This is a genomic window from Candidatus Nitrospira allomarina (genome assembly GCF_032050975.1).
In the GTDB taxonomy this organism is placed as follows: domain Bacteria; phylum Nitrospirota; class Nitrospiria; order Nitrospirales; family UBA8639; genus Nitrospira_E; species Nitrospira_E allomarina.
In genome coordinates this window covers 1,672,043-1,902,728 of record NZ_CP116967.1, presented here as the reverse complement: position 1 = coordinate 1,902,728, position 230,686 = coordinate 1,672,043, and the positions used below count along the sequence as shown (strand labels likewise).

Here is a 230,686-nt window from a genome sequence, read left to right as displayed (position 1 = left end):
TTCCGCCTTAGCCCTCAAACTGCTGACCTATGCCCCCACCGGAGCCATTGTGGCGGCTCCCACAACCAGTCTTCCGGAAAATATCGGGGGTCCCCGAAATTGGGACTATCGTTATACCTGGATTCGGGATGCAGCCTTTTCTATATACGGGCTATTACGCCTGGGATTTACGGTGGAAGCCAGTCGATTCATGGATTGGCTCAATGCCCGTTGTTGCGAACTCAATCCGGACGGATCCATCCAATTGATGTATGGCATCGACGGTCGTCGTAATCTGACCGAAGAAGAATTGCCCCATCTAGATGGCCACCGCAGTTCCCGCCCTGTACGCATCGGCAATGGAGCCGCGTCTCAACTGCAAATGGATATGTACGGCGCACTGATGGACGCGGTATATCTCTATAATAAACACGGCGCGTCCATTTCCTATGATCTCTGGGTAAACCTTTGTCGCCTCTTGGATTTTGTCTGCGACAATTGGGAGCAACCGGATGAAGGCATCTGGGAAGTCAGAGGAGGACGTCGTCATTTTGTCTATTCCAAAGTCATGTGTTGGGTGGCCTTAGATCGCGGCATTCGTCTGGCCGACAAACGAGGCTTTCCAGGCAACCGCGCCCGATGGATGGAGGAACGCGACCGGATCTACCGGGAAATTATGGCACGGGGTTGGAATGCGGAAATTGGAGCCTTCGTTCAATCCTACGATAGCGAAGCGTTGGATGCCGCCAACCTGATTATGCCTCTGGTCTTTTTTGTGTCTCCAACTGATCCTCGAATGCTCTCAACCATTGACCGCACACTCGAGCAACTGTCATTAGGGAGCCTCGTCTATCGTTATGAAAACGGGAAGGCCGCCTCAGATGGCCTGGACAGCGAAGAAGGCACCTTTAGCATGTGTACCTTTTGGTTAGTCGAAGCCCTGACCAAAGCGGGGCGATTGACGGAAGCACGACTGATCTTTGAAAAAATGTTAAGTTATGGTAATCATCTTCGTTTATATGCCGAGGAAGTCTCGCACTCGGGTGAACAGTTAGGAAATTTCCCGCAGGCCTTTACTCATTTTGGTCTCATAACGGCGGCCTGCAATCTTGATCTGGCTCTCAATACGAAACGTGCCGCCCACACTGTTGTGAGGCGTAATCGACCGTCCGTATGACCCTCACGTCAGGATCAATGATGACTGAAAGGACCACCACTCGACATCACAGGAGGATCGCTTATGGATATCGGTTTCATTGGACTTGGCAAAATGGGAATGAACATGGTCACCCGGTTGAGCCAAGGAGGACATCGGGTCGTGGCCTACGACCGGTCGGCCACCCTGATCAGTGAAGCCGAAAAAAAGGGGGCGAATCCGTCTTCATCCTTGGAAGACCTGATCACCAAATTACCGAAACCGCGAGTTGTCTGGGTCATGGTCCCCTCAGGTAAACCCACCGAAGAAACCGTACAACATCTCGGACAAATTTTGGAGGCCAACGATATCATCATCGATGGAGGCAATACGAAATTTCATGATGACGTTCGCCGCGCGGCCGACCTTCACACCCGTGGCATCCAGTATATTGATGCCGGAACCAGTGGGGGTATTTGGGGATTGCAAATCGGCTATTGCTTGATGGTCGGTGGAAAACAGGAACCCGTCAAGCGATTGGCCCCGATCTTCACAACCTTGGCTCCGGAAAATGGATGGGCCCATGTTGGGGGACATGGCGCGGGGCATTATGTGAAGATGGTTCACAATGGCATTGAATACAGTATGATGCAGGGATACGCGGAAGGGTTCGAACTGATGTCCAAGAGTGACTATAACCTGAATCTCGCCACAATCGCCGATCTCTGGATGCATGGCAGTGTGGTCAGGTCCTGGCTGCTTGAACTAGCGGCCGGAGCGCTCAAAAAAGATCCTAAACTGGAACAGTTACAAGGCTACGTCCAGGATTCCGGCGAGGGACGGTGGATGATAATGGATGCCATTGAAAAGGACGTACCGGTTCCCACTCTGACGACCGCTTTATTCACCCGATTCCGCTCGCGACAGGATACCTCCTTCGCGGAAAAAATGTTAGCAGCCCTGCGGAAGGCTTTTGGCGGACATAGCGTCCGACCATAACCGGATTCTTGCGAGGTCGACATGTCACCCATTGAATCTTCTCCTAGGACCGAAGCCCCCGTCACGACCAACCGAACCGCAGCAACTCAACCGTGCACGATTGTTATTTTCGGTGCCTCGGGCGATTTGACCCAGCGTAAACTTCTGCCGGCCCTCTACAACCTGCTCCTGGACGGCTTGTTACCGGACAATTTCGCCGTACTGGGATTAGGCCGGAAGCCTCTTTCGGATGAGGCTTTTCGCGGGATTGCCCGTGAAGGCATTGAACAATTTTCCCGGCAAACACTTGAACCTGACAAGTGGAAAACATTTCAAAGTCGATTGTTTTATTGTGCAGGAGATATTTCCGCCTCCGACTATTACGGGCAAATCCGTGACCGGTTGAAGGACATTGAATCACCATTCAAACTACCGGGCAATCGCATTTTTTATTTAGCCATTCCGCCAACCTCCTTTGCACCCGCATGCGAGGGGCTCCAGAAGGCCGGGTTAGTGGCAGTCCCCGATCAAGCGGACACGTACTCTCGTGTCATTGTGGAAAAACCGATTGGACACGATTTGTCTTCTGCTCGAGCGATTAATACGGCCATCGGAAATGTCTTCGATGAATCCCAAATTTATCGCATCGATCATTATCTGGGAAAAGAGACCGTGCAGAATATTATGGTCATGCGGTTTGCCAACTCCATCTTTGAACCGCTATGGAACCATAAATACATCGACCACGTGCAATTGACCGTCAGCGAAGCCGTCACCCTCGGTACCCGAGCCACCTATTACGAAACAGCAGGAGCCCTTCGAGACATGGTGCAAAATCACATTTTGCAACTGCTCTGCCTGATCGCGATGGAGCCCCCCTACTCGCTGGATCCGGATGTGGTACGGAATGCTCGGATGGATGTGTTACGGGGACTGCGCCCCATTCGCGGACAAGACGTCGAAAAGATGACCGTTCGGGCCCAGTATGCCCATGGCAGCATCAAGGGGCAAGAAGTCCCTGGCTATCGACGAGAGGAAGGGGTCCAACCTGACTCCACTACGGAGACATATGTGGCCTTAAAAGTTTTTGTAGAAAACTGGCGCTGGGCCGGAGTGCCATTTTATATTCGCACGGGGAAAGCCATGCCGACGCGCGCCAGCGAAATCGCTGTCCAATTCAAGGACATTCCCCAGATTTTATTTAATGCCAATCCGCAAATTCCCCAGGCTCCGAACCTGCTCACGCTTCGTATTCAACCCGAAGAAGGCATGGCCCTTCGCATTATTTCTAAAGTACCGGGGACCAAAGCCCAAACGCATCCGGTTGATATGGACTTTCACTACGGTGATGCCTTTAAGGCACCTTCTCCGGAAGCCTATGAACGATTGCTGTTGGATGTCATGGCGGGGGATACGTCCTTGTTCATGCGACGGGATGCCGTTGAGGCTTCGTGGAAATGGGTCACGGATATCCTCGAAGGGTGGAGTGACTATGAAACCAAATGGTTACCCGAATATCCGGCTGGTAGCTGGGGGCCCGTCGAAGCCGATCGACTGATTCATGCGGGCGGGCACCATTGGCGAAAAATCTAGGCCATCCCTGCTCTTAAGTTTTCTTGCACAAATGACGCAACGGGAGAAAAGTACCTCCGCTTCCCTGTCCACCAACCCGGTTCACCGTCCTCCTACCTGAGCGTGACTAGGAGCCTGTCGAACTTGGGGTCAAGGGCGGACTATGAACCGATTGGCACATGTGCAACTGACTCCGAAGTCCGGCAGGCTCCTAGTGAACATGCGAACCGATGCTGGCTTCAATTAATTGCTCCAGGCGAGACAACCCCTTTTCAACATCGGCCTCTAGGTGAAGGCGAATGACCCGTCGTTGACGACTACTCAGGCTTTGCATATCGCCCAATGCTTGCGCGGCTTTCAACACGCCAAACGAATATGGTTCACCAGGAATGGAAAGATCTTCCCGATCATCACATGTCACCTGAATAAAAACTCCAGAATTGGGTCCACCCTTATGCAATTGCCCCGTGGAATGGAGAAATCGTGGGCCATATCCTAAAGTGGTTGCAACCTTTTTGTTCTCACGAATGTTGGTGCGCATGCGTTGAAAAATTGCATGAACCGGATCGGTACGTTCCACGTAGGCATTGATGGCCAAATAATCCCCTGATTGGATACGAGCGAAATGCGCGCCCAGCACGGCTTCTAATGAAGCCTTGCCTTTAAGGACAGAGGCGTTCTGCTCATCGGTATAGACGGTCACATTACCATCAGTCAGGAAAGGGAGGGAATCCGGCAAGGTGCCGTTCCGGGTGAAGGCTTCTAAATATTTCTTTGTGTAATCCTTACTTTCCTGAACGTTTGGCTGATCGAACGCATTAATCTCTAACAAAGCTCCGGCCACCGCCGTCGCCATTTCCCATAAGAAAAATTGCTCACCAAGATTAATCAGATCGGCGACGTTGATGCGAATCACCGGATGGCCGGCTGCCTCAAGTGCCTTTACTTTAGTTTCCTGCGTGACATCAATTCCTTGTTCATATCGGATATAGGCAAAGACCCGATCCTGGTCGTAGACCTCAGGGTCTCCTAAGGATTCCCCATCAATGGGAATAATTCCCTTTCCTTCTTTCCCCGTGCTTTCAGCCACCAATTGTTCGAACCACGCACCTAGATCCCATAGTGCCGGCGAGGTCACAAAAGTCAATTTGTCCTTTCCAGCCTTGGCACATATACCCAGGACCGTCCCGAGGATCACACTCGGATTATCCTGAGGGGGCACGCTGGCCCCACAGGAATGACGCATGCGCTCCGCCCGATACAAGAAATGCTCAATATTCACGCCCATTAAAGCGGCAGGGACCATGCCAAAATTAGAAAGAGCCGAATATCGCCCGCCAATTTCTGGAACCCCCGGCAGAATATGTCGGAAACGCAGCTCCTTGGCCACTTGCTCCAGCAACGAGCCAGGATCGGTAATGGCCACAAAATGATTGCCCGCCTTCTCTCCGACAACCTGCCGCATACGCTCAAAGAAATATTTTTGAAACACGAGGGGTTCGGTCGTGGATCCCGATTTACTGGCTACCACACACAACGTTTTTGCCAATTCGACCCGATGCTCAAATGCCCGCACCTGCGAGGGTACCGTACTATCCAAAACATGTAATTCGGGATATCCGGGAATTTTGCCAAAGGTCATCCGGCAGACTTCCGGACACAAGCTGCTTCCCCCCATACCCAGGATCAGAACATCTTGAAACCCTGCCTCCTTGATCTCTTTTGCCAAATCCAGCAATCGGGGTATCGATGAAAGTTGTTGTTCAGTGATTCGCAACCATCCCAAGGCATTCCGAATAATCTCCTGATGAGCAGGATCGTGATGCCAGACAGACGGATCTTTGCCCCACAAACGGCGAACCAGATTGGTATGCTGAAATTCATTGAGCGCCTCGTCAATCTTCGGCTGCAGAAGGCCAACCGAATAGGTGACCCGATCCACTTTTTCCCCCAAGATGATGGCCCGTTTCCGGCTAATCACGCCCATTAATTGATCAAAGGCATCCAAAAATAATTGTGCGCCATCCTTCAGGAGAGTGTCGGTGACCTCCTCCATTGAAATTCCAGCTTCGGCCAACTGCTGCATGGTTTTTTTCGCTTCAGCGAGGCCCTCCTGAATCGTATTCTTCACGGTTCCGCGCGTCCGGAAAGCCGTAAATGTCGCTTCAGGCATTGTGTTCACAGTATCCGGACCGATGAGATTATCAACATAATAAGTATCCGGGTATTTGGGGTTTTTCGTCCCCGTGCTGGCCCAAAGAACCCGCTGGACTCGTGCGCCTTCTGCTTTGAGGGGTTGAAATTCGGAGCTCGCAAAGACTTCCTGAAAGATTTGATAGGCCAGCTTGGCATTCGCAATGGCGACCTTTCCCAAAAGACCTTCCATCATCGCTCGTTGGGCAGGACGGGATTCTTTCGAGATTTTCGTCTCTAATTTTTTATCAATCAGAGTATCAATTCGACTGACGAAAAAGCTGGCCACCGAGGCAATACGATGCAAATTCCCTCTATGCGCTGCCAACCGTTTCAACCCACGGATATAACTCCAGGCCACCTGTTCATACATCACCACACTGAATAACAGAGTCACATTGATGTTGATGCCTTGGGACAGCAGTTCCTCAATGGCGGGTAACCCCTGAGGGGTTCCAGGCACTTTAATCATGACATTGTCCCGGGAAACGGTTTGCCACAAACGGACCGCTTCATCGATGGTGCCTTGTGTATCGAACGCCAAATCCGGGGAAACCTCCAAGCTCACATAGCCATCACGACCGTCCGAGGTCTCATAGACTGTCCGCATAAGATCGGCTGCATCCTGGATGTCTCGAATGGCTACTCCCTCATAAATCTGTTTGACGCTCGTCACCTGAGACGCGACCTGTGCAATCGCTTCATCATAGTCTGCACTCCCTGCAATCGCTTTTTCAAAAATCGAGGGATTCGAGGTCATACCCATGAGGCCGTCCTTCTCAATAAGCGTCTGTAGGTCCCCGGAGGTAATCAAACCACGACGAATATAGTCATACCAGGGACTTTGCCCCATCTCACGAAGTTGGACGAGTGGATTCATGATGGGATTCTCCTTGAAAGGATAAAGTTAGCGGTCAGCGGTTGTCGCATGGGCTTGATGCCGTGCAATCTGCGCCTTGGCCGCTGCCACCACATGCTCAACCGTAAAACCAAATTTTTTAGCTAATTCCTTGAGCGGAGCCGAGGCGCCGAACGATTTCATCCCTATCGAATGGCCCTGAGTTCCGACATAGTTCCCCCATCCAAAGACAGAGGCTTGCTCGACCGATACCCGCGCGGTGACATCTGGGGGAATGACCGAGCGGCGATAGCCTTCCGATTGTTGTTCAAACAATTCCCAGGAAGGCATACTGACGACCCGGCTTTTTATCCCTTCGAGCCCCAATTGCTCATGGGCTTGCACGCACAATGGGACTTCGCTTCCCGTTCCGAGCAATAAGACCTCTGGGCACCCATCTGGAGAGTCAGCCAGGATATAAGCGCCTTTGGCCACGCCGGAGGCAGCCGCATATTTCGTGCGATCCAGTGTGGGAATCGCCTGCCGCGAAACGATCATAATCACCGGTTCATGCCGCAATTCCATAATCACCTTCCAGGCTTCGACAATTTCGTTGGCATCTCCAGGGCGGAACACCATTAACCCGGGAATTGCGCGAAGCGAAGAGATTTGTTCAATAGGCTGGTGGGTCGGTCCATCTTCCCCGACCCCAATGGAATCATGGGTAAAGATATGCACGACGGGGATTTCCATCAAGGCACTTAACCGGATCGCCGGTCTGGCATAATCGCTAAAGATGAGAAATCCTGAGCCATAGGGGCGAACTTTTGACAAAGACAGGCCGTTCAAAATAGCGCCCATTGCATGCTCCCGAACCCCAAAATGGATATTCCGTCCTGATGGATTGCTGCCAGTCAAATCCCCGGCTCCCTCAAAAGTTAATCGAGTCTTCGTGGAGGGAGCCAGGTCTGCGGCACCACCGAAGAACCAGGGAATAGTGGCCGCCAAGGCATTCAAGACGATTCCCGACACCTCCCGTCCGGCAAGTCCCTTGGCATCAGGCGGAAAAACAGGAACTTTACGGTCCCAGCCATCGGGCAATTGTCTATGTTGCATTTGATACAAGTGGCCAGCCAATTCCGGATATTGGGCTTGATATTCTGCAAAGCGGGCCATCCATGAGGTCCGCAACTCTTTGCCTCGTTTCCCGATACCCTGTTGGAAATGAGCCGGCACCTCCTCGGGCACAAGAAATCGTGCGTCTTCCGGCCAACCATAATAGCGTTTAGCCAACCTGATTTCGTCTTCACCTAATGGTTCACCATGAGCGGAATGCGTATCCTGCTTATTCGGAGCGCCATACCCGATATGGCTATCCACAATGATCAACGTTGGACGCTCTGATTCCTTTAAAAACGTCACAAAAGCGCGATCCAGCATCTTGAGATCATTCGCATCACCCACACGGGTCACATTCCAACCGTAGGCAATAAATCTGGTAGCCACATCTTCGCTAAAGGCCAAGTCCGTAGGGCCTTCAATGGTGATCTTATTGTTGTCATAGATCCAACAGAGATTTGATAACTTGAGATGTCCGGCAAGAGACGCGGCCTCGGATGACACGCCTTCCATGAGACACCCATCACCACAAATGGCATACACATTATAGTTAAACATTTCAAAATCCGGCCGATTGAAATATCCGGCCATCCATCGTTGCGCAATCGCCATGCCCACACTGGTTGCGACACCCTGACCTAAGGGACCGGTCGTCGTTTCGATACCCGATGTCCAACGATACTCAGGATGACCTGGGCATTTACTCTCTAATTGCCGGAACCGTTTGATATCCTCCAACGTCACCGAAAGTTCACCCAATCGCTCATATTGCCCGTTCACCGATTTCACGCCACAGAGATGCAACAGAGAATAGAGCAACATTGACGCATGCCCGGCTGAGAGAACAAACCGGTCACGATTCGGCCAGATGGGATCGTCCGGATCAGAACGCAAGATTCGATTCCAAAGCCAATAGGCGACAGGAGCCAAGGCCATCGGGGTACCGGGATGCCCGGAGTTTGCGGCTTGTACCGCATCCATCGATAAGGTGCGAATGGTGTTAATACAAAGCTGGTCCTGGTAATCGCATGCGGGTTTCATTCTTGCTCCTTCGTTATCCAAAATAAGTGAGCTATCTTGCGTGACGGGTTTTCAATTGTGAGAACGGTAAGTATCTGCATCCTATCATAGGTCATCCTTTCACTCTACATTTATGGCCCATGAGGTTGTTCGGCAAACGGACTTGCTGTAAAGCAATAAAAATTCCCACTGGCGAAGACAAAACGTCGCATAATTTAAATCAGTTGCCAATCCCAGGGACCTGTCTTTATGATTCAAACCTATGAAAGTCCATCTTAGTCATCCCACTCGTGACCTGGTCCTTCAAGGCCCCAAACGGGTTGCCGACATTTTCAAAGAGCTCGATTTAATCCCTGAGGCTTTCTTGATCATACGCGGGCAGGATCTCATGACCGAAGACGAAACCGTGGCGGATGGGGATAGCATTGAAATCCGCCCGGTCATATCCGGAGGGTAAACTCATGCGCTGCCGAAAATGTCCAAAACGGGCGGTGCTGGGACTACCAAGGCACAATACAGCGTTTTGTGGGGACTGTCTCACTGAATTTGTGCGAACCCAGGTGCAACGAGCCATTAAGGCTCAACAGATGTTTTCCCCTGAAGACCGCGTTCTAGTTGCCGTTTCCGGAGGAAAAGACAGCCTGACCCTTTGGGAAATTCTCCTGAAATTAGGGTATCGGGTCGATGCCTTGTATGTTGATTTAGGCATTCCGGGTTATTCCAGCCGGTCAAAAGAAAAAGTCGAACAGTTTGCCAAAGTGGTGGCTGAACCCTGCGGATCCCAACTGACGATTCATACCGTGGAAGAAGATGCGGGAGCCGGGATCAAAGAATTAGCAAATCTGATCAAGCGCCCCACATGCTCAGCCTGTGGCACGATTAAACGGTATCAGTTTAATCGGGTGGCCTGGCAAAACCACTACGACGCGATGGCCACCGGCCATAATTTAGATGATGAGGCGGCTAGACTTCTGGGCAATGTCCTGCAATGGCAGGAGGAATATTTGCAGAAACAGTCGCCAAGCCTTCCCGCCTCCGTCGAAGGCTTTGCGAAGAAAGTAAAACCGCTCTACCGCATGACCGAACGGGAAATTGCCGCCTATGCCGTGGTCAACCGGATTGACTATTTAGTCGAAGAATGCCCGATGGCCAAAGGCGCAAAGATGTTGGTATATAAAGACGCGCTTAATCGCTTAGAAGCGGAATCCCCGGGAACCAAGCAACGGTTTTATTGGGGATTCCTTGATAGACAGGAGAAATCGTCCTCTGTGGCTCCATCAATGAGCCAGATCGACCAAACCACCTTGCAACCCTGTACCGTGTGCAGCCAACCCACGACTGCGGGAACCTGCTCATTTTGTCGCATGATGGCCCGCGCCAAAACGGCAGTGAAGTAAGCTCTCTTTTTGACATGGCCGTTCTCGATGCCCTTTAGAGCATCGACGGCAGTTTCGCCACGACTCCCCCTTTTTTTTGGCTCAACCACAAGAGAAAATAGTACTTGGCTTCATAAGCCGGGAACTGTTTTCATGGCTTCACTTCCCATATACCCATTGAGCAGGAGGAGCGATAACGTTTGACCCTTCTACTATAACGAGGAGGAAGTTTGGCGATGTCGAGTTATTCAGGGAGTTCGATGCTGCCCCCTTCGAGGTCGGCATCAATACCGGTCAGTTCCATTTTGTTACCAACCCGCCACCATTCCGGGGAGATTTCAGACAGGGTGCCTTTTGAGGTATAAAATTTTGCAGCAGGGATGGCCACAGCTTGGTGGGGCTTTTTGTGGATTTCCATGACGAGAGTCTTCAGGGTCGTATCTTCCACCTTGACGCTATCCGGCGACTCTGTCAGGACAAAACGATCGCCAGGATTGTGTTCCCAGACGTTGCGTTGCAATTTGGCCACTTCTGTTCCGGTTGGCATAAACACACCCATGCTTAATGCCAGCTTTTTCTCCTCTTCCAACCACTCAATACGAAGCTGTTCTTTTCCGTGAGCGATAAAGACGCCGTCGGTATTCCGAAGGGTATTCTTTCCCAGTTCAATATCCATCATTACCTTATCCTTTCTCGGCAACCATCTGTGAGGGTCCGATTATTCACAATAGACCCGGAGAGTTCAAGTCACCGAATATTTCCACAGAATCCGCCACTTTGTCCCCTACCGTTTCAACGAAGTCACTGGTCCGGCTCACCACCTTGACCTTTCAAAAACATCAGGCAAACAAGACCAAAGACAATCCAGAGAATTTCTCGCATTCGTCGAATAAGCGCAAAGGTGATTCCCGTCACTTCCGAATAACCAAAAGTCATCAATAGTAAGGTGTATCCCCCTTCTTGTGCACCCAGGCTTCCTGGAATGAAAAATGTTCCGCCTTTAATGAGTACCGTGAGCGCCGCAATTGAGAGGGCTACCCACACATCGATCCCCACACCGAGAAAGTAGAGAATGGCATACACCTCAAGCGTTTCCATCATCCACGCCAAAAAAAATAAGGCCAACGCCGCATAAAAGGTCTGCCGGTGCTGAGAATAAAATCCACGGATTGTGCCGTCCAGCTCCTGGAGTTGTGGTTCCCGCTTTTCAAGAAAGGAGAACCTGATACCGCATGCCCGTAAAAGGCCCAAGCACCCCATACCGAGACCGCGACGTTGGAGCAGCACAAACAGCCCGACGCCAAACGCTAAGACTCCCACACTGACCAGCATCGCCATCCAGGAATGACCTGAATCGCCAAGTATCCAAAAAGCCACTGCCAATCCCAGCAAGATAAAAAGCACTTGGGCGAAGGTCATAGCGGTCTTCGCGGTAATCACGGACGCCAACCCATCCACCATTGGCACCCCGTATCGTTTTAGAAGATAGGCCTTCAGGGGCTCCCCGCCGACATAGGCCGTGGGAGTCGTGACATTCACGGTTTCGCCAGCCATCCGGATGGCAAATAACCGCATGAACCCGACATGGCGAGCATGAGAACCCAGAGTAAGTTGCCATCCCATGGCTTCTAACCCGTATACCAGAATCATGGGAAGGAGGATGAGCCCGAAATGTAGGAGACCTAATTGTGAAACGGTATGCTGAATCGGTTCGAGACCGATGTGGAGAACAATCCCGACCAGGGCCGCAAGGCCGACGACCAGGAAAAGCAGTTTAAGCACGAGGGATGAGACTACGGCGGAGCATCCAGGCCATCGACATGACAAAGAGCCACGAGCCAATCGCGGCCAGGGCCAAAAACCAGTGCAGGAAGCCAAAAGCAGCACTTAGTAACACCATGATGGAAAAATCGCGATTGGCGACATTGCCCAACATAAATTCAATATTGGCCCGCTCTTGTTCTGTGAGTTGCCGAATTTGACGAGGACGGGATCGCAATTGCCGCGCATGATTGACTAACAGCAACGACACGACATTCGCTAAAACCGCTGAGGCCCCAAGCAGAAGGGGAAGGTGCGTCTGCTCCCACGGCCCCTGGAGAAATGCCCCGCAGGCAATGGCCGCAAACAACACAATGTGCACGACATTATCTGCCCAAATATCGAGTTCTTGCCCAAACTTGGATTCTGAAAACGTCAGCCGGGCAACCTCCCCATCGCAGCAATCAATGATGACAGACAATTGCAAGATCAGTCCCCCGAGAATGGCAAGTTTCCAGGACCCAGGCACAAAAAGCCCCGCACCCACGAGCCCCACGACCATGGATAGCATCGTAATCATGTTCGGTGACCATCCCAACCGTAAAAACCCATGCGTGAGCAGGCCGGAACATTTACGATTCACATACCGATCCACCAACCCATCCAAACCGCCTTTAATGGTTTGGAGTGCCTCCAACAGCGTCCGCTCAGCAAGTTGGGCCCCCTTAGGCCCACGAACATCTCTAAACCAATGAGATGCTCCGCCAATGGTTTGAATCGTCCCTTCCACTGCCGCTTGCTCCAATGCCAACCGAAGTGGATTAGTGCCATTAGCATGTAACACGCCTGATATTCCCAAAAGCCGGGCAGGGAGAACTAGAAGATCGCCAACCAGCGGCAATCGGCTTCGATCAGGAGTCTGACTTTTCGTTGAGGACTGTGACGTCTGGGATACTGCCTGATCATGGAAGACCACAGTCGAGGTTGATCGTCCCTCCAGGCCCTCAGGACGGAACGCCACCCCGGGATTTCCCCGGTGATGTCCTTCCTCAGGATGACCAACGACTACGACTGCCTTTCCTTGAGATCCTTCAACTCGCAGGCGCTGGATCAATGCGGGAGAGTACACGGTATGGCAACCCACGATCATACAGGCTCCATTGATTTCCTCCGCAAGCGCTTCCCAGGTCTGCGGGTCATGAGGAGGAAATTCCCGAACCGGCAACCAACGAACGGCAGCCTGTACCCGGCTATCTTCACGAAGTAACTGGCGAAGAGCTTGTTCTTCCGGCCCAGCCAACACCCAAATTTGAGAAATTCCGCCTCGCTGCAACGTGAACACCGCTCGTTGAAACAGCGTCATGCCGCCGACACGAGTCAAGGGACTCGGAACCGCATCACCTGTCCCGACGGCTCCGGGATCAAAGACGCCGACCGACGTCAATAAAATTGCCGTATCGACCGCATGGGTGGCTTCTTGTTTAAGTATTCCGTCCATACACTCATTCCTACGGTCTCAGTGTGGTGGCCCTGGTATTCTCCTCTAAGCTTAATACGGCGGGCAAGATCTCAGACTCCGCTCGATCTATATCTTTGGGAAAATCAATTTCTATCCACGGAAGACCCCCGATTTTTTCGTATCCCACCGGCACCTTCTCAAAAAACTCTTTTAGCGCGTCCTCATATTCCATATCAAGCGCTCCAACTGCAACATAGGCCTGAACCGATTGCAACAGTGCTGGAATATCCTGTTCTTGGACTTTGAGAAACCCGACCCCTTCCCCGGCCTCATCATAGGCAGATGGCAGGCTTTTACTTAAGGTAAGGACTCGACCAGCCTTTGCGGCAATCATACACTCTTCCGATTCCTGCTTCACCGTCTCATCCATTAACAAGGCGGTGGGAAAGGGAGAATGAACCAACCGAGCCAGAATCGATGGGGCATAGAGAACATCGGCATCCATAAGCACCACATCATCGTCCATTTCAAACCGTGCCGCCCACAAAGACGTTATGCTCCCACGAGTAAACTGTTCATTCACCACCCATCGGACCTCTTGAACAAACGGGTCAGCGGCCATGGCTTTTCGAATATGATCCTGAGCGTACCCCACCACCAGCACCACCTGGCACACACCCAATTGCCCTAGAGCTTCGACATGCCGGGATAATAACGTCCTTCCCCCAAGATCGACCAGGCATTTCGGTCGCCCTTCTGTCACGCCTTGCAACCGCTTCCCCACACCCGCGGCAAAAATAATTGCCTTCACGCTCTGGCTCCCGAAAGTATGGACTGAAAAGCGGAAAGGAATTCTTCAATATTCTGATTGGTCAAGGCGCCAATATTGGCAATGCGGAACACTTTCTCTTCCAATTGTCCCTGCCCGGCATAGATCACGTATCCGGCCCGTTTTAATTCATCATGCAGCCCTTGGTAGGCACACCCTTCAGGCAGATAAAAGGCGGTTAAGGTATTACTTTGAAGCGTAGGACCTAGTACCGGCTTGACACCCCACTCTTCCAGACGCGTCCGAATGGTGGTGGCATAGCCCTTAAATCGTTGAATCCGGTTGTCGAGGCCTTCTTCTAAGAGTTCATTGATAGCTTCACGGAAGGCATAATAGACCTGCACGGCTGGCGTAAAGGGAATCGTCCCCCGCTCCTGTTCTTCATAATAATTAGCCAAACTCAAATACCAGGAGCGCTTGGGATATTTCATCATCCGCTGCATAAAACCTTTGCGGACCAACACAAACGCGGCACCTGGAAAACCTTGAATACATTTCTGAGCGGCCCCCGCAACCATGTATAATTTATTTCCGGCAATATCCAGGGCCTCTCCCCCCAGGCCGCTCACAGAGTCCACCATAAAGACCCGATTATACCGGTCCACGACCTCCGCCACTTCTTTCACTGGATTAATCAATCCTAGGGTCGTTTCATGATGCACCATGGCGACGGTGTGCACTTCCGGATGTTGCTTCAGCGCCAAATCAATCGTCTGCGGATCAGGGACCATTCCCCAGTCATACTTTAAGTCCGGCGTACCCAAACGCTGCATCGCCAGCATGGAAGACATCCGTTGGCCATACACCCCATTGTTAATCACCATTGCCCGCTTGCCGGTAGGGATACTGGACATCAACGCCGCTTCCACGGCTGCCGTGCCAGAACCCGTCAACACGATTGCAGTGTACTCGTCTTCTTCACCGGGAACGAAGATCTTTAACAATTTTTGCCGAATATCTGCCAATAATTCCGAAAACTCCGACTCTCGATGACAGATATCTGGTTGAAGTAAAGCCTGACGGACTCTTTCAGACACATTGACGGGACCGGGATTGAATAAAATCATGAATCCTCTTCCTTTACAGGCTTACAGGCTGGCGAGTGGGCTTTCACGCGAATACGTGTGCCGTTAGGTGACACTTCCCTTAAACCGTTTCGTCAGCTCAGCTGGACTCAAGTCAATCCGATCCGCATCTTCAAGCTGTTCATTCACCTTGACCAACAAAAAACTCGGCCCATCATCCTCTAACATGGCCTTAAACTCATACACAATATCTTCTCGTTCCCAGACTCGCTCAACATTTTTGTATCCTGCCGCTTTGGCCATTTTATCCAAACCGACAACCCTGGAATAGGTGGGCTGATTTCCGGTAGTCCCATACACCTCATTATCAAAGACCACATGAATGAGATTTTTCGGTCGCAACGCACTAATCGTGGCCAGCGTGCCAAGACTCATCAGCACATTTCCGTCGCCATCAAAGACTACCACCGTTTTTTCTGGCTGAGCCAGCGCCAATCCCAATCCGATGCCCGCCGTCGCGCCCATCGAGCCAATCATATAAAAATTTTGAGCCCGATCACGGAGTTTACAGGCTTCACGTGAGGGAAACCCGTTGCACACAATAAGCAGTTGATCGGTCATCAGTTCCAACATGGCCGCCATCGCCTGCGCCCGGCTCTGCATGACCCCTTCTTCTGGTCCAATCATCGTTGCATCTCCAACACAATGGTTATTTCTTCGCGTTGACACCTACCCTGTTGTCCACAGACAAAACAGGAGTGCGGATTGGCTGCTCTTTCCTCACGACACCAAATCGAGAAACCCGTACAGAGCCATAGGACATTTCCTCAACATCCCACTAGGGCTGAATGGTTTTCACGATGCCCTTTTTCAACAATAAGGCGACAGGGATCCGCTTCTCCATAAAGGTTGTGGCTGTCCATTTCAGATCATCTACGATCGTCTTCGGGGACAGGGTCCTGTGGGGAATCCGTACCGTATCCAAAAGCGTCGTCATGGTTTCCCCCATCACCAGGTGCTCAGGTGCGTCTTTGCCTTCGAAACCACGCCACGATACCAACAGCAAACAGGGAATCTGATAAATCAGATTGAGAGAAACTAGAACATTCAGAGCATTACCTAATCCGGAATTTTGCATCAAGACTACCGGAATTTTCCCACCCAGGTAGGCTCCTGCGGCCATCGCCACAGCCTCATCTTCACGAACTGCCGGGGTATACAACCGTTCTTCGGTTAACTGGGCAATAATTCCCCCCAAAATCGTGTCCGGCACACCGGTAAAAAAATCGAATCCAATACCTTGCAGGCCTTTCACAAAGTCGTCAGCTTCCAACACCGTGATACCGCTCATCGTCTTAGACAGACCTCATAATTCCCCCCCGATTTTTCGACACATGAAATCTGTCGCATACAGAATCGGGGTCAGGGTACGTTTGGATGGTGAATAACAATCGCTTCGGCAAATTACCAAGCGCGCCACAAATGACACGCGAGTATAGCCCAGGGTAGGGGTATTCTCAAGAAACCGGCGGCATAAGGTTGCGGAGAAATTTCAGAAAAGAGTAGACTGGGGGCCTTGCGGAACCATACTAAGGAAACGAGCCATCAACGCATGAAAAAATCGCGCAATTCTTCAAAGTCAGGCTATTCAGAACGGCATGCCAAAAGCGGGATTGCCGATAAATTGCCAAAAATTGAAACCTGGCCGAACCAATATCCAGGCTACGAAATTACCATTGAAATTCCTGAATATACGGCTATTTGTCCCAAAACAGGACTCCCTGATTTTGGCACAATCCGGTTGACCTATGTGCCTGACAAATTCTGTCTTGAGTTAAAATCCCTCAAAACCTATATCCACGCCTATCGAAACCTGGGAATCTTTTATGAGAATGCGGTCAACAAAATTCTGTCCGATTTCGTCAAAGCCTGTCGCCCTGTGTCAGCATGCGTCACCGGAGAATTTACGGCAAGAGGCGGGCTCCGCAGCATGATTCAAGCCCGCTATCCTCAGTAGCGCCTCTCGTTTCCCAATCGGCTTTTCCTCTCCTCTTTGTGATGGTCGCCTTTAACGTCGATCAAAAAATAGTTTGATCGTGTCGACCACATACTGGAGTTGGTCCTGGGTGAGTTCCGGATAAATGGGAAGAGAGAGCACCTCTTGGGAGAGCTGTTCCGAGACCGGAAAATCGCCTTTATGATACCCGAGATCCTGGTAACATTCCTGAAGATGAAGAGGGACAGGATAATAAATGCGATTGCCTATTCCATGGTGGGTCAGGTAGGCACTGAGTTCATCTCGCTCCGAGGTGCGAATGGTGAACTGATTGTAAACATGACTATTGCCGGATGCCACGATCGGCACGGTCACTCGCTCATCAAGACCGTAGGCCTGAAACATCTGTTGGTAAGTGGACGCATGCGATTGGCGCTTCGCGGTCCACTCAGCCAAATGCTGAAATTTCACCTGAAGAATGGCCGCTTGCAGCGCATCCAACCGACTGTTTATCCCGATTAAATGATGATGATATTCTGATCGGCTCCCATGCACACGCAAGAGTCGTAGTCGCTCGGCCACCCGCGGGTCTCGAGTCGTAATCAACCCGCCGTCGCCAAATCCCCCTAAATTTTTCGATGGGAAAAAGCTGAAGCCCCCCGTGTGTCCGAAGGCTCCGGCCCGGACACCGTTTCGAGACGCACCGATGGCCTGGCAGGCATCCTCAATAACCGGGATTCCCTGTGCATCGGCAATCTGAAGAATCATTTCCATATCCGCACATTGTCCAAAGAGATGGACCGGAAGAATGGCTTTGACATCTGAAGTGAGGCTATCCCCTAACCGTGTGGGATCGAGATTAAACGTATCAGGCGTCACATCGACAAACACCGGACGCGCATGAAGCCGGGAAATCACTCCTGCAGACGCGAAAAATGTAAAGGGGACCGTCACAACACGATCGCCCGGCTGAACTCCCACCTCCATCAACGACAACAACAACGCATCGCTTCCTGAAGCCACCCCAATCGCCTGGTCTGTGCCAATGTATGTCGCTAGGGTCTGCTCCAGGTTCTGAACGTGGGCGCCCAGAATAAAACTTTGCTCCGCGCACACCTCTTCCAACACCACCTGGATGTCCTTTTTGATGCTGGCGAATTGGGATTTCAAATCAAGAAGGGGAACATTCACAATATGACGCCTCCATAATAGGCTGGGAACTCTAGAGGAATTGGTCGTTTGGAAAGCAATTTATCAAAAAGGAGGCAATTAAGAGGCAAGGCCAACCATACCAACAACGTTTTTTGAATGCTATAGGCAGGCGCCTGCGTCGTTCACCCGCCATTGCTGGGTAACAACGCGAACAAAACCACATACCGGCACCCTTTGCCAATCCCAATACACAATAGGGCACGCACCCAGCCCATCCGCAACCATCCTGCCGCGATACACAGCGGATCCCCAATAACCGGCACCCAGGACAATAACAGCACCGGACTACCCCACTTTCGAATCCGTTCCACGGCCAAATGGTGGGCTGGCTTGGTGAATTCATGGAGTGGATACCACCACCCGATAAGCCACCCCAAGGCCCAGGAACTCATCCCACCCAGGGTATTGCCTGCCGTCGCCGTAGCGAGCAGACTCCAAGCCGGAAGATGCCCCTGTGCAGACAAAATAACGAAGACGACCTCGGAGCTACCCGGTAATATGGTTGAGGAAAGAAACGCACTCAGAAATAATCCGACGAGGGAATACCCATCTCCAGTCATAGCGGCTGCACTTACCTGTCTTCCTGTGCCAGGCGAATCGAATGAAACTTCAACCCCGCATCGAAGGTGATCTCAAAGGTCCCCTGGATCCCCTGATGCGAGACAAAGGGACGAAGCACTCTGGCGGGGAAATTGGATCGTCCGACCATCGAGTGACTGCGCCACCACAGATTCCACCACACCCTGGTAATAGGCCTGAAAGCGTTCAGGTGAAATTTTCAGCCTCACGGTTACCGTTTGCATATTACGTCCCGGAAATTCTCCCCACGCCTCATTCCATGCACCCAAACCCTTTCCTTTCCCCCCCATACAGTCAATCTAGCCTCAGACGCACCTCTCATGCTATGAACTGTTACGATCGATGCCTTAAGCGCGCTCCACACTTAACCGATGGTCTGGGGTACAATATCAAGAGAGAACATTTACTCCCTATGGCCAATGCACCACATCCATTTTGATTATGACTGATTATCGCCAAGAACTCTCCATCATCCGACAAGCCCTGCTCCGCGCACGTGATTGCCTTCACAGAATCCAGTATGAGGGATTAGTCGTCCAGATCAAGCCGGACGGATCGCCAGTGACCAATGCCGACCTGGAAGTCAATCGCATCGTCCAGGAAGCCTTGTTCGCCGTCTATCCTGATGATGGCTGGCTCTCGGAAGAATCGCCAGACAACCCCATCAGACTGAAAAAAAACCGTGTGTGGATCCTGGATCCCATTGATGGGACCAAACCCTTTATTAAAAACCTCCCACAATTTGCGATCTCCCTTGCCCTCATCGACCATGGACAGGCCTCAATCGGAATAATCTTCAATCCCGCCACCCAGGAATATTATTGTGCCGTGCGAGGTGAACCGGCGACCGTCAATGGCTACCCCATTCATGTCGGCCAGACTACCGGACATCGCTTGTCGTTCCTGGTGAACACGGGCCCCATTGACCGCTCCACCATTCGCACCTGGGGAGAAACCGCCCATTGCCGCAATCTTATGGGTTCCATTGCATATTCATTGGCACTGGTGGCTGCCGGACAGATTGACGGGGTGATCAATATTGGCACACAAAACGAATGGGATATCGCGGCTGCGCTCCTTCTGGTTCAAGCGGCGGGAGGGGTCGTCCTCGACAGAGACCTGAAACCCATTCAATGCAACCAACCTCATCCCATCGTCAATGGCATCATCGCCGCTCGCCCTGATGCCCTCCCGGTGATCCAACAACTTCTCGGCAGCCTCCCTGGCTAACATGTAAATCAGGCCAAAGGCGTATCTTTATCTCACCCCATAGGGGGACAGGGATCTCCCTATTTTGCTTGAATGTTTTATGTTTGTTCATACTGAGTGAGATTTACGCTGTTTGGTGTCCTGCTTTTTCAGCTTAATGGGCCTCGATCCACTCTGCAATCAACAGAACTTGTTCCAGGCATCAGGATTCTCTCCTCATTCTTCTCTATCAAAAATCCGACTCAGCCGGTTTCCTCTTAATCTCAGCAAGATTCAACCGAAAAAACAGATAGGCCAACACACGTATTTTCTGTCGTATATCGGACGTCAATCCTTCACCAGACTGAAGTGTGGGCAGTCTGCTTCAACCAAGATAATGGGCATCGGATCATGCGCGGCGCCGTCAAAAACACATTTAAGATCCTGACCATCGAGGATGATATCGCTCAGATAGAAGCCCTCAAAGAAGCACTGACGGTGGCCCAAATCATCTGCGTGGAAATTTTTGAGGCGGAAGATGGCGAACAAGGTACGGCCTTTTTAAATCAGGAGTACCCCTTTGTGGATGCCCCACAACCCGACCTGATTTTTCTCTCCAATCATCTCCCCGATTTGTCGGGAGAAGAAATTATTAAGGGCCTCCAACGCGACCGCCGCTTACAGTTAATTCCGGTGGCCTTGTTTTCGGAGGAGACTCCACGTCACTCAAAAGATTTTTCTTTCCCTCCCAATTGCCATCTTTTTAAACGACCGAAGACCTGTGACGAATGGATTTATGTGTTGCGATGCATTGAAGATGTCTGGGTTTCACTCTTAAACATGGCCGGAAAACCTCTCATTTAAGACCTGGCCTGATCACTGCCTGTTGCCTGGCCTGCCTTGCCGATTTCCGGTTCCCTCCGGCCACCATCTGAAATTCATACAGCCTCGATTCCAACGGGCCATTGAACAGGGGGATTTTACGTGATGGCGCTAAGTGAATCAGTTTAGGAAGTCGCGAATCGGCCGTGAGGACATAGACACTCCACCCCGCAAACCGCTGCTTCAACAGATTCCCAAATTTCGGATACCACTCCTCCAGCTCCGACCGGTCTCCCATTCTCACTCCATAAGGAGGATTCGTAACGAGAATACCTTTTGGCCCAGGAGGCGTCACATCCAATACATCCACCTGACCTAAGTGAATTTCCTCAAACCCCAAGCCTTCCAGGTTTCTTCTGGCCATGGCCAAGGCATTCACATCCTCATCATACCCCACAATAGATAGACCCGAACCGGGGAGTATCGATTTGATCGACTCTTGGCGTACTTGATCCCAGATCGTGCAATTAAAATTCTGTAGATACCGGAAGGCAAATTCACGCCCACGGCCTGGAGCAATTCCTTTGGCCATCAACGCCGCCTCAATTAAAAATGTGCCTGCGCCACACATCGGATCAAGCAGGACTTGCTCACCAGTCCAACCTGAAAGCCTGAGGATGCCGGCCGCCAAATTTTCTCGGATCGGCGCCTCTCCCGCCACTTTCCGCCATCCCCGCTTAAACAGCGGATCTCCCGAGGTGTCGATATACCACACCACATGCTCTGCATCGACAAAGACCACAATTTGAATATCGGGTTGTCGTTTACTTACCTCTGGGCGCGCCTGTGTCGCCCGGACAAATCGGTCACAAATGGCATCTTTCACTCGTAGCGTCGCAAACTCCAGACTCTTCAGTGGAGAATGTTGAGCAATGAGCCGAACTTTGATGTGACAATCCACGGAAAAATATTCAGGCCAGGGAAGACTTGAGGCGAGGCGATACAGGTCCTCCTCATCCCGGTACCACCCCTGCCCCACCCGCCACAAAATACGGCTGGCAATCCGACTTTCCAAGTTGAGCCGGTAGCAAAGAGGAAAAGCGCCCTGGCATTCAACGCCGCCAGGAGTCGATCGAATCTCCTGCCCGCCTAATTCTTGAAGTTCCTGGCTCAGAACATCTTCTAAGCCACGAGGACAGGTTGCAAAAAATGTTTCCATCATAAGAATAATCGCGGGATGTATGGTTACCGGTTAAGCTTAGCAAGAATCCTTGATGAAGAATATTCCCGCAATCGGGTTCAATGAAGACCCTATCCAATTCTGTCTCCCTCATTCAGGTAGGATCAGGTTTAATTTATAAGGATCGGGGGGTTCCGGGTGGTGGAAGCTGAATCCAGCAGCCTCCTCATAATCAACCGTGACGCCCTCCAGCCGTTGTGCACAAGAGCCGTCTATGGCAATGATGAGGTCTTCAATATCTAAGACCGAATCCTCCTGTGTCACAGCATCTTCAAGAGTAATGGAAAAAACAAGGACTTTGTCATCCCGGTCCCGAACGGCTAAACGCACAATGGGATCCTCGGGGTGCTCTTCGATCAGGGCTTTCAATTTTTCCACGGCCGGTGGTGTGATGTGAATCATGATCTCTCCTCCTGACGAAACCGCCAATCGTCAGATCGACCTGTGATGTCTCCCATATCATCGAGCTCCTTTACCAGTGTAAATAGTCATCTAGCAATTTTCGTAGAGATTCATACCATCCCGGTCTCGGGACTGCGTGACACACGGTAGACTTCAGGATTGATACAGTGTGGAAGCGCGTCTCCGCGTAAGCCGGCACCGATATTCTCCGCGGCCATGCAGGCCATTCTGGTCCTTGTCGCCACAGACGCACTCCCCAAGTGTGGGATAATCAGACAGTTGGGAAGCGTAAGGAGCGGGTGTGTCTCAGGAATGGGCTCCGGATCAGTCACATCCAAAGCTGCCCCACCAATATGGCCCTGCACTAAGGCGTGATACAGGGCCTCTGGATCAACCACGCTTCCACGAGCCGTATTGATCAGAATACTTGAAGGCTTCATGGCTCGAAACTCAGCTTCCCCGATCAAATGGTGCGTGTGAGGGGTCAGGGGGACATGCAGACTCACAAAATCCGCCCGTGCTAATGCTTCATGCAGACCAACCTCGTGAAATGACGCCCCTATCGGTTCGCCCTGACTCGTCTTATCAACAGAGCCTTTCCGGTGTATTGTTGGTTTCGCAATAGGCTGAGTGCCAGACTCCACTGAGACCGAAGACTGCGGTGACCCACTCACACCATTCGGTGACGGCACCGCTAGCACATCCATTTGGAATCCTTGCGCGCGCCTGGCCATGGCCTGCCCGATCCGGCCAAATCCCACAATGCCTAATGTCGCACCATGCACATCCTGTCCCAGCAAGAGATCAGGGCTCCAGGTTCTCCACTGTCCCTGTCGCACATATTCAACCCCTTCGACAATTCGTCTGGCTGCAGAAAGGAGCAAGGCAAAAGCCAAATCCGCCGTTGTTTCAGTTAAAATCCCTGGTGTGTGTCCAACCGGAATGCCACGAATCGTACATTCTGCAACGTCGATATGATCATATCCGACGGCCATGGTGCTGATCACCCGAAGCCGTTTCCCAACCTGAAGCACTTCCTGATCAATCCGGTCCGTCAACAGGCAATACAGACCCTCTGCCTCGGGAAGATGATCCAACAACCATTTCCGATCAACGGGGCAATCGTGCTCCCAGCAGACAAGATCGGCCTGTGCCCCTAATACCTCCCAAGCCTGTTGTGGGAGACGTCGCGTGACAACAACTATCGGAAGGGCCATCGCTGTGCTCTTATTCTTTTGCGCATCATGTTTAAAAAACCCAAAGACCAGGCATTACCAGAAGAGCACCGAAACCACAAACACCACATAACACAGACCGTTCATAACCAGGTGAATGGGCTTCAACACGCCCCGCCGTAACACCCAGGTCAAATAGCAGGCCGCCACCAACGTCATCGCCATTCCCATGAGAATTTCATGTTGCGGAACCCAGGCTGTCAGCATAATTCCCAAGGCTGGCAATAAACTCCCCTGAAAGACCATGGCCCCGGTAATATTCCCGACAGCCAGGGTATCCCGATTGCGCCGGATCCAAATAATGCTGTTCACTTTTTCAGGCAATTCAGTCGCAATTGGAATAATGAGGAGAGACAGGGCTAAGGCCGAAACGCCCCACCTGGGGGCAAGCTGTTCAATCCCATACACAAAACCCTTCGCCCCTAACACAATGAGGCCCAGGCCGCATCCCACCTGAAACAAGATCACCATTAAATTATCGGGAAGCCCCGCTATGGTCATATAAAGCGGATGATCCGCCTCGGTTCCATGGCCATCATCCACTAAATTGGCTGAAGATCGAATAGTTTGATACAAATACACCACATACAGGATAACCAGTGCACCCGCAATGGCAGGCCGTGCCCAACCCCACTCCTGGGGAACAAACACGGCAATCACTCCCAGACAAAACGCCCAGTTAAACCAGAGCAGATCACGAGCGAATCCGATCGGCTCAGGATTTAACGTGCCATGCCACCCTCTTTTCCGTGCGGCAAAGAACCCCAACAGAAAGAAGGCTAATGTGGACAGCATCAGGGGGGCCCCCAGAATAGCCCCCACCCCCACTTCGTGCCGCAACGTTTCAGAACCAGAAGACAACAGGATGGCAAAGATAGGCACCATCGTTTCCGGCAATGCGGTTCCCACCGCCGCAAATACCGAACCGGTGACGCCTTCCGAAATCCCGAGTCGCTCTCCAAAATGTTCTAAACTGTTGGTAAACGCCTCCGCCCCTAACAAAATGACGACGAGGGATGCGAACAGAATCAGGATGTCCATTTGGAAAACGTACCATCCATTTTTTTATGAGAAAATTTAAACGACCATACTAAATTTCATAATATTTTCATATAATTACGCACATTAAGGCAACGCGATTTTCCTTCAGGTACCGCCACCCTTCCCAAGATGCCCCCCCACCTTGCCATCTGGAAATTTATTCTTCTACACTCCCTCTATGGACAACATCACAACAGGCTTCTTGCTCGTCCTAAGTACCATTGTGATCTATGCTCTAACCGTTCGTTGGTGGCGCCATCGCCGGGCCGCCAAACTCGCCGATAAACTCCTCGCGGAAGTCATCCGGGGGAAAGACGCCTTTCGTCGATAAGACTTTGCCATCCCTCATTCCAGTCACACACAATATCTGCACAGCCGATCTATCCTCTGTCTGATGGCCTCCGTGATTCACACCTCCTCCGACCGTCGATTCTTCATGAGTTTTTTGAGTGTAATGTAATTCAACTTCGACAAGTTTTCCTCGACATCGGCTACAAATATGTCGACTCGGAAAAATCGTTCGCCGTTGCCGATGATAAGCCATTCCGCATTGAAGGCACTGCCAGGCATAGCGATGATGTCTCTGAACACCCACATTCAACTGATGGCGAACCGTCACCCCAAGTCCCGCCGCATTCATCCTGTGCATCATTGCACGAAATTCCGCCCCATGGGACGGACGATGCTTCCGAATATCAAACTGCCATTGGTGAATCATTTCATGTGCCAACGTTCGTCGGAGCTCTTCTTCGGGTTGATCGCGAAGCAAAGGAGCAGACAACCGAATCACTCGAGCCGCACCTTGTCGATACTCACGTGAGGCCCACCAGCTTCTTGGGCCAATCTGACTCACAAACAACCCGGCCGATGAGGTTAATCGTGTGCTCCACTCAATGGTAATCAGAGGTAACCGATTCTCAAAAAAGTGGTGGGCAAGACTCTGCCACATGGCTTGCACCTTTTCCAAAGGAACGAGCCTCTGACTCACGTTACTGGCGGAAGATTTCACCAAGATTTCCAGGTGGGTTGGCTATACATCAGATAGTGGCTATGTTACCATTTTTTTGCCTTTCGGAACAAAAACTTTCACTCACACCATCATCATTCAACTGTACTTTTTGATATGACCATGGAGGTATTGGATCCAACCACGGATATTCAATTCATGCGCATGGCGTTGGACTGGGCGCATCAGGCCTTTCGTGCGGAAGAAGTTCCAGTTGGAGCGGTCCTGGTCCAGAATAAAAAAATCCTCGCAACGGGCTTCAATCAACGGGAGAGCACACAAGATCCGACCGCCCATGCCGAACTCATGGCCATTCGATCCGCTTCGATGGCACTGGGGTCCTGGCGTCTGACGGACACCACTCTCTATGTGACATTGGAACCCTGCGCCATGTGTGCAGGAGCCATCATCCAGGCTAGAATTGCCCGTGTCGTATTTGGCACATGGGATCCGAAAGCCGGCGCCTGTGGGTCAATCTGCAATCTCACAGCGGAGACCAGGTTTAATCACCGGGTGAAGGTAGACTCAGATATCCTGGCAGATGATTGTCGAGCAATCTTACAGAATTTTTTTCAGCAACTTCGGAGTACCCAACCAGTTCCTACCGCATAACATAGACGAACACGGAGAGGTGCGAGAGTGGCCGATTCGGACGGTCTCGAAAACCGTTGTCCTCACAAGGGACCGTGGGTTCAAATCCCACCCTCTCCGCCAGCTAATCTACAGCAAAATTTCTCTCCGTATTGCGGATTCTCGTGTAACAAGTCCGCGAGTTAGGCCCCCTTGGGGCCACGATGGACGCTCTCTGGATCGATCATCACCCTCTGATTGTTCCCTTATTCATGCAGAATTCTCTGGAGGGAATTTGACGGTCCCACTGCGCAGTGTTTGGTGGGACCTAGAGAGACGTTGACCGAGTCCACACTCACCATCTCTGCTCTCTCTGGGATCACAGTAGCGAGGAAGGAATAAAACCAAAAAACTTCCGCTGCGCGGCCCACTCCAACGGAATGGGACGACGAAACGGTTCTAGAATTGCAAAAAGGATCAAATTTTCAACTAAGCCTGATATTAAAGATGAAAAAATTTTCAAAGGCTCTTTGCAGTGCCACTTGAAGGAAAAATTGTAATTATTCACCAAATTTGTTCTGATGGATACATTTAACAAAACAGAGTAGAGCTGGCTTAATGAAAAAAGAGTCAAGTTCTCATAAAAAAAGTAAATCAATAGTATTCATGCAAGACTCGACTCCATAGTCCTTCATACGATGTGCACTTTGCTCCTTTATTAAAGTCACCTAAGTAACCTGTGCGATCAGAGTTCATGAGGTCACCTTCAAAACACTAAGCTTCTTACATGTCCATGCATAAAGATTCTGTAATCCTCCGTCTTATCAATGTACCTGGGCTAGGGAGGCTCAATGAACACTGGATGAGCCGCCATCTTCATTTAAGGCTGGACTATAAAATTTCACCGGAAACATAAATGGCATAAACGATTCATCATAGATTACCACACCTAACTAACATCATTAGGGAAAATATTGAATCCCCAAACCCTCAGTTCGCAGAGAAACTTAGCTCCGAATTGATGTGCCAGTATCTTGTTGATGAACTCACATATTGCAAATCGGATAAAATGCTTGTCATTAGCAGATTTGAAGGCTTCAATTTCCTATTGCGAAGCCAATTTGGTCGCTACGAACTTTTTGCAATGTAGGTTTTTATTTCGGCTGGTTGCCGAGAGCATAGGCATGCTAGAGGAGACTTACCGATGAGTGAGTCGGGCTGGACGACGCTGCAGAGAGACGAACCAATGTGGATCGCTGGTGCAACGGCTCACGTCAGGAGCCGGATCCGGGAGGCAGTTCCTCGCAAATGGTTATTGCGAAGGCTCGACAAGGCTTTCACGGCCACTGATCGACGTTCCAGTTCCATTGCGTCGAATACAATCCTTGTCGTCGGCACGCCCGGTACGGGCAAGAGTATTTTCGCTGGGCAGCTGGCAGCGCATTGGAACTGTCCCTGCTACTTCGCAGGTTCGGGAAGTACCGACGGAGTCGTTTGGGCAGATCCTAAGAACTTCCTAGTTGCGATCGGATTGCAGCTGCGCGCGTTGTACGGCTCCGATATCTTCGCGGACGAGCGGGTCAACGTGCGTGCCAATGTGCGCGTCGAGCGAGTTCTTAGGGGTGGAACAGTCACTGGAGCGCATGTCGGACAACTCTCCCTCTCGGCCTTCTGCCGCGCATTAATCGAGGTCGACCTGGCAATCGGTGAACTCGCCGGGCAAGCAATGACCCTGAAAATTGACGAGCTTCGCGACCTAACTGATGGGATGCCGCCAGCCCAACTGATTCAGGACGCTCTGATAAAGCCACTGCGCAGGCTCGAGGTGACACAAAAGGGAGAGCGCGTTGTCATCATCGTTGATGGAATCGATCAATCTCCCGAAATCCTGCGCCTCATCCCACTGGTAGATGACATACCGGAGAGTGCCGCCGAGCTGACGTGGGTGTTGCTCAGCAGACCCGGGGATCACCTCAATCGTTTCCGCGTCGATGAGCCAACCGATTCCGTGGCCTACATAGACGTGACCGAGAAGGAAAGCGCACTCAACACACAATTCGAGGCGGAACTGTGGACCCACCATCGCCTAACGGAGGCGGGGGTGATCAGCGCGTACGAGCAGTCTCCCGTCGCGGCGGAGCCAGCCGAAGAGCTAATTCACAAACTCGCATGCACGAGCGGTGCGAACTTTCTCTTTCTCCATCATTTGCTCGAGACCATCATCGCGGATGCCAGCAATGGCAAGTTTAGATTGCTGCTGAGTCCGATTGAAGGGATGCCACACGGGCTCGACGGCATTCATCGCTACTTACTGACCGAACGGATTCGCTCGTCTATAGACGCCCGCGATTGGGTAGAGCACTATGTCCCCGTCCTCGGCATTCTCGGTGTCGCGCTGGCTCCACTGACAGTCGACGAAGTCGTCAAATTCTGTGGTGTCGATGTGCTCTACGTACAGGAGGTTCTGAGCAAGCTCATGCCCTTCCTGGATGAGGCTGGAGAAGGTAGCGAGCGTACAATCGTTCTCTTCCATCGTTCCTTCTCAGAATTCCTCTTCAGCCAGGATCGTACTCGGAACCCCTATCCCCTACGATCGCCAGATCACTATCACGCCTTGATCGCGGACTCCTGCACGAAACAAGGGAGCGTCGATTGGCTCCATTCGCGCAACCTCTACGCCCTCAGACATTTGCCGATGCATCTGCTCCAGTCGAAACAGCTCAAGGCTGTCGTAGAGCTACTGCGTGGCCCTTTCGCCGCGCGACAGTTGTCCACCATAGGCATCGCACAAACGCGGTCGGATTGCGCCGCAGTTGCCCGCGCGGCTGCTCACGCCAATTCAGATGATCACCTCCTTATGATGCTGGAACGGTGTGTCGAGCTCTCGAGTCTGGCGTCCGAGCGCTGGACGGCTGGCCGATACGTGCTCGATCTTCTCGACGAGGATCCCGCAACGATCTTGGATCGCAATGGCTATGGGCCGGACGGCGCTTGGACGGGCCATGGCGAGCCCCTCCTTCCTTGGTCAGCGTTCCTCACCACTGAGCGGTTGATGGACTTAGGCGCGAACCAGCAAGCGATTCAGCTGCTACGCAACGTTTCCCGGCGCCCGTGGGCGCCAAGAGAATCTCCCAAGGCAGGTTCAGTGGATCTTTGCGAAGGCAGCAATTTCGATTTTAATTCTCATACGGGCGTGCTTCAATTTCTCGCTCGAGTGGCCATGCTGGAACCGGAACTTGCGCTCAAGCTGACAACACGCCTCTTCGAGAGCCCGCTGGACCAGCTCCCGAACGAGCGTACCGGATGGCGTGACGTGCTGCGTGCCCTGCTTATTCATTCGGAGGGCGCCAACGGCAACTCAGTTGACCCGGAAACCTTTCGAGCGTTGGCCGAGGTGACCTATCAGTGGCTCTTTCAGGGCGGTTACCCCCACTGTTGGGCAGGACTTACGCAGGCGCTGTTTCGTCTACTTGCGTTATCCGTTCGGGCGGAGAAACTCGATCCGCTATGGATTAGTAACGTCTTCCTCCGCGCGGCAGAGCGACGCTCACAAGCGATGAACTTCGTCCAGGGTTCCCGTGACGAAGCCGAGAAAGACCCAGCACTGCAGCCGGGCAGCATTGCCGTGCACGCCGACATCCTGACCGGCATGGCAGACCTGCTCGATGCGCTTGCGAAGTCTGGCGACAGGCGGTCCCACGACTGTCGTGAGCCAAGTGGTACGGGATCTTCAACCAATGTCGACGAAGCGCCCAAGAATCCAGGCTCCGGCCTAAACGAGGTTCTTTGGGCAGCGTGCGAAAAGATCACGGATCAGCTTCCACCGCCGCTGGCCGAAGCCACGGGAGGACGCTCACTGCGACCGGCGGCGATGGCCAAGCTGAGCAACGCTCTCCACCGGTTAAACGTCGCTGCTTGGCACTCGTATGCAGAGGCTGCGTTGGAGACGTGCCAAGCAGACGCCACCGTCCCTGATCCCTCGATCCATTCGATAGATCAAGGACTAGCTTGGCTGCGCCGCATCGACGATCCCGAAATACACCATCGAGCTGATCGTCTGACTCGAGAGCTAATCGCGAACGGCTTGCAAGATATGGAAGTCAACACTCTTCCAGAGGAGTACGGCGAGTCCCAGGCTCGTGCTGCAGCGGCGAAAGAAATCCACCTGGAAGACCTCGCTGAAGAGGCGAACGTTTACGAACGCGGGCGGATGGCGCTACGACTCTGGCGGGAAGGCAGAGCGTCAAGGGAAGCCCTCGTCGAAGCGCTTGCTAAGCGAAGTTCCGCTCGGCGCCCGAGCAGGGGTGACGAAGAACCGCCGCAATTTGCGGATGTCCTAAAGGAGTCGATAATCAAGGCACTTGTCGCGAAGACCGCCCCCTGGTCGGGCGAGCTCATCAACCAGCTCGAAGTCGCACGAAGTCCAGAACGGCGCGAATCAGTCGGGCTGGATCTATCGGCTGTCGGTGCGAATCGCTGGCTTCTTCTGGAGCAGGCGGAAGATTTCGAGACCTTGCGCGGCGAGGTCGAAACGGAGTACGAGCGTGCATCTCAAGCAAGCGATTTCAACTCACGGTTGAATTGCTGTCTTGCCGCGATGAGCTTCGACCTCATGCTGGCCGATCGGTGGTTGGGTGAGTTGATCGATGAACTTAACGATCCAAACGACCGCGGACTTGCTGTGGCCATGATGCTTGGGCTCTTACGCGCGTATCAGCCATCGGAGCTTGAAAAAGTCGGGAGTCGCTGGTTTCGATATCTACCCACACCGGACGCGGCGACAGATATCTCTCGTTACCAAACGATGATCTGTGAGTCCTGTGGTCGAATAGAGAGCTTCGACGAAGAAATCGGCCAACTGCTCCAGCAAATCGCGAATTCTCTTCCGAAGTTCTGGGAGCGGCTTCAGCGAGAAGCCTCGGAAGACGGGTCGGGAGCGAGCACCGCGCGCGTCGAGGCTTGGCAACGCATCGGCCAAGTCCTGTTCTCCGTGGGACAAGTGAAAGTCCCGGGTGGCAGTGCTCGCGAGCAAGGCGTGATTGAAGTTGCGATAAGGGCATCGGATCTTTTTTCCGCAACCACAACACAGGCCAACGACTGGGAACAAGGCGCCATCGCACGCAACCTCCTGAAAGGCCTGCATACGAAGGAAGGAATGGTGGAGATCCAAAAAGGAGCGATCTCGGAACTCGTAACGGGAGTGTCCGATGATCTCCAGGTTCACGCCGACAAGGAGGTCCCACCCTCGAGCGTAGCGAATCTGGCCAATGTGCGCCTCGGGGTTGATCTGGCCGTGCAACTGAAACGGGCCAATCCATCTTGGGCTGCCCGAGAGGTAGACATGGCACTCGCGACATGGGAAGCCGAGATCGCCGGACAACGCGATCCGATTCGTGACGGCGAAAACAGCCAGTTCTCGGGGTTGGCACGCATATTGGGACAGGTTTTCGCGCGGGACACCGCCTTCGAGGACCCCGACGAGCGGAGGCTATTCGATCTGAGCAAGAGTCTCGTAGATTGGTGCACTCGGGAGCCCTGCTCTCCCGATCTCCTAGCGCACATGCAACGCCAGCTTGCCGGTACCAACGACGCGAACAAGCGAAAGATGATCAGCGCTCCCCTAGTGTTCGGGGCGGTGCTGCTCGGTGATACCGAACGCGCGAGCGCCTTGATCGACGCAACCGACTCAGAGTATCTTGAGCTGGCGAGGTTTTATGAGCAGCTTATCGCTAGAATCAACGGCCTGCAAAGTCACGAGCAAGCTGAGCTGATCGCCGAGCTTAAGTCCATCACCCTGAAACTGCTGCTAGAGACACCACTCTCAGGAAAGAATGACGCGCTCGATCAGGTCCTCGCGTCTTGGTTATTGCTCCGAGTGGTCGAGCAGCCACGTGCAGCCGGGCATGCTTATCTTCGAGAGTTGGCTACTCGTCTGCTCGCCTTCTATTCCCGACCCAGCCCCTCTCCAACGTAAACCCCATTTTCGGACGAGCGCTGACATATCGACGCTGGGTATTGTCTACTTAACCAAAACTCGTCTCTGAACAAGCAATTAGCCTGGACATAATCTGTAGAATTATCAAGGATCAGGATCCGAACTCCATGTGGGGCCGGAGGAAAACCTTGTTTGAATTGACAATACCGGGAAAGTACCGCTTCGAATTCCCGTAAACGCAAAGCCCAGTTAAAAATGTCATGTTGCACAAAGAAAAAGCAGGACAAAAACCAAACTGAAAAGTGATCCCCGATTGCATAGCATATCCATATCCTATTCATTCATCCACGATAACAGCACCAGGGATTGATTTATTTCACCCGAAGAGCTAAAGATGAAAACCTCATGGCTCCCAATCTAATTATTGTGTTTACTTCATGGAGGAAAAACCTATGTTCACTCATGGTTATGCAGTTTTGATTGGAGTCGACAAAAACAAAGTCGGGAAACTTGATTTACCTGTAGTCGCTGAAGACATCAACAAACTCCACGAAGTTTTCACTCACCCAGATCGATGCGGCTACCTACCCAAAAATGTGAAAGTTCTTACAGCCGAGGAGGCAACGAGGTCCAATATTCTTACTGCCATGGACTGGCTTCATGAGAAACTCGAAAAAGATAAAAACACAGAAACCACAGCTTTCATTTATTATTCAGGACATGGGCATCTGGAGGCAGATGTTGCATATCTCCTCCCTTATGACATGGCCTTCCCTATAAGTGCTTACGCTCTCCCAGCCGCCGCATTTGCTCAAAAAATTACCGCAATTTCTCCAAAACGATTACTTATTGTCCTTGACTGTTGTCATGCCGAGGGTCTGGGCGTAAAAGGGGATATTGGCCAGGTAGAAATTCAGCCTTCTCCTATAACTCCAGAAACGGCGGGATTTGCTGACCTGGCAAAAGGCGAAGGCCGGGCCGTGTTGAGTTCCTCACGTAGCGACCAACGTTCGTGGATTCGAAACGATGGCCAGATGAGCATTTTCACGTATCATCTCGTTGAAGCCTTGCTTGGTCATACAAGTAGGTTCGAACACTCGACCGTTTTGGTGACAGAAGTCATGGATTACCTTGCGAAAACCGTCCCAGGCACAGCAAAAGCAGAAAAAAATGCCGAACAGGTTCCATATTATAAATTTGAAGGTACACCCTTTCCAATCGCACTTATCATGGGTGGCAAAGGTCTTCCCAAAGGAAGGACCCCCCCCAATCCATTTGATGACCTGCCCATTAAAATGGAGGCTAAAGTCGAGGCAGAAGAGGTCGAAGGGGATTTAATAGGGCAGGAATTCGAGAATTTTAGTGGAGGGGAAGCGAAAGTCGAAATGACTTTTGTGAAGGTAAAAAAGGGAGGGAAGGCTATTGGACAAAAGTTTGGGAATGTGGGCAGAAAACCTTGATTCTAGGCGATGTTGATATTCAAAAAACAGGTTTTTGTAAAGCACTTTACGAGCCAGAGTATCCTTTATGAGGGAGAATTCCCCACCTACAGCGTCACTCAAAGATGACCTTTTTTTTCGGTCCATCGTTAACTCATATATCGAGAATCCCCGGTTTGTGCGACGTGAATGGTTGGCGACTGAGATAGACGATCTTCTCCAAGAGCCAGACTGTCGGTTTGTCTTACTGACGGCTGAACCGGGAGCGGGGAAAAGCGCCTTTCTCGCGCAATTGGCGTACGATCATCCCGCATGGCCCGTCTATTTCATTCGCCGTGACCAGCATTCTCCCTTAAGCGATGTCGGAACGCACTCCTTTCTCTTACGACTGGGCTATCAACTCGCGGCCCACCATCCAGCACTCTTCAAGCCCGAGCAGATCCGAGTAACCGTCGAGCAGCGGATCGGCACAATCGAGACTGGGGGTGAAGCGATTGGGGCAGAAATCGAACGGATCCTTGTTTCTCCGTTTTACCAGCAAGTCGTGCAGATTCAGCAAGACATTGAACGACTGCAAGGCAAAGTCACCGGGTTGCGGGTAGGGGAATACGTTCTTGAGCCACGACTGGTCCCCGTGGCAGATCTGCAATACATGGCATTGATCGATCCCGCTCGAGCGTTATTCAAACTTGACCCTTCACAGCAGATTGTGATTCTCGTGGATGCGCTCGATGAAATCCGCTATCACCAAGCTACTGATAATCTGTTGACCTGGCTCACCAATGCGCCGGAGCTGCCACCGAATGTGCGCTTCGTGCTCACCTCGCGTCCGCCAGATGGTGCGGTCTCGACGTTTCAAGATAAACAAACATCATGGGTGAGGCCGTTTGAGCTCCAGGAGTCCGATGGCCGAGTGCAGCAAGACTTGGAGTCTTATCTAAAGCAGTTGCTGGTCATCGACGCTGTAGCGGAAATAATGACGACGGACGAAGAGGCAAAGAACTTCCCAGATCGCGCCCTGCACCGCGCGGATGGAAACATTGGCTATCTCGATGCACTCGGGCGAGGGATTGACCAGGCGGTGAAGGGGATGGGAGACGCGACGCATCCTACAAGAGTCAAGACGCATCAGAACGCGTTACTCGAAATCCTCACGCTTAAGGAATTACCCGAGCATCTTGAGGGATTATACGGGTTCTTTCTCAGACAGATCCAAACAGAGGCAGCGAACGATGCGGTCCTGGTGGGGAAAGATGCTGAGACAGGGAAGGCCCTATATCGCTCCGCCTGGGCTGAGATATATAGACCCATCCTCGGTGTGCTGTCCGTGGCGTTCGAACCCCTGTCCCTCGAGCAAATCACAGATCTTGGAGGCATTGCAGTTGACTATGGAGATTTAGCAGAGGCAAAGGGGCGCTTAACACAGTTTCTGGAAAGCGAGGGTGAGCGGTATCGCTTGTATCACGCGACGGTCGGAGAGTTTCTGACGGCATCAAAGACGCGCGGCACTCATCCCAAATGCTACCTGAACCCAACCGAGTGGCACCGCAAGATTCCTGCCCATTACCAGGGTAAGACAACTACTTGGGCGGATGTTGATTGGGGACAAGTGGATGACTACGGCCTCCGGCAAGTAAGCAATCACTTGGCAGAGAGTAGTTTGGGTGAGCATCGAGAACTGCTCTGCACTCCCGAGTACATGGAGGCAAAAGCTCGACGCCTTGGAACACATTTACTCTTAGGAGACTTTTCTCCTTATTCATCAGTAGACCAGCAGGAATATGTAGCACTGTCTCGGTTAGAGAAGGCTCTTTCAAGAGAAACGCATCTGAGTACCGACATTCAAAACGGTGAGGTAAAACTGCTTCAACAATTGGTGATGCAGCTTTACAGGCTTGGTGATATAGAACTTTGTAGAAAAATTGAAAATACACTCACTACTCAGGAAGGTTCTTTCTTCTCACCGGGTTGGATCGGAGCAGCGAGCCTTGATAACGAAAGCCAGCTATTTACTCTTGCAGCAAGCGGACTTGGCGTTAAATCTCTCGCTCTCGCAAGTGATGGTCTGATCTTGGCCGCTGCCCTCTCGAATGGGTGTGTGGATATCTGGAATATTGAAAGTCGCGACAAAATTCGCACCGTCAAAACTGGGTTGCGCGGATATGCACTTGGCATTGTGATTTCTCCTGGAAATGATCTGCTCTTTACAGGTGGTGCCACTGACTCTCGGAAAGGTGAGATCGATGTCTGGAGCCTGGCGGACGGGTCCTTCATTCAGAAGTTTGAATGCAATGACGAAATTGCCTCCCTTGCAATCACACCTGATGGATCCATGCTTATCTCTGGCTCCATGAATGGTCTGTTACAAGTATGGGATCCAAAAACCGGTGAATTGCTCAATGAGAAGGGCGTGGATAAATGGGTGACGAATCTTCACGTGATTGATAGTGGGAAACGTCTTGTCTCTCTCTGCATAGACCGAAAAGTAATCGTTTGGACGCTACCTGGCTTGGTGAGACCAAAGATTTTCTATGGAGCAAAATCTTATAGAGATTCGGACCTTGCCAATAGAACCGAGGCTCTGGCTGTCAGCCCAAACGGACTAATTGCTCTAATTGGATATAACGATTATATGATTCACAAATTGGACCTGTCGCAGAGAGCTGATGTGGGTCTTCTTAAAGGACACCGAGGATGGGTCGATACTCTCGCCTTTATTGACAACGACACGGCTATTTCTGGAGCTTCGGATAAGTCTTTGCGAGTTTGGGATATAGCAACCCGAAAGACGAAAAGAATCATGGGGGGCCACAGCGACAGGATTCGTTCAGTCGTAGTGAACAACAACCATAGGACGGCCTTTTCCGCCTCAGATGACGGAACTATTAGAGCCTGGGATCTGGCAACGTTAAAAACTTCAGACGCAACCTTAGGCCACGAAGCAGCAGTGACTCAGGTTACGGTGGAACCTAATTCTAGCTTGGCAGTGTCGACTGGCAAGGATGGCTCCGTGAAGATTTGGGATATGGAAGCTGGACATCTGCTCCGCACTGTTTATATCTCTAACCCAGGGGGTCTCAATAATATTTTGACACTCAACGGATGTGAAAAGGTGATGTCGCATCATTATGGCAACGCACCGTGCGTATGGAATATTTGGACCGGCGAGCGAGAATTCCCAGCAAGTCCTGAGAGTTGTGAGTCCTCTGTTCATTTGAGAGACACAGCCACCGACCCCACCTTCATATCTAAATTGGAGAACACCCTCGTTTCTGACCACATACATCTCCTTGCCTCAACTTTTGACGGACGTGTGGCAGCGTCTTGCGATTCAGATGAGAAAATTGTCGTCTGGGATATACCCAATGGCGAGGCTCGTCACACCATTGTTGCTGGGAGTAACTTGCAAAGCCTTGTTTTCTCGCCAGATGGTAAGAGGCTGTATTCTGGTGCATCGGATGGGAGCATTAAACTTTGGGATCCTATTAAAGGAGAGTTGCAAAGGATCTTGGGAGGGTCGGAGAGAACAGCTTCTACCCTCACTTTTTCTGATGACGGAGCATATGTTCTATCGGGTTCGGAAGATTCGATAATAACTGTGTGGGATCATGCGAATCACAGTGTAATCGCAAAATTTTGTACTAATTCTAATGTGATCACCGCACTGACTATGTTTTCCAAATCACAGGTGGTGGTGTCTGGTTCCTCTGGAGGCATTCTAAGCTTCTGGGATCTTCATACAAAAACAAGATTGGCTACGTGGTCTGGAGCTAGTCCCATCACATGCCTTGCAATCGGACCCAATAGTAGAGTCTTATTTGGTGATAAGGCTGGGAATGTGGCCTCTGTGGATTTCCGTCATGGGTAACTTTAAGAATAGATCAGTGTCATTGGGGATTGTTTTAAAAAGGGACTACTCATTACTTCAGCCTTTCTGCCCAAAAATCTGAAATACATATAAGACCCTGTGTTTTTATTCATAGCAGCTAAGGTGGCCTCTTATGCCAAAGAAAAAAAAACGTAAAACCAAACGAAAGCCAGTCTTTAGTAAAGCCTCAGGTTTGGGGATGCAAGAGAGTTCTCAATCCGAAAATCTCTTCGGACGGTTGGGCAGATGGCTTCAGAGAATGTTTAGGAATCCAGATCTAACTTCCCCAGCGACCTCCAATCTACCAGAAGCAAGGCCGGACCAAGCAGAAAACGAAATTTTTGAGAAGGCTCTGAAGATTCTCGCCAAAAAGATTTCGGGGATCACACCTGAACAGGATTACCATCAAATGGAGGAAGCTGTTTCGGGGTATCTCAAATTGATCGAAAATCTAGGACCTAATCAGGAAATCATCAAGGCTATTGAATCACCATTAGGACGTCTGAACAAAATACTCAAGGATCATCCTCACCACACGGCAGCCCGTGCTTGGAAGGGTCTTGTCCTATTGACCGCGAACAAACCTGACGAGGCCTTCCCCCTTCTGCAACAAGCTGTAAAAAAGTATCCCGATGAGCCTAATATTCACGTGGGACTTAGCCTGGTGTGTTGGATTAAAGAGCGATTTGAACAGACACTACAACACGCTGAAAAGGCTATACAATTGTATTCTGATACAGAAGAACACGCACGATTGGGAGTGGCTCTTCTCATGAAAGCTCGGGCACTGCAAAAATTCGAAAACAAGGATCAAGCCACTGAATTCTTCCAGAAAGCAGCTAAGCTTAATCCGAATGCGAGCCTTATTCACTTAGTATTGGGGCAACATCTTATGGATGTAGAACGCTATGAAGAAGCTCTAGAAGCATTAGACCAAGCCTATGTTCTAAACACAGAGGATTCCAGTGTCCATGAACATCGAGCAAATTGCTACCTTAAACTGGAATGCTTTGATGATGCCTTGAGTTGCGCTCAGGAGGGCTTAAATAAGAAGCCAGATTCCATGAGTTTAATCCGTATAAAAGCAAGCGCATTTAATAAATTAGGCCGATTCGATGCAGCCATAAGTTCTCTTGCCCTAGTATTACGCAAGGAAATATCAGGAATCAATTTATTATTGATACATCATGAAGCATACAAAGCGTATCACGCCCTGGGCCGCATAGACGACGCACTGGCGAGAACCCAACCAAAGTACGTGGATGCTGTCATAGGATCTATGGCGTGTTTGGACGAAGGAGACCTCAATATCGCGACCTTAGATGCGGCCATCCGAAAACGGTCTGAACTTGCCTATCTATGGCATGATCTTAAGGGAGAAGCATTCCGAAGAAGAGGCCAGTTCGAAGATGCTCAAACTGAGTTTCGGAGATCGCTTGAACTCAATCGGGATAACGCCAAAGCCCTTGCCACCCTTGCTAGAAATTTTCGCGGCCTTGGCAACTCAGAAGATAGCTTAGAGGCAATCGAAAAATCATTGGCACTCGAGCCGAAAAATGTGGAAGCACTGATCATTAAGGCGGACATTTACCATGAAATAGATCGTGATGTGGATTCGCTTAAGGTACTAAGATTGGGGCTTGAGATCGACCAAGATAATGCCGAGCTTCATGCCTCCATAGGACGGTCTCTTTGGAAACTAGATCGGGACGACGAGGCACTCCAATATCTTGACCACGCCATTAAAGTCTCACCAGACTATGAATTTGCATGGAGACTCCGAGGACTGGCATTGGAATCGTTAAGTAAATTCGAAGAAGCGGTTTCTTCGTTTACCCGCGCATTAGAAATTAACCCAGAATCACTATCTGTACTCAGAAATCTAGGCGATGTATTAATTTCCCTGGAACGCAGCGAAGAAGCCCTCGAACACTTGAATAAAGCAATAAAAATTGATCCATCTGGTTCAGCCATTCTAGGGACAAAAGGCCGAGCCTTAATTGCATTAGATCGCAACGATGAAGCTACAGAAGTCTTGCAAAAAGGAGCCCACCTGGATCCAAATCAAATCTGGATTCATATGAACTTAGCTCAGGCATTAATCAATCTTGATCGTAACCAAGACGCATTGAATGTACTGAATGAAGCTATTAAAAATAATCCAGAAGCCGGAGAACTACTCACTCAGAAAAGTCAGATTTTGGCAGAAATGGGGCTATTTGAGAAATCTCTATAGACTATTCACGAATCTCTCAAGATTAATCCAGAGGATGGCGATGCCTTGAGAACGAAAGCCTGGGCTTTGGAGCATCTGATTCCACCTCGTCTAGACGAAGCATTGCGGTGTTTGAAAGAGGCACTTGCAATTGAACCTGATGAGTTATCGCATCAGGCCCGCTACGCAGACGTGTTGTGGGACCAAGGTGACTTCGCCCAAGCTCGATTAAAGTACGAGTCTATCGTCACTCATGCTACTAATACGGTTGATGGTGGCCTTTTAGGATGGTGTCACATGCGACTCGGTCAGTTTGAAATGGCCGAAAAATATCTTCAAGAGGAGGTGGCCAAGGGGCCTAAGGCGTTAGAGCTTAAGTTTGATCTGGGGCTATTACCGCCCTCTCGAGGAGAAGGCACAGCCGCGCTGACTGAATATCAAGATGCTCTGAAAGCGGCGACCCAAACATCTACCAATCGGCAGCGAGGGCTTCTTACTATTGCAATAGCAGATCTCAGAATTCAAGTGGAAAGCTGTCAATTCAATATACCAGACGAACAATCTCATAAAGCAATGACATCATTACAAAGTGCTTATAATCGAGTAACCGGTTAGATACTTTCTGACTCACTCAGCTTGGTATATTCCTCTCGCCATTGTCGTGATTCCCACAGTTCGCTAAGGCCCAGTTAGGTCTGCTCACACCGCTAGTTTGCGGATAATCTCGCTCAACTTTTCCCCGCTTTCCACTTGCCGCCGGCAATGCAACAACGTAAGACCAATTTTTCAAGTTCTCCTTGGTCTTGTTTATTTGGTTGGGTCAAAACTCAAAACTCATAAGAGCTTCTCGGTATCCAGATCCAGGATCATCCATTAAGATTTTGAGTTCGTCGGGTAGTCTTGCGAACAGCTCCGGGTCATCGGGGCGCGCAACGAGTAGCAGGCGTGCCAGAACCGTGTCGATTGCCGTTGGACTGCTGACCGTCATGGGGACAAGGGATTGGATCAGTCGCGTTCGCTTTGCGGTGTCCAGACCAGGGGTCACTATGACCAAGGCAGAGAGGTAGCTCGCCAGCAGATAGCTCATTTCGGGATCCGGCACTCGGACCTCGGTCCCAATCGGAAGAATCTCGTCCGCTCGCCTGATGTCCTCCCGGTTCAGGCGAACAAAATCCGCAAGTGTACGCTCATAAAAGCGGGCTAAGTCACGGAGCGTAGCAGCCTTCTGTGCCCAACTCGGAATCTCCAGGTGAACCGGAGGATTCGCACGTCCAAGGTAGGCCTCACCGACGATGTGGACAGCACCAAATTCGGCTGCGTAAGGGTTCTTTAAGAAGCAATCAATCCTTTTCGCTAGTTCGGTTGCTTGCACTGGCATGGAAATCTGATCCCGCCATTCATGAGCGAGGGCGTTATAGCGGCTGGTGGTACGAGCGCAGAAAGGCGGGTCTTGCACACAGTGGGCCGACTCCGATGCGCGTTGCAGGGCCTTGTGAATCCGGTCCTCCGCCCCAGGTCCGGCGATAAGGGCGGACTCGGCCAATGCGAGGCAGGCTGGGGATTCGTAACCTGCGAAGCCGGATGGACGATCGAGAGCCAGATCCACTAAGTTACTCGCAATCTCGGTGTCACCGATAACGACCGACAGCGCTTCTGCCAGGATCCCCAAGAGTCGCTTGTAGTGGCCCCAGGTATCGCCGCGTCCTCTCGATGGCTCCGTTAGGCCCCGTCCAGGTTGCTTTTCCAACTCTGAAGCTCGGCTTTTCGCCAGAACCAGAAGCTCGTCGAACATAGGTCGGAGCTTCGGCTTTCCTTTGGCCTTCTCGATTACCCGTTGTGCGATGGGTACGCCTTCAGCAAATCGGACACGACTGCCGGCAAGGGCCGCTTCGCAGACCAACCGCGAGAACTGTTTCACCCAATTTTGCTTCGGGTGTCGGAGGATGCTGCAGAATAAACCCCAAAGGGAGCGATTTCGATAGAAGACGTAGCCATTCGCGGCTAGCAGCTGGACGTATTCGCTCAGCGAGTCATCGCCCTTCGCTGAGTCTGCTAGCGAATAGGCGACGAGGTGGGGTCCGTCAATACCACCCAAATAGCTGGTGCCCTCCCGGTCCTTCACGGTAGGGTCGACGCCTTCGCCAAGTTGGCTGACGAGCGCCTGTTGTCGCTGATCCAGCTGATCGAGCTGTTCCTGAACATCTGCAAAGGAATTCGGGTCGAGCTCCGAGGCCAGGACCTCCTCATCGGCGTTCAAGCCGCGCATGCGTTGCAGGATCTGTTGGATGAGCTCCGGGTGATCCTGCGGTATCAGATCGGTGAGGCGTCTCTCTGGCGGAGTGTCGGATAGAGCATCCGACACCCGCTCGGACAACGTTGGCAGCGGCCGAATGTCGAGGGGATCGTCTTCCAGCCGGGCAAAAAAACTTTGGGCCGCATCCCTCCGCGCCCCGGCAGCGGCCAGCCAGACAGCGACGAGCAAGCTGGCCCGATGCCAGTGGGGCTCAGCGAAAAAGATCTCAAGAAGTTTCTCTGCCCGGTCGAGATCTCCCGCTTCTGCCGCCTCGAACACCTGCTTGGGGTCCATCTGTTGGTGGCGAAATGCTTGCAATTCTCTAGTCGCATCGAAGACAAGGCGCAGGGCGACCGGCGAGTCGTTGTGACAAGCCTCCTCCAGGGTCCGTTCCAAGTCCCGCTGAAGGGCCGCCGCATCTCCGAGACGTTTTTCGTGGGCTTTCTGGAACTCGCTATCGCCTACCAATGAGATCAGCCGCTGGATGAAGTCATCGCGTTTGGGTTGCCGGCTGTGTCGGGCAGCTTCCGCCAGATGAGTGGGCGTGTGCCGTAAGCCGTAATCGTCGAAGCATTTATCCCAGTCCCCCCGATACCGGTCCAGATACCGTACGGCCGTGCGAGCGTTGTCATCAGCCTCGGACAACGGGAATTTGTGGTTGTGTTTTTGATCAAACAGGAACTCGCGAAAGCTTTGGTGATAGAGATCGAATGGTCCGTTGGGCCGATCGCCTTCAAGGTAGGGGTCGCATTGCTGTAAGGCATCCTGTAGCCGGCCCATCTCATCGATGTTCAAAATGAACTGCAACTGCACGTCGCTCAGTTTCTCCTGCGCTACCCCCAACGTACCGAGGAGTGGTTTCGACTCGTCTTTCCACAGCTTTTTGCCCTCCTTCGAGCCGTACTCCCGTTGCAGAAAGCTGGAATAGATTCCGTTGAGCTTAGGCAGCAGGTCGAGCTCCTTTTTGGGGTCGAGCTGGTTGAGTCTCGGAAGCCAGTAATCCAGAGCGGTCTTGGCGTAGAGGAAATTCTCCTGGCTGGCTTCCGTAAATTTCTGTGCGAACGCTGGGTCTGCATGAGGTGCAGACCTCTTGAAGCGAGCTCGAACATAAGTAAGAACATCAGAGGAATCGTCAGCTGCATCGTCGATCAGGTCCCATTGGGCTTCACGCGGAAAACGATCCGTCACGAGATCCACTGGACGCGTGCTCACCACAAAACGAACACGCCCGGCTACGCCTTCAGCGCCGCCATCAAGTGCCCCAGCTAGGAGTTCCCCAATGGTTGGCGAGGCAGGCCAAAGCTCGGCCTCATCGAGAGCATCGATTAGGATCACGACCTGACCTTGTGGCAGGGGAATGGAAGCCAATGGCTCAAGAATGGCCGAGAAAATGGAAGATGGATCTTTCCCGCTAAGGTGTTCCACCAGGACACCGATCATCGTTCCCGAGACCGATTCTGCTATCTGTTTGACATTGATCTCTGTCTGCCTATCAGCGTTTGCGAGTAACCAAGCACCATAGTCAGGGATACGAAAGCTGAGCTGCTCAGAGAGCTTCGTGGCAAAACGCGCTGGATCAAGAGAGGGGCTAGTGCCGCTAGTTGTGGCAATGCAAAAATGGACTGCATCCAGTGATTTGTGCACGCGCTTGCGGACTGCGTCGATTTCCTGATCCGAAGATGCTGGACCTGCCCCGCACAGCCAAGCCATGAGCGCCGACTTTCCACTTCCAGCTCCTCCGGTGAGCACTAGGGCAGGCTCGGCCACCGGATTCCCGCTGATCCAAGAGTCGATTCGCCGGAGTGTCGAGTAACGACCGACAAAGTTACTAGCCCTCTCCGCCGCTTTGGGGAGAACCTTGACCAGGATGCCGCACTGCGGACATTCTCGCACAGGCTTCTCTAGTTCCAATGCACAGTTGGGGCACGGCCAGGACATTTGCCCCACCGCCTTTTTAGGCTTGGGGAGCTTATCACCGCACGCAGAACAGAACTGAGCACTCTCTGCCAGGCCGTTCTTACCACACTGAGGACATTTCATGACGACCTCCGAATCGGAAAGATTGCACACTTGGAAGCGGACTTATTTTCAGTCTTCTCCCGACATTCGTTCATACGTCAAATATAAAAGGTAAGCAATCTTTGTTAAGAAATTAAAACTCATGCGGCCCACTTTACTACCCGCCGCTGAGAATCCCAGTTGCGATGCGCGTTGAGGCCTCCTGAACACGTTCAAGATGTACGAGATCTATACCTTTGGAGTCTGCGGCTTCCCACGCTGCCACATAGTCTCCCATTGCCTGCTTTCCAGCAGCCACCAACGCATTTCGGCGATCGTCAGTCATGTCAAATTCGGTCGTCCCATAACCCTTGGCGGGTAGACGTACGACCAAGTCACTCAGGGAGTCGATAATCTGTTTGTCGTGGGCGTTTGTCATAGTGTCAACAAGTCGTTTCAACCGCTGAATGGTTTTCAGTCGACCAAAGTCAAGGCCGGAAGACTTCTCGGGTACAAGAGGCGCATTCGGCACTGGGAGTTTTTCATCAATAAGCATACCAATGATATTTCCCACCTTTTTCTCACCCATAACAGCCACAACATGTGGAGCATTTGATACCAAAAGTTCGATTGGGAAATTCGATAAAACTCCACCATCAACGATATGGTGGCCAGAAATGTCATGTTCCCGATAGGTACCCCATTCAGGGAACCATTCAACTTCTTCCCACACAAGAGGAATACTCATAGACATGCGTACTGCCCAGACAATGGGACATTGAGGGGCCGTACGATGGTTAAGAACTAAGACTTGTTGGCCAGTTGTGTCTGAAGCCACTAAACTAAGTTCCTTCCCTGTCGCCTGGAAAAACTCAAGCAGCGTCATGCCTCCAAATTGTCTCGCTTTCCCATTTACCTGCCCAGTATTGAGTTTCTTTTCCATCCAGACGAGAAATTTTTGAGCCGTGAACCACCCTCCGCGTTCCACGAACGAGAACAAATGGCTGTATTTTTTACTCTTTGAAAGTAACGTGACCAGGGCCCCGTCTATCTTCTTCTCGATGAACTCAGGCACCAACGGAAGATCGACCGCCCTAAAGAATTCAATCATCGCACTGTTTGCCACCTCAGTTTCATCAAACGGGCCTGGAACCCCCATAAACCCAAGAAATACTGGTTGGCCTCCCTGCTCTTCCACAAGGGCTTCCAGCATTTCTTGAGTTGTATAACCCGCCGCCAAAAGCGTAGCGGTGATCGCCCCAGCTGAGGTACCTAAGAGCCTTCCCATAGTGTGTTCTGCCTCACCAAATGCCTGCATGGCCCCCACAAAGACCATTCCTTTTGCCCCTCCACCCTCAAAAACGAGATCATATTCCATGTTATGGCTCCTTATATGAAGCTAAAATAAAATTGCTGTAATTGCCTTGATAAATCGAGGGTATCAGCGATTCCTATAACGGAGGCATCTTGCCAACTGTCCGTTGGGCTTCGATTCAAGACCGTTTTTGGCACTACTATGATGATGAGATTGGTCCAGTAATGCCCCCGACTGGGGCCAAGATCCCTCGCAGTCAAAACAGGTAACATGTAGAATTTCTCAGGTCATTTTTTCGGTTCCTTGATTCGTTTATTGTGCCCAATTTCATTTCGTTCGCTTGCGTTCGCTTGCATGATATCGTATTTCAAGTAATCCTATTGGCTCGAATTCTATATGCGATAGACACGCCCCCACTAAAACGTGTCCTGATTGCCCTTCTCCCACCTACATTTAATCATGAACGCGGAAAAATACGCCCTCGTCAAGCGAGAGGTAGTTTGGTGCAATGCTTCCTGCATCTTTCGCAGCCATCTGCCCACTATCGAGTGGATTGATCGCTGTGTAGGTCTTGGTTGCATCGTTGTAGATCAGCTGTACGGCCTGAAACCCAAAAACGACTGATGTGCTCCCCTTGTAAGAGACAATCCCTTCGTTGGCCTTAGAAGTGTCGACTCTCAGGCTGCCACTGGCCACCTGTTGGATAACCGGAATATCGAGGGTCGTTTCAGCTTGATTATCCGCCTTGGCCATAATGGTGAATGTAGTAGTTTTGATGGTGGAATTGATGACGTAGACCTTGTCGTCGATCAAAGCATTTGTCACGCTCCTCTGATCTGCCTTGATCGAAGCCGTGGTTAAGTATTGGTCGAGCAGATTGATGTCAGCGTGATCCTCCATCACGTTCTCAAACTTGAAGACCAAGCTCTTGGCCCGGTTGAATCCGGCACTCGCACTGAGTTTTGATCCTCCCAAGGCAGCGATAATGTTACCAAGGATATTGAGTCCTATTTCGAGTTTCGTCGAGCTGCTTTCCTTGCCAGAGATCTCGAGTGGTGCGGCATTATCGACACTGATGTCTGGCAATGGATTATTGCCGGTCAACATGATGTCTCGCAATTCGCCAGACCGTTGCAGGTCTTTCTTTCCCGCATGAATGAGAGTTTGAAGCGGTCTCATGTCGGACCGTGGAAGTCGAACAACGCAATACCCATGGTCTTTGAGATACGTAATAGACTGATCTGGTCGGGACATTTGAAACCTCCTTACCTAGTGAAACCCAGGGATCTATCGTCTCAATTATAGGATTTCAAGTTGCCAGTATCTCACGAACCTGCTTTGCTACAGCATCCAACTCTTCGACCCTGGTAGTAGGTCGGACGTCACGGAGAAAGGCAACGAGCAAGCCAATCAGTTTAAGAAAAGTCATTCGACTACCGATGGCCAGGCTACTTATTAAATAGGCTATATTCGCGTTTGACCAAAGATTTTGTTTCCGCCCATGAGTTAACAGAGCTTCAAACGCGTTTTTCCGACAAGACTCATCCTCAAGTGCATCGGCAGCTTCTACTAGCGAGGAGGCTTTCTCTGGACCATCATCTACTGTATAGGATAAGCAATTTTCTATGACCTCCTCTAATGCTATCCCTTTTATAATTTTATCACCAATAAGCCTGACGACGTTTAGAGCCTCATACCAACTGATGCGCGCTACGGTACAGGCAACAACCTTTAAGGCCTTTGCCAAACGATATTCTTTTCTTAGATTTCCCTCGGAGGGGAATGCCTCATGAGCGGCCTCAATTGCTCTAGCAACACTGACCGCAAGAAAAGCTTGGAGGATAAATACAATTGCCTCCTGAGAAGACGGTGAATCCTCAGTCGAAAGTGTTTCTTTCCAAAGGACCATAGCTCGCTCAGGATCTTTTTTCGCTATGATCTTTAAAGCATCCCTAAGCAAATATTCCCGAAAGAAATCATCGCTTTCTGAGTTGCACCCGAGTTCCCGGATTACCTGCTCGGGAACAATCCGTGCACGCCAAAATCTAGAAACTTCTGCGGCCAAATATTCATCCTTAGAAGCAATTTCTTTTTCTACAATTGGTATATTATCTGAGCCGACCACTAGAAATGCTGCTAGCAACACACGAAGTTGATGACCCTTCTTTGCCTCCAAAAACTCATAGTCAAGAAGATGATTTACCAACCGGCCGGCGTCTTTTTGGGGCATAGTCTGCCACCACACCTTCATAACTGTAGACAATCGCTCAAGATCAATGTCAGATCTTCGGGCCAGCTGAAGTAACAATTCAGGATCCAGCCCCTGTGATTCAAGGAGAACTGTATCGATAAGACTTGAGGTCCTAATCAAGCCGAAATAAGGATCCCTTATACTCCGATGATTCAATTCGGACATAGCTACTAATTGACAAACGACCTGGTTTAATAGGACCAATTGTTTGTCCTCCCCTACTCGCTTTGCGATCTCGAGTAAATATTTCGACCGCCTTATAGGATCCTCTAAAGAATTAGCATGCAGTTCTGCCGTTTCCTGGTCGATGTCTAAGCACGCGAGAGTCTTTTGAGCACATTGGTCATCTGCTGAACCCTTGTCTTGTAGATCGGCCCCCAAAACATTGTTGACTGCACCATATGCCACACAAAAATTAGCCGTCTCTGTATATCGCGGTATTCGGTCAAGTAATTGTTTCAATTCCGAGGTGTGTTTAGATGACAAATGTTCACTAAGTTGACCGATCAACAATAGCCTTGTCGAGTGATACCGTGACTCACAAAAATCGATTAAACGAAGAGCTTGGATAAAGCTCTGAGAAGCAAGGACTTGAAGAGCAGCAACATAAGAATGATGATCGGCCAACCAAGGTCTCCCTTGAAAATTTTCCAATATTGAATTAACGCCATAACTCGCGACACCTGCTACAAATCCGTGACCGGCAAAAGAGGCATCTCGGGTCCGATGCTTTTTAACCCATTCTAAAAACTCCAATGCCTGGGCAATATCCAATGTGGCAAGCCAGCGAGCTATAAATTCTGCGGCAGATTCTTGGTTCCGAAATGTGTCGCCATCTCGATAAACTTTTGCCATCTCAAGAGCGAGATCGAGCAAAATCTTCTGTGCAATTGAGTTCTTTGCCAAGCGTGTTAGCTCAAGACGTGAGATGACATCAATTAGCACATCGGCGAAAGAACTCAAATCCTCCCTCTTTAAGTCTATCCCTGCAGTAATTTCGTGAATTTCTCCTATCGGTGTGAAGACAAGGGCATTCGCGACCGCTAACGCCCCAAGCGGGGGCTTATGCTCAAGTGAATCCAGGCAGTCATACAGTTGTGGAGCCCCTGAGCGTGCAAGAGGAGCAGCTATTAAAATGCGAGTGCAACATAAATCGTGAGCAGCCTCTATATTCTGCACTAATCCCCACCCAACAGCAGGATCAGACTCCGCAATTAAGCAAGCAAGTTTGCCAAGTACGCTATGCCTATCTCGGGTAAATCGTACTCCTCCTATATCTTCATCGTAAGAATCCATAGTCTCAATTAATTGCCGAGCTTTTTCGAGATCCCGGCTAGCAAGTTGGAGCGCTATGGCTTCTATCTGGGGGCCTGATTTACGCGCGCGCTCAATGGCAATTGCCAGACAGTCATCATGGCGTGCCAACGCCGCACAAGTGTCAGCCGAAAGTGTTACGTCAGTTGGTATCCCTTCCAGGAGTTCCGCAGCGAGGCGCGGATTTTCGAGCGCTACACGACCTACTACAGCATCAGCGAGGTGCCATTTTTCCCACTTGTCTTTAAAGGAACTGACAATCTCCATCGCCTCTGAAACTCGGTCCTGTTCTGCTAACGCGAGAGCCATTTGTTTTTGGGCTTCAACTGCCTCCTCAGAGAATGTATCACTGCTCTTGTCCAATTCAGTGCTTAGTACCCTTGCACGATCAACCTGTCCAAGCTTGACGTAAATTGGTATGAGCGACGGTGCAATCTGCTGGGCTAAACGGTCTCGGAAGCCCACAAAGAGCCAGGCCAGCTCCATGAGAAGTGTTGGTGAGGCCAAGACTTTAGAGCCATTCAAAGCAATTCGAAGATCATCGAGGATTGCAATAATGTCGCGGCGTTTAAGTTTCGATGGCAAAAATCCAGAATTAAGTAACCCTGTCAATTCATCATCGATTGAACTGTAAGCCTCGAAGAGATGATGGATTAGAAAGTCAAGGACATAGTCGTCAACTCTACTCCAGTCAACCGCTGCCCATTTCGGATTGCTGCCTTTGCAATATGCAATGATTCTCTGGTGCTGCTCATTTTCTTCGCACCAGAAGACATCGGAGATATCCTTATCTAGGAGAAAGTCAGCAAAAGAGCGATGGTAGATCCCCCAGGTTTGAGAGGTTCGTGGTTGATGTTCATTCGTGTCTAGCAACTCTCGGATCCTTGCCAGCCGGACCCGAATAGCGCTCTCCGACGTCCCGGCAATACTCGCTAGTTGTTTCTCATTGAGAGCTTCCTGGGAAATTGCTAGAGGGCCTAGAATGGGTTTGTACTGTGTGTCCCATTCTTGAAGATCAGAGAAAATTCGACGTAGAAACGCTTGATATAATTCCGGCAAGGTATTGGGAAGAGAAGTGAGGGATTGAAGGTTGATCTCTCCGTCCGATTGCCGAAGCATGGGAAGCATATAGGTCACGTACAAGAAGTTACCATCTGCTCTTGTAGCTACTTCACGTGCAAAATCTTCTGGCGAGAGGTCCTTCGTCAGACGTTTAACGACATCTTGAGAGTTGTTTAGTTGCTTCAAGAAGAGATATGTAATCTCCTTATCTCTATCTTTTTTGGGATATTCTTTATTCAAGGTGTAGAGCCGGGTATCGCCAACGGCGAGGCGACATTTTATGGCGTCGATCGGGCGAGTGGTCACGATGAATCTGACTTGTCCAGGTAGGCCCTCCATTCTTGCTAGAAGATCCAGGATACTAACATTGCCTCGGTACAGGGTTGCTTCATCGAGGGCATCGATCATTATCAACCAAGTTTTAGAATTATTGGCTCGTGCCGCCTCCGCAAGAGGCTTCTGGATCCCATACAAGAATCCATCTTCTGGAGAAATGTCCCCAAGTGTGATCTCAACACCGGTCGCAACACCATGCAGCTCCCTTATCTGCTGTGAAACGTTGATAGATATTTCCCTACGCTGTTGTACCTGATGAAGAAGCGCCTCCTTGAACGATGAGCATGCGGCTAGCTGCTCCGAAATGGACTCGACAAAATGATGCGGATTAATGGAAGCCCCGTCATTTGCATTGCAGAAATACGCTGCGTCTAGTGTACAGTTGTTGCCTTGCGGCCTCAGGGCGTTCTCCTTGCTATAGATTGGTGAGACCTGACCCGCGAGGATTTTGGCGAGTACTGATTTGCCAGAGCCAGGCAACCCTTCTATGAGGAAGACCCGTTTGCCAACTGATGAAGACAGCCATTCATCGATTTCTTCGAAGACACGAGGGCGGTCAACGACATATTCCGGAGTTCGTTTCACTCTTGGATCTCCCCTGCAGACACAATCTACTTACGCCAAATTTGGCTCAAATCACACCTGGAGCTGTAAACCTAAATCCTGATAGATCAATGAAATATCGCCCAGGGAATTATCTCTCCTGCATTTAATTTACATCAATTTGACGGCACCTACTTTGTTTACTGAACTTTCCATTCTCAATATTTCATTCCTGCTTTATTTCCTAGAAAATATAGAGTAGAAAAATTTCTAAAATAAATCTAGTTAATTCTTATATTTACTATTGCAGAAAAAAATGACACTATTTGTAAAATTCATAAAATAAAAATCCTTATTGGAGTTCATCAAATTATTCCTGCAAAAGTTTCCAATTCCCTGTTAATTCCCTGTTCTTGAATCTGAACGGAGAAAGGCAAACCGCTGAACACCCTATTACCATTAAGTGTGGGACTATTTCAGTCAAGAATACGCCGTTATAAGAGAATAATTTCCCTGTATTTTCCCTGTTTAAGACAGAAAGAATAATTGAAAGATACTGACTACTTGGGAGGAGACAAGTCAGGGATAATTGCTGGATCTAATAGATAGGGTTAGATAACATGAGAGAGAATTACGCTACTGATTGCGCACACCGCCAGCACAGCAGGAGCCCACTTAGTCAAAGTGGAGCACAAAGATTCTTCAACACGGCAAAGACAGAGGGTGGGGTTTGAACAGGGGTTTTGAAGGGGATATTTTCCCTTCATGGGGTGACCGGAGCCATGCCAAGGCCCGAGGGGGGCATGGCCCCCTAGTGGGAGTGCGGGACTAACCAGACCCGCACGACTTCAAATTCCCACCCTCTCCGCCAACCAGTGTAGACCAAAATCAGCTCCTCCCCGTAATTCAGAATTACTCCTGACACGTCCGCGAGGTAGACTCCCTTGGAGCCAAGATCAAGACACTCTCTCCCCATCATCCCCTTCTACTTATTCCCCCTTTTTTCATCTAGATTTCTCTGTTGGTTTTTTAGCCGTTCCACTGCGCATGTTGTGTGGGACCGAGGGAGCCCGTGGCTAGATTGCCCTTTCGGTAACATTATTCTTAGAGAAAACGGATTGGTTGGTCGTTGGGTATCGGCTTTGTTATACAGCGCGGTCAGCCTAACCCGTGTTAAATTGACAGTACCCGCGTCAGCAATACACCCAGAGAAATGAAATGAAACTCGTAACGCTCGGGATCGGCCGCGAATCGCTTTGTCATTCGGGCGTACAGCTCGTCGATGAGCTGCGGCCGATCCGGGGTGTTGGGCAAGCCGGACGTTACAACAGGTTCCGAGAACGCCCGAATGAACCCGGCGTAGCTTTCCGCCCAAGCGCGCGGGTCCCCACTGCGGGCGAATTCCTCGTTGAAGGGGACTCGGCAATCCCGGGCCTCGGCCTTCTCGACGCGGAATGCCGGCGGCTCCCCGTTTTCTCCGGTCGGCGGCAACAACTCCGGAAGCGATCGATAGTAGACGGGGAAGACGAAATTCTCGTAGACGTCGCGCCTCAGGCGACCCTCCTCCACCATGTCAAGCATCGCATCGCTTATACCGTCAATAATTCCATTTGCGGTGTCGTGTTCGTCATTGCGTCCGAAGACTTGAACGAGTAGCTTTCCGCCGGGCTTCAACTCCGCGGCACGAGCCCGATAGAAACTCAGGATGTCTTCATGGGCTTGTTTAGTAAAAGCCGCTCTTTCCTCCGGGCTCACAGATACGCCCTCGCGAAACGCACGCTGCGCCGGTGGGGAAGGGGAGATAAACCGCGGCAGGCGTGTCTGGGGTAAGGCGGACATCCAGCCTACCGCATTGAAGGTCGTCGCGATGTCAAGGCTCGACGCCGGAACGACCCGCTCGAAAAGCGAACCGCCGACGGCAGCGGGATAGATGCCGGCAATGCGACTCGAGGATGTCGCATCGGGAAAAAGATTGGCGAAGAGTTGATTGAAGTCGTTCGTCGGCAAATCATCGAAGAACGTCCATATGTCGGCCGAGGTGCGTTCGCGCAACGCCTCGATGATCGCCCCTATCGCATGAATCGCGTTGGCGCCTTCCGACGAACCGAGGTCAAGCAGCGCGATCGGCGTGCCGTTTTTCGGCAAGGGTAAACCGGCCATGGCGCCTACCACCCAGGGAAGGAACTCGTCCATCGCCGCGCGCTGCCCCGATGAGTGCGCATCGTAGAAGCCTCCCCCTCTCATACCAGTTGTGCTGGCCATGCTCAGGTCTCCTGCCCATCGTAGGGCATTGTTCATTAACGTGATGTGATCACATTGATAAGGGTTTTGTCTCACCCCTTACGCACACACTGATTCCCTTCAGACTCGAAAGGCCCGGCTTCGCATTAGACGATTATTGGCGGCCTGCATTTAAATGTGTCGGAGTTGCACAATAATATCCATTCTATCATCGTCTGAGTCCACGGCTCACCGCAAATAGTGTTGTTGTCCCTGAATGAAAAAACACATGTTATCGAGTTGGCAAGTACATCCGAACGACCTTGTCGTTTCTTGAGCTTGCCTACATAGACAGGGCAAAATTCATGACATTATGGGCGAAGGGCATAGCTGGCGATAAAGCATCGTTTAACTAGAAGCTCCTCCACATCCCGAAACCTCCGAAAAAAATCGATGGTACAGCCACATCACATGACGAATAATTTCGGTCGGAAACGATGCCGTTGAAGCCGGGCGTTTTGGAATTCATGCTCCGAGTGTGCCAAACATGCGTTAAATTGACAATACCTGCAAGAGCCCCTGAGTTTGAACACTACATCAGGCCGGTTCGGGGAGCGCGTTCGCCAAAGAAACTTGGATAATAGAAATATTTGCCTCATGGTATGACCTCGGCTATGCGAAGGTACGAGGGGGCATGGCCCCCTCGTGGGAGTGGGGGATGAGCCATGCCCTCACGAAATTAGATTCTCACACTCTCCATCAACCAATCCAATGCAGAGCTTCCCTCTCCGTACATCGCTGGCATATTCCTAACAAGTCCAGGGTAGGCCTCCTCAGGGTCACGATTGCCGCTCTCTCCAACAATTAGCCCTTAGATGGCCGTAAAAACTGAGACGTTGGCCCAACTGGGGGCCATGCTGACAACCATGGAGAAAAATACGGGGACAAAAGGGATCGGAATCAGTCTGATTCGTAATGAGAACGGCACTCTCACACTTTCTGAACTGGAGGTTGATAAGAAAACTTCTATGGTCGGGCAGTAATTATTGGCCATGCCGGATGATGTGCGGGAGGAGATTGCCACCCGGGAAAAGACCTTCAACGAGCCGCAGCGGGAACAGCAACGAGCGAAGGTATCAGAAACTTTCCTTTTATTACCTATTATGATGAATTGCCTTTATTTATGAATCTTGCCACGCTACCCCCTAATCCAAATAATCGGCCATTTGGGAACATTTTTTTCCCATTTACAGGAGGGCTACCGCATGCGAGCACTTATATTTTTTGTATGTCTCCTGGGTATGGCTGGGAGTACCTGGGCCCAATTCGGCGAAGATCCCTGGCGACCGGCTTCACAGCTTCACCCAACTCCCCCAAGGTCCTTCTATGATCAAACCCCTATCCCTTCTTCCCCAGCGTCGTCGCAAAACTTCGATGCGTGGTACCAACAACAGCGTATACAACAACGGCAACAACACGATCGTTACCAGCAGGAGGCTCTACAACATGACTTAAATCAAATGAACCGTCTGCGGACATATGATCGACTGCGTTGGGGCCCCCTGCAACCCTATTCCCCATATTAAGCTGTGGCGGAGGGACTCTTTCGCAACACTATTCCCCCCCTACCTGTAAAACCCGATTGGGGCTAACATGTTCCTGCTGCAGTGCTTAAGGTGGAAGTCGGGCGTGAGTCCCACGCGTAGCGCTGCAGGAGCCTCACGCCCAAAAGTCTACATCCTCATACTTCACGCCACGCATAGCCGTTCGACCAACACATTTTCGACCCATCTCCCTTTGCTGTCCATCTGGTACGGCCAACACATCACATTGGCGGAAAACCGAGGGCTCTGCCCTAACTTTGATCATAGGTGTTCACTCAGTTATTGACCGGATCCGAACGCGGTGGCTAAAAGATCCTTCTTGTCCAGCAAACTGTTCAGCTAATTCAGCCAATGTGCAGTCCTAGCAGATATTGGCCATGACCGCTTCACCTTGAAAGCGGGAAATTGATGCCCTCGTGTGCATGTTGCCATCCTCTGCTCCTTCCATTGAAAAAAACCCGGAAGATTATGTGAGGAACACTTGCTTTTTAATCTGAGGTAAGTAAAGTAGGGGCCGTTTAATTGGGGGAATTGGGTACCCTAGCTCCTCTGATGGATTAGTCATATGAATATAAGGTCGGGAAAAGAAAAGGAGTTGTGGAATATGGCCATACTAAAATGCGTAATGAGAGGGGTTTTCTTACTGAGCATTTTATTAACGGATTTCGGTTATGAAATTTCAAGGGCAGACGGTTTTATACCACGAGAAGAATGTTCTCCGGAACAATCGGAATCATCGATACCTGTGCCTTGTACTGTTCGATTTCTGTCTTACAATGTTCATGGAATTTCTCCGATCCTGAATTCCATTTATGTCGGTATACCTGTGAGAAATGATGATACCCGAAGTGGTTTGATGGCCTGGTTGCTCATGGATTATGACTTCATTTTGTTACAAGAGGATTTTGAATTTCACCGGCAAATTGTTCATGAATTCACCTATGAGCTCATAGAACAGGGAAACGGTCCACGGATAGCTTTGGCCCCATTATGGCTGGTCACCCTTCCCATTAAAATCGCCAATGTTGGTTTTCAGTTATTTGATAGTCCTGGCATTCCTTTCCGTGTCCCCTATGGGTCAGGGCTAACCATCGCTTCACCCTACTTTAAAGCTATGGAAGAGGGAGTCACACAGGTACCGCTTCCAGATTGTGAAGGATGGTTGGATAGGAAAAATGATTGCTGGTCGACCAAAGGGCTTCTTCGAGTCCCGGTTCGTCTTCCGAATGGTGCAGAATTTGACGTGTATAATACGCACCTGGATGCCGGGAGAGATGAGGAGGACCGAGCCGTTCGAAAAAAGCAAATTAAATTCCTTGCAAAATGTATCAAAAAATTATCGAAAGATCGGGCCTTCATTTTGGGAGGGGATTTTAATTCGCAATATGACCATGGGGGAAATGAGGCTTCAGGAAAAGACTATGAAATTTTAAAAGACTATCTCCTTGATGAGTTGGCCCTCAATGACAGCAATGCACGTCCAGAACCCAATGGCTACTGGAAAAATCGAGTGGACTACATTTTCTACCGAGGAGGTGAAGGAGCCAGGATTGAATTAATCGGCTCCGGAGGGGAAGATCAACGTTTCCGGCATCCTGTTAACCGAGGCAGACAATCTCCTAATTCCAATGAAAAGTATGGAGATTTTCTTAGCGACCACCCTGCCATTCGTGCGGAATTCAAAATCTTCCCCTCGCCACTCTCCGCTCATGCTTCACGGGATGGGGAAAAGGAATCGTGTGCAGAAAAACCAGTGAAGGAAAAGATGGAGATAGTTTGGTAAGACAGCTGTAGTCGACTTTTTCAGCTCGTTCATCATACGCAGTGAAATCGCTGGACACGATATCGCCATTTTTCCCAAAGACACCTAGGGTGAACCTCCCTGCTTCCTTTATTCGGCGACATTCATTCTCTGGCCAATAAGACAAATCCTGGCTATATTAAAAGAAATAGGCCGTTAAGGCGTATTTACAGCTCACTTGCTATGGGATTGCCTCGGCCCTGGCACGGAAAGCCGGTTTTAACCAATCCCCATCTGCCAGAAACGGTATTTGAAGAACAGCCTCAAGTAAATTCGTGAGGGCAAAGCAGAGAATAGGAAAGATTCCATGCCGAGTATTTTTCTTCATGAATCTCCCGGTGTGGAAAACCTAGCCCCTACTTGTGGAGGATTTGTATGGGGTTGTTAAAAAAACTACGGGGTATGTTTAATCGCAGAAAAACAATATCCACCAATCCCCTTTATGAAATTGTTCTGACCTTTTTACAAAAAGACATTCATAAATCACCTCATGAGTTCATGCAAAAGCTTTCTAAAGCATCCAAGGAAAAGATCCTTCAGGAAATTTACAAAGTGACAGAAACTCTATGGCAGGCTCCCGATAGGGTATTGGCCAACCGGGAAGGGTTGCTTGAGTCCATGTTGCACCAGGTGGATTGTGAAATATTCATGATTGGCCCCGGCCATAAACTAGCCGGTTTCGATGGTATTTCTGGCGAATTGAAAGACTTCCTGCCTGAATTTGCCCAAAAACGCATAGACACTGGCGAATTAGACTGGAAACAAAAAACAAGCCCTACAAAAGATGAAGCCTATAAGTTGGTGTGGGGCAAATGGGTGAGGGCCAATCAATATTGCAAAATATTTAACGAAATACGGGTTTATTTAAAGGATTATCATACCAATCAGGAGCGAGACTGGGTTTTTCCCCTTCACTGTGCCTCGGCGGCTTTTACAGAATATAATTTTCGCAAAGAATATGGCCTCACACAGATCATTGATAGTGCTCGAGCCTTACAATATGGTTCCTTTCTGGAAATCGTTTCTAAAGGCCACAAAGACCCCTTAGAAGAATGGGAAAAGACCTATAATGAATTATTCCCTCTCCATTCTTCGTCTTATGCTGAGTCCAGGAATGGGAAAAACTAGGCCAATAATATTCCCTCAGCTAAAAACAAATCACCAGCAAACAAATATCACTCCATTCACCTTCATCTGCTCCTCTTGCCGGTTCCTTCAAAATCTGCCTCATATCCATCTGATGAATAACGAAATCCCTTACAAAGCTTTTCAAACGGTAAGTCTATGGGTTGGGTTTATCAATAGGGTGGATTAACCACCACGTCGTGAAGGAGGGATTAGTTGACGGCGGGGGGCAGGTCGCGAAGGAGAGCGTTGGGGATCGGAAGTCACAATAATGTCACCTATAGAAAACTTTCCATTGACCCCATCATCGTTCGTCATATCTCCAAAGCCGATTCTGGGTATTCCCACCCAGTCATTTCGTTTCAAAGCAAGTTTTCCATCAACGTACACCTTGGCAAATCTTCCAACCTCAACCGTTAAAGTGTAGGTGTGAAAGGTATCAGTCGTGTCCATTTTAAACGTCCCTTTTTCGTCTCCCCATCCAATGGCATCCTCATCAAAAAAGATCATATGGCTTCGTGGTCCTTCGGCGAAGATCCCGTCAGAGATGTCGACAGAACCGTAAAACATAATGCCCGCATCAAGAAAATTATGCGGTTGCTCCACTTTGTGCACTTGCAAAGTAAACTCAATGGAGAATCCTGTTTCGAAGTCAAATGGAATATCTTTATAAAACCACATGTACGCTTTCCCTGGAAGCTGATCGATCGCTCTTAGGACTCCAATGGTGTTGAGCGTTACATGACTCCCGTTTGTCACCACGTTCAATGGAAGAACCGCGTTGGTGGAAACCTTCCAACGTTGCTGTTCCGGCAACTGGGAACCCCTCAAAACCGTCGTTTGTCCCGACTGCACTCCTCCACATCCTGTAAGGAGAAACATGGTGACGAGCGTCAATTGCATAGTGATTTTTTTAATTCGCATGCCAGACCCCTTTGCAAAAAGGCTCAGTAAAAAGGCAACGCTACCGGAAACAGCCCTATGGTTCTCTCTGGCTTTACATCAGGCCAGCGATGAACATGCCCTGTTATGACAAACTAACCAAAATCTCCCTATCCACTCTTGGCTTACGAAAATGAATTCTACTATAGATCGTCCAGATTAAACATGAACCATTTCCGATGGAGATATTCAGTGAAATATCCGACCCTCCTCCCAATCCATCCGCCTTTACTGGCTCGATACCCGCCTATTGGCCATCAGCAAAAGAATGCCCCTACGATTCTGCCTGAGATAACGGAATCAGGACCGGACAAGGGTATTGAACGAATTGTCGTTGGAAACGGAATGGTGGAACGGTATTTCAGAATGGACAGGATTAGCCGGGATACTCGGCGGAAGGCATGGCCAGACGATTGAAGAAGCAAAGGATGTTCCACCAACCAGCGGACCATGCACCCCCTGGCTGGTTACCTGATCACACGAACTAACTTCGCTTCATGCGCGAGTTCACCTTCGATGGCGGACACGGGTACCAGGGCAGAAATACCTGATAATCGATGGACCTTCGGAATTTCTACTGATTCGGATGTTTGGTTTGGCTGTGAATGACAAAATAGTCCAATTCCAAAGTTCCGGTATCCGATTGCACCTCCAATGTGATCGTATGGGAACCGGCAGACAGGGCCTGTGATAATTGCATTTCACGGGTCACCCCATAATCACCCAGGTTGCCCCCCACTTCCATCTCGATCGTCGCCTGGCGTCGGCCATCCACAGAGATATTGACCTTATCATCAGAGCCGTTGCCCTTGGTATATCGCAAGCGAAGGCTTGGATTCGTAATGTCTTCGGTCAGGTTCAACACATAGTTCGCTTCCCCCGTCCCTCGTATCGTTTGTCCCCCGGACGCCGTCTTGCGAGGTGATTTCAACAGGGTACCCGAGCGATAGTCTTCAGCCTGCCGGGTTACAAGGTAGCCTAATGGTCGCAATACATCAATTGTGAAAATCGGACTCGAGGTATTGTGCCGTGAATAAGCCGGCCGGTCAAAACTCCAGGAATCCCCTGGGATCATTGTCCATTCCTCATGCGTCGGATCGATCGTGTACGTCTGCACATCACCGGAAGAGGATGCGGCCCGGATACGGGAGATATCGCTATTATCATTGGCCACCCACATGGAACGCATGGTGACAAACGGCGCGGTGAGGGTGTCATACGTTACATCCGTTACCCGAACCGTCGTCTTCCCCGGTTCGGCTTGGAGCTGCAATACCGCGGACGATCCGTTTTTATATTGCACATTGATGGACATCGTGTGCGGATCGATATCCAGCCTCTCAATCGGAGTGAACGGAAACAAGGAGTCCTCTGACGCCGGCCCGATAATCATCGAGGATCCGAAACAAACCCGCTCCTCCCGTCCCACCGGGGGTTGCGTGATAATCCTTGCATATCCATTAGCATAGAGCACGAATATTTGCGGGGGGGCATGAGCATCATCCGTCCGTTTAAGGAACTGGATAAAATCGTGGTCCGGCTCCGACTGCCCACCCACAATATTGACGGCCATCCCCGATTCATAAGGCCACCCGGACACATCCATGACTCGAACCGCTACATCGCCGTCATTATAGATGTCCTTACCGTCGAGATCCGCGATGTCCACAAAACCCGAAGTCACCAAACTCGCATACTGCACAGCGGCACCGGATGCAATGACCTGAGGGGTATCCCACCGTGGCGCGGTCGCCTTTGTCTTTGCGAGAAATTTTAGACTCTGGTTGTCTGCATCATAATAGGCAATATTCGGATAGCCTCGTGCCGTCACCCCCAGCGAGGCAAACCGGCCAACATCTCCCACCGCATCAAGAACGATCCCCGCCGGCCATGTTTCGGCGTCAGCTTCTTTGTGCAGGTATTTTAAATCCTTATTCGTGGCATCATAATATGCCACATGCAGCGCCCCATCAGGACCAAACGCCGTGGACGTATATTGCCCGACATCTCCCGACGCATCCAACACGACCGGAGTCGACCATCCCCGTGCATCCTGATAGATGTATTTTAAATGTCCGTTGCTCGCATCGTAATACGTGATATGCGGATAATGCCCTTCATAGGCCCCGTTCATTTTCTCTGTCCAACCCTCATAGTACACGCTCATTGAGGGGTAGGTACCCACATCCCCGGCGGCATCCAGGACCACGGGCGCCGACCACCCATGCGCGTCATCGTTGGTGACATATTTTAAATCTTTCGTGTCCGCATCGTAATACACCACATGCAGGCTGCCCGTGGGACCTATCGCCATGACTGCATGCTTCCCGACATCGCCGTTTGAGTCCAGAATCGTTGGAGTCGCCCATCCGCCCACCATATCTGGATTGGGTTTATAGGTATATTTTAAATTCCCATGATCCGCATCGTAATACACGACGTGATGCCGCCTATCCCGACTAATACGCAGCGAGACGAATTTCCCGACATCGCCGGTGGAATCGACAATCTCCGGCTGACGCCACTGCCCCTTTTCATCCCGGACAATATACATGAGATTGTGTTTGAGCGCGTCATAATAGGCCATGGCCGGTGGTGCACCTAAGCCCACCCAATACCGGTCTGTCGGCGGGTACGCCAGCGACACATATTGTCCGACATTCGCATTGTCCGCGTCCGGCGTTTCAATGGGATACCAATAGAAGCCGGGCGACTGCCAGACAAATTTCAAGGTCCGTTGCGCCGCATCGTAATAAGCGATCTGCGCCGTTGGCCGCATATCCCACGCCTGTTCGCAGTTGGTGAGATCCCCAATACAGAGATCCTTCTGCCCGCGTTGGAGGGGATAATAAGTGGGAAAGGACGCGGTGATTTGATAGTCGGACACAAAACCGCCATAGATCGGAATATTCACATTGTCCTCTTCCGCACACTGTGACGGAAAGCTCATATTCTTGGCGTGACGCACGGTGGTGGCTCCCGCAGCATGAATGGTTTGCAGGCCCACCACCACACACAGCATCCCGATAATCGCCAGATTTTTTGTCTTACACGTACGCCAAGCCATAACCATCAAGCGATCTCCTCACGTCTCATTATGAATGTGAATGTGCACGTTGACCGGGTGTTGACAGACGGGTGTGACCCACACCCACCGGGCTCCCACAATTTTCATTTTCCATTGTCATGCGGCGGCAGGATTCTTCCACAATTTAATATATTCTTATACGACCAGGAACATGGACCCCGATGGCTGGTGAACGACAAACTACAAAGGAGAGTCCTGAAAAAGCAGGTCCTGAGCCATGACAAACCTCCGCCAAAAGTCAGGAAAATACCTTCATGACAGGGGGCATAATCTACAGCCTTTTATCCCATCCCTTACGCCTCACGCCTTACCCTTGACTCCTTACACCAAAACCACAATTTACCATTTGGCCATCAGCGTGAACGTATTGCCTGACAACCAGATACCGTGATCATCCACACGGGAGCTGTCATCGCCCTCAACGACAACCTGCTTAGGCTTACCCTTCTTGTGGATTGGCCAGCGAACATAAATGGTTCTGTCCGTGAATTTTGGCATATCCACATCCAGAGTCAGTCTCTGGTCGTTGTCATCCCATTTCGCCTGCATCGTCAGGTTTCCGAAATGCGTGGGAAAATTCGAAAGGGCAATGCCATCGCCCACAAGCCATTCCCGTGGGGTACCAAACAGCAGGTTCAACGTTTTACTTTTGTCCTCTTCCATCACAATGAGGCCCCGGACAGAATTCACATATCCTGCCCCGACCCACGTATGTGGCATATCACCAATATACACACCCTTGCGACTGTCGGACAGCACAACTTCGGCAAACTCATTCCAATTGGCCGGACGCCTGCCCTTGAACAAAATTTCATGCAGGTCGAAAGCTTCCTTGCGATACCCCAGGGTCGCGAGAGCCAGAATATTCCGCACCTCGTAAGGCGTATAGGAATAGGGGGTCGAACCGGCATCCCGTTTTTTCACCATCCGGTCATAGCTCCGGAACGTCCGGTCCAGAATATCCGCGGGCAGAACGTGCCAGGCTTCCGTGGGAAACATGGCTATAGCAATAGAGGTCGGATCTGGAGTGCCTTTGTCCGCATCCACAGGGATATAGTCCAGCGACTTCCAGGCGATGGTTTTTGCAATGGACTCCCTGACGCTTGTGGTGAATTTTTTCGACTCCGTCCTCGCCCAGTCGGCCAAAAAATTCCGGCCTAGGATTTCCGCCATTTCAATCCCGTCCGCCCAACCGCGAATGGCCCAGAAATCATCCCAATAACTGTGCATCGGGGTAATGAACCCTTCATGACTGATAGACGGAGGCAGGATGCCCTTCAGCCGCTCTCCTGCCTCGAGATGGGCATAATGTTTCGGATCAAGCGTACGCTCCCGCAACGTGACAATGTACTTCATCGCCCGATGAACAGCATCAAAATGCTTTTCCAGGAAGTCTCTGTCACCCGTAAAACGATAGTATTCCATGATCGCATAGATAAACTGCCCCTGGCTGTCCCATTCGATATTCCTCCCCCAGCCGTCATACACCTCACCGCTGGTGAAGAGAATAGGAGGCACGAGACCGTCAGGCTCCACGCGTTCGGCATACCAGTTCAGAAAATCCCTGACCTCATCGAAAAAACCAAGCCGCATAAGCGTGGCGGAAATGATCGCCCCATCCCGCATCCAGGTCCGGTTGTAACTGCGCGCGCCTGGCTGGATAACCACGCCATCGTTGTTCAACAGGATATAGGCTATCTGCGACTTTACGGTATTGACGACGGCCTTATTGGCAAGCTCGAATCCCACACGGTTAAGCTTGTCGGTCCAGAAGGTCACATACTCCTTCCGCAACGTCTCGAAGTCCTCGGCCGTTTTCAGGTGGGTCAGGGTCTCATGCAAGGGTGCCGCAAACACAACCTCCCTGGATTCACCAGGTTTCAATTCGAATGCATAGGTCCAGGCTGCCGAAAGTAGGCCGGTCCCGGTCTTGTCCTCAATAGATTTGGCATCGCCATTGCCGTCTACACCCGCGCTCAGCATGACCCTGCCTCGCAGGTGGTTGGCAATATCCCCGTGAGCATATTGCGAGCCAAGAAAACTGTCGGCCGGCGACAGGGCCAAGTAGGTATTTTTGTCGTTAATCATGACCAGTTTTCCGGTTTCATGCACGTACCGGATCGAATGGATAGGCGACAATCCGCCATGTTGCCATTTGGGATTAATCTGGGCGGGCCTGATCGTCACGATGAGATCGCCCTTCCGTACGGTATCGGAACGATTTTCCAGCCGATGGCGCACATAAGTCATGCTGGCATCGACAGGACCGCTGGTAATGGCCTCGGACCTGAAATGCAGTCCATTCCCCGTCTCCCATTTCACAATAGGAGCCGGCAGGTACCCGTCCTGCAATTCCTGGTGTATGTTTGCCGCGACGGCAGCCGAATACAGATTGTCCCCCTCTTTGACATAGGGCATCAGCATGGGACCGTCGCGCCGGGATTCCAGATTGCCATACTCATCAAAGAGACTTTCCTCGCTATCTATGGGAAGGCCAACCAGAGTCCAATAGGTTTGATAGCCCCTGACATGTGGGGGATAATCACCGAAAGGAGCCCTCCGGGCATCAAATTGATACCGGATAAAAGGGGTGAACACTTCCTTGGGACCGCGCAATGAAATATCGCTAATCCCGAAACCGCCCCCGGCTTTAATAGGGTCGGACAACACAAGCCTGATGTAGCGTACCTCTGACGGATCTTGCGGAACAAAATCGGACTGCCCCTGTGATCCCGCCGAGACGGAGATAGAAGAGACCTCCTTCCATGCCTTTCCATCCAGCGAAATGGCCATATCGACCGAACCGGCATATTGATCCCCCCAATCAATACGCAATCCGGATATCGTCCTGGACCTGCGCAGGTCCAGAAGCAATTCTGCCCGATCCACCGCATCGCTTTTCCAGAGGGTATCCTTGCGTCCATCCATCAGAACCGAGGTGTCCCCTCCACCACCGGCAATCACGGAGATATCGACAATGTCGTCAGTCCCCTTAATATCAAATTCCCAAAGGGAATTCCCCCAGCTTGTCGCCCTCTCCCGTGTATCCAGCCGGACATACCTCGCGGAAACGGGCCGGATAAAAATATCATCCATCTGCCCGTCGCCCTCGTCGTTAATATACACCGTCGACCACACCTGGGCATCGGTCGATACCAGAAGGTTGTATTTGCTCGAATACCCGTCCTCCCAATGCAGGGTAAAGCCGGTGATCTCAACAACCTTTCCAAGGTCAATGAGCGCCCATTCCTCATCCTTTGCCTGACTGGACCAGCGAGTCTCCATATTGCCATCCGCCAGATTCCCGGGTTTGAATTCATCGCTCTGGATCGAGGAGGCAGTCACCCGCCAGGTATCCTTTGGCGGAATATTGGATGTGGCCAGCGCGGCTGTCGCAGGCACCATCAGCAGGACCAGAATTAATAACAATGTCAACACACATCTCTTGAAAAAGGTCATCAGTGATCTCCCTGACTTGTCGTGAGGTTTCCGGAAGGTTTGTGCCGTAGTTCCATTCCGTCTTTCCCGAAAAGATGGCAGTGGTCTGCCGCAAGACATACCGTCAGCCGGTCGCCCTTCGCGAAACCGAACTCGCCGGATGCGCGGAATATCAGCAGGTCCTCGGCATCCGGTGTTTCCAGATAGACATAGGAATGGCTGCCGAGTGGCTCCACCAACTTGATCTGCGTCTCGACGAGGTTGTAATCACCCCCCGTCGCCAGATGCTCGGGACGAATGCCAAGCGTGACCGGAGTATCAGGGGGCAATGCTCCGGCAACGCCATTCACCTGGATCGTCGCTCCACTGTGAAGTCGGACACTTGTGGTATCCTGGCGGCGGTCGACCACGACCCCGGCCAGGAAATTCATGGCCGGCGATCCGATAAAGCCGGCAACAAAGCGGTTGGCAGGATACTTGTACAGTTCATTGGGGGAACCCGTCTGTTCAATACATCCATCCCGGAGTACCACGATCCGGTCCGCCAACGTCATGGCCTCAACCTGATCATGCGTGACATAGATGATGGTGGTCTCAAGCGTCTCGTGCAGTCGTGCAATCTCATGCCGCATCTTCACACGAAGAGAGGCATCCAGATTGGAAAGCGGTTCATCAAAGAGGAAAATTTTCGGGCGTCTGACTATCGCCCGGCCAATAGCCGTGCGCTGGCGCTGTCCACCGGAAAGCTCTTTCGGTTTCCGCTCAAGCAGCGCGGTCAGGCCGAGCGTCTCGGCAGCCGTGCGCACCGCCTGGTCAATTTCTGCGGCTGCCGCTCCGGCAATTTTCATCCCGAAGCTCATGTTGTCATAGACAGTCATATGCGGATACAGCGCATAGGACTGAAACACCATCGCAATACCGCGCTCGGAAGGTGGAAACCCCGAGACATCGGTCTCACCGATTGTGATAGTTCCCGTATCGATCTCTTCGAGGCCCGCAATGGTACGCAACAGCGTTGACTTGCCGCAACCCGAGGGACCGACAATCACCGCAAATTCGCCATCGGCGACATCGAGGTCAATTCCCGACAATACGTCCGTCTTGCCAAAACGTTTGTGAATGTTTCGCAGGGTCAGACTGGCCATGTTACGTATGCACGGAAAGAGGCAGAAAGGGTTCGTCCAGAACCGCACCATTGGTTTCGATAATTTTCGAATAATACCGGGCTGTATCCTTCGGCGTGCGCTCAAGAGTCTCAAAATCGACATGCACAATGCCGAATCGCTTGGCATACCCATAGGACCATTCATAGTTGTCCATCAGAGACCAGGCCATATATCCCCGCACATCAACGCCTTTTTCAATCGCGGTCCGGACCGCGCACAGATGCTGGTTCAGGTAGTGCATCCGCACCGGATCAATGACCCGTCCATGAATCGCTTTCGGCGGATCAAAGAAGGCCGAGCCATTCTCGGTGATATACAGCGGCATCTCACCATAACGATTCTTGAGCCAGAGGAGCGTGTCGGAAAGCCCGTCCGGATAGACCTCCCACCCGGTTTCCGTATAGGTCTTGTGGGGCTGGCGAACGGTCCTGGCCCTGACAGGCAAGCAGTCCGGGCCATCACCCGTCACGGCACGCGTGTAATAATTCAGCCCGACAAAATCGATCTTCTGACCAATAAGCTCGAAATCCCTGGCAGGCCATTCAGGCCAGGCGTCACCGAATATCTCCGCCATTTCCTCCGGATAGGATCCCAGGAGCGCGGGATCAAGAAACTGCCGGTTCATATACGCATCCGCCCGATTGGTTGCCGCCAGATCTTTGGGATCCTCCGATACCGGATACTTCGGCTCGATATTCACCACCAGGCCGATTTCATGAGCCCCGACCGCACGATAGGCCTGAACGGCCGCCCCATGAGCGCGCATCAGATGATGAGCGGCAACCGGCGCTTCATAGTGAGAAGAATGCCCAGGGGCCAGTAGGCCATGCAAATAGCCGCCATCCGTGACCACCCAGGGTTCATTGAGTGTGGTCCATTTTTTTACCCGCCCATCCAAACGCCGGTACATCGCTTCGCCATAATCGGCAAACCAATGCGCAATGTCCGGATTCAGCCATCCGCCAAGATCGTCCAATGCTGCGGGCAAATCCCAGTGATACAATGTCAGGAGCGGTTCGATCCCGGCCTCCAGAAGGCCGTCAACAAGTCTTTCGTAGAAATCCAGGCCCTTCTCATTCAGGCTTCCTTTGCCTTCAGGAAAAATACGCGCCCAGGCCACCGAAAACCGATAGGCCTGCAATCCCAGCTCCTTCATGAGGGCGATATCCTCGCGCCAACGATGATAATGATCGCAGGCGACGTCACCGGTATCGCCATTCAGAATATTTCCGGGCGTGTGAGCAAAACGCTGCCAGATGCTTGGACCTGCACCATCGGCCAGCGGTGCTCCCTCAATCTGGTAGGACGATGTGGCAGCACCCCAGAGAAACCCCTCGGGAAATGTCGCTTGTTTTTTCATCTACGTTTATCCTTTTTTCCTTCTCGGATTTCCATGGGTCAATTTCTTCTCGTGCTCCTCTTGCAACAGACATCAGCTTGGAATTCTTCTCCTTGGTAAGGAGAAGACTAAGGTGGGGGACCTATTCGCAGCAGCTGGTTGTTATTGGGATGTCCAGCGAACGTCCAGATGCCTTCCATTGAATGTTACCCTGACGTCGCCCTTCAGTGAAGCCGGTAAAACAAAACCGCCCGGTGGCATGGTCGATCCTTCCAGATCAACGCGCACCTGCCCGCCTTCCTCACGTGCCGCATAGGACACTTCGCCATACGGGGTTCTCAGCCCATGCACCCGGATGCCCTCACCCTGCAACCAATTTCGCGGCAGACCCGCGCCGATAACCAGTGAGCCGGTTTCTGTATCAGCATACACAAACAGATCAAGTACCGCCCGGATGAAATCCGACCCCACCCAGGTATGGGGCATATCACCAATGAAACGCGGATCCCGTTCAAGCCGGCCGATCACCTCACTCCATTGGTTCCACGCGGCCGGGCGACGGTCCCGCATATAAAAATCAAGCAGGGCATGGGCACGTTCCAGCTCACCCAACCGCACAAACGCGCTCACCTGACGAAATTCATAGGGGGTGTAGACAGTCCACGTCTTGGTGCCATCGCGCCGCGCCACAAACTCGGACCAGGCTTTTTCAAACGTGGCTATCAGCAACTCTCGTGGCAGAGCTGACGCCGCCCCGGTCGGCGAAAGCGCGATTGTCGTGGATGTCGGGTCAAAATCTTTTCGGTCTGCGGCCCCCGGCACGTGCCCGAGTTCTTCGCCCAACAAACTAACAGACGCGCTGATATCTGCCGCAAATTCAGCGGCATCGGCCCTGATGTCAGCTGCGCGGTCAGCGTGACCCAGTTCCTCCGCAAGAAACGCCGCATCAGTCAATCCTTTCAGACCCCAGAAATTATCCCAGAATGAATAGGCCGGACGGTCCAAATAACCCTCATGGCTCACCGATGCCGGTAACAGACCATAGAATGCCTTGCGATCATCTTGACGGTTATGCTCCGTGCGTTCCGACAGCCTCAATGTATCGAGGACCGCCGCAGCCTTGTCCACATGAGGCCACATCATCTCGGCAAAGGCACGATCCCCGGTGTACCGGTAAATATCCACAATCAGAAAAATCAGTTCTCCATGGCTGTCATTCTCCACAACCGGATCCGCACCACGCTTGTCCACACAGCAGGGAACTCTGCCACTGGAAAATTGGTATGGTGCATACCAGCGGGCATACTCAACCGCAGGGTCGTTCTGCCCGAGACGCAGGAAGCTTTCACTCATCATTGCGCCATCACGTATCCACGAACGGGCATAGGTGCGTGGACCCGGACGCAGTGCCGGCCCGTCGCGCGTGATCATCATATGCGCCAACGCGGTTTTTAAACTATTGAGCATCGGCATGGATTCAGGCGGGCCCGAAATGTCCACTTGATTGAGGATTTCCCGCCATTCCCCGGCTGCGGCCTTTTCTCCGGCATTAATGGCCTCGCGGTTCAGGTCGGGCGCAGACCCCCTATCGGAATCGAGGACCGTGACGACGGAAACTTCGCGAGCCTCACCCGGCTTCAGATCAACATGAAAATACATGACGCCGGAGCCGAAGCCTCCCGGCGCCACGAGGCTTTGCGAAACCGTGCCTGCCCCGGCATCCTGTACATGCGGAAACCCGGCCCGTTCAAATTCCGCGAGCGAGACCTGGTCCGGCTTCAGCTCAGGATACACGGACCAGTCACCATTCACCTGAAACGCGGCACCATCCCAGCCGAGTTGATCAATGTTGCTGACCCCACCCACAAGATTCAGAATCTGCGTAGGCGGATCGACCTGCAGGGGGCGGATGGCAAGGGCCAGAGTGAGCTTTCGAAGGATCGTGCCGGTATTGACCACACGATATCTGGTCACCACATCACGGGCATGGCCGTCCGTTCCCCCTTCTCGTCCAGCAGGAACTGGCGGACGATGTGCACTGACATCCAATGAGAGGCCCTCATGGGTCCGGCGCACGCGCGGCAAGGGCAGATACTCATCCAGCAGGCTGTGATGGTGTTCCCCATCGGCCCAGCTCAGCACCGACTCATTCTCAAGAAGAAACGGCTCAATCGAGAACGCGCCGGGGCCCGGTTCCATGGCGCCATCTTCAGACAGTAATGCCGACCGGCCACCTTGTGGAGGGCCAACGATGGTCCAATAAATCTGCTCACCAAGGAAACTGCGCGGATACGATCCCTTTTTGGCTTCCCTGGCTAAGGACAGAAGAAACCGATTGTCATCCTGCCCGAATTCCGGTGGTTCAATCCGAGCTTCCAGCAAGCCAATCCGTCCTCCCGATGCCGGTGTCAGTGAAAGACGAACATAACGTCCGAACGCCTCTGCGGTTCGCAGATACCCGATCGTTCCTGACGAGGAAGGCCCGGTGCCCATTTCCCAGTGCGGTACCGTCCAGTCTGTTCCGTCTTCGGAAAGGGCCATGTCAATCGCCTCGGGCATTTGACCCTCGGCCCATCGCAAGGTCAGTCCGCCAAGATCGCGCAAATAGCCCAGATCAAATATGAGTTCAGTGGGTGTGTCGGCAGTCCAGGTGGTTTCCGGATCACCGTCAACGACGGCAGGGGCAGGGACGTCGCCGGCCATTGCCACGACCGGCGGAATCATGGCGGGCGGCTCGGGAAGTGGCCGCATCTGGAGGGTATCGAACTCGACCGTCCCTTTGTCACCGGTTTCGCCAAGAATCACAAATTCAAATTTGGCGATGGTATTCAGATCATGGTCCTTGATCGGCCCCCAGGCAAAGTGGATATCGCTTCGCCGAATACGAACGGTTGTCCAGTCAGCAGGAAATTCGTAATCATGAAACTGCCTCCACCAGACATTCGCTCCGCTGTCATCGACCAGCCGAATCTCAAAAGTAGATTGTGGCGCATGCCCCCTGAGTTTAAATGCAATCTCGAAATTGTTCGACAGATCAAGCTGAATTGCGCGATGTACATTGGCGGTCCCGGCGGTTCGAAGTTCATAGGACAATTGAAGCGCATTGCCCTTCACGCCTTCTGCCATCCTGATCGAGGCCTCGCTGTATTCCGTCGCGATGGTCTTCCATTCCCCGACATTCTCAAAACCATCAAGCAACCGAAAATCATTGGCGGCGGGATTCTCCCCGAATGCACACACCGGCAATAACAACCAGGCCATGCCGAAAAAGAGGAAGCCGGCTGCACGCCATACACCTCTCATCCTTTGACACTTCCCGCAAGATTTCCACTCATATAAAAACGCTGAAGCATCAGAAACAGAATCAGGACCGGTGTCACGGTGATCACCGCACCGGCCATCATCAGTTCGACATCCTGCACATGCTCACGTGACAAAGAGGCCAGCGCAATCGGCAGGGTATATTTATCACTGTCGGTCAGGACGATCAGCGGCCATAAAAAATCATTCCATGCGGCCATAAAGGTAAACAGCCCCAGTGTAATCAGAATGGGTGTCAGCAACGGCGCCACGACCGACCGGAAAATGCGTAGCTCACTGGCCCCTTCAATCCGGGCCGACTCGATCAGTTCCGTCGGAATAGATAAGGCATACTGCCGTACCAGGAATATACCAAATATGCTGGCCACAAAGGGGATCAGCACACCGATCCAGCTATTCACCAACCCCATCCCTTTCAACATCAAAAACAGCGGAATCATGGACACCTGGGCCGGAATCACCAGGGCACTCAACAGCCCGCGGAACAGCAGGTGCCGCCCCTTGAACTCCAGTTTGGCAAACGCATATCCGGCAGCCACATTAAACGTAAGTGACAACAGAGTGGCCGCCGTCGCGACAAACAGGGAATTCAAGAAGTTCCTTCCCATACTGGAATATTCAAAGAGCTTAATATAATTGGCCAGCGTCGGATGCTCCGGCAACAGCGGCGGCGGAAAATTGCTGGCCTCTCCCGGAGCCATAAAGGACACACTCAGCATCCACAGCAACGGGATCAAAGCAAACGCAGCCAAAAACAACAAGCCGACATTCGTCCCCGAGCCTCTCCACAAGTGTCTCATGGATTTACCAATCATACAGAATGTATGGTTCCCTGCTCTTCATCTGCATTCCGTCTCCCATAATCCGACGCCTGCCGGCTGGCCCAAGGGAGGGACGCTCTCATCCCCCGGCGGACCTTGTTTGAGCCAGGCGAGTTGGTCCGCCCTCTCCAAGTTTGCGTCCCTCCCCTCTAATGAGGCCAGACGGGGCGTCAATGGTTTTGGGTCCTTTTGCCAGAGCAAAAGGACCTCGCCTGCCGGGGCGAAACCCGGCATCACAGAACTTCACGTCAACACGAGAGTAGCAGCCACCGGTGCCATGCGTTCTCATCACAACACGATTTTCCTATAGTGCTTCCAATGAATATCCAAAGCCATCGTTATCTGTATGCCTTCCTCGCCGCTGCGGGACGCCTGCCGGCTGGCCCAAGGGAGGAACGCTCTCATCCCCAGGCGGACCTTGTTTGAGCCAGGCGAGTTGGTCCGCCCTCCCCAAGTTTGCGTCCCTCCCCTCTGCTGAAGCCAGACGGGGCGTCAATGGTTTTGGCCACTTTTGCCGAATCAAAAGTGGCTCGGCTGCCGGGCCGAGACCCGGCAATTATCATGAACTCTAAAAATTCCAGGTTGTGCATACGTGAAATTTTGATGCCATTGCTCCGAACCAATAGGTCGGTAATGGAAATGCCCAGAGTAAACCCAAGATTGATTCCCGATACACATCAGTAAACCTCTAAGACCAGAACCATTCACTTCGTATGAACATCAGCTCACACTCCACTCCCATACCGCCGCATCACCAAAAGTTGCCCAATTGCCGCCACAATCATAAAAACAAAAAGAATAAAGGCCACGGCGGATGCCGACCCCAGGCTCCACCATTTAAAACCTTCTTCATACATCAGATAAATAATGCTGAGCGTACTCTGAACGGGTCCGCCCTGTGTCATCACATAGGGTTCGGCAAACAATTGGAAGTATCCGGCCATGGTCAGCACCCCGACGAGAAACAGTGAAGGAACGAGGGAAGGCAATGTGACATGGAAAAAACGCTGAAGGGCATTGGCCCCGTCAATCCGTGCAGCCTCATACAAATCGCCGGGTATCGCCTGGAGGCCCGCCAGAAGAATGATCATATTGTAGCCAAAGTTTTTCCAGACCGCGAAAAGAATGATGGACGGCATGGAATAATGCGGATCACCCAGCCAGTCCACAACGGAGAGGCCCAACCAATCGAGGGAATAATTGATCAAGCCATAACGGGTATGCAGGAGATATCGCCAGATCACCGCCACGGCCACAATCGTCGTCACGACCGGCGCAAACAAGGCGGTCCTGAAAAATCCCTTGAACCGCACCATCTGTCCATTCAGCAACAGTGCCCCTGCCAGTGACACAAACACCGAGAGGGGCGCACCGACCAGCACGAAATACAGCGTGTTACCCAGGGCCTGCCAGAACAGCGGCCGTTGCAACAGCTCAATATAGTTTTGGAAACCCACAAATCGCAGGTTGGACAGGTCGGCCAGAGCATAGATATCAAAGTCCGTCAGACTGAGAGCCAACGCCGCCAGCACCGGCAGAAAGAAAAAAACAGCAATAATCGCCAGCGCCGGCCCGGCAAACAGCCAGCCTGCCACAGACGATTTCACGACCCGTCTTCCCCATCCCGCGCCAGCATTTGGACAACAGGCACCCTCCAGCAAACACTTTCGAACCGCTTGAAATATCGAGCGCCTTCCACCATCCTGCTGGAATTGTTGTTTCTAGACTTTTCCATTTTCGCCGGGGCACTCCACCTGCTTATTCTCTACTAAATCACTCACAGCCTTCGCTCTGGAGAGAGAGGGTTCAACTATGTACCAATAGAATTGAATGGGGGATGATGTCCGGAAATCTCAAGAACAATCGGGGGATGAATGAATCTCAGGTTTCGGTCGATTCTAACGCAAGATCAATGGGTAATTGGCGCACACGGATGCGAGTCTCCTAAAAAACCACGACCACTCCTTAAAGTATTTTTTCGTAACGAGGTGAGCAATGTTCTAAAGTTGATGTCCACGGAAACTCGATCAAAGAAGATTTCTTCCGTAGGAGCCAAGCGTCTGAGGTGGGCCAGGTGGCGGCCCTTAGATATTACGTGTCTTCGCTTGTGAGAGGTTTCCATCGCGCCTGAATCGTATCGGCAGAAAGGTCGGCTCCACAGTCCCACTCAACATAATAGCCCCCGTTGTGAATTTGCTCAAATGTGTTTCGATCTTTTAACGGAGCGAATGCCTCTGATTCCAGATAGGGGGTGATGTCCAAGAGACCGGCTTGCCCATCATCAGCCTTGATGTATAGGAGGTGATCGTCTTTTGGAATAACTTTTGTAATTTTCACTGATCAAGCCCTCGAATAGGAAAGGGTTTCTTGCCTACCACCGCCAGTTCCCAATCGGCTAGTAAATCTTCATGGTGTATTTCAATCCATGCCACGACTAACTTGTGTTTTTTAGGAGGAAGCTCGCCAGCTAAAACCGTACCATCAGGAATTGAATATACAGCAACCTGGCCCTGATATTCAGCATGAATGTGAGGCACGTGGTGTCTTTCCGTATCATAGAAAAACATTCGGATAAGGATGCCGTAAAACATGGAAATAGTGGGCATGGGTGTAACTCTCTCTCCTATGCTTATCAGCCTCCGCAGACTGGGTTACTCCATCTGTGTTCATTTTCCTTCATGCTTCCGTATTACCGAAGCTAACTGTTGGCGTGGCCGGAGCTGCCCTTTCGAAATGGAGGTTAGGCTCTAGCTCTAGAATATGGCCAGGAGCGGAGATAGCGCGTGATCAACAAGAAACCTCACGTTTGAGCAGTGAGCGGCAATTCTCGCTCGCGGACCGCCTCAGCCCCATATTTCAAAGCTTCGCGGACATCCTCCGAGCAGAGATCATCAGGATAGACCTCCAAGATCTCTTCCGAAATCATGCCGTCTGCCATCATCGCCACAATAGTGGCGACGGGAATCCGGAGGCCCCGAATACATGGCACGCCATCCATTCGCCGAGAATTGACGGTGATTCGCGAAAATTTCATAAGTTATTTTTTCTTTCCGTCATTGTAAACCAACAGTCGGTCCTGGACAATCAAAAGCTCAGGGATGCATTTAGAGTGATTCCGATTAATTTCCAAAGTCTTTTTTGTCTGTATGCCTCCACGCGGTTGACTGACGCCTGCCGTCCGGTCCTTGGGTCGGACGCTCTTGTGAACGGGCGGACTTTGTTTGAGCCCTGCGAGTTAGGCCGCCCTCCTCAGGCCCGCGTCCGTCCCATCTGAAGAGACCGGACTGGGCGTCGATTTGTATGGTGCTTCTCGTAGAGTGCGACCGTTGTTTGATCCTTTGTCTCCACACAACGGATTCGCTTTTCGAGTCGAACCAAACGATAATCGCGCTCTCAGAGACGCCTCAGGCAATACCTCGCCGCCGGACCGAAACCCGGCACCACAGAGATTCACGTCAACACGAGAATAGCAGCCACCAGTGCCATGCGTTCTCATCACAACACGATTTTCCTATAGTGATTCCAATGAATTTCCAAAGTCTTCTGTGTCTATGTGCCTGTTGCCATTGACTGACGCCTGCCGTCCGGTCCGTGGGTCGGACGCCCTCATCCCCTGGCGGGCCTTGTTTGAGCAGAGCGAGTTGGTCCGCCCTCCTCAGACTTGCGTCCGACCCATCTTAATGAAACCGGACGGGGCGTCAATGGTTTTGGCCACTTTTGCCGAAACAAAAGTGGCTCGACCGCCGGGGCGAAACCCGGCAACACAGAAAAACGCGTGAATACGAGAGCTGAGGAAATCAGTGCCATGCAATCACCGGACAGCGCTTTTTCGATGAAAAAAAGCAAGAGGGTTTACCACAGACGATTTCACGCCCCGTCTCCCCCATCCCGCGCCAGCATCCACCGACGTTTCTCCAGAATGCGATCGATCCGGCTATCCAGTTCACGCGCCACTTCTTCAGCCGTCCATTTCTCATGCACCGCACGCTCCGTCACCATGCGCAATTCCTGCACGATGCGTTCCCATTCGGGAATTTTCGGTGCCGGTAGCGCGCGCTCAAGCTGCTCCCTAAAGGCCACGAGATACCGATCCGATTCAAGCCGGTCTCCCCGCCAGCTTGACCGACGCGGCGGCAGATTCCCACTGATCTCATAAAACTGTTGCTGAATTTCTGGACGGGACAGGAATTCCACCAGCCGAAATGCCGCATCTTTATGCGCGGAATGTTTAAACACCACCAGGCTGGAACCGCCTGCTGTCGAGGCACCCGGACCCGAAGGCCCGGGCAGGATGGACGTCATCCAGTCATCCTGCAGATCGGCAGGCAACCGGCGGCGGAATTCGCCGATATTCCACGGCCCGGTCATATAGAAGGTAAAGTGGCCCCGTGCAAACTCATCCCACACATTGGCAATGTCGGTTTCACTGGAAGGCGGTGCCAGCCCTTTGCGAAAAAAGTCGAGGTAAAAATCAAGGGCCACCACCAGCTCAGGGCTGGAAAAATTGCCATACCGGTCACCGTCCCGCAGCAACGGCACCCCTTGTTGAAGAGCAAGGGACACCTGCATTTCATATTCATTCAGCGGCACGTAAAAGGCAAAGTTGTCTTTTCCAACATGTTGCTTCACCGCCGTGGCCGCCTGCATCCATTCAGTCCAGTCACGTGGAGGGCGAACAATTCCGGAAGCCTTCAGAATATCCTGCCGGTAAAAGAGCAACCGCGTATCCACATACCAGGGCACCCCGTACAAGGTATCGCCAACGACGTTCGTCGCCCAGATCCCCGGGAAATAATCCTGCTCCTCAATCACGGAAGAGGCCTCTGCCATCTCATCCAGCCTGGCAACGGCATCAAGCGCCGCAAATTCCGCGATCCAGGTATTACCCATCTGGGCGACATCAGGCAGGGCATCTCCGGCAAAGGCCGTCAACAGTTTTTCATGGGCCGAGGTCCAGGGAATCTGCTGGACAATGACGCGAACCCCAGGATTCTCACGTTCAAACTCCTTGAGCACCTCAGGAACAATCTCCCCTTCGCGGCCCATCGCCCAGAACTTAATTTCCAGAATGTCATCCTGCCCGCTCCCACTTGTGCATGCGGCCAACATGGCAGCCAGCACAATGAAGGCAACTACAAACATACCCGCTGTTTTTTTACACGATATTTTTGGGCTCATACAGAATATGGGCGTCCTCGCTCTTTCATGTGCATTCCTGAAAGGTTCGTCTCCCATAGTCCGACGCCTGCCGTCCGGTCCTTGGGTCGGACGCTCTCATCACAACTCGTTTTCCCTATAGTGATTCCAATGAATTTCCAAAGCCATCGTTATCTGTGTGCCTTCCTCGCCGTTGCGGTGACGCCTGCCGGCTGGCCAAGGGAGGGACGCTCTCATCCCCTGGCGGACCTTGTTTGAGCCCGGCGAGTTGGTCCGCCCTCCCCAGGTTGGCGTCCGTCCCCTCTGATGAGGCCAGACGGGGCGTCAATGGTTTTGGCTACTTTTGCCTCCACAACAAAGGTCGCGCTCTCCGAGACGCATCAGGCAAAACCTCGCTGCCGGGGCGAAACCCGGCAACACAGAACATCACGTAGACATAAGAGTTGGAGCCACCAGTGCGATGCGTTTTCATCAGCGCGCGTTCTAATTAGTAAACCCAAGATGAATTCCCGACACACATGGTCAAGCTGTAAGGCCAGAATCATACATTCTGAATGATCCTATTTTTCCTGGACTGTTGTCATGCTTTACAGTCTTCTTTTCGAGGGGATAAAAAGAATCTGGCGAGCATCACCCGCCACTCCGGAGCTTTCCCGGATATACGGTAGCCTCACACGCGGCACGGTTCTGTCAAGGTTCTGGGGGGTTGAGGGACTGGTTTGATGGATACCCAATCGCGCAGCTACATTTGTTCCAAAAGGTAATTCTCGTTTTTCGCGGTCTCAGGCATTTCAGCGCTTACAGGAAGAGCTACCAACTCTGTGAATACGTCACCTTCCATCGCAAGCTGCTGGGTTAACAATTTCTCTATTACGGTTAATGCGGATGTACTATTGCAATCCACCCGCAATCAGGTCCTTGAGCCTTGATACCAAATGATTCGCCCGGCTGAAGGGTACGGCGCATGGCACGCGGTCGGTCTTGGGGCCCGGTGGGTGGAATAACAAAGCCGGTACCATTGATGAAGAGGTTGACGTTGGCGGTATTAATGACTTGCACGCTAACATCGACCGGGTTAGTAGACCCGTTATCGTAAACCCGTGGGATATCTCCTTGATTCTGTGTACACGGATTGCCGAAATCACTGGAAAGAAAAATAAAGCCGTAGCCTTCCTCATTGAGGGTGGCACATCCGGCAAGGAGTATGAACGCGGCAAGCGATAAAAGACATTTCATTTGTCCTCTCAAGCTCATTGCACGAAACGACTCAGATTGCACGCTATTCTTTTCCTTCTTCATTGGGTGATCGAGCATCGGTAGTGCTGTTTATTCTGCAATCAATTGACCGATCCGTACAGGGATCGCGCAGGTTAAATGGTTTAAAGATACCATAACAATCGAGCCTTCCTTCTTCAACCAAATCATCCTACGAGATATTAGTTGGAGATGTTACAACCGAACCCGTGGTCGGCTGGTGGGGAGAAACAACCCCGATGGCTGGTGACCGACAAATTCCGAAATATTGATTCGGCTCATCGTACTCCCAATTTCTTCGCGGGCAGCTCAGTTGGTCATACCAGTTTAGGCCCTCATCAGATTGGAAATCCTTTGGGCGTATATGCGGCGACAGTGAGTCGCCGCTTGAAATTGGCGGCGTCACAGATGTCTCATTACAAGACCTGCCCCCCAAGCTGGACCTGATGATATCTTTTCCTTGGCCTTTTCATCCTGGATTATCAAGGGGGATAGCTTATTCCGGTGGTGAATGTGGTATCGCTTCCAACAACCGGCCAGCTATTTACAACGAACAGCGGAATTTGATTTAGTCAGATAACCGTTTGTCAGGAAAACACGAGACTTTAACTGCCTCGTGCAAATTTATCACTATAGACATAGACTACCGAAATATTAAGATGAGAAATTGTCTATTTCCGACGCAAAGCGGATATTACATAAAGATAACCTAGCACCCAACTGAAAAATTAACTATGAACCGACAGGGCTACCAAAGTTCAATAATTAGTTCGCTTAGTTGGCTTTCTACGCAGGTATCAGTTAGCAATGGCATGAACTTTACTGACATAAATATTCATTCTGAGAACTTCTATCGGAATCTTTTGAATCTGGCATTTGGATACAGCTTGATCAATATCAACATCATTGAACAAAACAGCACGGCTATTGATCTCGGAGATCAGGCTAACCGCATAGCTATCCAAGTAACCTCTACATCCACTCTTGATAAAACCAAGAACACTGTCGATAAGTTCATTAAAAAAAAACTATACGAAAAGTACGACCGCCTTGTAATCCTTAATATTGTCAAGAAAAAAGATCATAAAGTTCCAAACATTGGCAATAAGTTTTATAACTTAGATACTAAAAATGATATTTGGGATATAGGTATTCTCGCAAAAATGTTTAATAATCTTGGCACCCCCAAACTGGAAAAAATTAATGATTTTCTAAATAGTGAGTTGTATCAAAAACCAACAGAAGAACTGCCGAAGAATGTACAGACAATTCTAAGCCTTATAGAATTAATCAGTGATGAAGATCATCCCGCGATAGGCGATGGATACCTAACAGACCCATTTCCGGACGAAAAAATTAATCAGAGATTTTCAAATCATGCGGTATTCTTAAAAACCGAATTTTTAACTTTATATCAAGATTATGGTGCCGTTTTAGAGGCAATTGAAAAGGAATCCGATATTGGCCAAGTGAAACTTCGTCGGGTCGCGCAACACTTGAGAGTATTTAGCGATAAAGTTCTGACTGAGTGTGACGGCAATCCAAAGAATGCATTAGCACGGATAATAGAATATTTCGTCACGCTTTTACAGACAAAGGGATTTGCAGCAGACACTGGGGCGGCCCAATTCTATATTGTTAAACACTTGATTAAGTGCAATGTATTTCCAAATAAGGAAACAGACCTTGTCTAACCTATTTACAAAAGATGAAGACCTAATGAAATCTGCCCCCTTCATTGGCTATGAGATACTGAAGCAGCTGCGGGGAAGTGCCGATGGTCGAATAAGTATCTTTGATATTGCAAAAAGTTTCCAAAAGACGACCAAGCTAAGCGCTAGAAGCATCTATTACGGAATGTTATTTTTGTATTCCTTAGATATTGTCGATTTTGATGAGCCATATTTAATTGAAAATGTTGAAAATTAAAAAACTATATACCGAACCAGGAGTATTTGATCCCATTTCATTTGTAGACGGGTTTAATTTGATCTTAGGCGAAAAAAAAGAAGGGAATGTTAAAACCAATGGCGTTGGTAAGTCTATAGTTATTGAGTTCCTAAATTATGCTCTTCTAAAACAGCACAAAGATAGCCGGGTAGCACTCATTCCCGAACAAACCCTATCTCGGGAAGTGACCGTTTGCTTAGATTTTGAAATTGGTGAGCACAAAATAACATCTAAGCGAACAATTAAAGATCATGACTGTCCGGTTTTAATTATTAATGGCCATAGCCAGCGCTATTCAACGCTAGCCGATGCTAACAACCATTTAGGTTCGTTATTATTTGAAAATCTAGACCAAAAAAACCCACCTTCTTTTCGAATAATGATGGGTCCACTTATTCGGGATGAAGGTTCTGAATTCAAGTCAATAATCGACTGTTACGACACCACAAAACGTATACCGCCAGACTACACTCCGCACCTTTATTTATTGCATGTTGATCCATTGCCATACAACGAAGCAAGGCAGCTTTACAAGGAAATGGAAAACTTAACAAAAGCAAAAAGTAAGATAGAGGAGAACATCAAAGTCATTACGAATAAAAATGTGTCGGAATCAAAATCTGATCTCAATGAATTAGAAAGCCAAGTCCGAAGAATACAATCTGATATTGATCGACTTGAGAATATTGAAGGCTTTGGAGTCATAAAAGATGAAATAATCGAAATAGAAAATCGGCTTGAAAGGGAACGGTCAAAACAGGCCGTATTAAAATCTGAATTATCAAAGTTGCAGCTTTTTCATGGTGACAACTATATTGACGGCGATGAGGTTGCAGAGCTCTACAATCAATTTAAAGAAGGGCTTGGCGATCTAATAAAACGCGAATTAGATGAAGTGACTATATTCAAGAAAAAGATCGATAATTTCCAGAGAAACCTTATCGACCAGAAACGCGGCTCCATTGTGGAAGCCCTCCAACCATTAAACGAAAACATTTCTGAATTAAGCCGGTTATACAAAGAAAAAATATTACTCTTAGATCAAGAAGGGCTTTTAATAAGCTTAAAGCAGACCATCGCTATTCATGCTAGAAAAATAGAAGAGCTTTCTGCCCTTTCGTCTTTTATAAAAGCCCACAACCAATACGAAAGTGATCACAAAAGTAAAAAACGGGAACGCGAAAATAAAATCTATTTATTGGAAAGTTACCGCAATGACTCTGATGCGGTGGTTCGATCGTTTGAAAAAACTATTCTTGATATTCATGAGTATGTATTTGGAAACAGAAAAAGTTCATTTGATATAGAAATATCTAAAAGAAAAGAAATATTGAAGTTTGAACTTCGCACTGACTCGGATGGAAGCCATAGCATAAACAGAGAAAAGGTGTTTTTGTATGATTATGCCTTATTGATAAACCCCTACACCTCTGAGCTTCATCCCGGACTTTTAGTACATGACAATATTTTTGATGTTGATCAGGACACACTGATTAAAAGCATCAATTATATTGGTGAGAATCTTAATTTGTTAAATGGTAAACAATATATTTTAACGATCAACCGCGATAAATTTAGCGAATCGGACATGGAATTATTAAATTTAGACCTTGATGGCTATGCTCGCGCATCTTTTACGAAATCGAATAAATTTTTAAAGACCCAATACCAAGAGTTAACACTTTAGGGACAGACTTTGGCTCTGATGTAAGCTTTCCCGTCAAGCGGACAGTTCAAATGTAGAGTTTTCGGGCGTTAATTTCTGATAATGATACGGGGCAGTTCCCTGTAAAGCCTTGCGGGGCCGGTGTTCATTGTAGATGGTCCGCCAACTGGCTGTGATCTCCCACACTTCTTCCAAACTCCGAAACAGATAGAGATTGAGCACCTCATTCCGATAGGTGCGATTAAATCGCTCGATAAAGGCATTCTGCGTCGGGCAACCTGGTTGAATGTGATAGATCAACACCCGATTCGCCTTTCCCATTCCTGTAGTTGCTGAGCGATGAATTCTGGGCCGTTATCCAAGCGAATCATAAGGGGCAACTCGCGTTCTGCCTTCTGGCGGTCAAGGACCCGAATGACTCGCTCAGCCCGTAGCGAGGTATCAATCTCAATGGCTAACGCTTCCCGATTAAAGTCATCAATGATGTTCAAGGTGCGAAATCGGGCACCAGGGTATAACGCATCACTCATAAAGTCGGCGGACCACACTTAGGAGGCCTATTAAAGGATTTTAAAAAATTCAATGACAATGGTAATAAAGACAGCCTTTCAATATTCTTTCGGGAGAGGCTGATTGGCAAATCCTCTCCAACCTTATCCTGAATAATCCAGAAACATTTTCCTAGGTACATCCTGATCAATTCCTCCATATATTGAAAGCTCATTAAAGACTTATTTGCAAAATTAAGATAATCTTCAAAGCTCAAGCAGCCATGTTTCTGGATCCCTTTCAATAGGCAGTCATTTAATCATGCAATGGATGGAATAATAGTATCGCAAATAAAGGATATACCAAGGTGACCCAAAATCCAAATACCACTTCTCCTGTTGATAAAAAACAAATAGCTTCACCGATCTACGAGGCTGCTAGAAATAAGCCCCCTCAAAGTACAGCGAACTCCAATTTGCCCGTTATCGAAATCAATGAGGAAGTACTTCAAAAGTACCATGACCAAGTATTTCAAATGATTAATGCCAGGTTAACAGAAACCTTAAAGTTCTACACGCCAATCCTCGCTGCTTTAACTGGATTCGGTTGGATCTGGTTTGTATTCCCTATTCCAAACCCGGACAAAACTCCTTATACAGATTTGCCATTTTTTGCTTATCTGTTAGGAATGGCTATTCTATTTGGTGGAGTGATTTATTTATTGAAAGTTGGCTACACATATCGGTATTTACAAATTGTCCTTGCAGGGCTAGAAAAAATGTTGGGCCTCTATAAACTAGGGCCAGGGTGGGATCCATGTCCCAAGCTAGAACCTAAATTACCCACTTTATTTATGGCATTTACATATACCGAATGCTTTTGGATGTTGCCAGAGATTTTAAAGACTCATTTAATTATGTTTTTCTTTGCAGCAATTGGTATCTCTCTTATATATATGATTTATTTAGTAGGTCCTTTACCGGCAATCATATTGATATGGGGTTTCATCATTATTTCTATTGGATATACTTACAAGAACTGTATCAGTAAATTAAAAATGCAATGTAAAGAACTGGAAACCAATTTCAAGCAATACAAATTCGTAGTTTGTTCAGTTTATGGAAAAAAAAGAATTGATTGAAAAAGGAAGAAGAAGTGACCAGGTGTTGGTATTACAGTTACCTTGGTACATGCTTGCCTATAGTTCATCCGTTAGTTCTTAAACGTCGGGGCCGCCTACCATGTCACGAGGCAGGGCAATGCTCGCCAGCACATAGTCCACGCTGAGCCTGACCGTAAGCACTTTCTCGCTCTGCCTGCTAACCGGTGAGAGCCGGCTTGACTTGTTTTTCCGAGCGGTAGTTTTTTCTCCCAAAATTCACTACCAATCGAGGCATTGGCATTCCAACATGAATGCCCGGGTGCAGAGTCTTTCGTGGGTTACTACTTCGAAAGACTTTTTTTTAGCGAAACCACCCATGCTGCTTCCTTCACGCTATAGCGGTTTCATGCTGACCCCTTGGAGGCTCTATCGGTACGGCTATGATCCGCCTGCGCAAACCTGCGAACCTTTATTCCTCTACCTAAACCTCCTCACCCGGAAACGGGTGGGAGGTTTTTATTGGGCCATACCCTTTTTAAATAGGAAAGAGTAGAATTCCCGAACATTATTGAGAGAAGGTATCCCGGCATGTGGACTGTCTCTCTCAAGGTGGTCACATATATCAATTATTCATCATAGGTTGACTAATTCATGGAGGTGAATGGCCATGGCTGACGCGCAGATCCTTAATGGTGTCAATGTCGCAGCAGTGAACGAGCTGGTGAAAAACGTCGAGAGTGATCCCAAACTGGGTGAATGCAGGTTTCACATCAAAAACACCTGGAGTACGTGTGGGCAAAATCAATCGAAGGTCTCAAGCTTTTATGCAGCCAAGCAGGAAATTCCCCACGACGATCCATTCACCCTGAATGCTGATGAACCCTCCATTCTGGCCGGGCATGATACCGGTGCGAATCCCGTTGAGCACCTGTTACATGCGTTGGCGGGATGCCTGACGACCACCTTGGTGTACCATGCTGCCGTGCGGGGCATTAAAATTGACGCATTGGAATCGGAACTCGAGGGTGACCTGGATATCAGGGGATTCCTTGGTCTCTCGAATAAGGTCAGGAGCGGGTTCGAGAATATTCGGGTCAATTTTAAGGTCAAAACCGATGCGGAGAACATTGAGAAGCTCAAAGCTCTCAGTAAACTCTCACCGGTGTTCGACATGACGTCCCATGGCACCAATGTTCAGGTGAATATCGAGAGAAAGGAGTGTTGAAAGAGGCCGCCAGCGGCGTTCTCGCCCCTTGGCCGTGCTCACGTACTCCTTCGTACGCTCCGCTCGTCCAAGCGGCTGCGGCCTTTCCTTCGAGAAGCCTCAGGACAGGACTGGACGGACCTTTTTAACCACTCCACTATTTTTCTCTGGTGAGCCTCGTTGACTCCTAAGCTGATGAAGCGGCGAAATTTTTCTAATATTCAACAGTCCCAGAAAATAAACCGTCGAAAGAGAAAGAGATTGAAGGAATTGACAGCAGGCGGAGTCGGCGGATGAGTGATGGCAGAAGCTGACCTCTTTTTCGATTGATGAGCCGACTCCAAAACCCGGGGGTGCGCCAGCCAAATGCGTATTCATATTCGGCTGGCGCACAAGTTATGCGAGGCGCACTTACCGCTGGGTAGGCGGCTGAGAGAAAATGGAAATCTTGTCCGGCGTCTTTCCGGGCATGCTGCGGGTTGCCAACTCCACTGGCGCGGTCAAATTGGCGCTTCCTTCCAACAGAATATCAGCCACGAGCGCCCCAGGGATGGAATAGGCGCGTTGGGGTTGCTGCTGCCCTATCGTTATTTCCCTGGTCACGTCGCCGCTTGCATGTGTACCTGTGATCGCCGATTTCATCTTTGCAATTCGGTCGGACAGATCAACCCGTGTTGCTGTTTGTAATTTATCTCGTAATTGTTGGTCGATGATCTTCCAATACCCCACCTTGATATCTTCCAACATAGTTTTCGATTCGCTGGCCATCTGAAGGTCAGACATCGTCATCACAGACCCCTCGCCTTCCAGCTGCGGTGTTCCCCAATAATAGATCGTGCCATTAAGATCTCCTGTGGTGTTGATGGTGAACAGTGCCTTCCCCCCGGAGTCTGACGCCGTGGCTTTGTTGATGACCATGTCGACGTTGGGGTCTTTAACGGGTTGGTGCACCAGCCTCTCCTGCAGCTCTCGGTTTACCTCGGAATATGGCACGCTCACGGAGGCTAAGACTTTATACGGCTTCCCCTCAAGGAGGGCGGCGCCGGAGGTGATTTTCATGACTTCGGCGGTTGGCTTGGCGCACGAATTTTCAAAAGTCGCCGTCGGGGTTTCGTTGACGACGATAGGAATAGTCGTCCGCTGCACGGTACCCTTCAGGGTTCCGATGGCCATTTCTGTAGGTTTCCCATAGATGCAGGCCTGGGTGTTGAACTTCACCACATTTACGGCCACCGGCGCTTGTAACTTCGTCCAGACCTGTTCCAAGGGAACCTGGTACCCGCTTTCTTCCACGGCCCGTGTCATGCTTTCGACGAGCATGGGGGTATTCAGGAGCTCCGCCAGTTGATCCTTGACCGGAATATTGAACATGTTGCACTTACTCTCGCTCTCAGGTTTGAGGTCGATGTCTATTTGGGGGCTTTTGAGGCGCAGGACGAGCGCATTACCTTCTTGTTCCAACTCAAGTTTCCCGGTGGTATTGAGGATGGGAAAGACGGGATCTAAACGGCAGCCGCGGGAGGCGGTGTTGGCCTCAATATCCCCTCTGTAGGTGGAATGGATAGTCACCAAACCATCCTGAATGGTGACTTGGGGCTCTGCTTCTCTGACGAAATCCCACCTGTAATCTTTCTGTAACGGATGAAAAGCTTCGCTGAAGTGTTCCGGCATGGACGCCTGCAATGTCTCTTCCAGGGGGGTCAAATCAAGGACAAGCGTAACGGGAAGCGCTGAGTCAGGAAGTTGAACCTCGGGCACCTCAATCGCGTCGGGAGTCGGTGGGGTAAATTGCTGTGGCGGAACCGGTTTGGCTGTGTAGGGCGGTATCGTATGGCTGCATGCGACCGCGACCAACAGAAAGGGTAGTAATGCAATGCATCTTTTCCAGGTCCTCATGGTGTACTCCTTGGGTATCACAACCCGTTAACATAGTAATAAGTAAATTCCTGACAAAAACTTGGATGTCCACTGGCCTACCGGCCAATGGGCTTGGGTATCGGGCATTCTCTCCTTTGTGTGGTACTGTGTTTCACTGAAATTTGAACTGACCTGCCTATCCGACATCTGCCTATTTCTTCAATCCTTAAATATCAAGTTCACTAAAGAAAGGCGATGGATAAAAGACATGCAGGTGGGGAAGGAAATATTCAACCCCATGGAGAATATGGAGGAGGAGGCTGATACCGGGATTGTGATTCAACGAACAGTTAAGAATCCACTAAGGCGCGTTTGACATACCAAGGGTGAGAGGGCGCTGATGGGAAAACGACGGACTTATTTTGTTATTGGAAAGGGACAAACGCCTCCCTTCTGTGAGAGGGAAAAAGTGGCAGGAATTTTCATTGAACAGCTGCCCCTGCCCCTATCACCTCAACTCAGACGGGCATTTTCTCTGCTGTACCGTCGCCTGCCTACATTTGGGCGCACCTGATAGAATCTGGAAATTAAACGCATGATGTTGTGTTGATCTGGAGTATCTGCCTCGAAGTATTCTTAGAAATGTGCAACAAGATTAGGAAAGTCAGGCCAATTATTGGATGAGAGAACCTGAAGGAATTATGGATCATACAAAATACAGGGTTCTACGCCCCACAGCGCTCAGCATTCTGAATCGATGAATCCTGATGAGGTACTTAAACGTTTGAGGATAGCAAGAACGAGGTGGGAAACACCCTCCACAAAATTGTCATGCTGAGCAGCGCGAAGTCTGGCTGAGTCATGGCCTTGTTAGGTTAGGCTCAGATCTTTCGTTTCTCAGGATGAAAAGCAGAGGCACACAGCCAGATCCTTCAGAATGGATTCGTCAGATATTGACGGTGTTCTGAGGCAGGGTTACGCAATGGCCCAAGGGCGGCGGAATGTCGGTGAACCAGGTGCGCCCTTCAATGAGGGACATGACCGACAGGATCTGAGGCCATCGTCCGCAGACGGTCACAAGCCCCGGTATCACCTGACTGGCTCATGATGTCGCGAATCTGCCATGGCGAAAAACGTGAGGCGGCGGCTTGGATATGTTGATACCAGTTCAGGACCGGTTCATCCTCATTAGTCACCGCCTGTTCGTACACAAGCTTGCATAGGGTGAGGAACGCGGCGTAATCGCGAGACAGCCACGACGCGGCTAATTCCGGCAGGCGAGCATTTCTGATATTGCCCCACGACCAGGCGCGCGGGAATCCGTACTGGAGAGGTGAGACCTCTCCACTGCTTTCAATGACCAACGGGGCGATGATGTCTGCCACGGTCTGCTCGCCACACACCTCCGCTTCCCGCACAAAAACGCGAGTCGGATGCTCGAGCAATGCAGGGATCGTGGCAAGATCGATCTGGACATCGATGACATCTTTGTATTGTTCCCGGATCCGTACGGCTTCGACCACGGCTGCCGCATTTTCCTCGGCATCAGGCAGGGAACCGTCAAGCGTATACACGGCCCGGCCGACGGGTTCGAGCGGATGGAGTTGCAACAATTTGGCGCCTTGTTCAACCGCAAATTCTGCGACCCACTCCAACTCGTGAACGTTGTGAAACGTGAGGGTAAAGATAAACCCGAATCGAATGCCGGATGCCCGCAAGCCCTCAAGTTTGGCGCACATGTCATCGAATGCGCGGGGAGAATTTCGCATGAGGTTATGCGATTCGGCTACGCCATCAAGGCTGATTGCGATGAGATCGCAATCAGCCTGTAAGATGTCCAGATGGCGTTGATCCAGTAACATGCCGTTTGTGGTGACCGTGGTGGCCAATCCCGCCTCATGCGATACGCGAAGCAGTTCCCCTAGCGCCGAATACAACAGAGGTTCCCCGCCCGAAACCGACATGACCACGTACCCGAGCGTGGCTGCATCAACCACAACTGTCCGCAGCGTATCGATATCCACTTGTTCGGAGACGTCCGGCCCGGAATCCGAATAACAATGCAGACACTGCAGGTTACAGCGTCTGCCGGGGTGGACTTGCAATGCGGGATATTTACCAGCCGGTCCCTGCATGAATCATCTATCCTCGTCCGAGTGTGAAATTGACCTGGACGACCTCAGGCCGTGGTGGTTGGCCATGAATGAGGATGTTCAGATCGCGCAACTCTTTCAATTTCGTCAGCGTGGCCACATGAGACCTGAAGTTGCCGATGTTCGCCTGAACCGTGCCAAAAATTACATCGGGTCCCGGTTGGCCAACTTCATGCCAATCAATGATTTTGACACCCCGTAATTTTTTCTTAATCGTTCCCGCTGCCTGACTTAATTTTGCAGAACCCCGTCCTGCCAACTTTACCTTTGAAGCCACGCGCTTCTTTGCTACAGCCATCAGATACCTCCTTGTGTTGGTTGGTTCATGCCCAAAACATTGAAATGAACACTAGCAGTTTTGAAACCTTACAACTTTTTAATTTAAACGGCAAGAATATCAGTGAATCAAAATTTGATTAATTACTTACACAAATGTGGTGCATTGCCGTATTCATATTTTTTAGGAAGTGATGAATGGAGAAATGTTTGTGGCATTTCGATCACAAAAAAACATTCGTATCTCATGAAGGACAAGGACAATCTACAAGCCCTCGCCCTCGGCTTGCGGCGAAGTCAGGCCCGCATCAGTCGGGCCTGCCGCCGGAATCTCCAGGGTGGAACACACGCAGCGCATCAACATCCAAAAGAGCTCAGCGCAATTCCGAGAGGGAAAATTCCCATCAGCGTGATTGTTTTATAGAGTTAAGAAGAAAGGAGGAGAGATCAGTGGGAAATTAGGGGGATAAGAGGCAGGAGTTCTCAGCGTATTCAAAGGACTTCTCAAATTCATTTCTTGCCTGTCGATAGTCTTCTTCGGCTTCAATCAATTCCTTCGTTCGTGCCGGGGCCTTCCAGGAGGCCTGGTTGCAGGCAACAGCTCGTCCCACGCTAAAGATTCCACCTCGTGCACACACCGCTAAGTCTGCATAGGCTACGCGCTCCCGGCTCCTGGCTGATTGTAATGTCCGTTGGTAGGCACTGAAATTCTTTCGAGCCTTGATCACTTTTTCCATTGCGAGGCCACAGGAAGGAGAATACGGCTCGCTGCCGGCAGGACACGTCCAAGCGAGGAAAAGCAGAAGAGGGAGACCGATACCATACAAGGATTTGACCATCACAGATTGACTCCCGATAGAACGTTCACGACCCTCGCGTGGGGTTAGGGCTCACGCAGACAGATCTGCCTGGCCTGTTGAAATAATTCTTCAAACGTTTTTCTCTTCTGCCGGTATTGGTCTATGGCCGCCAACGCGAACGTGTCGGGTTTCGGGCTGTGCCATTGCGACTGAGAACACAAGACGGATGTATCCCCACCACCCCGGCTCCCGGCAACACAGGCCTCCGCTTCACCATATGCCCCGGATTGATGGGCTCTTAACATTTCCATGGTCCGACGAAATGGAAGGAGCGCTTTCCGGGCTGTTTCACCCCTTTCTAATACGATCTCACAGGATGGCGAATAGAGCTCGGCAAACGTCGGCGTAGCAAACACGATCGCAAGGCTGAGGATGGCGAGAGAAGAAAAAAGTTTCATCTTCAGTTCCGGTTCAGGACAACTGGAAGAAGCCTTATATTATCACTCCTTTGGCATTGAAGGACAATACCTGAGCAGAGCTGAATGGTCGGTATAGGGAGACGTCCCAACACTATTCACCTTTCCGTCCTCGTTTCAATTTGAGATGTTTTTTAGTCTTTACTTAATAAATTCTTCGACAAACCTGAACTCCCCTTTTTCCCACCGGATATCATGTAATTGTAAACGGAATTCGGCCCTTGCAGGGCAATACCCATTGTCCTTAGCAGGTAACATAAACAAGGAGGAGATCATGGAACTTTTCGGGATACTTTCTATTATGTTGGGGATTATTGGCATGATCGTGATGCTGAAGGGAAAGCGTCCTCAGGACCCTTCTTCCACCGATCAGGTCAAGATGTCGTAGGTCAAATAGGTACCTTGGGAACGTTTAAAGGGTTTGCACCCCGTCCTAATCGGCATCAACAGCATGGCTATCGTCCAACACCTGTATTTTGAGACATTCCAGCGTGGATGAGAACCAGGAGAAAGGAGTGATCCATGAGCACATTTATTTTGGCGTTGACTGTAAGCCTTGGCATTACGGCCGGTAATGTCTACCTCACGGCAATCATGATGGGGGGCAGTGGCTGGACGTGAACATCCAGCCATGTCCTTGCGCTGAACACGGTCAGCCCATTCCCTGAAAAAACCGGGTTACCACACCCATGGTACATGCCTTCATCTAGAAGCCATAAGAATCAGTTAACCCCGCCGATCGTGTTAAGGACGGTTCACGTCAATTCAGGTGGAGCAAAAGGTACAAATTCATCCGGGAATCGAGGAATGCGTGAGGCCGCATCAGTTTAAGGGCAATTCACAACAGGCCTCGGCGTCCCTCGCACCTCCTGTTTAGCAAGACCCGCGATCGAAACGAATCTTTCCATAGCTATCGCCCGGAAACATCCCTTCAAGCCTTCCACAGTCCAGGAAATTCCGTGGAGCGTCGTAAACAGCTCGTGAAACCTCTACTCACCGTGACTGCGAGCGTTTATGCTTTCACGACCAGTGCGGGATAGCGAGCCTGCACGGTGTACCAGTTCCATTGCCCGCCCGCCGTCTGCGTGATGGCTCCCCAGACCTCTGCCGATGGCGGCACGTTCCTGAGCACCAGCGACACCGTTGTCTGTCCACTGAGCGTCCGCGGACCGCTATTCGCCATCGTGCCGCCTCCGGCGTAACCGGATAGGTCGAACGTCGATGACTGTCCAATGACCTCAATCGTGAACACCATGACGTAAGTCGAGACGGCCGTAATCCCATAGGCCTTCGGCTCAAAATGCATGGACACGGCGGGGTCTCGGGTGGGCGACTCCCGACGATCGAATCCGGCATACGGCTTGGCCCCACTCGAAGTATTCACATCCACCTGAACAATGGTCGGCCTGATGAGAGTCAGATTGGTGCGGCCACGACCAACGGTCTTGGCGGGGCTCAAGGTCTCTATCGGAAAAACAAAAAAGCCGACATTACGCCAGCCGGTGACCGGTTCGAACAACTCCTTGAGATCCTTCAATGGCAGGTCTGATGGAAATTTGGCGGGATTCACCTTGCGTTTGTTGATTGGTTCAGGCTCGGTCGGTTTCGCAGGTCTCTTGGATGGTTGTTTCTTTGTCATGATGACTCTCTTTGTGGTGGGTGAAGTCTGTTCGCCTCCCATTTCCTGACCGGGAGATTGCGCTACTCTACTCTTTCCGTCTTAAAAATCAACTCCCCCGCCAACGAGAGAAATCGTGATTGAGATGCCCAAAACAGGTTAAGAAGCAGGGGTGCTGAATCTTGTATGGCTTACTATTGGTGCAGATGCCGTGAACTTGCCCATACGGGAAGGCGGTCAGTCAACGGGAGGGTCTGAGTATATTAAGGATTTCTTGTAGCATCGCCTCCGGGTTTTCCATGCAGTCATGACCAGCGCGAGGAATTTCCTTGATAGACACGAAGGTATTCCCTGCCTCTTGTGCAATGCGTTGTAATGCTTCGGCTTCCCAAGCCTCGATGAGAGGATCATTTTCCCCCCTAAGCAGCAGCATGGGTAATGTGACCCGGTTTATCTGTTTGTATGCCATGGCAGAATATGCCTCCGGTCCCATCATGTGCCACCACGTTTTATAGGTAAAGATTTCATCGTGCAATGGGCTCCGGCTTGGCCCTCGGGCCTGGTAGATCACCACCATTTCGTCATGGTCACTGTGAGAAGGATTCTCGCCTAGAATAGACTTGGCCTGTGCATACAATTCCTCATAGCTCGGAGTACTTTTCCATTTGGTCAAACGCTTTCTCTGTGTATCGGGGATGGCATAATGCGTCCCCTCGAGAATGAGCCCTTTGACATTGGGAACGTGGCGATTCCCCGCCCAGTGCAGGACCATACTGGCACCAAGGCTATAGCCTAAGATGAAAATATGATGAAACCCTTCTTGAGTCAGGAAGTCCACTGCTGCGTCTATATCATGGATCGTCTCATCGAAAATCCCTCTTCCGTTTATTTGCCCGGCGAATGCCAGCCTGGTGTTAATGGAAAACGACGAAATATCCCGCTCCCGGAGCGCCTGAGGAAGAAGGCGAGGAGTTCCTCGTGCCAGAAAGTTCCCTAGCAAACCATGCACTTCAATGACAATTGGGTTCTTGAGGGTGTTCGTATCAAGATTATTTTCTTTGATGACCAGATGCCCACTCATCAAAAAGCCATCGTGTGTTCGAAGCCGGAACAGTCTTTGGTGAGGGTGGATCATCGGAATCTTTGGTAGAGAGATTTTCGGACAGTCCCGAAGAAGGGAAATCTTATTCAAATCGTTCCTGAATCCATTGGACTACCTCTTGTCCGAGTTCCTCGTGCTTTCCAGAAAGATCGTGCCCGGCTTCAAGGTGGAGCATGGTCACATCCGGGTTGCCTGCTGTTTTGGCCACATTTCCCAATGCGTCACACTCCTGTGGGTCAATCATCTCATCAAATTTCCCGTGAACTAACAGGACCGGCACTTTGATACCCCCTATATGTTGGTACGCTTTGGGACCCTCGGCTTCAGGTCCTGCTAAGGCCCACCAGGTTTTCAACGTATAGATTTCTGAATGCTCCGGTCGGAGTGTTGGGCCATGCGCCCGCTTGACGACAATGGTTTCATCATCGGGTCGATCGTGCCCTGGATTTGGATCATGCAGTGGTTTGGCCTTTTCATAGACTTCCTGGTAGGAAGGTTGACTGCCGAATCGTGTCCATCGTTTCCGGATTGTGTCGGGCAAAGAATACGCTGTGGCAATGGCAATAATTCCTTGAATGTCAGGAGATGGGAATTGTTGCTGTTGCAGCGCGCCATAGCGAATCGCCATGGCTCCTCCCAACCCATGTCCTGCAAGAATAATTTTCCGAAAGCCCATCTGTCGAAGATAGGTACACGCAGCATGGATTTGAGGCATCGCCTCGTCGAAAATACCAAATCCAAAAAATAGGCCCAGGTTGGCCATGATGGTATTGATGGTAATGGAGGAATACCCATACTTCGCTAGAATGTACGGAAGATCATGCTCGGTTTCATCCAGGAGGTTCCCTAAGAGTCCATGGAGTCTCAGTAAAACAGGCTTGTTCCGGACATGTTCATCGTGCGTGACAAGATGATAATACAGCGCATCAATTTTGTGCTTTTGGAAAGGAATGGAAATGATGGTTCCAGACCAACTATCGACCTTCACGTTTCACCCCTCAATACTGCGATGACCATGTCTATTAGTATTTCACGTTACCAAAACCTGAATGCCCTGACCATGACTTTCATCAAAAACCAAATGGGACTTTTCTGGAAATCGCCGGATCCGATTTGTTGAGGATTGGAGGGTGGGCCTCAATTGGCGTTGTGACAATTTCCGAACATTACTTTTAGGAAAAACCCTGTTGTAGGATTTGTTCGCATAGGCGGGAACTGAAAGGACCAAGAGGCCGGATGGGTTCTTTGACGATACAGGCTCATATGAACAGCCTAGGGCGCAGGCTGGCAAGCACTCAAATTTTTACCCGCGTCAGCCATACACCCGGCGAAATGAAATGCAACTCATCGCACGCGGGCTCGGCGACATAAGGAACATCCCTTTTTTTAGACCAATTCGGTTCCGTGCATGCGCGCGAAGAGTTCCCAATCAAAGGGCTTGGGAGCCACGGCATGCAGAGGAATGGGCTGAATGGTTCCTGGATCGCGGTAGGCTAACATGCAGCCGATGACCTGTTCCGGTTGTTCGATCAACCGCCGGATGGCCTCGTAGGCGAAGAGTTGGGCCATGGTTTTGTCGACGGGAGTCGGGAAGGCGCCTCGCAGGGTATGGCCAAGAATGGTGGCCTTGGTCGCCACCGAAAGAGGGTAGTGCCCTGATCGGGTTTGCAGATGCGTCCATTGGGCAATCCTACTCCCGAAATAATCCACCAGGCCATGGACTCCCCCTTCAGGATGGTACTGGTGCGGGGTGCGTTCGGCCACGATAATAATATGGCTTTTGTTCCGGACGCCCAACGTCTGTTTTAGTGTGCCCAGAACCACCTCCTCGATATAGGCATTCGGATCAGGATGTTCATTAACCAACAGGCCTTCAGCTCGTGCCTGGTAGGCACACATAAGCGCCAGGTGCCCTGATCCTGCCCCCATGACCTCCACAAAAAACACACTGCCCATGGCCGCGCTGGTTGCTTTCAGCGACTCGATGGATTGGTTGGCCAGGGCGACAGCCGATTGAACCCCGAGTGAGGTGGTCCCGGCGATATTGTCGTCGATCGAACCGGGAATCCCCACGACCTGGATGCCGAACCGTTCATAGATGGCGCGAGCCCCACGCATACTTCCATCACCTCCCATCACGATGAGCGCCCCATCCTTCATGAATGGTTTGAGATGATGAATGGCGGCCAGTTGGACCTCCTCATCTTTAAAATCTTCAAACCGGCTGCTGCCAATCGGGCTGCTGGCATGATTGCTCATGCCACGTGTGTCCTGTTCCGTCACCAACTCAATCCAATTATTTGCCAAACCCAGAAATCCGTGTTGGACGAAATAGACTTCCAGGCCTAATCGATTCCCTGTCACACGGAGTTCCTTCAATGCTGCACCGGCTCCGGCAAAATCCCCACCGGAGACCAGAGCGACAATTCGCCGGATTTGCCGTGGCTTCAGCGTCACCTTCTCCCGGCGGCTCTGTTCCACGCTCATCCAGGCCTCGCGGACGGCCCGTTCACGTTCAGAAAGACCGACGGCCGTGGAGTAGCCCGATAATTGCCCATGCTCATAGGTGAGGAGGACGACGTTGTCCTGTCCTTCCTTATAGGCTCCAAATTCGGAAAAAGCCTCACTGAACGGACGTGGGTCGAGAAAAATTAAGAGCGCTCGTAGAGTTGAGCTGTGCGTATATAAACACAGCACTTTTCCCTGGTGACTCTGGCCTAATTGATGGAACCCATCGACCAACTCCACATACAGCTCAAAGAAGGAGTGTCCTCCCGGATAACTATACAGCGGATGCTTAATCAGACGCTGGGCCGTCTTCGTGTCGACCCCAAAGGCCTTGGCGGCTTCTTCAATTTCAATTGTTTTCTCAATACCGGTGGCCCATCCAAAGTCTTGTGATTCCAATGCCCATTCCGTGATGGGCTCGGTGGTCTCGGCCGTCTCGGGAGACAGGATGGAGACGACCCGTTCAAAAAGCTGTCGGGTATTGGGGCTTTGACTCACCATATGAACAAATGATTTCGCATCCAGGTAGTTGTCGAGCTGCAGGAAATCCAGTTGTTTTCCGACCAGGCCCAAGGTCCGGACCAGGGCGGTTCCGATGGCGTCAGCCTTGGGAATTCCCCGCTCGGCATCAAGGACATTCTTCAACCGTCGCCCCACGCGGAACTTCTTACTATCCATCCGGGAGACGCCGTGGCGCATCGTGAAAAACAGCGTGCGGGCACTTAAATCCCTCGGCATCAACCAATAGCGGTCATCGCCGATATCAAGGACAATCCGACCCTCAGCCAGATTGGGCGTCATATGCTCGCGCGGGACGATCGCCACCGGTCGACGTCGGATGGGTTTATTCGTAGCACCGATTGGTGCCCGGAATAACGGAGAAAGCTCGCCCTGAGCGAGCAGTTGATTCCACGCCGCGAAAAACACCAACTCATCTCCACCGCAGGCCTGCTGGATCAGCGCCTGTCTTGCCCCTCTGTAAGCCGCAGCATTGGCAAATCCTTTTTGGGCATCCCGGACAAACAGTCGTAGGGCAGCCATGGCCTCCAACACCCGTTGCGGACGATCTTCCAAGAAAGCTAACGGGGGATGAGGCTCTGCCCCCTCTACCGGCGGTCGCCTGGCAATAACCTCGCCATATTTTAGCAGCCCATTAATTGTGACAAAATCCAGAGTCTCGGCTTCCGCTTTCATCTATTCACCTCTTCCAATCCTTCAGCGATTCTTGATCTCATATAAATCTTGTCCCATCATCATAATATTATCCCACCTAATCGACAACACAAGTCCTCGCCATAGACGTTTGATCTGTCTCCTGCCGATACAATCATTCTCTGCATATAGGTTCTCACGGTGGTGGAAAAGGTCCCCTTGTGTCACGCATCAGGTATAATGAGCCCACCCCAACCGACCATGGTCAGTGATCGACCCTGCTAGAGTTTGACGCTAAAGTGGGCTACACTTCATAAGAACCCACAGGGAGGTGGGATATCTTCTGCGCCGAACAGCATTCCAGCAACACGAGTACCTTCAATCCTATAAATCTCAAACAGGAGTTGGGCCTCCCCATCTCCTTGGACGCCTGCGTCTGATGCCGCTCTCACAGGAGGCACGGGTGCCATAGGATCTGACTGATGAAATTGGAAGGTGATGGGATCGTTTTCACAATTGACGAGTATTGAAAGCTGATAGGGAACCATTCATGCAAAAGACCAAAATCATCTGCACGATCGGACCGGTGACCGAATCGTATGAGATGTTGCGTAAAATGTACGACGCCGGTATGAACATCGTGCGGTTGAATATGTCCCATGGCACCCATGAATCCCATGCCAAAGTGATCAAACACATTAAAACGCTCAATACCAAGGTCCCCTTTCCTATTCCGATTCTTTTAGATACCCAAGGCCCTGAAATCCGGACGGGAGATTTATCGATTGATCTTAATCTCCAGGAAGGCACGATCGTGTCGATTTCTGCGCGGGGGCCGATGGATGTGGAAGAAAGCTCCATTCACATCAACTATGCCGATTTAATGGAATCCGTGAATGTCGGCGATAAAATTACCGTGGATAATGGGTTGATCAATTTTGAGGTCCTTGAAAAACAGGATCGCCTCATGCAGTGCCGGGTCCTTGATGGGGGGGTCTTGAAAAGCAAACGCCATGTCAATTTACCGGGAATCCGGGTCAATCTCCCGGCGATTACGCAAAAGGACGAAAAGGATATTGCCTTTGGTTTGGCCGCCGATGTGGATTTTATTGCTCTGTCCTTTGTTCGGGAAGCGAAGGATATCCAACAACTGAAACAGTTGATGGGGCACAAAGTGGGGAGGGTGAAAATTATTGCCAAGATTGAAGATCAGGAAGGAGTTCGCAATCTTGAGGATATTATCCGGGAATCGGATGGCATTATGGTGGCTCGCGGAGATTTGGGGGCAGAAATCAACCTGGAGGATCTGCCGAATGTGCAGCGCAGAATTGTGCGACTTTGCGCGGAATCCGGCAAGCGCGTGATTGTGGCAACTCATCTCCTGGAATCGATGATCCATAATCCCATCCCCACGCGTGCCGAAGTCACTGACGTGGCGAATGCCATTTATGAGGAAGTCGACGGGGTGATGTTATCCGGAGAAACCACGGTCGGAAAATATCCACTGAAATGCATCGAATATCTCCGAAAAATCTCCATCAAAACCGAAGCCATTCCAGGTTTGCAGTTTGCGAAACAGTTAAAGCTGACGACCGACAAACAACAATTAGCCACCGCTGCCGTCCAGCTCGCGGAAGGACTACACGCCAAAGGGATTGTCGTGATCACTCGACGAGGTATCATGGCGGATTTGGTCTCGAATTGTCGTCCATTTTCCACGAACATTTATGCTTTCACGAACGGGAGTCAATCCCGTCGAACGATGACGCTCAATAGAGGCGTCTATCCCTTTCGGATCGACTTTAGTTCAGACCCGGAGAAAACATTACAAACCGCATTTCGGATTTTAAAAACCCGTGAACATTTTCAAATAGGAGACAAGGTCGTGATTATCTCAGACGTGTTGGCGCAAGAACGGGTCGATGGGATTCAAATCCGAGCCATTCCCTAAGGCAGGCCATTTGCCCAGCCACCCGTCAGAAATTTCTTCAGATGGGGCCCTTTCCTGACACGTTCCTGCTGGGAAGGCTTCAAAGAAAAGCCGATACTTTTTTTCTGAACCGGGCCGGAGGAGAGGAGCTAGATTCTTCGGATAGCCAGAAGAATCATGGAAATAAGCCAGGCAAAAAAGACGATATTGATGAAAAATCCCTCCATACTATTTTTATCGGCTTATCAGCTCCTAAAGTTAAGTTTTTTCTTGTTCTCTGCAATTCTTGTTTCATTTTTTACTCATTTTCGCCATTTAGCCCAAAAATCCATTAGGACCTTTGACCATTCACACACAAGAGATGTCCTTTGGCTTTAGAGACGTTGTTCCATCTCCATGGAGAAGGGTGAGAAGACACCCTATCAGGTGAGCACAAACTATGACGTGGGTGAAGACAGGGTCTTCTGCCTGAAAGGCTGAACCGGAAGGGATAGGATACGGTCTAGAAGGGTATCCGCCAGCTGTCGTTTCGGCATTCGCGGGATGTGATGCGGGGCGGCACCCGGCGTGAGCACATACACCTCATTGGTATCATTTCCAAAAGCAGACTGCTCTCCGCCGACGTGATTCACAATCAGCATATCCAGATGTTTGCCGGTAAGCTTGGCCTGTCCATGCTCAATAAGATGATCGGTTTCAGCCGCAAAGCCAATCAGGCGTTGGTGTGTACGCTGGGCGGAGAGTGCCATTAAAATATCCGGCGTCCGTTCCAAATCCAATCCTTTGCCCTGCCATTGGTCTTTTTTTACCTTCTGTGCATGCGCCTGTTTAGGGCGAAAATCTCCCACGGCAGCAGTCATCAAGAGCGTGGTTGCCCATTCAAATCGCGCCGTGAGCGCTTGTAACATGTCTTCTGCGGTGACTACCGGAATCACGGTTACGTTCTTCGGAGCCATTAACTGGGTGGGACCGGTCACTAAGACGACCTCGGCCCCACGTGCGGCGGCTGCCTCGGCCAAGGCAAACCCCATTTTGCCTGATGACCCGTTACTGATAAAGCGCACGGGGTCAATGGGTTCCTGGGTAGGTCCTGCCGATATCAAGACACGCTCCGCTTGCCAATCCGTTCGGCGACGCAACAGGTCAACCGCGGTCGACATAATGCTTTCCTCCGCAGCTAAACGCCCCTGTCCCCATTCTCCAGAAGCCAAGGCCCCGACTGCCGGCTCGACCAGGACGACCCCTCGATGACGGAGGGTCTGAGCATGGGCTTGGACCGCCGGATGGGCCCACATTTCTCCATCCATCGCCGGACAAATCATCACCGGACATTGAACGGTGAGCGAAAGGGTTCCGAGCAAATTGTCGGCTAACCCCAGCGCCAATTTGGCTAAGGTGTTCGCAGTACAGGGAGCCACAATCAACAAATCGGCTTGCTCCGCTAAGGACAGGTGCTTCATGTCCTGATGGCCCGCAAAGACATCACTTGCCACCGGATTCTGTGACAGCACTTCAAATGTCAGGGGGGCAATAAACCGGATGGCTGAATCCGTCATGACCACATGCACGCTGGCACCGGCTTGCGTCAACAGGCGTAGGAGTCCAACCGCCTTATAGGCGGCAATACTTCCCGTCACTCCCAGAATAATCCGCTTACCTGCTAATTCGGTGCTCATCTTCCGCATTCTTTCGCGAAACGATTTCAGCTATGCTTCTTCAGGTTCGACCACCGTGCCAAGATGTTGAGCCGTGTCATCAATATACACACTCAATTCTTTTTTGATCTCTTGCGCGTTTTCATCCGGTTGTGCGTAAAGAGCCGGATCAATGGGACGTTCATTCGCGCGTTTGGCATTTTTAATGGCCTCTTTAGCTTCCTGGCCAATTAAATACGGAACCTGCCCGTTGAGCACTTCTTCCAGGGCTCTTGAGGTGTCTTTCGAAAATTTACTGGCTCCATACGGCTCTCCACCCCGAACCAATTGTTTGGCCCGCTGGGCGGCAATCAGCACAATCCGATACCGCGAATCAAATTCTTTTTGGTGATGTTGGGGTAGTAACGATAATGCTTCCATTGAATATCCTCTTTCCTTTCTGTGAAAAACACATGTTCCTGATGATTCTACACAAATCAATCCCATCAATGCAGCAATTACCGGAACACATGCGCGGCATCGATATGGATGGTTCGAATACGTTCAGCCATAATGACGGATTGGAGTTCCTCGATGGCCTGTTCCAAGGTTTCATTACGAATCGTATATTGGTATTCCGAATAGCTCCGCATCTCATCCTGGGATTTCTGAAACCGACGCTCCTGCTCGTCCGTTGTATCCGTCCCTCGATCGACCAGACGGGTCCGAAGCACCTCTATTGAAGGAGGCAGGATAAACACGGTCACGGCTTTTTGAAGCGTTTTCATGACCTGCCGCGCACCCTGGACATCGATATCCAATAAGATATCCGTATTGGAACCGGACTCTTGCTCCAACTCTTTCCAAGGTGTTCCGTATAATCGCCCATAGACTTCGGCATATTCAGCAAATGCGTGCTCGGAAATTTTTGTGTGAAACTCCGTTTCCGAAATAAACGTGTATTCCTTGCCATCCGTCTCGCCCGCCCGTGGCTTCCGGGTGGTGTACGAAACCGAAAGGCGAATGTCGGGAATCGTCTTCAATATATGCCGGCAGAGCGTTGACTTTCCCACTCCAGAAGGACCTGATACGACAAATAACAATCTTTTTCCCGTGGCTCCCACCGTTCCTCCGACGTTATGACATAAATGGATTATTCAATATTTTGGACCTGTTCACGGATTTTCTCTAATTCACTCTTTAAATCCACAACCTGCCCGGAGATCTCGGAGTCGCTCGCCTTTGATCCAATGGTATTGACTTCCCTTCCCATTTCTTGGAGAAGAAAATCAAGCCGCTTACCCACCGGGCCTTTGGATTTGAGTGTGGAACGAAATTGTGTCACATGGCTTTGCAACCGTGTTAATTCTTCCGTCACGTCTGATCGCTCTGCCAACATGGCGATTTCTTGAGCAATTCGATCGTCGTTCACCCGCTCCCCCTCTAATAACTTGGCGACACGAGCTTTCAAACGATCCGAGGACACCTGCAATGCAGATGGAATGCGTTGCTGAACCACATGAAGCCGGTCTTCGACTATCTGAACACGCTGCAAGAGATCTTTTTGTAAGGCAGAACCTTCTTTCTTTCGCATTTTCTCTAAATCGGTCAAGGCACGCTGGACTAACCCCTCAACGACCTTCGGGACATCCTTGATCACCGGAGGCTCCTCACTGGTGGAAAATAGATCCCGAAATCCTGCCACCACATTCACATCCACCGTTCCACTCAGCTTGAATTCCCGTTGCAAATCCCGCAACCCTTGTATATACCGCTTCGCCATGGCGCGATCTAATTGGACAATCTTCGTAGCTCCAGACCCTCCACCATTCATGGTCACGGTCAATTCAATGCGACCACGCTCGCAGGCGCGCTTGACTTGCTCTTTCAGTTCCAACTCCATATGAGACAGAGACTTAGGCAGACGCACCATCAACTCGCAAAACCGATGATTCACAGATCGCACTTCAACCCCCACCATGGTTCCCTGATATAGGGATTCACGTTTTCCAAAACCGGTCATACTTTTCATGTTGGCTTTCGTTTTCCTTCCCATCCACAGTCTGAATCAAGCACACAATGAGCACACTTTGGCGTTCTGGCCAAACACACATATCGCCCATGAAGTAGGAGGCGTTGAGCCCCGTTCGTCCATTGCGATTTTGGTAAGAGGCGTTGAAGATCCTCTTCAATTTTGGTCGGGTCTTGGCTTCTCGTCAATCCGAGGCGATTGGCTACCCGCTTCACATGAGTATCAACCACAATGGCAGGCTCTCCCACAGAACTCCCCAAAATAACATTGGCTGTTTTTCGTCCAACGCCGGGCAGGGAAGTTAAGTCCTTCATCGTTCCGGGGACCATGCCGTGAAAACGCTGCACCAGAGCTTGGCCACACCCAATGAGATGACGCGCTTTATTTTTATAAAATCCTGTTGTCCGAATGAGCGCTTCTAATTCGGCTGGATCCGCACCGGCATAATCCTGTGCCGTGCGATAGCGGGCAAACAGATTCGGGGTTACCTGGTTGACTCTCTGGTCTGTGCATTGGGCCGAAAGAATTGTGGCCACCAACAACTCAAGCCGGTTGGAGGAATCTAATTCTACTCTCACGTCAGGAACGGATTGATCCAAGGCGGCAAGGATCCGACGTACTCGCTTTTTCGCTTCTACCGGCGATTCCATCGGGGATCGTGCTGTTCTGAGACGACTCATCGGTGACGCAAGACCGCTCATGGAAAGGTCTCGGCTGGAGCCGGAAGAGTATAGAGAGGCATCTCCTGACACTTCCCCGTCCTGCCATCTTCTGCCTGAAGGCCCCGAAGCAGGGACGTGAGTTCTTGCTGAATCATAAGAAGGGACGCATCTTGTAACGCCGATCCCCCCATTCCTCCATAACGCTGACAGAGGAGTTGTAGGTCTTCTTCCACCATCAAATCGGCTTTATTAAAAAAACGCAGGCATGGGATGTTTTCAAGCCCTAATTCCTTCAATATATTGTCTACCGCAATAATGTGCTGCCCAGGATCGGGGACATGAGCATCTATCACGTGGAGCAATACATCGGCCTCTTGCAATTCCAGCAAAGTGGTCTGAAATGCCGCCATGAGGTCTTTTGGCAAATCCCGGATGAATCCTACGGTATCCGTCAGAATGACGTCGCCTAATCCAGGTAAATACCAGCGGCGATTGACCGTATCAAGTGTCTCAAACACACGATCCTTTACAGAGACTTGGCTCTTTGTCAATGCATTTAACAGGGTCGACTTCCCCACATTGGTATAGCCAATAATGGAAATAATCGGAAGTCCTCGCTTCATGCGCATTTTTCGTTGTTCCTGACGACCATGTGCCATAGACTCCAGGTCCCGCTCCAATCGTTGAATGCGCTCGCGGGCACGACGTCGATCCGTTTCCAACTTGGTTTCTCCAGGCCCTCGTGTGCCAATTCCGCCCGCTAACCGGGAAAGAGCTGTACTGGATTGGGCAAGTCGTGGTAGCAGATACCGCAGCTGAGCCAGTTCAACTTGTATTTTCCCAATGGAGGAATGGGCCCGCTGTGCAAAAATATCGAGAATCACTTGTGAGCGGTCCAAGACCCGCAGATCCGTGATTTCCGAAATACCCCGTACCTGAGCCGGGGTTAAATCTTGGTCAAAAATCAAGGTATCGGCACCGGATTGGAGCGCACGAATCGCCAACTCTTTCATCTTTCCCGAGCCAACGACAAACTTCGGATGGATCGCTCCCAACCGTTGAGTGATACACCCTAAAACTTCAACGTCCTGGGCACGCACCAATTCTTGTAATTCCTGAAGACGACCTTCTTCCGAAGCGGCATTCCCTGTGCTGACACTAACCAGGAGCGCCCTGCCCTCCCGAACACCTTCTCGTAACCCTGGATTCGAGCGAACAATTTCTTGCTCCAACGATTGAATAAACTGCTGGCAATCCAACTGAAACGAGTGAAAGGCACAAGGCGGTAACTCCACCGTGGTTCGTCCCTTGATGGGGTTCGAAAGAATGTGCGCCACATAAACATCCCGAAGGCTCCCATCTTTTCCCACACCAAGCGCCATAATTAAATCCAATCGAAGAAGAGCTAGGTCGGTCAGATCATCCTGCGTCAGGGGTTGATTATTGAGGTGGGTATGGACTAAACGAACCCCTCGCAATAACCGAAGGCCTGACCGGGTCCGCGAAAGATGGGGAATAACCAATTCGTGGTGGTCACCGATTAAAACCGATTCAATTTGGCCTTGTCGATTGACCAAAAGCCCGATTTGCCGTCTCGTCTCATAGGTGAGTTCGGCACATTCCCGAGCCACCTCCGGGGTTACAACTTTTTCTGGAGGGATCCGTCGACGATAAAGACGCTCCATTCGGCTAATGTGATTAGCCTTTAACCCATGAAGATTACCGAGAACAACAGGAATGATTCTTCTCCTTTTGCGATATCATCTGAGTCATTGAGAAGGAAGTCCAGCCATCGCAGACTCATCATATTTACATTGCAACGTAGAAATCGCATCCACATCCCATGCTGCTCTTTCCTTCCGCTTAAGTTTTTCCAACCCCGCGGCTGCAATCATGGCACCATTGTCTGTGCAGAGCGCGCGTGGAGGTAGAGTCACATGCAGCCCTAATGTGCGAGCCCGCTCCTCAAGCCTCAGGCGAAGGCGAGAGTTTGCAGCCACTCCTCCCACGACAGAAATCCCTTTCACATCATATTGACGGGCAGCACGACAAAGTTTCTCTACCAGCACATCCACAATAGCCTCCTGGTAACTGGCCGCGATATCAGCAACGGGCAAAGGAGAATCCCCCTTTTTTTGTTCATCCCGAACAAAATATCGAAGGGCGGTTTTCAGCCCACTGAAACTGAAATTGAAATTTTGGCTTTGAAGAGTTGGTCGGGGGAATAATACATATCGTTCATTCCCCTGTTGGGCAAGCCGGTCAATTGCCGGACCACCCGGATAAGGAAGCCCAAGCATTTTGGCGCCTTTATCGAACGCTTCTCCCGCTGCATCATCCATCGTCCATCCAATGAACTGATATTCTCCACGATGAGGAACCAATGCCAAATGCGTGTGCCCACCGGATGCAATCAAGACCATGGCCGGGGTTGGGAAATCTTGATTCGATAACCATGCGGACGCCAAATGCCCCTCCAAATGATTCACTGTCACCAAGGGAATTTTGGTGGCAAACGCCAGGGCTTTAGCAAAATTTACTCCAACGAGTAAGGCCCCTACCAATCCTGGACGATTGGTGACCGCTATTCCCGTTAATTGGGAAAGAGAAACATTGGCCAGACCCAAGGCTTGCCTTGTCAGAAGTTCCAGACACTCCATATGACGACGCGAAGCCAGTTCCGGGACGACTCCCCCGTAACGGGCATGCACCTCAACCTGAGAATCCAAAATATTTGAAAGGATGCGACCTTCCCAATCCAACACAGCCACGGCTGTTTCATCACAGGAAGTTTCAATTCCTAAAATCACTTAAAACCCCTTTTCGGCACAAAAATTAATTTGGCGAAAAACAACAAAACCCCCAGGACTCGAGGTCCTGAGGGTTTCATCTAACATTTGACCATCCCTATAGCCAATCAGACACTCGCTAACACCTCTTCTTCAATGAAATTTGGAGTCTGATCGGTCAGGACAACTTTAATCTTTTTGGCATCCTTAAACCGCCCCTTAATCAGTTCTTCAGAGAGAGGATCTCCCAGTCGGCGTTGAATTGTCCGGCGAAGGGGACGGGCACCGTATTGTTGTTCAAACCCTTCGTCAATCAACCACTGTTTCACCTCGTCAGTAACATCTAAAAATACTCCTCTTTCCACAAGACGAGCATTGAGTTCCCCAATAAGAATATCAACGATACTCACCAAATGTTCTTTTGTGAGTTGGTGGAAAACAACCAATTCATCGATACGATTTAAGAACTCAGGACTGAAATGACGCTTTAACTCGGCAAGGACTTCACCTCGCATGCGTGAAGAATGCTCAGCCTCTACATCACGCTGGAACCCAAGGGATACACCCTTCTGAATGAATCGGGTTCCCAAATTTGAGGTCATCACCAAAATAGTATTTTTAAAGTCCACCTTCCGACCTAGACTATCCGTCAATACTCCATCATCAAGTACCTGCAGCAACACATTAAAAATATCTGGATGGGCCTTTTCAATTTCATCAAATAAGACAACTGAATAGGGACGACGTCTTACTTTCTCCGTCAATTGCCCCCCTTCCTCATACCCCACGTAACCCGGAGGGGCTCCAAACAGCCGTGAACTGGTGAATTTCTCCTGGTACTCTGACATGTCTACTCTGATTAACGCATCATCAGTATTGAACAAGAATTCTGCTAATGCGCGAGCCAACTCCGTCTTACCTACCCCGGTCGGTCCAAGGAAAATAAACGACCCAATGGGTTTTTTGGCATCTTTCAAACCGGCCCGCGACCGACGAATGGACCGACAGACCGCAGAAATGGCTTCTTCCTGTCCTATAATACGTTTATGAAGGTAATCCTCCATGTGCAACAATTTTTCAGATTCTTCTTCTTCAAGTTTAAAGAGAGGAATCCCAGTCATTTTCGAAATGACATACGCCACATCCTCGCCTGAGATAACCGGTTTATTTTTCTCTTGCTTTTTCTTCCAATCACGCTTGGAATCATCTAATAATTTGCGGAATCGCTCTTCCTCTTCGCGAAATTTCACGGCTTCTTCAAAGTTTTGAAGCCCGATTGCTACTTCTTTTTCACGAGCCACTCTTTTGAGTTCCTGTTCCAGCGACTTCAACTCAGGGGGGAGAGCATATGTTAGCAACTTTGCTCGCGAACCGGTTTCATCGATAAGGTCAATAGCCTTATCAGGCAAAAACCTGTCGGTAATATATCGTTCACTCAGCTTCACAGCCTCTTCAACTGCCTCATCCGTAATTTCAACTCCATGATGTTCTTCATATCGATCACGAAGCCCCTGAATGATTTGCACAGTTTCCTCTACTGAAGGAGGCTGAACATAAATAGGCTGAAACCTCCGCTTGAGTGCCCCGTCCTTTTCAATATGTTTTCGGTATTCATCGAGGGTCGTTGCACCAATGCATTGAATTTCCCCACGGGACAATGCCGGCTTTAACATATTCGCAGCATCAATGGACCCTTCAGCAGCACCCGCACCGACTAACGTGTGAAGTTCATCAATAAAAAGAATAATATTCCCAGCTTGGGAAATTTCTTTCATCACTACCTTGAGCCGTTCCTCAAATTGCCCACGATATTTTGTTCCTGCTACCAAGGAACCAAGATCCAAGGCAATGACCCTGCGATTCAATAAATTGTCGGGAACATCCAGGCCAATGATCCGCTGAGCCAGCCCTTCCACAATGGCTGTTTTCCCCACACCAGATTCACCAATTAATGCCGGGTTATTTTTGGTTCGACGGCTGAGGATTTGAAGGACCCTTTGGATTTCATCTGAACGTCCAATTACAGGGTCTAGCGTTCCCTCTTGAGCCAATTGCGTTAAATCCCTCCCAAATTCATCTAACGCAGGTGTGCTACTTTTTTTATCTCGCTCACGGGTTCCTGATTTTCGAAGGAATGTGACAGTCAATTGACGTGCCGTTAGAAGATTGGCCCCTAAACTACGAAGAACTTTCCCCCCAATTCCTTCTTCCTCACGAAGTAGGCCAAGAAGGAGATGTTCACTCCCGATATGGTTGTGCCCCAGCAGTCTGGCCTCCTCGACACCGTATTCAATCACCTTTTTCACTCTGGGACTAAATGGGATTTCCCCGAACGTAACCGTCGTCCCACCCCCGGGCAGATTCCGTTCTATTTCAAGGCGGATTTGTTCCGGAGAGAGACCCATTTTTTTAATGATCATCAAGGCTATGCCGTCTGACTCTCGGAGAATCGCGAGAACCAAATGCTCGGTACCCAAATAATCGTTTTGGTGCCGTTCCGCTTCTTCTCTGGCAAGGATGATGATTTTTCTACCACGATCCGTGAATCGTTCGAACATTGGACCTCCTCTAGCCGATTATTCGCGAAACTTTTCGCTCACACATTCGTCTATTATCCACAAATAAATTCGAGAAAAATTCACAATTTCAGTCTATCCGTGATCCCTCAAAACTGTCAAGTCAGAAGCTAGAGATGAGAGATCCAGCAATAGGAATGATGATTTAGTGTACCAATCAAAAGTTGCTAAGAAAAGCCTCCTGTCACACATGGATAAAATTGCCGAACCCATTCTCGAAAAAATCCTCGCTTGCTATCAGATCAGCGAAGACACTACCATCCTGACGCCTGGCAACACCAATCCCTAATCTAAGCTCATGTCTACCTTTCAGACCATCGGGATCATCACCAAACCTAACGCCCCCAATATTCTGAAGGAGATTTCCCATCTTCGAGATTGGTTGGTGGCCCATCACAAAACCGTCATTCTTGATTCTACTCAAGGATTTCCTACTTCGGATAGTCCCACACGTATTCAGATTGCCCAGGAAGCCGACCTCCTTATTGTATTGGGTGGCGATGGCACGATGTTAAGCGGGGCACGGCTTGTTGAACAACGAGGGATTCCTATCCTGGGAGTCAATATGGGAGGTCTGGGTTTCCTCACTGAAATCAATTTTGACGATCTCCCCACAGCCTTAGAAAAAGTATTCGCAGGGAAATGGCAACTGGATAAACGCCTGATGCTAAAAGTCCAGCTACAACGCGGCGACCAAATTCTCTGCACCTACTCAGCCTTAAACGACGTGGTCATCAGTAAAGGCCACTTAGCAAGAATGATCGCCACGAGAATATGGGTAAACCACGCATTTATGACAAACTTGCGTGGTGATGGACTCATCGTCGCTACTCCGACGGGATCGACCGCTTACTCCCTTTCGGCAAAGGGTCCGATTTTAGATCCACGGCTGGAAGTGTTGCTGATCAATCCAATTTGCCCACACACCTTTTCCCACCGCCCCTTCCTCGCCCCTGGCGATGTGCCGATCACCATTGAACTGACAAGTCAGGAACCAGCCATGGCGACCATAGATGGCCAAGTGGGAGTAGAAATGTTAACTGGTGATCTTGTGCAAGTGCGAGCCTCAGACCACCGCACGCATCTTATTCGTTTTCCCGAGCGAAGCTACTTTGAGGTATTACGTACAAAATTAAAGTGGGGGGATGGGTGACTCCGGCCTTCTAGACTCTCTACCACCAACACGACCAATTTTATGACTATCTCATTAGCTTCATAGCCTGGCAAATCTGAAATTTCAATTAATTTATTCATTAAAACCGTCTGCCCGTATTTAATCAAAAAAAAATAGACGATTGAATTCAAAAAAAGGAAAGAAAACGGAAAATGCCCTGACAAGCAAACTGCAGGGAAGGCTTTAATTTCAATAGAGCCTTATGGTGCACACTCGGGACATTCTTTCCGCTCAACAGGGGCATAAAATTCAGATGCGGTGAGAGGAAAAACTTGATCGCACGTTTCGCAATAGCGAATTTCAAAAAAAGGCACGCCCTCCTCGTTGATTTCGCACGGCAACAATAAATCAATAGGGTCGAATCCTAGGGATTTTTCATCGGGAAACTTGACCACTGCAAGCCGAACGTTAAAAAATTCAAATACCCCTTCCTTGCCTTTATACCGATCTTCATGACCCATCACATACACGGGCTGACCTTTACGTTTAATCCGAAGATCCTTTAAGGTTCGCTCGGTCTCAGATGCACAAAAAAAGTCTTGAGCTGGGTTTGGCTCGCTCATTCTGGCAAAATCCCTCTGTCGTATGTATTCATCAGACTGATCCTTCCGCTAACTGCTGGACCAGCTTGTAGCATGGCCCCAAAAAGGAGGTCAAGGCTGATAAAATTGACAGACCAATCACAAAGGAGACGTATTTATGGCTGACATCCTCATTTATCACAAACCAACGTGCTCCACCTGCAGACAGGTCATCAAATTAGTAGAGCAAAGCGGGCAACCCTATACGACCATTAACTATTACGAAAAAACTTTTTCTAAATCCACGCTCAAAGGGCTACTCAAAAAAGCTGGGATTAAATCGTCAGAAATCATCCGTAAAAAGGAAGAGATATACAAAAAGCTGAACTTACAAAACTCAGAATTCACCGATGATGAATTATTAGATATCCTCATCAAACATCCGGATCTCATCCAGCGTCCTCTGGTCCAAAAAGGGGACCAAGTAATCCTCGCCCGCCCTCCGGAAACCGTCACCAAAATTCTTTAACAACATCTTCCCGTGAGAATTGAGGCGGGCCGTATGTCAAAATGGCCGCTGCATAGAATCTGAGGCCGTACTGCCAAAATAGTCGGTTTTGAGAAACTGGTAGGCTTCGATAATACGCCGCAGTTCCGGCTCGGAACTGCGGTCGCCCTGCCGAATATCAGGATGTATCTTTTTGGCCCGCTCCCGAAAGGCTCGAGTCACCACTGGCAAAGGACTTCCAAATTCAACACCCAGTACTTCATAGGCTTGGACAGACGAACGAATTTCCCCACGAACAGAAGTGGGCTCTCCCTCCCCTCCGCTGCCGCCCGCAGCCTTGAAAAAATTAAAAAGATTGATCTTGTGCCTTCGACGGCGAGGACGCTGCCTGATCTCGCTTTCAAACTCTTCAAACCGGTCCTCAATAAATTCTAAGCGTGATTCCAAACGCTGGGCCGTAGTCAATTCGGTAATATCCTCCAACTCCCCCTCAACCAGCCCCAACATCCGATCAACCTCGATCAACCCCTGCTCAACATGCAAATAGGCCTCTGTCCGCTCTTGAAACATCGTTTCAATAGCAAAGTCCAAGCTTTGCTCAGATTGATCACGAAGCTTAGCAATCCGCCGACTCATGCCAGCCACAAATTTCCGACGATTGTGTTCATTTAACGCCATAAAGCCAATGCTCAAGAAAAATTTGGGACTAATTGTACCACAACTGGCCACCATGGAAGGATGTTTGTTATGACTTGAAAGGAAGGTCCCCCAATGGAAAATAGTTAATAAATAGCTGAGATTGCCCCCCAGCTGGATGATTGGTATCCTGATGACCTTTGTGAACCCTTGAAAAGCTTAAGATATAAGGAACACGAGTTATCTCCCAAGTAGTTAACTTTTTTAGTTTTCCCAAATCTTATTGAAGGAGGGTTTCATGAATCACTACCTGCTTATTTTGGGAAGTAGCTTTTTTCTCTCCATCATCCATACGCCAATAGCTTGGTCAGTCAACCCTGCCGGCTATGGTAGCGCAGGTGGTGAATTCAACATCAAAATCTCCAGGGTCCCCTCGAATGAGATAGCCAAAGCCAAATCGGCGCAACCTCCAATTGAACCCACCTCGGAAATACTTGCCGAAGGTAAAGAAATTTTTTTGGGACGTGGAGGGTGTATTAGTTGTCATGGTGCCGAAGGTAAAGGGGATGGGCCGGCCGCAAAAAACCTTCCCATTCAACCGAGAAATTTTACCAACCCGAAGTTTAACACCTATCGAACACCGGGTGAAATGATGTGGGTCCTTAAAAACGGAAGTTTGGGACAAACCGGCCGAGTCCCTGGAACAGGAATGCTTCCGGTTGTTCAGCCCAATGGTTTCATTTCGGAGGAAGATGGATGGAAGGTGTTGCTGTATGAACGAAGCCTCGGAGAACAACAGCCATAATACTTCTTTTCCCTAACGTAATAATTATTTCGGAATCCAACGTTTCTATCATTATTCATTACCCTATAGGAGGTTGAGTGAAAAGCCCTTATGTCTGAATCCACAACAGAACGCCAACCCAATCGTCTGAGTCACGAAACGAGCCCTTACCTCCTTCAACATGCCTACAACCCGGTAGATTGGTTCCCCTGGGGAGAGGAGGCGCTGAATCTGGCAAAAAAAGAAAATAAGCCTATCTTGCTCTCCATAGGTTATTCGGCCTGCCATTGGTGCCACGTCATGGAGCGGGAATCCTTTGAGAATCAGGCCATCGCAGATCTGATGAACCGGTACTTTGTGAATATAAAAGTGGACAGGGAAGAACGTCCGGATTTGGATGAAATCTATATGCAGGCCACGACTGCCATGAACCAGGGGCACGGCGGATGGCCCATGACCGTATTTCTCACCCCTGATCAGGAACCCATTTTTGCGGGAACTTATTTCCCTCCCACCGACCGCTATGGTCGTCCGGGATTCGGATCAATCCTGACAAACATCGGGGAGGGGTGGAAGAAAGATCAATCCAACATCGCCCAACAAGCCAGTCGATTCACCGCACGCCTGCGAAATGCCCTGCAACCCGCATCTCCCCTTGCCGTTGGCGCAGCCGAGATTGAAGATGCCGTTAAGCAATATGCTCGTGATTTCGACGCACGCTACGGGGGATTTGGACGTGCACCCAAATTCCCACCTGCCACCGGCCTCTCCTTTCTCCTGCGCCAATATCACTGGAGTCGAGAGAAGAAAATACTCGCCATGGTCACCAAAACCCTGGATGGGATGGCCGAAGGCGGACTGTATGATCATATTGGTGGAGGATTTGCTCGCTATTCCACCGATGACGAATGGTTAGCCCCGCACTTTGAAAAAATGCTGTATGACAACGCACTCCTTGCTCGGACATACGTTGAAGCGTTTCAAGTCACAGGTGAGAATCGATACCGCCAGGTCGCCACAGAGACCCTAGATTACATTTTACGAGAAATGACTGCACCGGAAGGTGGTTTTTATTCAGCCACTGATGCGGACAGCGAAGGAGTGGAAGGTAAGTTTTTCGTGTGGACCCCGGAACAGATACGTGAAATTCTGACAAACGAACAAGACGCCACTTGCTTTTGCGCGTATTACGACATCACGGATGAAGGCAATTGGGAACACACCAACATCCCACGCACAAAAAAATCACTCGAAACCGTAGCGAAGGAATTAGGCTGTTCCCCTGAAGACTTACGTGAGACCATCATGCGTACAAAATCCACCGTGTATCAGGCTCGTCTGAAACGTGTACCACCGGGACTCGATGACAAAATCATCACCGCCTGGAATGGCATGATGATCGGCACGATGGCCGAAGCCGGTCGAGTATTCAACCATGAACCGTATCTGGATGGTGCCATCCGGGCCGCCGATTTCCTGCTAACCACGCTTTCACGGCCTGAAAGCCGGCTGTGGCGCACCTACCGGGCAGGGCACGCTCACCTCAATGCCTGTTTGGAAGATTATGCTTATGCGGCCGAGGCGATGATCGATGTCTATGAAGCCACAGGGCATGAACGGTATCTCCATGAAGGAGTCTCATTAGCGGAACGCCTCCTTGAAGACTTTGAAGATCGAGAGCATGGAGGATTCTTTACCACAGCCGCCGATCATGAGGCCTTAATTATCCGGGGGCGGGAAGGTGCCGATGGTGCAACTCCCAGTGGAAATGCGGTGGCCGCATCGGCGTTAGCCCGCTTATCATTTCACCGTGATCGCGAAGACTTTCGGAAAGCCGCGACCAATGCTATCCGTGCCTATGGCCAACAAATCGGTCAGGTGCCACGAGGGTTTCCCAAAAGTCTCATGGTCGTCGATCTTTTATTACGAGGGCCGGTGGAATTGGCTCTCGTGGGATCTCCCACTGACAAGGGATATAACCAACTCCGCACGGCGGTCAATGCGTGTTTCGTCCCGTATCGCATTTTGGCCTATCGGCAAGAGCTGGAGGCTGAAACCCCTCATCCCCTGTTAACCGGGAAAACCCTGGTCGATGGGCAAGCCGCGCTCTATGTCTGTAAGAACTTTGCCTGCCAGGCTCCGATTACCGATCCTCAAGAGGCCATTGACGTATTGACTTATCCTCAGGGAACCATCACCTCAACTGACCCACCCGTGCAAGCACTGACCAGCCAGGGGCTTTCCGGACATGCCACTCCTCAAGGAACGGGGCAGTACGTGGCCAGAATCCTGGCCAGCCCTCAGGATTCGCCCCCTTCCTCCCATGGATATACGTCTTTGGGTTCAACCGGATTGACCACTTCTCGCATAGGCTTTGGTGGTTACCGGATCAACCTTGGAGTGGAAGACCACCGCAGAGCCCTTGAAAAGTCTTTACAAGACGGGTGCAACCTTATCGATACGTCCACCAATTATGCCGACGGTGGGAGCGAACGATTGGTGGGTGTTGTGCTCAAGGATCTCATCGCTAAAGAGGTTGTCTCTCGTGATGAAGTCATCGTGGTTTCAAAAATCGGCTATGTGCAGGGCAATAATCTTACGCGCGCTGAGACCAGGGAACAAGCCGGCAAACCGTTTCCCGAGATGGTCAAATATGGCGAAGGCATCTGGCATTGCCTCCATCCATCGTTTCTAGAAGAACAACTCATTCTGTGCCTTGATCGCCTGGGACTGGAAACCCTGGATATCTGCCTCCTGCATAATCCAGAATATTTCCTGTCCGATGCCAAGAACAGGAACTTGTCGATTGATCCCCTCAGACTTGAAGATCTCCGGCAAGAGTTTTATCGCCGCCTGGAACAGGCATTTTCTTATCTGGAGACACAAATCGCCGCCGGCCGTTTGCAATACTATGGAGTCTCCTCCAATACCTGCACGGCCAAACCCGATAATCCCGAAGCCACCTCTCTCTCTCGCATGCTCAAGGCCGCTGAAGCTGCCGCAAAACATGCCGGCATTCCGCACCATCATTTTCGAATACTGCAACTCCCGATGAATCTGTTTGAATCGGGAGCTCTGCTCACGCCCAATACCGGTCCCGAACAGGCGCAAACAGTCTTGTCATTCGCCCAGGAAGCCAACATTGCTGTTTTGGTGAACCGGCCTCTGAATGCCATTCCTGGAAAAGGCGGAGGCATGATCCGCCTCGCAGACCCTCAGGTGGAAATTTCCAATACAAATTTTGATGCCCAACAACCAAAAGTCGCCGCGCTGGAGAACGACTACAAGCAGGTGTTAGCACCCCAGGTCCCCACACCCGAAAAAGGAGCTGCTCCGCTGGACTATTTCAACTGGGCCGAAGAACTGAAGCGGATTCGTCCGTCTATCCACAATCTCGAGCACTGGGATCAAATTGAATCACAAACGATTGCCCCACATGCCAATCAGGTCTTCCAACTGCTCACCCGACATTTCGCCGGCAAACAGGAAGAGGTGCAAATATGGGAATCGTGGCGCGATCGCTATGTCCCTGAACTCGTCTCCCTCCTCAAGGTCATGCGCATGGAGGCCGCACAAAAAAGTGCAAAGAAACTCTCTGAAATTCGTAAGCTCATTGACCCCCTTATACCAGAATCCAAACGGGAAGAACCCTTTGCCCGGAAAGCCCTCTGGGCGGTTGCCAGTATCCCAGGTGTAACCTGTGTGCTCAACGGCATGCGACATCCTGTTTATGTGGATGACTCACTGACCATTCTGAAATGGGAAGCGCTCCCTCAATCCCGTGCACTATTTGAGACTATTCATACATCCGAGGTTCCCTGATACCTGATTTCATATTATTTTTAATTTGAAAATGAAACCAAGTTTCATTATTGCCAACAAACTCCAATATTTGATAGGTTTAGTTTATGGAAACAATCGGATCATTAATCGGGCTTGGCGCGATTGCGGGGGTTTTCCCGATTTATCTCGGCATTGCCTTGGCTTTAATAGTTGCAAAGGCCATGAGCAGGACTTGGGAAGGCTATTTAACTGGAATCGCAACGGGTGTACTGGTCTATCTCTTTTTTGACCTCATGCACGAGGCTGTGGAATTCACGGGCGCGACAGATGTTCTTTCGTGGGTCGCCTTTCTCGGAAGCCTGTTGATCGGGTTTGTGGGATTAGTCCTCATTGAGCAACGCCAGCAGGGTCGGAATCGGACAGAGCCATCCAAGCTATTCCTCCCCTACATGATTGCGCTAGGAATGGGCCTTCATAATTTGGGGGAAGGCCTGGCAATCGGCGCCGCCTACATGCAGGGCGAATGGGTCTTAAGCGGGGTCCTCATTATGGGTTTCGCTCTACACAATGGGACAGAAGGATTTGCCATCATCGGCTCGGCTGGAAAATCAAGACCGAGTTTCAAAGATATCTTTTTGATGGGATTGCTGGCAGGTCTGCCAACTTGTTTGGGAACTTTAATCAGCGGATTCGCGGTGTCTCACTATTTTACCATCATGTTTTTTGCGTTAGCCGCGGGCTCGCTGTTATATGTAATCTTTTCTCTAACCACGATTTTCTATACCGCCACCCGTCGGGTCCAATCGGCCTATGGGGTCTTCACTGGTATCAGTCTCATGTTCCTCACGGCCATGGTTCTGCAGATCGTCAGCGGCATTCGCACGTAAGAAGGCAACGGGCTGAAGTCTAGCACTCATGGAAATTCAAATTCAGGGCGGCCAAAAGTTCGCTGCACGTTCCTCTGAACAATCACCCTCTTTTTTTTACACAAGAAACCGCGAGTCTCTTCCTCAGATTACGATCAAAAAATCCCGTTTTCCACTATTGGCATGATCTGTCTGGTCTCCATCCGAAATTTTCCATCACAAGTGAAGATTTCTTAACACCTCACAACGTCTCACAACTAATCCTCCCCACATACATGAGGATACTCCATTGAAAGCTGTGCATAGATTGGCGGGTCAAGGCGAGCCTGCCGCAATGATTTGGCTTTTGACAATTGGAGGAGAGTCGTGTTGTAAAGATCCTGAAGATTAGCCTCCTCCAAATTCACCTGAATCAGTGAAGCCTGCTCAACATTCGCACCCCCTAGATTCGCTTGCGTGAGATTGGCCTGTGCCAAATCAGCACGACCAAGATTGGCGCTAGCAAGATCCGCCTGGGCCAGATTTGCCTCTCGCAGCTTACATCTCTCCAAATTAGCCTCAATGAGTTTTGCGCCTTGTAAATTGGCCAAGAGAAGATTCGCTTCAGTCAGATTCGCTTCGGTGAGATCTGCCCCTGTTAAATCCGTTTTGGCAAGATGTGCCCGCTCAAGATTCGCCCGTATGAGTATGGCCCGGAGAAGATCCGCGTCACTCACATTCGCATTTTCCAAGTTCGCGCCGGTCAAATTTGTTTCCAACAAACTGGACTCTGTCAAATTAGCCCCGGCCAATATGGCACCTGAAAGATCCGCGTGATTGAAATTGACATCTTGCAAGTTAGCACCGGCCAAATCGACACAGGACAATTCCAGTCTGGAAAAATTTCCACCACTCAAATCTATGCGAATGGAAGGATTGGCTTTTCTCCATGCATTCCAGACATTTACCCCCGCCTTGATGAGCTTCAATTGGTCTTGATTCGCCATGAGACTCCTTTAATGACAATAACCGATCTTGAGAAATTTTTTATCTTTGGCTGACAATCTGTCCTCGACAGCGGCTTAAAACGTGGAAGCAAAATTTGGCACACCACTCTTCCTCATTTGCGGAAATAGACAAACCCACACAGCAGTTATCGAATACGGCAATTTTATCGTAAAATGTTCACGATGGATTCGCAATGTGGCGAATAGGCTATTTATGAGGAAGACCCCGAAATCCAGATGCCACGCTGTTGGAAAAACCGTTTAATCGATTCCCTATTCGAGTCCAATTGCCCCATTCCTCTCTCCACATACGCGGGCCGGCTTGAATCTGGAGCAGGCTTCCCTCCCTCGCTGTTCGCACCGTCATGTCGTCCGATCCGATACTTCCCATGAACCAGACCGCTCCATCGCGATCAGTCCGGTATACAGGAAGGCCTCGCTGTTTATACGCATCCAACACCTCAGGAGCTGGATGTCCGTACCGATTATGGGCACCGACCGAAACAACCATCGCCTCAGCTTGAAGGCGATTCACCCATTCACGATGCAGAGAACTTTTCGCTCCATGATGCGGTACTTTCACGATGCGGGCAGAAAAACCATTGGAAACCCGAAGCAATTCATTCAGAGATTGCTGTTCCGCATCGGCCGTGAACAAAAATGAATGCGGCCCGCACTCGAGCCTGGTGACGAGCGATCGATTATTGAGACTCTTTCCACTAGACACTGTTCGGGAACCATACTTCTCCGTCCCTGGGCTGGGGGAGGGACCAAGCACAGTCAGAGAGCAAGGTCCGGGGCCGACAATGACAGTTCCTGCTTTGCTTGTCTGTTCCTGAAGCCCAGCAGATTTCACCGCCGAGTGGAGGCGAGAAAAAAAGCGTTCCGGGCGAGAGATGCCATTATCCCAATAATGTCCTACCTCGAACGTATCCAACACCCACGGCAGGCCACCCACATGATCCCATTGCGGATGCGTCGCAACCACATGATCCAACCTCCGGATCCCCTGATTCCAGAGATACGGTCCGATGACCGCGCGTCCCATATCCAATTTTCGATAGGATGGTCCACCATCGATCAAGACGGTTTGGCCGTCGGGTAATTCAATGAGGGTGGCATCACCTTGTCCCACATCCAGGAACGTGACTCGTACGGTTCCCGGATCCCACCCTGTGCGCGGGGACCATCCCCACCACAGGAGAATCGCGAGCAGAATTGTGCCACAGCCCCATCGGATCAACTTCCGATGCCACATAGCCACAACCACGGCCAACAGTCCCCAAAAGACGATCATCGAACTCAAGCTCGGCGATGCGACATACCAGGCCGCTCCGGGAACATGTGAGAGCATCATCACGACCTGCGCGAGCCAGTCAAAGATCCATTGATTCAGACTGGACAAAGGAAGAGTTCCTCCTCCCGCCACTAAGACCATCATCCCTGACAACAAACCTAGAGGAATCATGATCGCGCCGACCAAGGGCACAATCACCATATTTGCCAATAATCCCAGCCACGGTATTTGATGAAAGTCATGGGCGACCAAAGGCAAAGTGGTCAGGCTGACTGCGAGGGTCATCAGCCAGGCTAGCACCGCCTTTTGCCAGAGACCCAAGAGCCATGTCGGTTGTGCTGGTGGGAAGGCTGCATCTAATCCGGATAGCTTGGAATCCTTTTCTTTCCGGGCCTGAACCACGAATGCAATTGCAGCAACTGAGAGATATGATAACTGGAAAGAAATATCCTGAATGGCCTCTGGATGCGGCAACACCATAAGAAGCGCGGCTAGGGCTAGCGCTGTCACCAGATTGCGTTCCCTTCCCAACCATATGCCGGCACAACACACCACGATCATAATCCATGAGCGGACCGTCGCCATTTCCGCACCCGCCAGCAAGGTATAAAAAGAGACGGCCGGCAATGTGATAAGGACCGCAAACCGTGTGGCGGTGAGTCGTAACGAAAGTTGTTCCAGCCAAACGGTCGGTAACTGGCGCAGGCTCCATCGTGCTCCGGCAAAAATCAACAATGCCAATAACCCTAAATGAGACCCGGAGATCGAAAGAATATGCACGGTTCCGCTGGCCATAAAAGCGTCTCGAATATCCGACTCAATATAACTTTGCTCTCCCAGTACCATCCCTAGGAACAATCCCAATGCAGGATTGGTGAGACTGGAGACCGCCGCAGAATGAATCGATTGGCGCCAGCGATCGACCACACCCAATATAAACCCACGGGTGGTCAGCTCCGGGGTGCCCTGAATCCTGATGCCTTCCGGGCCTTGCACAGTCGCGACAGCATGAATTCCTTGGCGTTTTAGATATCGTCCATAATGAAACCCGCCAGGGTTCATGGTTCCATAGGGTTCGCGTACTCTGGCCATAAAGGCGACATGATCACCGTAACTTAATGTAGAAGCACCTGGTTCCCGCCAAGTGAGACGGATTCGCCCATGAGCCATCTGCGCCTCTCCCTGTTTCACCATATGGGTCGCCTCCACCAGCAAAACCAGCCCATCCGGGGTCTGCCTGACCGGTGCAACAATAGTTCCTTCAAGGAAGATGGGCTGTTCTCCCCCCTCGATAACGAGATTCGAATCCCATTGCGTGGCCGATGCCCAATAACCATGGCCGATTCCTCCCACCACAAGGGCAAACAGGATGAACCCGGTTTTTCGAGTTAGGCGTCGCTGTTGTTCAAACCAGGTGAGAATGCACCCAAAAATAAAAAGAGCCCCCAAAAGTGATAGGGGGAAGAATGGTAGAAACGGGCCAAACCAAAGCCCGGTGAGGTAGGACACTACTCCATGGAGTATCACATAGGACAATGCATATGGTTAATGAAACTCTTTACCAAGACCGGCGACAGCAACCTGATCCTTACTGAATGCAGGACTTCACCACTGTGATTAAATCATCTGCAATCTCCTGTATGACCTGGTTATCTTGACCTTCAACCATCACTCGCAGCAATGGTTCCGTACCGGAATAGCGTACAAGAATCCGCCCGGTTCCATTCAGCGCCCGCTCTTTGTCTTGAATAGCCTGCTGTAACTGTGGAAGGCTCTGCAGATCAGGCTTGCGGGGAACGGTGACCCCTACCAATACTTGAGGGGTAGAATGCATACACATGGCAATTTCCGACAATGGTTTTTGAGCTCGCTTCATCAGCTTCAGCATTTGCAAGCCGGAGATCATTCCATCACCACTCGTATGATAATCCAAAAATATCATATGGCCGGATTGCTCTCCACCCAGATTAAAATCTTCAGCCACCATTCGCTCTAAGATATATCGGTCCCCAACAGCCGTTCGTACCAAATTGATACCAGCCTCTCGCATACAGACCTCAAACCCAAAATTACTCATCACGGTTCCGACCACGGTATTGTGTCGTAATCGGCCTAGCCGTTTAAGGTCAAGAGCAAAAGCCGCCAAGGCATGATCTCCATCCACCACCTGTCCCTTCTCACAGACAAACAAAGCCCGATCCGCGTCTCCGTCAAGGGCAATACCGAGGTCGGCCTTCCGGTCTCGAACCATCTGCTGTAACCGTTCCGGGTGCACCGCACCACACCCGTCATTTATATTGAGACCGTCAGGTTCATTGCCCATCACCCAGACTTTCGCGCCTAGTTCATGAATGACCTTTGGGAAAACGTGATACGCTGCTCCATGGGCACAATCCAAGACAATTCGCATATTTTGAAAATCCATTTCACGGGGAAGCGAACGCTTGACGAACTCAATATATCGTCCTTCAGCATCATCAATGCGATAGGCTTTTCCGATGGCGTCAGCGGTCGGTCGAATATGCTCAATTTCATTGGAAAGAATAAGATTCTCAATACGGTGTTCCAGTTCATCCGGCAATTTCATCCCGTCATTCGAAAAAAACTTTATGCCATTATCCTGATAGGGGTTGTGGGAAGCAGAAATCATCACCCCGGCATCGGCTCTCAAGCTACGGGTCATGAACGCAATTGCCGGGGTGGGTAAGGGGCCGACCAATAAGACATCCACACCCATAGAGCACAGTCCGGCAGTTAAGGCAGACTCCAGCATATACCCGGACACACGAGTATCTTTGCCAATGATGATTTTATGTCGTCCATCACGTTTACGAAAAACATGGGCTGCCGCCCGTCCTAATTTCATGGCCATTTCGCTAGTCATCGGATCCAGGTTCGCGACCCCACGCACCCCATCCGTACCGAATAGTTTCCCCATGTGGTTCCCTTTTTTTAGTAATGAACTCAGACCATAAAACAAAATGAATAGCGGGAAATATATGTTGTCGCACTACTCAAAAGCGCATCAAAGGCCTGGAACGAAAATCCCAAAAATCCAGTCCAAGCCATTGTTGTAAGCCGGACAAAGGGGTGAAAACGCCACGGGGGGAGATCTTACCACCGACCCTATTACTTGTCGCACAAATTTTGTAAAGCTTGAGCCACCTTAATAGCATCGTGCATGGCTCCCACCTCATGAACTCGTACAATATGAACTCCCTGCCAGACAGCAGCGGCCACCGCAACAGCATTCCCGAATTCCCGTTTCCCAACCGGTTTTCCCGTTAATGTCCCTATAAAGGCTTTCCGTGACACCCCAATTAAAATAGGGTGTCCCAATGGAAGGAATTCCCCAATGTTACTAAGAATTTTCAAATTATGATCAAGGGTTTTCCCAAACCCGATTCCCGGATCAATCATAATATGATCTGCCGGAATCCCCATCGATCGAGCCATGGAGACCCGTTCAGATAAAAAGTCTTTAATTTCAACTACGACATCTTTATATTGTGGGGCATGCTGCATATTTATACTATGCCCCTGGCGGTGCATGAGGACCAACCCTGCTCCGGTTTCTTGAATTAATTGAGCCATTCGAGGATCATCTTGAAGAGCGCTCACATCATTGATGATATCGGCGCCTAGATCCAATGCGGTTCGAGCCACAGCAGCTTTGCGTGTATCAATAGAAATGGGGATATTGGTGAGTTTTCTCAACGCGGTCAGAATGGGAGCAATTCGATTTATTTCCTCGTTCTTATCCACATATAACGCTCCAGGCCTCGTCGATTCTCCCCCGATATCAATTAAGTCCGCTCCCTCGGCAATCATCTGTTGTGCTCGTTCAAGGGCTGCCTCAGCGTTGAGGAAATGTCCATCCTCAGAAAAAGAATCCGGAGTCATGTTCAAGATACCCATGATTAAGACCTTTGACCCAATGGGCAAGGTCTTTTCTCGGCATCGGATTGCAGTAAAAGTGGGACCTGCGACAGCTGCGGGTTTCATGGGCTTATGCCGTTAACCAACTCATTGGCATGAGGGGGTTTTAAAAATCAAATAGGACTTTCTGCCATATAAATTTCAACGAATTGAATGATTAGAAAAGCCGCGAATGGACAAAGAAAAGAATAGTGGAAGGGGTAACGTTTGATAGATAAATTCTTAAGGGGGAAGCCCTCACAATAGTGATGGGCCCAATTAACATGCTCTAAACCCACGGTGGATGGAGAAAAATGATTTCAATGGAAACAAGGGGTTCAAACATTTGAGTTTTTCATAAGGGGGAGTAGGAAAAATATACCAGCTTAGCCTGAAACGAGAATTCCGTGGCTATTCTAATTGATGAAAAATTCATGAAATCTCGTTACACTGCTGCAGCTTGCTCAAGCGAAGATGACTGTTGAACAATTTTTTCAATTTCGATGCCGTCTAACACCTCTTTTTCCAACAATGCTTCAGCGATGGCCCGTAGTGTATGAATGTGTTCGGTTAGCATCCTGGTCGTTCGTTCATAAGATTCAACTACAAGCCGTTTGACTTCCTTGTCAATTTCTAAAGCCACTTGATCACTAAAATCTCGACGAGAACCAAAATCACGTCCCAGGAAAACTTCTTCGTCTTTTTTTCCAAATGTCAATGGACCTAATTTTTCACTCATACCCCATTCGCAAACCATTTTTCTCGCCAAATCCGTGGCCCGCTCAATATCGTTCCCAGCCCCAGTGGTCACGCTTTTAAATATTAATTCTTCTGCCACGCGCCCCCCAAACAGAATGGAGAGTGTATTGTACAAAAAGTCCTTCGAGTAACTATGTCGGTCATCGATGGGCAGTTGCATCGTCATGCCCAAAGCCCGCCCCCGAGGAATAATGGTGACTTTATGAACAGGATCCGTTCCTGGTAAGAGTTTCGCCATCAAAGCGTGGCCCGCCTCATGAAACGCCGTCGTGCGCTTTTCTTCCTCAGTCAGAACCATGCTCTTACGTTCGACACCCATTAAAACCTTATCTTTGGCGTTTTCAAAATCTATTTGGTCAACAGTTTTTTTATCGAGGCGAGCAGCCCACAAGGCGGCTTCGTTAACCAGGTTTTCCAAATCAGCCCCGGAAAAACCCGGAGTCCCTCTGGCAATTTGCTCCAAATCCACATCTGACGAGACAGGGACTTTTTTAGTATGAACCTTGAGAATTTCCCCTCTCCCACGAACATCAGGACGATTCACGACAACTTGCCGATCAAACCGGCCTGGTCGTAACAAGGCAGGATCCAGCACATCAGGTCTATTGGTCGCCGCAATCAGGATCACGCCTTCCGTGGTATCAAACCCATCCATTTCAACTAATAATTGATTTAGGGTTTGCTCCCGTTCATCATGCCCTCCCCCAAGACCGGCGCCACGCAATCGGCCTACCGCATCAATTTCATCAATAAAAATGATACAAGGCGCATGCTTTTTCCCCTGCTCAAAGAGATCTCGAACCCGTGAAGCCCCAACTCCGACAAACATTTCTACAAAATCCGATCCACTAATGCTGAAAAACGGCACACCAGCTTCGCCAGCAATCGCTTTGGCTAACAAGGTTTTCCCCGTACCTGGAGGCCCAACAATCAAGACTCCTTTAGGAATACGCCCACCTAATTTTTGGAATTTTGCAGGGTCCTTCAGAAAATCTATGATTTCCACCACTTCCTCTTTTGCCTCATCCACCCCCGCGACATCCGCAAACGTGATTTTTTTCTTCTCCTCGGTTAGGAGGCGGGCACGGCTTTTCCCAAATGACAGAGCCCGGTTGCCGCCCATCTGCATTTGACGCATCAGGAAAAACCACAATCCCAAAAAGAGTACAAATGGTCCCCAGGAGAGCAGGAAGGTGATGTACCAGGGATTATCTTCAGGTGGTTTGGCTTCAATTTGTACGGATTTTTCCTGCAATACCTTAACCAGGTCTGGATACTCAACCGAATAGGTTTGGATCCGGGTACCATCTTTCAAAATCGCACTGATATTATTGTTCTTGATGATAACTCGTTCAACATCCCCTTTTTCCAAGTGTGCCATGAAATCGCTAAAGATGACGGGATCTTCTGGATGCTGATTGGGCACCGTAAAGAGATTGAACAACAAAATCATGAACAAACACACAAACACCCAAAACAGTAAGTTTTTCACCCGAGAATTCATACCGAGGGTAACCCCCTTAGCAATTCAAATGTCATAAAGAGCCATACCGTCCAGCCATTAGCTTAACCAATTGATTCTATCACGCACTTTTTAGAACTGACAACCGCATCAAGACTGGGAGTCTTCTCGAACCAACTTTGGGTCGAGTTTAGCCAGGTAGGGAAGATTTCGATATTTTTGCTTAAAATCCAGCCCATATCCCACAACATAGGTCGAAGGCACTTCAAACCCCACATATCGCAAATCAACCTCCACTTTGCGATTGGCAGGCTTGCTAATCAACGCGCAGACAGCCACAGAGGCTGGTTTCTTCTTCATCAACGTTTTGACTAAAAACTGAGCAGTTATTCCAGAGTCCACAATATCTTCTACCAGCAACACATGGCGATTATTGATCTTTTCTGTCAACTCTGACCACACTTTCACCTTTTTGGCGGAACTACCGATGGTTTTGTGACTTTTGGCAATCAGAAAATCAATCTGAATAGGCAATCGGATGACTCGAACCAGATCAGCAAAAAACACATAGGCCCCTTTGAGCACACCGACAACCAAGAGATCCTTGTCTTGATAATCCTGAGAAATTTGCTTTCCCAGGTCCTTAATGCGCGCCCTCATGGCTTCTTGCGTAACCAGTGGTTTTCCAAAGATTTGATCCATAGAGACTTCCATATTACATGATCATCCTGGCCATAACGACCGAGGTCGTAGATGATGAGACCTGGAAACGTTCATCTGCTCGTAATCCAGCAACCCAGACAATTCCCTCAGGCGCCACCAATAAAGGCACCTTGTTCCGCTGGGAACGGGGCAATTTAAGATCCGAAAAAAAATCCTGGATTTTTTTTTGTCGGCCACCAAGTCCCTTGGGACAAAAAATATCTCCAGGCATCCAACTTCGTAACATTAATTCAGGAGTAAATCTCGCCGGATCAAGATAAATCTCTGAATGGTTCGCATGGCCATTCATTTCTGGAGATATTTTTCTTGAAACCGAAAAACGGTGCCCCGTGGGGAGCCAAACCACCTCACCAGGTATGGATAAAGGCATCACGCTCACCCTCGAATAATCCTGTCCAGGTTGATGCATTTTCTCGCAGGAGCAAATCACCAAACGATCATATTCCTGTCCAACCCGCACGCCGTTATATTCAATCGTCCATCCCGACTGCCCATGCTCTAACCGATCTAATACCCGTTCAACAAAGTCGAATCTCGGACTCTGCTGGTGTCCGGCAATGATCTGGAGACTCTGGCGGACCACCCTCCGACGAATAGGTAACGGTACGTTTAAAAGCGCCATACGATCAAATTGCCGTTCTCCCATGGCGTCTGACACACACGTACGCTGGAAGGCTTCATCCGCTAATGTCTCCAGGTAGGCGTGATCATCCCGAAGTATATGTGCCTGCCGGGTCAATACATTCACAATCCCTGGCGAGAACTGTTTCATTTGAGGAATCAGGTGCTGACGAATGCGATTCCGGAGGTACACGGGTTGAACATTGGAGGTATCCAATCTGGATTCCTCCTCCCTCTCCCTCAGATACGCCACAATCTCACTTCGATGGATATCAAGCAAGGGACGAACGACATACATTCCTCGCTTGGGAGGGATGCCGCCTAATCCACCGGTTCCACACCCACGTAGCATCCACATCAGAACCGTCTCGGCTTGATCGTCCGCCGTATGACCAAGCACTAACTTTGTCGCATTTCGGTCAAGGACCATTTGCTCCAATGCCCCGTACCGCGCTCTTCTGGCATATTCCTGGAGTGATTCCTTCTTCAATTTTGCGTCATCTTTATTCAGATGGAGCCGGCAGATCATAACGGGCACTCCAAATCTCTCCCCTAAATCCTGCACAAACTTCGCATCCCCTTCACTTTCAGCTCCGCGAAATCCATGGTCCACATGTCCAATACAGATGTCCCAATGCCACCGGGTGCGCAACTCCACCAAACACCTAAAAAGGGCCACAGAATCAGGACCGCCTGAAACCGCAGCCACGAGCCGATCTCCCGACGCCAATAACCCCTTAGCCCGAATGGCCTGGTCAACTTTTCGTTCCATTCCAACAACGGGACCTGGACGATTCATCTATACACTTTCCCCCTGAACGACCGCAGGAATTCGGGGGTCTCCTGAATAGTTCCGCAAGATCTCCCTAGCTCGCCGGCCATCCTGGTCCATTTGACTCACGAGATCCTGGGAATTGGCAAACACCATATCCCCTCGCACTCTTTCAATAAAATACACTGAAATATCTTCCCCATATAGCTGAAGAGTCTTATCAAACATATGCACTTCCAATAAACGTTCCTCTTCAGAAAACGTCGGCCGCGTGCCGATATAGGCAATAGAGTCCAGACATTCCCCTTTCAACACTGTCAGGGTGGCATACACACCATCCGCAGGAAGAACACGATGCCCGGGGAGTCGAAGATTGGCGGTCGGCCATCCAAACTGTTTCCCTCGCTTCTCACCGGAAATCACAATCCCCTCTAACATATAGGGGCGCCCCAAACATTGGGCACCTTCCCACACGTCTCCAACTGTCAGGCATTGGCGAATGCGGGTCGAACTCACCACCTTCTGTCCCACAATTACGGGCGCTATCGGCTCAACCGAAAAATCTGCTCGTGCCCCCAATTCAATCAAATCCTTCACTCCTCCACTTCGTCCCTTACCGAAGACAAAATTTTCTCCAACAAACAGCTTTCGGATCCCAAGCCCATCATGCAGAACCTGGCGAACAAACTCATCCGGTCTCAGACTGGCTAACTCCATGGTGAAAGGGAGAATCACCAGTTCCCCGACGCCTAGCCGTTGAAAGAACGCTATCTTTTCATGGTCATCAGATAAAAATTTATGGACAGATCCGGGACGCAACACCTCGACAGGATGCGGAGCAAAGGACAATACCATAGGATATCCATTGACCTGCCTGGCGCAATCCACAACCGCCTGTACAAGAGCACGGTGTCCCAAATGCTGTCCATCAAAATTACCAATAGTGAGAACAGGACAAGAAGCGGGACGAACCGTCGGTAATCCTTGAGAAATTTTCATACACCGTCACGGGTGAGGAGATAGGCAGCCTCTTTGGCAAAATACGTAAGAATCAGATCCGCCCCTGCGCGTTTAATTGCGAGTAAGCTTTCCATCATCACCGAAGCTTCATTGACCCAGCCTAACTGCGCACCAGCCTTGATCATGCTGTATTCCCCACTTACTTGATACGCCGCCACGGGAACGGCCACAAGTTCGCGCACTCGTCGCAGAATATCCAAATAAAACAAGGCTGGCTTCACCATCACGATATCGGCCCCCTCCTGAATGTCCAGTTCCACTTCACGCAAGGCTTCCCTCGCATTGGCTGCATCCATTTGGTAGGACCGTCGGTCCCCAAAAGATGGGCTCGAAAAGGCCGCATCACGAAACGGGGCATACAACGCCGAAGCATACTTGGCAGAATAGGCCATGATGGGCATGTCAGAAAATCCCTGTTGGTCCAATGCCTGTCGAATCGCGGCAACCCGGCCATCCATCATATCGGAAGGAGCAACCATATCGACGCCTGCTTCTGCATGACTTAGCGCCATTGCCTGAAGGCACTCGAGCGTTTCATCATTGAGAATCCGGCCGTCTCGAACAATTCCGCAATGACCATGCGAAGTATATTCATCAATACACACATCGGTGATCACCATCAAATCGGGCAAATGGTCTTTAAGCGCCCGAACTGCACGCTGAACAACCCCATCCTTCTCATAGGCCGAGGATCCACGCTCGTCTTTGTGTTCAGGAATCCCAAATAAGATGACGGCCGGAACCCCTAATTCCCAGGCATCTTTGGCTTCCTTAACGACTCGATCCACAGACCACCGCCATTGACCAGGCATCGAGGCGATCGGCTCTTGCTTATTCTCCCCAACGGTTACAAACAAGGGATAGATGAAATCAGCCGGATTCAGCTGCGTCTCCCTGACCATTCGGCGAAGTGATTCATGTTGCCGCAAACGACGTAATCGATGAACGGGAAACCCCATACTCGTCCTTACTTTCGAGGAAGATTGGTTAAAAAGACAACCAGATCCCGAACAGAGATCATCCCCACCATGGCTCCAGCCTGGGTCACTCCCAGATGCCGAATATGTTCTTTAGCCATTAAATCATTTGCATCCAACAAGGTTCGATCGGCCTCGATACTGACAATCGGAGCGGACATAATTTTTTCGACCGTCGTCCGCATCGGGTCTGCACCCGCGGCGACCACACGTCGAACCAGATCCGTATCAGTTAAAATGCCGATAATTTCTTCTCCACTGGTCACAATCACACTTCCGATTCCATTATCCCGCATCATTTCTGCAGCGGTCTTGACTAAAATATCCCGGTCAACTTTGACAATTTTGTCTACCGGGACCATACAAGATTTTACAGGAACCATGACGCTACTCCTCCCATCAATCGGTTAACAAAACGTGGTGTTCAGAACTCCCTCCACCATAGAATATTTATGAAGACGATACCAATCGCGTATCCTTTGGATTTTGCTGGGCGTGAATGATCATGGCATCGACCAACGCCGGAACTGTATTTTCCAACGCCATAACATCCACCGACAGCCCTTCTTCCTGAACGGTTTGAGCGGTGATCGGGCCAATGACGGCCACAATCAAATGCCGTGTTAATTCTTGCAATTCCTGACGATTCTCAAACAACTGGCAAAAATTCTTCACGGTTGAAGAACTGGTAAAGGTCACATACTGAATTTCCCTGTTGCGAAGGCGATCACGAAGAGGGCCCATATCGACGATAGGAGGAAGAGCTTGATAGGCATGCACCACATGAACGGTGGCACCCATGGCTTTCAACTGCTCAGGAAGAATCTCGCGTGCCACTTTGGCTCGAGGAATCAAAATCCGTTGACTGGCGACCCCTAACCCGCCTATGGCCTGCAAAATCCCCTCTGCCTGAAAATCTTGGGGAACCAGATCCGAGGCAATCCCCCAACGAGCAGCCTCTTCCCGGGTGCGTGGACCTATACAACACACACGGATTCCAGCCAAGCTCCTCACATCTTTGTGATGAAACCAAAGACGTTCCATGAAGGATTGCACACCATTCACACTCGTGAAAATCAACCAGTCGTATGTCGAAATCGCAGCAATCGCCTCATCCACAGGTGCCCAGCTATCAGGAGGATGAATTTCCAACGTAGGACATTCCACCGGTTCGGCACCCTGCGCCGCCAGCAGATTCGAAAGAGCCGGCGCCTGGGCACGAGGTCTGGTCACTAAAACCCCTTGTCCAAACAGAGGCCGTAATTCATGCCAGTTCAATCGTTCACGTAACCGAACGACTTCACCCACGACAATCACTGATGGCGGACTCATGTCTGCCTGAGAGGCTAATTCCACAATGTCTGATAACGTTCCCACCACTGTTCGTTGACGAGCATAGGTCCCCCATCGGATCACCGCAACAGGAGTCGTTGCAGGCTTGCCTTCCTGAATGAGCCGGTCAACAATCTGCGGAAGATTTTTCATGCCCATTAAAAAGACAAGGGTTCCTTCAGCCGAAGCGAAACGCGGCCATTCCATGGCACTTGATGATTTGGTCGGATCTTCATGGCCGGTCACAAATGCGACCGTCGAGGCGAGGGTCCGGTGTGTTACGGGGATGCCGGCATAGGCCGGCACAGCCACGGCAGCCGTTACTCCGGGTACGACTTCAAAGGGAATCCCAGCGTCAGCGATCACCTCGGCTTCTTCACCTCCACGACCAAATACAAAAGGATCCCCCCCCTTCAGTCGCACCACACATTTGCCTTCTTTGGATTTGGTGACCAACAGGGCGTGAATCTCTGCCTGATCCCGATAGGCACCACGCCCTTTTCTTCCAACGTAAATACACTCGGCATGAGAAGGAGCAAATTTCAATAACTCTGGATTGGCCAAGTGATCGTAGAGCACCACGTCGGCTTGCTCGAGACACTCTTTCCCTCGTAAGGTCAGCAACTTTGCATCGCCCGGCCCGGCTCCAACCAAAAACACCCGACCATGAATTGCAACTGCCTTGTTCATGCCATCCCATAAATTTCCTGGAGAATGGGCTGCGCCCCACCGTCCAACAATTGTTCAGCCACCTGCGTGCCAATTGATTCGGCTTCCCCCGCTGGTCCCGATACCACTTGACGGATATATCGTTTCCCATCAAGGCTCGTGACTAACCCATCCAAAGTCAGGATGTCTCCGTGGAGAGTCGCATATCCTGCAATGGGAACCTGGCATCCGCCTTCCAACCCTGCAAGCAACGCCCGTTCGGCAGCGACCGCAATCCGAGTTGGCCGATGTTCAAACTGAATCACCAGATCTCGAACCCACGAATCATCTTCCCTTCCTTCCAAGCCCAACGAGCCTTGCCCAATTGCCGGCAAACTCACATCCACGGACAAATACTCCGTCACTTCCTGATCCCACCCTAGGCGCTTGAGCCCGGATGCGGCCAGAATAATGGCATCATACTGACCCTCGCGAACCTTGCGAAGTCGTGTATCAACATTCCCACGCAACATGGCAATCTCAAGATCGGGACGAGCATGTAACAATTGCGCCTGTCGTCGCAAACTACTGGTTCCGACTCGTGCACCGATCGGTAATGTCGCCAAGGTATGGCCTCCTCGGGCAATCAACGCATCCCTGGGATCCTCCCGCTCGGGAACACAAACAATCCCCAATCCATCAGGCAATTCTGACGGTACATCTTTCATGCTATGCACGGCTAAATCAATATCTCGTCTGAGCAACGCTTCTTCGATTTCTTTGACAAACAGGCCTTTTCCTCCAATTTTGGCCAAAGGCACATCTTGAATCTTATCTCCGCTGGTTTGAATGCGCTTCAGAATGACAGAAATATCCGGAGCAAGGGCTTTGAGCTGATTTTGCACCCATTCGGCCTGCCATATGGCCAATTGGCTTCCTCGTGTTCCCACAATGAGCGTAGACCGTGTTCGACTCTTCCCCTGATTCATACGCCATCCTTCTGCGGCAGGGGCTCCTCGCTGACGCCATCACCTGTCTCATCTTCCAGGAGTTGGATCTCTCCGGAGTGAATCTCCCGCTCGCGAAGTTCAAAAAACCGGCGGGCGGCTTCAATAAACGCAAATCCATTTTGAGATTGCGCTTCCGACTTTAAGGTCACGACCGGACCATGGAGTAATTTATTCACAATCGCCGAGGCCAGCCCTTCGATAGCAGCTCGCTCCTTCGGCGACAATTCTCCCAGACGACCGAAGACTTTCTCCAACTCGCCTTGTTTGATCTCTTCCGCTTTTTTTCTCAAGGCCACAATAGTGGGCGTTGCTTCCAGGCCACGAACCCAGGCGACCATACTTCCGACTTCCTCCCGGACCATGTGCTCGGCGGTTTCGGCTTCTTTCAATCGTTCTTCCTGATTATGCCCCACATGGGCTTTGAGATCATCAATGTCAAACACATAGGCGTTATCAACATCCTTGACCGCCGGATCAATATTTCGAGGCACCGTGATATCAATCAAAAACATGGGACGGTTCATTCGATGATACACCGCCATTTCTATATCATCTTTGGTAATAACATAGTGGGGAGCACCCGTGGCGCAAATCACAATATCCACCTTGGGTAGCGTGCTTCGAAGCTGTTCATAGGGAACCGCCTGTCCATGGAAGCGCTCGGCCAGTGTGAAAGCACGATGATGATTCCGATTGGCAATGAGAACCTCCTTTACACCCTGATTCACCAGGTGTTGGGCCGCCAATTTTCCCATCTCCCCGGCACCGACTAACAACACAACTCGTTGCTTCAGATTCGAAAAAACTTTTTTGGCTAATTCCACAGCGGCATAGCTGACAGAAACCGCATATTCCCCAATCCGCGTGTTCGTCCGGACACTTTTTCCTACCGAAATCGCCTTCTTGACGACCTTATTAAGAATGACTCCGGACGAACGATGGGTCAGAGCCAGCTCATAGGCCTCCTTAACTTGCCCCAGGACCTGTGGCTCTCCCACGACCATGGAATCTAAACTAGCCGATACACGAAATAAATGCGCGATGGCTTCATCATCACTATATCGATACAGGTGAGGGAGTAAATCCTCCGAAGATAAAGAGAAATGGGTTGAGACCAAAAAATCTTCCAATTGACGAAAACCCCATTCTCTTTTTTCCACGACGGCATATACTTCAACACGGTTACAGGTCCCCAGATACATGGCCTCTTTTATTCCGGAATACGCCATGAGCCGACCCAACGCTTCTCCCATCCGGCTATCCTGAATGGCCAGTAATTCACGAAGTTCAACGGAAGCCGTCCGATGATTGAGGCCTAAAACGATAATATTCATAACGGTGACATTGGTTGAGGACTTTTGATAAGGATGCCCACAAAAGTCAAAATTACTCCGGCAAATCCCACAATGGTTAGATAAGCGGCTTTTTTCGCCCTCCATCCGGCCGTCACCCTTCCCATCAGGACCGCGAAATAAAAAAACCAGGTAATTAACGCCCAAATTTGCTCAGAGTTCCAACTCAAGTACGACCCAATCGTTAATTGTGCTGAAACGGCCCCCGTCAGAATTCCTAAGGTCAATAAGGGAAACCCAAAAAGGATAGATCGTTGATTGAGAGAATCTAAAAAATCCAGCGGGGGGAGCTTGAAAGCTAACACATTAAATTGTTTGGACTTCAAGAGACGCTCCTGCATCACATACATCAGCCCGGCCACAAAGGCCACAGCAAATCCGATGGTACCCAGGATACTCAGGGTCACATGCACCCAAACCGTCTGAAAGACCGGGGCCAGGGTGCTGGCTGACTGAGGGGCCAGGGTTGCCGAAACGAGAGACAGAAAGGCCAGTGGAAGGATAAAGGCGCCCAACACCTCTAAGCCCCGTTTCAGGCCAACAACCAAAAAGACCAGCACTAACCCCCAGGCAAAAAATGACATCGCGTCCTTAAATGTCATGATAGGGACATGTCCCGTCGATATCATAGCCATGATGAGCGCTGTGGTATGAGAAACAAACCCCAAACCTGTGGCCACAAGAGAAATTTTTGAGATGGCATCAGAACGGTGCCAGAGATACAAAAGAAAAAGGAGCGTGCCTCCAAAATAAAGGCCCATGGTGAGATATGGCAGTAATTCAGACATTGAACAACCTAGTAAAGAAACATGCACAGTGAGCCATGTCGAGTATAGATCTGCATATATAGAAGGTCAAGAAAATCAATGAGTTATCAGCTTTCCTTCACTGCCAAGACTAGGAAAATCACACCCTGCGGTAGTTCCACCACAAACATTTAAGGCTTGACCGGTTATTGCACTAGCCGCATGTGAGCAGAGGTACAGGACGACACTGGCCACCTACTCGGTTTCCGCCATCCTTTTTTCGGAATCGTACTAATCGCGATTTCACGAAATTCACCTGGTGAAATCCCAAGGCTGGCAGCCGTTTCTTCGATACCCTGCCTGGCCATGGCGGTATCCACCCACGTTGGGCAAATGGCATTCACCGTTATGCCCTGAGAGGCGACTTCCAGTGCCAGAGCTTTGGTAAACCCTAAAATGCCATGTTTGGCTGTACAATAGGCCAAATACCCTGCCACGCCAAATCGTCCCAAGACGGAGGAGATATTCACGACTCGTCCATAGTGGTGGGGGAGCATATGTGGAATAGCAAGTTTCGAAACCAAGTGGCTGCCTGTTAAATTCACTTGAAGAATATTCTGCCATTTGGAATCATCCGGATCATGGATCGGCGTTTGACCTGATGCTCCTGCGTTATTAACAAGAATGTCCAGCCTGTCAACTTCTGGATCACTCTCTTTATGGTACGCTCAACATCGTCCCGTTGGGTCACATCGCATGGTACCGAAAGCACTTCTCCGCCAGCCTGAATGAGATCGCCTGCTGTGCGCTCCAATTCTTCCACACGTCTTCCACAAATAGCGACTCCCACTTGTTGCCCCACTAACGCCCGGGCAATGGCACGTCCAATGCCCACTCCACCTCCCGCAACCAGAGCCACCTGACTTTGCAAACTATGGATGTCACCCATCCTTCATATCCTTATTATTTGGCAACTGAGTGACGAGGTGGGTACGACTGGATCCTCCTGGACAATGGCAGCCTCACGCAGTACCATCTCCAACTTTGCCCTACATCATTTTCCCTCAATAGACCATGACCGGAACGCTCTATATTGTCAGCACACCTATCGGCAATCTGGAAGATATGACCTTCCGGGCTATCCGTATTTTACAGGAGGTAGCCATTATTGCAGCCGAGGACACACGTCGCACACAAAAACTCTGCACCTATTATCACATCGGCACACCACTCACCAGCTATCACGATTTCAACAAAGAGGAGAAAACCGACATTCTCCTCCATCGGCTCCAGGAAGGGAGCTCCGTTGCCTTGGTTTGCGATGCGGGGACCCCTCTTATTTCTGATCCGGGGTTTTATCTGGTTCGACAGGCGATCAAGTCAAATATTCCACTTATCCCTATTCCAGGACCATCCTCCGTTCTGACCGCATTATGCGTGTCAGGTTTGGCAACGGATCGATTTATTTTTGAGGGATTTGTGCCCAGAAAGCCAGGAGCCAGGGAAAAATTTTTCCAAAATCTTAAAGAGGAAAAAGGTACCATTATTGTTTTTGAAACCCAGCATCGGATTCTCAAAACATTACAAGTCATCACTACCGTCATGGGAAACAGACACATCGTACTGACACGGGAACTGACAAAACTCAACGAAGAAATTCTACGGGGAGAAATTGAAGAAGTGGTTCAACAGTTAAAAGGTAAATCGATTAAAGGAGAAATAACGCTTTTAATACAAGGCTTACCTCAAAGGAGTAAAAGGCAATTGGGAACATTACTTGAAAGCTCCAGCTCAACCGCCATCACACACTCACCTTCTGAATAACCACACGGTAATAATGGTCAACTTTTTCTTGTTTAAGGATCTGGTGACCCTCATTGGTAATGCTTTGCGGGACATTTCGAATTGGTTCGCCTTCATCCAACAAGACCCTCAACTGATCACCGTTTTCTAAAGATTCCAGCTTAAGCTTCGTCTTCACAAAGTTATAGGGACAAATTACACCTCGAAGATCCAATTCCTCCATGGTCTCTCGTTCTTCTCCCGCCGACAGATTAAAACAGATAAAATTTTCTTTCTGTAATCCTTATTGATTTCATGGAGCAAATAACAAAAGAGCGTGCCGGATATTGACCGGCACGCTCTTTTACACTACAAAAATGGCTTGTTATCAGAAACCTATTGAACCGTACCCTTGTTAAAGTTCTTGCGATCATCCCCGTAGTCAGTGGCAACGGTCTTATCTGTCCGTTCATTGACTGTGGTCGGTTGGGGTGCACATTGCCAGCAAGGTGCAGCACCAGTCATCATACCAACGTCGCTGGTGATTCCTGACTTGACTTCTCCTGGCTGTACCGCACCCTCTGGCATTCCCGTATAAGATCCACTCTTAACGGTAAGTCCTCTGGAGGCGTAAGGATCGGGTTTTTGACCAAATCCGCCGCCAAAGCCTGGATTATCGGCACCTCCCAACAATTGACTTCCCTTTAACACATACACATCACGAACCAATTTTCGCCCTGTTCCAAATTTTTGGTCCTCGGAAGTTTCATTGGCTGCTTGGATCGTGACGTAATCACCCTTACCAATAGCTTTAAGATTCGCCATATTGGTTTTGTTGTCAAAATACAGCTCTTTTAAGTTCAAGGCACCACGAAGGGTTTGCCGTTCATCGTGGGAACTTCCTCCCATATCGAGCCACAGCCTTCCCCCGGCGTAATCAATACCGACAACTTCACCCTGAATCGTTTCATCTGCTGAGAGGTACCGCAACATGTCGTCTTGGTCCATCACTCGTGACCTGTCGCCTACACCTTGAGAGTCTCCGACACCAGTCCCATACCCTACATGCTGAGGTGGACGCTCTTGCGCCACCGCCACGCTCACCGAGCCTGCAAAAATCATTGCTAATCCAAAATACCCTACCTTCCGCATGTGGCTCCTCCTTGGAAGTGTGAGTGAATAATCAAAAAAACGAACGAATTCAAATATACGATTTTATTTCATGATCAAGGGCACCAACTATAGTCAAGGCGGTAGCCCCTGTCAAGTCAATTCTTGCCTTTAAATCCTTGAGTAACATACCCGAAATTTCACTTAAATGCTTACACGGTTTTTTCCATTTTTTCTCATTTTCAATTGAACCTAAGACATTTAATGGTGCCCGGAGGGAGGGTCGAACTCCCACTCTCGTGAAAGAACCGGATTTTGAGTCCGGCGCGTCTGCCAGTTCCGCCATCCGGGCAAGGTCATTTTCTCCTGCGATATCTACCATGAACCTTTATACAGGTCAAACAGGAAAAGCTGACCCGTTTCTACGGTAATTTAAACCATGGGGTGCATACTCGGCATTCTCATTATATTCCCATTAATACCAGTCCCCTAATTTATCCAATGGAACCCAGCGCGAACTTTTCACCCCATTTTCGAAACAATGTTTCCTTAAGGATGCGATGATCAGGCAGTGTCAACAGTGGATCACATTCCAATATTTCTCCTGCCTTTTGTTTTGCTTTTATTAACAACACGGTATCTCGAGCCAAATCCGCCACACGAAAATCCATTTCCCCCCATTGCTTGACCCCTAAGACATGCCCAGGCCCACGAATTTTCAAATCTTCTTCCGCCAGTGCAAAGCCGTCTTCACATTGTGCAAACACCCCGAGGCGCCGCCTCGCTGTAGAAGGGGAAAACGCTTCCCCCTGGGAACGCCTGCCGATCTCATCGAGCGACATTCGACTGGACTCAAGCTTCAAGGGTATTTGAGGGGAATAGGGAGGAATTTTCCCAAGGCCATGAATCAGCATACAATAGCCTTGAGAAAGACCTCGCCCTACCCGGCCCCGCAATTGATGCAATTGCGCCAATCCAAACCGTTCCGCATGTTCAATGAGCATGACCGTGGCATTGTGAACATCCAACCCGACCTCGACAACAGTGGTGGCCACCAACACATCAATCTCTTTCTTTTTAAACTTGGCCATAATCACTTGTTTTTCGCGGGATGGCAATCGGCCATGCAGCAAACCGATTCGAAATGGAGCACATTCTTCCCGTAATTGCTCGGCAGCCTCAATGGCTGCCTGTAAATCAATTTTTTCTGATGGTTCAACGAGCGGATACACCACATAAGCCTGCCGCCCCGCTTCCAATTCTTTTCGCATCAAACGATGCGCGTCTTTCCGTTGACCGGTGGGGAACAACATCGTCTTTACGGGTTTTTTCCCTGGAGGAAACTGATCAATCACCGACACATCCAAATCCCCATACAGCGTCATCGCCAGGGTCCTGGGGATAGGCGTGGCGGTCATCACCAACACATCGGGATGCCATGGCGCTTTCCCACGAAGCTGGGCGCGCTGCAGCACACCGAATTTGTGTTGCTCATCCAACAATTACCAACCCAAGCTTGGCAAAGTGCACATCCGGCTGTAACAAGGCGTGTGTACCCACCACCACCTGCACCTGACCTGACTGCATTCCGGCAAGTATCTTCCCGCGCTCGCGTCCTGTCTGCCCGCCCTTCAACAAAATGCTCCGTACACCCAGAGCATCAAATAGGGGAAGCAATGACAGATAATGCTGTTCGCTCAACACTTCTGTTGGGGCCATCAGGGCAGCTTGATATCCGGACCCACAGGCCATCACGATGGCATGAAGAGCCACCACGGTCTTCCCACACCCGACATCTCCTTGCAGCAAGCGGTTCATACTGGTTGGCCGTCCCATGTCATGGCTAATTTCCTTGATCACACGTTCTTGCGCCGAAGTAAGCGAAAAGGGCAACACGGTTTTCAGCTGTTTAACCAACGGGTTGCGAACAGCGAATGGGATACCTTCAAGGTCCTGAGTCTGCCCTCGACGCCGCATGGCGAGTGCCAATTGCAGGAGAAACAATTCTTCAAATGCCAGGCGTTGGTGTTCTGGTGTCGCGTAGGCATTCAATGCCTCCACCGAACGCTCCTGATTGGGAAAGTGTAAGACGGGTAATGCCTCTGAAAGGGTTGGCACTCCGAGTTGTGTTCGCATCGTTAAGGGCAACATCTCTTGTAACTGATGGGCATAATGGTCAAAAATTGATCGAATAATTCGTCGAATCTGCTTGGAGCTCAACCCATTTGTCTCATGATAGACGGGAACAATCCGGCCCCCACACATGTCCGGCAATTCGTCCTCATCCAACAATTCATATTCCGGCCCGCGCATGGTCATCGGGGAACTAGCAGAAGAATTGGACAAGACCGGACCGGTCAATAACAGAGATACGCCAGGTGCAAAGGTTTTCTCCAAATAGGGCTGGTTAAAAAACACGCATTCGATAAGACCCGTCTCATCCCTCACCGTCACTGTGACCACGACCAGACGCCTTCGATACGTGGTTTTCACCCACACTTTCTGCACTCTGCCTTTAATTGTGGCCTTCATGCCTGGAAGAAGGTTCCCGATGGGCAACACTTCCAATCGGTTTTCATATCGCCAGGGTAAAAACCAGAAGGCATCCTCTAATGTTTGCACGTCTAATTTTTCCAGCAGGCGGGCTCTCCGAGGCCCCACCCCTTTGGCAAACTGAATGGGAATCTCAGAGAGCGAGGAATGACTTGGCATAAATGGTTAAACCAAAAAGCTTATGAAGTCAGAACCCTTCGCCTGACCAAGAAGGACTGAATACATCTAAATCCCATTGGGCGTAATCCCACTGGGCGCAAATGGCTGAGAGGAAATAAGGGAGGGGGAAATGACGCTGTCATAACATCAATCCGAAGGCTCCGCAGAACCATGTCCTTATGGAGAAAAACTACTTCGCGCCTCGCAGAGGCTCCAGGAGCTTGGAACGATACCCCTTCGCCGGATGGCTCGGAGCGGTTTCCTGCGGGGTAAATTTATCAATAATGTCATCGAACCGTTGGGCACATCCCTTCACATCATTCGGATCCACTCGGCAAGAGACACAAGCGGCATAACTCATGGCATAAATACGATTGACATCTCCGGCGTCCGGATAATTTCTTTTGAGGGCGCTTTGTACATCGGCATCCAGCTTGCCTCCAGCCAAGCTAGTCATGAGACCTGATATTTCCGCACCAAATTTCTTGACTTTATGTTGATCGTCTGTCGACAAGTCTTCCGGAAGCGGGCAGGTATTGGGTTTAATGACAACCGAATCGACTCTGTGCTGCTGCTGACATCCAAGGATTAAGGTCAGCATGCTCACCATCGCCAGACCCATCATTAATGGAACACGCCGATCCCTTGCAGGAAATTTCAGATTCATCATGAATCCTCCTTTGTCGAAATGGGTGAGTCGCACACGTTTAAAAAGTCGCATTATGATCTGAGGCACTTTAGATGGCAAACCCGACAGAGCCGAATGAAGGATTCTTACTCAAACGAAGCGAACGACTTCTGCAAAAAAGCGGATCCTAAAAATGAAGGCATTCTCCACTTCTTTTAAAGATAAAAGTCCCGGAACCAGTTAAAGCTTTTAAATAATGCAGACCTCTTACACTGTTTTCTTAAAAAGGCAACGGATAGAGCGGCTCCGGGAGACATAGGTTTCTAAGCCAAAAAGTCCCGTGAGCATTAACCACGCCGTATCAGGTCCAGGAATTGGCAGCGAACTGGTCCTGGCAACGAACCAGCAGGTATCGCTGTCCAACGCGTTTTGCTACCAAGCGCTGAGCCCTATAGAGTTGGAACCAGGTCTGGATTCCCCAGAAACAGAACGGCCTATTCTCTTCCTCTTAGTTCCGTAAGGATTATTTTTTGTGCGCCTATCGTGTAGATAGTACCCGAGTCAAGGCTGAAATTTAAATTAGAATCCAGATGTCGGGTCGGTGAGATCGAACTGACAGCCCGATGGACATGGAGCAGGCGTGATATCAATTCCCGGCAAAGTTTGACCACGACCAATGTTCCAGGAAAAGTTCAAAAGACTGTTGGTGAAACCCCCAGTCGGGACTCTTCTGGAAAATCACACCTGGATGTATCCCGCTAGAGACACAACACCTAGTCATGAGAACATCGCGCCTACCCTCAAGGAATACACAACGTTTGTGTATAAAACGTTAACTTCAGCCGTGTGGTAAACGTTCGACAGCCAAACAGGAGGAAAGTACTACTACCCATTCCCCTCAACACCTGTTATCAGGGTATTTCTGATGTTTCAAATTCAACGAACATGATAGATAATTCATTTTTTGAGATCCTCTTTGAAAATACTTCGACTAATTGCCAAAATACATTCAAGTCCTCATGCGGCTTGGGATTATCACTTGAGGAAGTTTATAGCAAGTGTGGCTTAAGGCCTATAATCTGTGCACCCGCTTGCCCCTGTTAAATAAAAAATGGATTTATATGGCTCTACTTTTTCTGTGATAAGCGAAGGTTCAGTATTCAGTGTATAAAAGAGAGTTTTATTTTTTAGGTAAAGATTTATTCAAGGTAGGAGATTGTCTTGTGCCCTTCCATGAGTGGAGGGCTTCCCATTTCCTTACTATTTTTAGATATCACTGAGAATCTGACCATGAGGGAAACTTTTGCGTTCTCAAACCTGGTCTTGACCATAATCAGGTTAGGACTACCTTCTTATGGAGGCTCTCATTCAAGGCCAGGTCCTAAATGCCCATCATACTATACTGAAATGGGTTGTAACCGTATCTCGCAGGCTCTCTGCTTGAGGAAGCTTCGCCCTTCTCTCCATCAAGCATCCGGTGTCACTTATGACTCGTCCCGACAAATGCCCACAGATAAGAATACCCTGGGCATTATCACAAGCCGTAATTTGATATTTTGGGTCTTGTGTGTACAATAGCACCTGTGGTAACAAACAGACTCTAATCGACCATTCTGTCCTTTTTAAATATCCAGGGAGAAAACCATGGCTTTTTCATGTGATGTGTGCGGAAAAAACCGCTTAGTGGGAAACAATGTCAGTCATGCGAATAATCGCACAAAACGGATCTTTCGGCCGAATCTCCGGACGGTTCGCGCTCTCGTGAAAGGTGCGGCACAACGCATTAAAGTCTGCACCCGTTGCCTGCGGTCCGGATTGGTCCAAAAAGCCGTCTAGTCGATTCTCAGGCCGTTCATGCGAAGTGAACGGTATTTCCCATTTGTTGTTCTTGTAGCCCTGAATCGTATTCACCTATTCGACTATCATCATTACTTCATTCCTTTCCAGCCGATTTTCCTACTGATTCTTAGGTGTCATTCTGAAATACGCCCACATCTGATAAATCAGCAGGGCTCGCCCCTGGAAACGACCGCTGGTCCCTATTAACGTGGGGCAGACCATTCCACCTTCATTTTTTCCGTCTCGCAGGACAATAGCCTCTTTTTTCGCTCTCGCCTTAATCGGAATTTTTCATCCTCTGAGCTTCCCGCCCTTTGATCTCGGATGGCTGGCCTGGTTGGTGTTGGTTCCGCTCCAAATTATTATTCATGACCTCCCGCCAAGACGGGCTTTGTATTATGGATGGCTGGCCGGAACCATCGCCTTTGCAGGGACCGTGACATGGGTCATCACGGCCATGCATCAATTTGGTCAAGTGCCGTTCATGGTGAGTGCGTTGTTGATGCTCCTTTTGGCTGCCTACCTTGGCCTATACATGGGCATTTATGGCTGGGGATATGCCAAGTTTCAACACACCTGCCCCAAACTCTTGTGGCTGGGAGCTCCCGCCTTGTGGGTCACCTTGGAATTTGTGCGAACCCATGCGTTGAGCGGGTTCCCCTGGGCGCTCTTGGGCTATTCTCAATACCAATGGCTCCCGCTTATTCAATTTGCCGATGTGACGGGAGTTTATGGGGTATCATTTTTACTCGTCATGGGGAATGTTGCTCTGACTTCTCTTTTGTTATGGATCGACGGCAAAAGACGAGGCTTGGCCCTTCCGGGACCCTGGGTGTCGGTGACAGGCTTTGGGTGCGCCCTGAGTCTCGTCCTGGCCTATGGAACCTGGCGGGTGCAGGAACAGGCCAACCTTGACGCCTCGGCACGCACGCTATCAATTGGGTTGGTCCAAGCCAATATTGATCAAGCCGTCAAATGGAACGAGGCCTATCGGGATGAGACACTTCGACGCTACGCCTCGCTCAGCCTTAAAGCCGGGAAAAATACCGACCTGCTCATTTGGCCGGAGGCAGCCACACCCTTTCTCTTCGAGCAGGAACCCGACTACCAGAAACAAATCCTTGATATTGCGAAAAACACACACAACTCGTTGCTATTTGGCAGCCCCACACTTCGATTTCAACAGGACGGCCGTCCTTATTTGTACAATAGTGCCTTTCTAGTGACGGCTGAAGGACGGGCCTCAGACCGGTATGACAAACGTCATCTCGTGCCATTTGGGGAATACATACCCTTGAGATCAATTCTCTTTTTTCTGGATAAGCTCGTGGTAGGGATCGGGGACTTCAAATCGGGCCAGGGAGTCATGACCATGCAAGTCCCAACGCTGCCACCCGGCAGTGGTCCGAGATTCGGGGTGGCTATTTGTTTCGAAGTGATTTTCCCCGATCTGGTTCGCCGGATGGCCCAGGAGGGCGCTAATTTTCTCGTCACGATTACCAATGATGCCTGGTTCGGGAATTCTGCTGCGCCGTATCAACATTTCGGCATGGTCGTTTTTCGTGCCGTGGAAAACCATTTAGGATTTGCCCGGGCCGCCAACACCGGGATTTCCGGCTTCATTGCCCCAGACGGACACATTCTTTCCCAGACATCAATTTTCTCAGAACAGGCGGTGACGGGATTACTCCCACTCCGTTCCTCATCACCCACCTTTTACACGCAATTTGGGGATGTCTTTAGTTGGGGTTGTGTTATAATAGCTGGTATTTTGTTCGGTTGGTGTCGGTTTACCACACCGCTTTCCACCCCTAAGCCACGGTCTTCACTGATATAGCCACGAGAGGAGTGCTGCCCATGCTTGAAGATATTCGCATTCGAATGGACAAAATCAACGACTACATTCTGGAATTCCGGAGGTATCTTTGACGTTCCTCGGCTAACAACTGAACTGGAAGAACTGGAGCGGGAGACCTCCCAACCGGATTTTTGGAACAATCCCCGGCAGGCTGCCAAAGCCGGACGACGTCAAGCTGAGATCGAACGCCAACTCGCACGCCTTCAACAAATCGACCAGCAACGGGATGACCTTCTTGCCATTCTTGATCTGATTGGCCAACAAGGGGATCCGGAATTAGAAGCCGAGTGGAGCAAGGGCATCAAAGACATTGAGGCCACGCTGGAAGCCTGGCGATTGGAACAATTGTTATCGGGCGAACATGACCAGAATAATGCCATTCTCAGCATTAATCCCGGAGCAGGCGGAACCGAATCTCAGGACTGGGCACAGATGCTCATGCGCATGTATATTCGATGGGCTCAGGAACGGGGGTACAAAGTGGAAACCATCGATCTGCAACCTGGCGATGAAGCCGGCATTAAAAGCGTAACCTTGGCCATTGGGGGTCCATTGGCCTATGGATACCTGCACTCAGAGGCGGGCGTGCACCGGCTGGTTCGCATCTCGCCCTTTGACGCCAACAAGCGTCGGCATACCTCGTTCGCCGCCGTGGGGGTTTATCCGGAATTGGACGATGACATTGATATTGTGATTGATGATAAGGATCTGAAAGTCGATACCTTTCGCGCGGGTGGCGCGGGCGGGCAAAATGTGAACAAGGTGGAAACCGCTATTCGCATGACCCATCTTCCCACGGGAACCGTGGTCCAATGTCAAAATGAACGGTCGCAATTACAAAACCGGATCGGCGCCATGCGGGTGTTAAAAGCGAAGCTGTATGAGCTGGAACAACAAAAGAAAGACGCGGAATTTCAAAATATTGTTGGAGAAAAGAAAGATATCGCCTGGGGTAGCCAAATTCGTTCCTATGTGTTTCAACCGTATCAAATGGTCAAAGACCACCGGACCAACTACGAGTCAGGCAATGTCCCCGCAGTCATGGATGGAGGGCTGGACCCATTTATCGAAGCGTATTTAACCATGAAGGCCTCGAAGGCTTCACATATGCCGGCCAATTAACACGCCTCCACATTTGATACTCGGCCTTCATGATTCATCACCGACACATTCGTATAGCATGCGCTGACCAGACAACCATCGAGACATTCACCTTCATGAATCAGTAGAGCCATGTAAGTTATGGAAGAATTGAACGAACAACAACAACAACGATTGGAAAAACTCCACGCGCTTCAGGAGCAAGGCATCCATCCGTTTGGTACACGTTTTCCCACCTCTCACACACTTGAGACCCTTCTTCAATCATATACGGACTCGACCAAAGAAGAGCTTGAAGGCACACCGGTTTCGTGCACGGTAGCCGGACGCATTGTGGCCATGCGCCGTTTCGGAAAGGCTGCTTTCGCAGCCCTACAGGAAGAAGGCCATCGTCTCCAGGTCTACCTCAAGAAAGATCTGCTTGGGGATCAGTCCTTCGAACTTTCGCAGTCGTTTGATTTAGGGGATTGGATCGGAGTCGAAGGCAAGTTATTTCGCACCAAAACCGACGAACTCACGGTGGAAGTCCATCGCCTCACCTTTCTCACGAAGGGGTTACGGCCTCTTCCGGAAAAATGGCACGGGCTCACCGACATCGAAACCCGGTATCGGCAACGTTATGTGGATTTGATTGCCAATCCATCGGTACACCAGGTCTTCCGCACGCGCAGTCGAATCATTAATATCATTCGTTCGTTTCTCACGGAACGAGAATACCTCGAAGTAGAAACACCGATGATGCATTCCATCCCTGGAGGAGCCACGGCACGCCCGTTTGTGACCCATCACAACACCCTCGACGTAGATTTATATTTGCGTGTGGCACCGGAATTATACCTCAAGCGCCTCATTGTCGGGGGATTCCGGCGCGTCTTTGAAATCAACCGCAATTTCCGCAATGAAGGCATTTCCACCATTCACAATCCTGAATTTACCATGTTGGAATTTTATCAGGCCTATGCGGATTATCATGATCTGATGGACCTGACCGAACAGTTGTTCCACACCTTGAGTCTGGAAGTGTGCGGAGGCCCAACGGTAGCATACCAGGGCCAAAGCATTTCTCTGGCGCCACCCTGGCGCCGGGTGCCGTATTTGGACTCGATCGTAGAGGTCAACCGGTTGGATCCTGAGATCCTGTCCGACCAAAAGAAAGCCATAGACGCGGCAAAACGGTTAGGGGTTGATTATGTGCCGCAAGCCGGCCATGTCGACATCCTCGTCAACCTTTTTGAAGCCACAGTCGAGCCGACCTTGATTCAACCAACATTCATTACCGATTTCCCGATTGAGATCTCTCCCTTGGCCAGGAAAAAAGAATCCAACCCGGCACTGACCGACCGATTTGAACTCTTCATTGGTGGACGGGAATTAGCCAATGGATTTTCGGAGTTAAACGACCCATTAGACCAGCGACAACGCTTTGAGGCCCAAGTGGCATTGCGTGATGCAGGAGACGACGAAGCCCATTATCTCGATGAGGACTTTATTCGAGCCCTCGAATATGGCATGCCTCCCACAGCAGGAGAAGGTATTGGGATTGATCGACTCGTCATGCTGCTCACCAATCAGGCCTCGATTCGCGATGTCATTCTTTTTCCCCAACTTCGACCGGATCGGCCTTTGTGACCCTCCCATATGAGATTTTAGTCGGACTGCGGTATCTTCGGGCCAAGCGTCGGCAACGAACAATTTCGCTGAACACGTTTATCTCCATCACCGGAATCACGCTTGGTGTCGCAGCACTCATTGGCACGCTTGGCATCATGACCGGCTTCAAGGAGGATCTCCAGTCGAAAATTCTTGGCACCACTGCGCATGTGATCGTCCAGGAACGGGGCAGCAATGACATGAAAGGCTATGCGGACCTGGTCGATCAAATTGAAGCCGTTCCCGATGTGATAGCCGCTGCCCCGTTTATTTTCAAACAAGTGCTCGTCACCTCGAAAACGGCCGTGCAAGGGATCATCCTCCGGGGCATCCAGCCCTCGCAGGAAACACGCGTGACCGATATAGAAGCCAACATGAAATTTGGGGATTTGGCTGACCTGACCCGCCCTTTTGCCCCACCCACATCGACATCTCCTGATTCCGGTCGGGACAACCCCACTCCTGCGCCCTCCAACCCGCCAGGAATTATTTTGGGGAAGGAATTGGCCTTCCGGCTTGGCGTGTTTATCGGCGATACCATCAACGTCGTCTCACCTGTCGGCCCAATGACCTCGTTGACCATGACACCGAAAATTCGGCCCTACACCGTGGTCGGCGTGTTCGAATCCGGCATGTTCGAATATGATTCTTCATTGTCGTATATCAGTCTGGAAGAGGCCCAGAAATTTTTCAATCTCGGAGAGACGGTTACGGGGATTCAAGTCAAAGTCAATGACGTATTTTTGGCCCAGCAGATTGCCCAACGATTAGAGGCCACACTCGGTCACATCTTTATTGCCCGTGATTGGATGCAACTAAATCGAAATTTGTTTTCGGCATTAAAACTCGAAAAGACCATGATGTTTCTTCTGCTGGTCTTGATCACCCTGGTCGCCTCGTTCAATATCGTGGGGACCTTGACGATGATTGTCAACGAAAAGCAACGGGAAATTGCCATCCTCAAAGCCATGGGCGCCACGCCAGGAGCCATCATGCGGATTTTCATGTTAAACGGGTTGGTAATCGGAATCGTGGGAACGGGCATTGGGGTCCCACTCGGCTATACTTTTTTGTGGCTCATTCAGAACTATTGGACCTTCGACGCCTCCGTCTATTACATATCCCGCATTCCCGTCCACATCCTGCCATTGGATGTGCTGTTAGTAGCCACCTCGGCCATCCTGATCAGTTTTGCCGCCACGTTCTACCCTTCATGGCAAGCAGCGAAATTAGATCCAGTCAGCGCCCTTCGTTATGAATAACCCAATCGACTCAGAGTTCACGCCCCAGGTGCCATTGGTCTCTATCGACAATCTTTGTCGTTCATTTCAGATGGGCAAGCAAACGGTGCATGTCCTCAACGGCATTTCCATGACGTTAGCGCGAAAGGAAATGGTGTCGATTGTCGGAGCCTCAGGTGCAGGAAAAAGTACCCTGCTCCACATCATGGGAACCTTGGATCGCCCGACAAGTGGAAAAGTATTGTTTGAAGGAAAGAATATGTTCCGGGTCAGCGAAACCGCGTTAGCGGGATTTCGGAATCGATCCATCGGATTTGTTTTTCAATTTCATCACCTTCTTCCGGAATTCACCGCGTTGGAAAACACCTATCTCCCGGCGCTCATCCAAAAAATTCCCAAACAGCAGGCCATGGACGCGGCAAAATCTCTCCTATCTGAAGTGGGGCTTTCTCACCGTCTGCACCATAAACCAGGGGAATTATCAGGAGGAGAGCAGCAGCGTGTCGCCGTGGCCAGAGCCTTAATCCGGCACCCTGACCTGGTGTTGGCAGATGAACCGACAGGCAATCTGGATACGCATACCGGCGATGAATTATTTGAACTTTTACGAAAACTCAATCACACGCATGGAACAGCCTTCGTGATTGTGACCCACAACGAAAAACTCTCCCTGCAGACCGACCGGCTGATTCAACTACAGGATGGACAAATTATCGAAGATCGCTGCCTGACGAATAGTCCGCCCCCAACGGACAGGTCGTAAGACTACACTCAATAAACATGGAGAACTCCATCTTTGTTGATGAAGTTCTCCATGTTGAAGAATGCTGAGTGTTCAAATAGGCTCGTCCAGTCATGCCGAAAAGAAGGCCGCAGCTGCTTGGACGAGCGGAGCGTACGGAGGAGTAGGTGAGCACGGCCAGGCGGCGCAAGCGGCATTATTCACCACTTCCATTAGGGAGAAGCTGTAATACGGTCCTTAATCTCGTCAAATGTGGCTTTTGGAATAATGTTTTTCGCTACAAGTTCGCCACGGAGGCGATAAGGCCGGTTTGAAACCACTTCCTCAGCTACCTCCCGAGTTAATCCCAGCGTCAACACGAGATCACTCACTGGCGCCTTATTAATATTGACTAAATCCCCTCCGATTTTTGGCAGGGTGGGGGGCGTCACAATTTTAGGCACAGGTGGTTTGGACGAAACGATCGGGCTGGAATTCACTGACGGGGCACTTTCGGTCTTGGGCATGTCAGGCCTCTCCAAGGACTTCATCACTCCGGCAGTACTTCCTATAGAAGATTCACGGGTGTCTTTTAATTCCTTCTGATAGCGCAACACTGTCTCTTTCAGGGCTTTGTTTTGCGCTTTCACTTTTTGATATTGGTCCACGACCACACGCAATTTGGACGTGAGCTGCTCTTTCTCCTGATCCAATTCCCGCTCACGTGTTTCCAATAAAGTGTGCTCATTTTTTCTTCCTTCTTTAATTCGTTGCACCTCGGTGGTCATCGTCTCCAAATCCGTGGAAACTTTTTCGTTCAATCCTTTTAAATTGCGTATTTGTTCTTCAAGGGCTTCCTGATGCATCCGGCTTTTTTCCAACTCGGCCTTGGCCGACTCCATATCCGCCACCGATGCCTCATATTTCGACTTCGAAACCATGCACCCGGGCAATCCGAATAGAAGCACGACCGAAAAAACCAACCACCTTTTCATAATATCCTCCTCGTCCCTGCCAATAGAAAGATTCATCCTTGAAAAACTCTTCCTGCTCCTGCCTGGCTCCTGGGTTTACACCCTTAATTCAGGATTTAGGGCATCCTCCCGGTTATGTCAAGCCTAGCGGCGCCCTGGCTCGTGCATTCCAACTACTTGCCCCTTACAAAACATACCATTGAGGACGTCGGTCTTTAAGCAAATCGTTATAGGGATTGATTCGTTTGTCGCGGGCTTCCGCCATATCCATCTCGTACTGACCAACCTCATCGTCTTTGAGGGAAGACCGACACAAAATCTGTCCATTGGGGGCCACAATCTCACTCATGCCAATAAACGGCAATGCAGGTTTTTCCCCACGCTGTTCACGACCGACTCGATTGGCTGTGATGGCAAATACCCCGTTTTCCAAGCATCTCGTCACCATGGCATCAGGACAATAAGGCAACACTAAATTGCTGGGGTGGCATAAAATATCGGCGCCCTTAATGGCCAGACTTCTTGCGGCTTCCGGGAAAAACCAATCAAAACAGACGAGAAGGCCCACCTTAGCCCTTCCAATATCCCAGACAAGAAATCCCGTATCTCCCGGATCAAACCAGAGGGTTTCCTCAAAAAATAAATGGGTTTTCCGATATCTCCCGATATACCCTTTCGGGCCGATCAGCACTGCCGAATTATATAACCGGTCATGGTCTCGTTCAGCCAACCCGACCACGACGTGCAGGTCGCGTCCCCGCACGGCCTCCTCCAGGGTTTTAATTACGGGACCGGAAGGAATGTCTTCAGCCAGTTCGCGGACTTCGTCTTTAGAAAGAAATTGATAACCCGAGAGGGCAAGTTCGGGAAAAACAAGGAGATGCCCTTCAAAGTTATGGATGGCATTCAGGATGGTTTCTAGATTACGTTGGATCTCTCCAAACACCGGAGAAAATTGAAAATACCCTCCACTGATCTTGGACATCACCACCCCACAAAAAAAAGCGGGCAGAGATGAACTCTACCCGCTTCTTTCATCAGATTAAGGCTTTATGATTACTTAACCTCTTTCAAATGCATCACTGCGCTTTTCGCATGCTTGGTCCCGACATCGGCATGACCGGCTTTGCCATGTTCCACCGCTTCCATGAGTTCGTGAACCCCTTCGTCTAAATGAGGATTTTTCACGTCCTTTTGGGCACCTTGGGCGTGGGTCAAGGCTTCCTGGGCATGCTCAACCAACGCATCAGCATGTCCCTGCTCGCCATGTTTCACGGCTCCCTGGGCATGGGCAATCGCTTCAGCCACATGTGGATTGGCTCCTGCAAGGGCGAGAGAACCCCACGACCCCGCAAACAGTAACCCTAGAATGGCAAACAGACCAATTCCCCTAACAACCGCTTGCTTTTTCATCCCTGACCTCCTTGAAAAAGTAAATTAATATTGAACTGAGAGAGTAGGTTATAATCTCATCTCTCATACACGAGATCAAGATGTTCTCATTTGATCCTGATTGGTGACTCGATATAATAACTTCACATCTTTTTCCGCCGGTGCCGCAAAATCACGTGACCATTCCCACCATGACCCTGGATAGACTTTCACTCGTGGAAACCCGACGTATCGCAATAGACAAAAGACCCAAGCCGCCCGGACGCCACCCAGGCAATATGTCATGATTTCCTGATTGTCCCGTAACCCGTGATCCTCAAATATTTTCCTGACCTGCTCCGGAGGTTTCACCGTGGCATCCCGTTGTAAAAACCGGTTCCACGGGATATTGATGGCAGAAGGAATATGGCCGGCCCGAGGCAACCCATCGATCTCTTTCCCCGCATATTCCTCAACGCTTCTGGCATCAAGAATGATGGTATCCGGATGGGGTCCTTTGACCAGCTTTTTCAATCCATCCTTATTCACAATGAGGTCCGGATTGGCCTTAACAGCAAAATCGCCCGGCTTGGGTTGAATCGCTTCATGTTCAAATGGGCGCTGCTCTGCAGTCCACTTGACCCACCCACCGTCCAGAATCCGGACGCTTGGATGACCCAGATAGGTCAACATCCAAAACATGCGTCCCTCATCACCCCAATTATCGAAGGGGTTGCAATAAATAACCACGTCACTGGACTGGTTAATACCGAGCGCTCGAAGACGCTGTTCAATTCTCCCAAGATCAGGGTCTAAGACCCCCTTTGCCACGGCCGAGGGATCGCTGTACTCATGCCACGTACTGTGAACAGCACCGGGAATATGTGAGGAATAGGCCGCGCGGCCTCGTACATCAAGAATGACCAAGTCTTCGCGGCCCAGATTTTGGGCAAGTGATTCAGTATCAATGAAAAAATTTTCAGCCACAGTGCTTTCCTTTATGAATGGAGTGAAGACATATCTGCCGGGGGATGAGGAGTAAGCCCATCGGACGGTGCCATACACCCTACCCGAAGATCGGGTTCCTGATCCTGCACAATCGTAGACAAGGTCGCATCCAAGGGGTACTCTCGTTCATAGATCGTAAAGACATATGGATCATCGGCCGTCAGACCATACCGATCTCTCAACATCTGATTTTGACTATCGGTCTGAATATGATACCGAATCCGCGCCTGAACGATCCACCCTTTTTCATGTTCGGGGATTTCATATTCAAAGGAATAATCCCGGCTGGCAAGGGGCAGCAATCGATTATCATATACTTCCACAATCACAGGCTGCCAGAGGATCCAACGGCCCATGGTATCAGACTGCTCATGCACCACCGTACCGTTCGAATCGCGCACCGTAAATTCAACGGTAAAAAACCGGTCAGGGTCCCCTGTCGGGATTTTGTGCCCAGCCCCCGCATTAATCAGAGTCAGCGTCAATTTGACATCGTCACCCGGTTGGGGTGTCGGAGGATCTGCCTGCACTTGGACAGCGACCGCTCGCTTGACCATGTCCGGATCATGACCTCCCCGCCAGAGATGCCGTCGACCAAATCGGATAGGGCTACCCTTGGCCACCGGCCGCTCGACTTCCGGCATATGACAACTCTGACAAATCAGTCCCTTTTCCTTCATGAAAAACTTGCCTTCATACTCAGGATACGTACCACAAGGCCCTGCATTGTAGAATTGCATGGGTCCCGAAACGACATTATGACAACGATAACAGACTTGGGTCGTTCTAAAGGAAGGATCGAATTGGGTGGGATGCGGCGCCGCCGAATCGTCATATGGACCGAGAATCTTTCCATCCCGAACATGGCAGGCTGCGCACGTCACACCTTCTTGTTGATACTCCGCATCGTACCGGTAATTGGGAATTTGAATGGCTTTTTCGACACGGCCACGGGGAAGGTCTTGAATAAGAGTCGGTTGCTGATTTTCCAATGGCGTATGGCAATTCAAACAGACCCAGATATTGTCATCTTTTTTCCAATAGGCTTGAAAAAACGGATCGTGAAAGGCCTTGGCATGAATACTGGATTTCCACTCTTCGTAGATTTCGACATGACAACTTCCACATTCCTCCGCTTTCAAGCTCTGCAATCCCACTGGAATCTGTTGATAGGGAATGGGTTTCGCGTAATCCTCTCGTAAGCCGAATATGACGGTGGGACGAATCTCCGTATAAAAAATATAGATCCCTACCCCTAGCACCAATAGGAGCAACAACCACGCTTTTCCTCCCCATGATCGCTTTGATTTCATCGCGTTAATTATCCAGCAGAGCCTGTAGGTGGCGGTCCACGGATCCCGCCAACGCCTTGAGGTGATACCCACCTTCTAAACATGACACGATTCGCCCCCTTGCAAATGTTTTTGCAATCTTCGAGACAATCGTGGTCAAATCGGCATACCCTTGCTCCGTTAAGGCCATACTCGCCAATGGATCATCCCGGTGACCGTCAAATCCGGCGGAAATCAGAATACATTCAGGTTGAAAGTGTTCGGCAGCGGGGACCAAGACCTTCTGGAATATTTCGCGATACTCCCCATCCCCTTGTCCTCCCGGGAGCGGCACATTGATGGTGAGACCTTTCCCTTGACCTGCCCCGGTTTCCGTCGAACGGCCCGTCCCGGGATAAAATGGAGCCTGGTGGGTACTAAAAAAAAGGACTGTGGGATCATCATAGAAGGCCTGTTGCGTGCCATTGCCATGGTGCACATCCCAATCCACAATCATAATCCTCTGTAGTCCATATTGTTGCTGAAGATAACGGGCGGCAATCGCGATGGTGTTAAAGAAACAAAACCCCATCGCTCGATCCGCCTCCGCGTGATGCCCAGGAGGCCGCACAGCGCAAAACGCCTGATCAATGTCATGGTTCATGATCGCATCCACCGCCGCCAATCCCCCGCCGACTGCCAGATAGGCGGCCTCCAGCGTTCCCGGACACATCGACGTATCAGGATCCAGGGAGACATACCCAGTTGAGGGGGAGCGTCGTTCAAGACTTTCCACATAGGATGAGTCGTGGACGAGTTCAATCCATTTCAGATCGGCCCGTCGTGGGGCAACCTGATGCAGCCGGGACCACGTTCCCGAACTTTCTAATTGTGCGCGTATTGCACGAAGCCGTTCAGGTGACTCCGGATGGCTTCTGCTCATCTCATGGAGCTCATAGGCCGGATGAGATACGTATCCAACACGTCCCATACTCAAGAACTCCTAAACTTGAAAAGGAAATCATGCTAACGAGGAAAAACCTGATCACCGTTACCGGGAATAAATCTTGCGCCTACTGACAAGCAGGAGGGAAAAGCGAAAAAGATCCTAGCATAGGGGAATGGCTTAGACAACGAATACACCCGCATGATAGGCTCGATTTCGTTCTTGTTTCGTCACCTTTATTTCTGATCGGATCTCAACCATGGCCAATCCTAAGATCGAACAATTCAAGAAAGTGCTCCAAATGGATCCGAAGGACGAAACCATGTGGTTCGGCCTGGGGAAAGCCTACATGAATGACGAAAATTGGAAAGAGGCGATTCCTGCCCTGGAGCAATGCATTGAGGTGAAACCTGAATACTCAGCCGCCTATTTTGCATTGGCTCAATCGCTTCACCAGACAGGCGATTTTCAAAAATGCCGGACAATATGCACCCAAGGCATCACCGTGGCAACCAAGAATGGTGATCTCCTCGTCATTAAAAACCTGGAAGCCCTGAAAGCGTCCCTGCCTTCATCCTGACCGTTCGTACTTTTTCCAATCCTTTCCCGCAGGTTTGCCTCACATCCTTTCCTTGATACTTGTGAGTTCTTGGGAGCTAAGGCGATATCGAGCAACCGGGTTCACTGCCAACAATCGAATTCGAGGGTCGCGTGCATCCCCTGGAGGTCGAGTAACCCACGTGACCTGGCGAATACGAATGGGATTACGTAATTCCTGCGCCGGTGCCTTCCATAAGGTCAGCAGGATCGCACTGAACTGAGGGACGTCAACAACCACTCCGACCAACATCGCAGCCAATCGCTGAAGATCCAAGGAAGGAATGTCCTGAGGGCGCCCTTTCCTCCAGGGTAAATCGGGTACACTGACTGCCAGCAACACGGGTGCACAGTACCGTTCTAATTGCCTGGCTTTTTCGGCCATGCGTGACAACAATCGCCTAACTAAAGCCTGTTCAAAAAACTCATCCGAGGATTCCAAAATCTGGTGAGGTTGCAGGCGCACCGCCGGTGATTTGCGAGTAGGTCCTTGGGTCGATTGGATAACCGTGACTTCCACAAAAAATCGATGGGTACCTTCATAACACTCCAAATCCGCCGTTCGACCGCCAGAGGCCTCTAAAAATGCCACGGAAAAGCCCGCTTGCGCGAGAAAATACGCCGTCTCGATCTCGGCATGGGCGGACGCCGCCTGCCTGACCGGAAACCGATTAATGTGCTCCCACAATATCGCTAGTCGAGTCTGACTCTCTCCGTCATCACAGGCTTTGGCAAGAGTCTGCCATTGGTGAAGAATCAAATCAGACTTGGGTTGTACCTTCACGCTCCTCCCTCATGAGCACGAAAATCGAACCAACAAATGCGTTTATTGGTATCGCGGCCCACGCGTTTCCGCCGACACTCAACCAGTATATCAATTTAACGCGTCAACAGGCTTTCCCTTAGGCGGGAAAATCGGGCAACATCTTCTACCTCACAGGCACTGATATAGTAAATAAGGGGAAAAGGACGCGAGAGGATCAAGCCGAGGGCCTGCTCGGCATTATGCGTTGGGGGCTTCAGAAGGATGCTTCAACTCTTCGAGTATGAAATGTTTCGGAAGCATGACCGGGAATACCACACCAATGGGATCGCCACGGAGAATAGTCGTGGTCTTGTCCGGAGAAGGGTCCAATTGCAGCAGAAAATTCGTCACAAAGGCATCGTGGTCAGGCAGAAAATCATAGGGATTCGGGGTTAGTTTATATTCTTGCGTTTTGATCCCTTCCCAGATGGAGAAGGTCCGGTTGGGGAAATGATAAAAATGATTGGGAAGATCCTTCATCATCATGCCGACTTGTTTGGGGTAATAAAAACGAATGCCACAATAGAGCTTGGGAAATCCACTATTCAAAATCGTATCGACATACATTCCCGAAAATGACTTATACCCCAAGAGCCGCTCTTCAGGAAGTATGGGCGGAGACTGCCATTCAAAACCAGTGCCTTTCCTACGAAACCGGCAATCCGCAGGTGAACGGATGAGCCAGCCGTATTGACCTACGGCCCGAACCGGCCCGCAATCATCAGGAAGGACCTTGTATCCGGAGGCCGCTAACTCCCGTTGCTCAGGCAACGGCATGTTGGTCATCAAGGGGCGGTGGGGATGGAAATCCAGCTTGAGTCGTTCCGGAGCAAAGGCGGTGGCATACTCCCGCTCCCAATAAATGACCCATTTATCGTCTAAGTTTCCCGGTATCGAACTCATAAAATGCCCTTCAGGATTGCCCTGGGATCGTCTGGCCTCGCTTGATCACCCACGCCACTTCAGCCACACGCTTTCCCAACGCCCATGCATCCGCACGCTCCGCATCATTAATGCCAGGGCTATCGCCTTCCGTGGTGGCTGAAGCGCCAAACGCTCCTCCGTCACTCACAACAATCATCTTATTTCCAAGCATGGCTGCAAGGATGGTCAACATCGTCACCTCTTTTCCGCTTGATATTTGCCCACCGGTCGCAAAGGCTGCTCCTACCTTATTACGCATTTTCCATTCAGGATACACGCCAAATTCAAACTGCCACCGGTCAAAAAATGCTTTGACTTCACCTGACATATTCGACCAATAGACTGGCGAACCCACGATGACTGCATCGCTGCCAAACAACTCATCGGCGGTCACCTGCCCCACGGTCTTCAGGAGGACGGTGGTCCCTGGTATCGATTCAGCACCCTTTTTCACACTCTTGGCCATCTCGGCCGTATGACCCGACAGAGAATGATAGGTGACTAAGACCTGAAGGCCATCGCTAGCTTGAGGAGATGCTTGGGGAGATGAAGTCTGAGCGGAAACTTGCACATACCCACACCACCAAACAAGGACAGCCAGAGCTACCCATAAGGTATTTCCCCGAAAAATCTTCATAGGAGAATCAAACTGGAAGAGAGAAATCAAAGTTCCCGACCTGAAAGACCAATCCTTAAGAACCCCAAACCCCGCTATCGGCGTTCAATTTCTTCGTCCATCTGCTCTTCCACCGATACATGGGTTAAGGCCCCTCGATAATCGCACTTATGACATCGTACCCGGAATTCCTCCAACCACTTCTCTTGCACAAAATGTTGATGACATTTTGGGCACGCAAACACGCCCTTCACATAATGCACCTGCTTTCTATACTTCATAACCCACCCCTCCAAAAATTTATAAAATAAAAGCTCGGTGCTAGCCTGCCATAGGCCTTTTTCCAATTGCAAATTGGAATCGGGCCATCACCGCAGGGCGACACCCGGGCAAATATCTGCTCAAGACTCAGTATCATGAGAGGCTCCAAAGACCCTCGTCCGTTGTTTACGGGGAAAGTATTGGTCATGAACCTTTTTGAGGCGGGCTTGCTCCACATGAGTATAGATTTGTGTCGTGGCAATGCTGGCATGGCCGAGCATCATTTGGACCGAACGAAGATCGGCCCCGTGATCCAATAAATGCGTGGCAAAGGAATGGCGAAGCATATGAGGTGAAATAGGCTTGGTGATGCCTGCACGAGCCGTACGATCCTTGAGAATTTTCCAAAAACATTGGCGGCTCATGGCCCGACCCAGCCGGGTAAGAAATAACGCGGAAGACGTTCGCTTTTTGACAAAGGCCGGACGGGAAGACTGCAGATACTCCGAGACCAACTGGCGTGCCTTGTCTCCGATCGGAACAATTCGTTGTTTGTCCCGCTTGCCAGTCGCTTGCAAAAACCCCACATCCAGATTGAGATGCGCCATTTCCAAATTGATGAGTTCCGACACCCGAAGACCGGTGGCATAGAGCAGTTCCACCATGGCGGCATCACGTAGATCTTCCCTGGTGTCCATCACGGATAAGTTGAGCAATCTGGTCACTTCGGCTTCGGACAACAACTTTGGCAATTGACTCCATTGCTTCGGCGTCCCTTTTAAAATACCCTCAAATGTCGGATCATCCCTTCCCCTCTCAAACGATTTATAGAAACCCCTGATAGAAGCCAGGCACCTGGCAATTGAAGAGGAGGACAGCCCTTCGGCTTTCAAACTGTTTAAGAATTGAAACCACAGTGGCCTGGAAAGATATGTGGGATCGGCAATGTCGTGCGTTCGAAAAAAGATCTCGAGTTTCCTGAGGTCCCGACGATAGCTCTCAATGGTATTCGCCGCATAGCCCTGCTCGACTTGCAGCATGGTGAGATAACGATCAATACATTCCTGCATCGGCTCTTTACGCCACCCTTATCTTTACGATGGGAAAAACACAAACCTTTTCATGCCCCCACCGACCATAATCCTATCCAGAGTTTTTCTTGCATTCTTCTATTTTGGTAAGCGAACTTCCTGGTATACTAAATAAGAAAAGCATTGTCGTCACCGTATTCTGCTTGTAAATTATCCACCCAAGCATTCGGGTATTGGCCTGTTTCCATACGAACAATCCCTTCCATTTCCAAGGCGTTTAGGTAAATTCCCTTTGACGACTGTCAGACTTAAATATCTGTTGCTGCGAACCTTTTTGTGTCTCATCCTGGGAAGCCCGGGACTGCACGATGGATGGTGGCCCTTCTTTGGCGAAAGCTTCAACATCGCATTTGCTCAACAAACTTCAACTTCTCCTCTTCTGGCTCAGGCAAGATTGGAGCTTGAAGCCGATAATCCTGCAGCCGCCATTACGACTCTCGAGAAGCTGATAGATTCATTTCCTCCTCCAGAGATCCTTGAAGAAGCCTATCTTTTGCAGGCAACCGCCCTGAAACATGATCATCAGCCAACGGATGCCCTTACGGTTTTGAAGCAACTCCTGGAGGAATTTCCCTTTTCACACTCCACGAACCCGGCACGGGTCTTAATGGCCGAACTCTATATCGAATTACAGAATTATGAGCCTGCCCTGGATCAATTGTATCAGGCATTGGATTACGCCACGGATCTGGACCTGCGCCGGTCAATATTCCAATTGATCCGTCAAACCGAGTTAAACAATCACAACCCGCTGGGCGCCGTAAAAGCCCTCTTAAATGAGATGAGTCTGGCCGACCAGACCGAACGGCTCGAGTTAGAAAGCCTCACTCAAACACTGATTTTACAGCAGTTGGACGAACCCGCGCTCCAGGAACTGGTTGAGAGTTATTCCTCCCGGTATCCGGGTGACATCGCAACCATCCGGCTGATTGAACTGCATACTGCCCATGGGGACGAGGTCCTCGCCGAACGGGATATCCGGGGATTTCTCAAACGCTTTCCCTCCCATCCCTATGCTCAAACCGCGATGGCCCTCCTCCAATCATTTATCAGCAAAATCAAATTTCATTCGCATATTTTGGCCGCCGCCCTGCCTTTTTCCGGCCCCATGAAAACCTATGGCACGGATTCGTTAAACGGCATTCGACTCGCTCTCGAAATTGCCAAGGAACAATGGGGACTGACCTCGGTTGGGCTGGTCGTAAAAGATACCACAACCCTCACCGCCCCATTGCGCGTTGAGATACAACAAATGCTTGATGAATTTCGGCCCCTTGCAGTCGTAGGGCCCCTTTTGTCACGTGAGATACAGGGACTCGGCCGACTCCCTGATGACTATGTCACGCCGTTTATCACCCCTTCATCCACGCTCTTAAATGTTCGGCAGTTTGGATCTTTTTGGTTTAGTACCGCCATGACCTCATCCGTCCAGGCCAAACGCCTGGTGGAATATGCCATCCTAAAACTGGGATACCACCGTTTTGGCATTATTTATCCCCAAACAGCGTATGGACGAGAAATGGCTGATATGTTCGCGAAAGAAGTGTTGCACTCCGGCGGGGAAATTATTGCCTCAGAAGGCTATGCTGATGACCAGACCGATATTGGTGAACAATTACGCCACTTGAAGGAAAAAGATCTGGCCAAATACGGCACCACCCAAAACGAAAAAACCCGAACCGGAGAAGATCGCTTGGTCTACACACCGGGGATTGACGCCGTGTTTGTCCCGGGACAGCCCGTGCACTTGGCCCTCATTGCGGCACAACTGGCATTTTATGACATGAATGTGCCGATTTTAGGCGGCAATAGCTGGCATAACTCTGAATTATTTCGGTGGGCCAAACACGATCTGGACGGTCATATTTTTGTCGATGGATTTTTTCCCAACAGTCCTGATCCCAATATTCAGATGTTTGTTCAGCGGTATCGCAGTCAGTTTCAAAAGGAACCATCCCTCTTTGCCTTCCAGGCCTATGATGCGGCAACCATGGTGATGGAAACCATCCGCCAGGGCGCTCAATCCGGACAAGGGGTCTGGGACCAACTTGTGCGACGCTCTGACTTGCCGGCATTGAGCGGATTTGCCTCTTTTAGTTCCGCCGGCATACTGAACCGAAGGCTCTACCTCCTCCAGGTCAAAAACAAGACCTTCACCCAACTCAACTAAGCCAAATGGATTCCCTTTCCTCTTTTCTCTATAACCTCTCTTTCATGCTGGTTCCACTCATGGCCGCGGTGGTCTTACACGAATGCGCCCATGGGTGGGTCGCAAATTTCTTTGGAGACCAGACGGCCAAAAACCTGGGACGACTCACCATCAATCCCCTCCCGCACATCGACCTGTATGGAAGCATCATTGTGCCACTGATGTTGTCTCTGATACCTGGAGGGTTTGTGTTTGGTTGGGCCAAACCCGTTCCCGTCAATCCTGCACACCTCCATAACCCCAGACGAGATATGGCCTTTGTGGCCGCAGCCGGACCACTCATGAATTTGTTTTTGGCCATTGTCAGCAGCCTGCTGCTCGGCCTGTTTCTTTATCTCGACCCCACTCTCCAAGCCAACTGGCCTCCTCAGCCTGGCGTTGAACCACGCCGCGATCTTCTCGGCATGATCCTGGTTCCTCTCACGGCCATGGCCTTATCTTCCATGATCATTAATATCGTGCTATTTTCATTTAATCTTTTACCGGTTCCTCCTTTGGATGGGAGCCGGGTCCTTCGTAGCCTCCTCCCGGTCAGTTCCGCGGAAATCTTAAACCGGTTGGAACCCTATGGGATGTTTCTTATTTTGGGTCTCCTGATGCTGAATTCGTATATCCCCATAATCAGCAGCTTTATCGGAATGGTGTTTCAGGTATTTCAACGCCTCTTTTTACCTGCTTTCATAACTTAACGAGAACCGGAATACTGACTATGACCACACGAGTACTCAGCGGCATGCAACCGAGCGGGCTCATGCATTTAGGCAATCTTCTCGGAGCTCTGGAAAATTGGAAAACCTTACAAGCCCAATACGAATGTTATTTTTTTGTGGCTGACTGGCATGCCATGTCGACAAATTATGCCGACACCGGCCGGATTAAAGAATTCACACAGGAATTGCTCATTGATTGGCTTGCAGCCGGCATTGATCCGGAACGGGCTACGGTGTTTGTCCAATCCAGCATTCCAGAACATGCCATTCTCCACTTGCTGTTCTCTATGATTGTGCCCATTCCCTGGTTGGAGCGAAATCCTACGTATAAGGAAAAGCAGGTGGAGATCAAAGAAAAGGATCTTTCCACCTACGGATTTTTGGGTTATCCAGTGCTACAGGCGGCAGACATTCTGTTATACAAACCCGATCTCGTCCCGGTCGGCAAGGATCAGCTTCCCCATTTGGAACTCACGCGGGAAATAGGCCGCCGGTTCAACAATCTTTATTCGCCGGTATTTTCTGAACCCAAGGAACATCTCACACAGTTTCCCAAAGTCATGGGCACCGACGGACGCAAAATGAGCAAAAGTTACGGCAATACGATCAATCTTTCCGATACCGAGCCGGTCGTGCGACAAAAGCTCAAAACCATGGTGACGGATCCTGCACGCGTCCGCCGGACCGACAAGGGCAACCCTGATGTCTGCCCGGTATTTGACTTTCACAAAATTTATTCATCTGCCGACGTCGTCAAACAAATTGACCAGGATTGCCGCACCGCTGCCATTGGATGCATCGATTGCAAACGCCAAGTTGCCGACGCCATGGTGGAACGCTACCGACCTATGTGGGACACACGGGCCACAATCCTTCAACATCCTGAACAGACGCAGGAAATGGTAGAAGAAGGACGAAAACGCGCCTCTCACGTGGCACAGGAGACGATGCAGGAAGTGAAAACCGCGATGAAAATTCTCTAGCAACCTCAAATCGCACAATACTCGAGCACTTTCTGAAGTAGCATTTTTCTACTACCAAAGCGGCCCATAAAACGGACAACCTCCCGTTCCTTAGTCCAAAGAGCACACCCAGAAACCATGTTCACGGGAATAGCGGGCTTTACAAAGGCTCATTGCTCTCACAACCCAGCAAAACAAGGAACTTTATGAGCCGGACTCGAGATATTTTCTTGACTTCATGCTATTGTGAAATTACGATCATGTACCTATAAAAGATTCCCTTATTTTCATTTATTTAGGTATATCAAACTATGAGTATCCGCGTTGCCATTAATGGATTTGGTCGCATTGGAAGAAATTTTTTCCGGACCTGTTTCAAAGATCCTGCCATCAAGATTGTGGCCATCAATGACTTGACTGACTCAAAAACCCTGGCCCATCTTTTGACCTATGATTCGATTCATGGAAAATTTCAAGCCGATATTCAACACGGACCGGACTTTCTGACAGTCAATGGGAAACAGATTCAGATTCTGGCCATCAAAGACCCACAGGCCTTGCCATGGAAAGAACACCAGATTGATTTCGTGGTCGAATGCACTGGGCGTTTTACCGACAGGAAAAGCGCGGGACAACACATTTCGGCCGGAGCCAAACGGGTTATCATTTCAGCACCTGCCAAAGATCCGGATATCACGATCGTGTTGGGCGTGAATGACTCCGACTACAATCCTCAACAACACACCATCATATCAAACGCCTCCTGTACGACCAATTGTCTCGCTCCCGTGTCGAAAGTTCTTTTACAGGAATTCGGCATCAAGCACGGGTTTATGACCACCATTCATTCGTATACCAACGATCAACAACTGCTTGATTTGCCTCATAAGGATTTACGCCGGGCACGGGCGGCCACCTTATCCATGATTCCTACATCAACCGGGGCGGCCAAAGCGTTATACCTGGTCATCCCGGAATTAAAAGGGAAGATTGATGGCATGGCCATTCGAGTGCCGACCCCCAATGTATCGCTCATTGATCTTTCAGTTGAAGTCGAACGCGATTGTGATGCGGCAACGGTGAACGCGGCCTTTCAACAAGCTGCCCAGAGCTCGTTGAAGGGTTACTTGCAGGTCTCTGAAGCCCCCATTGTTTCCAGTGATCTCAATGGGTGTTCATATTCTGCCACCGTGGACGCACCTCTCACTTCCGTCATCAATAAACGGCTCGTTAAGGTATTTGCCTGGTATGACAATGAATGGGGATATTCGTGCCGCTTGCACGATCTGATCAATGTTCTCGCTCAACACCGTTAGATATCGCATCATCACAAATGTAACCGGCTTTCCCCCGCGAACCATCGGCATCGGAAGGCAAAAGAAGGCATGAAGCATTTAAAAAAACAAACCATTGATCAGGTTGACCTCCGCAACAAACGCGTACTCATTCGCGTGGATTTTAACGTTCCCCTCGATGACTCCTGCCAGATCACGGACGATTCCAGGATTCGGGCCGCCCTTCCCACCATCAACCGTGCTGTAGATGAAAACGCTGTCGTCATTCTCTGTTCCCACCTGGGACGCCCGGATGGAACCATCAACCAGGCACTCAGCCTGGCTCCCGTGGCCAAGCGACTCCAGCGACTATTAAATAAACCGGTTGAATTTGTTGGCGATTGCATTGGGCCGACCGTTGAAGCTGTCGTCAACAAAGCCAAACCCGGCGACGTAGTGGTATTAGAAAATCTGCGCTTTCATCCGGAAGAAGAAAAAAACGACGACCAGTTCTCGTCCCAATTGGCCTCATTGGCAGATGTGTACATCAATGATGCCTTTGGAACCGCCCACCGGTCTCATGCCTCCACTGTCGGCATCACCAAATATGTGAAAGTATCTGCGGCAGGATTTCTGATGAAACGGGAAGTTGAAGCTCTGGAAGGCACGGTGGAGAACCCTGTTCGTCCGTTTGTGGCCATTTTGGGAGGGGCCAAGGTTTCCGGGAAAATCGGGGTCATTGAAAATCTTGGCAAGGTGGTCGATAAAGTCATCATCGGTGGCGGCATGGCGTTTACCTTTATCAAGGCCATGGGATTGGAAATCGGCCAATCTCTCGTCGAAAAAGACATGCTGGACTTTGCCAAACGCATTCACGAACAGGCGATGGCTCAAAAAATCAAATTCTATCTTCCCGTCGATTGTGTTGTCGCCGCCAGTCTCGACCCTGAAGCGGAAACAAAAATTGTCCCGGTGCAGGAAATCCCCGCGGGCTGGTATGGCATGGACATCGGGCCCGCATCAGTCCGCCTGTTTAGTGAAGCCGTCCAAAACGCCAAAACCATTTTGTGGAATGGCCCCATGGGAGTCTTTGAGCGTGATGCATTTTCACGCGGGACCTATGCAATGGCCCATGCTGTGGCCAATGCCTATGCGAAAACAATTGTGGGAGGAGGAGATACGGCTCTCGCCGTGTATCGAGCCGGAGAATCGGAAAGCATGTCGTTCATTTCAACCGGTGGTGGTGCGGCCCTTCAACTCCTGGAAGGCAAGCATATGCCGGGGCTTGCAGCCTTACCCGATCGTCTTTGATCCCAACGCCCCCCTTTTTTCACTTCCAAAAGTTCAGAGGTCCTCATGTTACGTCGATTCATTGTCGGCAATTGGAAAATGCACAAAACGATTTCCCAGGCCGAGTCGCTGGTGAAGGATATTCTCCAAATTTATCAACCACAGGCGTCAGTAGAATTGGCCATCGCTCCTCCATTCGTGTCGTTGCCAGCAGTTTCACGCCTGCTGGCTTCCACGCCCATCCAATTGGCCGCTCAAAATACCTGTGCGAGTGACGAGGGCGCCTTTACCGGAGAAATTTCGCCACCCATGCTACGGGACGTCGGCTGCCACTATGTCATTATTGGACATTCCGAACGACGGCATATTTTTGGAGAAACCGACCAGGCTATTAATAAAAAAATCCACGCCGCCTTCCACCATGACCTCCTACCAATTTTATGTGTCGGGGAACGTCTTGAAGAGCGTCAGTCAAATAAAACCCAGGCCGTCATTCAACAGCAATTACAAACCGGTCTTGAAGGTCTCGAATCAAAAGATTTTGCGAGGATCACCATCGCCTACGAACCGGTCTGGGCCATTGGGACCGGCCAGGCGGCTACCGTCGACCAGGCAGCCGAGGTCCATGGCCATATCCGGTCTTTTCTTGCCAGGCAATGGGGCATCAAACCTGATCAGACCACAATCATTTACGGTGGGAGCGTGACTCAGGACAATGCCAAAAGTCTCTTTCAATCTTCACAAATTAATGGGGCTCTCGTGGGAAAAGCTTGTTTGAATTCCGAATCCTTTGTTAAGATAGCCGAATTAGCTTCTTCCAATTAACCAGGAACACTCCAACGAACACGTACACATTATGTATACCCTGACCGTCATTCTTCATATCATTGTCTGTTTTCTCATGATTGCCGCCATCTTGCTCCAGGCAGGAAAAGGCGCTGAGATCGGTGCTTCATTTGGAGGGTCTTCTCAAACGGTGTTTGGAAGCCGGGGCCCCGGTACGTTTCTAAGCAAGATCACAGTGGGAGCGGCTATTGTGTTTATGCTGACATCGCTCAGCCTGGCATTACTGTCTAAACAGGCCAATACCTCGTCCACCGTAATAGATCTTCACCCAACCTCACACCATGAAACGTCCTCTCCAGCGACCACTGAGACAACTCCTCCAACTGAAACCGGCACAGCTGAACCCCAGGCAGAGACCACTCCCGCCCCGACTGCTCCATAAATATTCTTTACTGAGTCGGCAACTATTTTTGACAAATGGTGGAATGGCCCAGGATCGTGGGGCCACCTGAGTGAGAAGGGCCACTCCTAAATTGGAGTCAGCCAATTGGCATACGCAGGTTCTTCGCCACGCACAATTCTAAAGAAATTATCCTGCAGGCATTTTGTGAGAGCCCCTGGCCTACCTTCGCCGATTTTTCGATCATCCAATTCGCGAACCGGTGTCACTTCGGCAGCGGTTCCGGTAAGAAATATTTCATCTGCCACATACATCGCATCGCGGGTAAACCGCTCCTCAATCACCGGGATGTTTTTGGCTCTCGCCATTTCAAGGATCGAATTCCGGGTAATCCCGTCCAGGATCGAGGTCAAGGGAGTCGTTTTTAGAACTCCCTTTTTCACAATAAACACGTTTTCTCCTGTTCCCTCAGAGACATATCCATCAGGATCAAGGAGAATACATTCGGCATATCCTGACTTCTTCGCCTCCCATTTGGCTAAAATCGAATTGACGTAATATCCCGAGATTTTTGCCCGGGTCATAGATACATTCACATGATGCCGGGTAAAGGATGAAATTTTTGCCCTGATGCCTTGCACCAAGGCATCTTCCCCTAGATACGATCCCCATGGCCAAGCCGCAATAGCCAGACGAATCGGGTTGTCACCAGGGTACACCCCCATTGCGCCGTACCCCACATAGGCGATCGGGCGGATGTAACAGGAGGCCAATTGATTGACCCGAACCGTCTCAACAATGGCGTCCGACACCTCTTTTTTGGTAAAAGGCATGGGCATCATCGTAATATGGGCAGACTCAAAGAGCCGGTCCACATGCTCTTGTAATCGAAAAATGTTTGATCCGGCCTTGCCCTCATAACAACGGATCCCCTCAAAGGCCGCCAGACCATAATGGAGAGAATGGGTAAGAACATGAACCGAGGCCTCATCCCAATCGACGAGGGCTCCATCCATCCAAATTTTTTTTGAACCAGTCACCATAGGAATACTTCTCCGATTGACAGTAGCTGAAATAGACAAGGCATGTGAGCGAAGAGTTTTTTGCTAAGCATCAAGAACGCGTGATGATATACTAAAATCTTGACATAAATGTAAACATACTGGCAAAATGCGTGTTTGTTAAGGAGCTAAAAACATGTATGCAATTATCGAAACAGGTGGAAAACAATACCGGGCGGAACCGAACGGTATTCTACAAGTCGAGTCACTTGAAGGCGATGTCGGATCCATCATTCAATTCGACTCAGTGGGATTTGTCCAAACGGACCAAGCGCCTATTGTCGGCTCTCCCATGATTACAGATGCAGTAGTCAAAGGAGAGATCATCCGGCATGCGCGAACCCGGTCCATTACCATTTTCAAAAAGAAACGACGAAAAAACTATCGACGGACCAAGGGCCATCGTCAGGGATTCACTGAAGTTCGAATCACTGAAATCGTGGCATCGGCATAATCCTTGATCTTTAGAATACTTTGGAGGTTTGACTCATGGCGCATAAAAAAGGTGGCGGATCATCCCGCAACGGTCGCGATAGCAATCCACAATATTTAGGCGTCAAAGCCTATGCCGGCGAAAAGGTGAGCGGCGGAAGCATCATCGTTCGTCAACGCGGAACAAAATTCTTTCCTGGGACAAATGTCGGACTTGGAAGCGACTACACCCTCTTTGCCAAAGTAGACGGGATCGTTAAGTTTGAAGGAGGAATCGCCCGCCGGAAGGTGAGCGTCTATCCCCCCGTCTAGCTCCCTTCCCATTTCTTGCTTTATCAATTCATCGCCTTCATTTCTCCCTGGTAAGTCCGGTAGGATTTTTTAAGGATCAGTATGTTTATCGATCAAGCACGAATATTTATCAAAGCTGGTGACGGTGGAACCGGACACTGCAGCTTTCGACGGGAAAAATTTGCCGAGTTTGGCGGTCCCAACGGTGGCGACGGCGGGGATGGAGGAGACGTGGTCTTTGTGGCCTCCAACAGAGTCTCAACATTGCTCGACCTGCGATATCAAAAACATTATGAGGCTACTTCCGGCGTCAGAGGCCTCAAGACCAATTGCCATGGAGCCAATGGCTCCGATATCGTGATTCCCCTTCCTGTCGGAACTCTCGTGAAAACCGAAGACGGTGAAATCATCGCCGACCTTATTGCGGAAGGACAGACCGCCATCGTGGCCAAAGGAGGTAAAGGCGGAAAGGGGAATGCACGTTTTGCCACGTCAACGAATCGAGCGCCACGTCAATTTGAGCCAGGGACTCCCGGCGAAGAGCGATGGGTGAATCTGGAATTGAAATTGTTAGCCGATGTCGGCTTAGTGGGCTTTCCTAACGCAGGTAAATCAACATTGATTTCAGCGATTTCTTCTGCACACCCGGAAATTGCGAGTTATCCCTTCACCACCCTGCGGCCTCATTTGGGAGTGGTGGAATGGATGGAACATTCTTCGTTTGTTGTAGCCGATATTCCAGGATTGATCGAAGGCGCTCATGAGGGGAAAGGGTTAGGAATTAAATTTCTGCGACATATCCAGCGAACCGCTTTTTTGTTATATCTGGTCGACATTACCGAATGGATTGCAGAAGATCCCGTCGAGATCGTTGAAACCCTACAAAGGGAACTCCAGGCCTTTGACCCGGAACTCCTTGAACGGCCATTTGCCATCGTAGCTACAAAAATTGATTCTCAGGGAAACGGCCAGCACTTGGAAGCCCTTCGGGAGTATTGCAGCGCACACCACTTTCCGTTCTTTCCCATTTCGGCCGTGACCAGGGAAGGCCTTCCATCACTCGTGACCTATTTAGGGAAAGCCGTTCTGGAAGCAAAGACCTCATGCGCGAGCAAGTGCTAGCCGCGTGCAAGAGGATCGTCGTCAAAGTAGGAAGCAGCCTGGTGGCTTCCTCGCAAGGCGGTCTTCGTCTCGACCGCATCAACCGTTTAGCCCAGGAATTGGGCACCCTCCAGGCTCAGGATCGACAAATTGTCGTGGTTTCTTCCGGAGCCATCGTTGCGGGCATCTCACACCTCGCCATTTTTTCCTATCCCGCTGAATTACCTCTTCAGCAAGCCGCCGCTGCCGTCGGACAAAGCCGGCTCATGCGAGCCTATGAGATGGCGTTTGAAGAAACGAAAAATAAAATTGCCCAAGTCCTCTTAACTCACCAGGATTTATCCGACCGTCGACGATTCCTGAATGCCCGCCATACCCTCAATACCCTTATTCAACTGAGGGTCATTCCGATTATTAATGAAAATGACACCGTAGCTATCGAAGAAATCAAATTTGGTGACAATGATACCCTCGCAGGGGAAGTGGCCCACTTAGTGGACGCAGATCTGCTGGTGATTTTATCAGATGTCGATGGGCTCTATAGCCAGGATCCTCACCTCAATCCTTCGGCAGAATTAATTCCTCTGGTTTGCAACGTCACCAAGGACATTGAAGACCTCGCCGGAACTTCCCGAACACAAGCCAGCCGCGGAGGCATGGTCACCAAGATCAGGGCCGCCAAACAGGCAGGACGCTTCGGCGTTCCGACCCTTTTATTAAATGGAGAAACTCCCCATGCGTTGGAAGATGTCCTGAACGGAAAGCCCGGGGGAACATTCTTTGTGTCAGACCAATCACCCCTAACCAGTCGAAAACAGTGGATTGCCTATACGCTTCGACCAAAAGGGGAGGTCCGGTTAGACGAAGGAGCGGTGGCCGCCCTCACCCTTCGAGGAAAAAGCTTATTACCCTCAGGCATTCTGGACATCACAGGCATCTTTCTGACAGGAGACCCCATTACCTGCGCCACCCGGGAGGGAATGCCGTTCGCGCAGGGACTCACCAATTATTCTGCCGAAACTCTTCACCGTATCAAGGGGAAAAAAACATCAGACATCAGACAACTCCTAGGCTCGTTGGAGTATGAGGAAGTCATTCACCGTGACAATCTGGTTCTGACTAAGCACCAGGTCTCATAAGCGACGTGACTCCAGGCTAAAGGCACAGGTATGGTTCACCTTTACCTAAAATTAAACATGGAGCTGTGAATATTAAAAATATTGCCGTTTCCTCAGCATATGAGGGACCGAGCCTCATCAGAGAAATGTGTGGGGTATTCTGTCCTGAGGCCCTCGAAGGAAAGGCCGCAGCCGGCGGCGGCCTCTTTCAACCCTCTCCACATGAGAAAAATCTAGACTGATGTTTATCGGCCTCTTGGGCGGCGCATTCAACCCCATCCATAATGGGCATTTGCATATTGCCCAGTATGTCTACAGCACGATCCAGCTCGATCGCATAATTTTCATTCCGACAGGGGATCCTCCACACAAACCATCGGCCTCCCTAGCGCCAGCCCATCACCGTTTAGCAATGGTGCAGCAAGCAGTTGCCCCGTTTCCCTACTGCACGGTATCCGATTACGAAATTCAATCTGAGGCAGTGTCCTACAGTGTCGACACCGTCACTCATTTCAAAAATGAATGCCCCGAGGGAACGGAGTTGGGGTTTATTGTGGGGCTTGATGCTTTTCTGGATTTCTGCAGTTGGAGGCAGGTGGATCATTTGCTCACCCTGTGTCATTTTATTGTCTGCTCGAGACCTGGGGTTGCCTTCACGCAACTTCAAGCCCTGCCGTTCCTTCCTGCGACAAAGCCTCAAGCATTTCAAAGCCTTGACCAACAAAACACGAACCGTCTGGACATGCTTCTTCCTTCCGGTAAGACCATTTTTCTCCTGTCCGTACCACCGTGCGAGATCTCGGCCTCGACAATTCGAGAGCAACTGGCCAGTGGTTCCCGCGTCAGCCAGTGGTTGCCGCCCACGGTAGAGTCCTATATAATTCGCCATCGATTGTACCAATGGCCCGTCTAACCCACCCGAAACCATCTCCTACCCTCGAACAGGCGGTCTTCATCGCTCAAGCGGCTCAAGAAAAGCAAGCAGGAGAGGTGTTGGTGCTTGATGTAGGAGCAATGACGTCAATAGCAGACTATTTCGTCTTTGCCTCAGGGGATTCCGAACGCCAGGTGCGAGGGATTGCCTCCTTCATTGAAAAGGTCATGGCCACACGGTATGAATTAGGTCCGGATATTGAAGGAAAAGAAACGGCCAATTGGATATTACTCGACTATGGAGACATCATCATCCATATATTTAAATCAGACGTCCGGAAGTATTATGCCTTAGAAAGTATGTGGGCGGACGCTCCACAAATTACTATTCCTGAAAGCCGTAAACCTTTTCCACAGGTCGCACAAGCGCCAAAAGCACCAGGAAAGGTCGCCAGGCTTTCATAAGCAACGAGAAGGTTTCATCTTTTATCCGTAGGTTGGAATTCAAATATTTCAGAATAAAATTATGGAGAACCCCATGACCGCATTTCAAAATTTGGCAGATCGGGTGCTGGAGGGAATCGTCCCAAGCCGGGAGGAAGGCTTGGCCATTCTGGACACACCTCAGGACAAACTGCTCGATCTGATCAATGCGGCCTATCGGATTCGGTCACGATATTTTGGCAACACCATCCGCCTGCAAATGCTGCTCAATGCCAAAAGCGGAGCCTGTCAGGAAGATTGTCACTATTGTTCCCAATCAACCATTTCCACCGCCCCAATCGAGCGGTACGCACTCGTCTCTCCGGGAAAAATGCTGGAAGGCGCTCGACGGGCTGCACAGGCCAAAGCTCAGCGGTATTGCATCGTAATCAGTGGCCGCTCCCCGTTACAATCAGAAATCACACACATCACCAGCGCCGTCAAACAAATTAAAGAGGAACTGCCGATTCAAATCTGCTGTTCACTAGGCCTGTTGAATGGCGAACAGGCCATCCAGTTAAAGGCGGCTGGAGTCGATCGCATCAACCATAATCTCAACACCAGTGAAGCGTATCACCCTGCTATTTGCACGACACACTCCTACCAGGATCGTCTCGACACCCTGAAACATGCCCGCGCAGCCGGATTGGAACTCTGTAGCGGAGGTATCGTCGGCATGGGCGAGGGGGACGAAGATTTGGTGGATCTGGCCCTGGCGTTACAGGACATCCAACCCGATTCCATTCCATTAAACATGTTGTACCCGGTCGAAGGCACACCATTTGACGAAATGAAAAACCTCACACCGGTCCGTTGCTTAAAAATCCTCTGTCTCTTCAGATTCTTCCACCCCAAAACGGAAATACGGGCAGCCGGAGGACGCGAAAAAAATCTCCGCTCGCTCCAACCCTTAGCGCTCTATGTCGCTGACTCCCTTTTCGTGGACGGCTATTTGACCACCCCGGGCCTTGCCCATCAGGAAGTCTGGAAAATGATCGAAGACCTGGGCTTTACCGTGGAAGTGAAGTACGAGGGGACTGAAGCCGAAAAAGCTGAAACCTGCTCATCCTGATTGCTCTACCTGCGGTGTCCTAAAAATCCTTTAACCATAGCACCTCCGAGTCATTCATATCTCAAATCTTCAGCGATGACCTGACGACCGGCCCACCTGGCTGGACCCCACGCCCCCAGCAATGCGGCCAACAGCGCCACAAGTAACGCCATCCCCAATGTTTCCCATGGCAGGGTGAACTGAATGGTCCAGCCAAATGATTGCTTATTAATGACGTTGATCAACAACACCGACAACGCCAATCCCACCAGAATGCCTAAGCCGGCACCCAATCCGGCCACATAAAAGGATTCCCAGAAGATCAGGCCTTGAATCTGCGGACGACTCACCCCTAACGCGCGTAGCGTGGCCAGTTCCCGACGGCGTTCGGTGATGGCCGTCATGAGGGTATTGATAATCCCCAGCACCGCCACGCTCAGGGCAATCAACTCCAACACATAGGTGACGCGAAACGTCCGGTCAAAAATTTCAAGAATCTCGGTTTTCAATTCTCCATTACTGATTGTGACGATGGGGACCTCATTTTTTAACACCTGTTCAATCTCACGTCGCACGACCGGAAGCGCCAGACCGGCCTTGAGATACACCGCAAAGACGGTTGCGTCAGACTCCCCCCAATACCGACGAAAGAGTTGGTCATCCATGACCACTTTTCCCCCATCGGTGGCATAATCATAAAAAATGCCCTTAACCGGAAATGCCTGTTGTCCTGAAGACGTCTTCACTTCAATGTGCCTTCCTACCGCCAGCCCCAGCCGCCCGGCTAATACCTCAGACACAATCACGCCTTCACCTTCGATCGTTTCTTGTAAAATGGGAGTGGAATCACCTGTCACAAACAGATATTGGCTGCGAGCGGCATGAAGGGCCATGTCGCGTGCGACCAAGGACACCGACTCCCCTGAAACCTCACCCATGGTTTCCATGTAGGGATCAACCGCCTCGACCCCTGGGACCATCATCACGGTCCTGACCAGAGCCAATGGCAGAGCGGGCTTGCCGTTCCCGCCCTCCTGTTCCCCTAGCCAGGACACCGGCGCCACGATGATATCCGCCAGCATCGTTTGCTCAATCCAGATGTCTACCGTATTCCGGAAACTCTGGATCATGATGCCCACCCCAACCATAATGGCAAGACCGACGACAATCGCGGCCATGGTCACACTGGTCCGACCGGGATTGCGGCTGATTTGTTCCGCCGCGAGGGACGGAAGGAGGCCCCATCGCCCGCTTTGCCATGTTCTCCTCCACCCATGCACCACTCCACAGAGCACAGGCCCCAGGGCCGTTCCTCCCACCAGAAGACAAAATGCCGCGGCATACCCGCCGACCGGAATACCGTCCACGGGAGCCATAGTACTCAAGGCGGCACTCCCACCAAAGGCGATCATCGCGATCCACCCTGACTTCCTATACGAAACAGATTCTTCATCTTCGGATTGGCCTACCGACAAGGCTTGGACCGGGGCAATCGTGCTGGCATCCCAGGAAGGGCGGAGTGCTCCCAGAAGGGAAACCCCGACCCCAATCCCTATCGCTTCCACCAACAGCCAGGGATGCATCTGTGACACCGCCAAAGACGTGATCCCGTATAATTCGCCGACGCTTTGCCCGATGAGCGTCGTCAATCCGCCGGCCAGGAAGACGCCGAACCAGCAGCCCAAGACTCCACCCACAAGGCCGAGCAGACCCGACTCCAAGAGAAACAATCCCGTGATGGCTCGCCGTTCCATGCCGAGTGCCCTGAGAATGCCAATCTCCCGACGATGGTGTGCCACCGAAAATGCCATCGTGTTATAGACCAGAAACACTCCCACTAACAGCGCAATTCCACTGAGCATGGTGAGATTAAACTGGAAGGCTTTCAACATCGATTCCACTTGCTCCGTCCGTCGGGAGGATTGACTCATTCGAATATCCGATGGCACGACCTTTTGTAAGGCATGGATGAGCGTGGTCCCGGCCACCGCAGGTTCAGGAACTACGGCAATGGAATGCAGACGCCCCAACCAACCGAACAACCATTGGGCGGCGGCAATATCCATGATCGCCTGTCGTTCGGTGCCTTGGAGAAGGGCGTCGGAGGACCTCAACAGACCCCCCACGATCAGATCATGGGAAAGACCCTGACTCGTCACAATCAGTGTCTGCCCTTCGCGCAACCCTAATTCCCCGGCAAACTCTTCCCCCAAAAAGATTGTCTGCGGCGAAAACACCTGTTTCCATTGATTGTCCGTGATCGCATTTGTCGAATCCCCCGATGGCATCAGCTCCTCATAGTCCAGAAGATCGACTCCCCAAATCACGAGCGTGTGACCCATGGAGGGGCCTTCTTTGATTATGGACTCAATTTTCAGAACGGGCTGGGCCGATTGGACCCCGGGAAAACGTTGAATCTCCTCAATAATCGACTCATCCATCCCCTCCGACCCACGTGATAGGGTGATGGACGCCTCTCCAACAACGGACGCCACCGAATCCTCAAAGGATTGATACACTGCGCCATTGGCCAGGCGAATGGCCAACCAGGCCGAAACCCCGATCGCCACCCCGACCACTGTGAGAAAGGCTCGGAAGGGCCGATGGCGCACATGGTCAAGGACCAATAGAAGAAGAATTCGTATCATATGAAGCGGTTGTCGGAAGTAATGGACGTATGTTAAAACAACTAGAAAATTATGCGTGGGGCACTACTCAATATGCCAAAAGGGAAAGTGACTGAATCGGAATCAACAGAAGAACTCTTGGAATCAAATTCCGAGGGACAATCTCTCACCGCTCGCCAAAAGGAAATCTTGAGCCTGGTGGCTCAAGGCTTTACCAATCGTGAAATTGGTGAAAAGCTCGACATTAGCGTGCGAACGGTTGAAGTCCACCGCTTCAATTTGATGCGCCGCTTACGTGTCAGAAACGTGGCCCAATTACTCCGGCAAGCCATTGCGCTTCGTATCATCCCCCAAGGCCCAGCGACTCCGACCACAAAGACCTGAGAGACGTGCGTCTCGACCCGGCCTGCTATCAAGGGTTGAAAAACGCAACTGAACGCATATATTGACTTTACCCTGTGAAGGCGTTCGATCGCATTTCGCTTCAATCCATCTCCCGTAATTTCCCTCGACACGCCATCAATGACGGATAACCTTTTCGCTTCAGGCAATCGGCAATCTCCCCTTCGAGCCTTGCAAACACCTCACAACCTCTCTCAACCAGCACGGTGCCTATCTGAACCGCCGAGGCGCCACACAACACATGCTCGAACACATCCACGCCGTGTTCCACCCCACCTGTGCCAATAATAGGAATCTGATCGCCCCAGATCTTCCAAAACGCGCGAACATTGGCCAGGGCCACAGGCTTGATTATCCTACCACCTAACCCACCAAATCCACCCTTGGGCTTAATCACCACCGTTTCTTTTTCCGGATCGACCACCAGGGTATTGCCCACTGAATTGATAACCGTCACAAAGGCCACTCCACTTCGCTGAAGCACCTCGGCAATTTTCTGATGATGGATAGGATCAAAGTAGGGCGGGAGTTTCACTCCGAACGGCACCGTCAGCAGCGCACGAATTTCTGTTAACAACCGTTCCGTTTCCTCAAAGTCATAGCCGATCTGTGGCTTCCCGGGAATATTGGGACACGACAAATTCACTTCCACCAAATCCGGTCGGGCGATCTCCAAGGCCTTGGCGCCTTCTAGAAAATCATCGGGATGAAGACCCGCCAGACTGGCGATGACGGGTTTCCCAAACCGCTTCAACTCTGGAATGAGTTTCGCGTAGACGGGAAATCCTAAATTGGGAAGGCCCATCGAATTGATCGAGCCGCCGTCAAAGGCCACATACCTCGGTTGAGGATTTCCCTCACGGGCTAGCGGCGTCATCGATTTGGTCACAATCGCACCGGCATGGGACATGCCCAGGGCCTCCAGCTCTTCCGGCGTCACGCACAAGGCTCCCGACGCGTTCATCACTCCAAATGGAAACGACACACCGGCAATTACTGTTGAAAGATCCATTTCCTATTACTCCAATTGTCCGTCTCGAATCGCAACGATCCGATCCGCTGCCTGAGCGGCGCGTAATGAATGGGTGGCCAAGAGCACCGTCTGACCGAATTCCTTCGCACATTGACGCAGCAACGACACAATTTTCTCTCCGGTTTCACCATCCAAATTGCCGGTGGGTTCATCAGCCACAATCAGTCGAGGGCGATGCCCAAAGGCCCGGGCAAGCGCTACCCGCTGCTGTTCTCCTCCGGATAATTCATGCGACCGGTGACCGATCCGATGACTCATCCCTACCCGCTCCAGCATGTCAGCGGTCCGGGTTCGGATCGTTTCTGATCCCTCCCCTCGTAAACGCAAGGGAAGTGCAACATTTTCTTCGATCGTCAATCCGGGGATCAGATGGAAAGCCTGAAACACGATCCCCACCTCCTCCCGACGCCATCGGGTCCATTCCTGATCAACAAACCCCAGACAGGAACGCCCATCCAGCAGGATATCTCCGGACGTCACCCAGTCCAGCCCAGCCACCAAATGCAAAAGCGTGCTTTTTCCACTCCCGCTGGGTCCCATGAGCGCACAAAATTCTCCCTGCTGAATGTCCACACAGACATCCCGCAGAGCCACGACCGATGTGGATCCGCGCTGATATTCCTTATAGACATGTTGAAACTGAATCACGTAAACCTATCAGAAGTTTCTGCCCTCGGTACCGCTGTTGAATCATGGCAAATTCGCCATCTCTCCTATATCATAACGAAGGTAAATGGACCAAGGCGCCTCACGATAATTAGGCATACTCCACGGTTGACCTCAGCTCGGAAAGTTCGCCTCCATGGCTCCACCAATTACTACGACACGTCTACTCCGAAGGCTCCTGCATATCATTTTTCCCACCGCCTGTGCCGGCTGTCAGCATCCCTTGCAGGACGATCCCGTCCCCTTTTTTTGCCGGCGGTGTTGGGATAGGCTCAAACCCATCCCAGGCCCGGTTTGTCCGCGATGTGGACGCCCCTTTGCCTCCCCCATTGCCCTATTACATAGCCCCACTCATCAGTGTGGAGCCTGCCGCGCACGACCAATGGCTCTTACGCAAATATGGAGCCTCTTTCCCTACCAACCCCCACTGAAAGAAGCCATTACCCTGTTCAAATACCGGGGAAAACTGTCGTTGACTCAACCACTCGCCCAAGCCATGGTTGAAGCGTTGCCCGCTTTACCAACCTTAGATGCCATCATTCCCGTCCCCCTTCATCCGCAACGCTTACGAGAACGTGAATACAATCAATCCCTGCTCCTCGCAAACCGACTGAGTCACCACCTGGGGATTCCTCTTTTCCTGGCGTGTTTACTTCGGATTCGTCCCACAGTCCCCCAAACCTCGTTATCAAGGAAAGAGCGACTCGCGAATCTGCGTCAGGCTTTTTCCGTCCCCAAGCCGGCCCCTATCAAAGGCAAACGGATCTTATTGGTGGACGATGTCTTAACCACGGGCACAACCCTGCATGAATGCGCCAAGACGCTTCGACGGGCCGGCTCAGGCCCGGTGTATGGGCTGACACTCGCCAGAATGGTGTAAGGAATTTGTTGTAAATTCCTGAGGTCGAGGCAAATCGTCCGCCAACATAAATCTATGGCTGGCTGTTTTCTCTAAATACCCCCCCACCTCATTTACTTTTCCCCTTGTCTGTCTTTTCTCGATTGGCCCTTTTCACCAGCCCCTTCATATGAGGGTTCGAGAATTATAAGTCCGATACCTTCGCTCTATTAACGTATTTAAGGTCTTTCGAATCGTATAAACCAATTTTCGACTCTTCCCAAAGAGACCATTTTGCGATATATACAGCCCGTATATTGCGATCAGGAGGAACGACTCAATGCCCATTTACGAATACCGTTGTCAGGATTGCCGGAAGCGCAACTCCTTTTTAATCCTCACCTCGAACGCTCCAGTCCCATCCTGCACGCATTGCCGAAGTACCAACCTGGAACGCATCATGTCTCGCTTCGCTGCACCCAAATCGGAAGAAGCCCGGATGGAAGCCTTGGCCGATCCCAGTAACTTCGGGGACCTGGACGAAAACGATCCACAGAGCATGGCCCGCTTCATGAAAAAAATGGGAAAGGAGATGGGGGAAGACGTGGGAGATGACATGGACGAGGCCATGGAGGGAATGGACACTGACGATATGGACATGGGGATGCCTACCACCGAAGGCGATTAGCTCGACTACTCAAGCAAAACTACTTGACTTTTCTTAAAGTTTCGGTAAGCTACACTCACAGATAGGACGTTCAGGAGATCCAAGGAACATTCTGCATGTTTGCCGGTCAATATTATTGTAAAATCGACGAAAAAGGACGATTTGTTGTCCCGAGTCCTATTCGTGAAGAAATCGAAATTCACGGCAATAGTCTGATGTTTCTCAAGGGACAGGATATGCCCGTCTCAGCCTATACCAATCCGGAATGGGCCAAGATTCTGGAAAACGCCAAACAATCTCTTGATGAAAACCAACGACGTCTTTTCATGTATCACATGGTCTCGGAAGCCTCCGCATCAGAAATGGATAAGGCAGGTCGCATTCTCATCCCGGGCCGGTTTCGCAAACTCGTCCCGGTGGATGAGGATCAAGAAGTGGTATTAGTGGGCATGTTTCATCGCCTTGAAGTGTGGAATCCATCGGAGTGGCGCCGTTTTGTCCATGTAAACGAAGACACCTTTGAACATAGCATGAGCAAAATTCAGAGCCTCCTCTAACAGACCCGTTGCTTCTCGTTTCACCACCGATACCATACCCCTTTCATAGATGCCCCATTGAGAACTATTCGTATTCCCTCCCTTCCCAAGCTTTTGCAGTCCAAAGGGAAAGGTGGCCTGGTCCTCCTCCACAGTCATAAACGAAAAGCCAAAACTGCAGATGCTGGGATGGATTGGTCGAATTTGGGCGGCGATACTCTGTCGACTCGCAAACTTTTTGTTGTCTTACCCCTTCCACCCAGCATTAATCATCAATACGCCACCGTCAATGGCCGGAGGGTCCTGGCCTCCCCAGGCCGGCATTATAAGACTGCCGTGGCTCGACACTTACTCACCATCTTGCGGCAATCATCTCATCGGACGGAATTTTTAGAGCAATTGGAGACCCACACCCTTAGTCTCTCCCTCCGCTTCCACTTCAAAACAGCCCTGCGACGGGATCTGGATGGCGGGCTCAAAATCGCGCAAGATGCCATTTGCCAAGCCATCGATTTAAATGACAACCGCATCACCGAAATTCATCTACACAAAGACCTGGATTCGGTCCGTCCGCGCCTGGAATGCTTATTAGCCATTCAGGAACCCATCGCCCGGACAATCCGGTCACCCAAAAATCTCTCGATGGTCACCAAAGCCAATCCCCGAACTGTCCCTCGGTTCTCAACAGACCATACTCCTCGTTGAAACCTAGATCCGCCTGTCCTCTTCATTCCATGTGCCATTGGCCCTTCCAATCCTCCTTCGCCTGACTTCGATTTTCTAATTAGCTGAAGACGGAACCCGTCATGGGTGGCGCCTTGGACAAGGACGCTTCATTATGATGCCGTTCTGTTCAGTAGTCAGATGAGCATCTGCTCACGATAGGGAACATGGATTTAATCATGGAAAAGAAGAAGAAATTAGAGAGAGGTGACTGCGCGCGAGAGAGAATGGAGAACGATGGTCAAGGGATGCTTGGCCGCTCTCGTGGGATGGTTGGTCAGGGCCGGGAACAAAAATCCCATTTTTTGGCCCTTGCAGTGCCGGACAAGTCCAGGCAACCAAATGCTGTCGCCGAGGTATTTTAGTTTGACAGACACTTGGGTACCCCGTAGCACAGGAGGAATTTGATTGTCGGGGAATTCAACGAGCATGCCCTGAGGACTGAGATTGAGTACACGGCCCCGACACACTGTGTCTTGCCCATAACGAATGGCAACCGGAAGCACTTGATAGGGTTTGACGGACATCCGGCGAAACGACCGTCGATCTCCTTGAGGAATCGGTATCGGTTGCCGGAGATCTTGTCTCGGAGCGGTCGATGTGCCCATCGTCACGACTCCGCTGGATGTGCTTTGCTAGATTCAAAGATCTTCAAGGCTTCATCTTCGCTGGAAAAGATGGGGATCCATTCCCCAATTTCCGTGATTTCCAGGACATCCCGAACAAACCCTATCGGAGAAATAATGGCCAGCTTGCCACCAATTCGCTGAAAGCGCCGCTGGGCGAGAACCAACCATCCGAGGGCAGCGCTGTCAATAAATGATACGGCCACCATATTTAACATCACAAATCGATACCCTTGCAGAATGGCATGATCAATCCGCCATTTAAAATCCTGTCTGGCATGTTGATCAAATCGACCCATAAAAGTCTCCACCAGGGTATCGTGGCTGAGACTCCGTTCTGAAATAACCATAGAAGATTCTTTCGGGGTGATATTGGGTGGTGTCTTCCTGTATCGGTTTTCCTCGCTCCAGTCTTAACCCGGCCTACCGGCAAAGAACATGCGTTATCTTCAATAAGCTTGAAGGGGCCTTTCAGGGTTGGGAAAGGAGTTCCACCATGACATCATCTATAAACTGAACCGGTGACGGCTTGCCGGCACCGCTCTGAAAGGGACGGGTCACCCGAAGCTGGATGGTATGACGACCTGCTGTCACAGGGACTTTTCCAATGAAATGGTGCTGAACCGTGCCACCATCCTCCATCGGACCGACATCGAGATCGGCTATGACTTGATCATCAACAACCCATTCAAACAATCCCCCGTTCAGATTCCTTTTATAATCGGGGGAATGGTAGGTGACCCCCACACGGGCTGAGAGCTGAATGAGGCCGGCATTGGTCATTGTAGTGAGACCAATCCCTCCACCTTGTTGCACGTCATGGGTAGGAGCGAAATGAAGCTGGCCGACTTGGACCTGAAGGCAATAAGAGGGAGAAACTGGGTTACCATAATCACACAGAGCAACGACAGGAAATCCCTTGCCCCCTAAGGTTCCATTGGAGGTAGAAAACACCGTCCAGTCAGAAAGGGTTCCAGATTCAAAATCCGTGGCCAAGAGGACCTCGGCCGAAACAGGGCAAATACCCATCGACCCTATGCCCATGAGGAAAGAAAAACCCCATCGCTGAATAGCATGTAGGCACAATTTGATTTTTGAAAGCATAACGATATTTCCCTCCATGACCTGCACCTTTTTGCCTCTCAGAGTTTTTTTCAGACTTGAATGCCTGATAAGATATGTAGTAATGGGTGGCTAGTTCCAGGTTTCTCCGTTTGAGTCTCTACTCAGACCGCAGATTCTCCCTAAAAGACCCCCCCCTTTTTTCCTTCTTACCGACGGTTTCAAGGACAGAGTAGATTGGTGTACGACACAATTCATTTTTTTCATTCACCCGAACATTAAGGTCCGTCCAATATGAGCACCCTCTTCACACCCCTGTTCGTCTTTTGGCAAATAGTCGGCGGAATTTCCTGTCTGCTGGGTCTTTCCTCACCGTCTTGGGCTCAACAAACACCACTGGAGGCTCATCCGGTTCATCCCCTTATAACAGCCCAAGTTTTAGTGGTCGAAACCATCGCACTCACGGAGCGAGGACTCCAGGATTCCACGGCTATCACAAAGACCGTCACCGACCGATTGGCCGAGACAGGATTTACCATCGTCTCTACTCCAGAAGAACCTCACGATGCGGTCATACGGGTGAAATGCGAAGAACGACAGACATTCACCGGCCCAAGTCAACATCGGAATACTGGTCCGGCCCTTACTTCGCGGTTATGGAAAGGCCCTGCCTGTCATATTTCTTACCGTTATGGAGAACAATTTCCTCCTTGGAGCTGGGATGTTCACACTCCATTTGAAGATACAAGTGAGGCTGCGGAAATCGCAGGAGCCTCGAATACGGGAACCTTCGCAATGACTGCTCTAAACACCCGGCTTCAACAGGATGATTTTCCATTGTATCTAGTGGCTGAATGGGAACAAGTCGACAGATTGCTGATGCTCTTTCAGAAATCCTCCGACAATATTGACCGACAAACGACAATCCTCAAACTTTTGGGAACTTTGCCTTCCGATCAAGCCTTCGAAACTCTGAAGCAGGCCCTCACCGACCCTGCCCTGACGCCGACGGCACTATTGGCCCTTGGGCAACAAGGAGAAAAGGCTATCCCTGCCTTGGCTTCATTTCTGGAATCCTCCACTAACCCAGACCATAGATTGGCCGCTATTCAAGCCTTGGGCGTCATTGCCACGCAGAGCAATGCTCCCGCCTTATTCACTCAGTTCATGAAAGCTTTGGATACAGAAGAGCCCAAGATACAAACGGAAGCCGTCAAAGGCCTTGGAAACCTTGCGGACCGACGGGCGATTCAACCTTTGGAAAAACTTAACCTGAAAAGCTGGACAAATCCTTCCACCAGTCCTGACATGATGGCTCTCCGTAAAATGCTGAGCTGGAGCCTCTGGCAACTGAGTCCAAGCGCTCACACCGCAGAATGAATCACATGTGGATATTTCAGCGTGGTAGAAACCATGTCTGATAATTTTACCTGAGACTCTTCTGATTTTTTAAACATGAATCAAAAAAATTCTGGAAGTCGTTTTTTTTCTACCTCTACTCCACACCGCATCTGAAAAAAGTCAGCGCCAAATTGACCGACCTGTGCAACAAATTTCCCAGACTCCCCCAGCAGCAAAACGCCAAGGGATTCAAGCACCTTATCGCCTTTCAGAGGTTAGAAAATTTTATGGATAAGGCAGATCTGAATTTGGATTCCTTTATTACGCCAAATTTACCAAACTTCCTCGGTAGGCTAGTGAAGGATCGGGATTAAGAAAGACTCTTCGACAGCCAATACGAACAAGAGCAAGCAAATGGCTCAGGTGAAAAATGCCTGGAGGCACTTCAAGCTTGGTCGCAGCAAATCAACACGTCAAGATTTTGGAAAAAACACGGGTGGGATTCTAAAAATGAAAAACCGAAGATGGTGCGCCCGGCAGGAGTCGAACCGGCAACCTCTTGATCCGTAGTCAAGTGCTCTATCCATTGAGCTACGGGCGCTTATTTTGCATTTTCATTAAGTTAGGAGAGCTCGTCAAGCAGGGTCAATTGACTAGCCTGAAATTAATGCTAACCCGGAACAACCGTCCCCCCTCTTAGTCTTGGTGGAAGTCTACTCTACCATTTATTAACTTTTCATGTCTTAATTTTATGGGGTGAAATTTTAAAAACTGGTAAGTGGTCAACCTCTCTTTATCCTGGAACAACCAGCCTTATACCCTTTCTTTCCTGAACGCGTCAATTCGTTGGGCAGGAACAGGCCCACCCATCCTTGGAACTTTTGATGGTTAAAGCACCTGGTTGGTATTTAGATGGTCGTGGATAGTGAGAAACTCCGGATAGGCCAATTCTGGTGTGAGGGGCCACAATTCAATCAAGGAGAAATGTCCGGTCATTTTTTCTGGAGATTTTTCTTGTGATTGCCCAAGGTTCATTTCCCGCCTGAGATTATTTCTCGCTCATTCCCCGGTTAAGACGACCGCCGAAACCGGACCCTTTACGAAATACCAGATTTTCATATGCTTCGTTCAACAGGAGATTCTCCATTGTGACTGATCATTTCAATCAGAACGCCGATGCTCCTACCCGACACACGGAGAATACCCATAAATTTGGCATATGGGCCAGGCATCTTGGCCTTGAACCAGACTATGTAGACGGAAGAAAGTCCATGCAGTTCGGCAAGCGGAAGGAATGCCAATTCTATTGCAATTAGACGAATTCCCCTTTTTTCATTGTCGGAGTTCGCGATGGAGGATACGTATTCTCAATTAACCTGTCTGGGGAATTGATGCCCATCTCCTGGGAGCGTCAACTATCAAGAAAATATCACCAAGATTTATTCATGATGGGCCCAGACAGTATCAGACAATTAATTTCAGTCATAAGGGAATTAAAAGAAAGAGGGGAGGAAGTACCCATGCTTGCGGTTAGAGAGCATTGTCAGCACAACACAAAAATACTGGACCTCTCGGGAAGTTTTGACGCCAGTTCCAAGGTGGGACTTGAAGTCGCCATCCTCGGAGCAAAGGAAATGGGCTGTCAACATATTATCTTAAATTTTTCTGAGATTACCTGGATTGATTCAATGGGATTAGGACAATTATTCCTTTGGTATCACAAGATGAGACCCAATCATGTGCACCTCAGTATCGTCAGCCCGCAACCGACGGTTAAAGATCTTTTAGAGTCGACCCACCTCTCCGAAATTGTTCCTATCTATCAATCTGAAAAAGAAGCTGTGGAGGCTCAACCCCAGACTCCTTATGTGTGAACAATCCCCATTTCCAGCCTTAGAAAGGGCGGAAGATCTCCACTGAAGTTACCCTCACCAATTTCTTGGAATACCTATGCCCGCAACTCTTGATTTGCTGAGCAAGAAACCCGGCTACAGCCTAAAAACTCCGTAGAGGTGAGCAATACATTTCCACATTGCTTCCAGTAATTTTCCAGACAATTAATTCCCAAAATTTGTTCCCCATGCTCCAAGAAAAATGCTGAAGAACCCGCAGTCCCGAACACCCGCTACCAGATGCATAGGAACAAGCCGAAAGAATGACTTTTTCTCAAGCACCGGTGGTCTCTTTCTCCCCATAGGACAAGTGCAATGGAAAATCCAGGAATGAACACCATAAATTCAACACATAATTCCGTGAATGATTCCTTGCATGCCGGGAACACCGGCCGGGTGTTTGGGTGGTTGAAGATAAACCTTCATTGGCAGGGTAATTCAAAACTGTCCTTGAAGATTGGGGATATCACGTCTGTGGTGCGAAAAATGGACGGGAAGGCCGGGATGTGAGCATGAATCATACAGTCGCCGGAATTTTGCTAGATATGCCAATGCCCTTGATGAACGGGCGAATGCCCGATGAATTACAATGGTTAGGATATCAAATCCTGGGGCTGGCAATGCCCGGTGGGTTAGACCTCGCAGCCCTTCGGCAGCTTCTTAAGGTAAGACGCCCTTTTCTGCAATCCTTCAAACAATCTTGCCATCAGATTTTCGAAAGTAATGCAATGTCTGGCCCTCTCCTTCCACCCTTTCATAATGGATTAAACCCAGGTTGGAATGATTTTGTTGTTTCCCTTAATGATCGTGATAGAAAAATCTAGCACTACCCTTTTAATGGGGGATAGCAAGAAACTAATGGACGGGATCCAACCAGGAAGATGTGAACGCTAACTGTCGTAGGAGATAGAGGGGCAGTAGTGGGACAAAGTAATCTCATGGTTTGGACATTTTTTCTACAAAAGACTCCTTGTGCGACAGGTCGTCTTTTCATGCTTCCCCTTCCACAAGGGTGCATTACTACAAGAAATTAATGCCCATAAGAATAGTGTTCTTCAAAAGGTTTATTTTTTGCTTATTTCAGATTCAATGGTGGAAAGCGACTGTTAGGTATTCAACAGGAGGCATTTCACATGAAGAAAAAAAATTGGACATGTTTATTAGTGATTGTGGGTTTAGCGAATGGGTTACTTTTTTTGCCTTTGACCATGGAGAGCCTGCATGCGGGGACAGTGCCCGATATTAGAGGCACCTGGAAAGATGGCCCGAGTAGTGGTTCAGTAACGGGATGTCAGGATCCGGATGATAATGGACCTTTCAGTGATCCTGGGGGAGATACCTATGGTATTACCAACCAAACTGGTTCCAACTGGAACGTAACACAGGTGGATACCGTGGTTGATAACGGAATTACCGTTGTACAAACAGTGACCTGTTCAGGAACCGTATCAGCGAATGGGACAGTGAATGCGTCATGTCCTTACGTGGTTACCCTCAACGGCGGGTTTTGGTATAGCGGCACAGCCACTTTAACGGCTTCCCTTGTAGGAAATACCTTGACCTACACGCTTGCCGGTCAGGATCTCGTGGGAGATACCTGTCAATGGATTCAGACGGGAACAGATACCAGGAGTGGGACTGTCCCTCCTCCTGTTGTTTTACCCATACATACGCCTTATGACCTCAATGGAGATGGGAAGGGCGACCTAATCTGGCGCAACACAAACACCGGGAGCACGGCCATCTGGTTGATGAACGGGATAGTCCGGGCCTCGATCGGGTTCCCAGGCGGGGTGCCGCTCAACTGGCAGATCGCAGGGATCGGCGATGTGACAGGGGATGGCAAGGCCGATGTCATCTGGCGCAATAGTACCAACGGCTCGGTGGCGATCTGGGTGATGAACGGCACGACCGTGACGTCCACAGGTTTTCCCGGCAGTGCGCCGACTGCCTGGGTTATTCAGGCCGTCGGGGATGTCAACGGCGATGGGAAAGCCGATCTAATATGGCGCAACAGCAGTAACGGCAACACAGCCATCTGGTTGATGAATGGGACCGCCATGGCCTCGGTTGCCTTCCCGGGCGGAGTACCGCTCAACTGGCAGATTGCGGGGACCGGCGATGTGACGGGGGATGGCAAGGCCGATGTCATCTGGCGTAACGGCAGCAATGGGGCCGTGGCCGTGTGGGTGATGAATGGGATCACTGTGACCGGCACGGGCTTTCCCGGCAGCACCTCCACGAATTGGAAAATTGAGGGTGTTGGGGATTTCAATGGCGATGGGAAGGCCGACTTTATCTGGAAGAATGACACAAGCGACATCTTGGCCATCTGGCTGATGAATGGGACCTCTATTGCGTCGTCTAAAGTGTTGGGCGGCATCGCCTCGGCATGGAAGATTGAGCAGGTGGGGGATATAAATGGAGATGGGGAAAGCGGACGTGGTCTTGAAAAATACGATTACCGGGGAGGTGAAAGTCTGGCTGATGAATGGAGTAGCCCTGATTGGAATCGGCTCTCCGGATACAGTTTCCCCCTCCTGGGACATTCAACCCTAGAGTAATAACAATGCACTCGGAATCACAGGGAGAAGGAGAACAAGGCTCTAACAGAAAAAAACCAAGCTTACTTTCGTTGGCCCCCCAAGAGCCTGACCCACATTAGGGGCAGGCTCTTTTTCTAACCAAATTGTTCATTGTGGAAAGGCCCATCCCACAATAGCTCCTGCCTGGAATGTAGGTCCTAAGTGTAATGGTCAGCATGAACATACCCCTGTATTTTGAAAATCATCAACTGAGGAGATATGAGATGGACAAACGTTTTTATTACCAAAGCGAGGGAGAAAAACTCTCGTTGAGTGGACGGTGGTGGCTCATTCTCTTTGCCGCGATTCTTTTGTGGATTTTGAAATAATCCTACCTCCCTCTTCACGTGATAATTCTCATTCTTATAGGCAACTCTTTCCCATTTCCAAGGAGGAAAGTAAAAAATCGGACTTTCCCAACGAATTCTTTTCTCTCTGACTCATGAGTCCCCCTGTCTCATAGCTCTCCTTTCAGATTCAACATGGCACTCTTCCCCTGCCCTTATGAACCAGGGTAGAAATGAGACCTCCGTTTAATCACGTCCCCTAGCAACCTTTTTTTGAGGGATTCGCCACTCTTCGGGTGGGCCAAGCAAAAACACGGCACCAAGACAATATGTCAATGAGCTACAAATCTTTTTACACATTTCCTTTACCCTCCAATTTTTGTATGGTGTAAGAAACCTTGTTTGATTGGAGTTAAGTCCAGACTTATGCGCCACGCCCAAAGAGAGGACGCTGGTGAAAGAAATTCAACAAAGGACATTTTTTCGAGGGAGAAGGCCCCATTTCTGCCCCTTAAATACACGAAATAGGCACAGCTGAAATATGTCGGAACGAAAAGACCACCAGAATATTGTCATGCCTGAAGGCATTTCTTTCTTGCCCCCAATTCAAGTCGGGTATGAAATCTACTATGAAAACCTTGAGATTCAGGGAATTCAAGATCGGCAGGCCATTGTCTGGCAATTTATCCAAGGCTCCAAACACCTATTGGACTGGGAACAAGAACCGAGCAACCCCCATGACCCTCATGCCATCAAGATATTTGGGGTATCGGAGCAAATCTTTTCTACGAAACGGGATATGCTGGGCTATGTTCCAGGTGATGTAGCCAAACAGATTGTGACTGGCGGGCTCTGGCCATTTTTGCAACTCAGGCTGGATTCCATCTCTGTCGCAAATCAAGGGTTCGTTGTCATCCGGTTTCAAATCCTTGGGCCCATCAGGAAAAAAAACGGTGACGAGCAACCACCTGGCGGACCAGGCATCAAGGGGGAACGAAGGCACACCCAGGCCACGAAACCAACATTCTTGTTCGGTAGAGAAGCGGAACGTCCAAAAGCGCATCGAAGCAAGGTCAAGTATGTCGCATTCTTCATTTTAAGGATTATCCTGATCACACTTGGCACCGCGTTGGCTTTTGTGGGCGGCACAATGGGCACCGCAGCCTGGCAAGCCAAGGGAAACCTCTTTGTATTGATGCTCGTGCCATTGGCATTGATCAGTATTGGAGGCCTGCTCATCTGGACTGGAATTAAACCCTCAAAAACCAAAGAAAAGACCTCTACCTAAAATACTCTTTTGGGCCATAAGCATGCGTCATTCAGGCACTTCTCGACAAATCTGAAAGGTGCGCATGGCAAGCACCTATCACCTCTGGCTGACACCTACTGGTCAGACTTACGACATTCTCATGAAAACCATTACCGACTTGAGCAATGCGCATCACGCTCCAGTCTTCGACCCGCATGTGACGCTCCTGGGTTCTCTTCCAGGAACAGAGGAAGCTATATCCCTGCAATGCGTAAAACTCGGAGGACTGCTTGCACCTTTTAATATTTTTCTGGCCGAACCTGCCTATGGTGATCAGTACTTTCAATGCGTGTTCTTCAAGACTCAGGAAACACCGGCACTCATGAATGCGCATGAACTAGCAAAAAACCTGTTCGGCAAGGCACCCAACCCCTTTATGCCCCATCTCAGTCTTTTGTATGGTCATTATTCTCTTAAGCTGAAACACAAAATCACGTCAAACTTATCTCAAGTATTGCCCCTCAACTTCACAGTCGACACGATCCATCTTATCCATTCCAAGAGCGAACATCCCATGGACTGGGCCTCAATCCTGTCAGTCCCTTTGAGTGGATAAATTCTTTTCCACTTTACACATTTATACCCATTCGCGAATGAATGTCGCCTTGTGCCTTAAGAACTCCTAGGAGTCTGTCGGACTTTGGGAATCAATAGAGAAAATGGGGCTGAGCGAGGACAGATTTTGACGATTTTGCCGGGCCATAGTGAGAGTATGGGCCCAGGACGCGGCAAAATATGGACCGCTTAGTCACTTTTGCTGCCGATTCATCCGCAGTCCGACAGGCTCCTAAGTCAGGTCCTCCGCATTTCCTGGTAAATCGACGGGCTTGTCCCCCCATCCCCCCTAACATAAGCCGCCACATGCAAATCCATTCGGTTAACTGAAGCGAAATCGGTTTAATACTGGGAGACATTTAGGAAAAACCTGGGAGGAACCACTGATTTAAATGGCAGGGATGGGTTCTGAAATTTCTGGTTGAGAGATGCCCGTTACGATTTGTATAAGATGATCCAACACTTTTTGGATGTCTTCGGATTTACCCAAGCTGATCTGAAAAAAACTGGACATATCGGGGATTCCGTCAGCAATTTGTTTGGCCACTTCCACAAGCCCATCAGGTTCGATTTCCAAAAGCTCCTTTGATAATTGAATGGCCGATTGAATAGCCACCTCGGGTTGTTGGTGGCACCACATATCGGCTAACCGCCCCGACAAGGCCACGCATTGAATAGTTAACCGGGAAACGTCATCGCTCCCTGACGCCAAGGAGGGGTTATGGCTCCCCTTGACGGATTCTCGCAATAATTCAGGCAATTCCCACGTCTCGGCCAACCATGCCCCGATCTCGCAATGATCCGTTTTCCACCGATCTTGCTCCAACGCCTGAAGTGTCTGATGATCCTGCGCAGCTTTTTTATAAAGCAACCCATATTCCATGCCTAACGCCTCGCTCATCACCAATACGCCCAGGTCCTGCAATAATCCGGCAAGGAACACCTCTTCTTCGTTCGCCACCCGGACGCGCTTGGCCAAAATCTTCGCGGCCAAACTCGCCAAAATACATCGATGCCAAAAGTGGGTATGATCAAACGCTCCACCACCTTTTTTTCGCAAGTCCCGATATAACGAAAAGCAAAACGCTAACGTGGCGATAGAATTCATGCCCAATAACGTCACCGCATGGGTGACCGTCGTCACTTTATGTCGACTGCCCCCGTAAAAACTGGAATTCGCCACATTCAACAGCTTGGCGACAAAGGACGGGTCTTTGCTAATAACGTCACCAATGCGTTGGGCTGTCGTTCTCTCATCCCGACACAGTTGGAGGACCTGCAGAGGCAACGCGGGGATCGCCGGAAGGGTCTTGCAATTTTTTATACGCTGCAGAATCTGGGGATCCATTATTTGTCAAACCTCATACCTTGTATCACCATTTCCCACAACAGCATTTCTTCGAAAACCAATCATCCAGATTTTTCCACGTATAGGCTTGTCTTCATAGATCGATGGGATAGGGAATTCTTTTCCGAATAAGTACCAGGAAGTTGAAGGACAATCCGTTCCGGCATACGATCGGAAATCCACAAGTATTCAAAGATTTTATCGGACAATGAGTACCTGACTTGAGGTAGAAACCAGCTTCCGGTTTGACGGATTTCTCCAACCCAAACCCAGCCTCAACCCGGAAAAAGAGACTATTTAGGAGAAGGCGAGCACAGGGAATGGCAGGAAAATCGAAGATTTATGAACGGAGGGTGGGGTAAGAATGTTTTTGCCTTCGGTAACACAGGAAATCCATCAGGATAGGACCTGCCCATAGAGGGTCGAAGGCGAGGCATCCATGATAAGAACGGGCACAAGGTCTCCTGGTTGACGGACTTCGTCATCCTTGGGCCAGACAACCGTCACATTGTGGTCGCTATGTCCCATCCATTGAAGGTCGGATTTTTTGGAATGCCCTTCCAACATAACCTCCACTGTGGTGCCGATGAGTTCTTTGTTTTTTGAAAGGGAAATTTCTTTTTGCAATTCCACGAGCTGGTTTGTCCTGTACCCCTTTATCTGCTCAGGCACATCGTCCGCAAATTTTCTGGCCGCAATTGTGTGTTTTCGTTCAGAATATTTGAATACGAACGCCGCCTGATATTCCACCTCTTGCATAAGACGATAAGTCTCCTGGAACTCCTCATCGGTTTCTCCACAAAATCCACAAATGATATCGGTGGTCAAAACAAGAGGGCCCTTCTTTCGAATGGCCTCGACAAGGTTTCGATACTCTCGTTGAGTGTAGCCCCGACCCATACGTTCCAGAATTCGATCATTAGCCGATTGCAGCGGCAAATGAATCGTCTTACAGATGGCGGGATGCTCCGCTACGGCTTCAAGCAGGGCAGGAGGAAAATCTTTAGGGTGGGGAGACATAAACCGCACACGTTGAATTCCCGGGACATCCCCAACGGCGATTAACAATCGGGCAAAATCCCATTCTCCGGACCGGTAGGAATTGACATTTTGTCCCAATAATGTGATTTGCCGAACCCCCTGACTGACCAATTGATGGGCTTCCTGAATTATTCCTTCAGGGTCTCGAGAGCGTTCTCGTCCTCGCGTATAGGGCACCACGCAAAAGGAACAAAAATTATCACAGCCCCGCATGACGGCGATCCATCCATTAATTCCATCCGGCCGGTCCGGGACGATATGGGCATACGTTTCATATTCGGACAGATCAACGGCCAACCCTCGTTTTCGGTGCTCCAGCGCATCGATAAGAAGATCGGGCAGTCGCCGGTACCCATCCGGCCCGACCAGCACATCAATGAACGATCGGGTATCCATCAGCTCTTGTTTCAGATTCTGCGCCATACAGCCTAATACCCCGATGACCAATCCTCGATCTTTTTTTCTATTGGTATAGCGGGCTAAATGGCCATACACGCGATTATGTGCATTCTCACGAATGGCACAGGTGTTAAACAGGATTACATCGGCTTCATCATCATGCGGCGTAAATTGAAATCCTCGGGTTTTTAACAGCGACCGAACGATTTCGGAATCATATTCATTCATCTGACACCCGAAGGTCTCCATATACACCTGATAGCCACTTTGACCAGTGGAACGGGTCCGGGCCTTCAGGCTGGTAGGGAGGAGTAAAGGGGATCCGCTCACAAACATCACCTTCCTATGAAACGCACACAAATGAAGACGCTGAAAAAAGATCCTGTGCCGGGGGAGGACTTTCAGAGAACGGCTCCAGCAATCCCAACGTGGTGTCCGACATCATGCCGGTCACGACAACCGGTTGAATAGTATTCCGTAACGGATGCGGAGAACGAACGGTGACACGAAGAAAATTATCCGTGAGCCCTGGCCAATACCCGTCGGCTTCCGCTGCTTCAAATAACACCGAGACCCGTCGCCCTACAAACCGCTGTTGGAAAGCCATTCGCTTGTGATCGGACATTTCTCGCAAAGATCGACTCCGCTCTTTTGTCGTAACGGGAGACACGGGATGCGGTAATTTGGTGGAAGCCGTACCGGGCCGAGGCGAGTAACTAAACACATGCAAATACGCAAAAGGAAGATTTCTGACCACTGCTTCCGTATTCGCAAATTCTTTTGGGCCCTCACCAGGAAAACCCACCAGCACATCCGTGCCGAAACACAGGTCTGGAATGCGTTTCAGCGCTGAGTCCATGGACTCCTGGTACTCTCGTACGGAATACCGGCGATTCATGGCCTGCAATATACGATCGTCACCACTCTGTAAGGGAACATGTAAATGCCGGCAAAGCTTGGTGGAACTACTCATATAGTCCAGAAGACTCTCAGGTACCGTAGTGGGTTCAATAGAGGAAATACGGATCCGCTCAAGGCCTTCTATAGCTTCAAATCGTTGAATGAGCGCCAGGAGATCGGCAGCTCCATCACGATATTGCCCGATGTTCACCCCCGTCAGCACTAACTCCCGATGCCCCCTTTCCACCAACAGCTCGGCCTCACAAACCGCATCCTCCAGAAACCGACTCCGCTCCCGTCCTCTGGCAAAGGGAATCAGACAAAACGAACACATAAACTGGCACCCATCCTGAATTTTTAAATTTGCGCGAGTCGTCGTATAGGCTCCAACGCCTTCTATCGAAAAATTCCTAGGATCAATCCGTCCATGATGCACCAGTGGCACAGGTTGTTTTTTAAGTCGGGGAAAAGGCGGAATAATCTCAGGCAGCTTCATTTTGAATTGATTCCCGACAATGAGGTCAATATCGGCCATGCGACGAAGCACTTCCAAGCCGGTCTGAGCATAACACCCGGTGACGGCGACAAAGGCATGGGGGGAATGACGGAGGACCTGACGAACGATTCGTCGACATTCCACCTCAGCCCCTTCCGTGACGGTGCAGGTATTGATCACAAAAAGATCCGTCTCCTGACCAAACTCGACCGGGATAAATCCGCTTTGCTGAAACCCGTCTTTAAGCAGAGCCGTTTCAGCCTGGTTGAGTCGGCACCCTAACGTATATAACGTGACACGTGGTTGGGGTTCTTGAAAATCCTCAGAATTCATAGGCAAATCATTATAAAGAAGGCCCTTTCACACAACAAGGCAGGGGAAACCAGGTTTCCATTGCCGACCGAACATGCTAATATTTTTTTATCCTAGATGCAGCCGGGCACATTCGGGGATTGCCCTACGGTTATCTATCGTCTTTCAATCTTGTCTCCCGCTCAATCGAACCCTCTCCTCTCAAACAATGACTGACGGTTTCGGAAGACTCCTGATAGCTCGTTTTGTCGGCTTTCGGTTATTACCGGGCCAGATTGTGGCATTAGCCGCCCTTGGACTCATTTTCTTCGGTGCCTGCCTGCTCATGCTGCCAATCGCCACTCATCCCGGAGTGAACATTTCATTCCTTGACGCGCTTTTTACGGCAACCTCTGCAGTTTGTGTGACAGGTCTCATCGTCGTGGATACTCCTCAGGATTTTACCTTGTTTGGGCAAGGCGTGGTTCTCGGATTGATCCAGATTGGAGGATTAGGATATGCCTTGATGGCCACGATGATCTTACTCATTTTAGGGCGTCGCCTTGGGTTGCGAGACCGCATGATGCTCAGCGAATCCATGAATACGATGGATTTACAGGGATTAGTCCGATTCGTGAAGCTGGTCGCCACAATTACTTTTGGGTTAGAGGGCCTTGGCGCGGTGTTGCTCACGCTTCGCTTTGCCGTCGATATGCCTTGGGGAACCGCCGCCTATTACGGGATATTCCATTCCATTTCGGCATTTAATAATGCCGGGTTTGCCCTTTTTTCTGATAGCTTTAAGTCCTTTCAAACAGATTGGTCCATCAATGGAATCATCACCATTTTGGTGATCTTCGGAAGCATCGGGTTTTTTGTCTTTGAAGATCTTCTAGGCAATCTTCGTGGGCAACGCTTTCGTCTACAGACCCATACTAAATTGGTGCTGGTCACCACCGCCCTGCTTATCGTGGGGGGAACAATAGGCATTACCATATTGGAGTGGAACAATCCCTCCACATTCCAATCCGCCTCCATCGGGAAAAAGCTGACCATTTCCTATTTTCACTCCGTTTCCCGTACCGCAGGGTTTACATCCATCGATATCGTCGACATGCGCGATGCCACCCTCTATTTCCTGTTATTATTGATGGCCATCGGAGGATCGCCCGGAAGTATGGCAGGAGGTCTCAAAACGACCACCGCTGCTATCGTATTTCTAACCATCTTAAACATGCTTCGTCGAGATAGAGACGTAGAGGTCTTTAACCGGCGAATACCCCAGGACCTCATTACCCGAGCCCTTTGCTTCACCGTCCTGGCCATTGTCATGATTACCGGCATGACCCTACTCTTGGATTCTACCGAATCACAACCGTTTTTATTTCTGATGTTCGAAATCACCTCAGCCATGGGCATTGTGGGTATGTCATTAGGAAACGGCGAAACACTGAGCTTATCGGCTCTCTTTACCGACTTTGGAAAAGTGATGATTATGCTTTCCATGCTATTGGGCCGGTTCGGGCCCTTAATGATCGGGTTATTTGCCGTGAAAACGGCAGTAAGCAAACCCTATCGCTATGCCAAGGCCCGCGTGATTATCGGGTAAATCGACTCAGACAATCCGTCGCTGAAGCCTGAAAATAAAAAATGCCAGCGTCGGAAGCGGGAATAAGACATAGGGCAAGGCCCACAACCACACATTTTTTCCTCTCACCCTGGCTTGATCATACATCCAAACGAAGATCCAAACCATTAACAACACATAATTGGCTATAATCCATTGAGTCGTTCGGACATGTAACTGGCTTTCCCCCTCCTCACCGATCAGGAGGAAAAACATAACCTCCAACAAGGCCAACGCCAGCACTAATCCAAGAACCAAGGGTTTACTCCACACATACATGATTTGGCTCCTTCTTCAAAAAATAGTTTTCCTGGTCTCCTTGGACCCTATCCGGTCCACCTGCGACATGTCCTAACGTGGCATAAGGTACCGTCGCAAATCAAAAAATGCTTCAAGAGACGGCCTATCGATTCCCTCCTGACGTCTTTCACCCTGACACATTCAATCCATTTTTTCTCTTAAAATTTTCAGATCTTTAATTGTGTGAGGAATTGTCCTGAAAATTTCAAAAGGCACCCTGACATTTTTCGAACATTTTTTTCTTCTTGGGTCGTAAACGTGTGCATAACTTGTTGGGTGAAAATTTCAGCCTGTTGATAACCAGGAAAATTTATTCAGAACTCCGCACGAAATATTAGGTTTTTTGAACTCACATGTTCTGCACAGAAATCCCCACTTGAGAGGCATTAATCACAACATTTAGTATTGACATTTTTTTCGATCCGCTATAGATTGTGGGGCATTGGTTTATACCAATTATTTCTTCCGGTTTTATTTTTTCCTATTTTTCTGATGTGTGCAGGCATTTGGCATTCGCCCATTCTTTCCTGCTAGAGGCCAGTCATTCGTCGATACGCTGCATTGATGGCTTCTGGTTGCACTGCTTGTTGTATGAACTCCAGGATCCCTGAGAGAATACCAGGCAGTAGAGAGGCACAAATCTTAATGTGCTCTCCTGGAAGGCAGGGATGCCAGATGAGGCGGAAAAAATGACCGAAGAATTACCCCTCAGGTTTGCAGTCTCTTCCAAAGGAGTCCTACATGAAAATTGACCGTCGATTTACAAAAACCGGTGAAAGCCCGTATCAAACCATTCCCTTTTCACACCGATCATCCGAAATCCGGAATCCGGATGGCTCGGCCGTGTTTCATCAAGCCAACATTCTGGCCCCGGAACATTGGTCTCAATTAGCGGTCGATATTTTAGCCCAAAAATATTTTCGCAAAGCCGGAGTTCCCCAATTTGACGATCAAGGACAACCACTCCTCAATGACAAAGGCGGCCCCATTCTTGGAGGGGAACGGGATGCCCGGCAGGTGTTCCATCGACTAGCCGGTTGTTGGACGGAATGGGGCAAGACCCATCACTACTTTGATACCCCTGAAGATGCGGAAACCTTTAAAGACGAACTTAGTTATATGTTGGCCTGGCAAATGGCCGCTCCAAACTCTCCCCAATGGTTCAATACCGGTCTGCACTTTGCCTATGGCCTGTCTGGACCCTCACAAGGACATTTCTACGTAGACCCGAATTCCCATCGGGTCAAACTAGCCCGCAATGCGTATGAACGCCCTCAAGTCCATGCCTGCTTTATCCAATCGATCTCTGATGATTTGGTGAATGAAGGCGGGATTATGGATCTCTGGGTTCGTGAAGCCCGCCTTTTCAAATATGGGTCGGGAACCGGCACTAATTTCTCCAAGTTACGGGCCGATGGAGAATCGTTATCGGGAGGCGGTCGCTCGTCCGGACTCATGTCCTTTCTCAAAATCGGCGATCGGGCTGCTGGTGCCATTAAATCGGGAGGCACAACCCGCCGTGCCGCGAAAATGGTGTGCCTGGATTTAGATCATCCCGACATTGAAGAATTTATTGATTGGAAAGTCATAGAAGAACAAAAAGTGGCGGCCATGGTCACCGGATCGAAAGTCTGCGCACGTCATCTGAATGCCATTTTAAGGGCCTGTCACGTCCCACGTCAGGACGGGACGACTCAGGTCGATACCAATCCCCGAGATAACCATGCCTTACGTGAGGCGATCCAGGCCGCACGGGAAGCCGCTGTGCCTGAACCCTATATTCACCGGATGTTCAGCTACGCTCAGGAAGGATTTACCCATTTTGTGTTCCATGAATATGACACCAATTGGGATAGCAAAGCCTATCAGACGGTCTCCGGGCAAAACTCGAATAATAGCATCCGAATTCCCAATGAATTTTTTGAGACCCTTCAGGCAGGCGGGGATTGGAAGTTGACCAGACGCACCGACGGTGCGGTCTGCAAAACCATGCCGGCAAAAGAATTATGGGATCGAATCGCCTGGGCGGCCTGGATCTGCGCAGATCCCGGCGTGCAATATGACACAACCATTAATGAATGGCACACCTGTCCCCAGGATGGTCGGATTAAAGCCTCGAATCCTTGCAGCGAATACATGTTTTTAGATGATACCGCATGCAACCTGGCTTCTCTCAATTTAGGACGATTTCTCACATCGGAAGGACAGTTTGATATTGACGGCTTTCGACATGCCGTCCGGTTGTGGACGATTGTCCTGGAAATCAGCGTGCTGATGGCTGGATTCCCAGGTCGCGCGATTGCTGAAAAAAGCTTTGCCTATAGAACCCTCGGCCTTGGCTATGCCAACTTGGGCTCCATTCTGATGAAACTGGGGATTCCTTATGATTCGCCACAGGCCTTAGCCTGGAGTGGCGCCATTACATCCCTGATGACCGGGGAGGCCTATGCCACCTCCGCAGAAATGGCCAAGGAATTGGGTCACTTTAATGCCTATCCACGAAATGCCGAAGCCATGCTTCGAGTCATGCGAAACCATCGCCGAGCGGCCTACAATGCTTCGGCGGATGAATATGAAGAGCTCACAATTCCTCCCATGGGCATTCAATCGGACCAATGTCCCCAAACCCTCTTACAAGCCGCACAAACATCCTGGGACCGGGCATTGGCGCTGGGAGAACAGTACGGGTACCGGAACGCACAAGCCACAGTCATCGCTCCGACCGGTACGATCGGCTTAGTCATGGATTGCGATACGACGGGGATCGAGCCGGATTTCGCCCTGGTCAAATTCAAAAAACTGGCCGGCGGCGGCTACTTTAAAATCATCAATCAAAGTCTTCCACCCGCGTTACGGCATCTTGGATACAACTCCAGCCAGATTCAGGATATCATCACCTATGCGACGGGAACCCGAACGCTCAAACAGGCCCCCTTTATCAACCATGACACGTTGCTGGCCAAGGGATTCGACCGCGAGGTGCTGGAACGCATGGAGGCCACGCTGGACGGAGCCTTTGATATTCATTTTGCGTTTAACAAATGGACCCTCACCGAGGAATTTTGTCGCGAAAAATTAGGTCTGACCGAATCCCAACTTCAGAGTCCTCAATTAAATATTCTCAAACTCCTCGGTTTTACTCAGGAAGAAATTCTTGCGGCAACGGACTTTTGCTGTGGCACCATGACCGTCGAAGGCGCACCCCATCTCAAACCTGAACATTTGTCAGTGTTTGATTGTGCCAACCGGTGCGGACGCATAGGACAACGATTTATTTCTCCTCCGGCTCACATCCGGATGATGGCAGCCGCCCAGCCTTTTATCAGCGGAGCCATTAGCAAAACCATCAATATGCCGGCAGAGGCGTCCGTGGACTCCGTGAAGGAGGCCTATATGTTGTCTTGGACGTCCATGGTCAAAGCCGTAGCCCTGTACCGGGATGGATCAAAACTGAGCCAACCGCTCAATACAGTGAGTGAATGGGGCGATTTATCCGCCCAAAATGAGCACATCGCCTCCGTGGCAAAACAAGCGGCTTCCCGTGTGCTGGTCCGTTACCTGGCGAAACGCCGTCCCCTACCGACCCGTCGAGGCGGGTATACCCAAAAGGCGATTGTCGGCGGTCACAAAATCTATCTCCGAACCGGCGAATATGAAGATGGAACTCTGGGCGAAATTTTCCTGGATATGCATAAAGAGGGGGCGGCATTTCGAAGTCTGATGAACTGTTTCGCCATTGCGATTTCCCTGGGATTCCAACATGGCGTACCGCTTGAGGAATATGTGGACGCATTTGTGTTCACTCGATTTGAGCCAAACGGACCGGTCAAGCTTAACGACCATATCAAAATGTCCACATCGATCATCGACTACATTTTCCGCGAACTGGCGATCACCTACCTGGACCGGCACGATTTGGAACAAGTCGCCCCTGAAGATCTTCGCGTGGATGCCCTCAAGAAGGAAACGGATATGCCGGATGATGGCGAAGAAGGCTTAGTGGACCCACGCTCGCTCAGCTCAACCTCAATCAGTCCCGAGGTATTTCCCTCCCGGAAGCCCGTAGGAAACGGGGTAGGAAAGAACGGAGAGCATGGGAAAGTCGCCAGAAAAGTGGAAATGAAACGCGAGACCCTCACCATCACGGAAGTACAGGAAGCCCGGCAAAAAGGCTATGAAGGCGACCCCTGTCCGGAATGCAAGCAATTTAAGATGGTAAGGAACGGAACCTGCCTGAAGTGTGATAACTGCGGATCCACCAACGGGTGTTCGTAAAAACTTTTGATATCCAAGAAGGACTGGCCATTGTCAGGGATGCAAACAAAAACGATCATTTAATGATCTTTGTGGAGACTCATTGCTCTTTGGTCTTGCCTGGCACTCAAGACTAATGATTAATCCATAAGTCAAAAGGTTAACTCGATCCGGCGTTCTTTGAATTCAAAGAACGCTGGATTGTTAAAAAATGCCATTCATACATTCAAGCCCTAGGGTCATGACCGCAAGGGAAGTGGCAATTCCTTCGGGGCGGGTTTCTCTTCCGGCTTTCTGACGAGATCGGGTCGGGCTTTCAGTATCCATGCAATGGCCTGCTCGTTATAGCTTCTAAGCTGGCCGTAAACAATCCATCGCATGCTGTGAACCGTATCAATATACTCATTAAAGTGATCCTGTGTGATTGCATTGGGGGCCAATTTCAGTAATGTTGGCAGCAGGCAGCTTTCACAACCGGAAGCTTGCTCCTGAAATGACGGGTACACAAAATGTTTCGCCAAATCAAGCCGGTGACATAAGATACGGGCGAGCTGGTTGTAATTTCGTTCTTTGTTTTCCTTCCCGGCAATTCCGAGAATCTCTTCTCCATAAAGGTAGATTTTTTCCCATGTCATGGCGTACGGCGCTTTTTCTAAGAGCCTGTCGAGTAAATGGGTATTGACCCCCAACAGTTGCTCATCAAATGCCGATGTCACCACATGTTTGGCCATTTCCGGACGTTCGCATAAAATATCGGCCATCCAGACAAAGCACTTTTCCTGGGTACTTCTATCAAGATAATCGATAATGGATTCGATCAGCTTTATCTCTTCTCTGGTAATGAGCGATCGATCCCGGAGAATAATGTCTTTGGCTCTTCTGACTCGACTCCTGACAAGTTCAATTTTTGACCCGCCATTCAGCATATATCCATTATCGTAATCAGCCCGTTTTTCTTCGTGACTGAGTACGGCATAGGCTTCGTTAATCCTGAACATCCTTTCCTTGGCGGCCTGTCGTTCCGCTTGTGGGACGACATCCTCATGATTTTCTTTGACAAATTTCCGCCATGCGCTCTGCACTTCCTTCAGGAGTGCATCTTCAGGAATACCCAGAATTTGGTAATAGTTCAATCCGTCAATCATGGTCTTGTACTAAGGGTTAATTCTCGATGCGAACCATAGTCGCGTAAAAATATACGCGAAGGACAGGGCTTCACACCAGAAAATCTGTTGTCAGAATTAGAAAATCAGCCACCTTTTTTTCAATTACCGCAGATGTCACGCTGGTGCGAACCAATAAATCTGGACACCACCTACCTCCTACTTCAACCATACGTGGTATTTGGCTTGCCTCATTCCCATTTTTCAAGTCTTCAAAAATATTTATCCCCAGAATTCACATAATGAATTCCTTTTTCACAAAGGACATTGTGACTTCATAGTGAAATTATCCACCACCGTTCACATCTTTTCCACAAATTGTGACATTGACAGAGATATCTCCCCTCTATATAAGAAGACGCATTCACAGATAACTTAACTCCCTTGCATTCTCTTCTCTCTACCCCCATGAATGCACTGCTGGTGCTTTTCCCTGGCTTTCCTTCCGTAAGAGTGACTGGCGTATTTTCCTGCCCGTCTTGTTCCTCTCCGCGCTTCTCCCTGAGCGGGCGTCAATGCCCAAATGCCGGCGGCCACCAGCTTATTCATCAATTTTTTTATAAGTCTTTTATTCTTTAAGAGGCCTATCATGGAAAGCCGTCCCACCATTGACCGTGCAATCGTTGCAAAAAATTGGCATGCTCGCGGATTTTCCTGTGGGGTGTGGATTGATCATGCCGGACGTGAATGGAGAGCCGCCACCCAGGATATGGAAGAAATATTTATGGCAATGTCAGGAGAATTGGAATTAGAAATCGCAGGAGAGCGGATTCAACCATCTGTAGGAAAAGAAGTTCTTATTCCCAGCGGTGCACCTTATACCATTCGTAATATTGGGGGTACTACGGCTCGTTGGCTCTATGGGCAAAAACGGTCGCCTTCTGCTCCCCTCCAACCGGTCGAATTAAATCGCGATCTCATCCATACCCCACTGTAGAGTTTGACCGAGTGTGGCTACTTTTACGAGTAGCCGCACCATCACTTCGCATCCTTGGCACAACGAAATCCTGTTGTCAGGTCCTGAAAATCAACTTCCCCTTTTGAGCGAGCGGTCACCCGCAAGTTTACCGGCTGATCTTCCCACGATCCCCCGCGTAATACTTTATAATCGCCTTCCGCCGGCCCTTGAGGATTCTTTTTAGGGCTCTCCTCATAATAAAAACGTTCATACCAATCATTGACCCATTCGGCCGCATTCCCGGCCATATGGTACAAGCCATAGGCGCTTTTTCCGCCCTGTTTTAATCCGTGGCGAATACTCATGCCCCTGGTCCCACTGGTGACCGGAGAAAGCGTCAATTTATAACTGACCCAGCCAGTCGTCCCCTGATTGTAGTTGGCGATATCCACAAATGGCTGCATGTGCCCCCATGGATACCTCCGCCCATCTGTACCCCGAGCGGCTTTCTCCCATTCGGCCTCCGTGGGCAAGCGTTTTTCCACCCACTGACAGTACCGATTGGCATCGTTCCAGGAAATGCCCACGGCCGGTCGAATCCCTAATTCTCCGGTGGCAACACCATCATCCCACAGCGGTGGGGGTTCAATACTGTAATCGGTATCTAATAATTTCTGATATTCCGCCATGGTCACTTCGTACCGATCGATAGAATAGGCATCCAGCCACACGGTATGTTCCGGTCGTTCGTTCCGAGGACCGTCATTATCTCCCATGAGAAACTCCCCTTCAGGAATCAGCACCATGGAACCCGGCGGTCCATCATCTTGCACCGGAGCATCCAGCCAAGAATTTCCTCCTTTGGATTCTTGAGCCAAGGTGGGCTGGCTCAGACTATTGAAAATGAAGAATACCGCCATTATGCCCAATAACCATGTGTGCGTCATAACACCTCGTCAGAAATTTGAATAATTAAATTTTGGTTCGCAACACGCGTCACATTCCGTCTTCAAATACCCACTGGAATCAGAACTGATCATTACACACTTAAGTACTTTCAGCGATACCCTGGCTAGCCAAATTCGACTCTTGGATGATGCTCGTTTACGACATGAGGTGGCAACCCCAAAAATCCCTTTCTGTATCAGTAGAGTAAGAGTTCGACAGGCCCCAAAAAAGTACGATTGTTATGCTTACCATATCGAACTTAACTGAACGAGTGAAGAGGCCTCGTCGATTTCCTTCAAGAATCGCGTCATATTCTGTAATCAATCACTGGCAATGATTTATTAAACAAAAAAGCCGTTGAAGAAACCTTCAACGGCTTAAACTATGGCGTCCCCAACGGGATTCAAAGAGGGTTGGAACACTCAAACGTGCTTTACTATCAATGAGTTTGTAGCTGTGTAAGAGCCGTGCATAGCAAAGTACTACAAATGTGAACTGTTTTCAAGAAGTGTGGATTAGGAATAGAGAAAATATGCATGGATATCTTAGGCAGTCACCAAACACTAAAGTTACCTTCATTAACATTAGTCTTTTTTACTAAGAAAAATTAACTGTCATGAGAATGATTATTTAAACAATCAAATATTCCCTCAAAGAGGTCTGTGATGTTTAAAAAAGGACATATTGCGCCCAGTCGACCGTAAGGGATTCAGAATAAACACAATCTCGAAGCGAAGCAGTTAACCCGACAGCTCGTGGACGACCCAACGTATAAACAGAATTAATCGATCTCCAAAATAAAGGCCAACGTAAACAAGTAAGAAAATTGATATCACGAATTTGAAGAAAGAAGAATCTCCTTCTAAGAAGTAATTTCAGTAAACCAACCATCATTAAATATTCCTCGCACGCGATCGTGGCGATCTCATTTTGAATTGGTGAATTCAACTCGTAAGTGCAACTCTACCATGGTGGATCGAAGGCAAGCTGCAGTAGGATCGTGGCTTTTCTCACCGCCAAGTAAGAGGAGCCCCGATGAGGTACACACAGCTTGCCGAAGAACACCGCTACCAAATTTATGCGCTCATGAAAGCCGGTCATCGCCAAACCAACATTGCTGCGGTCGTGGGAGTCCATAAGTCCACGATCAGCCGTGAGGTGCGGCGCAACAGAGGTTTGCGAGGCTATCGTCCCTTGCAGGCCCACCAGTTGGCGGTTCACCGTCGCCAGACCAAGGCGCAATGCCGTCTTACCCCGGAGCACTGGAGCCTGATCGAGCGTCTGCTGCAGGAGGACTGGAGTCCCGAACAGATCAGTCTATGGTTGGCTGATCAACAGGCTCTCACCATCAGTCACGAATGGATCTATCAGCATGTTCTTCACGATAAGGCCCAAGATGGCACCCTCTACCGCCATCTCCGCTGCCAGAAGGCCCGCAAGAAACGGTACGGAGCCTATGACCGCCGCGGCCACCTGCGCAATCGGGTCTCTATCGAGGAACGCCCCGGCATTGTCGAAGACCGTACGCGCCTCGGGGACTGGGAGCTCGATACCATCATCGGCAAAGGCCGACGGCCAGTCCTCGTCTCGCTGACCTAACGCACTTCACGTTTGGCGCTGATCGCAAAGGTGCCCAATAAGGAATCGGCGGGTGTCACTCATGCCATCTTGAAACTTCTGGCGCCCCTGCCTGAGCACGTCCATACCCTCACGGCTGACAATGGAAAAGAGTTTGCCCAGCACGAAGCCATCGCCAAGGCCCTTAATGCCGACTTCTATTTTGCTCATCCGTACGCCTCCTGGGAGCGGGGCCTCAACGAAAATACAAATGGCCTCATTCGCCAGTATTTTCCGAAGAGCGGTGATTTCACGACATCACCCAGCAGGACCTTGACCACGTCATGCTCAAACTCAACAACCGACCAAGGAAATGCCTTGGGATGCAAACACCCAATCAAGTATGTTTTGGCATCAACCCATTTGTTGTACTAGTGAGTTGAATCCACGATTTCATTTAATTTCGGGGAAAAGATACAAAAGAGAAGTGCCCTTGGCTCCGGCAGTTTTAAAAACCTTGCGAAAATTAAATAAAGTGCGGCGGTTGGCACTGTCCCTTTGTCTTTTTGTACCAAGGGCAGTCAATCCAGAGAATTAAAAGGGGGTTTGGAGGAGTTTGCAAGCGGGATGGAATTGAGGTTTTTCGATTTTATGACCTTCGGCACTGTGCAGCTTCCAATTTGCGACGGGCTGGTGTGGACACTTTAACGGCCATGAAGATCATTGGGCATCAGTCGGAGAATATGCACAAACGGTTTAACTCATTGTCACCGGAGGATTTAACTCAAGCTACCCAAAAGCTGTATTTCTACCTTGCTAACACTCTAATAACACCTGCCTCTAACCTGCTTCCTGCCAATTCTGTAAGTGTTTGATTTGGTTGGTGGGCCGTGTAGGGGTCGAACCTATAGCCCGCTGATTAAGAGTCAGCTGCTCTCAACCTAGGAAGAATTCTACATAAAACTAATATTTTTGGGGTTAGGGTCAAGATAAAATCACAAAGTTCGACGTATTTATTTTCCCTCACCTTTTCGACCATAAGCCCTTCTTTTCCATTCACTGAATCCGTTCCTCATTCAATTTCAATAGGAAAAAGTCCTTGACCTTATGAAGGACGGTGACCTTTACCATTTTCAACTGAAAGTTGTCGGCCAAGACTGGCTTTTGTTCGCAGGGAGACCCGTGTTCTCGCCGCTGTTGGTGCCTTATGGCAGTTCTGTAATTAACCTTCCAGCTAGCACATGGACTGTGCAGTAATCTCCTGGTTCTTCCTGTAATATCTAGGGGTTAGTAAACTTTATTTTTGTTATGGAAGTTATTATAATTAGATGTTTTTATATATATTATTATATATTATTTGGAGTTAAAGAAGTAAAGACTTGGTCAAAAAGTATAATTACAGTAAGAAGAGGAGTTTATGAAAAATGAACGCATCCTGATTGAAATCCCAGGACACCTAAAAGAAAAATTGGATGTCCTGAGAACTCAGGGATACACCATTTCTGGATTTATCAGGGCGTTATTGGAACGCGAACTGGCCCACATCAAATTGGACAAGCCAAAGCCAAGACCTAGAATTGGCTTAGAGGATTGACTGCTCAAATTCTGATTTACAGGAGAAAATCATGATAGCTGCCATTTATGCACGTTAATCAAATGAACAGGCTTCGATAGAAGAAGAAAGGTCTGTACAGAGACAGATTGACCACGCACGGGAGTATGTCGAAAAAAAGGGCTGGATTGTCCAGGATGAGTTCATTTTTGTGGATGATGGAGTGAGTGGAGCCGAATTCATAAAACGTCCTGGATTTGTCCGGCTTATTAATGCCCTCAAACCGAAACCTCCGTTTCAGGCCCTTATCATGTCGGAGGAAAGTCGACTTGGAAGAGAACAAATTGAAACGAGCTATGCCTTGAAACAAATTCTGGATGCCGGAGTCCGTGTATTTTTCTACCTGGAAGATAGAGAACGAGTCCTAGAGTCAGCCACTGATAAAATCATGTTGACGATTTCTAACTTTGCAGCTGAGATAGAGCGAGAAAAGTGCCGCCAACGAACTCACGATGCATTAGCCAAGAAAGCCAAATTAGGACACGTAACTGGAGGCAAGGCCTATGGCTATGACAATGTTGAAGTTCTTAGTCAAGATCTTGGTCCAGAAGGCAAACCCCAAAAGCTTTATGTTGTCCAAAAGATCAATGAGCAGGAAGCACAGGTGGTGAAATACATATATGATCGATATACCCAGGGCTGGGGGGTCACTCGGATAGCCAAGTCCTTAAATACCGAGCAGGTCTCTCCGCCAAGAAGGGCCAGAGGGGGTTGGGCTCCCAGTGCCATTTAGGAAATTCTTCATCGTCAGCGGTACCGGGGAATAATTGTATGGAATATCTTCCAAAACGTATACAAAGGCGGAACCACCAAACGAGTTAAACGCCCGAAGGAAGATTGGATATGCCCTGAAGACCTTAATCTGAGAATAATTTCGCCTGAGCTCGCTCAATCCGTAGATGACCGCATTCAACATAATTCACGCGTTTATACCAACGATCCTGAAACGGGACGGTTAATTCTCGGACGTCCTGGCCACATGGACTATGACTCAAAATACCTTCTTACAGGTTTAATGAAATGTGGGATTTGTGGCGGAGGTATGGGAGCTATTACTCGTGAGCGGAAACGAACTGGTAGCAAGTTTTATGGGTGCACTTATTACCAAAAACGAGGGAAAGCGATCTGTACTATTAAGCTAGCAATTCAACAGGAAATTCTTGATCGCGTGATCCTTAACGCGATTAACCAGGTTTTGGACGAACAACTTATAAAAGACGTCGTGGATAAAGCGCTCACCCAATTAAGAAGTGGGAAAACGGAAGGGGCAGATCGGCAGGGTACCCTAGAAAAAGAACTCAGCCTACTCGAAACTAAGGTTCAACGGATCATTGATGCCATCGCCGCTGGACAACCACACGAATCTTTAGTAGCCAGACTTAAAACAGAAGAAGACCAGAAAAAGGTACTGTTACGTGAATTGGAAATTTTGAATCTTTCAAAAAAGAACGTTGTTTACCTTGACGAGGCCAAGGTGAAACAAGACTTGCGAAAACGGGTAAAGAACATGAAAGGGGTCTTAGGTCGACATCCGGCTCAAGCCCGTCAAGTTTTGCGTAAACTGTTAAATGGAAGGATTACGTGTACGCCAGTTATGGTGGGTGAATCCGATGGGTACCAGGTAACTGGACAGGGTAATTATCATAATTTCCTTCCCAGTACCCTGGTACCTATCCTATTGGCGTCCCCAACGGGATTCGAACCCGTGTTGCCGGCTTGAAAGGCCGGCGTCCTAGGCCAGGCTAGACGATGGGGACGCAGTAATTCAGGATGTATATTAGGCCTTTGTATGATAAACACGGAAGCGATGGACCCGGCATTCTATCAATGGGGAAAACACGAGTCAAACCAGGAAGTTATTCTCACCCCTCAGAATGCTACTGAAACTTTGCCTCCCATTTGTGGGGTCTCCCAGAGAAGGCCTCGACACCACGTGAGGAGAAAACCACCATAATTGTGGGCATACATAATCAGTAAAGGATGGTGAAGGAGTGGGCCTATAAGCCGGATTCTGTACTAGATGAAACGAGTTTCATCCAGTGGTGACCATTTCTCTGGAACCTAGGTTACCCTAGGCTTCAAGCAACCTACCCGAGAACCTCGACCGGGCCGGTCTCTCTCCCAGTTCGTGAAGAAATCGCGTCCTTCGACAAACCGGGAATCGTCCCCCTATTTGGTTTTGCTCCAGGTGACGCTTACCCTGCCACCTGTGTCACCACAGGCGCGGTGGGCTCTTACCCCACCATTTCACCCTTACCTGGCAAAAACCGAGGAATTTGCCATTGGCGGTATATTTTCTGTGGCGCTGGTGTCGGATTGCTCCGCCTGGGCGTTACCCAGCACCTTGCCCTTTGGAGTCCGGACTTTCCTCTCACGAAAAGTTCCGTGAGCGGCCACCCGGCCCACTCGCACCATCAGTAACTATCGTAGGTTGAGAAAATATTGAAAGCAAGAGGCGCGTCACATGGAGAAAAAGCTATTCGGGCGCTTCTTCTTCAAGATGCCGAGCCAAATAGAGAATGCGGTGGCAATAGGAACAATCCAATAGTTCGTCACCGCGTTTCACCTCCGCAACCAGTTGAGGAGGAAGCTGAAGCTGACATCCCCCACAGGCGCCGTCACGAAGCTGGGCGACGGCATATCCTTTTCTCAAGGTCTTTAATCGGTTGTATCGAACGAGGAGTGGCTTATCCACCTGTAGGGAAAGGGATGTTTGCTGACGGTCCAAATCGGCTAATTCATTCGCCAAATTGGCAAAATGAGTCTCCAGTCTCGCCTTTTCGCTATCAAAAACTTTCTGGGCTTCTGTTGCTTGCTCTTCCAGCTCCTTAAGGGCCTGCTCGTTTTGTTCCACCCGCTCCATGATTTCCAGCACATTCTCCTCAATAGAGTCTTTTTTCTTCCGAGCTAACTCTATTTCAAACAGATGCGCCTGGTATTCTTTGTTCGTTTTTAATTCAGAAAGCCGATTTCTGATTTTCTGGAGTTGTTCTTCTTGCGTGGCAAGTTCCCGTTCAGAGCTACGTCGCTGTTTGATGAGAGATTCACCGGTATTTTTAAGGATTTGCAGCTTGGCAAGAATATCTTGGAGCGGAGTTTCAGCGGATTTGATAAGCTCTGGAGCTTTCCGCAACTGGTCTTGAATCTGAAAAATTCGAAGATCAAATTTTTGAAGATTAATCAGGTATTGCAACTGCAAATTCACAAAGTCCTCAATATCCTAGAACATGTTTGCTCACCGGTTAATCAAGTCCGGCCCGGTCTCGTGGTGGGCCCACCAGGACTTGAACCTGGGACCAACTGATTATGAGTCAGCCGCTCTAACCAACTGAGCTATGGGCCCGAGATCATAACGGCGCACACACCCTTTTACCATAAACGGCGCTCAGGAAAAACTCCCCCCTGCGAATTTTATTCCCTCGCCGTGGGTAAACTCAGGGGGAGGCCGTTAAGAAGGCCTTTTTCTGACGAAGCACATTGGACTCCGCGACCAACGCATCGACCAAGTCCTGGCGTCCCTCCCGTTGTGCAATCTTGAGTTGACTAATCACCTCGTCCATGAGGCGTTGGATCTGGTTTTTCCTTAAAACACGAAGACATCCGGCGACATGAATAGACACTTCGTCACAATTGTATTCCCCCACGCTCAACCGGGAAATGACCGGTTCATAAGCCGGATCCTGACTGAATTCCGCATGCAATGCATCGAGGTTCAAGTGCCCTTCGTCATCCGTATGCTGAAAGGCCTTGCCAAGAATATGGCGATACAGTGGGACAGTAAACGCACCCTCATCGAGTTGCCGGATCTGATCCGGTTCCAGACGGCCTTGGAGTAATAATACAATAAGATCCCGTTCCTCTGGCTTACCTTGTGGAATGGCCAGAAGATTCGTGGCAGATTGATCCTTCCCCTTAGCCGACGGGGCAGCACTCATGGGCCGGGAAATGGTCGGGAGCCGTTTACGGAGTAATTCCGGTCGAATACCCAATCGTTCTGAGACCACTTTCAGATATTCTTCTTTTTCTATGGGATTTTTAGTCTTATGAAGAATCGCAAGAATGTCATCCGCCCGCTTGACTCGATCTTGAATAGAATCATTTTTGGCTTTATTCAAGACAGACATGATGGCAAAATCCAGCAACGTCGCGGCTTTCCCCTCCAGCTCACGAAACGCGGACACCCCGTTTTTCCGAATAAATGTGTCAGGATCTTCACCAGCCGGGAGCAGCAGCACTCGGACTTCAATGCCGGAATTCATAAACAAATCAAGCGTCCGTAAGGCCGCGCCGATCCCTGCAGCATCTCCATCAAAGACGAGCATCACCGAAGGGGCCAATCGGCGTAGAATCTGGACATGATCGGAGGTTAACGCCGTTCCCAAGGGTGCCACGGCATTTTCAATGCCGTTTTGGTGGAGAGCGATGACATCAAAATACCCTTCTACCAAATAAAACCTCCCCGAAGCGGTGGCTGACTGCCGGGCCTTGTCCATTCCATAGAGGGATCTCCCCTTAAAGAATAAGTCGGTTTCGGGTGAATTGAGATATTTGGGAGAGGCTCCATCTTTCAGGATCCGACCCCCAAATCCCACTACCTGCCCTCGTGGATCAGTAATGGGAAACATCACCCGATCACGAAAGCGATCATACGTGGATATTCTGGTGCCATCCTCAGACTCTTTCCGCACGACCAATCCAGCCTGTATGAGTTCTTCCGGCTTGACAGATTGCTGTTCCAGCCATTTGGAAAGTCCATTCCATCCTTCCGGAACGAATCCCAACTGAAAGGTGTTCCAGGATTCTCTGGTAATCCCCCGCTGATCCAAGTAATCCCTGGCAACTTGACCTTCAGGAATTTCCTGAAGATTGCGGTGATACCAGGATGCGGCCAATTGATACAGATGAAAATACCGTTCACGAGATACGCCTGATGTAGTCTTCCCCGCTGCTTCCCGTCGCTCAGGCAGGGGCACCCCTGTCCGTTGGCTTAACTCACGCAGAGCCTCCATGAAATCCATGCCTTCTTGTTTCATCAAAAAGGTAAAGGCGTCTCCTCCGACACTGCAGCCAAAACAATAAAACATTTGTCGAACGGGGTTGACCGAAAAGGAGGGAGTTTTTTCTGAATGGAAGGGGCACAGCCCTTTAAAGTTCTGCCCCGCTTTGGAAAGACTCACGTATGTGGAAATGAGATCAATAATATCAATGCGATCTCGAATTTGTTGAAGAATCTCTGGAGGAACCCCTCGTTTTTCGCCTGTCATCTCACTTCTCACCACGAATTGCGTTAGGGACACATCACGAATGTCATTCCCTTCGGATACCAAATGCTCTCGGGGCGCTTTGTCCCCGTCAAACCAGCTTTACCCTGGAGGCCACGCAAATGTTCGCCCGCCCATGACGTGAAAGTGCAAATGAAAGACACTCTGCCCGGCTTCCGGTCCGGTATTCGCAACGACCCGATATCCGCCACCGGCAATTTCCCGCTGCCTGGCCATCTTGGCACAGACAACCATCAGGTGACCCAACAAGGCGGCATCCGTCTCTTTCGTATCATCCAAAGACACCACGTGCCGCTTGGGAATCACCAACATATGCACCTGCGCTTGAGGATTGATATCGTTGAACACGAACGTGTGTTCATCCTCATACACGGTGTCGGCGGGAATAGCCCCCTTGACGATTCGACAAAAAAGACAATCACCCATGAGTCGAGCCTCCTTCGAGCTGTTCAGGCTGTCGAATTCCTGATTTGCCAAATCGCTTGCCAAGCTCTTGATAGACGTCTTCAGGAGGGATGGAAAAATGCCCGAGCATGATGAGGGTATGAAACCACAAATCAGCCATTTCATAAATAATTTCTTCCCGATCGCCATTTTTTCCAGCGAGAAGGACTTCGCCGGCTTCTTCCGCCACCTTTTTCAAAATACGATCGAGGCCTCCCTCCATTAATTTTGACACATAGGAATCAGGACTCGGGTGGGCTTTCCGATCGCCGACCATTTCATAGAGCCTCCGGGTAATCCCTCCCCAGGCCGTACCGGATAAAAAAGCGGCTGGGTCTTCAGAAGTCGAAGAAGGTAGGGGAGAAAAAAAACATGAACGGGTTCCGGTATGACAGGTCGGTCCAATGGGCTGGGCTTTCACCAAAATCGTATCCCGGTCACAATCCACGAACATTTCCTTTAAGAGCAATTCATGGCCGGACGTCTCGCCTTTTTTCCATAACCGTTTTCGCGATCGACTCCAGAAATGAACCCGTTGGGAATCGCAAGTCATCTCCCACGCTTGTTGGTTCATGAACCCCACCATCAAGACGGTCCCATCCAACCAATCCTGCACAACACAGGGGAGCAACCCTTGTTCATCAAACTGGAATGTGCTTATCGAAGAGACTTCGCTCATGGGTCGTTAGGAAATTGAAACCGGGACGGTGCCCGGGCGCACAGGGATACCCTGTTGAGCCAAATACGATTTGGCTTCCCCGATGGAAAATGTCTGATAATGAAAAATAGATGCCGCCAGTACCGCATCTGCTTTCCCAACATGGAACGCCTCATACAAGTGCTGAAGCGTGCCTGCTCCCCCGGAGGCAATGACCGGAATAGAGACGGACTCGGAAATAGCCGCCGTTAAGGCCAAATCATATCCGTCCTGCTTTCCGTCCTGGTCCATACTGGTTAAAAGAATTTCTCCGGCGCCATAGTCCTTCATCCGTTTCGCCCACTCAACAGCATCCAGGCCGGTCGAGTTCCGCCCTCCATGGGTAAACACTTCCCAACCGGGTTCACCCTCTTCACATGTGGTCGCCCGTTTCGCATCAATAGCCACGACGATACATTGCGAGCCGAAACGATTGGCGGCCGCTTTGACGAAGTCCGGATGTTCCACAGCAGCCGTATTAATGCTGATTTTGTCCGCTCCGGCTTCTAATAACCGACGAATATCTTCAATGGTCCGGATCCCTCCCCCAACAGTAAGCGGCATGAACACCTGCTCCGCCGTCCGAATCACCACATCTAAAATCGTATCCCGTTTTTCATGGGAAGCGGTAATATCCAGAAAACACAGCTCGTCCGCACCTTCTCGATCATACACCTGCGCAATGTGAACCGGATCTCCCGCATCGCGCAAATTCACGAACGAGACGCCTTTCACCACCCGCCCGTCTTTCACATCCAGACAGGGTATGATTCTCTTCGTCAGCATGATGGTTGAGACGCTTCTGCCAAGGCCACCATTTCAAGAGCCGCTTTCAAGTCCAAGGTGCCTTCATATAAGGCCTTTCCAATAATGATTCCGGAAATTTTGCTTCCCAGGGCCTGAATGGTCTGCACATCTTTCAGGACCGTGACTCCACCAGAGGCAATAACGGGAAACGGCGAAATGTCCACAGCTTCTCGCAGAGCTGAAATATTTGGTCCTGCCAACATGCCGTCCCGGGATATGTCCGTAAAGACCATGCCTCCCAAGGGCAAATCTTTTACTGATTCAAAGACCTGTCGTGGGGTCAGACTGGACACGGTCTTCCACCCATGCACCGCGACTAAACCCTGTTTGACATCAATCCCGATTAAAATTTTATCAGGAAATTCTGTCGCGGCTGCCGCCAAAAAATCAGCATCCTGTAAGGCCGCTGTTCCAATCACCACCCGGTCCACTCCACAGGACAAATAGGCGCGAATGGTTGACGTGTTTCGTATGCCCCCACCGACCTGCACCGGAATGCCTAACCGTTTGGTAATGGCTTCAATGTGTGATAGATGCTGAGGTGTTCCGGTCACCGCCCCGTCTAAATCCACCACATGAAGGTAGCGGGCCCCAAGACTCTGCCAATGTTCCGCCATCGCCGCGGGGTCATCAGAATACCTGGTGACCTGATCCATCTCGCCCTGTCGCAAGCGGACACATTTCCCGTCCTTCAGATCAATTGCAGGAATCAGTAGCATCGTTTAGGGATCCTCCTTCAAGGATGGAGCAGGAAGAGGAGGCCCCTGTTCGCCCAAGCCGACGGGAAAGGCCTTCATCACTTTGTTGACACCCAATTCAGCAAGTTTATCGGCAGTCACAAACCCTCCACCCTTTTCAAAAAATCCTACTACATCCTGGTTAAGTGGTTTTTGTTCCTCAAAAAATTCCCCGGTCCACAAGACCATTCCATCAGACGGACTGAGCAGATACACTTCAAACCCTACTGCGGCCGGCTTGGCTCCAAGCTTGCTTCCTTCACGCTCTCGGTATGTCCGGACGAGTCCCGTTACAACTCCGTCCACCTTTAAGCGGGTTCCGATCTCTTGGGCCATAACCGGAAATGACGATTCCCCTTCCGAGGTTTCCTTGCCTATCACGGCAGAAGACTCCTCGGGACCGATCACCCGTAAGGAAGGCCGGCCAGCCAACACAGAAGCCACCTGTTTCGTAATTCGATGTGCCGCCGTTTCGGGCACCACATAACGAACTTTTCTGAATTCTGTCCCATCCGCCTGATCAGTCCCCGGCAACCGAAATTGCGTACGAATTTCTTCCGGATCCCTTATGCCTCCACGAGAGCTACTCGCCAATTGAGGGGTTTTGATGGTCTGAAAAGGAAGGATGGCGAGACTGGATATACGGGAGGGGTCAAATTGTGGAGCGGCCTGAATTTGAACTTTTGGGGGAACACAGCCTACACCGAGACACCACCACCCGATAAGACTCATGACCAGGAACCGGGCAGGCAACGGTCTCGATCGCCCATTGATCGCAAGGCACCTTCCCCTCATTGCCAATCACCAAAATTCTTTAAGACCTGCAACCCGACGGCCTGACTTTTCTCGGGATGCCATTGAGTAGCAAACACATTGTCTTTCCAGACACTACTCGCAAAAGAAATTCCATAGTCGGTTTGGGTACTGACGAGAGCACAATCCGTCGGTTCCACATAGTAGGAATGCACGAAATACACATAGGAGTCGGAGGCAATGCCACGTAATGGCGGAGCGACCGTGTTGACCTGAATCGTATTCCAACCCATATGAGGAATTTTTAACGACGTCTCTCCTTCATTGGACGGACGGGGAATCGCTTTCACCTTCCCGGCCAGGATCCCTAACCCCTGATGATATCCAAATTCTTCGCTTTCCGAAAACAGCAATTGGTACCCTAAACAAATGCCGAGAAAAGGTTTTCCCGAAGCTATGGAACGGTATATGACATCCATCAACTCAAAGCGAGCCAGATTGTCCATGCAATCCCCAAACGCACCCACACCCGGCAATACGACATGACTGGCCTGGTTAATTACGGGAAGGTCTCGAGTCACGACTGCTTCATGGCCCACACATTCAAACCCTTTCTGCACGCTCCGAAGATTTCCCATCCCATAATCAATAATAGCAATCATGTCCTGGCTGTTTTCCTCTCTCTCCGCCCACTGATTCTCACCATTTAGAGCATCCCTTTGGTGGAGAGCACTCCCTTAATTCGTTCTTCCCGTCTAACCGCTTGATCCAAGGCTTTCGCAAACGCCTTAAAAATCGCTTCCATGATGTGATGAGGATTTCTCCCATACAGCACATTCACATGAAGGTTTAACCCTCCCTGACTCACGAATGCCTGAAAAAAATCTTCAAACAATCCCAAATCAAACGACTTAATATACCGCGTGGGTAACACCACATTGTATACAAGGTACGGCCGGCCACTCAGATCTACGGTCACCTGGGCCAGGGTTTCATCCAACGGAACCGTCGCCCACCCGAATCGGGTGAGGCCCTCTTTGGTCCCCAGAGCCTTTGTTAAGACCTGCCCCATGACAATACCCACGTCTTCGATCGTGTGATGGTCATCAATCTCGATATCCCCTTTCGCTTCCACCGTCAGATCAAAAAATCCATGTTTACCGAATAAATTCAACATGTGATCCAAAAACGGGATCGAGGTCTTAATCTGATTGTTGCCGCACCCGTCGAGGCCCCATTCCACTCGAATGGCCGTTTCCGCGGTTTTCCGTTCTTGAGAAGCCGTTCTGGGAACAAGATGTTGGTTCATGTCCATCGACTCTCCATTGATCGCCCATGTGCATCCAGGCCTTCCAGCAGAGACAGCCGCATCACTGGAGCATGGGCTTTGCGCAACGCGGCTTTCGAATAGGCCACCACATTGCTGGTTTTCATGTACTCATCCACACCCAAACAGGAAAAAAATCTGGCACTTCCACCAGTTGGTAACACATGATTGGGCCCTGCCACATAATCCACCACCGCAGGAGGGGTATAGCGGCCAACAAAAATGGCACCCGCATGACGTATCCGTGACACATAGTCTCCCGCCCGATCCATATTTAATGATAAATGCTCGGGCGCAATCCGATTGGCTAGTTCAAAGGCCTCATCCACGGTTCGCACAACAAATGCCAGGGCATGATTCTGAATTGATCGGGACGCAATCGCCTGGCGTCCCAATTGTGCGAGTTGGCGGGTCACTTCAGTCACAACCCGCCTGGCAAGGGTCAAAGAAGTCGTCACCAGATAGACACAGGCTTCCTCATCATGCTCGGCTTCACAAAGAAGATCAGCCGCCACATGCCGTGGGTTACTTGGGGAATCGGCAATGACCAGCAACTCACTCGGACCCGCAATCATATCAATGTCGACCTGGCCATAGACCAGGCGTTTGGCCGTGGCCACATACAAATTCCCGGGTCCGACGATTTTATCCACGGGCCGGATTGTCGGGGTGCCAAAAGCCAAGGCCCCAATGGCTTGGGCTCCACCGACCCGATAGATTTCCTCCACTCCAGCAACATCCGCCGCCACCAACAACGCGGGGTGGATGATGCCGTTCGGAGTCGGCGTACACATGACGACTCGCTTCACCCCAGCCACTTTCGCGGGGATGGCATTCATGAGCACCGACGAGGGATACAGGGCTTTTCCGCCTGGAACATACACACCGACGGTATCTAACGGCGTGATCCGTTGACCTAATTGAACCCCCTGTTGACGATAGACCCAGGATTGCCTTCGTTGTCGACGATGAAAGGTCCGAATACGATTCGCCGCATATTTCAGCGCTTTAATATCTGAAGACGGTAGTTCGGCATATGCACGCTCGACGTCTTTGGACGTCACACGAAGACTGTCAGGACTGATTCGGACATGATCGAACTTCCAGGTCAATCGCTGAAGTGCCTGATCGCCCTCCTGCCGAACAGCATCTAATATTGTCCTGACGGCTTTTTCAACCTTGCCGTTTTGTTGAGCAGCCCGCTGACAGACACGATTCACCGCTTGCGAAAACTCTTGGTCCTTGTAGGAAACAATTTTCATGCATGAACCTTTTTTGAGCGGGAACGAGAAAGAATTTTCTTCACCCGGGCAATCAGTTCTGTAATCACGGCATATTTCATTTTTAAGCTTGCCCGATTCACAATCAATCGGGCAGATGACCAGGCGATCACTTCATCCTCGACCAAATTATTGGCTTTCAGAGTGTTTCCCGTCTCAACCAGATCGACAATCCGATCGGCCAATCCGACCAATGGAGCCAACTCAATCGACCCGTAGAGCTTAATCAATTCCACAGGCAACCCCTGCTGGTTAAAATACCGTTCGGTGATCGTGGGATATTTGGTTGCCACCCGAAGCTTGGAAGACATCCGTTGCACAAGCTGTGGCCCGTTCGGCCTGGCGACCACCAGACGACAGACTCCTAAGTTCAAGTCAACCGGTTCATAGACATCCGGGCTTTGTTCCAACAAGACATCTTTCCCAACCACCCCTAAATCGGCTGCGCCATATTCAACATAGGCCGGCACATCACTTGGGCGTACAATTAAGACCCGGTGTCCATGCTCCGGAAATTCCAGTATTAATCGACGGTCGTCCGCTTGGACATGATATCCCGTATAGCCTGCCTGGCGGAACAATTCAAGAGTCGGATCAAGAAGTTTACCCTTGGAAAGGGCAATGGTAATCCCTTCGCTCATGCCACCTCGCGAACGCGAACAATCCTCGCACCCAGGGCCTGAAATTTTTCTTCCAGCCGTTCATAGCCGCGGTCTAAATGATAAACTCGGGACACAATCGTTTCGCCATCAGCCGCTAACCCAGCCAAGACCAAGCCTGCACTGGCGCGTAGATCCGAAGCCATGACGGGTGCACCGGTGAGCAACGGCACACCTTTGACGACGGCATGCGGGCCATCAATCTCAATCGACGCTCCCATCCGGTGAAGTTCCGGGACGTGCAAAAATCGTCCTTCAAAAATGGTTTCGGAAATCACGCTCACGCCTTCTGCCACCGACATTAACGCCATCATTTGGGCCTGGAGATCCGTCGGGAAGCCGGGATAGGGGAGCGTCTTAATTTCCACCGCTTTGAGCGGACCCGGCCGGCGGATTCGCACACCGTCATGACTCTCGGTTAACTCAGCACCCATTTCCTGAACTTTTTTCAGGACACTGCCTAAATGATCTGATACGCACCCTTTTACCATCACATCCCCACCCGTAATAGCTCCAGCCATTAAATAAGTGCCGGCTTCAACTCGATCAGGAATCACCCAATGCCCTGCCCCATGAAGTTCCTTCACCCCTTCAATGGTAATGGTGTCCGTTCCCATCCCATGAATTTTGGCGCCCCGCTTGGTTAAGAATGCACAGAGGTCCGTGATTTCCGGTTCCCGTGCCACATTATGCAAACTCGTGGTCCCTTGTGCCAGGCAAGCCGCCATGATCAGGTTTTCCGTGCCCGTGACCGTCGGGAAATCCAAGTCAATTCTTGCCCCTTTAAGACGACCGGCTTTCGCGTGGATATATCCATGCTCCACTTGAATTTCAGCCCCCATCATCTCCAATCCTTTGAGGTGAAGATTGACCGGTCGGGTGCCGATCGCACATCCGCCCGGCAGAGATACTTTGGCTTCTCCCAGCCGAGCGAGTAGAGGGCCCAAGGCTAAAATTGACGCTCGCATCGTTTTGACTAAATCATACGGCGCTTCAATCGAATGCACCTGACCTGCATCCAGTCTGACCCTGGCGCCTTCCTCTTGAACTGTCACTCCCAACAGGGCCAGTAATTTCCCCATCGTCATCACATCACGAACATGTGGTACATGGTCAATGACGCATTCCCCGCCCCCTAACAACGTCGCTGCCAAAATAGGCAATGCGGCATTCTTGGCTCCGCCGATTTCCACGGACCCCTTTAATGGCAATCCACCGGTGATTCGAATTTGATCCATTTACAATATTCCGTGTCTACACAAGACGCCGTTGCACGCATACCACTCGTGGAATGCCTTGGGAATCCGGAAGGACCTTTACCATCCTAAACCCATTCGTCAGGGAAGGGTCCCGGCAAAGAAGGTCAGCCTGACCCACTCCCACTTCCATGAGAACATATCCCTTTGAGGAAACTAGTCCCGGCGATTCATCCAATAACCGCCGGTACACATCGAGTCCATCCGGCCCTCCATCCAACGCCAGCCGTGGTTCAAAGTCTTTGACATCGGGAGAAAGGTGTTCCCATTCCGAATGGGAGATATACGGCAGGTTAGCAATAATGGCGGTCACTTTACCTGCTAATTTTCTGGATAACAAGTGGGAAAGCAGGTCACCAGCCACCCATAAAATTCGTTGCGCAACTCCATGGCGCATGGCATTGGCCTGCGCAAGACGTAGCGCGGAGACTGACTTATCTGAGGCGATAATTACCGCTGCAGGAAGGTTGACCGCCAGACTGATCGCCAGACATCCAGAACCCGTTCCGACATCCAGAATTACCGGACGCACGTCAGCCCTTAGCAGTCCAATTGCCTCTTCCACCAGTAATTCGGTCTCAGGTCTTGGAATGAGCACACCAGATTGAACGAGAAAATCCAAACCAAAAAAGTCTTGATTCCCTAATACATATTGAAGTGGTTCATGTAAGGCACGGCGCTGAAACAAGGCCACAGCCCGCTGACAGACTTCCGCATCAACGGGAGTGTCTGGATTGGCATGCAGTTGCAATCGCGTAATACCAAGGGCATCCTCAAGAATCCACAGCGCCTCATGGCGGGCGTTGGCAATCCCGGCGTGAATCAGCGTCTCAACCGCACCACGATATAACTGTGAATAGGAAGTGAAGGGGGGCATCTGAGCCTCAAAAAGCACATACGCGTTGAACCGTTGAAAGAAGACGGACTGGCGCTACACGAAAGACATCATTGGGCTTTGAGGCCCGCAATTAACCCGTCAAGATCGCCTTCCATCACTCGATCCAATTTGTGCAACGTCAGCCCGATCCGATGGTCGGTCACGCGATTTTGGGGAAAATTATACGTGCGGATTTTTTCACTCCGCTCCCCTGTCCCGACTTGGGAACGGCGTTGTTGCGCAATAGAGGCTTCCTGTTTTTCGCGCTCGGCATCACCGATTCGTGTTCGAAGGGTTCGCATGGCCTTCGTTCGATTTTTTAGTTGGGATCGCTCGTCCTGACATGTCACGACCACTCCTGTCGGAATATGAGTAATCCGGATCGCAGAGTAGGTCGTGTTCACACTCTGTCCACCAGCTCCTGAAGAACAATAGGTGTCAATCCGTAAATCTTTCGGATCAATGTGCACCTCCACCTCTTCAACCTCCGGCATCACCGCAACCGTAGCCGTGGATGTATGAATTCGTCCATTAGCCTCTGTCGTCGGAACCCGCTGCACCCGGTGCACTCCACTTTCATACTTAAAATTTCCAAAGGCTCCCTTGCCTTCAACCAGCAAAACCGCCTCTTTGACCCCACCAAGACCGGTCTCCTGAAATTCCATTAATTCGACCCGTAACCCCTTAGCCTCGGCAAACTTCGTATACATTCGGAGGAGATCGCCGGCAAAGAGTGCGGCCTCACTTCCACCTGTCCCAGCTCGAATTTCAATGAACGAGTTTTTATTATCGCCTTCATCAGCGGGGCAGAGCAATTCAATGACCTGGGACTCCATGGCCTCACGTTGACTTTCCAGGCTTTCCAATTCTTCACCGGCCAACCGGCGCATATCGGGATCTAATTGCAGATCTTCTGTCATCAGGCGGGTCTGGGCAATCTCTTCGACTACCCGTCGGTACCCGCCAAACAACTGCGCAATGGGCTCTATCTCTGATCGCTCTTTATTGAGCGCAACCAGAAGGGTCGGTTGAGACAAGACGGCAGGATCTGACAACTGATCGTTGAGCGTGTCATATTTATTTGCAATGGCCTCCCATTTGCTAAATAAACCGCCTTCTTTAAGGTCTGTCTTCGTCATTGGTGGCATAGAGCTAGTTTAACAGGAAATTCAATAACACGACATGTACCCTTCCCAGACAACCATGCCCACTAGCCTTATACGAAATTTTTCATAAAAAGAGGGGATTGAATGGAGGGGAACCATGTCAACACTCAGCGGAGCCGCTGCTGGGAAACCTGGTCTTCTCGAACGCCAATCGAGAAAGGCAACAACCAGGACTGCTTCAGCACCATGCACAGACACCATCCCCTGGGGACTGTTTAGGCAGGACAATTGGGAAGAAAGAGAAAAAGGTCTTTACGCTTTGGCTTTGGGCTTCGCCGTTTTGGCGTATTTTTTATTGAAACGTTCCACCCGTCCTTCGGCGTCCACAATTTTTTGAGTACCCGTGAAAAACGGATGGCAACTGGAACAGATATCGACCTTTAAGTCTCCCACAGTTGTCCGGGTTTGATAAGTCATACCGCACGCACAACTCACATTGGCAAATTCATAAGCTGGGTGAATGCCCTTTTTCATACTACCTCCTTCAACGCCATCTCTCGATTCAACATCTAAATATGAAAAGCCCTCAATGCCAAACCTCTATTGTGAATTATCGATTCATAGATTGCAAGAACTCATTATTACTCTTGGTTCCGCCGATTTTATCCATGAGAAATTCCATCGCCTCCATGGTCCCGAGAGGGCTTAACACCTTTCTGAGAATCCACATTTTGTTCAGACGGTCGCGATCAACCAGCAACTCTTCTTTCCTCGTGCCGGATTGACTGATATCGATGGCCGGGAAAAGCCGCTTATCCGCTAACCGACGATCCAAGTGCACTTCCATATTACCCGTGCCCTTAAACTCTTCAAAAATCACATCGTCCATTCGACTTCCGGTATCAACCAATGCTGTGGCCAGAATCGTCAAACTTCCACCAAATTCGATATTTCTGGCGGCACCAAAAAAACGCTTGGGTCGTTGAAGGGCATTGGAATCCAAACCTCCGGATAACACCTTCCCACTGGGAGGGGAAATCGTATTATAGGCACGGGCCAATCGCGTCACACTGTCTAACAAAATCACTACATCCCGCTTATGTTCGACCAACCGCTTGGCTTTTTCCATGACAATCTCTGCCACTTGGGCATGGCGCTGAGGTGGCTCATCAAACGTGGAGCTAATCACTTCGGCGGCTTTGACCTGTCGCTGCCAGTCAGTGACTTCTTCTGGTCGTTCATCAATGAGAAGGACAATCAAAACAATTTCCGGATGATTCGCAATAATGGCCCGCGCCACCGCCTGCAAGAGCATGGTCTTTCCCGTTCTGGGAGCCGCCACGATCAATCCCCGTTGCCCTTTGCCAATGGGCGTCGTGAGCTCCATCACTCTGGTGCAATACTCTTCAGGATCAAATTCAAGGTTGATCCGCTCTTCAGGATACAGCGGAGTGAGATTATCGAACAAAATTTTATCCCGCTGCACCTCAGGTTCATCATAATTGATTTTTTCGACTTTCAAGAGCGCGAAATACCGTTCTCCATCCTTCGGTGGACGAATCTGCCCTGAGACAATATCACCGGTTCGCAAATTAAATCGTCGAATTTGAGACGGAGAAATATAAATATCATCGGGTCCTGGTAGGTAGTTGGAATCCGGGGCCCGGAGAAATCCAAATCCATCTGATAGAGTCTCCAGGACCCCCTCTCCGAAAATGACTCCGTTCTTGTCGCTCTGCCCTTGAAGAATAGAGAAAATCAGCTCTTGCTTTCGCAAATTTGGCGCGCCATCAATTTTGAGATCACGCGCGATTTCATTTAATTCTCCAATGGACTTTTGCTTCAATTCGGCAAGATACATTAGGTTACTCCATTCATTGGCCGGAAGGGTTTTCTCGTGGGCTTAGCCTGTTACGAGGGGTGGAAAGGATACGAACATTTTCATCTGGGTTATGCGCTACGAATTTTGGCGATCCCCGAAAAGGGAACCGCACCAGACTTTAATAAAAGTTAAAAGATTTAGACCGGTATTGTGTGTTTTAGGAAGAATGTTTAGAGAAACTGAAGAACCACACTTGTCAAAACCACCGTGTTGTCCTATCTACGATTTGAAATAATACGTGAAGTCCGAGAAGTTAATTGGCGGAAATGGATTTTGCTATCAAATGGGCAGGTCTTAAGTAATTATTTATCTCACTATTGAACAACTTGTCAATAGGCTCCCTTCGGAAGTTGCGACACGAAACTGTAATTTTCCCCCAAACCCATCATCAGAAAAGTTAGCCTACTCTCCTATGGTTGGCACCCTGAATCTTATTATGTTAAACCATCATAATGGTAATTGAAAGTCAACAAGGAAGGGTCCTCTCCCATGTCTGATTCAGGTTTTCCCTTTTCCAGTGAACGGATTTTCACCCTCTCCGAAGCCAACGGATTAATTCCCGAGCTGGAACAATTTTGGGACAATATTAAGGCAGGACGCCAAATACTTATGGACACGAGGGAAGAAGTCAAAAAAGCCAGCGCCCAGGCATCCTCTGGAGGAGGAACGGTCATGGGCGTCCAATATATCAAAGGGTTACAAGACATCAATGGCAGCCTGCATGCCATTCAGGAACTCGGGGTGGTGATCAAAGATGTCGAAATTGGATTATGTGATTTCCCCTTTTTGCTTGATGACCGCCTGGTATTTTTATGTTGGAAATCCGGAGAAAAACAGGTTCGCTGGTGGCACGATATTGACAGCGGGTATGCGAACAGACAACCTTTAGAAGACCCGAATCCCTAGACCTGCCGCACATTCGCCTATTCGTTTCAATCACACTCTCCGGACGACCTGAGCTTCCGACGCGACATGTCCATACGACTGCCTTCTGATATGATGGAGAAGCCATGCCCGTTGTCGAAGAAAGACCATTGATGCGACTTCGAAAAAGGAACGAGGAGGAAGAATGAAGTTCGTAATTTTAGGCAAAGATGGTCCTGAAGGCGCGCAAAAACGCCCCCTCTATCGAGAAGCCCACCTCAAACGGCTTGAGGCGTGGGCGCAACAAGGCAAAGTTATTTTGGCTGGGCCTCTGACCGATAAAATTGGGAGCTTAATCGTGGTTGAAGCAGAATCACTCGAAGAAGTTCAAGCATTTGCCAACAATGATCCCTATGCCCTTCATGGGGTTTTTCAGGAAGTCACCATCCACCCGTTTTTACAGGTGTTTCCCAAAGCGAATCTTTCACTGTAACCAGCAAGAAAGTGAAAAAGAATGTACCCAACGTTTGGGACAATCCTGGTGGTCTACTTTGGGGTGGGCGAATGGTTATTATTGTTTTGAACACAATCCAACACCCGTTGCCATTCATCCGGACGCACCGGTTGAATCGAGAGCCTGGAACCTTTACGAAGCAGTTCCATTTTTTCTAATCCCTTAACGGCCCGCAACTGTTCCAGTTGCAAGGCCTGAGGAAACTTTTTGACAAACTGGACATCCACCAGAAACCAACGGGGCGAATCCGGAGCACTACGCGGATCGAAATATCGGCTCCTTGAATCGAATGCAAAAGAGTCGGGATACGCGGCCTTAACCACTTTAACGATTCCAACTATAGCGGGAGGGTCAGTATTGCTATGGTAAAAAAATCCTAAATCCCCAACATTCATGGATTTTAGGAAATTCCTAGCCTGGTAATTACGTACGCCTTCCCAACATGTGGTCTTACGGGGAGAGTGAACCAGATCATCAATGGAAAATGTTGTCGGCTCTGATTTGAACAACCAATACTGTACCATCATGCCTCACTCAATCATTTATTGGCATAAAAAACACAAACACCATTAAGCAATTATAAAGTGTATATTTTTCAGAGTACAATTGGACCATTTCCCAACGCACCTATCGCGTGATTGTGTAATAATTTTTTTAGGCATCATGACCAACCATGATTGATCAATTGATTCAGTTTGCCGAGTCTTGGGTCCCCAGGGAAATCTGGGTCGGCATGATCACTCTTTCCCTGATTGCGTTTGTCGGAACCCTTATTGCGATCCCTGCTCTGTTAATTCGCCTGCCACCTGATTACTTCGACAATCACGGCCACCGCAAGTGGTTTGCCAATCATCATCCAATTATTCGCGCCATTGGGTTGATGTTAAAAAACGGCCTGGGACTCATTTTTCTGGTAGCCGGAATTGCCATGCTGGTTTTACCAGGACAAGGTATCCTCACAATGGTTCTGGGTATCTTGTTTCTGGATTTTCCGGGAAAACACCGTGTCGAACAAAAACTCATTCGGCAACCCCAGATTCTTAACGCCATCAACGCCATGCGAGAAAAAGCAGGAAAACTGCCGTTTGTGTTTCATGAAAACTCCCCGACCTAACCACACGTCGACCTGAACCTCCCCCAGTCAACACCCGTTTACACCCTTTTCTCCCATTGATAGGATGGCCCGCATGTCTGTATGGAACAAGATCGGATGGCTGGGACTCGCCGGACTCTGTGCCGTGGCCTTCGGCCATGTCGTAGGCCTAGTCAATCCTCATGAAAAAGTGAACGGACTCTGGCTCGTGGTCGCCGCCTCCTGCTTCTACGTGTTGGCCTACCGGTTCTATGGCCGATTTTTGGCACAGCGAGTCATGAACCTTGACGATCGACGTCGCACTCCCGCCCACCGGCTGGAGGACGGCACCAATTTCTATCCCGCCAACAAATACATTCTCTTCGGCCATCATTTTGCGGCTATCGCCGGGGCGGGCCCATTACTCGGTCCCGTCTTGGCGGCACAATTTGGTTTCCTCCCTGGGTTTTTATGGATTGTCATCGGCGCGGTTCTGGCGGGTGCCGTGCAGGATTTTATTATCCTTGTGGCCTCCATGAGGCGAAATGGCCGTTCGCTTCCGGAGATCGCCCATGCTGAATTAGGTCCCATCACCGGGATGGCCACGGCGATTGCCGTGCTCTTTATCGTGGTCGTCGCGCTAGCCGGATTAGGCTTGGCGGTTGTCAATGCGCTTTATCACAATGCCTGGGGCACTTTTACCATCGTCATGACCATTCCCATCGCCCTGCTCATGGGACTCTACCTTCAAAAATTTCGTCAGGGACAAGTCGGGGAAATGACGCTGATCGGGTTAGGACTCTTGATAGTGGCCATTCTCGTCGGCCGAACCGTGGCACAATCAGAATGGGCTGAATGGTTCTTATGGGACCGCACCACGCTCACATGGAGCCTTGCGGCATATGGATTTCTTGCCTCAGTTCTCCCCGTCTGGATGTTATTAGTGCCACGGGATTATCTCTCAACATTTATGAAATTGGGTGTAATCGCTCTTCTGGCCGTCGGGGTCATAGTGCTCGCGCCCACCATTGAAATGCCTCGCACCACCATATTTACAGCGGGCAATGGACCGATCATCCCAGGAACATTGTTTCCGTTTCTCTTTATCACTATTGCCTGTGGGGCTATTTCCGGCTTTCATTCCCTGGTCTCATCAGGAACGACGCCCAAGCTGATTAGTCGGGAATCTCAGGCCATCGTCGGCTACGGTGCCATGCTTTTGGAAAGCTTCGTGGGAGTCGTAGCGCTCATCGCCGCCTGCCTTCTCGTTCCCGGCGATTATTTTGCCATCAACACCAGCCTGTCCGCAGACACCCTGCAAACTATGGGATTTCCAACCGCTCACATTACGGAACTCTCCACGCTTGTTGAGGTCGATGTATCGGGCCGTCCGGGAGGTGCGGTATCCCTGGCCGTTGGCATGGCCTCGATTTTTTCAAGCTTGCCGGGGATGTCCGGGCTCATGGCCTACTGGTATCAATTCGCGCTCTTGTTCGAAGCCCTGTTCATTTTGACCACCATTGATGCCGGGACACGGGTCGCCCGGTATCTGGTTCAGGAATTAGGGGGGCGATTCTACACCCCGCTCAAACAGATCAATTGGTGGCCCGGGGTATTGGGCGCCAGTCTGTTCGTCGTTGGAGCGTGGGGATATCTCATTGGCACCGGATCTATTGCGACCATCTGGCCCATGTTTGGGGCAGCCAATCAATTACTCGGCATGCTCGCGCTCTGTATTGCCACGACCGTGCTCATTAAGATGAACAAAACCTCTTATCTGTGGGTGACGGTGATCCCGATGGTGTTTGTTGGCGTGATCACGCTGGCCGGATGCTATGAACTCCTGGTGATCTTTATCAATCGGGCGCTCTCAACAGACGGATCGCAAAGCCTGACCATGGCCATCAATGCCTCCCTCGTGGGCCTGGTGGCCATACTCGCACTCATTGTCCTCACAGACAGCGCCAGAAAATGGTACGGGTATCTTATACACAAACACCCACTGAACAGCACCGAAGTGATCGAAGGCGAAGGCATTCAACTTCCCGCAGGACGGTGCTGCTAACCAGGGGGCCAGTCACAACAACTTGAAAGGAGGCTTATGGCGGACAATTATTCCTTCGACGTCATTTCTCGCATCGACATGCAGGAAATGAAAAATGTGGTGGATCAAACAGAAAAAGAAGTCGGACAACGTTTTGATTTCAAAGGATCCAAAACCGAATTGACGTTAAAAGAAAAGGACAAACAATTAGTGGTGATTTCGGATGATGACTACAAACTCAACGCGGTCCTGGATATCCTCAAGTCCAAATGCGTCAAACGCAATGTGTCGTTGAAAGGCCTGACGTATGGGAAAGTGGAAGAAGCCTTAGGCGGAACCGTACGCCAAACCATTACCATTCAGAGCGGGCTTCCCGAAGACAAGGCTAAAGCCATTACGAAATCGATTAAAGAGGCCAAATTTAAGGCCCAGGGTCAAATTCAAGGGGAACAAGTCAGGGTGCAGAGCAAAAGCAAAGACGAACTGCAAGCCGTCATGAAACATCTCAAAGAACAGGACTTCGGACTCGATCTGCAATTTGAAAACTATCGGTAATAGACAATCGTGGTCACACCGCAGGCTCACATTCGGCCCCTACGTGGTGCAGTGCCCGGTCGAGAGCCTGTTGCCCGGCTCGGGCTCTTAATATGTCCCGAGCCTCCATCGCGGAAGGACGATTTTTCCCAATTGGAACATCCAGTTGTTCTAAAGTTTCAAATGCCCACCCCTGAGTCCAATAGACCATTTGCAAATCCGATAGGCGAAGAACACCCACCTCGGCTATTGCTGAATTTTCAATGACCATCCCGCCCATTTGATTCATCATCGTCGCTTCTCCAATTTTTACGGGACTGGTCTTCTCACGACTTGAGAACACCACGACAATTTCATAAGGGACGTGTAGGTGTTGGCCGTGGACTTTCAATTCCTGGGAAAAGTTTAGAGGCTGCGACAAACGTGGAACAGTCAAAATGTTCTGAAAGGAACAACGCTGTCTGAGAAAATCTTCGGTGCGTCGAGTAAGAGTCTCGAGATACTCGGCAATGATCACCGGAGCGGCATTCCGGGCCGTGGCATCTGCATGCACGACCAGACCAATGGTAGGCACCCGGGGCCACTCGCCCTTCTTGTGAGATAATTCCTGTGATGCAAAGGCGTCCTTTCCGACAAGATCAATCAGACGGGGGGTGGGACCTGCCCCACACCCCGCCAGCATAGAAACCAACACCCACGTAAACAATATTGTTGAAAGGGTCATCGGATTAGGCTGCCTGATTCTTTCTCCATAATATTTCAAAATGCATCACCGCCTGGGCAATGGCATCCTTCCCGGAAACCCATCGAAGCGTCTCATACTCCTCACCCTCTGAATTGGGATAAATGGGAGGTTGGGTCTGAGCCCGCCGGACGACCGGATAGACATTCGATTCAAGCGGGACAACCAGCCGTTCAAGGGTCGCCCAGGCTTGACCATCCGTGGAGGCTACCGGTTGCCCTGTCCGGGCATCCAGCAAGGCGAGTTCCAGGCGCGCATAATTTTCCGCACGGTACCCTGGCATTCCCCCACCCCGCATACCTGTCGGCTGCTGCAACCCGCCCATTGGAAAACGATCAAAGACCTCATACTCGGTACTGGATAATACCGCCAACACCAGATAGGGCACGTTCTGCTCCTTTCCCAATTGGATGAATGGGTCCACGGAGCCCTTCGGTTTCACATCATCCGGATACACGACGGAATGTATTTGAATCGGTAATTGTTTCTGCAGTTCCGCCTTCAGATGTTCTCCGAGATTTTCCAACGTCCCTCGGCGAAGTTCAGGAGCTGATTTTTCAAATCCCGAATCGTTCAGCACAACCAAAACCGCGGTCACTCCTTCGGCCGGAAGCGCCATTGTTGCACCGTCACCGACAGACAAATTGGAGGGTTGGGGCAGGTAAGCCGGCAACCGTTTGGGAGTGTTATCCAACGAACAGCCAAGGAAGGAAAAAGCAGAGAGGATCCCGACAATCAACCAGATGTGACGCCACATGATGAAGCCTCCATTGGTTAAGAAAAAAATGGCCGTCTGAATGTCAAATTCTCTCCCCTTTCATCAAGGATCGTCAAGAAAGGGAGAAACCGTAAAGGTGATATCTGTCAAGTGGTGCCAAGCTGAAGACCGGGATCCATAGTCCACTCTGGATTATCCATACTGTCGGCTCCCAGATTTTCCTCTCTGTCTTCCATAGTTTTCACTGTCCTTCCCTCGAAGCCCATTGAT

At 50.2% G+C, this 230,686-nt stretch carries 191 protein-coding genes, 5 tRNA genes, 1 other RNA gene and 5 pseudogenes (1 of these 202 only partly in view); 78 read left to right on the top strand and 124 right to left on the bottom strand.

Annotation, left to right across the window (positions count from 1 at the left end; all coding sequences use genetic code 11):
- From PP769_RS08400 to zwf, 3 genes are all read left to right on the top strand, one after another.
- Positions 1–1,156, top strand: the 3' portion of a protein-coding gene (locus tag PP769_RS08400; RefSeq protein WP_312646599.1) for a glycoside hydrolase family 15 protein. 695 nt of this gene lie to the left of the window's left edge; 1,156 of the gene's 1,851 nt are visible here — the last part of the coding sequence; its start codon lies beyond the left edge, outside the window; its stop codon occupies positions 1,154–1,156.
- A 63-nt stretch (positions 1,157–1,219) separates the two neighbouring features.
- Complete coding sequence (gene gnd, locus PP769_RS08395; RefSeq protein ID WP_312646598.1) at positions 1,220–2,113, top strand: phosphogluconate dehydrogenase (NAD(+)-dependent, decarboxylating); 894 nt, start codon at positions 1,220–1,222, stop codon at positions 2,111–2,113.
- Between the two features lie 21 nt (positions 2,114–2,134).
- The gene (gene zwf, locus PP769_RS08390) at positions 2,135–3,685 is read left to right on the top strand and encodes a glucose-6-phosphate dehydrogenase (RefSeq protein WP_312646597.1); all 1,551 of its coding nucleotides are present in this window, start codon (positions 2,135–2,137) and stop codon (positions 3,683–3,685) included.
- Positions 3,686–3,875: 190 nt separating this feature from the next.
- Here the strand turns inward: zwf and PP769_RS08385 are convergent, their stop codons facing one another.
- Together PP769_RS08385 and tkt are read right to left on the bottom strand one after the other, a co-directional pair.
- Positions 3,876–6,737, bottom strand: a complete 2,862-nt coding sequence (locus PP769_RS08385) for a bifunctional transaldolase/phosoglucose isomerase (RefSeq protein WP_312646595.1) — start codon at positions 6,735–6,737, stop codon at positions 3,876–3,878.
- A gap of 27 nt (positions 6,738–6,764) precedes the next feature.
- On the bottom strand, positions 6,765–8,855 hold the full coding sequence (gene tkt, locus PP769_RS08380; RefSeq protein WP_312646594.1) for a transketolase: 2,091 nt from the start codon (positions 8,853–8,855) through the stop codon (positions 6,765–6,767).
- A 241-nt stretch (positions 8,856–9,096) separates the two neighbouring features.
- Here tkt and PP769_RS08375 point away from each other — a divergent pair, with 241 nt between their 5' ends.
- Positions 9,097–9,291: a MoaD/ThiS family protein gene (locus PP769_RS08375; protein WP_312646592.1), complete on the top strand. Its 195-nt coding sequence runs from the start codon at positions 9,097–9,099 to the stop codon at positions 9,289–9,291.
- 4 nt (positions 9,292–9,295) lie between these two features.
- Entirely contained in the window at positions 9,296–10,231 is a 936-nt protein-coding gene (locus tag PP769_RS08370; protein ID WP_312646590.1) for a PP-loop family protein, read from the top strand.
- Positions 10,232–10,454: 223 nt separating this feature from the next.
- Here the strand turns inward: PP769_RS08370 and PP769_RS08365 are convergent, their stop codons facing one another.
- The 7 genes from PP769_RS08365 to PP769_RS08335 form a co-directional block, all read right to left on the bottom strand.
- Positions 10,455–10,889, bottom strand: a complete 435-nt coding sequence (locus tag PP769_RS08365; protein WP_312646588.1) for a hypothetical protein — start codon at positions 10,887–10,889, stop codon at positions 10,455–10,457.
- A 122-nt stretch (positions 10,890–11,011) separates the two neighbouring features.
- A complete protein-coding gene (locus tag PP769_RS08360) occupies positions 11,012–11,992 on the bottom strand; it encodes a flippase-like domain-containing protein (protein ID WP_312646587.1) in 981 nt (326 codons plus the stop codon).
- Positions 11,985–13,469, bottom strand: coding sequence for a CDP-alcohol phosphatidyltransferase family protein (locus tag PP769_RS08355; RefSeq protein ID WP_312646586.1), 1,485 nt, complete (start codon positions 13,467–13,469; stop codon positions 11,985–11,987). The genes PP769_RS08360 and PP769_RS08355 overlap by 8 nt, the downstream gene beginning before the upstream one ends.
- Positions 13,470–13,479: 10 nt before the next feature.
- Positions 13,480–14,241 carry a phosphocholine cytidylyltransferase family protein gene (locus tag PP769_RS08350; protein WP_312646585.1) on the bottom strand — a complete coding sequence of 254 codons (762 nt, stop codon included), beginning with the start codon at positions 14,239–14,241 and terminating at the stop codon, positions 13,480–13,482.
- A complete protein-coding gene (locus PP769_RS08345) occupies positions 14,238–15,326 on the bottom strand; it encodes a pyridoxal-phosphate-dependent aminotransferase family protein (protein ID WP_312646584.1) in 1,089 nt (362 codons plus the stop codon). Before PP769_RS08345 ends, PP769_RS08350 begins: the two co-directional genes overlap by 4 nt.
- A gap of 63 nt (positions 15,327–15,389) precedes the next feature.
- Positions 15,390–15,971: a thiamine pyrophosphate-dependent enzyme gene (locus PP769_RS08340; RefSeq protein ID WP_312646583.1), complete on the bottom strand. Its 582-nt coding sequence runs from the start codon at positions 15,969–15,971 to the stop codon at positions 15,390–15,392.
- Between the two features lie 151 nt (positions 15,972–16,122).
- Complete coding sequence (locus PP769_RS08335; RefSeq protein ID WP_312646582.1) at positions 16,123–16,635, bottom strand: thiamine pyrophosphate-binding protein; 513 nt, start codon at positions 16,633–16,635, stop codon at positions 16,123–16,125.
- A 261-nt stretch (positions 16,636–16,896) separates the two neighbouring features.
- On the opposite strand from PP769_RS08335, the gene queF reads away from it, so the two are divergent.
- The gene (gene queF, locus PP769_RS08330) at positions 16,897–17,301 is read left to right on the top strand and encodes a preQ(1) synthase (RefSeq protein WP_312646580.1); all 405 of its coding nucleotides are present in this window, start codon (positions 16,897–16,899) and stop codon (positions 17,299–17,301) included.
- A gap of 51 nt (positions 17,302–17,352) precedes the next feature.
- Here the strand turns inward: queF and PP769_RS08325 are convergent, their stop codons facing one another.
- The 4 genes and pseudogenes from PP769_RS08325 to PP769_RS19745 all read right to left on the bottom strand — a co-directional run.
- Positions 17,353–18,471: a DegT/DnrJ/EryC1/StrS family aminotransferase gene (locus PP769_RS08325; RefSeq protein ID WP_312646578.1), complete on the bottom strand. Its 1,119-nt coding sequence runs from the start codon at positions 18,469–18,471 to the stop codon at positions 17,353–17,355.
- A 143-nt stretch (positions 18,472–18,614) separates the two neighbouring features.
- Complete coding sequence (locus tag PP769_RS08320; protein ID WP_312646577.1) at positions 18,615–19,052, bottom strand: YqaA family protein; 438 nt, start codon at positions 19,050–19,052, stop codon at positions 18,615–18,617.
- An 11-nt stretch (positions 19,053–19,063) separates the two neighbouring features.
- Entirely contained in the window at positions 19,064–19,201 is a 138-nt protein-coding gene (locus PP769_RS08315) for a DUF2835 family protein (protein WP_312646575.1), read from the bottom strand.
- A gap of 34 nt (positions 19,202–19,235) precedes the next feature.
- Positions 19,236–19,295, bottom strand: a pseudogene (locus tag PP769_RS19745) (hypothetical protein); the annotation flags it as partial.
- Between the two features lie 217 nt (positions 19,296–19,512).
- Here PP769_RS19745 and PP769_RS08310 point away from each other — a divergent pair.
- A complete protein-coding gene (locus tag PP769_RS08310; RefSeq protein ID WP_312646574.1) occupies positions 19,513–20,301 on the top strand; it encodes an inositol monophosphatase family protein in 789 nt (262 codons plus the stop codon).
- A 369-nt stretch (positions 20,302–20,670) separates the two neighbouring features.
- Entirely contained in the window at positions 20,671–21,123 is a 453-nt protein-coding gene (locus PP769_RS08305; protein WP_312646572.1) for a response regulator, read from the top strand.
- Here the strand turns inward: PP769_RS08305 and PP769_RS08300 are convergent.
- The 5 genes from PP769_RS08300 to PP769_RS08280 form a co-directional block, all read right to left on the bottom strand.
- Positions 21,116–22,303, bottom strand: coding sequence for a THUMP domain-containing class I SAM-dependent RNA methyltransferase (locus PP769_RS08300; protein ID WP_312646570.1), 1,188 nt, complete (start codon positions 22,301–22,303; stop codon positions 21,116–21,118). The genes PP769_RS08305 and PP769_RS08300 overlap by 8 nt on opposite strands.
- A gap of 108 nt (positions 22,304–22,411) precedes the next feature.
- Positions 22,412–22,723 (bottom strand): HesB/IscA family protein, encoded by a 312-nt coding sequence (locus PP769_RS08295; RefSeq protein WP_312646569.1) that lies wholly within the window; start codon positions 22,721–22,723, stop codon positions 22,412–22,414.
- A gap of 110 nt (positions 22,724–22,833) precedes the next feature.
- The gene (locus PP769_RS08290; protein ID WP_312646568.1) at positions 22,834–23,940 is read right to left on the bottom strand and encodes a 2-hydroxyacid dehydrogenase; all 1,107 of its coding nucleotides are present in this window, start codon (positions 23,938–23,940) and stop codon (positions 22,834–22,836) included.
- Between the two features lie 54 nt (positions 23,941–23,994).
- The gene (locus PP769_RS08285) at positions 23,995–24,999 is read right to left on the bottom strand and encodes a sodium:calcium antiporter (RefSeq protein ID WP_312646566.1); all 1,005 of its coding nucleotides are present in this window, start codon (positions 24,997–24,999) and stop codon (positions 23,995–23,997) included.
- Positions 25,000–25,234: 235 nt separating this feature from the next.
- A complete protein-coding gene (locus PP769_RS08280; RefSeq protein ID WP_312646565.1) occupies positions 25,235–25,948 on the bottom strand; it encodes a SprT-like domain-containing protein in 714 nt (237 codons plus the stop codon).
- A 180-nt stretch (positions 25,949–26,128) separates the two neighbouring features.
- Between PP769_RS08280 and tadA the strand changes: the two genes are divergently transcribed.
- The 7 genes from tadA (at position 26,129) to PP769_RS08245 (ending at position 40,647) form a co-directional block, all read left to right on the top strand.
- A complete protein-coding gene (gene tadA, locus PP769_RS08275; protein WP_312646563.1) occupies positions 26,129–26,617 on the top strand; it encodes a tRNA adenosine(34) deaminase TadA in 489 nt (162 codons plus the stop codon).
- Positions 26,618–26,630: 13 nt separating this feature from the next.
- Positions 26,631–26,719: transfer RNA gene (locus PP769_RS08270), tRNA-Ser, on the top strand.
- A 1,060-nt stretch (positions 26,720–27,779) separates the two neighbouring features.
- Positions 27,780–32,549 (top strand): P-loop NTPase family protein, encoded by a 4,770-nt coding sequence (locus PP769_RS08265; protein WP_312646561.1) that lies wholly within the window; start codon positions 27,780–27,782, stop codon positions 32,547–32,549.
- A 413-nt stretch (positions 32,550–32,962) separates the two neighbouring features.
- Entirely contained in the window at positions 32,963–33,970 is a 1,008-nt protein-coding gene (locus PP769_RS08260; RefSeq protein WP_312646560.1) for a caspase family protein, read from the top strand.
- A gap of 157 nt (positions 33,971–34,127) precedes the next feature.
- Positions 34,128–37,817: a WD40 repeat domain-containing protein gene (locus PP769_RS08255; protein ID WP_312646558.1), complete on the top strand. Its 3,690-nt coding sequence runs from the start codon at positions 34,128–34,130 to the stop codon at positions 37,815–37,817.
- A 133-nt stretch (positions 37,818–37,950) separates the two neighbouring features.
- Positions 37,951–40,053, top strand: a complete 2,103-nt coding sequence (locus PP769_RS08250; protein WP_312646557.1) for a tetratricopeptide repeat protein — start codon at positions 37,951–37,953, stop codon at positions 40,051–40,053.
- Positions 40,054–40,098: 45 nt separating this feature from the next.
- Complete coding sequence (locus PP769_RS08245; RefSeq protein WP_312646556.1) at positions 40,099–40,647, top strand: tetratricopeptide repeat protein; 549 nt, start codon at positions 40,099–40,101, stop codon at positions 40,645–40,647.
- Between the two features lie 205 nt (positions 40,648–40,852).
- Here PP769_RS08245 and PP769_RS08240 read toward each other — a convergent pair whose 3' ends face one another.
- The 5 genes from PP769_RS08240 to PP769_RS08220 form a co-directional block, all read right to left on the bottom strand.
- Positions 40,853–44,365 (bottom strand): zinc ribbon domain-containing protein, encoded by a 3,513-nt coding sequence (locus tag PP769_RS08240; protein WP_312646555.1) that lies wholly within the window; start codon positions 44,363–44,365, stop codon positions 40,853–40,855.
- Positions 44,366–44,501: 136 nt separating this feature from the next.
- Positions 44,502–45,701 carry a patatin-like phospholipase family protein gene (locus tag PP769_RS08235; protein ID WP_312646554.1) on the bottom strand — a complete coding sequence of 400 codons (1,200 nt, stop codon included), beginning with the start codon at positions 45,699–45,701 and terminating at the stop codon, positions 44,502–44,504.
- Between the two features lie 390 nt (positions 45,702–46,091).
- Positions 46,092–46,892: a gasdermin gene (locus tag PP769_RS08230; protein ID WP_312646553.1), complete on the bottom strand. Its 801-nt coding sequence runs from the start codon at positions 46,890–46,892 to the stop codon at positions 46,092–46,094.
- 55 nt (positions 46,893–46,947) lie between these two features.
- Positions 46,948–51,186 carry a P-loop domain-containing protein gene (locus tag PP769_RS08225; protein ID WP_312646552.1) on the bottom strand — a complete coding sequence of 1,413 codons (4,239 nt, stop codon included), beginning with the start codon at positions 51,184–51,186 and terminating at the stop codon, positions 46,948–46,950.
- Between the two features lie 1,131 nt (positions 51,187–52,317).
- Positions 52,318–53,406 carry a class I SAM-dependent methyltransferase gene (locus tag PP769_RS08220; RefSeq protein ID WP_312646551.1) on the bottom strand — a complete coding sequence of 363 codons (1,089 nt, stop codon included), beginning with the start codon at positions 53,404–53,406 and terminating at the stop codon, positions 52,318–52,320.
- Positions 53,407–54,239: 833 nt separating this feature from the next.
- On the opposite strand from PP769_RS08220, the gene PP769_RS08215 reads away from it, so the two are divergent.
- The 4 genes from PP769_RS08215 (at position 54,240) to PP769_RS08200 (ending at position 57,897) form a co-directional block, all read left to right on the top strand.
- On the top strand, positions 54,240–54,407 hold the full coding sequence (locus tag PP769_RS08215) for a hypothetical protein (protein ID WP_312646550.1): 168 nt from the start codon (positions 54,240–54,242) through the stop codon (positions 54,405–54,407).
- A gap of 222 nt (positions 54,408–54,629) precedes the next feature.
- Positions 54,630–54,950, top strand: coding sequence for a hypothetical protein (locus PP769_RS08210; RefSeq protein WP_312646549.1), 321 nt, complete (start codon positions 54,630–54,632; stop codon positions 54,948–54,950).
- A gap of 583 nt (positions 54,951–55,533) precedes the next feature.
- Positions 55,534–56,751: an endonuclease/exonuclease/phosphatase family protein gene (locus tag PP769_RS08205; RefSeq protein ID WP_312646548.1), complete on the top strand. Its 1,218-nt coding sequence runs from the start codon at positions 55,534–55,536 to the stop codon at positions 56,749–56,751.
- A gap of 393 nt (positions 56,752–57,144) precedes the next feature.
- Positions 57,145–57,897, top strand: a complete 753-nt coding sequence (locus tag PP769_RS08200; protein ID WP_312646547.1) for a hypothetical protein — start codon at positions 57,145–57,147, stop codon at positions 57,895–57,897.
- 183 nt (positions 57,898–58,080) lie between these two features.
- On the opposite strand, the gene PP769_RS08195 is transcribed toward PP769_RS08200, so the two are convergent.
- Positions 58,081–58,818, bottom strand: coding sequence for a hypothetical protein (locus PP769_RS08195; protein ID WP_312646546.1), 738 nt, complete (start codon positions 58,816–58,818; stop codon positions 58,081–58,083).
- A 210-nt stretch (positions 58,819–59,028) separates the two neighbouring features.
- On the opposite strand from PP769_RS08195, the gene PP769_RS08190 reads away from it, so the two are divergent.
- Complete coding sequence (locus PP769_RS08190) at positions 59,029–59,253, top strand: hypothetical protein (RefSeq protein WP_312646544.1); 225 nt, start codon at positions 59,029–59,031, stop codon at positions 59,251–59,253.
- A gap of 157 nt (positions 59,254–59,410) precedes the next feature.
- Here PP769_RS08190 and PP769_RS08185 read toward each other — a convergent pair whose 3' ends face one another.
- The 12 genes from PP769_RS08185 to PP769_RS08130 all read right to left on the bottom strand — a co-directional run bounded on the left by PP769_RS08185 (position 59,411) and on the right by PP769_RS08130 (position 78,480).
- Positions 59,411–61,903: a carbohydrate-binding protein gene (locus PP769_RS08185; protein WP_312646543.1), complete on the bottom strand. Its 2,493-nt coding sequence runs from the start codon at positions 61,901–61,903 to the stop codon at positions 59,411–59,413.
- Positions 61,904–62,263: 360 nt separating this feature from the next.
- Positions 62,264–65,359 carry a discoidin domain-containing protein gene (locus PP769_RS08180; RefSeq protein ID WP_312646542.1) on the bottom strand — a complete coding sequence of 1,032 codons (3,096 nt, stop codon included), beginning with the start codon at positions 65,357–65,359 and terminating at the stop codon, positions 62,264–62,266.
- 23 nt (positions 65,360–65,382) lie between these two features.
- Positions 65,383–66,507 (bottom strand): ABC transporter ATP-binding protein, encoded by a 1,125-nt coding sequence (locus tag PP769_RS08175; protein WP_312646541.1) that lies wholly within the window; start codon positions 66,505–66,507, stop codon positions 65,383–65,385.
- Position 66,508: 1 nt separating this feature from the next.
- Positions 66,509–67,888: a GH1 family beta-glucosidase gene (locus PP769_RS08170; protein ID WP_312646539.1), complete on the bottom strand. Its 1,380-nt coding sequence runs from the start codon at positions 67,886–67,888 to the stop codon at positions 66,509–66,511.
- Positions 67,889–68,029: 141 nt separating this feature from the next.
- A complete protein-coding gene (locus PP769_RS08165) occupies positions 68,030–71,170 on the bottom strand; it encodes a discoidin domain-containing protein (RefSeq protein WP_312646537.1) in 3,141 nt (1,046 codons plus the stop codon).
- Positions 71,167–72,003 carry a carbohydrate ABC transporter permease gene (locus tag PP769_RS08160; protein WP_376753405.1) on the bottom strand — a complete coding sequence of 279 codons (837 nt, stop codon included), beginning with the start codon at positions 72,001–72,003 and terminating at the stop codon, positions 71,167–71,169. The genes PP769_RS08165 and PP769_RS08160 overlap by 4 nt, the downstream gene beginning before the upstream one ends.
- Before the next feature lie 731 nt (positions 72,004–72,734).
- The gene (locus tag PP769_RS08155) at positions 72,735–73,616 is read right to left on the bottom strand and encodes a carbohydrate ABC transporter permease (RefSeq protein WP_312646529.1); all 882 of its coding nucleotides are present in this window, start codon (positions 73,614–73,616) and stop codon (positions 72,735–72,737) included.
- Between the two features lie 484 nt (positions 73,617–74,100).
- Complete coding sequence (locus PP769_RS08150) at positions 74,101–74,346, bottom strand: DUF2442 domain-containing protein (RefSeq protein ID WP_312646528.1); 246 nt, start codon at positions 74,344–74,346, stop codon at positions 74,101–74,103.
- Positions 74,343–74,615, bottom strand: coding sequence for a DUF4160 domain-containing protein (locus tag PP769_RS08145; protein ID WP_312646526.1), 273 nt, complete (start codon positions 74,613–74,615; stop codon positions 74,343–74,345). The genes PP769_RS08150 and PP769_RS08145 overlap by 4 nt, the downstream gene beginning before the upstream one ends.
- A gap of 194 nt (positions 74,616–74,809) precedes the next feature.
- Complete coding sequence (locus PP769_RS08140; RefSeq protein WP_312646523.1) at positions 74,810–75,043, bottom strand: DUF433 domain-containing protein; 234 nt, start codon at positions 75,041–75,043, stop codon at positions 74,810–74,812.
- 833 nt (positions 75,044–75,876) lie between these two features.
- Entirely contained in the window at positions 75,877–77,187 is a 1,311-nt protein-coding gene (locus PP769_RS08135; protein ID WP_312646522.1) for a sugar ABC transporter substrate-binding protein, read from the bottom strand.
- 855 nt (positions 77,188–78,042) lie between these two features.
- Positions 78,043–78,480: a putative periplasmic lipoprotein gene (locus PP769_RS08130; RefSeq protein WP_312646521.1), complete on the bottom strand. Its 438-nt coding sequence runs from the start codon at positions 78,478–78,480 to the stop codon at positions 78,043–78,045.
- Between the two features lie 674 nt (positions 78,481–79,154).
- On the opposite strand from PP769_RS08130, the gene PP769_RS08125 reads away from it, so the two are divergent.
- From PP769_RS08125 to PP769_RS08115, 3 genes are read left to right on the top strand one after another with little or no spacing between them, the layout of a single operon-like run.
- Positions 79,155–80,114, top strand: a complete 960-nt coding sequence (locus tag PP769_RS08125) for an SMEK domain-containing protein (RefSeq protein ID WP_312646520.1) — start codon at positions 79,155–79,157, stop codon at positions 80,112–80,114.
- A gap of 25 nt (positions 80,115–80,139) precedes the next feature.
- Positions 80,140–80,349 carry a hypothetical protein gene (locus PP769_RS08120; RefSeq protein WP_312646519.1) on the top strand — a complete coding sequence of 70 codons (210 nt, stop codon included), beginning with the start codon at positions 80,140–80,142 and terminating at the stop codon, positions 80,347–80,349.
- Positions 80,336–82,057, top strand: coding sequence for a DUF2326 domain-containing protein (locus tag PP769_RS08115; RefSeq protein WP_312647043.1), 1,722 nt, complete (start codon positions 80,336–80,338; stop codon positions 82,055–82,057). The genes PP769_RS08120 and PP769_RS08115 overlap by 14 nt, the downstream gene beginning before the upstream one ends.
- 33 nt (positions 82,058–82,090) lie before the next feature.
- On the opposite strand, the pseudogene PP769_RS08110 reads toward PP769_RS08115, so the two are convergent.
- A pseudogene (locus PP769_RS08110) lies at positions 82,091–82,581 on the bottom strand (integrase core domain-containing protein); the annotation flags it as partial.
- Positions 82,582–82,892: 311 nt separating this feature from the next.
- Here PP769_RS08110 and PP769_RS08105 point away from each other — a divergent pair.
- On the top strand, positions 82,893–83,666 hold the full coding sequence (locus tag PP769_RS08105) for a hypothetical protein (RefSeq protein WP_312646517.1): 774 nt from the start codon (positions 82,893–82,895) through the stop codon (positions 83,664–83,666).
- A gap of 628 nt (positions 83,667–84,294) precedes the next feature.
- Positions 84,295–84,852, top strand: a complete 558-nt coding sequence (locus tag PP769_RS08100; protein WP_312646515.1) for an OsmC family protein — start codon at positions 84,295–84,297, stop codon at positions 84,850–84,852.
- A 390-nt stretch (positions 84,853–85,242) separates the two neighbouring features.
- On the opposite strand, the gene PP769_RS08095 is transcribed toward PP769_RS08100, so the two are convergent.
- The 9 genes from PP769_RS08095 to PP769_RS08055 all read right to left on the bottom strand — a co-directional run bounded on the left by PP769_RS08095 (position 85,243) and on the right by PP769_RS08055 (position 96,815).
- Positions 85,243–86,727, bottom strand: a complete 1,485-nt coding sequence (locus PP769_RS08095; RefSeq protein ID WP_312646514.1) for a DUF4403 family protein — start codon at positions 86,725–86,727, stop codon at positions 85,243–85,245.
- A gap of 986 nt (positions 86,728–87,713) precedes the next feature.
- The gene (locus PP769_RS08090; RefSeq protein ID WP_312646513.1) at positions 87,714–88,823 is read right to left on the bottom strand and encodes a radical SAM protein; all 1,110 of its coding nucleotides are present in this window, start codon (positions 88,821–88,823) and stop codon (positions 87,714–87,716) included.
- Between the two features lie 7 nt (positions 88,824–88,830).
- Positions 88,831–89,139 (bottom strand): hypothetical protein, encoded by a 309-nt coding sequence (locus tag PP769_RS08085; protein ID WP_312646512.1) that lies wholly within the window; start codon positions 89,137–89,139, stop codon positions 88,831–88,833.
- Positions 89,140–89,575: 436 nt separating this feature from the next.
- Entirely contained in the window at positions 89,576–89,959 is a 384-nt protein-coding gene (locus PP769_RS08080) for a hypothetical protein (protein ID WP_312646510.1), read from the bottom strand.
- A 41-nt stretch (positions 89,960–90,000) separates the two neighbouring features.
- Positions 90,001–90,375, bottom strand: a complete 375-nt coding sequence (locus PP769_RS08075; protein ID WP_312646508.1) for a hypothetical protein — start codon at positions 90,373–90,375, stop codon at positions 90,001–90,003.
- 1,030 nt (positions 90,376–91,405) lie between these two features.
- On the bottom strand, positions 91,406–92,032 hold the full coding sequence (locus tag PP769_RS08070) for a hypothetical protein (protein WP_312646506.1): 627 nt from the start codon (positions 92,030–92,032) through the stop codon (positions 91,406–91,408).
- 220 nt (positions 92,033–92,252) lie between these two features.
- Positions 92,253–93,092: an alpha/beta fold hydrolase gene (locus PP769_RS08065; RefSeq protein ID WP_312646504.1), complete on the bottom strand. Its 840-nt coding sequence runs from the start codon at positions 93,090–93,092 to the stop codon at positions 92,253–92,255.
- A 103-nt stretch (positions 93,093–93,195) separates the two neighbouring features.
- Positions 93,196–94,101, bottom strand: a complete 906-nt coding sequence (locus PP769_RS08060) for a serine aminopeptidase domain-containing protein (RefSeq protein ID WP_312646503.1) — start codon at positions 94,099–94,101, stop codon at positions 93,196–93,198.
- Positions 94,102–94,499: 398 nt separating this feature from the next.
- Positions 94,500–96,815 (bottom strand): 6-phosphofructokinase, encoded by a 2,316-nt coding sequence (locus PP769_RS08055; protein ID WP_312646502.1) that lies wholly within the window; start codon positions 96,813–96,815, stop codon positions 94,500–94,502.
- Between the two features lie 484 nt (positions 96,816–97,299).
- Between PP769_RS08055 and pyk the strand changes: the two genes are divergently transcribed.
- Positions 97,300–98,724, top strand: coding sequence for a pyruvate kinase (gene pyk, locus PP769_RS08050; RefSeq protein WP_441303060.1), 1,425 nt, complete (start codon positions 97,300–97,302; stop codon positions 98,722–98,724).
- 416 nt (positions 98,725–99,140) lie between these two features.
- On the opposite strand, the gene coaBC is transcribed toward pyk, so the two are convergent.
- From coaBC to PP769_RS08010, 8 genes are all read right to left on the bottom strand, one after another.
- A complete protein-coding gene (gene coaBC, locus PP769_RS08045) occupies positions 99,141–100,379 on the bottom strand; it encodes a bifunctional phosphopantothenoylcysteine decarboxylase/phosphopantothenate--cysteine ligase CoaBC (RefSeq protein WP_312646500.1) in 1,239 nt (412 codons plus the stop codon).
- 30 nt (positions 100,380–100,409) lie between these two features.
- Positions 100,410–100,778 (bottom strand): DNA-directed RNA polymerase subunit omega, encoded by a 369-nt coding sequence (gene rpoZ / locus PP769_RS08040; RefSeq protein ID WP_312646499.1) that lies wholly within the window; start codon positions 100,776–100,778, stop codon positions 100,410–100,412.
- A gap of 77 nt (positions 100,779–100,855) precedes the next feature.
- Positions 100,856–101,461 carry a guanylate kinase gene (gene gmk, locus PP769_RS08035; protein WP_312646497.1) on the bottom strand — a complete coding sequence of 202 codons (606 nt, stop codon included), beginning with the start codon at positions 101,459–101,461 and terminating at the stop codon, positions 100,856–100,858.
- A 29-nt stretch (positions 101,462–101,490) separates the two neighbouring features.
- Positions 101,491–102,369 carry a YicC/YloC family endoribonuclease gene (locus PP769_RS08030; protein WP_312646496.1) on the bottom strand — a complete coding sequence of 293 codons (879 nt, stop codon included), beginning with the start codon at positions 102,367–102,369 and terminating at the stop codon, positions 101,491–101,493.
- On the bottom strand, positions 102,366–103,070 hold the full coding sequence (nth, locus tag PP769_RS08025) for an endonuclease III (RefSeq protein ID WP_312646495.1): 705 nt from the start codon (positions 103,068–103,070) through the stop codon (positions 102,366–102,368). The genes PP769_RS08030 and nth overlap by 4 nt, the downstream gene beginning before the upstream one ends.
- Positions 103,067–104,716, bottom strand: a complete 1,650-nt coding sequence (hflX, locus tag PP769_RS08020; protein ID WP_312646494.1) for a GTPase HflX — start codon at positions 104,714–104,716, stop codon at positions 103,067–103,069. Before hflX ends, nth begins: the two co-directional genes overlap by 4 nt.
- An 84-nt stretch (positions 104,717–104,800) precedes the next feature.
- Positions 104,801–105,841, bottom strand: a complete 1,041-nt coding sequence (gene tsaD, locus PP769_RS08015) for a tRNA (adenosine(37)-N6)-threonylcarbamoyltransferase complex transferase subunit TsaD (RefSeq protein WP_312646493.1) — start codon at positions 105,839–105,841, stop codon at positions 104,801–104,803.
- A gap of 107 nt (positions 105,842–105,948) precedes the next feature.
- Complete coding sequence (locus tag PP769_RS08010) at positions 105,949–108,378, bottom strand: ATP-dependent Clp protease ATP-binding subunit (protein WP_312646492.1); 2,430 nt, start codon at positions 108,376–108,378, stop codon at positions 105,949–105,951.
- 316 nt (positions 108,379–108,694) lie between these two features.
- Between PP769_RS08010 and PP769_RS08005 the strand changes: the two genes are divergently transcribed.
- On the top strand, positions 108,695–109,549 hold the full coding sequence (locus tag PP769_RS08005) for an NAD(+)/NADH kinase (protein WP_312646490.1): 855 nt from the start codon (positions 108,695–108,697) through the stop codon (positions 109,547–109,549).
- Positions 109,550–109,770: 221 nt separating this feature from the next.
- On the opposite strand, the gene PP769_RS08000 is transcribed toward PP769_RS08005, so the two are convergent.
- A complete protein-coding gene (locus PP769_RS08000; protein WP_312646489.1) occupies positions 109,771–110,133 on the bottom strand; it encodes a hypothetical protein in 363 nt (120 codons plus the stop codon).
- Between the two features lie 136 nt (positions 110,134–110,269).
- Here PP769_RS08000 and arsC point away from each other — a divergent pair, with 136 nt between their 5' ends.
- Complete coding sequence (gene arsC / locus PP769_RS07995) at positions 110,270–110,620, top strand: arsenate reductase (glutaredoxin) (RefSeq protein WP_312646488.1); 351 nt, start codon at positions 110,270–110,272, stop codon at positions 110,618–110,620.
- Between the two features lie 36 nt (positions 110,621–110,656).
- On the opposite strand, the gene PP769_RS07990 is transcribed toward arsC, so the two are convergent.
- Positions 110,657–111,277, bottom strand: a complete 621-nt coding sequence (locus PP769_RS07990; protein WP_312646487.1) for a DnaJ domain-containing protein — start codon at positions 111,275–111,277, stop codon at positions 110,657–110,659.
- A 256-nt stretch (positions 111,278–111,533) separates the two neighbouring features.
- Between PP769_RS07990 and PP769_RS07985 the strand changes: the two genes are divergently transcribed.
- The 3 genes from PP769_RS07985 to PP769_RS07975 all read left to right on the top strand — a co-directional run bounded on the left by PP769_RS07985 (position 111,534) and on the right by PP769_RS07975 (position 116,689).
- Complete coding sequence (locus PP769_RS07985) at positions 111,534–112,040, top strand: c-type cytochrome (RefSeq protein ID WP_312646486.1); 507 nt, start codon at positions 111,534–111,536, stop codon at positions 112,038–112,040.
- Between the two features lie 90 nt (positions 112,041–112,130).
- Positions 112,131–115,841: an aldo/keto reductase gene (locus tag PP769_RS07980; RefSeq protein ID WP_312646484.1), complete on the top strand. Its 3,711-nt coding sequence runs from the start codon at positions 112,131–112,133 to the stop codon at positions 115,839–115,841.
- An 86-nt stretch (positions 115,842–115,927) separates the two neighbouring features.
- A complete protein-coding gene (locus tag PP769_RS07975) occupies positions 115,928–116,689 on the top strand; it encodes a ZIP family metal transporter (protein WP_312646483.1) in 762 nt (253 codons plus the stop codon).
- Positions 116,690–116,925: 236 nt separating this feature from the next.
- On the opposite strand, the gene PP769_RS07970 is transcribed toward PP769_RS07975, so the two are convergent.
- The 15 genes and pseudogenes from PP769_RS07970 to PP769_RS07900 all read right to left on the bottom strand — a co-directional run bounded on the left by PP769_RS07970 (position 116,926) and on the right by PP769_RS07900 (position 135,240).
- A complete protein-coding gene (locus PP769_RS07970; protein WP_312646482.1) occupies positions 116,926–117,654 on the bottom strand; it encodes a pentapeptide repeat-containing protein in 729 nt (242 codons plus the stop codon).
- 208 nt (positions 117,655–117,862) lie between these two features.
- Positions 117,863–120,460, bottom strand: coding sequence for a DNA internalization-related competence protein ComEC/Rec2 (locus tag PP769_RS07965; RefSeq protein WP_312646481.1), 2,598 nt, complete (start codon positions 120,458–120,460; stop codon positions 117,863–117,865).
- Between the two features lie 79 nt (positions 120,461–120,539).
- Entirely contained in the window at positions 120,540–121,889 is a 1,350-nt protein-coding gene (gene glmM, locus PP769_RS07960; protein ID WP_312646480.1) for a phosphoglucosamine mutase, read from the bottom strand.
- Positions 121,890–122,080: 191 nt separating this feature from the next.
- The gene (gene folP / locus PP769_RS07955; RefSeq protein ID WP_312646479.1) at positions 122,081–122,869 is read right to left on the bottom strand and encodes a dihydropteroate synthase; all 789 of its coding nucleotides are present in this window, start codon (positions 122,867–122,869) and stop codon (positions 122,081–122,083) included.
- 445 nt (positions 122,870–123,314) lie between these two features.
- Entirely contained in the window at positions 123,315–125,132 is a 1,818-nt protein-coding gene (ftsH, locus tag PP769_RS07950) for an ATP-dependent zinc metalloprotease FtsH (RefSeq protein ID WP_312646477.1), read from the bottom strand.
- Positions 125,133–125,240: 108 nt separating this feature from the next.
- Positions 125,241–125,792: a hypoxanthine phosphoribosyltransferase gene (gene hpt, locus PP769_RS07945; protein ID WP_312646475.1), complete on the bottom strand. Its 552-nt coding sequence runs from the start codon at positions 125,790–125,792 to the stop codon at positions 125,241–125,243.
- Between the two features lie 13 nt (positions 125,793–125,805).
- On the bottom strand, positions 125,806–127,233 hold the full coding sequence (gene tilS, locus PP769_RS07940; protein WP_312646473.1) for a tRNA lysidine(34) synthetase TilS: 1,428 nt from the start codon (positions 127,231–127,233) through the stop codon (positions 125,806–125,808).
- Positions 127,234–128,205 (bottom strand): bifunctional riboflavin kinase/FAD synthetase, encoded by a 972-nt coding sequence (locus PP769_RS07935; RefSeq protein ID WP_312646471.1) that lies wholly within the window; start codon positions 128,203–128,205, stop codon positions 127,234–127,236.
- The gene (gene hemB / locus PP769_RS07930) at positions 128,202–129,185 is read right to left on the bottom strand and encodes a porphobilinogen synthase (protein ID WP_312646469.1); all 984 of its coding nucleotides are present in this window, start codon (positions 129,183–129,185) and stop codon (positions 128,202–128,204) included. Before hemB ends, PP769_RS07935 begins: the two co-directional genes overlap by 4 nt.
- An 8-nt stretch (positions 129,186–129,193) precedes the next feature.
- Positions 129,194–129,586, bottom strand: coding sequence for a CBS domain-containing protein (locus PP769_RS07925; RefSeq protein ID WP_312646468.1), 393 nt, complete (start codon positions 129,584–129,586; stop codon positions 129,194–129,196).
- 67 nt (positions 129,587–129,653) lie between these two features.
- Positions 129,654–131,225, bottom strand: a complete 1,572-nt coding sequence (gene cobA, locus PP769_RS07920; RefSeq protein ID WP_312646467.1) for a uroporphyrinogen-III C-methyltransferase — start codon at positions 131,223–131,225, stop codon at positions 129,654–129,656.
- Complete coding sequence (hemC, locus tag PP769_RS07915) at positions 131,222–132,172, bottom strand: hydroxymethylbilane synthase (RefSeq protein WP_312646465.1); 951 nt, start codon at positions 132,170–132,172, stop codon at positions 131,222–131,224. Before hemC ends, cobA begins: the two co-directional genes overlap by 4 nt.
- On the bottom strand, positions 132,169–133,527 hold the full coding sequence (hemA, locus tag PP769_RS07910) for a glutamyl-tRNA reductase (RefSeq protein WP_312646463.1): 1,359 nt from the start codon (positions 133,525–133,527) through the stop codon (positions 132,169–132,171). The genes hemC and hemA overlap by 4 nt, the downstream gene beginning before the upstream one ends.
- Positions 133,524–134,333 carry a cytochrome C assembly family protein gene (locus PP769_RS07905; RefSeq protein ID WP_312646460.1) on the bottom strand — a complete coding sequence of 270 codons (810 nt, stop codon included), beginning with the start codon at positions 134,331–134,333 and terminating at the stop codon, positions 133,524–133,526. The genes hemA and PP769_RS07905 overlap by 4 nt, the downstream gene beginning before the upstream one ends.
- A 164-nt stretch (positions 134,334–134,497) precedes the next feature.
- Positions 134,498–135,240: pseudogene (locus tag PP769_RS07900) on the bottom strand (SDR family NAD(P)-dependent oxidoreductase).
- Between the two features lie 125 nt (positions 135,241–135,365).
- On the opposite strand from PP769_RS07900, the gene rsmI reads away from it, so the two are divergent.
- Positions 135,366–136,115, top strand: coding sequence for a 16S rRNA (cytidine(1402)-2'-O)-methyltransferase (gene rsmI, locus PP769_RS07895; protein WP_312646458.1), 750 nt, complete (start codon positions 135,366–135,368; stop codon positions 136,113–136,115).
- On the opposite strand, the gene PP769_RS07890 is transcribed toward rsmI, so the two are convergent.
- From PP769_RS07890 to PP769_RS07865, 6 genes are all read right to left on the bottom strand, one after another.
- Complete coding sequence (locus PP769_RS07890; RefSeq protein WP_312646456.1) at positions 136,093–136,317, bottom strand: sulfurtransferase TusA family protein; 225 nt, start codon at positions 136,315–136,317, stop codon at positions 136,093–136,095. The two genes, rsmI and PP769_RS07890, sit on opposite strands and share 23 nt — an antisense overlap.
- A 152-nt stretch (positions 136,318–136,469) precedes the next feature.
- Positions 136,470–137,225, bottom strand: a complete 756-nt coding sequence (locus PP769_RS07885; protein WP_312646454.1) for a hypothetical protein — start codon at positions 137,223–137,225, stop codon at positions 136,470–136,472.
- 223 nt (positions 137,226–137,448) lie between these two features.
- Positions 137,449–137,535, bottom strand: a tRNA-Leu gene (locus tag PP769_RS07880).
- A 142-nt stretch (positions 137,536–137,677) separates the two neighbouring features.
- Complete coding sequence (locus tag PP769_RS07875) at positions 137,678–138,682, bottom strand: helicase-related protein (protein ID WP_312646452.1); 1,005 nt, start codon at positions 138,680–138,682, stop codon at positions 137,678–137,680.
- Positions 138,675–139,895, bottom strand: coding sequence for a DEAD/DEAH box helicase (locus PP769_RS07870; RefSeq protein WP_312646451.1), 1,221 nt, complete (start codon positions 139,893–139,895; stop codon positions 138,675–138,677). Before PP769_RS07870 ends, PP769_RS07875 begins: the two co-directional genes overlap by 8 nt.
- A gap of 190 nt (positions 139,896–140,085) precedes the next feature.
- Complete coding sequence (locus PP769_RS07865) at positions 140,086–140,565, bottom strand: hypothetical protein (RefSeq protein WP_312646449.1); 480 nt, start codon at positions 140,563–140,565, stop codon at positions 140,086–140,088.
- A gap of 1,602 nt (positions 140,566–142,167) precedes the next feature.
- Between PP769_RS07865 and rpmB the strand changes: the two genes are divergently transcribed.
- The 6 genes from rpmB to PP769_RS07835 all read left to right on the top strand — a co-directional run bounded on the left by rpmB (position 142,168) and on the right by PP769_RS07835 (position 148,975).
- A complete protein-coding gene (gene rpmB, locus PP769_RS07860; protein WP_312646448.1) occupies positions 142,168–142,359 on the top strand; it encodes a 50S ribosomal protein L28 in 192 nt (63 codons plus the stop codon).
- A 211-nt stretch (positions 142,360–142,570) separates the two neighbouring features.
- Entirely contained in the window at positions 142,571–144,199 is a 1,629-nt protein-coding gene (gene lnt / locus PP769_RS07855) for an apolipoprotein N-acyltransferase (RefSeq protein ID WP_312646447.1), read from the top strand.
- 20 nt (positions 144,200–144,219) lie between these two features.
- A protein-coding gene (gene prfB / locus PP769_RS07850; protein WP_312646446.1) for a peptide chain release factor 2 occupies positions 144,220–145,342 on the top strand; the annotation gives its coding sequence in 2 pieces (ribosomal slippage) (positions 144,220–144,288 and positions 144,290–145,342; 1,122 coding nt in all).
- A gap of 120 nt (positions 145,343–145,462) precedes the next feature.
- On the top strand, positions 145,463–146,950 hold the full coding sequence (gene lysS, locus PP769_RS07845) for a lysine--tRNA ligase (RefSeq protein ID WP_312646445.1): 1,488 nt from the start codon (positions 145,463–145,465) through the stop codon (positions 146,948–146,950).
- Entirely contained in the window at positions 146,947–148,233 is a 1,287-nt protein-coding gene (locus PP769_RS07840) for an FtsX-like permease family protein (RefSeq protein WP_312646444.1), read from the top strand. The genes lysS and PP769_RS07840 overlap by 4 nt, the downstream gene beginning before the upstream one ends.
- Positions 148,226–148,975, top strand: coding sequence for an ABC transporter ATP-binding protein (locus PP769_RS07835; RefSeq protein ID WP_312646443.1), 750 nt, complete (start codon positions 148,226–148,228; stop codon positions 148,973–148,975). Before PP769_RS07840 ends, PP769_RS07835 begins: the two co-directional genes overlap by 8 nt.
- 191 nt (positions 148,976–149,166) lie before the next feature.
- On the opposite strand, the gene PP769_RS07830 is transcribed toward PP769_RS07835, so the two are convergent.
- From PP769_RS07830 to PP769_RS07805, 6 genes are all read right to left on the bottom strand, one after another.
- On the bottom strand, positions 149,167–149,928 hold the full coding sequence (locus tag PP769_RS07830; protein WP_312646442.1) for a helix-hairpin-helix domain-containing protein: 762 nt from the start codon (positions 149,926–149,928) through the stop codon (positions 149,167–149,169).
- Between the two features lie 163 nt (positions 149,929–150,091).
- The gene (locus PP769_RS07825; protein ID WP_312646441.1) at positions 150,092–150,892 is read right to left on the bottom strand and encodes a nitrilase-related carbon-nitrogen hydrolase; all 801 of its coding nucleotides are present in this window, start codon (positions 150,890–150,892) and stop codon (positions 150,092–150,094) included.
- Between the two features lie 71 nt (positions 150,893–150,963).
- On the bottom strand, positions 150,964–151,320 hold the full coding sequence (gene smbP / locus PP769_RS07820) for a small metal-binding protein SmbP (RefSeq protein ID WP_312646439.1): 357 nt from the start codon (positions 151,318–151,320) through the stop codon (positions 150,964–150,966).
- Positions 151,321–151,395: 75 nt separating this feature from the next.
- Positions 151,396–152,265: a sulfurtransferase gene (locus tag PP769_RS07815; RefSeq protein ID WP_312646438.1), complete on the bottom strand. Its 870-nt coding sequence runs from the start codon at positions 152,263–152,265 to the stop codon at positions 151,396–151,398.
- 11 nt (positions 152,266–152,276) lie between these two features.
- Positions 152,277–153,599, bottom strand: coding sequence for a multiheme c-type cytochrome (locus PP769_RS07810; protein WP_312646437.1), 1,323 nt, complete (start codon positions 153,597–153,599; stop codon positions 152,277–152,279).
- Between the two features lie 4 nt (positions 153,600–153,603).
- Positions 153,604–154,548 (bottom strand): histone deacetylase family protein, encoded by a 945-nt coding sequence (locus tag PP769_RS07805; RefSeq protein ID WP_312646436.1) that lies wholly within the window; start codon positions 154,546–154,548, stop codon positions 153,604–153,606.
- 214 nt (positions 154,549–154,762) lie between these two features.
- On the opposite strand from PP769_RS07805, the gene PP769_RS07800 reads away from it, so the two are divergent.
- Positions 154,763–155,083, top strand: coding sequence for a tetratricopeptide repeat protein (locus PP769_RS07800; RefSeq protein ID WP_312646435.1), 321 nt, complete (start codon positions 154,763–154,765; stop codon positions 155,081–155,083).
- A gap of 39 nt (positions 155,084–155,122) precedes the next feature.
- On the opposite strand, the gene PP769_RS07795 is transcribed toward PP769_RS07800, so the two are convergent.
- The 5 genes from PP769_RS07795 to xerD all read right to left on the bottom strand — a co-directional run bounded on the left by PP769_RS07795 (position 155,123) and on the right by xerD (position 158,776).
- Positions 155,123–155,884: a hypothetical protein gene (locus tag PP769_RS07795; RefSeq protein ID WP_312646434.1), complete on the bottom strand. Its 762-nt coding sequence runs from the start codon at positions 155,882–155,884 to the stop codon at positions 155,123–155,125.
- A gap of 219 nt (positions 155,885–156,103) precedes the next feature.
- Positions 156,104–156,808, bottom strand: coding sequence for a hypothetical protein (locus PP769_RS07790; protein WP_312646433.1), 705 nt, complete (start codon positions 156,806–156,808; stop codon positions 156,104–156,106).
- Between the two features lie 10 nt (positions 156,809–156,818).
- Positions 156,819–157,466: a flavodoxin family protein gene (locus tag PP769_RS07785; protein WP_312646432.1), complete on the bottom strand. Its 648-nt coding sequence runs from the start codon at positions 157,464–157,466 to the stop codon at positions 156,819–156,821.
- Positions 157,467–157,540: 74 nt separating this feature from the next.
- The gene (locus PP769_RS07780) at positions 157,541–157,726 is read right to left on the bottom strand and encodes a hypothetical protein (RefSeq protein WP_312646431.1); all 186 of its coding nucleotides are present in this window, start codon (positions 157,724–157,726) and stop codon (positions 157,541–157,543) included.
- Positions 157,727–157,846: 120 nt separating this feature from the next.
- Positions 157,847–158,776 carry a site-specific tyrosine recombinase XerD gene (gene xerD, locus PP769_RS07775; RefSeq protein WP_312646430.1) on the bottom strand — a complete coding sequence of 310 codons (930 nt, stop codon included), beginning with the start codon at positions 158,774–158,776 and terminating at the stop codon, positions 157,847–157,849.
- A gap of 253 nt (positions 158,777–159,029) precedes the next feature.
- Here xerD and PP769_RS07770 point away from each other — a divergent pair, with 253 nt between their 5' ends.
- The 7 genes from PP769_RS07770 to secG all read left to right on the top strand — a co-directional run bounded on the left by PP769_RS07770 (position 159,030) and on the right by secG (position 166,470).
- Complete coding sequence (locus PP769_RS07770; RefSeq protein ID WP_312646429.1) at positions 159,030–160,967, top strand: ABC transporter substrate-binding protein; 1,938 nt, start codon at positions 159,030–159,032, stop codon at positions 160,965–160,967.
- A gap of 44 nt (positions 160,968–161,011) precedes the next feature.
- Positions 161,012–161,695 carry a site-2 protease family protein gene (locus tag PP769_RS07765; RefSeq protein ID WP_312646428.1) on the top strand — a complete coding sequence of 228 codons (684 nt, stop codon included), beginning with the start codon at positions 161,012–161,014 and terminating at the stop codon, positions 161,693–161,695.
- A 20-nt stretch (positions 161,696–161,715) separates the two neighbouring features.
- Positions 161,716–162,699 (top strand): tryptophan--tRNA ligase, encoded by a 984-nt coding sequence (trpS, locus tag PP769_RS07760; RefSeq protein ID WP_312646427.1) that lies wholly within the window; start codon positions 161,716–161,718, stop codon positions 162,697–162,699.
- 290 nt (positions 162,700–162,989) lie between these two features.
- The gene (gene gap, locus PP769_RS07755) at positions 162,990–163,994 is read left to right on the top strand and encodes a type I glyceraldehyde-3-phosphate dehydrogenase (protein WP_312646425.1); all 1,005 of its coding nucleotides are present in this window, start codon (positions 162,990–162,992) and stop codon (positions 163,992–163,994) included.
- A 69-nt stretch (positions 163,995–164,063) separates the two neighbouring features.
- Positions 164,064–165,263 (top strand): phosphoglycerate kinase, encoded by a 1,200-nt coding sequence (locus PP769_RS07750; RefSeq protein ID WP_312646424.1) that lies wholly within the window; start codon positions 164,064–164,066, stop codon positions 165,261–165,263.
- 45 nt (positions 165,264–165,308) lie between these two features.
- Positions 165,309–166,067: a triose-phosphate isomerase gene (tpiA, locus tag PP769_RS07745; protein WP_312646423.1), complete on the top strand. Its 759-nt coding sequence runs from the start codon at positions 165,309–165,311 to the stop codon at positions 166,065–166,067.
- Between the two features lie 31 nt (positions 166,068–166,098).
- Complete coding sequence (gene secG, locus PP769_RS07740) at positions 166,099–166,470, top strand: preprotein translocase subunit SecG (protein WP_312646422.1); 372 nt, start codon at positions 166,099–166,101, stop codon at positions 166,468–166,470.
- Between the two features lie 86 nt (positions 166,471–166,556).
- Here secG and PP769_RS07735 read toward each other — a convergent pair whose 3' ends face one another.
- Entirely contained in the window at positions 166,557–167,471 is a 915-nt protein-coding gene (locus PP769_RS07735) for a branched-chain amino acid transaminase (protein WP_312646421.1), read from the bottom strand.
- Positions 167,472–167,625: 154 nt separating this feature from the next.
- Between PP769_RS07735 and rplU the strand changes: the two genes are divergently transcribed.
- The 7 genes from rplU (at position 167,626) to bioB (ending at position 172,859) form a co-directional block, all read left to right on the top strand.
- Positions 167,626–167,943, top strand: a complete 318-nt coding sequence (rplU, locus tag PP769_RS07730) for a 50S ribosomal protein L21 (protein ID WP_312646419.1) — start codon at positions 167,626–167,628, stop codon at positions 167,941–167,943.
- A gap of 35 nt (positions 167,944–167,978) precedes the next feature.
- A complete protein-coding gene (rpmA, locus tag PP769_RS07725) occupies positions 167,979–168,233 on the top strand; it encodes a 50S ribosomal protein L27 (protein ID WP_312646418.1) in 255 nt (84 codons plus the stop codon).
- Positions 168,234–168,314: 81 nt separating this feature from the next.
- Entirely contained in the window at positions 168,315–169,334 is a 1,020-nt protein-coding gene (gene obgE / locus PP769_RS07720) for a GTPase ObgE (protein WP_312646416.1), read from the top strand.
- On the top strand, positions 169,316–170,452 hold the full coding sequence (gene proB, locus PP769_RS07715) for a glutamate 5-kinase (protein WP_312646414.1): 1,137 nt from the start codon (positions 169,316–169,318) through the stop codon (positions 170,450–170,452). Before obgE ends, proB begins: the two co-directional genes overlap by 19 nt.
- 220 nt (positions 170,453–170,672) lie before the next feature.
- The gene (gene nadD, locus PP769_RS07710; protein WP_312646413.1) at positions 170,673–171,344 is read left to right on the top strand and encodes a nicotinate-nucleotide adenylyltransferase; all 672 of its coding nucleotides are present in this window, start codon (positions 170,673–170,675) and stop codon (positions 171,342–171,344) included.
- Positions 171,332–171,769 carry a ribosome silencing factor gene (gene rsfS / locus PP769_RS07705; protein ID WP_312646412.1) on the top strand — a complete coding sequence of 146 codons (438 nt, stop codon included), beginning with the start codon at positions 171,332–171,334 and terminating at the stop codon, positions 171,767–171,769. The genes nadD and rsfS overlap by 13 nt, the downstream gene beginning before the upstream one ends.
- Before the next feature lie 73 nt (positions 171,770–171,842).
- Positions 171,843–172,859 carry a biotin synthase BioB gene (bioB, locus tag PP769_RS07700; RefSeq protein ID WP_312646410.1) on the top strand — a complete coding sequence of 339 codons (1,017 nt, stop codon included), beginning with the start codon at positions 171,843–171,845 and terminating at the stop codon, positions 172,857–172,859.
- Between the two features lie 50 nt (positions 172,860–172,909).
- Here bioB and PP769_RS07695 read toward each other — a convergent pair whose 3' ends face one another.
- Complete coding sequence (locus tag PP769_RS07695; RefSeq protein WP_312646408.1) at positions 172,910–175,486, bottom strand: ABC transporter permease; 2,577 nt, start codon at positions 175,484–175,486, stop codon at positions 172,910–172,912.
- Between the two features lie 72 nt (positions 175,487–175,558).
- Between PP769_RS07695 and PP769_RS07690 the strand changes: the two genes are divergently transcribed.
- The gene (locus PP769_RS07690; protein WP_312646406.1) at positions 175,559–175,849 is read left to right on the top strand and encodes a response regulator transcription factor; all 291 of its coding nucleotides are present in this window, start codon (positions 175,559–175,561) and stop codon (positions 175,847–175,849) included.
- 100 nt (positions 175,850–175,949) lie between these two features.
- Here PP769_RS07690 and PP769_RS07685 read toward each other — a convergent pair whose 3' ends face one another.
- Together PP769_RS07685 and PP769_RS07680 are read right to left on the bottom strand one after the other, a co-directional pair.
- A complete protein-coding gene (locus PP769_RS07685; protein WP_312646405.1) occupies positions 175,950–176,879 on the bottom strand; it encodes a dihydroorotate oxidase in 930 nt (309 codons plus the stop codon).
- Between the two features lie 6 nt (positions 176,880–176,885).
- A complete protein-coding gene (locus PP769_RS07680) occupies positions 176,886–177,548 on the bottom strand; it encodes an ABC transporter ATP-binding protein (RefSeq protein ID WP_312646404.1) in 663 nt (220 codons plus the stop codon).
- Between the two features lie 154 nt (positions 177,549–177,702).
- Here PP769_RS07680 and PP769_RS07675 point away from each other — a divergent pair, with 154 nt between their 5' ends.
- The 4 genes from PP769_RS07675 to PP769_RS07660 all read left to right on the top strand — a co-directional run bounded on the left by PP769_RS07675 (position 177,703) and on the right by PP769_RS07660 (position 180,312).
- A complete protein-coding gene (locus PP769_RS07675; RefSeq protein ID WP_312646403.1) occupies positions 177,703–178,446 on the top strand; it encodes a ComF family protein in 744 nt (247 codons plus the stop codon).
- 298 nt (positions 178,447–178,744) lie between these two features.
- On the top strand, positions 178,745–179,092 hold the full coding sequence (locus PP769_RS07670; RefSeq protein ID WP_312646401.1) for an FmdB family zinc ribbon protein: 348 nt from the start codon (positions 178,745–178,747) through the stop codon (positions 179,090–179,092).
- A 95-nt stretch (positions 179,093–179,187) separates the two neighbouring features.
- The gene (locus tag PP769_RS07665) at positions 179,188–179,628 is read left to right on the top strand and encodes a division/cell wall cluster transcriptional repressor MraZ (RefSeq protein WP_312646400.1); all 441 of its coding nucleotides are present in this window, start codon (positions 179,188–179,190) and stop codon (positions 179,626–179,628) included.
- A 168-nt stretch (positions 179,629–179,796) separates the two neighbouring features.
- Positions 179,797–180,312, top strand: a complete 516-nt coding sequence (locus PP769_RS07660) for a RusA family crossover junction endodeoxyribonuclease (RefSeq protein ID WP_312646399.1) — start codon at positions 179,797–179,799, stop codon at positions 180,310–180,312.
- 215 nt (positions 180,313–180,527) lie between these two features.
- On the opposite strand, the gene PP769_RS07655 is transcribed toward PP769_RS07660, so the two are convergent.
- The 3 genes from PP769_RS07655 to PP769_RS07645 all read right to left on the bottom strand — a co-directional run bounded on the left by PP769_RS07655 (position 180,528) and on the right by PP769_RS07645 (position 182,060).
- Positions 180,528–180,938 (bottom strand): PilZ domain-containing protein, encoded by a 411-nt coding sequence (locus PP769_RS07655; RefSeq protein ID WP_312646398.1) that lies wholly within the window; start codon positions 180,936–180,938, stop codon positions 180,528–180,530.
- A 2-nt stretch (positions 180,939–180,940) separates the two neighbouring features.
- Positions 180,941–181,306, bottom strand: coding sequence for an STAS domain-containing protein (locus PP769_RS07650; RefSeq protein WP_312646397.1), 366 nt, complete (start codon positions 181,304–181,306; stop codon positions 180,941–180,943).
- Positions 181,307–181,427: 121 nt separating this feature from the next.
- Positions 181,428–182,060, bottom strand: coding sequence for a hypothetical protein (locus PP769_RS07645; protein WP_312646396.1), 633 nt, complete (start codon positions 182,058–182,060; stop codon positions 181,428–181,430).
- Positions 182,061–182,312: 252 nt separating this feature from the next.
- On the opposite strand from PP769_RS07645, the gene PP769_RS07640 reads away from it, so the two are divergent.
- On the top strand, positions 182,313–183,398 hold the full coding sequence (locus tag PP769_RS07640; RefSeq protein WP_312646395.1) for a HEAT repeat domain-containing protein: 1,086 nt from the start codon (positions 182,313–182,315) through the stop codon (positions 183,396–183,398).
- A gap of 486 nt (positions 183,399–183,884) precedes the next feature.
- Here the strand turns inward: PP769_RS07640 and PP769_RS07635 are convergent.
- Positions 183,885–183,960, bottom strand: a tRNA-Arg gene (locus tag PP769_RS07635).
- A 547-nt stretch (positions 183,961–184,507) separates the two neighbouring features.
- Between PP769_RS07635 and PP769_RS07630 the strand changes: the two genes are divergently transcribed.
- The 6 genes from PP769_RS07630 to PP769_RS07605 all read left to right on the top strand — a co-directional run bounded on the left by PP769_RS07630 (position 184,508) and on the right by PP769_RS07605 (position 189,988).
- A complete protein-coding gene (locus PP769_RS07630) occupies positions 184,508–184,675 on the top strand; it encodes a hypothetical protein (RefSeq protein ID WP_312646394.1) in 168 nt (55 codons plus the stop codon).
- Between the two features lie 204 nt (positions 184,676–184,879).
- On the top strand, positions 184,880–185,233 hold the full coding sequence (locus PP769_RS07625) for an STAS domain-containing protein (protein ID WP_312646393.1): 354 nt from the start codon (positions 184,880–184,882) through the stop codon (positions 185,231–185,233).
- A gap of 348 nt (positions 185,234–185,581) precedes the next feature.
- Positions 185,582–185,761, top strand: a complete 180-nt coding sequence (locus PP769_RS07620) for a hypothetical protein (protein ID WP_312646391.1) — start codon at positions 185,582–185,584, stop codon at positions 185,759–185,761.
- Between the two features lie 623 nt (positions 185,762–186,384).
- Complete coding sequence (locus PP769_RS07615; protein ID WP_312646390.1) at positions 186,385–187,815, top strand: FG-GAP repeat domain-containing protein; 1,431 nt, start codon at positions 186,385–186,387, stop codon at positions 187,813–187,815.
- Between the two features lie 882 nt (positions 187,816–188,697).
- Positions 188,698–189,411: a hypothetical protein gene (locus PP769_RS07610; RefSeq protein WP_312646389.1), complete on the top strand. Its 714-nt coding sequence runs from the start codon at positions 188,698–188,700 to the stop codon at positions 189,409–189,411.
- A gap of 64 nt (positions 189,412–189,475) precedes the next feature.
- Complete coding sequence (locus tag PP769_RS07605; RefSeq protein WP_312646388.1) at positions 189,476–189,988, top strand: 2'-5' RNA ligase family protein; 513 nt, start codon at positions 189,476–189,478, stop codon at positions 189,986–189,988.
- A 387-nt stretch (positions 189,989–190,375) separates the two neighbouring features.
- Here PP769_RS07605 and PP769_RS07600 read toward each other — a convergent pair whose 3' ends face one another.
- The 3 genes from PP769_RS07600 to mtaB all read right to left on the bottom strand — a co-directional run bounded on the left by PP769_RS07600 (position 190,376) and on the right by mtaB (position 194,504).
- Positions 190,376–191,335 (bottom strand): HDOD domain-containing protein, encoded by a 960-nt coding sequence (locus PP769_RS07600; protein ID WP_312646386.1) that lies wholly within the window; start codon positions 191,333–191,335, stop codon positions 190,376–190,378.
- A 396-nt stretch (positions 191,336–191,731) separates the two neighbouring features.
- Positions 191,732–193,105, bottom strand: coding sequence for a tRNA (N6-isopentenyl adenosine(37)-C2)-methylthiotransferase MiaB (gene miaB, locus PP769_RS07595; RefSeq protein ID WP_312646385.1), 1,374 nt, complete (start codon positions 193,103–193,105; stop codon positions 191,732–191,734).
- A 13-nt stretch (positions 193,106–193,118) separates the two neighbouring features.
- A complete protein-coding gene (gene mtaB / locus PP769_RS07590; RefSeq protein ID WP_312646384.1) occupies positions 193,119–194,504 on the bottom strand; it encodes a tRNA (N(6)-L-threonylcarbamoyladenosine(37)-C(2))-methylthiotransferase MtaB in 1,386 nt (461 codons plus the stop codon).
- Between the two features lie 187 nt (positions 194,505–194,691).
- Here mtaB and PP769_RS07585 point away from each other — a divergent pair, with 187 nt between their 5' ends.
- Entirely contained in the window at positions 194,692–196,071 is a 1,380-nt protein-coding gene (locus PP769_RS07585) for a TrkH family potassium uptake protein (RefSeq protein ID WP_312646383.1), read from the top strand.
- 6 nt (positions 196,072–196,077) lie between these two features.
- Here the strand turns inward: PP769_RS07585 and PP769_RS07580 are convergent, their stop codons facing one another.
- Complete coding sequence (locus PP769_RS07580; protein ID WP_312646382.1) at positions 196,078–196,368, bottom strand: hypothetical protein; 291 nt, start codon at positions 196,366–196,368, stop codon at positions 196,078–196,080.
- Positions 196,369–197,130: 762 nt separating this feature from the next.
- Here PP769_RS07580 and PP769_RS07575 point away from each other — a divergent pair.
- Complete coding sequence (locus PP769_RS07575) at positions 197,131–200,664, top strand: vitamin B12-dependent ribonucleotide reductase (RefSeq protein WP_312646381.1); 3,534 nt, start codon at positions 197,131–197,133, stop codon at positions 200,662–200,664.
- A gap of 218 nt (positions 200,665–200,882) precedes the next feature.
- Here PP769_RS07575 and PP769_RS07570 read toward each other — a convergent pair whose 3' ends face one another.
- Positions 200,883–201,788: a J domain-containing protein gene (locus PP769_RS07570; protein WP_312646380.1), complete on the bottom strand. Its 906-nt coding sequence runs from the start codon at positions 201,786–201,788 to the stop codon at positions 200,883–200,885.
- Between the two features lie 607 nt (positions 201,789–202,395).
- On the opposite strand from PP769_RS07570, the gene PP769_RS07565 reads away from it, so the two are divergent.
- On the top strand, positions 202,396–202,743 hold the full coding sequence (locus PP769_RS07565; RefSeq protein ID WP_312646379.1) for a cupin domain-containing protein: 348 nt from the start codon (positions 202,396–202,398) through the stop codon (positions 202,741–202,743).
- Between the two features lie 41 nt (positions 202,744–202,784).
- Here the strand turns inward: PP769_RS07565 and PP769_RS07560 are convergent, their stop codons facing one another.
- Positions 202,785–203,651: a formylglycine-generating enzyme family protein gene (locus PP769_RS07560; RefSeq protein WP_312646378.1), complete on the bottom strand. Its 867-nt coding sequence runs from the start codon at positions 203,649–203,651 to the stop codon at positions 202,785–202,787.
- A gap of 1,036 nt (positions 203,652–204,687) precedes the next feature.
- On the opposite strand from PP769_RS07560, the pseudogene PP769_RS07555 reads away from it, so the two are divergent.
- From PP769_RS07555 to PP769_RS19730, 5 genes and pseudogenes are all read left to right on the top strand, one after another.
- Positions 204,688–205,652: pseudogene (locus PP769_RS07555) on the top strand (IS30 family transposase).
- 123 nt (positions 205,653–205,775) lie between these two features.
- On the top strand, positions 205,776–206,084 hold the full coding sequence (locus tag PP769_RS19740; RefSeq protein ID WP_376753404.1) for a tyrosine-type recombinase/integrase: 309 nt from the start codon (positions 205,776–205,778) through the stop codon (positions 206,082–206,084).
- Between the two features lie 542 nt (positions 206,085–206,626).
- Positions 206,627–206,803, top strand: a complete 177-nt coding sequence (locus PP769_RS07550) for a hypothetical protein (RefSeq protein ID WP_312646377.1) — start codon at positions 206,627–206,629, stop codon at positions 206,801–206,803.
- Between the two features lie 76 nt (positions 206,804–206,879).
- A pseudogene (locus PP769_RS19735) lies at positions 206,880–207,725 on the top strand (recombinase family protein); the annotation flags it as partial.
- Between the two features lie 75 nt (positions 207,726–207,800).
- Positions 207,801–208,541 (top strand): recombinase zinc ribbon domain-containing protein, encoded by a 741-nt coding sequence (locus PP769_RS19730; RefSeq protein ID WP_376753431.1) that lies wholly within the window; start codon positions 207,801–207,803, stop codon positions 208,539–208,541.
- Here PP769_RS19730 and PP769_RS07540 read toward each other — a convergent pair.
- From PP769_RS07540 to rho, 19 genes are all read right to left on the bottom strand, one after another.
- A tRNA-Glu gene (locus tag PP769_RS07540) sits at positions 208,501–208,578 on the bottom strand. The genes PP769_RS19730 and PP769_RS07540 overlap by 41 nt on opposite strands.
- Positions 208,579–208,805: 227 nt before the next feature.
- Positions 208,806–209,230, bottom strand: an RNA gene (gene rnpB, locus PP769_RS07535) — RNase P RNA component class A.
- A gap of 67 nt (positions 209,231–209,297) precedes the next feature.
- Entirely contained in the window at positions 209,298–210,026 is a 729-nt protein-coding gene (locus PP769_RS07530) for a zinc ribbon domain-containing protein (RefSeq protein ID WP_312646376.1), read from the bottom strand.
- A gap of 61 nt (positions 210,027–210,087) precedes the next feature.
- Positions 210,088–210,164 (bottom strand) — tRNA-Ile (locus tag PP769_RS07525).
- Positions 210,165–210,255: 91 nt separating this feature from the next.
- Complete coding sequence (dnaG, locus tag PP769_RS07520) at positions 210,256–212,085, bottom strand: DNA primase (protein ID WP_312646375.1); 1,830 nt, start codon at positions 212,083–212,085, stop codon at positions 210,256–210,258.
- 99 nt (positions 212,086–212,184) lie between these two features.
- Entirely contained in the window at positions 212,185–212,529 is a 345-nt protein-coding gene (locus PP769_RS07515) for a histidine triad nucleotide-binding protein (RefSeq protein WP_312646373.1), read from the bottom strand.
- Complete coding sequence (gene hisIE / locus PP769_RS07510) at positions 212,522–213,226, bottom strand: bifunctional phosphoribosyl-AMP cyclohydrolase/phosphoribosyl-ATP diphosphatase HisIE (protein ID WP_312646372.1); 705 nt, start codon at positions 213,224–213,226, stop codon at positions 212,522–212,524. The genes PP769_RS07515 and hisIE overlap by 8 nt, the downstream gene beginning before the upstream one ends.
- A 6-nt stretch (positions 213,227–213,232) precedes the next feature.
- Positions 213,233–214,030, bottom strand: coding sequence for an imidazole glycerol phosphate synthase subunit HisF (gene hisF / locus PP769_RS07505; RefSeq protein WP_312646370.1), 798 nt, complete (start codon positions 214,028–214,030; stop codon positions 213,233–213,235).
- Entirely contained in the window at positions 214,024–214,770 is a 747-nt protein-coding gene (gene hisA, locus PP769_RS07500) for a 1-(5-phosphoribosyl)-5-[(5-phosphoribosylamino)methylideneamino]imidazole-4-carboxamide isomerase (protein WP_312646369.1), read from the bottom strand. The genes hisF and hisA overlap by 7 nt, the downstream gene beginning before the upstream one ends.
- Before the next feature lie 3 nt (positions 214,771–214,773).
- Positions 214,774–215,583, bottom strand: coding sequence for a hypothetical protein (locus PP769_RS07495; protein WP_312646368.1), 810 nt, complete (start codon positions 215,581–215,583; stop codon positions 214,774–214,776).
- Positions 215,580–216,203 carry an imidazole glycerol phosphate synthase subunit HisH gene (hisH, locus tag PP769_RS07490; protein WP_312646367.1) on the bottom strand — a complete coding sequence of 208 codons (624 nt, stop codon included), beginning with the start codon at positions 216,201–216,203 and terminating at the stop codon, positions 215,580–215,582. Before hisH ends, PP769_RS07495 begins: the two co-directional genes overlap by 4 nt.
- A gap of 44 nt (positions 216,204–216,247) precedes the next feature.
- Positions 216,248–216,850 (bottom strand): imidazoleglycerol-phosphate dehydratase HisB, encoded by a 603-nt coding sequence (hisB, locus tag PP769_RS07485; protein ID WP_312646366.1) that lies wholly within the window; start codon positions 216,848–216,850, stop codon positions 216,248–216,250.
- Positions 216,847–218,130 (bottom strand): histidinol dehydrogenase, encoded by a 1,284-nt coding sequence (gene hisD / locus PP769_RS07480; RefSeq protein WP_312646365.1) that lies wholly within the window; start codon positions 218,128–218,130, stop codon positions 216,847–216,849. The genes hisB and hisD overlap by 4 nt, the downstream gene beginning before the upstream one ends.
- Complete coding sequence (gene hisG / locus PP769_RS07475) at positions 218,127–218,789, bottom strand: ATP phosphoribosyltransferase (protein WP_312646364.1); 663 nt, start codon at positions 218,787–218,789, stop codon at positions 218,127–218,129. The genes hisD and hisG overlap by 4 nt, the downstream gene beginning before the upstream one ends.
- On the bottom strand, positions 218,786–220,045 hold the full coding sequence (gene murA / locus PP769_RS07470) for a UDP-N-acetylglucosamine 1-carboxyvinyltransferase (RefSeq protein ID WP_312646363.1): 1,260 nt from the start codon (positions 220,043–220,045) through the stop codon (positions 218,786–218,788). The genes hisG and murA overlap by 4 nt, the downstream gene beginning before the upstream one ends.
- A 16-nt stretch (positions 220,046–220,061) precedes the next feature.
- Positions 220,062–220,940: a peptide chain release factor N(5)-glutamine methyltransferase gene (gene prmC, locus PP769_RS07465; protein WP_312646362.1), complete on the bottom strand. Its 879-nt coding sequence runs from the start codon at positions 220,938–220,940 to the stop codon at positions 220,062–220,064.
- A gap of 68 nt (positions 220,941–221,008) precedes the next feature.
- On the bottom strand, positions 221,009–222,088 hold the full coding sequence (gene prfA, locus PP769_RS07460) for a peptide chain release factor 1 (protein WP_312646360.1): 1,080 nt from the start codon (positions 222,086–222,088) through the stop codon (positions 221,009–221,011).
- A 270-nt stretch (positions 222,089–222,358) separates the two neighbouring features.
- Complete coding sequence (gene rpmE / locus PP769_RS07455; RefSeq protein ID WP_312646359.1) at positions 222,359–222,580, bottom strand: 50S ribosomal protein L31; 222 nt, start codon at positions 222,578–222,580, stop codon at positions 222,359–222,361.
- Positions 222,581–222,656: 76 nt separating this feature from the next.
- On the bottom strand, positions 222,657–223,907 hold the full coding sequence (rho, locus tag PP769_RS07450) for a transcription termination factor Rho (protein WP_312646358.1): 1,251 nt from the start codon (positions 223,905–223,907) through the stop codon (positions 222,657–222,659).
- Positions 223,908–224,417: 510 nt separating this feature from the next.
- On the opposite strand from rho, the gene PP769_RS07445 reads away from it, so the two are divergent.
- Positions 224,418–224,834 carry a DUF2203 domain-containing protein gene (locus PP769_RS07445; protein WP_312646356.1) on the top strand — a complete coding sequence of 139 codons (417 nt, stop codon included), beginning with the start codon at positions 224,418–224,420 and terminating at the stop codon, positions 224,832–224,834.
- 163 nt (positions 224,835–224,997) lie between these two features.
- Entirely contained in the window at positions 224,998–225,285 is a 288-nt protein-coding gene (locus PP769_RS07440) for a YciI family protein (RefSeq protein WP_312646355.1), read from the top strand.
- Positions 225,286–225,338: 53 nt separating this feature from the next.
- Here PP769_RS07440 and PP769_RS07435 read toward each other — a convergent pair whose 3' ends face one another.
- Positions 225,339–225,830, bottom strand: coding sequence for an EVE domain-containing protein (locus PP769_RS07435; protein ID WP_312647042.1), 492 nt, complete (start codon positions 225,828–225,830; stop codon positions 225,339–225,341).
- Positions 225,831–225,979: 149 nt separating this feature from the next.
- Here PP769_RS07435 and PP769_RS07430 point away from each other — a divergent pair, with 149 nt between their 5' ends.
- The 3 genes from PP769_RS07430 (at position 225,980) to PP769_RS07420 (ending at position 228,977) form a co-directional block, all read left to right on the top strand.
- Positions 225,980–226,420 (top strand): PGPGW domain-containing protein, encoded by a 441-nt coding sequence (locus PP769_RS07430; RefSeq protein WP_312646354.1) that lies wholly within the window; start codon positions 225,980–225,982, stop codon positions 226,418–226,420.
- Positions 226,421–226,493: 73 nt separating this feature from the next.
- The gene (locus PP769_RS07425) at positions 226,494–228,443 is read left to right on the top strand and encodes a carbon starvation CstA family protein (protein ID WP_312646353.1); all 1,950 of its coding nucleotides are present in this window, start codon (positions 226,494–226,496) and stop codon (positions 228,441–228,443) included.
- Between the two features lie 36 nt (positions 228,444–228,479).
- The gene (locus tag PP769_RS07420) at positions 228,480–228,977 is read left to right on the top strand and encodes a YajQ family cyclic di-GMP-binding protein (protein ID WP_312646352.1); all 498 of its coding nucleotides are present in this window, start codon (positions 228,480–228,482) and stop codon (positions 228,975–228,977) included.
- Between the two features lie 13 nt (positions 228,978–228,990).
- On the opposite strand, the gene PP769_RS07415 is transcribed toward PP769_RS07420, so the two are convergent.
- A complete protein-coding gene (locus tag PP769_RS07415) occupies positions 228,991–229,680 on the bottom strand; it encodes a hypothetical protein (protein ID WP_312646351.1) in 690 nt (229 codons plus the stop codon).
- 4 nt (positions 229,681–229,684) lie between these two features.
- Entirely contained in the window at positions 229,685–230,455 is a 771-nt protein-coding gene (locus PP769_RS07410; RefSeq protein ID WP_312646350.1) for a hypothetical protein, read from the bottom strand.
- Positions 230,456–230,686: the final 231 nt, after the last annotated feature.

Coding starts and splice junctions, on each gene's coding strand:
- PP769_RS08315 (WP_312646575.1), bottom strand. CDS start 19,201: ATGGTCGGACGATCCAATTTCCCCGCCAGAGTGCTTCGTCCCTTTGTC.
- bioB (WP_312646410.1), top strand. CDS start 171,843: ATGACCGCATTTCAAAATTTGGCAGATCGGGTGCTGGAGGGAATCGTC.
- PP769_RS07435 (WP_312647042.1), bottom strand. CDS start 225,830: ATGGTACAGTATTGGTTGTTCAAATCAGAGCCGACAACATTTTCCATT.
- PP769_RS07625 (WP_312646393.1), top strand. CDS start 184,880: ATGCTTGCGGTTAGAGAGCATTGTCAGCACAACACAAAAATACTGGAC.
- PP769_RS19730 (WP_376753431.1), top strand. CDS start 207,801: ATGGACTATGACTCAAAATACCTTCTTACAGGTTTAATGAAATGTGGG.
- secG (WP_312646422.1), top strand. CDS start 166,099: ATGTATACCCTGACCGTCATTCTTCATATCATTGTCTGTTTTCTCATG.
- hisF (WP_312646370.1), bottom strand. CDS start 214,030: ATGCTGACGAAGAGAATCATACCCTGTCTGGATGTGAAAGACGGGCGG.
- PP769_RS07660 (WP_312646399.1), top strand. CDS start 179,797: ATGGATTGGTCGAATTTGGGCGGCGATACTCTGTCGACTCGCAAACTT.
- hemC (WP_312646465.1), bottom strand. CDS start 132,172: ATGAATCAGGGGAAGAGTCGAACACGGTCTACGCTCATTGTGGGAACA.
- PP769_RS07985 (WP_312646486.1), top strand. CDS start 111,534: ATGAATCACTACCTGCTTATTTTGGGAAGTAGCTTTTTTCTCTCCATC.
- smbP (WP_312646439.1), bottom strand. CDS start 151,320: ATGAAAAAGCAAGCGGTTGTTAGGGGAATTGGTCTGTTTGCCATTCTA.
- PP769_RS07585 (WP_312646383.1), top strand. CDS start 194,692: ATGACTGACGGTTTCGGAAGACTCCTGATAGCTCGTTTTGTCGGCTTT.
- lysS (WP_312646445.1), top strand. CDS start 145,463: ATGGAAGAATTGAACGAACAACAACAACAACGATTGGAAAAACTCCAC.
- PP769_RS07835 (WP_312646443.1), top strand. CDS start 148,226: ATGAATAACCCAATCGACTCAGAGTTCACGCCCCAGGTGCCATTGGTC.
- PP769_RS07425 (WP_312646353.1), top strand. CDS start 226,494: ATGTCTGTATGGAACAAGATCGGATGGCTGGGACTCGCCGGACTCTGT.
- prfA (WP_312646360.1), bottom strand. CDS start 222,088: ATGCCACCAATGACGAAGACAGACCTTAAAGAAGGCGGTTTATTTAGC.
- PP769_RS07975 (WP_312646483.1), top strand. CDS start 115,928: ATGGAAACAATCGGATCATTAATCGGGCTTGGCGCGATTGCGGGGGTT.
- PP769_RS07415 (WP_312646351.1), bottom strand. CDS start 229,680: ATGACCCTTTCAACAATATTGTTTACGTGGGTGTTGGTTTCTATGCTG.
- PP769_RS07495 (WP_312646368.1), bottom strand. CDS start 215,583: ATGAGGGGAAGGTGCCTTGCGATCAATGGGCGATCGAGACCGTTGCCT.
- PP769_RS07610 (WP_312646389.1), top strand. CDS start 188,698: ATGCCTGAAGGCATTTCTTTCTTGCCCCCAATTCAAGTCGGGTATGAA.
- PP769_RS08320 (WP_312646577.1), bottom strand. CDS start 19,052: ATGACTGGAGATGGGTATTCCCTCGTCGGATTATTTCTGAGTGCGTTT.
- glmM (WP_312646480.1), bottom strand. CDS start 121,889: ATGGGGAAACTATTCGGTACGGATGGGGTGCGTGGGGTCGCGAACCTG.
- PP769_RS08220 (WP_312646551.1), bottom strand. CDS start 53,406: ATGGCCAGCACAACTGGTATGAGAGGGGGAGGCTTCTACGATGCGCAC.
- PP769_RS08000 (WP_312646489.1), bottom strand. CDS start 110,133: ATGAGCGAGCCAAACCCAGCTCAAGACTTTTTTTGTGCATCTGAGACC.
- rpoZ (WP_312646499.1), bottom strand. CDS start 100,778: ATGGAAGCATTATCGTTACTACCCCAACATCACCAAAAAGAATTTGAT.
- PP769_RS07410 (WP_312646350.1), bottom strand. CDS start 230,455: ATGTGGCGTCACATCTGGTTGATTGTCGGGATCCTCTCTGCTTTTTCC.
- PP769_RS07645 (WP_312646396.1), bottom strand. CDS start 182,060: ATGCTTTCAAAAATCAAATTGTGCCTACATGCTATTCAGCGATGGGGT.
- hisA (WP_312646369.1), bottom strand. CDS start 214,770: ATGCTACTGATTCCTGCAATTGATCTGAAGGACGGGAAATGTGTCCGC.
- PP769_RS07615 (WP_312646390.1), top strand. CDS start 186,385: ATGAAGAAAAAAAATTGGACATGTTTATTAGTGATTGTGGGTTTAGCG.
- PP769_RS07685 (WP_312646405.1), bottom strand. CDS start 176,879: ATGGATCTTTCAACAGTAATTGCCGGTGTGTCGTTTCCATTTGGAGTG.
- PP769_RS07925 (WP_312646468.1), bottom strand. CDS start 129,586: ATGGTTCCTGTAAAATCTTGTATGGTCCCGGTAGACAAAATTGTCAAA.
- nth (WP_312646495.1), bottom strand. CDS start 103,070: ATGAGCGGTCTTGCGTCACCGATGAGTCGTCTCAGAACAGCACGATCC.
- PP769_RS08345 (WP_312646584.1), bottom strand. CDS start 15,326: ATGATTTTATTCAATCCCGGTCCCGTCAATGTGTCTGAAAGAGTCCGT.
- hisG (WP_312646364.1), bottom strand. CDS start 218,789: ATGAGCGAAGGGATTACCATTGCCCTTTCCAAGGGTAAACTTCTTGAT.
- PP769_RS07780 (WP_312646431.1), bottom strand. CDS start 157,726: ATGAAGTATAGAAAGCAGGTGCATTATGTGAAGGGCGTGTTTGCGTGC.
- PP769_RS08310 (WP_312646574.1), top strand. CDS start 19,513: ATGACTGATTATCGCCAAGAACTCTCCATCATCCGACAAGCCCTGCTC.
- ftsH (WP_312646477.1), bottom strand. CDS start 125,132: ATGAATTCTCGGGTGAAAAACTTACTGTTTTGGGTGTTTGTGTGTTTG.
- PP769_RS07735 (WP_312646421.1), bottom strand. CDS start 167,471: ATGGTGACTGGTTCAAAAAAAATTTGGATGGATGGAGCCCTCGTCGAT.
- PP769_RS07800 (WP_312646435.1), top strand. CDS start 154,763: ATGGCCAATCCTAAGATCGAACAATTCAAGAAAGTGCTCCAAATGGAT.
- PP769_RS08165 (WP_312646537.1), bottom strand. CDS start 71,170: ATGAGAGGTGTATGGCGTGCAGCCGGCTTCCTCTTTTTCGGCATGGCC.
- rho (WP_312646358.1), bottom strand. CDS start 223,907: ATGTATCTTGCCGAATTGAAGCAAAAGTCCATTGGAGAATTAAATGAA.
- PP769_RS08280 (WP_312646565.1), bottom strand. CDS start 25,948: ATGTGGCAGAGTCTTGCCCACCACTTTTTTGAGAATCGGTTACCTCTG.
- cobA (WP_312646467.1), bottom strand. CDS start 131,225: ATGAACAAGGCAGTTGCAATTCATGGTCGGGTGTTTTTGGTTGGAGCC.
- PP769_RS07805 (WP_312646436.1), bottom strand. CDS start 154,548: ATGGGACGTGTTGGATACGTATCTCATCCGGCCTATGAGCTCCATGAG.
- PP769_RS07890 (WP_312646456.1), bottom strand. CDS start 136,317: ATGGAGGAATTGGATCTTCGAGGTGTAATTTGTCCCTATAACTTTGTG.
- hemB (WP_312646469.1), bottom strand. CDS start 129,185: ATGGGGTTTCCCGTTCATCGATTACGTCGTTTGCGGCAACATGAATCA.
- PP769_RS07665 (WP_312646400.1), top strand. CDS start 179,188: ATGTTTGCCGGTCAATATTATTGTAAAATCGACGAAAAAGGACGATTT.
- hisB (WP_312646366.1), bottom strand. CDS start 216,850: ATGAACCAACATCTTGTTCCCAGAACGGCTTCTCAAGAACGGAAAACC.
- zwf (WP_312646597.1), top strand. CDS start 2,135: ATGTCACCCATTGAATCTTCTCCTAGGACCGAAGCCCCCGTCACGACC.
- obgE (WP_312646416.1), top strand. CDS start 168,315: ATGTTTATCGATCAAGCACGAATATTTATCAAAGCTGGTGACGGTGGA.
- PP769_RS07885 (WP_312646454.1), bottom strand. CDS start 137,225: ATGCGGAAGGTAGGGTATTTTGGATTAGCAATGATTTTTGCAGGCTCG.
- queF (WP_312646580.1), top strand. CDS start 16,897: ATGAAAAAATCGCGCAATTCTTCAAAGTCAGGCTATTCAGAACGGCAT.
- PP769_RS07655 (WP_312646398.1), bottom strand. CDS start 180,938: ATGGGCACATCGACCGCTCCGAGACAAGATCTCCGGCAACCGATACCG.
- PP769_RS08070 (WP_312646506.1), bottom strand. CDS start 92,032: ATGACAAAGAAACAACCATCCAAGAGACCTGCGAAACCGACCGAGCCT.
- PP769_RS08135 (WP_312646522.1), bottom strand. CDS start 77,187: ATGAGCCCAAAAATATCGTGTAAAAAAACAGCGGGTATGTTTGTAGTT.
- PP769_RS07600 (WP_312646386.1), bottom strand. CDS start 191,335: ATGGATCCCCAGATTCTGCAGCGTATAAAAAATTGCAAGACCCTTCCG.
- dnaG (WP_312646375.1), bottom strand. CDS start 212,085: ATGACAGGCGAAAAACGAGGGGTTCCTCCAGAGATTCTTCAACAAATT.
- PP769_RS07445 (WP_312646356.1), top strand. CDS start 224,418: ATGTCTGATTCAGGTTTTCCCTTTTCCAGTGAACGGATTTTCACCCTC.
- coaBC (WP_312646500.1), bottom strand. CDS start 100,379: ATGAGCACCGAATTAGCAGGTAAGCGGATTATTCTGGGAGTGACGGGA.
- PP769_RS07690 (WP_312646406.1), top strand. CDS start 175,559: ATGCCAAAAGGGAAAGTGACTGAATCGGAATCAACAGAAGAACTCTTG.
- PP769_RS07640 (WP_312646395.1), top strand. CDS start 182,313: ATGAGCACCCTCTTCACACCCCTGTTCGTCTTTTGGCAAATAGTCGGC.
- gap (WP_312646425.1), top strand. CDS start 162,990: ATGAGTATCCGCGTTGCCATTAATGGATTTGGTCGCATTGGAAGAAAT.
- rsfS (WP_312646412.1), top strand. CDS start 171,332: ATGGCCCGTCTAACCCACCCGAAACCATCTCCTACCCTCGAACAGGCG.
- PP769_RS08075 (WP_312646508.1), bottom strand. CDS start 90,375: ATGAAACTTTTTTCTTCTCTCGCCATCCTCAGCCTTGCGATCGTGTTT.
- PP769_RS08365 (WP_312646588.1), bottom strand. CDS start 10,889: ATGATGGATATTGAACTGGGAAAGAATACCCTTCGGAATACCGACGGC.
- proB (WP_312646414.1), top strand. CDS start 169,316: ATGCGCGAGCAAGTGCTAGCCGCGTGCAAGAGGATCGTCGTCAAAGTA.
- PP769_RS08195 (WP_312646546.1), bottom strand. CDS start 58,818: ATGCGAATTAAAAAAATCACTATGCAATTGACGCTCGTCACCATGTTT.
- PP769_RS08285 (WP_312646566.1), bottom strand. CDS start 24,999: ATGGACATCCTGATTCTGTTCGCATCCCTCGTCGTCATTTTGTTAGGG.
- PP769_RS07570 (WP_312646380.1), bottom strand. CDS start 201,788: ATGATTGACGGATTGAACTATTACCAAATTCTGGGTATTCCTGAAGAT.
- PP769_RS08210 (WP_312646549.1), top strand. CDS start 54,630: ATGCGAGCACTTATATTTTTTGTATGTCTCCTGGGTATGGCTGGGAGT.
- hpt (WP_312646475.1), bottom strand. CDS start 125,792: ATGGATCAAATCTTTGGAAAACCACTGGTTACGCAAGAAGCCATGAGG.
- PP769_RS07675 (WP_312646403.1), top strand. CDS start 177,703: ATGGCTCCACCAATTACTACGACACGTCTACTCCGAAGGCTCCTGCAT.
- PP769_RS07980 (WP_312646484.1), top strand. CDS start 112,131: ATGTCTGAATCCACAACAGAACGCCAACCCAATCGTCTGAGTCACGAA.
- PP769_RS08340 (WP_312646583.1), bottom strand. CDS start 15,971: ATGATTGGACCAGAAGAAGGGGTCATGCAGAGCCGGGCGCAGGCGATG.
- PP769_RS08145 (WP_312646526.1), bottom strand. CDS start 74,615: ATGCCCACTATTTCCATGTTTTACGGCATCCTTATCCGAATGTTTTTC.
- PP769_RS08335 (WP_312646582.1), bottom strand. CDS start 16,635: ATGAGCGGTATCACGGTGTTGGAAGCTGACGACTTTGTGAAAGGCCTG.
- PP769_RS08370 (WP_312646590.1), top strand. CDS start 9,296: ATGCGCTGCCGAAAATGTCCAAAACGGGCGGTGCTGGGACTACCAAGG.
- PP769_RS08215 (WP_312646550.1), top strand. CDS start 54,240: ATGGCCGTAAAAACTGAGACGTTGGCCCAACTGGGGGCCATGCTGACA.
- gnd (WP_312646598.1), top strand. CDS start 1,220: ATGGATATCGGTTTCATTGGACTTGGCAAAATGGGAATGAACATGGTC.
- PP769_RS07605 (WP_312646388.1), top strand. CDS start 189,476: ATGGCAAGCACCTATCACCTCTGGCTGACACCTACTGGTCAGACTTAC.
- PP769_RS08010 (WP_312646492.1), bottom strand. CDS start 108,378: ATGTTCGAACGATTCACGGATCGTGGTAGAAAAATCATCATCCTTGCC.
- PP769_RS07970 (WP_312646482.1), bottom strand. CDS start 117,654: ATGGCGAATCAAGACCAATTGAAGCTCATCAAGGCGGGGGTAAATGTC.
- PP769_RS08265 (WP_312646561.1), top strand. CDS start 27,780: ATGAGTGAGTCGGGCTGGACGACGCTGCAGAGAGACGAACCAATGTGG.
- PP769_RS08200 (WP_312646547.1), top strand. CDS start 57,145: ATGGGGTTGTTAAAAAAACTACGGGGTATGTTTAATCGCAGAAAAACA.
- PP769_RS08185 (WP_312646543.1), bottom strand. CDS start 61,903: ATGGCTTGGCGTACGTGTAAGACAAAAAATCTGGCGATTATCGGGATG.
- PP769_RS08130 (WP_312646521.1), bottom strand. CDS start 78,480: ATGCTCGATCACCCAATGAAGAAGGAAAAGAATAGCGTGCAATCTGAG.
- PP769_RS08260 (WP_312646560.1), top strand. CDS start 32,963: ATGTTCACTCATGGTTATGCAGTTTTGATTGGAGTCGACAAAAACAAA.
- PP769_RS07810 (WP_312646437.1), bottom strand. CDS start 153,599: ATGAAATCAAAGCGATCATGGGGAGGAAAAGCGTGGTTGTTGCTCCTA.
- PP769_RS08085 (WP_312646512.1), bottom strand. CDS start 89,139: ATGGCTGTAGCAAAGAAGCGCGTGGCTTCAAAGGTAAAGTTGGCAGGA.
- rpmB (WP_312646448.1), top strand. CDS start 142,168: ATGGCTTTTTCATGTGATGTGTGCGGAAAAAACCGCTTAGTGGGAAAC.
- hisD (WP_312646365.1), bottom strand. CDS start 218,130: ATGAAAATTGTTTCCTACAAGGACCAAGAGTTTTCGCAAGCGGTGAAT.
- PP769_RS08230 (WP_312646553.1), bottom strand. CDS start 46,892: ATGTCCCGACCAGATCAGTCTATTACGTATCTCAAAGACCATGGGTAT.
- murA (WP_312646363.1), bottom strand. CDS start 220,045: ATGGATCAAATTCGAATCACCGGTGGATTGCCATTAAAGGGGTCCGTG.
- PP769_RS07565 (WP_312646379.1), top strand. CDS start 202,396: ATGGAAAGCCGTCCCACCATTGACCGTGCAATCGTTGCAAAAAATTGG.
- PP769_RS08375 (WP_312646592.1), top strand. CDS start 9,097: ATGAAAGTCCATCTTAGTCATCCCACTCGTGACCTGGTCCTTCAAGGC.
- PP769_RS08175 (WP_312646541.1), bottom strand. CDS start 66,507: ATGGCCAGTCTGACCCTGCGAAACATTCACAAACGTTTTGGCAAGACG.
- folP (WP_312646479.1), bottom strand. CDS start 122,869: ATGGGTATCTTGAACATGACTCCGGATTCTTTTTCTGAGGATGGACAT.
- PP769_RS07695 (WP_312646408.1), bottom strand. CDS start 175,486: ATGATACGAATTCTTCTTCTATTGGTCCTTGACCATGTGCGCCATCGG.
- trpS (WP_312646427.1), top strand. CDS start 161,716: ATGACCACACGAGTACTCAGCGGCATGCAACCGAGCGGGCTCATGCAT.
- xerD (WP_312646430.1), bottom strand. CDS start 158,776: ATGCAGGAATGTATTGATCGTTATCTCACCATGCTGCAAGTCGAGCAG.
- PP769_RS07420 (WP_312646352.1), top strand. CDS start 228,480: ATGGCGGACAATTATTCCTTCGACGTCATTTCTCGCATCGACATGCAG.
- PP769_RS07650 (WP_312646397.1), bottom strand. CDS start 181,306: ATGGTTATTTCAGAACGGAGTCTCAGCCACGATACCCTGGTGGAGACT.
- PP769_RS08235 (WP_312646554.1), bottom strand. CDS start 45,701: ATGGAATATGATCTCGTTTTTGAGGGTGGAGGGGCAAAAGGAATGGTC.
- PP769_RS07825 (WP_312646441.1), bottom strand. CDS start 150,892: ATGTCCAAGATCAGTGGAGGGTATTTTCAATTTTCTCCGGTGTTTGGA.
- rpmA (WP_312646418.1), top strand. CDS start 167,979: ATGGCGCATAAAAAAGGTGGCGGATCATCCCGCAACGGTCGCGATAGC.
- PP769_RS08005 (WP_312646490.1), top strand. CDS start 108,695: ATGTCTACCTTTCAGACCATCGGGATCATCACCAAACCTAACGCCCCC.
- mtaB (WP_312646384.1), bottom strand. CDS start 194,504: ATGAATTCTGAGGATTTTCAAGAACCCCAACCACGTGTCACGTTATAT.
- PP769_RS08055 (WP_312646502.1), bottom strand. CDS start 96,815: ATGAAAGCGGAAGCCGAGACTCTGGATTTTGTCACAATTAATGGGCTG.
- PP769_RS08125 (WP_312646520.1), top strand. CDS start 79,155: ATGAACCGACAGGGCTACCAAAGTTCAATAATTAGTTCGCTTAGTTGG.
- rplU (WP_312646419.1), top strand. CDS start 167,626: ATGTATGCAATTATCGAAACAGGTGGAAAACAATACCGGGCGGAACCG.
- PP769_RS08170 (WP_312646539.1), bottom strand. CDS start 67,888: ATGAAAAAACAAGCGACATTTCCCGAGGGGTTTCTCTGGGGTGCTGCC.
- PP769_RS08250 (WP_312646557.1), top strand. CDS start 37,951: ATGCCAAAGAAAAAAAAACGTAAAACCAAACGAAAGCCAGTCTTTAGT.
- PP769_RS07440 (WP_312646355.1), top strand. CDS start 224,998: ATGAAGTTCGTAATTTTAGGCAAAGATGGTCCTGAAGGCGCGCAAAAA.
- hisIE (WP_312646372.1), bottom strand. CDS start 213,226: ATGAGCGAAGTCTCTTCGATAAGCACATTCCAGTTTGATGAACAAGGG.
- tkt (WP_312646594.1), bottom strand. CDS start 8,855: ATGAAACCCGCATGCGATTACCAGGACCAGCTTTGTATTAACACCATT.
- PP769_RS07865 (WP_312646449.1), bottom strand. CDS start 140,565: ATGATGAATCTGAAATTTCCTGCAAGGGATCGGCGTGTTCCATTAATG.
- PP769_RS07750 (WP_312646424.1), top strand. CDS start 164,064: ATGAAGCATTTAAAAAAACAAACCATTGATCAGGTTGACCTCCGCAAC.
- rpmE (WP_312646359.1), bottom strand. CDS start 222,580: ATGAAAAAGGGCATTCACCCAGCTTATGAATTTGCCAATGTGAGTTGT.
- PP769_RS08090 (WP_312646513.1), bottom strand. CDS start 88,823: ATGCAGGGACCGGCTGGTAAATATCCCGCATTGCAAGTCCACCCCGGC.
- PP769_RS08115 (WP_312647043.1), top strand. CDS start 80,336: ATGTTGAAAATTAAAAAACTATATACCGAACCAGGAGTATTTGATCCC.
- PP769_RS07430 (WP_312646354.1), top strand. CDS start 225,980: ATGATTGATCAATTGATTCAGTTTGCCGAGTCTTGGGTCCCCAGGGAA.
- tadA (WP_312646563.1), top strand. CDS start 26,129: ATGGAGGTATTGGATCCAACCACGGATATTCAATTCATGCGCATGGCG.
- PP769_RS07575 (WP_312646381.1), top strand. CDS start 197,131: ATGAAAATTGACCGTCGATTTACAAAAACCGGTGAAAGCCCGTATCAA.
- PP769_RS07580 (WP_312646382.1), bottom strand. CDS start 196,368: ATGTATGTGTGGAGTAAACCCTTGGTTCTTGGATTAGTGCTGGCGTTG.
- rsmI (WP_312646458.1), top strand. CDS start 135,366: ATGACCGGAACGCTCTATATTGTCAGCACACCTATCGGCAATCTGGAA.
- PP769_RS07935 (WP_312646471.1), bottom strand. CDS start 128,205: ATGAAAATTTCTCAAGGATTACCGACGGTTCGTCCCGCTTCTTGTCCT.
- PP769_RS07670 (WP_312646401.1), top strand. CDS start 178,745: ATGCCCATTTACGAATACCGTTGTCAGGATTGCCGGAAGCGCAACTCC.
- PP769_RS08205 (WP_312646548.1), top strand. CDS start 55,534: ATGAATATAAGGTCGGGAAAAGAAAAGGAGTTGTGGAATATGGCCATA.
- PP769_RS08100 (WP_312646515.1), top strand. CDS start 84,295: ATGGCTGACGCGCAGATCCTTAATGGTGTCAATGTCGCAGCAGTGAAC.
- PP769_RS08030 (WP_312646496.1), bottom strand. CDS start 102,369: ATGAAAAGTATGACCGGTTTTGGAAAACGTGAATCCCTATATCAGGGA.
- hemA (WP_312646463.1), bottom strand. CDS start 133,527: ATGAATATTATCGTTTTAGGCCTCAATCATCGGACGGCTTCCGTTGAA.
- PP769_RS08140 (WP_312646523.1), bottom strand. CDS start 75,043: ATGAAATTTTCGCGAATCACCGTCAATTCTCGGCGAATGGATGGCGTG.
- PP769_RS07870 (WP_312646451.1), bottom strand. CDS start 139,895: ATGCCAAGTCATTCCTCGCTCTCTGAGATTCCCATTCAGTTTGCCAAA.
- PP769_RS08290 (WP_312646568.1), bottom strand. CDS start 23,940: ATGGCCCTTCCGATAGTTGTTGTCACGCGACGTCTCCCACAACAGGCT.
- hflX (WP_312646494.1), bottom strand. CDS start 104,716: ATGGAGCGTCTTTATCGTCGACGGATCCCTCCAGAAAAAGTTGTAACC.
- PP769_RS08095 (WP_312646514.1), bottom strand. CDS start 86,727: ATGAGGACCTGGAAAAGATGCATTGCATTACTACCCTTTCTGTTGGTC.
- PP769_RS07550 (WP_312646377.1), top strand. CDS start 206,627: ATGAAAAATGAACGCATCCTGATTGAAATCCCAGGACACCTAAAAGAA.
- PP769_RS08355 (WP_312646586.1), bottom strand. CDS start 13,469: ATGGACGGAATACTTAAACAAGAAGCCACCCATGCGGTCGATACGGCA.
- PP769_RS07830 (WP_312646442.1), bottom strand. CDS start 149,928: ATGAAAAGGTGGTTGGTTTTTTCGGTCGTGCTTCTATTCGGATTGCCC.
- PP769_RS08385 (WP_312646595.1), bottom strand. CDS start 6,737: ATGAATCCACTCGTCCAACTTCGTGAGATGGGGCAAAGTCCCTGGTAT.
- prmC (WP_312646362.1), bottom strand. CDS start 220,940: ATGCCCCCCTTCACTTCCTATTCACAGTTATATCGTGGTGCGGTTGAG.
- PP769_RS07790 (WP_312646433.1), bottom strand. CDS start 156,808: ATGAGTTCGATACCGGGAAACTTAGACGATAAATGGGTCATTTATTGG.
- PP769_RS07905 (WP_312646460.1), bottom strand. CDS start 134,333: ATGTCTGAATTACTGCCATATCTCACCATGGGCCTTTATTTTGGAGGC.
- PP769_RS07620 (WP_312646391.1), top strand. CDS start 185,582: ATGAACACCATAAATTCAACACATAATTCCGTGAATGATTCCTTGCAT.
- PP769_RS08240 (WP_312646555.1), bottom strand. CDS start 44,365: ATGAAATGTCCTCAGTGTGGTAAGAACGGCCTGGCAGAGAGTGCTCAG.
- PP769_RS08300 (WP_312646570.1), bottom strand. CDS start 22,303: ATGATGGAAACATTTTTTGCAACCTGTCCTCGTGGCTTAGAAGATGTT.
- PP769_RS08305 (WP_312646572.1), top strand. CDS start 20,671: ATGCGCGGCGCCGTCAAAAACACATTTAAGATCCTGACCATCGAGGAT.
- PP769_RS08295 (WP_312646569.1), bottom strand. CDS start 22,723: ATGATTCACATCACACCACCGGCCGTGGAAAAATTGAAAGCCCTGATC.
- tilS (WP_312646473.1), bottom strand. CDS start 127,233: ATGAATCGTCCAGGTCCCGTTGTTGGAATGGAACGAAAAGTTGACCAG.
- PP769_RS08120 (WP_312646519.1), top strand. CDS start 80,140: ATGAAATCTGCCCCCTTCATTGGCTATGAGATACTGAAGCAGCTGCGG.
- PP769_RS08065 (WP_312646504.1), bottom strand. CDS start 93,092: ATGAGTGGGCATCTGGTCATCAAAGAAAATAATCTTGATACGAACACC.
- PP769_RS07560 (WP_312646378.1), bottom strand. CDS start 203,651: ATGACGCACACATGGTTATTGGGCATAATGGCGGTATTCTTCATTTTC.
- PP769_RS07990 (WP_312646487.1), bottom strand. CDS start 111,277: ATGGCGTTAAATGAACACAATCGTCGGAAATTTGTGGCTGGCATGAGT.
- PP769_RS08160 (WP_376753405.1), bottom strand. CDS start 72,003: ATGATTGGTAAATCCATGAGACACTTGTGGAGAGGCTCGGGGACGAAT.
- nadD (WP_312646413.1), top strand. CDS start 170,673: ATGTTTATCGGCCTCTTGGGCGGCGCATTCAACCCCATCCATAATGGG.
- PP769_RS07765 (WP_312646428.1), top strand. CDS start 161,012: ATGCTGGTTCCACTCATGGCCGCGGTGGTCTTACACGAATGCGCCCAT.
- tpiA (WP_312646423.1), top strand. CDS start 165,309: ATGTTACGTCGATTCATTGTCGGCAATTGGAAAATGCACAAAACGATT.
- PP769_RS07515 (WP_312646373.1), bottom strand. CDS start 212,529: ATGGGTGATTGTCTTTTTTGTCGAATCGTCAAGGGGGCTATTCCCGCC.
- PP769_RS07785 (WP_312646432.1), bottom strand. CDS start 157,466: ATGAAGATTTTTCGGGGAAATACCTTATGGGTAGCTCTGGCTGTCCTT.
- hisH (WP_312646367.1), bottom strand. CDS start 216,203: ATGATTGCTATTATTGATTATGGGATGGGAAATCTTCGGAGCGTGCAG.
- arsC (WP_312646488.1), top strand. CDS start 110,270: ATGGCTGACATCCTCATTTATCACAAACCAACGTGCTCCACCTGCAGA.